Source organism: Mitsuaria sp. MSU3D (genome assembly GCF_056867975.1).
This window is the reverse complement of sequence record NZ_CP200314.1, coordinates 2952906-3183591: the sequence shown is the minus strand read 5'-3', so window position 1 is coordinate 3183591 and position 230686 is coordinate 2952906. Positions and strand designations below refer to the sequence as shown.

The window sequence follows — 230686 nt, the reverse complement described above, 5'->3', positions numbered from 1 at the left end:
TCGCGGGCGGTGCTGGAGACGCTGGCGATCATCGCCTACCGTCAACCGGTGACGCGCGGGGACATCGAGGACATCCGCGGCGTGGTGGTGGCGACGCCCATCATCAAGCAGCTCGAGGACCGCGACTGGATCGAGGTCATCGGGCATCGCGAGGCGCCGGGCCGGCCGGCGCTGTATGCGACGACGAAGCATTTCCTGGACGACCTGGGGCTGCATTCGCTGGAGCAATTGCCGGCCTTGATCCAGGGCGGCGACCCGACGCCGATCGCCGGGGCGCTGCAGGCCTCGCTGCTCGAGGAACCGCCCGGCGACGTGGTCGTCGAGCTCGATCCGCCGGCGCCGGAGATCCAGCCGGGCGAGCCGGTGGCGGAGGTCGAGGCCGCTGAAACGGTGGGAAGCGCCCAAACCGGCGAGCCCGCCGAAACCGTCGACGCGGCAGAAGTTGCCGAGACGGCGGAAGTCGCGGAGACGGCAGAGGCTGCCGAGACCGTCGAGACCGCTGAAACGAACCTGGCGGCGCCCGAATCTTCGGACGCCGCCACTGAAGACGAATCCAAGCCGGCCGCCTCGCGTGATCCGGGTGAAGAACCACAGGCCGGGGCCGTCAACCCCGAGCCCACTTGAGCGCCCCGGGAAGGGGCCGTGTCCACCGCTGACAAGGTGCAAGCCGACACATGAATTCCAACGATATCGACGATTCCAAGCCCGAGACGCTGACGGCCGGTCCGGCCGACACCCCGTCCGACGCGCCCGCGAAACCCAAGCGCACCCGCAAGGTCGCCGCGGCCCCGGTAGAGGCGACCGACGCGGGCGCCGCGCCCGTGGCCGAGGAGACTCCGAAGCCTCGAGCGCGCCGCAAGACGGCCGCCGCGGCGGAAGTGCCTGCCGAGGCCCCGGTCGAGGTCCAGGCTGAAACGCCCGCGGCCGAAGACGCGCAAGCGTCCAAGCCCAAGCGCCGCGCCACGAAGAAGACCGCGGAGGCCGACGCCGTGCCGGCGCAGGCCGACCGCGCCGTGATCCACGTGCCGGTGGCGACCGTCGAGGCTTCGCCCGCGCCGGTGTCGCCGGTGGCCGGGGCGGTTGTCGAGCTGGTGTCGCAGGAGTCTCCTGAGTCGCGAGAAGCGGGTCCGGTGGCGAGTGAAGGCGCCGACGGCGACGCAGGCAGCGACGGCGAAGGCCGTGGCCGCAATCGCCGCCGCCGCGGGCGCGACCGTGATCGCGAACCGCGCGAAGGTCAGCCGGTCCAGGCGCAGGGCGATGCTTCCGAGTCCGGCGAAGGCGCCGGGTCCGCGCCGACGCAGGTCGACAGCGCCCAGCTCCAGGCCGAGGCGCAGGCGCGCTTCGACGCGCTGGTGTCCGGTGCCTTCGATGCCGACGCCGAGGACGACGGCGCCGAGCCCGCCGAGATCGCCGATGTCGAGGCGTCGTCCGACGACGGCGAGTCCGATGCCACCGACCAGCCCGCCAAGCGGGTGCTCGCTCCCGATGCCGATGCGCCCAAGCTGCAGAAGGTGCTGGCGCAAGCCGGCGTCGGCTCGCGTCGCGACATCGAGGACATGATCGCCAAGGGCCAGATCACGGTGAACGGCGAAGTCGCCCACGTCGGTCAGCGCATCTCCTACGGCGACCGCGTCGCCGTGGCCGGCAAGCCGATCAAGGTCCGTATCGCGCCGGTCGCGCCGCGGATCCTGGCGTACCACAAGCCGGTCGGCGAGGTCGTGACCTTCAACGACCCCGAAGGCCGTCCCACCGTCTTCCGCAGCCTGCCGCGCCTGCCGCAGGGCAAGTGGCAGTCGGTCGGTCGCCTCGACCTGAATACCGAAGGCCTGCTGCTGTTCACCAACTCCGGTGAACTCGCCAACCAGCTGATGCATCCGCGCTTCGGCGTCGAGCGCGAGTACGCGGTCCGCGTGCTGGGTTCGCTGAGCAAGGAACAGAAGGAGAAGCTGCTGACCGGCGTCGACGTCGACGGCCAGCAGGCCAGCTTCAAGAGCATCGAGGACGGCGGCGGCGAAGGCGTGAACCGCTGGTACCGCGTCGTCATCACCGAAGGCCGCAACCGCGAAGTCCGCAAGCTGTTCGAGACCGTCGGCCTGGCCGTCAGCCGCCTGATCCGCATCCGCTACGGCACCGTCGTGCTGCCGCGTGGCCTGCGTCGTGGCGTCTACATCGAGCTCGGCGACGCCGACGTGCGCATCATCCGGCAACTGGCCGGGAACGAGCCGCGTCCGCCGCGCAACAACGATCGCAATGACCGGGGCGACAAGCGCCGCCGCGGCAACAGCGGCGGTCCGCGTCCGAGCCGTCCGGAGCAGGGCCGCAACGATCAGCGCGGTGAGTTCCGTGGCGATCGCAACGAGCAGCGGGCAGACCGCGGCGATCAGCGCGGCGACCGCAACGATCAGCGCGGCGACCGTCAGGATCGTCCGCAGCGCAACGACCGGAACGAGCAGCGTCCCCCGCAGAATCAGGCGCAACGCCCGCAGCAGCAACAGCAGCAGCAGGAGCGCGACCGCGATCGCCGCCCCCGCGACGAGGACGATGACGACTTCATCCCGAAGCACATCAACCCGCTGGAGCAGACCTTCGACCGGCGCTTCGCGACCGGCAGCAAGCGCATCCCGCAGGGCTTCGGCAAGGGCGGCAGCGATTCCGGCCACAACCCCCATCAGGGCAACAAGCGTGGCCCGGGTGGCGAGCACCAGCCGGATCCGATGAAGACGTCGATGGGCTACATCGGTGCCGACGCCTTCATCAATCGCGGCAACAACCGGGGCGGTGGTCGCCGCGGCGGCGGCGGCGGTGGTGGGGGTGGCGGTGGCGGAGGCCGCGGCCGCCGCTGATCAGGTTTGAACGCCCGGCGCCCGCCATCCGGCGGGGCAGGGCGGCACGGGCCGGGTTCCATCCCGGCTTTTTGCCTTCCGGCGACACCCGGCTGAAAACGGGATGTCACTTGGGGGCTTGACTTCACGCATTACAATGCCGGGCTTTGCCAAGCCCAAGATTTTCAAGGAAAAAGACATGGCCATCGAACGCACCCTCTCCATCATCAAGCCCGATGCCGTGGCCAAGAACGTCATCGGCCAGATCTACACCCGCTTCGAAGGCGCCGGCCTGAAGGTCATCGCCTCCAAGCAGAAGCAGCTGTCGCGCGCCGAAGCCGAAGCGTTCTACGCCGTGCACAAGGCCCGCCCGTTCTTCAACGACCTGGTGACCTTCATGATCTCTGGCCCGGTGCAGATCCAGGTGCTGGAAGGCGAAGGCGCCATCCTGAAGAATCGCGACCTGATGGGCGCGACCGACCCGAAGAAGGCTGAGAAGGGCACCATCCGCGCCGACTTCGCCGACAGCATCGACGCGAACGCCGTGCACGGCTCGGACGCCGCCGAGACCGCGGCCGTCGAGATCGCGTTCTTCTTCTCCGGTCTGGAAATCAACGGCCGCTGAGCCGTCACCGCCTCTGGACCCCGGGCCAGCAGGCCCTAGCGAAAGAGGAGTACACACGATGGACGCGGTCAACCTGCTCGGATTCGATCTGCAAGGCCTGGCCGCGTACTGCGAGCAGCTGGGGGAGAAGCGCTTTCGCGCGACCCAGCTGTTCCGCTGGATCCATCAGAAGGGCGCGTCGGACTTCGCCCAGATGTCCGACCTGGCCAAGTCGCTGCGCGACAAGCTGGCCGGGCGCGCCCACATCACCGCACTGCCGGTGATCTCCGAACATGTCTCGGCCGACGGCACCATCAAGTGGTTGTTCGACGTCGGCCAGGGCAACGCCGTCGAGGCGGTCTACATCCCCGAGGACGATCGGGCCACGCTGTGCATCTCCAGCCAGGCCGGTTGCGCCGTGGGTTGCCGCTTCTGCTCGACCGGCCATCAAGGCTTCAGCCGCAACCTCGAGACCTGGGAGATCGTCGCCCAGCTCTGGTATGCCGAGCATTCGCTTCGGCAGCGCCTGGGCAAGGACGAACGCATCATCTCCAACGTCGTGATGATGGGCATGGGCGAGCCGCTGCAGAACTACGGCGCGCTGATCCCCGCGCTGAAGATGATGCTGGACGACCATGGCTACGGTCTGTCGCGGCGCCGCGTGACGGTGTCGACCTCGGGCGTGGTCCCGATGATCGACCGCCTGCGCGACGATGCGCCGGTGGCGCTGGCCGTGTCGCTGCACGCGCCCAACGACCCGCTGCGCGACCAGCTGGTGCCGCTCAATCGCAAGTACCCGATCGCGGAACTGCTGGCGAGCTGCAACGCCTACCTGGACAAGGCACCCCGCGACTTCATCACCTTCGAGTACTGCATGCTGCAGGAGGTGAACGATGCGCCGGAGCAGGCCCGCGAGCTGATCGCGCTGCTCAAGGGCAAGGTGCCCTGCAAGATCAACCTGATCCCGTTCAATCCGTTCCCCGCGTCGGGCCTGAAGCGCAGCACCAACGAGCGCGTCAAGGCCTTCGCCGATCTGCTGATCCAGGCCGGCATCGTGACGACCGTGCGCAAGACGCGCGGCGACGACATCGACGCCGCCTGCGGCCAGCTGGCCGGCGAGGTGCAGGACCGGACCCGGGTTCATCTGCGCATGGTGCGCGCGCCCGTGGTGGTACAGCGCGGCGCGGCATCCGGCGGCACTTCGGGCGCAGCGCCCGCGGCCGCCACGCCTTCGACTCCCGTCACTCCCACAGGCCCACGTCCATGACCCTTTCGTCGCCCGGCTCCCTCCTTCCGCGTCGTTCCGCCCGGACCCTGTCCGTCGTGCTGCTGATCGCCGCGGCCCTGGCCGGGTGCGCGGGCGGTGCGCAGCAGCAACAGCAGCCGCGCACGGAGAGCGACAAGACCGACAACGACCGCCGGGCGCAGGTGCGGCTCGAGCTCGCCAGCGGCTACTTCGCCCGCGGCCAGTACGAGACGGCGCTGGACGAGGTCAAGCTCGCGATGGCCGCCAAGCCGGATCTGCCCGAGGCGATCAACCTGCGCAACCTGATCTACGCCGCGATGGGCGAGTACGGTCTGGCCGAGGACGGCTTCAAGCAGTTGATCGCCCGTGACCGCAACAACGGCGATTCGCTGCACAACTACGGCTGGTTCCTGTGCCAGCGCCAGCGCTATGCCGAGGCCTACCAGCAGTTCGAAGCCGCCGTGGCGCTGCCGGCCTACCGCACGCCGTCGCGCACGCTGCTGGCCTGGGGCGCCTGCGAGGCGCGCGAGGGCCGTCTGGTGCCGGCACAGGCCCACCTGACCAAGGCCTTCGAGGTCGAACCCGGGAATCCGACGATCGCGATGAACCTGGGCGAAGTGCTGTACCGCCAGGGCGAATACGAACGCGCGCGCTTCTACGCGCGCCGCGTCAACAGCAACGTGGAACAGGCGAACGCCGCCAGCCTCTGGCTGGAGCTGCGCATCGAGCGCCGCCTGGGCAACACGTCCAACATGGACGATCTCGGCCAGCAGATGCGGCGCAAGTACCCGCAGGCGGCCGAGACGCAGGCATTGAATAACGGTCGATTCGATGAATGAGGGACATCGCATGACTCCGACGGCCGCCGACGAGGCGACGAACGGGGAAGCGCCAGGCGCTTCCGCACCGGCATCCACGCACGCACCCGCTCCCGCCTTGGCCCCGGTCACCGCGGGTGAGGCCCTGCGTCGCGCGCGCGAAGCTCGCGGCTTGCACATCGCCGCGCTGGCCGCGACGCTGAAGGTGCCGCAATCGAAGCTGGAAGCGCTGGAGGCCGATCGCTACAAGGATCTGCCCGATGCGACCTTCGCGCGGGCGCTGGCGCGCTCGATGTGCCGCGTGCTGAAAGTCGAGGCCGAGCCAGTGCTGAAGATGCTGCCGAGCGGCGGCGCCGAGGCCTCGCTCGACCGCGTGACGCCGGGCCTGAACCAGCCGTTCCGCGAGCGCTCGGTGAGCCAGGAGCCCGCGCTGTCGACGGAGCTGCTCAAGCGCCCGGCCGTGCTCGGAATCGGCGTGCTGTTGATCGCCGCCGTGGCCGTCTATGCCATCCCGTCGAGCTGGATCGATCAGGTCACGCAGCGCCTGCGGCCGACCGAATCCGCCGCCACGGCGCCCGGGCCGGACAACGTCGCCGGCACGCCGCCGGCCGTGACGGAAACGCCGCCGACCAACGTGGAAGCGCCCGTGGTGAGCGCCTCCGAGACCGCGCCCGCCGGCCAGGTCGCCGCCGGAACGTCGACGCTGCCGTCGCAAGGCGCCACCGCGACGACGGCACCGGTCACCACCGTACCGGCGACCACGGCACCTGCGCCGAATGTCGCCGCCCAGGCCCCGACCGCATCCGCGTCCGCCGGCCAACCGGTCCAGGCTGGCGCCCCCGCGCCCGGCACCTCGCCGCTGAAGGTCCGCGCCAGCGCGGAGTCCTGGGTCGAGGTCGTCGACGCCAAGGGCCAGGTGCTGTTGTCCAGACTGTTGCGTCCGGGCGATCTCGTCGACGTCAATGGCGTCGCGCCGCTGAAGCTGCGCGTGGGCAATGTGTCCGGCACGGAGCTGGTGTTCCGCGGCCAGACGGTGGACCTCGCCGCCCGGTCGCGCGACAACGTCGCCCGCCTCGAACTGAACTGAACACCCCGAGCCAACGGGCGCCGTACCAGCCGTACCCTTTTCGCAAGAGCGCCGCAAGATGGACAAGCCAGCCACTCCCGATTTCGCCGAAGCCAAAGCTGAAGCCAACGCCGAAGCCAACGATCTGTCCGATCTGATCGCCGCCGCCGCGCCCTCCGCGCGCCGCTCGCGACAGGCGCAGGTGCGCTGGGGCAACCGCGTGGTGACCATCGGCGGCGACGCGCCGGTGCGCGTGCAGTCGATGACCAACACCGACACCGTCGACGTCATCGAGACGGCGATCCAGGTCAAGGAGCTGGCGCAGGCCGGCTCGGAGCTGGTCCGCATCACCGTCAACAACGCCGAGGCCGCCGACGCCGTCCCGCACATCCGCGAGCAGCTCGATCGCATGGGCATCGACGTGCCGCTGGTCGGGGACTTCCACTACAACGGCCACCGGCTGCTGACCGAGCATCCGGCCATGGCGCGGGCGCTGTCGAAGTACCGGATCAATCCGGGCAACGTCGGCAAGGGCGACAAGAAGGACCGCCAGTTCGCCCAGATGATCGAGGCCGCGATGCAGTACGACAAGGTCGTGCGCATCGGCGTCAACTGGGGCAGCCTGGACCAGGAACTGCTCGCCCAGATGATGGACGAGAACGCGAAGCGCGCCGCGCCCTGGGACGGCAAGCAGGTCATGTACCAGGCGCTGATCCAGTCGGCGCTGTCGTCGGCGTCGTATGCCCGTGAACTGGGCATGAACCCCGACAACATCATCATCAGCTGCAAGGTCAGCGGCGTGCAGGACCTGATCTCGGTCTACCGCGCGCTGAGCAGGCGCTGCGACTACGCGTTGCACCTGGGCCTGACCGAGGCCGGCATGGGCACCAAGGGCACGGTGGCCTCGGCCGCGGCGCTGTCGGTGCTGCTGCAGGAAGGCATCGGCGACACGATCCGCGTCTCGCTGACGCCGCAACCCGGCGAGTCCCGCACGCAGGAGGTGGTCGTCGCGCTGGAGATCCTGCAGTCGCTGGGCCTGCGCGCGTTCAACCCGAGCGTGACCGCCTGCCCCGGCTGCGGCCGCACGACCAGCACCACCTTCCAGGAACTGGCCAAGCAGATCGACGATTTCCTGCGCGCGCAGATGCCGGTCTGGCGCGAGAAGTACCCCGGCGTCGAGACCATGAAGGTCGCGGTGATGGGCTGCATCGTCAACGGCCCCGGCGAGAGCAAGCATGCCGACATCGGCATCAGTCTGCCGGGCAACGGCGAGGCGCCGGCCGCGCCCGTCTTCATCGACGGCGAGAAGGCGCTGACCCTGCGCGGCGACAACATCGCCGGCGAGTTCCACGCCCTGGTCGAGACCTACATTGAAAAGCGCTTCGGCGCGCCTACCACCACCGCATGAGCAAGAACATCCAGGCCGTCAAGGGGATGAACGACATCCTCCCGGCCAGCGTCGACCGCAAGGACAAGCTGCCGAGCAGCCAGCTGTGGAGCTGGTTCGAGACCACGCTGCGCGGCGTGCTGCAGCGCTACGGCTACCAGTACATGCTGACCCCCATCGTCGAGCCGACCGCGCTGTTCGTGCGCGGCCTGGGCGAGGTGACCGACATCGTCGAGAAGGAGATGTACTCCTTCACCGACAGCATGAACGGCGACCAGCTGACGCTGCGCCCGGAAGCCACCGCCGGCATCGTCCGCGCGATGGTCGAGCACAACGCGCTGTACAACGGCCCGCTGCGCCTGTGGACGCTGGGCCCGATGTTCCGCCACGAGAGGCCGCAGAAGGGCCGCTACCGCCAGTTCAACCAGCTGGACGTCGAGGCGCTGGGCTTCGCCGGCCCGGACGTGGACGCCGAGATCATCCTGATGGTCCGCCGCCTGTGGCAGGAGCTGGGTCTGGTCGTCGGCGAGCACGTGCGGCTGGAGCTCAACTCGCTGGGCCAGCCGGAGGAGCGCGCCGCGCACCGCGCCGCGCTGATCGCCCACTTCGAGGCGCACGCCGACAAGCTCGATGAAGACGGCAAGCGCCGCCTGCACACCAATCCGCTGCGCATCCTCGACACGAAGAATCCGGCCATGCAGCCGGTGGTCGAATCCGCGCCCAAGCTGATGGATTTCCTCGGCGAAGAGACGCTGGCGCACTTCAACGCCGTGCGCGCGATCCTCGACGCCGCCGGCCTGGAGTACCGCATCAACACGCGCCTGGTGCGCGGCATGGACTACTACAACCTGACCGTCTTCGAATGGGTGACCGACCAGCTCGGTTCCCAGGGCACGGTCTGCGGCGGCGGTCGCTACGACGGCCTGTTCGAGCAGCTTGGCGGCAAGCCGACACCGGCGGTGGGCTTCGGCCTGGGCATCGAGCGTCTGCTGCTGCTGATCGACGAGCTCGGCCTGCCGGTGCCGTCGTCGGCCCCGGACGTCTACGCGATCCTGCCGGACGTGGCCGTGCTGCCGCAGGCCATCCCCGTGCTGGAGGCGCTGCGCGCCGAAGGCGTCGCGGTGCAGATGCACGCTGGCGGCGGCTCGTTCAAGTCGCAGTTCAAGAAGGCCGACGCCTCGGGCGCGCGCTTCGCGCTGGTGTTCGGTCCCGACGAACTCGCCCGCGGCGAAGTCGCCGTCAAGCCGCTGCGCGGCGACGGCGAACAGGTGACACGCCCGCTTAACACGGTCGCTGCATGGGCGGCCGACCTGCGCACCGCATAATCGCGACCTCGAATTTCAACCCGGACCCTCACTCGCACATGGCGTCTCATCTCGATCTCGAAGAACAGGAACAGCTGGAGCAGCTCAAGGCGTTCTGGAAGCGCTGGGGCAATCCGATCACCTGGCTGTTGACGCTGGCGCTGGTGGCTTACGCCGGCTGGACCGGCTGGAACTACTGGCAGCGCACGGAAGCCGCCAAGGCCGCCGCGATGTTCGGTGAGCTGCAGCGTGCGACGCAGGCCGCCGACCTGGGCAAGAGCGTCGCCGTCTTCGGCAACCTGAAGCAGGACTATGCCGGCACCGGGTACGCCGCGCAGGCCGCACTGCTGACCGCCAAGCTGCAGCTGGACAAGGAAAAGGCCGACGACGCGCGCGTCACCCTGACCTGGGCCGCCGCCAACGCCAAGGGCGATGCCTACCGCGATCTGGCGCGCCTGCGCCTGGCCGCGCTGCAGATGGACGCCAAGCAGTTCGACGAAGCCGGCAAGACGCTGGACAGCGTCAAGAGCGCGGACTTCGCCGCCCTGGTGGCCGACCGCCGCGGCGATCTGGCGCTGCTGCAGAACAAGCCGGACGTCGCCAAGACCGAGTTCAAGAAGGCTTACGACGGGCTGGACAAGCAGCTCGACTATCGCCGCCTGCTCGAAGTGAAGCTGGCCAGCCTGGGCGTGGCCGTCGGCGGTGACGAGCCCGCTGCGGGAGCCACTCAATGAACGCCGACCTGACCCTCGGTCGGCTGACCCGGGCGCTGCTGCTGGGCGGGGTCGCGGCGACGCTGGGCGCCTGCTCGCTGTTCAGCAGCTCCACCGCGCCCAAGCCGGCGGCGCTGGAGAACATCACGCCGTCGCTCCAGGCCCGCGTGGCTTGGGAAGCGCGCGTGGACAGCGTCAAGTTCCCGCTGACGATCACGGCGGTCAACGACCGCTTCGTCGTCGGCGGATCGGATGGCGTCATCAGCGCGATCTCCGCGAATGACGGCACCACGCTGTGGCGCGCCGACATCGGCAAGGGCCTGACGGCGGGCGTCGGCAGCGATGGCCGCTTTGCCGCGGCCGTGACGCGCGACAACGAACTGGTCGTGACCGAAGGCGACAAGATTCTGTGGCGCAAGACGATGACGACCCCGGTCGTGACGTCGCCGTTCGTCGCCGGCGAGCGCGTGTTCGTGCTGACGCTGGACCGCGCGGTGCTGGCCTTCGACGCCGTCGACGGCCGCCGCCTGTGGGAGCTGCGCCGTCCGGGCGAGCCGCTCACGCTGCAGCAGGCCGGCGTGCTCGGTGCCTACCAGAACACGCTGCTGGTCGGGCAGGGCTCGCGCCTGGCGGGCATCGACCCCACCCGTGGCCTGCTGATGTGGGAAGCGACCGTCGCCAACCCGCGCGGCACCAACGAAGTCGAACGCCTGGCCGATCTGGTCGGTCCGCTGGCCCGGGACAACGACGTCTTCTGCGCCCGTGCGTTCCAGTCGGCGGTCGCCTGCGTCCACGGTGAACGCGGCAACACGATCTGGACCCGCAACAACGCCGGCCTGCGCGGCGTGGGCGCCGACTCGACGATCGTCGTCGGCGGCGACGCCTCCGACCGCCTGACGGCCTGGGGCACCCGCACCGGCGACGTCGTCTGGACCGCCGACCAGTTCCAGAACCGCAAGCTCAGCGCGCCGCTGGTGACCGACAAGTCGGTCATCGTCGGCGACAGCGAGGGCTACGTGCATTTCCTGTCCAAGGACAAGGGTCTGACCGTGCAGCGCCTGCAGACCGACAGCTCCGGCATCGCCGCGGCGCCGGTGCAGCTCGGCGGCACGGTGCTGATCGCCACCCGCAGCGGACGCCTGTTCGCGCTGCGCCAAGACTGATATGAAACCTGTGATCGCCCTGGTGGGCCGCCCCAACGTGGGCAAGTCCACGCTGTTCAACCGGATGACGAAGAGCCGCGACGCCATCGTCGCGGACTTCGCCGGCCTCACGCGCGACCGCCATTACGGCGACGGTCGTCTGGGCGATCGCGAGTTCATCGTCATCGACACCGGTGGCTTCGAGCCCGACAGCACCACCGGCATCGTCAAGGAGATGGCCAAGCAGACCCGCCAGGCCGTGGCCGAGGCGGATGCCGTCATCTTCGTGCTGGACGTCCGCACCGGCCTCGCCGGCCAGGACCTGGACATCGGCCGTTATCTGCGCCAGTGCAACAAGCGCGTCTTCATCGCCGTCAACAAGGCCGAAGGCATGAGCGACAGCCCGCTGCTGGCCGAGTTCCATGAGCTCGGCATGGGCGAGCCGCATCCGGTTTCCGCCGCGCACGGGCAGGGCATCCGCTCGCTGCTCGAGGCGGTGCTGGACAGCTTCGAGGCGCCGGTCGAGGACGAGGAACCCGCGGAGGGTGCCGGTCCCGACGACGAGCGGGCGATCCGCCTCGCGGTCGCCGGCCGTCCCAACGTCGGCAAGAGCACGCTGATCAACACCTGGCTGGGCGAGGAGCGCCTGGTCGCCTTCGACATGCCCGGCACGACGCGCGACGCCATCAGCGTCGACTTCGAGCACAACGGCCAGAAGTTCAAGCTGATCGACACCGCCGGCCTGCGCCGCAAGGGCAAGGTCTTCGAGGCGATCGAGAAGTTCTCGGTGGTCAAGACGCTGCAGGCGATCGCCGACGCCAACGTCGTGCTGTTGCTGATCGACGCGACCCAGGGCGTCACCGACCAGGACGCGCACATCGCCGGCTATGCGCTGGACAGCGGCCGGGCGGTCGTCATCGCGATCAACAAGTGGGACGCGATCGACAGCTACCAGCGCGAGACCATCGAGCGCCAGATCCAGACACGCCTGGGCTTCCTGCGTTTCGCGCCGATCCTGAAGATCTCCGCGCTGAAGCGGCAGGGCCTGGGCCCGCTGTGGAAGGCGCTGGCGGACGCCTATTCGTCCGCCTACCGCAAGATGACGACGCCGGTGCTGACGCGCCTGATCCAGGAAGCGGTGCAGCATCAGCAGCCGCAGCGCTCGGGCATCTCGCGTCCGAAGCTGCGCTACGCCCACCAGGGCGGGATGAATCCGCCGATCGTCGTCATCCACGGCAATGCGCTCGAAGGCGTCAGCGACGTCTACAAGCGTTATCTGGAAGGGCGCATCCGCGACCACTACAAGCTGGTGGGCACGCCGATGAAGATCGAGCTGCGTTCCTCGAAAAACCCGTTCGCCGAAACCTGAGGACGGGCCGGCCCGGGGAAACCCGGTGCTGTGATAAGGTGCGAGGTTCCAACACCTCTCCCTCTCTAACACGGAGCATATCGTGAGCAACAAAGGACAACTCTTGCAAGATCCCTTCCTGAACCTGCTGCGCAAGGAGCATGTTCCTGTGAGCATCTACCTCGTGAACGGCATCAAGCTGCAGGGCCACATCGAGTCCTTTGACCAGTACGTGGTGCTGCTGCGCAATACGGTCACGCAGATGGTCTACAAGCACGCCATCTCGACGGTGGTGCCGGGCCGTGCGGTGAACTTCCACACCGGCGAGAGCAACGACGCCAGCTGAAGCTGATTGACCACACAAGACCCCACCCATTCGACGCCGCCCCCCGAGGCGGCGCGTGCCATTCTGGTGGGGGTCGATCTGGGCCGCGGCGAGGCCTTCGACCCCACCCTCGACGAACTCGCGCTGCTGGCCGAGTCCGCCGGTGACACCCCGGTCGCGCGGGTCGTCGCGCGGCGCAAGGCGCCCGACGCGGCGCTGTTCATCGGTTCCGGCAAGGCCGACGAGATCAAGCTGATGGTGCAGGCGCTCGGCGCCCACACCGTGCTGTTCGACCAGGCGATCTCCCCCGCGCAGCAACGCAATCTGGAACGCCACCTCGGCGTGCCCGTGGCCGACCGCACCGCGCTGATCCTGGAGATCTTCGCGGCCCGCGCACAGAGCTTCGAGGGCAAGCTGCAGGTGGAGCTCGCGCGGCTGCAGTACCTCGCCACGCGCCTGGTGCGCCGTTGGAGCCATCTGGAACGCCAGAGCGGCGGCATCGGCATGCGCGGCGGCCCCGGCGAGCGCCAGATCGAGCTGGACCGCCGGATGATCGACGACCGCATCAAGTCGATCAAGGAGCGGCTCAAGAAGGTCCAGAAGCAGCGCGCCACGCAGCGTCGCGCCCGTGCGCGCAACGGCGTGTTCCGTGTCTCGCTGGTGGGCTACACCAACGCCGGCAAGAGCACGCTGTTCAATGCGCTGACCAAGGCGCGGGCCTACGCGGCCAACCAGCTCTTCGCGACGCTCGACACGACGACCCGCTCGCTGTACCTCGAGGAGGCCGGCACCAGCGTCTCGTTGTCCGACACCGTCGGCTTCATCCGCGATCTGCCGCACAAGCTGGTCGAGGCGTTCAAGGCCACGCTGCAGGAGGCGGCCGACGCCGACCTGCTGCTGCATGTCGTCGACGCCGCCAGTCCGGTGCTGACCGAGCAGATGGAGGAGGTGGAGCGGGTGCTCGCCGAGATCGGCGCGCAGCACATCCCGCAGATCCTCGTCTACAACAAGCTCGATCTGCTGGAGGACAACCAGCGTCCGCGCCAGCTGCAGGACTGGCTGACGCGCGTCGGCGGCGAGCACGGCGGACAGCGTCTGCCGCGGATCTTCGTCAGCGCGGCCAAGGGCGAAGGCCTGGACGAACTGCGCACGATGATCGCGTCGCTGATGCAGGCCGCGCCGGTGCCCGAATACAGCGGCATGACGGATGCCGACGACGAAGCCGGCGACGAAGCCGAAAGGGGCGAAGGGGTCGAAGAGGCGGATGGGAGCGATGCCGACGATGTCGACTTGAACCCTCAGGACCCGCCCCAAGATCGTTCGGACCCGCAGGATCATCCGCAGGGACGCACAGGCTGAGGCCCTTCGCCAATGCCCGATACTTGCAACAAGACTTCCTCATCAGGATGCGTATGAATCAAGACGATCGCATGTCCGTCGCCGGTGGTGGACGTGACCCGCGGGGTGGAGCCGGCAGCCTGCGCCGCCGGCTGGGGCTCTGGATGAGCAATGGCCGCAACGAAGGCCCGCCAGACCTGGACGAGCTGTGGCGCGACTTCAACCGCAAGCTCTCGCGGCTGTTCGGCGGCCGCGGCGGCAATGACGGCAACGGTCCCTCCGGCGGTGGTGGCAATCCCCAGCCCGACATGCGCGGCGCCGGTATCGGCGCCGGCCTGGTGGTCGGCGTGGTGCTGCTCGGCTGGCTGGCCAGCGGCCTGTTCATCGTGCAGGAAGGTCAGCAGGGCGTGGTCACCTCGTTCGGCAAGTACAGCCGCACGGTGGACGCCGGCATCCAGTACCGCTTCCCGTATCCGTTCCAGGCGCACGAGGTCGTCTCGGTGACGCAGCTGCGCTCGGTCGAGATCGGTCGCAACACGGTCGGCCAGGCCACCGGCCTGCGCGATTCGTCGATGCTGACGCAGGACGAGAACATCATCGACGTGCGCTTCACCGTGCAGTACCGGCTGAAGGATTCGCGCGACTACCTGTTCGAGAACGTCAACACCGACGAGGCCGTCACGCTGGCGTCGGAGTCGGCCGTGCGCGAGATCGTCGGTCGCAACGAGGCGAATGCCGTGCTCTACGAGAAGCGCGACCAGATCGCCACCGAGCTGCAGACGTCGATCCAGCAGCAGCTGGACCGGCTGAAGACGGGGATCCAGATCTCCGCCGTCAACCTGAACAGCGTGCAACCGCCGGAGCAGGTGCAGGCCTCTTTCGAGGATGCCTTCCGCGCCAACGCCGATCGCGAACGCCTGAAGAACGAGGGCGAGGCCTACGCCAACGACGTGATCCCTCGCGCCCAGGGTCAGGCGGCCCGCCTGCGCGAAGACGCCGAGGCCTACCGCGCCCGGGTCGTCTCGTACGCCGAGGGTGATGCGCAGCGCTTCAAGTCCGTGCTGGCCGAGTACCAGAAGGCGCCGGCCGTCACGCGCGACCGCCTCTACATCGACGCGATGCAGCAGGTCTATTCGCGGGTCACCAAGGTGATGGTGGACAAGAGCGGTTCCAACCTGCTGTACCTGCCGCTGGACAAGCTGATCCAGCAGCAGACGGGGACCGTCACGACCAGCGTGCCGACCCCGGTCGCGCCCGCCGATGCATCGACGGCCAGTCCCTCGCTGAGCACCGATCCGCGCTCGCGCGACAGCATGCGCAGCCGCGACCGCGACGGCCGTTGATCGACAGGAGCCCACAACAATGAATCGCATCGTCTCCGTCGTCGTCGGTCTGCTGATCCTGTTCATGATCGCCAGCTCGACCTTGTTCGTCGTCGACCAGCGTCAGTACGCGGTCGTCTACTCGCTGGGCGAGATCAAGGACGTGATCGCCGAACCCGGCCTGAAATTCAAGCTGCCGCCGCCGCTGCAGAACGTGGTCTTCCTGGACCGCCGCGTCCAGACGCTGGACTCGTCCGAGCCCCGCGCCATCTTCACCGCCGAGAAGAAGAGCCTGGTCGTCGACTGGCTGGTCAAGTGGCGCATCGTCGATCCCAAGCAGTTCATCCGCAACAACGGCAGCCAGCTGCGCAATCTCGAATCGAGACTGAGCCCGGTGGTCAATTCCGCGATGAACGAGGAGGTGACCAAGCGCACCGTGGCCGCCGTGCTGGCCACCGAGCGCGAGAAGGTCATGCTGGATGTCCGCAAGCGCCTGGAGGGCACCGCCAAGGAGCTGGGCATCGAGATCGTGGACGTGCGCGTCAAGCGCGTGGACTTCGCGGCCAACATCACCGAGGCCGTCTACAACCGGATGAAGACGGAACGCGCCCGCGCCGCCAACGAGCAGCGTTCCACCGGCGCGGCCGAAGGCGAAAAGATCAAGGCCGATGCCGACAAGCAGCGCGACGTGATCACCGCCGAGGCCTACAGCGACGCGCAGAAGATCAAGGGCGAGGGCGACGCCAAGGCGGCGGCGCTGTACTCGGAGGCCTTCAGCCGCGATCCTCAATTCGCGCAGTTCTATCGCTCGCTCGATGCCTACCAGGCGTCGTTCAAGGGCAAGAGCGATGTGATGGTGCTCGACCCGTCGAGCCCCTTCTTCAACGCGATGCGCAACGGTGGCCCCGGCGCCCCGGCAGCGCCTGCGCCGAAGAAGTGAGTTCTGGAAGGGCTGGCCCTGACGACCTCCGGGTCGACCGGCCCTCGTCAGCAGGCTGACCGGCAGCAGCCGGGGAGGGCGGCCCCATCATGAACGGCGACAAGTGGCTGGCGGGGCTGGCGCTGCTGCTGATCATGGAGGGGCTGTTGCCTTTCCTGAATCCCGACGCGTGGCGCCAGTTGTTCTCGAAGCTGTTGGCCATGAGCGACGGACAGCTGAGATTCCTCGGCCTGGCCAGTCTGTTGTGCGGCGGCCTGCTGCTGATCTTGCTCTGAGCATTGCGGGTCAGCAGCACGGTGCACAAGACGGTGAGCGGGCTGCGCGGCCCGTCACGAAGCCTTGCTGGATCGTTGACGAACCCGCGCCGGACCCTCGCCTGAGGGTTCCGGCGGTCGAGGCGCGTCGCGACCCCGGTACAATGCCGTTTTTAACCCCCTCCCTGAACGTCCATGGCCTCTGCTTGGCTGCTGCCCGAGCACATTGCTGACGTCCTGCCCTCCCAGGCTCGCCGCATCGAAGAACTGCGGCGCGAATTGCTGGACATGGCGCGGACCTACGGTTGCGAGCTGGTGATGCCTCCCATGCTGGAGCATCTCGACTCGCTGCTTTCCGGCACCGGCCAGGCGCTGGATCTCAAGACCTTCAAGCTCGTCGACCAGCTCTCCGGTCGCAGCCTGGGCCTGCGCGCGGACACGACCCCACAGGTCGCCCGCATCGATGCCCACCTGCTGAACCGCGCCGGCGTGACGCGTCTGTGCTACTGCGGCCCGGTGCTGCACACGCGCGCCGAGGGCCTGACCGCGACGCGGGAGCCGCTCCAGTTCGGCGTCGAGATCTACGGCCATGCCGGTCTCGAAGCCGATCTCGAAGCGCAGGAACTGGCCATCGATGCGATGCAACGCGCCGGCGTCACGCGCCTGGTGCTGGACCTGGGCGACGCACGCCTGGTGCGCGGCGTGCTCGGCGAGCATGCGCTGGGCGAGGACCGTCTGAGCGCACTGGTGGCGGCGATGGCCGCCAAGGACGCTGCCGGCGTGGCGGCGTTCTCCAATGAATTGCCGGACGACGTCGTCGCCGCGCTGCAGACACTGCTGCGCCTGTATGGCGGCGTCGAGGTGCTGGCGGACGCGCGTCGCGCACTGCCGGTCAATGCGCTGGTCACGGCCGCGCTGGACGACCTGGAGTGGCTGGTCCATCACCTGCGCGCGGCGTATCCCGACGTTCGCATCGGTGTCGATCTGGCGGACCTGCCGGGCTTCGGCTACTACAGCGGCGTCCGCTTCGCGCTGTATGCGGAAGGCGGCAGCGATGCGGTGCTGCGCGGCGGCCGCTACGACGAGGTCGGCGCGGTCTTCGGCCGGCGTCGTCCCGCTGTCGGTTTCAGCCTGGACCTGAAGACGCTGGTGGGACTGATCCCCGCCACGTCGCTGCGGGCCGCGGTGCGCGCCCCGTGGGGCGAGGATCCCGACCTGCGCGCGGCGGTCCGCCGTCTGCGCGAGCAGGGCGAGACGGTGGTCTGCGTCCTGCCGGGCCACGAGCAAGAGAACGACGAATTCGAATGCGACCGCGAGCTGGTGCAGTCCGGCGGTCAATGGGTGCTGCGATCGCTGTGAGCGACGCGATTCGCCCCTCCACCCTCAACCTCCAAATCATCGGATGAACGACATGCAAAGCAGTGAGATCGCGCGCGGGCGCAATGTGGTGGTCGTCGGCACCCAATGGGGTGACGAAGGCAAGGGCAAGGTCGTCGACTGGCTGACCGACCACGCGCAAGGCGTGGTGCGCTTCCAGGGCGGCCACAACGCCGGCCACACGCTGGTCATCAAGGGCGTGAAGACGGCGCTGCAGCTGATCCCGTCGGGCATCATGCGCGACGGCGTCGCCTGCTACATCGGCAACGGCGTGGTGCTGGACCCGACCCATCTGCTGTCGGAGATCGAGCGCCTGGAGAAGGCCGGCGTCGAGGTGCGTTCGCGCCTGTACATCAGCGAGTCCTGCCCGCTGATCATGCCCTTCCACGTCGAGGTCGACCGCGCCCGCGAGGCGCTGCGCGAGAGCAGCGGCAGCGGCAAGATCGGCACGACCGGCAAGGGCATCGGCCCGGCCTATGAGGACAAGGTCGCCCGCCGCGCGCTGCGCGTGCAGGACCTGAAGCATCCGGATCGTTTCGCGAAGAAGCTCAAGGAACTGATCGACCTGCACAACGTCGCGCTGACCGGTTACCTGAACGGCAAGGCGCTGGAGTTCCAGCCGATCTTCGACCATGCGATGTCGCTGGCCGACCAGATCAGGCCGATGATGGCCGACGTCGGCTACATGCTGCACAAGGCGCATCAGGCCGGTCAGAACATCCTGTTCGAAGGCGCGCAAGGCACGCTGCTGGACATCGACCACGGCACCTATCCGTACGTGACCTCGAGCAACTGCGTGGCCGGCAACGCCGCCGCGGGCGCCGGCGTGGGTCCGCAGATGCTGCATTACATGCTGGGCATCACGAAGGCCTACGCGACGCGCGTGGGCTCCGGTCCGTTCCCGACCGAGCTGGACTGGGAGACGCCGGGCACCGTGGGTCACCACCTGTCGACGGTCGGCCAGGAGCGCGGCACCGTCACCGGTCGCGCCCGCCGCTGCGGCTGGCTGGATGCGGCCGCGCTGAAGCGCTCGATCATCATCAACGGCATCACCGGCCTGTGCCTGACCAAGCTGGACGTGCTGGACGGCCTGGCCGAGATCAACATGTGCGTGGGCTATGAGCTCGACGGCAAGCAGATCGACATCCTGCCGCTGGACGCCGACGAGATCGTCGCGTGCAAGCCGGTCTATGAAGTCTTCCCCGGCTGGACCGAGTCGACCTTCGGCATCACGAAGTGGGATCAACTGCCGGCCAACGCGATCGCCTACCTGAAGCGCGTGGAAGAGGTGATCGGCGCGCCGATCGCCATGGTGTCCACCGGCCCCGATCGCGAACACACCATCCTGCTGCAGCATCCGTTCAAGGACTGAGCGACCGCTCGGCCCCTGTCGTTTTCCGTCTTATCCAGACCTGACCCCATCCATCGCTGAGGAGCCTCCCCCATGTTGACCGACGACGGCAAACATCTGTACGTGTCGTGGGATGAATACCACCTGTTGATCGAACGCCTGGCGCTGAAGGTGCATGCCTCCGGCTGGGAGTTCGACCAGATCCTGTGTCTGGCGCGCGGCGGGATGCGTCCCGGCGACGTGCTGTCGCGCGTGTTCGACAAGCCGCTGGGCATCATGTCCACCAGCTCGTATCGCGCGGAAGCGGGCACGATCCAGGGGCGTCTGGACATCGCCAAGTACATCACCATGCCCAAGGGCGAACTGGCTGGCCGCGTGCTGCTGGTGGACGACCTGGCGGACTCTGGCGTGACGCTGAAGGCCGTGGTGGAACGGCTGCGCGGCATGCCGTCGATCAGCGAGCTGCGTTCGGCAGTGATCTGGACGAAGAGCGTTTCGGAGTACACCCCGGACTATTACGTCGAGATGCTGGAAACCAGCCCGTGGATTCATCAGCCGTTCGAAGATTACGACGCGCTGCGCCCCGATGCGCTGGCGAAGAAATTCGCGATCTGATGAACGAAGGGCTGACAACTGTCAGCCCTTTTCGCTTGCGCCGCTCGCTGTGATCGCAGGAGAGGACTCGGTCACGCAAGCGCGACCCCGGTTTGGACCTCACGGTCCAAACCATTCGAGTCCTCCCGTGATGTCCGCCGGACATCACTTCCTGGGCGTCAGAATGAGAAAAGCCGGCTGGAAGCCGGCTTTTCGAATATGGTGCCCAGGAGAGGACTCGAACCTCCACGGAGTTACCCGCTAGTACCTGAAACTAGTGCGTCTACCAATTCCGCCACCTGGGCAAGGTCAGAAGCCAGCTTCTCGGGAAACCAGCTCAAGCCACTTCATGAAGAACTTCTTGAAGTATTCTTGAGCCCTCGGTTTCTCGAAACGCAAAAGAGCTTCTGCGTTTCAGGAAAGACAAGGATTCTACTATCAAAAACTTCAAGAATGCAAGCCCCCAGGGCGCCCAAGGCGCTCAGCTGATGGGGGAGATCGAAGGCACGGTGCAGGGTCACCGCGACGGGCACGGTTTCCTGATGCCCGACGATGGTCAACCGGACGTTTATCTGTCCTCGCAGGAGATGCACGCCGTCATGCACGGCGATCGCCTGCGGGTGCGCATCGTGCGCCACGACAAGCGCAATCGTCCCGAAGGCCGTGTGCTGGAGATCCTCGAACGCCGCAAGAAGCCGATCATCGGCCGGCTGCTGCTCGAGTCCGGCATCTGGCTCGTCGCCCCTGAAGACAAGCGCTACGGCCAGGACATCCTGGTCCCGAAGAACGCGATCGCGAACGCGACCGCGGGGCAGATCGTCGCCGTCGAACTGACCGAGCCGCCGTCGCTGTATTCGCAGCCGGTGGGTCGCGTGACCGAAGTGCTGGGTGAGATCGACGACCCCGGCATGGAGATCGAGATCGCCGTGCGCAAGTACGAGGTCCCGCACGCCTTCAGCGCCGACACGCTCGCGCAGGCGGCCAAGCTGCCCGACAAGGTCCGCGCGGTCGACATGAAGCATCGCATCGACCTGCGCGACGTGGCGCTGGTGACGATCGACGGCGAGGACGCCCGCGACTTCGACGACGCGGTCTACTGCGAGCCTCACAAGCAGGGCCGGGGCAAGACGGCGTTCCAGGGCTGGCGACTGCTGGTCGCGATCGCCGACGTCAGCCACTACGTGAAGCCCGGCGAACCGCTGGATCGCGATGCCTACGAGCGCGCGACCTCGGTCTACTTCCCCAGACGCGTCATCCCGATGCTGCCGGAGAAGCTGTCGAACGGTCTGTGCTCGCTGAATCCGGAGCAGGACCGCCTGTCCATGGTCTGCGACATGCTGGTCAGCGAGGCCGGCGAGCTGCACGCCTATCAGTTCTATCCGGCGGTCATCAACTCGCATGCGCGCTTCACCTATACCGAGGTGGCGGCGATCCTGGGCAACACGCACGGCCCCGAGGCCCACAAGCGCAAGGCGCTGGTGCCGCACCTGCTGCACCTGCACGAGGTCTACCGCGCGCTGCTGTCGCAACGCGCCAAGCGCGGCGCGATCGACTTCGAGACCACCGAGACCCAGATCGTCTGCGACGACAACGGCCGCATCGAGAAGATCGTGCCTCGCACGCGCAACGAGGCCCACCGCCTGATCGAGGAGGCGATGCTCGCCGCCAACGTCTGCGCGGCGGATTTCATCGCCGGCGGCAAGCATGCGTCGCTGTACCGCGTCCACGAGGGCCCGACGCCCGAGAAGCGCGGCACGCTGCAGGCCTACCTGCGGGCGCTGGGCATCGGCATGGGGATCAGCGACGACCCGTCGCCGGGTGAGTTCCAGGCGATCGCGCAGGCGACCAAGGACCGGCCCGACGCCCAGCAGATCCACACGATGCTGCTGCGCTCGATGCAGCAGGCGATCTACACGCCGGCCAACGCGGGCCACTTCGGCCTCGCGTACCAGGCCTACACGCACTTCACCAGCCCGATCCGTCGCTATCCGGACCTGCTGGTGCACCGCGTGATCAAGGCGCTGCTCGGATCGAAGAAGTACGCGCTCGACGCGCACAAGATGGAAGCCGCGAACCCGATGCCCAAGCGGCCGGGCAAGCCTGCCTCGAAGGCGCCGAGCCCAGCCTCCGCGTCGACCGAGTCGGAGCGCTGGGAAGTCGTCGGCGCGCACTGCAGCGCGAACGAGCGTCGCGCCGACGAGGCCTCGCGCGATGTCGAAGCCTGGCTGAAGTGCCGCTTCATGCGCGACCACCTCGGCGAGGAATTCGCCGGCACGGTGAGCGCGGTGACGAGCTTCGGCCTGTTCGTGCAGCTCGACGCGCTGTATGTCGAAGGTTTGATCCACATCACCGAACTCGGCGGCGAGTACTTCCGTTTCGACGAGGTCCGCCAGGAGCTCCGCGGCGAACGCACCGGCATCCGCTACGCCACCGGCGCGCGCGTGCAGGTTCAGGTCAGCCGTGTCGACCTGGACGGTCGCAAGATCGATTTCCGGCTGGTGCGCGACGGCGACGAGCAGCGGCTGCTGCGCGGCGCCCATCGCGACAAGTTCGGCGACCGTCGTGGCGGCGATGGCAAGGGTCCCGCGAGGAAGCAGGACAAGCGCGCCGAGCACCGTGCGCGCCGCGAGGCGGCTGCGGCTCCGGCCGCGACGGTGGAGCCGATGCCGCTGCCGCCGCCTGATCCGCCGACAGCGGTCGACGCGCTCGAGCGCATCGAGCAGGCCGACCGCGTGCTGAAGGCCGAGCGCCGCAAGTCGGAGCGCGCGACGAAGGGCTCGTCGACGCATCCGGTCCAGGCGGCCAAACGCACGGCGCGCAGTGCGGCGAAGTCGGTCGCCGCGAAGGGCAGTGGCGCGCCAGCGGCGAAGACGACGCGGCGCAAGCGCGGCGCATGAGCGCAGCCTGACGGGTTTCGGTCCCTCGCGATCGAGCCTCCGATGAAGAAGGGCCTGGTCATGCCAGGCCCTTGGTGTTTCTGACGAACGCGCTCGCCGTCGTTCAGGCGGAAGGGCTGTGCAGCGCGGCCATCGCGTCGATCAGGTCGGCGGCGAGCAGGGGACCCGCATGACCTTCCGCCGCCGCGCCGTGCCAGGTCACGGCGGCACAGGCGAGGTCGTGCGGCGCGATGCCCGGCGACTGCGCCCAGAGTCCGCCGATCCAGCCGGCCAGCACGTCGCCCGTGCCTGCGGTGGCCAGCGCTGATGAGCCGGTGCCATTGATCGACAGGCGCCGCTTGGGTGTGACCACGATGCTGCCCGATCCCTTGAGCACGACGGTCGCCGCGAAGCGCATCGCCAGTTGCGTCGCGGCGTCCAGGCGATCGGCCTGCACATCGGCCGCCGACGGCAGTCCCAGGAGTCGCGCCGCTTCCAGCGGATGCGGCGTCAGGATCGTGGGCCAGCCGTGCGCGGCGCGACGGCGTAGCGCATGCTGCAGTGTCTCGTCGGCGGCCACCAGGTTCAGAGCGTCGGCATCGAGCACGACGCGCGTCGCGCCGTGCAATGCCTTCGACAACGCCGACGCGATCGCAATCCCGCCGCCACAGCCGCACACGGCGACGATGTCCCGCCAGGTGTCCGGCGAAGCGCTCCAGCGCGCGGCATCCCAATGCATGAGTTCCGGTCGCGCGGGCCACGGCTGGCCGTCGTCGTCAGGCAGTGCCGCGTACACGCGCCCCGCGCCGGCGGCCAGCGCCGAGGTCGCGGCAAGCCACGCGGCGCCGCGCATCGTCGGCGCGCCGCCCAGGACGACGACGTCGCCATGCCGTCCCTTGTGGCTGGCCGCGGAACGCGCGAACGCGCTTTGCCAGCGCGCGATGCGGCTGGCGCCGAAGAGCACGCCGACGCCCTTGTCGTCGACGGGCACGTCGAAATCGTCGAACCAGACACGCCCCGCGAGCGCACGGCCTTCTCCGGTGAACAGGCCGGACTTGAGAGTCAGGAAGGTCAGCGTGTGATGCGCGCGCACGACATCGGCGCCCAATGGCTGGCCGGTGCGGACATCGATGCCGCTGGGAACGTCGACGGCCAGCACCGTGGCACCGGCATCGCGCATTGTGTCGATGGCCTGGATGGCCGAGGCGATGGGCCCTTCGGGTGCGCGGTTCGCGCCGAGGCCGAGGAGGGCGTCGATGGTGACATCGGCCCACCCGGGCATGTGTGGGAGATCGGCGTGCAGGCGCAGGCCGGCTTTCCGGGCGGTGTCCAGCGCATGCGCGGCGTCACTGCCTGGCGAGGGTTCCGGTCCGACCAGGAGCACGTCCACCGTCCAGCCACGTGCGGCCAGGTGACGGGCAGCGATGAGGCCGTCGCCGCCGTTGTTGCCCGGACCGGCGAACACCGCGGCGTGCTGGCCGAAAGGTCGGAGTGCCACGGCCAGACGCGCCACGGCAAGCCCGGCGCGCTCGATCAGTGTGTGAGGCGGATGCAGCGACAGCGCCGCCGCCTCGATGCGCCGGCTCGACGGCGCGTCGTGAAGGGATCGGTCGTGGGACGTGGGCAGCACCGGCAGCATGGCGCCGACTCTATCCCCGTCTCAGCTCACTGGAGCCGTGCCGGTTCCAGCAACGCGGCGTCGATGCCCGGATCCTTCTTCGCGAGCCGGGCCGCCAACAGTTGCGCGGCGGCTCCGGCCATGGTCCAGCCGTGCTCGCCATGACCGATGTTCAACCACACGCCGGGCAGGCCGGACTCGCCGATCAGCGGCAGCTCGTCGGGCAGCAGCAGGCGCGAGGTCTTCCAGCGCTGCTGACCGCCGGCGAGCAGGGCGCCCGGGAACCAGTCGTGCGCAGCCTGGTGCAGCGCGCCCATCGATTGGCCATCCGGCTGCGACGACGAGCCGCCCAGCTCGTTCGCCCCACCGACGCGCACGCGTTGACCGAGTCGCGTGAGGCTGACGCCCAGCGCCATGTCGATGACGGTCGCGCGCGGCCCCAGGTCCGGGTGCGCCTCCAGCATGCGCAAGGGCGCCGTCAGCGTGTGCGTGTGCACCGTTCCCCACGGCAGCTTCAGCCCTTGGGCGGCGAGCAGCGGCGCCGCGCCCTTGCCGGCGCACACCAGCACCGCGTCCGCCCGCAGCGGCTCGCCCGCGGCCACGTGCACGGCCGGCTGGCTGCCGGGCTCGATGCGCAGCACATCGGTGTTGAAGTTCCACTGCACGCCGAGCCGCTGCGCCTCCAGCTTCAGCGCCTGGCTGAACTGGCGGGCGTTGGCCGCCTCGTCCTGCGTCAGCAGGATGCCGCCGTGCAGCGCGGTCTCGGCGTTGAGGCCGGGTTCCTGAGCGCGGCAACCGTCGGCGTCGAGCTCGCGATGCGGCACCTGCCGCTCCTGCAGCCGGGCCAGCAGCGGTGCTGCGCTCTTGTAGTCCTTGGCGGTGCGCCACAGCAGCAGCACGCCGGCTTCACGCTCGACGTCCATCTTCAATTCGCGCCGCCACACCGCCATCACGGCCTGGCCGCGCAGCGCCAGCGCATGCAGCGCTTCCGGCATCGCCTGCACGCCGCGCGCGCGGCCGGCGCGCCAATGCGCGAACTTCCAGCCGAGCTGGCCCGGCTTGCCGCGCCACGCCAGCGGCGTGTCGGGCCGCGCGGCCATCAGGCCCGGCGCGATCAGCCCCGGCGGCGCGAAGCTCGCGCCGGTGGCGACGCTGGTGTCGCGTTCGAAGACATGGACCTCATGGCCCTGCAGCGCGAGTTCGTACGCGCTGGTGACGCCGGCCAGACCGGCTCCGATGATGGCGATCCGCATTTCAGCGGATCCCCGCGGCGAGGGCCGCCTCGACGCTCGACGCGGCGCCCAGCACCGCGTCATCGCGCAGCGCGGGCGCCCACAGCATCAGGCCGACCGGCAGTTCGCCGGGGTGCTCGCACGGGATCGAGATCGCGCAGCCGTCGAGCAGGTTCACGACGGCGGTGTTGCGCAGCAGGCGTGCATTGGTGGCAAGGAACAGGTCGTCGCTGTGCAGCAAGGGGGCGATCTCCGGGGCTTGGAGGGGAACGGTGGGGCTGAGGAAGGCGTCGATGCCGCCCATGGCGGCCGTCATGTCGCGGATCCAGCGGCGGCGGGCGTCGAGCAGCGCCTGGTAGGCGGCGGGAAGGATGGCCTCGCCGCGGCGGATGCGCATCGCGACGCGCGGGTCATAGCGGTCGCCGCGTTCGGCGAGGCGCGCATGGTGCCATGCCCAGGCCTCGGCCGCGGTGATGCCGCCTTGCGTTTGCAGTTCCGCCACACGGGGCAGGGCGGGCAGCGCGCGTTCCTCGATGCGGGCACCGGCAGCGCGCAGCGTCGCGAGCGCGCGTTCGAATGCGGCGGCCACCGCGGGCTCGAGCTCGTCCTGCATGAAGTCCGGCGTGATCGCGAAACGCCATGCCGACAAGGGGCGTTCATCGAGGTCGGCCGGTGCGCCGCTCAGCACCGCGTGCAGCAGCGCGGCGTCCCTCACCGAGCGCGTGATCGCGCCAGCCGTGTCCAGCGAAGGCGACAGCGGGACACACCCGTCAAGCGGCACCAGCCGCGCCGTGCTCTTGAAGCCGACCAGTCCCTGCAGCGCGGCCGGGATGCGCAGCGACCCGCCGGTGTCCGAACCGAGTGCCGCCCACGCGGCGCCGGTGGCGACGCTGACCGCACCGCCGGAGGTCGATCCGCCGGGAATGCGCGCCAGGCCGTCGATCGCGTGTGTCACCGGATTCCGGGGCGTGCCGTGATGCGGATTGATCCCGACGCCGGAGAAGGCGAACTCACTCAGGTTGGTGTGGCCGGTCAGCGCGGCGCCTGCGGCGCGCAGCCGGGCGACGACCGGGGCATCGCGTTCGGCGGGGGCAGCATCGTCCATCGCGGCGGAGGCGGCGGTCGTCGGCTGCCCGGCGACGTCGAACAGGTCCTTGACGGACACCGCCAGACCGCCAAGCGTCGGGCGGGGATCGCCGCGAGCCACTGCGGCATCCGAGGCGTCGGCCGCCGCGCGGGCCTCCTCATCGAAGCGGCGCAGGAAGACGTGCTCGCACGCGGCGGCGTCGGCAAGCGCCAGGCTCTCGTCCAGCAGGCTGCGCGCGGCGTGGCGGCCCAAACGCAGGGAGGCGAGCGCCTCGGTCAGGTCGATCGGCATGCAAAAACGGGTTATACTCGTCGGGTTTTTCCCGGATAAGCCAGCCGTTGGGGCTGGAGTCCGGTGGAGAACGCGGCAGGTGGTTGGGGCCCAGACTTGTTCAAGGCCTGTCCATCGATCGCAAATTCGCGAGTCCGGCGAATCAAGGTGTTGCAACGTACAAGCAGACGTCGCAATTCGTGCCGGATTCTAGAACCAACCTTCGGAGTTACTTATGTCCGTCACGATGCGTGAGATGCTGGAAGCCGGCGTCCATTTCGGCCACCAGACCCGCTTCTGGAATCCCAAGATGGCCCCGTATATCTACGGCCATCGCAACAAGATCCACATCATCAACCTCGAGAAGACGCTGCCCGCGTTCGAGGAAGCCCTGAAGTTCGTGCGCCAGCTGGCCTCCAAGCGCGGCACGATCCTGATGGTCGGCACCAAGCGCCAGGCCCGCGACATCGTCGCCGCCGAAGCTGAGCGCGCCGGCGTCCCGAGCGTCAACCAGCGTTGGCTGGGCGGCACGCTGACCAACTTCAAGACGGTCAAGACCTCGCTGAAGCGCCTCAAGGACATGCAGGCCCAGATCGACGCCGGCACCCAGCCCGCGATCAAGAAGGAAGCCCTGATGTTCACGCGCGACATCAACAAGCTCGAGAAGAACATCGGCGGCATCCAGGACATGGTCGCGCTGCCGGACGCCCTGTTCGTCATCGACGTCGGCTATCACAAGATCGCCGTCCTGGAAGCCAAGAAGCTGGGCATCCCGGTCATCGGCGTCGTGGACACCAACCACTCGCCCGAAGGCATCGACTACGTCATCCCGGGCAACGACGACTCGGCCAAGGCTGTCGCCCTGTACGCCAAGGCTGTTGCCGACGCCGTGCTGGAAGGCCGCGCCAACTCGTCGAACGAAGTCGTCACGGCCGTCGCCGCTGAAGGCGACGAGTTCGTCGAAGTGAACGAAGGCGCCTGATCCAGGCCCTGACCCTCGACGGGTTCTGACAAGGGGGCTGATTCAGCCCCCTTCGTCCAAGCAGATTCAGATTTCAGCGGTGCCGGGTCGTTCCGGGCCGCGACATACGGAGATTGAAATGGCAGCAATTACCGCAAGCATGGTCGCCGAGCTGCGCGCCCGCACCGACTCCCCGATGATGGAGTGCAAGAAGGCGCTGACCGAAGCCGACGGCGACATGACCCGCGCTGAAGAGATCCTGCGCGTCAAGCTGGGCAGCAAGGCCGGCAAGGCCGCCTCGCGCGTGACCGCCGAAGGCGTCGTCGCCGCGGCCGTGAAGGGCAACGCCGGCGCGCTGATCGAAGTCAACTGCGAAACCGACTTCGTGTCGAAGAACGACGCCTTCCTGGCGTTCGTGAACGCGCTGGCCGGTCTGATCGTCGACAGCAACCCCGCCGACATCGCCGCCCTGTCCGCCCTGCCGCTGTCGCAGGAAGGCTTCGGCCCGACGGTCGAGGATGTGCGCGCCGGCCTGATCGGCAAGATCGGCGAGAACATGACGATCCGCCGCTTCAAGCGCTACGAAGGCGCCAAGCTGGCCTCCTACCTGCACGGCACCCGCATCGGCGTGATGGTCGAGTTCGACGGTGACGAAGTCGCCGCCAAGGACGTCGCGATGCACGTCGCCGCGATGAAGCCGGCCGCGCTGTCGTCCGCCGAAGTCCCGGCCGAGCTGGTCGAGAAGGAACGCAAGATCGCCGCCGAGAAGGCCGCCGAGTCCGGCAAGCCGGCCGAGATCGTCGCCAAGATGGTCGAAGGCTCGGTGCAGAAGTTCCTGAAGGAAGTCTCGCTGCAGGACCAGGTCTTCGTGAAGGCCGCCGACGGCAAGCAGACCGTCGCGCAGATGCTCAAGGACAAGGCCACGACGGTGAAGTCGTTCACCCTGTACGTCGTGGGCGAAGGCATCGAGAAGAAGGTCGACGACTTCGCTGCCGAAGTGGCTGCCCAGGTGGCGGCTGCAAGCAAGCAGCAATAAGCGTCGCGACTCAAAAAGGGCGCCTCTGGCGCCCTTTACACTTGTGCGCTTGCGCCAGCAGGCCTACGCACGACACTCCCTCCATCGGCCGTACTGACGAGGTAACAATGCCCGCCCACAAACGCATCCTGCTCAAGCTTTCCGGAGAAGCCCTGATGGGCGACGACGCCTACGGCATCAACCGCGCGACCATCGTGCGCATGGTCCAGGAAATCCAGGAAGTGACGAAGCTCGGCGTCGAGGTGGCGGTCGTCATCGGCGGCGGGAACATCTTCCGCGGCGTGGCGGGCGGCGCGGTCGGCATGGACCGCGCGACGGCCGACTACATGGGCATGCTGGCGACGGTGATGAACTCGCTGGCCCTGGCCGACACGATGCGCCAGGAAGGCATGACCGCGCGCGTCATGTCGGCGATCGCGATCGAGCAGGTCGTCGAACCCTATGTGCGTCCCAAGGCGCTGCAGTACCTGGAAGAAGGCAAGGTCGTCGTCTTCGCGGCCGGCACCGGCAACCCCTTCTTCACGACCGACACGGCCGCCGCGCTGCGCGGCGCCGAGATCGGCGCCGAGATCGTGCTGAAGGCGACCAAGGTCGACGGCGTCTACACCGCCGACCCGAAGAAGGACCCGACGGCCACGCGCTACTCGCGCATCAGCTTCGACGAGGCCATCGGCAAGAACCTGCAAGTGCTGGACGCGACCGCCTTCGCGCTGTGCCGCGACCAGAAGCTGCCCATCCGGGTGTTCTCGATCTTCAAGCCGGGCGCGCTGAAGCGCGTCGTGATGGGTGAGGACGAGGGCACGCTGGTGCACGTCTGACCGGGCTGGCGCGTTAGAGACCACGCCGCCCCCCTGATCGAGGAAAAGAACATGAGCATCGCCGACATCAAGAAGAACGTCGAAGCCAAGATGGCCAAGTCCGTCGAGGCGTTCAAGAACGAACTGCAGAAGATCCGCACCGGCCGCGCCCACCCGGGCCTGCTGGACCAGGTGCATGTGGACTACTACGGCTCGATGGTCCCCATCTCGCAGGTGGCCAACGTCACGCTGCTGGACGCCCGCACGGTCAGCGTGCAGCCCTGGGAAAAGGGCATGAGCCAGAAGATCGAGAAGGCCATCCGCGAATCGGACCTGGGCCTGAACCCGTCGTCGATGGGCGACCTGATCCGCGTGCCGATGCCGCCGCTGTCGGAAGAACGCCGCCGCGACCTGGTGAAGGTTTCCAAGGGCGCCGCCGAGGATGCGAAGGTGGCCGTGCGCAACCTGCGTCGCGACGCCAACGAGCAGGCGAAGAAGATGGCCAAGGACAAGGTCATCACCGAGGACGACGAGCGCCGCAGCCAGGACGAAGTCCAGAAGCTGACGGACCGCGTCGTCTCGGACATCGACAAGCTGCTCTCGGCCAAGGAAGCCGAGATCATGGCCGTCTGATCGTCGCATCCTCGTGAGCGCCGACAGCAAGGCGGGAGTGCCCCGCCATGTGGCCATCGTCATGGATGGCAACGGTCGTTGGGCGAAGAAGCGCTTCCTCCCGCGTTTCTTCGGCCACAAGCAGGGCGTGGACGCCCTGGTGCGGGTGGTCCAGGCCTGCATCGATCGAGAGATCGAGTACCTCACCGTCTTCGCCTTCTCCAGCGAGAACTGGAAGCGTCCCAGCGACGAGGTGTCCGGCCTGATGGGCCTGGTGCTGGCGGCGGTGTCGCGCTACCTGGCCCGCATGGGCGCGATGGGCGTGCGCATCCGCATCGTCGGCGACCGCGAGGCGGTGTCCGACAAGCTGCGTGCCGCCTGGGCCGAGGCCGAGGGCTCCACCGCCCACAATTCCAAGCTGACGCTGAACGTCGCGTTCAACTACGGCGGTCGCTGGGACATCGTCCAGGCCTGTCGCAAGGCGATCGCGGCGGGCATCCCGGCGCACGAGCTGACCGAAGCCCGCCTGTCCGAGTTCATGGCGATGAGCTATGCGCCGGACCCGGACCTCTTCATCCGTACCGGCGGCGAACTGCGCATCAGCAACTTCATGCTGTGGCAGACCGCGTACACCGAGTTCGTGTTCTCCGACTGCCTGTGGCCCGAGTTCGGCGAGGCGCAGCTGGACGAGGCGATCGCCGCGTTCCGGGCGCGCGACCGCCGCTTCGGCGGGGTGAACGTTCCGGGCGTCGCCCAGGAGGCTTGAGATGCTGCTTCAGCGCGTGATCACGGCCCTGGTGCTGTTGGCGATCCTGCTGCCGGCGCTGTTCGCGTCGAATCCGATGTGGTTCGCGCTGCTGACGCTGGTGATGATCGCGGCGGCGGGGTGGGAGTGGTCGCGGCTGAACGGCAAGCCCGGCGCGACGGCGCTCGCATTCGGCGCCGTGCTCGCGGCGGCCTGTGCGGCGACCTTCTACGCCGTCGGCTTCAACGTGCCGGCCTGGTGCTGGTGGCTGGCCGGCGGGATATGGGTACTCGGCGGCGTGCGCGCGCTGGCGGCCGGCGTCGCCGGATGGCCGAAGCTGTCGCCCGTGCTCAGACTCGTGCTCGGCGCGGTGCTGCTGTGGGCCGCCTGGCTGGCGCTGATCGTCGCGCGGCAGCGCGGCATCAACTTCCTGCTGTCGGCGATGTGCCTGGTCTGGATGGCCGACATCGCCGCGTACTTCGCCGGCAAGGCCTTCGGCAAGCGCAAGCTCGCGCCGGCGATCAGCCCGGGCAAGAGCTGGGAAGGCGCGATCGGCGGCCTCGTCGGCGTGATCGTGCTGGGCTTCGTCTGGGTCCATGTGATCGACGTGCGCGTCCCGGTGGATTCGGCCTCGCTGTACACGGTGCTGGTCAAGCGCATCGGCATCGTGTCGCTGCTGGCGCTGGTCTTCCTGTCGGCGATGAGCGTCGTCGGCGATCTGTTCGAATCCCTGGTCAAGCGGGCCGCCGGCGCCAAGGACAGCAGCCAGCTGCTGCCCGGCCACGGCGGTGTCCTGGACCGTGTCGACGCGCTGCTGCCGGTGCTGCCCCTGGCGTTGGCGCTGACCTCCCTCTGATCCTCCGGATCCCTCCGCGAGACCTTCTGCGATGACCGACCACTTCCACCGCCCGCAGCAGGTCTGCGTGCTGGGTTCCACCGGATCCATCGGCACCAGCACGCTGGACGTGATCGCGCGTCATCCGGACCGTTATCGCGTCTTCGCCCTGTCGGCGATGAGCCGCGTCGACGAGCTCGCCGCGCAGTGCGTGCAATTCCAGCCGCGCTTCGCCGTCCTGCCCGATGCGGCGCTCGCCGCGCGACTGCGCACGATGCTGCGCGAATCCGGCGCCCGCACCGAAGTGCTCGACAGCATGGCCGCGTTGAGCGAGGTCGCCGCGCATCCCGACGTCGACGCGGTGATGGCCGCGATCGTAGGCGCCGCCGGCCTGCCGCCGGCGATGGCCGCGGCGCGTGCGGGCAAGCGCCTGCTGCTCGCCAACAAGGAAGCGATCGTGCTCGGCGGTGCGCTGTTCATGCGTGCGGTCGCCGAGGGCGGCGCGACGCTGCTGCCGGTGGATTCGGAGCATTCTGCGATCTTCCAGTGCCTGCCCGAGGACCGCTCGACCTGGCCGCAGCGCATCGACCACATCGTGCTGACCGCGTCCGGCGGGCCGTTCCGCCAGCGCGATCCGGCCTCGCTGGCCGATGTCACGCCCGAGCAGGCCTGCGCCCACCCGAACTGGGTGATGGGCCGCAAGATCTCGGTCGACTCGGCGACGATGATGAACAAGGCGCTCGAGGTCATCGAGGCGCGCTGGCTCTTCGACCTGAAGCCCGAGCAGATCAAGGTGCTGATCCACCCGCAGAGCATCGTGCATTCGATGGTGGTCTGCCGTGACCACTCGGTGCTGGCCCAGCTGGGCACGCCCGACATGCGCGTGCCCATCGCCTACGCGCTGGCCTTCCCCGAACGCATCGTTTCCGGCGCGGGTGTGCTGGACCTGCTCAAGACACCGAGCCTCGCCTTCGAAGAGGCTGACGAGCGCCGCTTCCCCGGCCTGCACCTGTCCTGGCAGGCACTGCGCGCGGCCGAAGGCAGCACCGCGGTGCTCAACGCCGCGAACGAGGAGGCGGTCGCCGCCTTCCTCGATCACCAGCTTCGCTTCGATCACATCTGCCGCGTCAACCGCGAGGTGCTTGAAACCGTGAATCCCCAGGCGGGCGAGGTCGACAGCGTCGAGGGGCTGCTGGCCCTCGACGGACGCGCCCGCCGACAGGCGAGACAGCAGATCGCGGCGCTCGCCGCAGCGGTCTGATCCTCCGGTCGACGACCGCCGCCCAGCCCCAGACCTCGATCCAGGACGCCCGCGATGCTTTCCCAAGTCCTCTATTTCCTCGTCACGCTGGGCATCCTCATCGTGATCCACGAGTGGGGCCACTACCGCGTGGCGCGTGCCTGCGGCGTCAAGGTGCTGCGTTTCTCGGTGGGCTTCGGCCGCGTGCTGCTGCGTCGGCGCAAGTCGCCGGACAGCACCGAGTTCACGCTGAGCGCGATCCCGCTCGGCGGCTACGTCCGCATGCTCGACGAGAGCGACGGCCCGGTGGCGCCCGACCAGCAATCGCAGGCCTTCAACCGCAAGACGCTGTGGCAGCGCGCGGCGATCGTCGCGGCGGGCCCGGCGGCCAACCTGATCCTGGCGGTGCTGCTGTTCGCGGTCGTCGGCTGGATCGGACGGGAAGAGCCGAAGGCGCTGCTCGGGTCCCCGACGGCGGGCGGACTGGCCGAACGCGCCGGCCTGCGTGCCGGTGACTGGGTGCAGGCCTGGTCCAACGACGGGCAGGATTGGGAAGACGTCCGATCGATGCCGGACTTCGGCTGGCAACTGGCGCAGTCCGTCGCGGACCGGCAGCCGCTGCTGCTCAGCGTCAGCGATGCGGCGGGCCACGGTCGCCGCACCGTGCGCCTCGAGACCGACACCCTGGAGAGCCGCGACTTCGACGAGAAGACGATCGGCCGCATCGGCTTGGGTGGCGTGTTCATCGAACCGGTACTGGGTCGCATGGTCGACGGCGAACCCGCGCAGGCCGCGGGCCTGCTGTCCGGCGATCGCGTGCTGCGCGTCAACGACGAGGTCGTGCCCGACGTCGCCTGGTTCATCCAGCGCGTGCGCCGCGCCATCGTCGATGGCCAGCCAGAGCCGCTGCGCGTGCTCGTGCGCCGTGACGGCCAGCAGCTGGAACGCGTGGTCACGCCGCGCGTCGAGATCGTCGGCGACCAGCGCGTGGCCCGCATCGGCGCGGGCTTCGACGCCCGGCCGGCGAGCGTCAAGGTGCACTACGGTCCCATCGAATCGGTACGGCAAGGCCTGACCCGCACCTGGGAGCTCAGCGCGCTGACGGTGAAGACCTTGGGTCGGATGTTGGTCGGTGAAGCTTCGGTAAAGAACCTCAGCGGACCCATCACGATCGCCAAGGCGGCGGACCAGTCGGCGAGCCTCGGATTGACTGCTTTCCTGAGCTTCCTTGCCGCCGTCAGCGTGAGCCTCGGCGTGCTGAACCTGCTGCCGCTGCCGATGCTCGATGGCGGACACCTGATGTATTATCTTTTCGAGGGTTTGAGCGGCCGCCCTGTCTCTGAGTGGTGGCACAAGCAGCTGCAACGCGCAGGCATTGCCGTCGTGCTGCTGATGATGAGCCTGGCCCTTTTCAACGATCTGACCCGCACGCTGGGTCTGCACTGAAGCTTCCGCATGCCCCGATTCCTGCCCGACGCCTTGCGCCCCCACGTGATCCAACTGGCGGTGCTGGCCACCGCGCTGCAAGCCGGTTCCGCCTGGGCCGCCGAACCGTTCGTCCTCAAGGACATCCGTGTCGAAGGTCTGCAGCGGACTGACCCGGGCACGGTGTTCGCGGCGCTGCCGTTCCGCATCGGTGACACCTACAACGACGAGAAGGGCGCCGCCGCGCTGCGCGCGCTGTTCGCGACCGGTCTGTTCAAGGACGTCCGCATCAACCTCGACACCGATGCCGTCGTCATCGTGATCGAGGAACGTCCGATCATCGCCAACGTCGGTTTCGTCGGCCTCAAGGAGTTCGACACCGAGGCGCTGACCAAGTCGCTGAAGGACGTCGGCATCGGCGAAGGCAAGCCTTTCGACAAGGCGCTGGCCGACCGCGCCGAGCAGGAACTGAAGCGTCAATACCTGACCCGCTCGCTGTACGGCGCCGAGGTCACGACGACGATCACCCCGATCGAGCGCAACCGCGTCAACGTCAGCTTCTCGGTGACGGAAGGCGAGCCGGCCAAGATCGCCGAGATCCGCATCCTGGGCAACAAGGTCTTCAGCGAAGGCACGCTGACGGGGCTGCTCGAGCAGACCACGTCGGGTTGGCTGACCTGGTACACGAAGACCGACCGCTACTCGCGCGCGAAGCTGAACGCGGACCTGGAAACGATCCGCTCGTACTACCTGAACCGCGGCTACCTCGAGTTCAACGTCGAGTCGACGCAGGTCACGATCTCGCCCGACAAGCAGAGCATCAGCATCGCGATCACGATCAACGAAGGTCAGCCGTACACGGTCAACGGGATCAAGCTCGAAGGCGACTTCATGGGTCGCGACGAGGAGTTCAAGCGCCTGATCGCGCTCAAGCCCGGCCAGCCTTACAACGGCGAGGCGGTGGCGCAGACGACGCGCAACTTCCAGGACCTCTACGGCACTTTCGGCTACGCCTTCGCGCGCGTCGAGAGCCGCCCGGAGATCGACCGCGCGACCGGCCAGGTGACGGTGACGCTGGTCGGCGAGCCGCAGCGCCGCGTCTACGTGCGTCGCGTGCTGATCTCGGGCAACACCCGCACGCGGGACGAAGTGATCCGCCGCGAGTTCCGCCAGTTCGAATCGTCCTGGTACGACGGCGCCCGCATCAAGGCCTCGCGCGACCGCGTCGAACGCCTGGGCTACTTCAAGGACGTCACGATCGACACGACCGAGGTCCCGGGTTCGCCCGACCAGGTCGACGTCACGCTGACCGTGACCGAGCGCCCGACCGGCAACATCCAGATCGGCGCCGGCTACTCCAGCGCGAGCAAGCTGTCGCTGTCGGGCTCGATCTCGCAGGAGAACGTGTTCGGCTCCGGCAACTACCTGGGCATCCAGGTGAACACCGCCAGCACCGGCCGCTCGCTGGGCGTGACGACGGTGGACCCGTACTTCACCGTCGACGGCGTGTCCCGCGCGATCGACGTGTTCTACCGGACCGTCAAGCCGATCAACAACCTCGGCGAGGAATACGAGTTCGCCTCGTACGGCGGCTCGGTCAAGTTCGGCGTGCCGTTCTCCGAGGACGACACCGTGTTCTTCGGCATCGGCTACGAAACGACGCGCATCACGACCCGCACCGGCCTGCCCAACAGCTACTGGCTGTTCCGCGAGCAGTTCGGTTCGTCGGCGATGTCGATCCCGCTGACGATCGGCTGGAAGAAGGACAACCGCGACTCCGTGATCACGCCGACCGCCGGCGCGATGAAGCGGGTGAACCTGGAGCTGAGCCCGGTCGGCGATTCGCGCTACACGATCGCCAACCTGCAGTACCAGGAGTTCTTCCCGCTGGGACGCAAGTTCTCGCTGATGGTCAACGGCGAATTCGCCTACGGCAAGGGCCTGAGCGGCCGGCCGTATCCGATCTTCAAGAACTTCTACGGCGGTGGCCTGGGTTCGGTGCGGGTGTTCGAGCCCGGCACGCTGGGCCCGGTCGACGTGACCGGCTCCTACACCGGCGGTAACCGCAAGTTCAACCTGAACACCGAGTTCTACGTGCCGGTGCCGGGTTCGGGCAACGACAAGAGCTTCCGTCTGTTCGCGTTCCTGGACGCGGGCAACGTGTGGGGCCAGGACGAGAAGCTCAAGTTCGGTGATGTGCGTGCCTCGGCTGGCGCGGGGATCAGCTGGCTGTCGCCGATGGGCCCGCTGCGGCTCAGCTACGGCTCGCCGATCCGCAAGAAGCCCACGGATAGAATCGAGCGATTCCAATTCCAGATCGGGACTGCATTCTGATGAAGAGCAAGCTGTCGCAGATCGTCGCCACCGTCCTCCTGACGGGCGCGGCGACCCTGGGCGCGCAAGCCCAGGAAGTCAAGATCGGCTACGTCAACAGCGAGCGGATCCTGCGCGAAACCAATTTGGCCAAGGCGGCGGAAACGAAGCTGCAAGCCGAGTTCAGCCGTCGCGAAAAGGCGCTGGTCGACCTGGAGACCAAGTTGCGCGCCGCGGCCGAGAAGCTCGACAAGGACAGCCCCGCGCTGGGCGAGGCCGAGCGCGGCCGCCGCCAGCGCGAGCTGATCGAACAGGACCGCGACCTGCAGCGCAAGCGCCGGGAGTTCAACGAGGACGTCTCCCAGCGCAAGAACGAAGAACTCTCCGCCGTGGTCGAGAAGGCCAACAAGGTCATCAAGCAGATCTTCGAGCAGGAAAAGTACGATCTGATCGTTCAGGACGCGATTCATGCCAGCCCCCGCGTGGACATCACGAAGAAGGTGATCGACGCGCTCAACAGTCAGAAATGACACCCGCCGTGACGCCGGAAGTGACCAAGAAGCAGGTTCTGGTCTCCGATCTGATCGCCGCCTTGGGCGGCGATCTTGTTGGTGCCTCCACCACGGCGATCCGCGCGATCGCGCCGCTGGAGGATGCGGGCGCGGACGCGATCTCCTTCCTCTCGAATCCGAAGTACGAGGCGCAGCTCGCGACCACGCAGGCCGCCTGCGTGATCGTGTCGCCGAAGCTGGCGGAAGCCGCCGCAGCCCGTCAGGGCGCCGGCACGACCGCGTGCTGCATCGTGGCGCCGGATCCCTACCTCTACTTCGCGCGCCTGACCCAGTGGTGGGCCGCGAACATGCGCAAGCCGCGCGCCATGCCGGCCATCCATCCGACCGCGACCGTCGCGGCGGACGCGGTGATCGGCCAGGACGTGGAAGTCGGCCCGCATGCGGTGATCGAGTCCGGCGCGGTGCTGGGCGACGGCGTGCGCATCGGCGCGCATACGATCGTCGAGCAGGACGCCCGCGTCGGCGCGCACACGCGGTTCGCGCCGCACGTGGTGTTCGGCCATGACTGCGTGATCGGCGAACGCTCGATGCTGCACAGCGGCGTGGTCATCGGGGCGGACGGCTTCGGCTTCGCGCCGACCAAGCGCTCGGACGGCGAGCCCGGCGTCGAGTGGGTCAAGATCGAACAGCTCGGCGCGGTGCGCATCGGCGACGGCGTCGAGATCGGCGCCAACACCTGCGTCGACCGCGGCGCGCTGGGTGACACGGTGATCGCCGACGGCGTCATCATCGACAACCTGGTCCAGATCGCGCACAACGTGAAGATCGGCAAGGGCACGGCGATCGCCGGCGCGACGGCGATCGCCGGCAGCGCGGAGATCGGCGCCAACTGCATCGTGGCCGGCGCGGCGCGCATCAACGGCCACATCCGCATCACCGACGGCGTGCAGATCGGCCCGACGGCCAACATCAGCAACAGCATCGACAAGCCCGGCGCCTACGCCGGCATGTGGCCCTTCGAGGACGCCGCATCGTGGCAGAAGAACGCCGCCGCCCTGCGCGGGCTCTATGAGCTGCGCCAGCGCGTGCGTGCCCTGGAAAAGAAGACGACATGACTGAGACCCGCATCGACATCCACGGCATCCTCGAGAAGCTGCCGCACCGTTATCCCATCCTGCTCGTGGACCGCGTCCTGGAAGTGGAGAAGGGCGTGCGCATCCGGGCGATCAAGAACGTCAGCATCAACGAGCCGTTCTTCAACGGCCACTTCCCGCACCGTCCGGTGATGCCGGGCGTGCTGATCCTGGAAGCGCTGGCGCAGGCCGCGACGCTGCTGGCGGTCGAGAGCTACAACTTCACGCTGGACGAGAACCACGTCGTCTACTTCGCCGGCATCGACAACGCCCGCTTCAAGCGGCCCGTCGAGCCGGGCGACCAGCTGATCCTCGAGGTCACGCTGGACCGCGCGAAGGCCGGCATCTACAAGTTCGGCGCCAAGGCGCTGGTCGGCACCGACATCGTGGCCGAGGCCGGCCTGATGTGCACGATGCGCAAGCTCGACTGCTGAGTCGTCGTTGAACACCCGCAGAAGTCCCCGCTGAACAGCCGCTGAATCCGGACGCCCATGGCCCGCATCCATCCCACCGCGATCATCGACCCGCAGGCGCAGCTCGACGAGACCGTCCAGGTCGGCCCGTACGCGGTCATCGGCCCCGAGGTGCGCATCGGCGCGGGGACCCGCGTCGGCCCGCACACCGTGATCGAGGGCAAGACCACGATCGGTCGCGACAACGTCATCTACCAGTTCGCGTCGATCGGCGCGATGCCGCAGGACATGAGCCATGGCGGCGAGGTGACCGAGCTCGTCATCGGCGACCGCAACACGATCCGCGAGTTCTGCACCTTCAACACCGGCACGTTCAAGGAGCAGGGCGTCACGCGCGTCGGCTCCGACAACTGGATCATGGCCTACGTGCATCTGGCGCATGACGTGGTGGTCGGCGACCACTGCGTGCTGGCCAACAACGCCACGCTGGCCGGCCACGTGCATGTGGGCGACTGGGCCACGATCGGCGGCCTGACCGGCGTCCACCAGTTCGTGCACGTCGGCGCGCACGCGATGATCGGTTTCCAGGGCCATGTGGCGCAGGACGTCGCCCCGTACATGACGGTCGACGGCAATCCGCTGGGCGTGCGCGCGGTCAACCTGACCGGCCTGCGCCGCCGCGGCTTCAGCAACGACCGCATCGGCGTGATCCGCCAGATCCACAAGCTGCTGTTCCGCGACGGTACGACGCTGGAGCAATCCGTCGCCAACATCGAGGCGCTCAAGCAGGGCCAGGACGCCGAGTCGATCCGCGACATCCAGGCGATGCTGGACTTCCTGGCGGGCGCCAAGCGCGGCCTCGTCCGCTGAACGGCCCGGACGATTGACATGAGCGCCACGGATCCTCGACTGGGCCTGGTGGCCGGCGAGGCCTCCGGCGATTTGCTCGCCAGCCTGCTGCTGCAAGGCCTGAAGGCGCGCTGGCCGGACTTGAGCTCGGCCGGCATCGGCGGCCCCAGGATGCAGACACAAGGCTTCGACGCCTGGTGGCCCAGCCACAAGCTGTCGATCTTCGGCTACTGGGACGCGATCAAGAACATCCGCGAGCTGCTCGCGATCCGCCGCCAGCTCGGCGATCGACTGATTGCCGAGCGGCCGTCGGTCTTCGTCGGCGTCGACGCGCCCGACTTCAACTTCGGCCTGGAGCAGCGCCTGCGCGAGGCCGGCATCAAGACCGTCCACTTCGTCTGCCCGTCCATCTGGGCCTGGCGCGCGGAGCGCGTGCAGACGATCAAGCGCAGTGCGGATCACGTGCTGTGCCTGTTCCCGTTCGAACCTGCGATCCTGCAGAAGGCGGGCATCCCGTCGACCTACGTCGGGCACCCGTTGGCCGACCAGATCCCGTTCGAACCGCCACGCGAGGACGCGCGCCGCGACCTGGGCCTTGCGGAGAGCGACACCATCGTCGCCATCCTGCCCGGCAGCCGTCGCAGCGAACTGGACTACATCGGCCCGCCGCTGCTGGACGCCGCGCGGCGCATGCACCAGGCGCGCCCCGCGCTGCGCTTCGTCATCCCGATCGCGCCGGGCCTGCGTCCGATGGTCGAGGCGCTGATGGCGCAGCACGGCCAGGGCCTGCCGATGACGCTGGTCGACGGTCGCGCCCAGGAGGCGCTGGCCGCCTGCGACCTGACGCTGGTCGCGAGCGGCACCGCGACGCTGGAAGCGGCGCTGCTGAAGCGGCCGATGGTGATTGCCTACAAGCTGCACTGGTTCAACGCGTGGCGGATGAAGGGCAAGGCGCTGCTGCCGTGGGTGGGGCTGCCGAACGTGCTCGCGCGCGAGACGCTGGTGCCCGAGTGCCTGCAGGACGAATGCACCGGCGAGCGCATCGCCCGCGAGGGCCTGGCCTGGCTGGACGACGCGCCGCGTCGGGAGCGGCTGCGCGAGCGTTTCCTCGAGATCCACCAACAGCTGCGCTGCAACACCGCGCAAAAGGCCGGCGATGCGATCGCGAAAATCCTCGGCGCTTGAGCCTCCGACGCAACTGGGCCTGGAATGGGTCCGCGAGGGTCTGCTGTGCGGCGTGGACGAAGCGGGCCGCGGGCCGCTGGCGGGCCCGGTGGTCGCCGCGGCGGTGATCCTGGACGATCAGAACCCGATCAAGGGGCTGAACGATTCGAAGGTGCTCAGCGAGAAGAAGCGCGAGCAGCTGTTCGACGAGATCCGCGCCAAGGCGCTGTGCTTCTGCATCGCGGAGGCGACGGTCGAGGAGATCGACCGCATCAACATCCTGCAGGCGACGATGCTGGCGATGCGCCGCGCGGTCGAGGGCCTGCGGCTCAAGCCCGCGCACGTGCAGGTCGACGGCAACCGGCTGCCGGTGCTGCGCATCCCCGCCGAGGCCATCGTCAAGGGCGATGCGCTGGTGCCGGCGATCTCGGCCGCGTCGATCCTGGCCAAGGTGCACCGCGACCGTTTCTGCCTGCAGATGCACGCGCAGCATCCGGAGTACGGCTTCGACAACCACAAGGGCTACGGCACGCGCGAGCACCTGGACGCGCTGCGCGTGCACGGCGCGAGCGTGTGGCATCGGCAGAGCTTCGCGCCGGTGCGTTCGCTGGACCTGGGTGATCCGGGCCTGGCGAACATCGCGCCCCCACGGAACGTCGATCCCGCGCTGAACGAGGAAATGAGACCCGGATGAGCTGGCAGTCGATCACCGCGCGCGACAACCCGAACCTGCAGCGACTGCGCAAGCTGGCGCAGGATGGCGGCGCCTACCGCAAGCTGGGCGGTGTCTGGCTGGAAGGCGACCACCTCGTGCGCGCGGCGGTGCAACGCGGCGTCAAACCGTCGCTCGCGCTGATCACGGACGTGGCCGCGGCGGACGAGGCGCTGCATGCGCTCGCCGACGTGGCACCGAAAGTGCTGGTCGTGTCGCCGGAGCTCTTCAAGACGGTGTCGGGCCTGGAGTCGCCGGCGCAGATCGGCTTCGAGCTGGCCCTGCCGACGCAGCCGCGCATCGAGGCGAAGGCCGATTCCGTCGTGCTGGACCGCCTGCAGGATGCGGGCAATGTCGGCACGATCCTGCGCAGCGCGGGTGCGCTGGGCTTCCGGCAGGTGCTGGCGCTCAAGGGCACCGCGGCGCTGTGGTCACCGAAGGTGCTGCGCGCCGGCATGGGCGCGCACTTCGGCCTGCATCTCGTGGAAGGTCTGAGCATCGAGGACCTCGATGCGCTGAAGGTCCCGCTGCTGGCGACCAGTTCGCATGCGGATGCCATGCTCCATCAAGCCGATCTCCCCAACCCTTGCGCCTGGGTCATGGGCCACGAAGGGCAGGGCGTCGCCGAGGCGCTGATGCAGCGCTGCGCGTTGCGCGTCGGCATTCCGCAGCCGGGCGGCGAAGAGTCCCTGAACGTGGCGAGCGCCGCGTCGATCTGCCTCTACGAATCGGCTCGTCGCAGGCTGATCTGAGCGACCGTCCCACACGCTTTGCGCGGCGATCCATTCATCGCGCCATCGCGAGCGCGGCGACTCCCAACGCAATGAACACCGCGCCCGCGATGCGCCACCCGCGCTCGCCCTCGCCGAGCAACTGTCCGCCGATCAGCGCGGCGAACAGCATCGACAGCTCCCGCGCCGGCGCGACGCGCGACAGCGGCGCAAGCTTCATCGCATAGAGCACCAGGATGTAGGCCGATGGCGCGCCGACGGCCACGACCAGCGCATGCTTCCACTGCTTGCGCAGTGCGGGCATGAAGCCGGCACGGTCGCGCAGCACGGCGGGCAGGCTCACCGGCACGCGCAGCAGGTTGCAGATGTAGTCGTAGAGGATCGGCGACAGCGCCAGCACCTTCACCGCGTAGCCGTCGATGACGCTGTAGGCGGCGATCGTGGCGCCGGTGAGCGCGCCCCAAGCGATGCCGAGCTTGCGTTTGCGGTGCAGTTCCGGATCGTGGTTCGCGCCTCTCGAGAAGAACGTCGGGCCCGCCGCCATCAGCAGGATGCCGCCGACGACACCCGCAAGTCCAAGCCCGCCTCCCACGCCGAGATGCTCGCCCAGCAGCACCACCGCGATCAGCGACGACAGCAGCGGCCCGCTGCCGCGCGCGACGGGGTAGACGACCGTCATGTCGGCGGCGCGGTAGCCGGCGAGCAGCGCGTTGAAGTAGGCCAGATGGACGACCGCGCTGGCGAGCGTGGCCGTCCACGCCTGCCAGCCCCAGGCGGGCAGGTCGTCGAGTCCGACGACCACGACCACGGGCAGCCAGAGCACCGTGACGCCGACGGCGGTCATGCAGGCGAAATGATGGTTGCCCTGCGCCTTCTTGGCGGCGAAGTTCCACAGCGCGTGGATCAGCGCGGCCGCGACGACCAGGGCGAGCGCGCTCGCTGGCATCGGTCGCGGGCGCCCTCAATACATCAGGCGATCGGGACGGATGTCGCGCAGGATCGTCGTGGCGATTTCCTCGATCGACTTGTGCGTCGACGACAGCCAGTTGATGCCGGCCTTCTTCATCATCGTCTCGGCCTCGCGGACCTCGTAGTGGCAGTTCATGAGGTCGGCGTACTTGCTGCCCGGGCGGCGCTCGTTGCGGACCTGCGCCAGCCGCTCCGGGTCGATCGTCAGGCCGAAGCACTTCTTCTTGTGCGGGATCAGCAGCGAGGGCAGGTGGCCGCGATCGAAGTCCTCGGGGATCAGCGGGTAGTTGGCCGCCTTGATGCCGTGCTGCATCGCCAGGTACAGCGAGGTCGGCGTCTTGCCGCAACGACTGACCCCCACCAGGATCACGTCCGCCGAGTCGAGGTTGCGCGCCGACTGTCCGTCGTCGTGCGCCAGCGAGAAATTGATCGCCTCGATCCGGTCGTGGTACTCCTGGCTCTTCGCGACGTCGGAGAAGCGGCCGACGCGATGGCTGGACTTGATCCGGAACTCGTCTTCCAAGGGCGCGATGAAGGTGCCGAACATGTCCATCACGAGGCCTTGACACTCCTGGCGCACCACGTTCAGCACCTCGCGATTGACCAGCGTCGCGAAGACGATGGGTCGCACGCCTTCGCGCTCGCCGGTCTCGTTGATCTCCTGGACCAGCTGGCGGGCCTTCTCGCCGCTGTCGATGAACGGGCGGCGCACGTGACGGGCCTTCACCGGGAACTGCGCCAGGATGGAGTTACCGAAGGTTTCGGCGGTGATGCCGGTGCCATCCGAGACGAAGTAGACGGTGTGCTGGGTCATGAGGGGCCTTTGAATCATGCCGGGACCGAACCGCGAGCGGCCCGGGAGCCTTCGCCGGATCGGGCATGCCGCATGCCGAAGCGGGAAGAACGGCCGTTGTCCTGCCTCGGCCCGGCCCCGAACGGGGGCTTACATCATAGATCGGCGACCCACTAGAATCGTCCGCAACTTGCCCCTGCCCATCGCATGAACGCCGCATGAACGCCGCCTCGCGCCGCCCACAAGAATCGACAACACCTGTCGTGCGCCGCGTCATGCCTGTCTCCCTCGAAGCCGCCGATGCGATCGGCCTGCTCGGGAGTGCGCGGGGAGCCCCGGTTTCTCAACATCACGGAGTTTTCCCATGTCTGATGCACGCTTCGAGGCGACCGCCCTGGTCGTACCCTTCGAGAAACTGAGGATGACCGACGTCGAGTCGGTGGGCGGCAAGAACGCCTCGCTCGGCGAAATGATCTCGCAGCTGGCCGAAACCGGCGTGCGCGTGCCTGGCGGCTTCGCCACCACGGCCCACGCCTTCCGCCAGTTCCTCAAGCATGAAGGCCTGGATGTCCGCATCCAGAATCGCCTGGCCGACCTCAACACCGATGACGTCCGCGCGCTGGCCGTGGCCGGCGCCGAGATCCGCGGCTGGCTGGAAGCGCAGCCGTTCCCGGCCGACCTCGAAGCGGCGATCCGCGCCTCCTTCGCCGGCCTGACCGCGGACAACCCGGACGCCTCCTTCGCCGTGCGTTCGTCCGCGACCGCGGAAGACCTGCCCGACGCCTCCTTCGCCGGCCAGCAGGAGACCTTCCTGAACGTCGTCGGCATCGAGGACGTGCTGCACAAGATGAAGGAAGTCTTCGCGTCGCTCTACAACGACCGCGCGATCAGCTACCGCGTGCACAAGGGCTTCGCGCACAGCGAGGTGGCCCTGTCGGCGGGCGTGCAACGCATGGTGCGCTCCGACCTGGGCGCCGCCGGCGTGATGTTCACCATCGACACCGAGTCCGGCTTCAAGGATGTCGTCTTCATCACCTCCAGCTACGGCCTGGGCGAGACGGTGGTGCAGGGCGCCGTCAACCCCGACGAGTTCTACGTCCACAAGCCGGCGCTGCAGCGCGGCAAGTTCGCGCTGATCCGCCGCAACCTGGGGTCCAAGCTGATCCAGATGACCTTCTCCACGCCCGAGGAGAAGGCCGCCAGCGGCAGGCTGGTCAAGACCGTCGACGTCGAGGTCGAGCAGCGCAACCGCTACTCGCTGACCGACGAGGACGTCGTGCAACTGGCCAAGTACGCGGTGATCATCGAGCAGCATTACGGCCGCCCGATGGACATCGAGTGGGGCAAGGACGGCAACGACGGCCAGCTCTACATCCTGCAGGCGCGCCCGGAGACGGTGAAGAGCCAGGCCGAGGGCCAGGTCGAGCAGCGCTTCAAGCTCAAGGGTTCGGGCACGGTGGTCGCCGAAGGTCGCGCGATCGGCCAGAAGATCGGCACGGGCCCGGTGCGCCTGGTCGACAGCGTGGCCGAGATGGAACGCGTGCAGCCCGGCGACGTGCTGGTCACCGACATGACCGATCCGAACTGGGAGCCGGTCATGAAGCGCGCCAGCGCGATCGTGACCAACCGCGGCGGCCGTACCTGCCACGCGGCGATCATCGCGCGTGAGCTGGGCATCCCGGCGGTCGTCGGATGCGGCGACGCGACGGACAAGCTCAAGGACGGTCAACTGGTGACGGTGGTCTGCTCCGAGGGCGACACCGGCTTCATCTACGACGGCCTGCTCGAGACCGAGGTCAGCGAAGTCCACCGCGGCGAGATGCCCTACAGCCCGGTGAAGATCATGATGAACGTCGGCAATCCGCAGCTGGCGTTCAACTTCGCGCAGATGCCCAACAGCGGCGTCGGTCTGGCGCGGCTCGAGTTCATCATCAACAACAACATCGGCGTCCACCCGAAGGCGATCCTGGACTATCCGAACATCGACAACGACCTGAAGAAGGCCGTCGAGTCGGTGGCGCGGGGCCATGCCTCGCCGCGCGCGTTCTACGTCGACAAGCTGGCCGAAGGCATCGCCACGATTGCCGCGGCCTTCTGGCCGCAGCCGGTCATCGTGCGTCTGTCCGACTTCAAGAGCAACGAGTACCGCAAGCTGATCGGCGGCTCGCGCTACGAGCCGGACGAAGAGAACCCGATGCTGGGCTTCCGTGGCGCGTCGCGCTACATCTCGGGCGAGTTCCAGGACGCGTTCGCGATGGAATGCGAGGCGCTCAAGCGCGTGCGCAACGACATGGGCCTGACCAACGTCGAGATCATGGTGCCCTTCGTGCGCACGGTGAAGCAGGCGCAGAAGGTCGTCGAGATGCTGGGTGAGCGCGGCCTCAAGCGCGCGGCCAACGGCGGCCAGGACGGCCTGCGCGTCATCATGATGTGCGAGGTCCCGAGCAACGCCATCCTGGCCGAGCAGTTCCTGGAGCATTTCGACGGCATGTCGATCGGCTCGAACGACCTGACGCAGCTGACGCTGGGCCTGGACCGCGACTCCGGCCTGGAGCTGCTGTCGGGCGACTTCGACGAACGCGATCCGGCGGTCAAGGCCCTGATCTCGCGCGCGATCGCTGCCTGCCGCGCCACGGGCAAGTACATCGGCATCTGCGGCCAGGGCCCCAGCGACCATGCGGACTTCGCCGAATGGCTCGCTGCGGAAGGCATTGCCTCGCTGTCGCTGAACCCGGACACGGTGGTCGAGACCTGGCAGCGCCTCGCGAAGCGCTGAGCCCTCGCACCGCACCACGCAACGGCCCTTCGGGGCCGTTTCCCATTGCAGTCCTCGGTCGCAAAACCGAGGAAGGACGACAGTGGTTGGGGACGGCATGGCGTGGGGTTTCGGAGCTTGCCTCCGGGGCCCCACGCCATGGCGGCCAACGCCCAAGCCTCAGCAGGCAGGCGGTCCCCGCATGTCCCCGGGGGAAGTTGTGGATGCGCCCGCACGGCAAGAGGGTGATGATCCGCCCCCATGTCGACTCCCCCGCCAGACGCCGCGTTCCGCCGCCGGCTCCATCGCATCTACGGTGCCTACACGATCGGCTTCGTCTTGCTGGTGGGGCTGCTGGGCGTGCTGGAGCGGATGGGGATGCCCAAGCAGTGGCTCGGGTTCTCGTTCCTGCTGCTGACGGTGCTGATCTACGCCGGCATCGGCGTGTTCAGCCGCACCACCGACCCTGTCGAGTACTACGTTGCCGGCCGGCGCGTCCCGGCGTTCTACAACGGCATGGCCGCGGGCGCCGACTGGATGAGCGCGGCGAGTTTCCTCGGCATGGCGGGGAGCTTGTACCTCGCGGGCTACGGCGGGCTGGCCTTCGTGCTCGGCTGGACCGGCGGCTTCTGTCTCGTGGCCTTGCTGCTCGCCCCGTACCTGCGCCGCTTCGGCGGCTTCACGGTGCCGGACTTCCTCGGCGCGCGATTCGAGAGCCGCGGCCTGCGCGTGATGGGCGCCGCGGCGGCGGTGCTGGTGTCCTTCATCTACCTCGTCGCGCAGATCTACGCGATCGGCCTGATCACGACGCGGCTGACGGGGCTGACCTTCGAGATCGGCCTGTTCGTCGGACTCGGCGGCGTGCTGGTGTGCTCCTTCCTCGGCGGCATGCGGGCCGTGACCTGGACCCAGGTGGCGCAGTACATCATCATGATCGTGGCCTACGTGGTGCCGGTGATGTGGCTGTCGACGCTGCAGACCGGTTCGCCGCTGCCGCAGTTCACCGCGGGCACCGAGATCCGCGAGATCACCGCCCGCGAGCAGCAGCTGCTGCACGATCCGAAGGAACTGCAGGTCCGTGCCCTCTATGAGCAGCGCGCCAAGGATTTCGAGCACCTGCTCGCCGGCCTGCCGCACTCGCTCGACGCGGAGCGCCAGCGCGTCTCGCAGGTGATCGCGCAGCTGAAGTTCGAGGATGCGCCGCTCGCGCAGATCCAGGCGGCGGAGAAGGTCCGCGCCGCACTCCCGCGCACCGAGGCGGAGGCCCGCGAACTCTGGTTGCGCGCCGTCGCCGCCAATCGACAGCGCGCCGAGCCGCTCGCCGGCATGCCGCTGCACGCGCAGCCCTTCGCCGGCGATCCCGAGGGCACCCCGGCCGAGCAGGAGGCCTACACGCTGGCACGCCGCAACTTCCTGGCGCTGGTGCTCGTGCTGATGGTGGGCACCGCCGGGCTGCCGCACATCCTGACCCGCTATTACACGGTGCCGACGGTGGCGGAGGCGCGCACCTCGGTCGCGTGGACGCTGTTCTTCATCGCGCTGCTCTACCTGTTCGCGCCGGCGCTGGCGGTGATGCTCAAGCATGAGGTGCTGCATCACCTGGTCGGCTCGCCGATCGCGGAGCTGCCCGGGTGGATGAAGCAATGGATGCGCGTCGATCCCAGTCTGCTGAACATCCAGGACATCAACCAGGACGGCATCCTGCAGCTCGGCGAACTGCGCCTGGGCGGCGACATCGTCATGCTGATGACGCCCGAGCTCGCCGGTCTGCCGTACGTGCTCTCCGCGATGGTGGCCGCCGGTGCGCTGGCGGCGGCGCTGTCGACGGCGGACGGGCTGCTGCTGACGATCTCCAGCGCGCTCTCGCACGACGTCTACTACCGCGTCATGAACCCGCGCGCCTCGATGACGCAGCGGGTGACGATCTCCAAGGCGCTGCTGCTGGCGACCGCGCTCACCGCCGCCGCCGTGGCCGCTCAGAAACCGGCGGACATCCTGCTGCTGGTGTCGGCGGCGTTCTCGCTGTCGGGATCCACGCTGGTGCCGGCGCTGGTCGCGGGCATCTTCTGGAAACGCGCCAACAAGCAGGGCGCGGCCGCCGGCATGCTCGCGGGGCTGGGCATGACGCTGTACTACATGGTGGGAGCCCACGCCGGCCTGCGCCAGGCGCTCGGGATCGGCGGCGCCCCGCAGCTGTGGTGGGGCATCCAGCCGATGGCGGCGGCGCTGTTCGGACTGCCGGCGGGCATCGCCGCGCTGGTCGTGGTGAGCCTGCTGACGCCGCCGCCGTCGCCGACGGCCCGCGCGCTGCAGGCCCGGGTCACGGGCGCCGCACCCTGAGCGCCTTGAACGCCTTGAACGCCTTGAGCCCCCGGGAATGGGGCGGCTCTTCGCGCCTCTCGGCCGGCCAGTGGACGGCAAGGGCCAAAGTCGTCTAGAATCCGCGATTCCCCTTGCCGGGCCCAGGAGTAGACGCTGGGGTCCGGCTTTCAGGCCAAGGGCAGAACATCACCCGATGTTGATGTTGGTGTTGGTGCCGGCGGTCGTTGAAACCCACAAGGAGTACACATGCGTCACTATGAGATCGTTCTGCTGATCCATCCGGATCAAAGCGAACAAGTTCCGGCGATGCTGGAGCGCTACAAGGGCCTGGTCACCAACGGTGGTGGCAAGGTGCATCGCGTGGAAGACTGGGGCCGCCGTCAGCTGGCCTACATGATCCAGAAGCTGGCCAAGGCGCATTACCTGTGCCTGAACATCGAGTGCAGCAAGGAAATCCTGGCTGAAATCGAGACCGGTTTCCGCTTCAACGACGCCGTGCTGCGTCACCTGACCGTCGTCAAGGACAAGGCCGAGACGAACCCGTCGGTGATGATGAAGGCCGTCGAGCGCGAAGAAGCCCGCAAGGCCCCGCAAGAAGCGTCCGCCTGAGCTGACAAGCGCGATCCCTGACGTTCCCGAATTCCTGACCCGCAGAACATCCGCGCCCGCATGAACCGACTGGTACTGCAGGCACAGATCCTCGAAACCGCGGCGATCCGATACACCCCCGCCGGGCTCCCGGCCCTGGACCTGATGCTCAAGCATGAGTCCGTGGTCGACGAAGCCGGTGCTCCGCGCAAGGTCGCGCTGGAGATCAAGGCGGTGGCCATCGGTGATGTCGTGAAGCGGGTCCAGGCGCTGGACCTGACGGAGAAGACGGTGTTCACCGGATTTCTCTCGGCACAGCGACAGGGGCGAGGCACGGTGTTTCACATCACCGGCTTCGCGGACTGAACGGGACGGACAGGTCGCGCAGATCGTTTAAATCTGGATAGATAGCAGGAGTTCACTATGCCCCCGCCACGTGGTAAAGGTCGGTTCTCGAAGGACCGCAAGCCCAAGCGCAATCAACAATCGCTGCTGTTCCGTCGCAAGCGTTTCTGCCGCTTCACCGTCGCCGGTGTCGAGCAGATCGACTACAAGGACGTTGACGTCCTGCGCGACTTCGTCGGCGAAAACGGCAAGATCGTGCCCGCCCGCCTGACCGGCACGCGCGCCTTCTTCCAGCGTCAGCTGTCGGTGTGCATCAAGCGCGCCCGCTTCCTGGCCCTGCTGCCGTACAGCGACCAGCACAAGGTCTAAGGAGTCCACCCCATGCAAGTCATCCTGCTGGAAAAAGTGGCCAACCTGGGTAACCTCGGCGACGTCGTCAAGGTCAAGGACGGCTACGCCCGCAACTTCCTGATCCCGACCCGCCAGGCGCGCCGCGCCACGGAATCGGCGATCAAGGAATTCGAAGCCAAGCGCGCCGAACTGGAAAAGATCGCCGCCGAGAAGCTGTCCGCTGCGCAAGCCCTGGGCGAGAAGATCAACGGCAACACCGTGACGATCTCGCAGAAGGCTGGCGTCGACGGCCGTCTGTTCGGTTCCGTGACCAACGCCGACATCGCTGAAGCGCTGACCAAGGCCGGCACGGCCATCGTCAAGTCGCAAGTGCGTCTGCCCAACGGTCCGCTGAAGACCGTCGGCGAATTCCCGATCAACGTCGCTCCGCACACCGACGTGGTGGTGGAAGTGACCGTGAAGGTCGTCGCCGAAGTCGAGTAATTGCTCGACACACCCGTTGGGCGCTTCGCGCGCCCTTCGGGCATGCCCCGACTTGCGAAGGCCGACTGGTCCAGCAAAGATCGGGGCAGAACAAAAGAAAGCCGACAGCTGCGAAGCCGTCGGCTTTCTGCTTTTCCGGGGGTTGAGTTATCCCGCTCGCTCCACAAGCTATCAAAAGCTCATCCACAGGCTTGTCCACAATGTCCGCGATCTTCACCACGCCCGGGTCAGGTGCCAGCGACAGCGAAATCGCGCGACTGCGCGTGCCGCCCAATTCGGTGGAAGCCGAGCAGAGCGTGCTCGGCGGCCTGCTGATCGACAACACCGCCTGGGACAAGGCGGCGGACACGCTCAGCGACTCCGACTTCTACCGCTACGAGCACAAGCAGGTCTACGCCGCGATCGGCAAGCTGATCAACGGCGGCAAGCCGGCGGACGTGGTGACGGTGTTCGAGGAACTGACCTCGGTCGGCAAGGCGGAGGAGTGCGGCGGTCTGGCCTACCTGAACGCGCTGGCGCAGGGCGTGCCCAGCGCCGCCAACCTGCGCCGCTATGCCGAGATCGTTCGCGAGCGCGCGATCCTGCGCAAGCTGGTGGCGACCTCCGACGAGATCGCGACCGCCGCGCTGAATCCCGCCGGCCGCGCGGTCAACGAGATCCTGGACGAGGCCGAAGGCAAGATCTTCCGCATCAACGAGGAAGGCTCGCGCGGCGGCACCGGATTCCAGAGCATGGACCGGCTGATGGTCGAGCTGATGGACCGCGTCAACGAGCTGGCGGAGCAGGGCGCCGAGGACGTCACTGGCGTGCGCACCGGCTTCTACGACCTGGACCGCATGACCGCGGGCCTGCAGCGCGGCGACCTGATCATCCTGGCGGCGCGGCCGTCGATGGGCAAGACCGCGTTCGCGATCAACATCGGCGAAGCCGTGGCGATCAACGAGGGCCTGCCGGTCATCATCTACTCGATGGAAATGGGCGCGGCGCAGCTGGCGCTGCGGATGGTCGGCTCCATCGGCCGCATCGACCAGAGCAACCTGCGCACCGGACGCCTGAAGGACGACGAGTGGGGGCGGCTGGCCGAGGCCGTCGACAAGCTCGGCAACGCGCCGATCTACATCGACGAGAGTCCGGGCCTCTCGCCCAGCGAAGTGCGCTCCAGAGCCCGGCGCCAGGCGCGCATCTCGGGCCAGATCGGCCTGATCATCATCGACTACCTGCAGCTGATGAGCGGCAACGGCGGTGGCAGCGAGGAGAACCGCGCGACCGTGGTCGGCGAGATCTCGCGGGGCCTGAAGGCGCTGGCCAAGGAGCTGCGCTGCCCGGTGATCGCGCTGTCGCAGCTGAACCGTTCGGTGGAGACACGGCCGGACAAGCGGCCGATGATGTCCGACCTGCGCGAGTCGGGCGCTATCGAGCAGGACGCGGACATCATCATGTTCATCTACCGCGACGAGTACTACACCAAGGACGAGTGCAAGGAACCCGGCGTGGCGGAGATCATCATCGCCAAGCAGCGTAACGGCCCGGTGGGCACGGTGAAGCTGGCCTTCGCGCGGCAGAACACGAAGTTCGAGAATCTGGCGCCGGGTTACGTCAGCCCGGGCGGCGACGAGTATTGACCGACGGGGCCGGGCAGGCTCCGGGAGAAGCACCATGCCTGACCACCGTCCACTCCTTCACCAGACCGCGGAGCTGGCTGCCCGCTACCTCGAGGGCATCGAGCGACGGCACGTCGGCGGCCTGGCCACGCGCGAAGGACTGCTGACCGCCTTGGGCGGGGCGCTGCCCCGGCAAGGACTGACCCCCGACCAGGTGATCGAGGACCTGGCCCGCTTCGCGGACCCGGGCGTCGTCGCGAGCGCCGGCCCGCGCTACTTCGGGTTCGTGACCGGCGGCGCATTGCCTGCCGCGCTCGCGGCGGACTGGCTGGCGAGCGCCTGGGACCAGAACGCGTTCTCGTGGGTGATGTCGCCGGCCGCCGCCGTCGTGGAAGAAGTGGCCGCCGGCTGGATCCTCGATCTGCTCGGACTGCCGGCGTCGTCCTCGGTCGGATTCACGTCCGGCGCCACGATGGCCACCTTCACCGGCATCCTGGCGGGGCGCCACCGCGTGCTGTCGCGCGCGGGCTGGGACGTCCAGCGCGACGGCCTGATCGGCGCGCCGCCGCTGACGGTCGTGTTGGGCTCCGAGGCGCACGCCACGGTGCTGTCCGCCCTGCAGATGGCAGGCCTGGGCAGCGGCCGGGCCCGGCGCGTGGACAGCGATGAACAAGGACGCATGAAGCCCGGCGCGCTGCGCAGCCTGCTTGCGGAACTCGGAGACCGTCCGGTGCTGGTGTCGGCCCAGGCGGGCAACGTCAATTCCGGCGCATTCGACCCGCTGCCGGAGATCGTCGACGCCGTCCGCGCGCACCCGAATGCCTGGCTGCATGTGGACGGCGCGTTCGGGCTGTGGGCGGCGGCTTCCGACGCGCTTCGATCGCATGTCGACGGGGTGGCCGGCGCCGACTCCTGGACGACCGATGCGCACAAGTGGCTCAACGTGCCCTACGACTGCGGCGTGGTCATCGTGCGCGATGTCGACGCACATCGGGCCGCGGTCAACTTCGGTGCCGCCTATTACGTGGTGGGCGACGGTGGCGTCCGGGAGCCGGGATCCTGGGTGCCGGACTCGTCGCGGCGGGCGCGCGGCTTCGCGGTCTATGCGGCCTTGCGCCAACTGGGCCGGGCAGGTGTCGCCGATCTGGTGGACCGTTGCTGCGCGCTGGCCCGGCGGCTGGCCGACGGGCTGCGCGATGCGCCCGGTGTGGCGATCCTCAATGACGTGGTGCTGAACCAGGTGCTCGTGCGTTTCGCTCCGACGGCGCGGCCGGGCGACGGCCCCGACGTCGACGCTGACGCGATCGATGCCTTCACGCGCCGGGTGATCGCCGCGGTCCAGCAGGACGGCACCTGCTGGGCCGGTGGCACGACCTGGCACGGCATGGCCGCGATGCGGGTCTCGGTCTCGAACTGGGCCACCCGCGAAGCCGACGTGGACGCCTCCGTCGAGGCCATCCGCCGGTGCGCCGCCTCCGCCTGAAGGTGCGGACACTGCAACGATGAATCAACGCGCCACGCTCACCGATTCCGGCACGAGCCGATAGCCGCTGGTCGCCAGGGCTGAACTGAGGGGGCGGACCTCGAGCGTGCCGGTGCGTCGAACGACCGCCCGCTCACCCACGTGAAAACCGACGGCCATTCAGGCCTGCCTAAGTTTCGACATTGAAGTCTACCAACTAGTAGGTAAACTATGAATCACATCAAACGGCAGGCCTCTGCGCAGCAACTGGAATTCACTTCATCATGTCCCATCACGTCGAATCCTCCGTCCTCAAGCAGGACCATTGGCTCAAGCGCTACTACCTCACCCGCGCGCTGTTCTCCATCGTCTGGGTCGCCGCCGCGATCGTCATCGGCAGCCGGTCGCCGGTGATCGCCGCGGTGCTGCTGGTCCTCTATCCGGTCTGGGACGCCGCCGCGAACTGGGTGGACGCCAACGCCAGCGGCGGCCTGCAGGCCAACCGCACGCAGCGCATCAACGTGTGGGCGAGCGGCATCACGACGCTCGCCGTCTGCCTGGCGCTGACCGCGGGCATGAACGCCGTGCTCGGCGTCTTCGGGGCCTGGGCGATCGCGTCGGGTCTCATGCAGCTCGGCACGGCGCTGCGCCGCTGGAAGTCGCAGGGCGGGCAATGGGTCATGGTGCTGAGCGGCGCCCAGTCCGCGCTGGCCGGCGGCTTCTTCATCGCGCAGGCGCAGAAGGCCGACGTTCCCTCGATCGTGAACGTCGCGGGCTACGCCGGCGTCGGCGCGCTGTACTTCCTCATCTCCGGCATCTGGCTGACCGTCAGCCTCTCGCGTCGGGCGAAGAAGGCATCCGCCTGAGCGCTGCGCGATGAAGGAAGCCCTGGAGCCGCATGGGCTCATGCGGTTCGAGGGCGATGCGGCGGGGTCAGGTGTTGAGCGTCACGCCCGTCAGCCGCTCGCTGAGCGTCCACAGCCGCTCGGCCTGCGTCGGGTCGATCGCCCAGGGCCGCACGCCGCCGTCGAACACCTCGCCGTCGAACACCTCGCCGTCGGCCACGACGCGCGCGACGTCGCAGTTCTCGCAATAGAGGCCACCGAGGCCGTCCAGTTGGCGGCTGGTCGCGCACCACAGCGTGGTGGCCGCCCCCTGCGAGAGGTTCTTGTATCGCCCGCCTTCCTCGACCGACATGCCCGCTGGGGCAACGCCATGGGCGTTGTCCGGAGAGAGGCCGAAGGCGGCGTAGTCCTCGGCGGTGAGATCGCGTGTCAGGTCCGTGAGGATGGCGCCCGGATGCACGGCGAAGCCGCGCACGCCGTGGGCCGCGCCTCGGCGATCGAGGCCGACGGCGAAGAGCGCGTTGGCGGATTTGGACTGGCCGTAGGCCTGCCATTTGTCGTAGGGGCGTTGCGCGAAATCCGGATCGTCGAAGTCGACCGGCGCGAAGCGGTGACCGAGCGAGGTCAGCACGACGACACGCGCGGCGCCCGCGCGCAACAGCGCGGGCCACAGCCGCAGCGTCAGCTCGAAATGACCGAGGTGGTTGGCGGCGAACTGGCTTTCGTGACCCCGCGCGTCGCGACGTAAGGGCGTCGCCATGATGCCGGCGTTGAGGATCAGCAGATCGAGCGCGTCACCGCGGCCCACGAGCTCGTCCGCGAAACGCGCGATCGAGGCCGGGTCCAGCAGGTCCATCTCGGCCTGCTCGACGTTCGGGAGTCCTTGGAGGGCGACCCGCGCCTTGTCAGGACTGCGCGCCGGCACGACGACCCGCGCGCCCGCCGCGGCGAGCCCACGCACGGTTTCCAGGCCGAGGCCCGCATAACCGCCGGTCACGACGACGCGCTTACCGGTGAGGTCGACGTCGCGCAGGACGTCCGTCGCCGTGGTCGTGGGGCCGAGGCCGGAGGGCAGGGGATGCTGGTGGGTGTTCATGCTGGACATGATCTGCCACCGGGCCGCGGACGGCCATGCCGTCCGATCCGGATCAATTGCCTGATCGTCCGGCCTGCAGGGCTTCCGGCGGCAGGCCCGCCACGGCACGGGTCCACATGCGCTCGTAGAGCGCCTCCAGGTCGCGCGCGAAGGCCGTTGAATCGATCCATGCGGGGATCGCCGGGGTCGCCCGGGCGGCTTGATCCGCCTGATCTGCCTGATCTGCCTGATCTGCCTGATCTGCCTGAACCGCTCGGCTGGCGAGTGCGCAGACCTTGTCGACATACGCCTCGGGCGTGTCGCAGACCAGCCCGAACAATCCGGCCTGAACGAGGAGGCTCTCCGCCACGCGTGACGCGAAGCCATCACCGCGCAGCGTCACCACCGGCACGCCGGCCGCGAGCGCATCGCTGGTCGTCGTGTGCCCGTTGCAGGGCCAGGTGTCGAGGGCCACATCCGCCGCGGCGAGCCGGTTCCAGTGTTCGGCCATGCCCACCGGCGGCATGAACACGATCCGCTCCGGCGCGATGCCGCGTGACGCGGCCTCGGCGCGCAGCTGCGCGTCGGCCTGCTCGCCGCCGCTGAGCTGCCACAGCAGCGCCTGCGGCAGGCGATGCAGGATCGTCATCCATGCATCGAAGACGGTGGGCGTGATCTTCAGCACCACGTTCGCCGAGAGCAGCACGATCGCATCGTCCGGCAGATCGAGTTCAGCGCGCGGCGTCGGCACGATGCGCCGCGTCGCGTCGCCGGGCTGGTAGCAGCGCGGCAACTGCGCGATCCGTTCAGCGTAGAACGGCGCATCGCCGAGCGGCGTCACGATCGCGTCGCCGATGACGTAGTCGATGAAGTCCGCGCCGCAGGTGCCCGGGAAGCCGAGCCACGCGACCTGCACCGGCGCCGGTCGCGCGGCCAGCGCGATGAAGCGGCTGCCGGCGGTGTGGCCCTTCAGGTCGACGGCGATGTCGACGCCCTCGGCGCGTATGCGCGCGGCGATGCCGGCGGGATCGAGATCGCCGACATCGATGAAGCGCTCGCAGGCGGCGCGGAGGCGCTGCTGCAGCGGCGATCCGTCGTCGGGCCCGTGCGAGAACAGCAGCACCTCGAAGCGCTCGCGATCGCGGCACTCCAGGACCTCGACCATCAACGCGGCGGTCGCGTGGGCATGGAAGTCGGAAGACAGATAACCGATGCGCAGCTTCGGTTTCGCGATGGCTGTCACTGGCGGCAAGGCCGCGATGCCGCGGCTCAGGAATCGCGTGCTCAGCCGCGCCACCTTCAGCAGATCCGCCGCCGCGTGCGGCAGCGTGGCCAGCGCGAAGGGCACGCCGAATTCATCGTCGGCGTCGTCGGGCTTCGCACGGATGACCGCGTGCAGCGCGCGCAGGTTCTCGTCGAAGTCCAACCAGCGCGCGCATTGCTGGTCGCCATGGGCCTGGTAGGCCTGCGCCATGACGCTGTCGGGTCGCAGCGCGGCGACGGTGCGGAAGCACTCGGCCGCCTCCGCCTTCATCTGCAGCGACTGCAGCGCGAAGGCCAGCTGCAGGTAGGCGTCGACGTCGTCGATCTTCAGCGCGAGCGCCTGCATCAGCGGGCCGATCGCGTCCTGCACGCGCCCGCTGCGCCGCAGCGATTCGCCGAGGTAGCGCTGGAGCTCGCTGGACGCGACCTGCGCGTGCGGCTCGAGCAGCGCGACGGCCTCGGCGTAGCGGCCGCGGCCCATCTCGTGGAGGGCGTTGCGCAGCAGGTCTTTGAGGGCATCCATGGGGGACGATTATGGAAGCTCAGGCCGCCGTGCCCGACGGCGCGCAGAGCTCGATGCAGAAGGCCATGAACGCCTCCACCGAGGCCGGCGGCAGCCGCCGCGACGGCCGCACGATGTGGAGCGGGAAGGTCTCGCCCGGCCAGTCCGGGAACAGCTCCACCAGCGTGCCGTCCGCGATCAGGTGCTCGACGCTGAGCGCCAGCACCTGTGCCACGCCGGCGCCCGCCACGCAGGCCTGCACCATCGCGTCGGCGTCGGTCATCGTCAGCGAGCCCGAGGTGGCCACCGTCAGCTGTTCCTTCGCGCGGCCCTTGCCGCGGACGAAGATCCATTCGAACGGCCGGCCGCGCTGCGGATCGATGTACTGGAGGCAGTCGTGCTTCGCCAGCTCGGCGGGCTTGCGCGGGCGTCCGCGCCGGTCGAGGTAGGACGGCGCCGCCACCGTCAGCACGCGGTTCTCCAGCAGCTTGCGCGAGGTCATCGTCGACGCCGGCTGCGGCCCGAAGCGCACGGCCACGTCGACGCCCTCCGCGACCAGGTCGCCGCTGCCCGGGAACTGCACCATCGTCAGCGTCAGGTCCGGGTAGAGCGCCTGCAACCGGGGCAGGGCGGGCGCCAGCACGTAGCGCGCGAACAGCGGATTCAAGCTCACCCGCAGCGCGCCGCGCACGCTGACCGCCGCGCCGGAGACCACGTTGGCCGCCTCCTCGATGCCTTCCAGGTGCGGCACCGCGTGCTCGTACAGCCGCGCGCCTTCGCCGGTGAGGTGCAGCGAGCGCGTCGTGCGGTCGAGCAGCCGCACGCCCAGCCGCTCCTCCAGCCGCGACACCGCCCGGCTCACGCCCGAGGCCGACATTCCCAGCACTTCGCCGGCCTTGCTGAAGCTGCCCGATTCCACCACCGCGGCCAGCACGCTCATGCCGGCCAGCAGACGTCCGTCGATGCTCATCTTTGAATTTCCGCAAAGATCATTTGAGCGACTCTACCTTTATCAAAGATCGCCCGCTTCGCATCATTCGGTCCGTTGCCTCAATCCCGAGTCGACTCCCTCCCGAGTCCTCAACGAATCCCCAGCGATTCCCCCAACGGAGTTCCCCATGACCGATCGCGACATCCTCTTCAAGGCCGGCACCGTCATCACGATGGATCCCGCGCTGCCCAACCTGGCCGTCGGCGACGTGCTGGTGCGCGACGGCCGCATCGCCGCCGTCGGCGCGGCCCTGCCGGCCGGCGACGCCGAGGTCATCGACGCCGCCGGTTGCATCGTGATGCCCGGCCTGGTCGACGCCCACCACCACGCCTGGCTGGGCGTGATGCGCCGGCTGATGCCCGACGTCGACGACCTCTTCGCCTACATCGACGTGGTCGCCGAGCGCCTCGGCGCGCACTTCCGCCCGCAGGACATGTTCACCAGCACGATGCTGACGGCGGCCGCCTCGCTGGACGCCGGCATCACGACGATCGTCGACGCCTGCCACAGCGCGCGCAGTCCCGAGCACACCGATGCCGCGCTCGACGCGCTGGATGCCTCGGGGATCCGCGCGCTGCACATGGTCGGCCCCGCGATGGACAAGGGGGCGTCGTCGGCGCATCTGCCGGGCGATCTGGCGCGCCTCGCCACGCGCTGGAACGCGAGCGGCAGCCGCGTGAAGGTCGGCCTCTTCGGCCAGTTGAAGCTGGACTGGTGGGAGGTCGCGCGCGGCCTGGACATGCGCATCCTGACCGAGTTCATCGGCGACCTCGCGCAGCTCGGCCCCGAGTTCGCGAAGCCCGGCGTGCTGGGTCCGCACAACCTCTTCAACCATTGCACGCGCGTCCCGGCGGCGACGTGGCGGCTGTTCGCCGACGCCGGCGTCAACATCACCGTGAATCCGCGCTCGGACGCGCTATTCGGCTTCGACGACGAGACCTTCGCCTACCAGGTGGCCGTCGACCACGGCCTGGCGCCGGCGCTGGGCATCGACCTGGACACCGCCTTCGGCAGCGACCTGTTCGGCGAGATGCATGCGCTGTTCCACCAGCAGCGCGCGGCGATGCGCTATCGCCGTTTCCGCGGCGAGGCGGACGTGCCCGCGCCGATCGGCGTCGAGGAAGTGCTGCGCGCCGCCACCGTCAACGGCGCGCGGGCGGCGGGCCTCGAGGATCGTGTCGGCATGCTGACGCCGGGCAAGGCGGCCGACCTCATCATGGTCCGCACGCAGGGCGCGGCCGTGTTCCCGGTGACGAACGCGATCGCCACGATCGTGCAGGCGGTGGAACGCGCCGACGTCGATACCGTCGCGGTCGGCGGGCGCCTGCGCAAGCGCGGCGGGCGGCTGGTCGATGTCGATCTGGCGAAGCTCGCCGCCGACGCGGCCGCGTCGCGCGACTTCCTGCTCAGCGCCAGCGGGCATCGCGTCGACCTGTTCAAGAGCGCGGCATGAGCGCGCCGACCTTCACCGCCGCCCAGGCCGCCACGCCGACCTTGAACCGTCCCGCGCCCGGCGTCATCGCGGCGCTGTTCTGCGGCTACCTGGCCGTCGGCCTGCCGCTGCCGGTGCTGCCGCTGTTCATTCATGAGCAGTTGGGCTTCGGCACGCTGACCGTCGGGCTGGTCATCGGTCTGCAGTTTCTCGCCACGGTCGTCACGCGGGGCTATGCGGGTCGCCTCGTCGACGGGCAGGGCGGGCGGCGCTCCGCGCTGCAGGGTGCGCTCGGCTGCGCGGTGGCGGGCCTCCTCTACCTGGTCGCTGCGCTGCCCGGCTGGTCGTCCGCGACGGCGCTGACGATCGTCGTCGCCGGGCGGCTGGTGGCCGGCTTCGGCGAAAGCCAGTTCGTCACCGGCTGCGTGTCCTGGTCCATCGCGTCGGTGGGGCCGCAGCGCGCGGGAATGTCGATGTCGTGGACCGGCATCGCGATGTTCGGCGCGCTCTCCATCGGCGCGCCGATGGGGATGTGGCTGTATCGCGGCCACGGCGGCGGCCATGACGGCGCCCACGGCCTGGTCCCCGTGATGGCCGCCTGCATTGCGGCGCCGCTGGTCGCCTGGGTCATCGCGCTGGCGACGCCGGCCTGGCGCATGGCCGGTGGCCTGCGGCTGCCGTTCCGGCGCGTCGTGGGTCAGATCTGGCGGCAGGGACTCGGCCTGACGCTGCAGGGCGTCGGTCTCGCCGGCCTGACCGCCTTCGCGTCGCTCTACTTCGCGGCGCGCGGATGGTCGCAGGCCGGCATCGTGATGACCTGCTTCGGCGTCGGCTTCATCGCCGTGCGGCTGCTGCTCGGGCATCTGCCCGACAGGATCGGCGGCCGGCGCGTGGCGTTGTGGTCGCTGGTTGTCGAGGCGGTCGGGCAGGGCCTCGTCTGGGGCGCGCCGCAACAGGCCGTCGCGCTGGCCGGCGCCTTCGTGTCCGGCTTGGGCTGCGCGCTGATCTACCCGGCGTTGGGCGTCGAGGCGCTCAAGCGCGTGCCGCCCGCCAGCCGCGGCAGCGCGATCGGCGCGTTCGCGGCTTTCCTCGACATCGCCTATGGCCTGGCCGGCCCGGCGGCGGGGCTGGTGGCCGGCCGTTTCGGATACGCGGCGGTGTATGCGCTGGGGGCGGTGGCCGCGCTGCTCGGTGCGGTGCTGGTCGTCACCGACGGTCAGAAGGCATGAGCCCGACGGATGCCGATGGGTGCCGACGGATGCCGATGGGCACTGGCATTTGTCGGCGATACTGTATAAATTGACAGTATGCCGCAAGACACCAGGATCGCTCCCCCGCCGCTGTACATCCAGGCCGACGCGCTGAAGGGCCGGGGCAGCGCCTGGGCGATGCCGCACCGCTTCGAATCGCGCGAGCGCGAGCAGTATGACGACGGCTGGGGCACGCTGGACCAGGAGGCGCTCGAGGAACACATCGCGCCCAGGACGCAGATCATCGAGGAGCACGCGAAGAAGATCGTCAGCGGCAACCAGTCGCCGGACATCGGCTTCGACCTGTCGATCAATCCGTACCGGGGCTGCGAGCACGGCTGCATCTACTGCTTCGCGCGGCCGACGCACAGCTACCTGAACCTGTCGCCGGGCCTGGACTTCGAGACCAAGATCATCGCGAAGGTCAACGCCGCGGAGCGGCTGCGAGAGACGCTGGCTTCGTCCGCGTACAGGCCCGCGCCGCTGGTGCTGGGCACGGCGACCGATGCCTACCAGCCGATCGAACGCAAGCTGGGCATCACGCGCGCCGTCGTGGAGGTGCTGACGGAGGCGCGGCATCCGTTCTCGGTGGTGACGAAGTCCAGCGGCATCGAGCGCGACCTGGACCTGATCGTGCCGATGGCGCTGCGGCGGCAGGTGTCGGTCTATCTGTCGGTGACCTCGCTGGACCCGGCGCTGTCGCGGATCCTGGAGCCGCGCGCGGCCTCGCCGCAGCGGCGGCTGCAGACGATCAGGACGCTGGCGGAGGCGGGCGTGCCGGTCGGTGTCAGCGTGTCCCCGGTGATCCCGTTCCTCAACGAGCCGGAGCTGGAGCGCATCCTCGAAGCCGCCGCGGAAGCGGGGGCGACAAAGGCCTTCAGCATCCCGCTGCGGCTGCCGTGGGAGGTGGCGCCGCTGTTCCACGACTGGCTGCGGCTGCATCAGCCCGACAAGGCGGCGCGCATCATGGCGCGGCTGCACGACATGCGCGGCGGCAAGGACAACGATCCGCGTTTCGGCACGCGCTTCACCGGCGAGGGGATCTGGGCCGAGCTGCTGCAGCAGCGCTTGCGCAAGGCCTCCAAGCGCTTGGGCCTGGGCCGCGAGCGGCACCAGTTCGACTTCAGCGAGTTCCGTCCGCCCGCCAAGGTGGTGGGACAGCAGTCGTTGTTCTGAAGACATCGCGTGGTCACGTCGCGGGGCAGGCAAGACCTGTCCCCGATTTCGACGTTAGCTAGGTGCAAACCCTGATTTGCATCGCGCCTCGCAACCTTCGACCCGCTTCCCGAGCACCCATGAATCAGCCGGCGGTCCCTGTCAGGGAGCGCGCCGGTGGCAACGCCGTCGCTCCCAGCGAAGGTTTCGTGGGTTCTCTTTCGCGGGAGCGCGATGCTGTCCATCCTGATCGGCCATTCCTACTTCCTCCGCTTCGATCCCAAGCAATTCGAGCGCGCCAAGCCCTATCCGCCACTGGCGACGCTGCAGGTCGCCGCGCAGGTGCGCAATGCCGGCCATGACGTGGCGCTGTTCGACGCGATGCTGGCCGACGGCACCGCCGACTTCGAGGCCCGGCTGCGGACCCACGCGCCGCAGGTGGTCGTGCTCTACGAGGACAACTACAACTACCTGAGCAAGATGTGCCTGGGCCGGATGCGGGCCGCGGCCTGCGAGATGACGGCCGCCGCGCGCCGCCAGGGCGCCCGGGTCCTCATCGCCGGCTCCGATCCGAGCGACGATCCCGATCCCTACCTCGACGCCGGCGCCGACGTCGTGTTGCTCGGCGAGGGCCTCGAGGCCTTGCGCCTGCTGCTCGCGCGGCTGGACCGCGATCCGCGCGAGTCCGTCGCCGCGCTGTGCGCGGGCTTGTCCGGCATCGCCGCCCGCATCGACGGACGGACGGTCCGGCGCCAGGACGAGTCCTACTCTCCGTCCCCCTCTGCGCCGCCCTCCCAGCACAACTCCCAGCACAACTCCGAGCACAACTCCGAGCACAACGCCGAGCCTGCCTCCGAGCCCGCGCCGGCGGCTTCCGCCTCGTCCTTCTCCGCGCCGCCCCCGCCCGTCATGACACCCGCAGCGACGCCCACCATCGACCGCCCCGTCGTCTGGCTGGGCGGCGACGTCGCCGATGCGCGGACACCGCCGCGCACGCCGGTCGGCGACATCGCCTGGGACCTGGTCGACATCGACCACTATCGCGCCGTGTGGCGCCGCGCGCACGGCCGTTTCAGCCTGAACATGGCCGGCTCCAAGGGCTGCTCGTTCCGCTGCGCCTGGTGCGCCAAGCCGATCTGGGGCAACCGCTACCAGCCACGCGCGCCGGAGGCGGTCGCCGCCGAGATGCTCTGGCTGCGGCAACACCTGGCCCCCGATCACGTCTGGTTCGCCGACGACATCTTCGGTTTCCGCGCCGACTGGGTGCGCCGTTTCGCCGCGACGCTGGCGGAGGGCGGCGGCGGTCTGCCGTTCACGATCCAGACGCGCGCCGACCTGATCACCGAGGCGATGGCCGATGCGCTGCGGGACGCCGGCTGCCAGGAGGCCTGGATCGGCGCGGAAAGCGGCAGCCAGCGCGTGCTGGACGCGATGCACAAGGGCACGACGGTCGAGGAGCTGCACGTCGCGCGGCGCCGCCTTGGCGCGCGCGGCATTCGCGTCGGCTTCTTCATCCAGCTCGGCTACCTCGGCGAGGAGATCGAGGACCTGCGCGCCACGCGCGCGCTGATCGAAGAGGCGCGGCCCGACGACATCGGCGTGAGCGTGTCGTATCCGCTGCCGGGCACGCCCTTCCACGAGCAGGTCAAGGCGCAGCTCGGCGCCAAGACCCATTGGGACGACAGCGCCGACCTGGCCATGATGTTCAAGGGCCGCTACACGAGCGAGTTCTATCGCGCGATGCGCCACCTGCTGCATCGGCAGGTGAACCTCGATCAGGCGCACTGGACGGCGGACTGGACGGCGGACCGGGGGCGCGCCGCCCGCGACCGGCTGCGGCGCGAGTGGCAGGTGTTGCTGGGCCGCGAGGACCGCTACCGCACGGCCGTGCCGTCAGCCGCCGCCGGCACCGCCCAGGAGCCGTCGCAGGTCCGCGGCGGTCTCGCGCGGGTGGCGGCCGCGAGCTAGCTCGAAGGCCGGCAGATGCGCACAGCGCTCGACGGTCTCTTGCCAGCCGGGACGCCAGGCCGCATAGGGCTGCGTCGTGGCCAGCCGCGCCGCGACCTCGGCCGGCGCCAGCGGCCGCCAGGGATCGGCACCCGGGGCGGGCATCGGCGACAGAAACACCAGCAGGCCGAGCACCGGCGGCGTGGCGGCCAGCGGCAGCCAGCCGCCGCGCAGGTCGAGCTCGAACTTCTCGGCGCCGCTGCGGCGTCGGATCACGGGCGACGCCGCCAGTCGCGCCCGCGTCGCCGCGTCGTCGACGCGGTCGAGGCTGTCGGTGCGCAGATGCAGGAAGTTCGGCACGCCGGTGACGCGCAGCGAGGCCGGGTCCAGGAAGGCGCCGTCCTCGGTCACGCCCGCCAGGCCCTGCAGCATCGCGTGCAGCGTCAGCGTGGACTTGCCCGCGCCGCTGTGGCCGATGAGCAGGGCGGCGCGGCCGTCCAGCGCGACGGCGCCGGCATGCAGCGCGTGCAGGCCCTGCGCCCGGGCGGCGAGCTGGTAGACGGCGCACTCGACCAGTTCCATGCGGGCGTCGAGGGGCCGGTCCAGCAGCTCGGGCGACAGCGTCACCAGCGCGCGGCCGAGCTCGGGCATCACCAGCGTCATGTTGACGGCGTCGAGCGCGACGCCGAAGACGCCGGCGCCGCTCAGGTGGCGCGCGGCGGGCGGACGGTCCAGGCGGGGCGGCCAGCCGGCCGTCTCGCCGCGACGCAGCCGGACCTGCAGCGCCGGGCCGTCGCCCAGGCGCTGCGGCGGCACGCCGGCGTAGGCCGCGTCGACCGGCGCGAGCAGCGGCTCGTCGTCGGCGAGGAATTCAAAGGTGGCGCCCAGCAGGTCCGCGCGGCGGCGCAGGAGCGGGCGTTGTTGTTCGTCGAACGGGTCGACGGGATCGCCGAGAGGTGTCATTCGCATGGCAGTCATCGAAGGCAAGAGCTCAAAGGAGTGGGAAGACATGAAGGACATTGACGGCGACGGACGCGAGCGCCACGGCGGAGGCGCTCCGGCGCTGCCCCCGGCGCCCGAACTGGCCCTGCTGCTGCGCGAGGCCACCGAGCGGCTGGCGCGCGAACTGGCGCAGCCATCGGCGCAGGCGCCGGACTGGAGTCCGATCGGCTGGCGCGTGGCCATGGCGGCGGCGGTGATCCACGGCATCGCGGGCCTGCTCGACGAGCGGCTGCGCTGGCGCGGGCCGCCGGTGTGGCAGGCCTTCCTGACCGGTCAGCGCCAGCACCTGCGGCTGCGCGAGGAGCGCATCCGCGACATGCTGCGGCGCATCGATGCCGAGGCCCTGCGCGACGGCCTGCCGGTGATCGGGCTCAAGGGCTCGGCGTTGCTCGGTCTGCGGGCATACGCGCCGGGACTGCGGCCGATGGCCGACATCGACCTGCTCGTGCGTCCCGAGGATCGGCTGCCCGCGCTGCGGATGCTGGCGCGCCTGGGCTACCGCCCGGAGGTCGACTCCGGCCGCCACCTGACGCTGCTGCCCGCGTCGTACGTTCCGGGCTCGGCCGTCCATTTCGGCGAGCACGCCGATCAGGTGATCAAGATCGAATTGCACAGCCGCGTCGCCGAGCCGCTGCCGGTGCGCGCCGTCGACATCACGGCGCGGATCCTGACGCCGTCGGCGGCGCCCGGCCTGCGCCCCTACCCGGACCTCGTGGCGCTGATGCGGCATCTGGTCCTGCACACGGCCGGCAACATGCGGACCCACACGCTGCGGCTGGTGCAGCTGCACGACCTGGCGCTGATGGCCGAACGGCTCTCGGAGCGGGACTGGCAGGCGCTGGCCGGTGGCGAAGGCGAGGGCGAAGGCGAAGGCGACGGCGACGGCGAACAGGGAGATCCGGCCTGGTGGGCGCTGCCGCCGCTGCGTCTGGCGCAGCGCCAGTTCCCGGTGGGCGCGCTCAGCGAGCACCGCCTGCATGCCTTCGAACGCGGCTGTCCGCCGTGGTTGCGGCGGCACGCGCAACGGACTGCGGTGACCGATCTGTCGCTTGCGCGCCTGTTCATTCCGGCGCTGCCGGGCCTGGTCTGGTCGCGTCATCCGGTGGACGCGTTGCGACTGATGCGCGACCGCGCGTGGCCGGGGCGCGTGGCCCTCGATCGGATGCGCAGCGTGCGTGACTCTCAGTCCTGGTTGCGCGACGACGCTTGGAGTCAGCGGTCCCGTGTCGGGCGCATGGCGAGCTGGCTGATCGATACCCCGCCCAGCCCGGCGGCACGGTTCTCGGTGCGGCAGGCGCTGGCCTACCGCGAACCATGATGCGCGGCCCCGGTTCATGGGCGCCCCCGCCGCGCCAGCAACTCCGCATGCAAGGCCTCGAAGGCGGCGGCGGTGTGATCGGCGTCTTCCGCGCAAGCCAATGCCTGCGCGCGGCGCGCGAGGGCCAACCGCAGCGGCTCGTCGCCGCCGAGCCGCAGGATCGCCCCGGCCAGCGCCGCGGGGTCGCCGACGGGCACCGCGAGGGCGGCGTCCTGTGCGCCCCATTCGGCGATGTGCCCGACGGCGGTGCCGGCGCACGGCACGCCGGCGACGGCCGCTTCCAGCGCCACCAGCGGCCCCGCCTCGTGGCGGGACGCCATCAGCAGCACGTCGGCCTGTTCCACCCAGGGCCGGCAGTCCCGCTGCGGCTGGAAACCGTGGAAGCGCACCAGGCGCTCGTCCAGGCCCAGCGCGCGGGCCCGCGCCTGGACCGCGCCGTCGAGCGTGTCGATGCCGACCATGTCCAGGCGCAGCGGCAGGCCGGCGGCGGCCGCGCGTGCCACGGCGTTCAGCAGCGTGGTCTGGTCCTTGACCCGGTTCAGGCTCGCCAGATGCAGCAGCCGCAGCGGCTCTCCGGCAGCGCGCGGACGCGGGGCGCGGGGCGGCCAGGTGGCGAGGTCGACGCCCAGCGGCAGCCGGCGCGCTGGCACGCCCTGATCGCCGATCAGCGCCAGCATCGGCGTGCTGGCCGCGGTGACCGCGTTCGCCCGGCGCAGCAGCCAGCGCTCGCGCAGGCGGCCGCGGCGGGTCAGCAGGCCGCCGTAGCCGATGTCGCGCAGGGCGACCACTTCCCCGCCGGCGACGTGCACGGCGCTGGGCAGCGACAGCAGCCGCCCCGCCATCACCGCGCTCAGGCCACAGGGCCCCGCCCACAGCGATTGCACGAGTGCGAACGGCGCGCGCCGATGCTCGGCCAGGATCGCCGCCAGCGCGCGCCAGTGGGCCGTTCTGGCCGAACCCCCGACTGCGTGCACCTGCGCGCCGCGCAACGGCCATCGCGCGGCGTCGCGTTGCTGGTACAGCGCGAAGACATGCAGCTCGTGCCGCGCCGCGAGCCGCTCCACCAGCGCCAGCACCGCCGGGATCACGTCGTGCGTCCCGGAGGGATGCACGCCGCCCGGCACGACCATCGCCAGCTTCGTCATGCCGCGCTCCCCGGGGCAGTCATGCCTGTCCGACGCCGCAGGTCCGTCTTCACCGCTGTCCTCATCGCCGTCTTCGCAACCGGCTTCGCAACCGTCTTCGCAGCCGTCTTCCCCGATGCCTTCACCGATGTCCTCCGGGCCATCCTCAGGGCCGACCTCATCGACGCCCTGATCGCCGTCCTGATCGCCGTCCTCATGGCCGTCGCCTCTCCCGCCTTCACCTTCACACCTTGCTCCTTGACATGACTCCCTTGCCCGACCTCCAGACCCGGCTGCGCGAGACGCAGGCCGCCTTCGACAGCGTCGCCGCCGACTACGACGGACCGCGTGGCAACAACGCCGCGATCCAGGACATGCGCGCCGAGATGTGGCGCTGGCTCGACCTGAGCTTCGCGCCGGGCAGCCGCCTGATCGACCTGGGCTGCGGCACGGGCCTGGACGCCGTGCATCTGGCCGAGGCCGGTCACCACGTGCTGGCGACCGACTGGTCGCCGCGCATGGTGGCGCGCACGCGCGAGCGGGCCGAACTCGCCGGCGTCGCGGGCCGTGTGCAGGCGCTGGCCGTCGGCGCCCATGAACTGCATCGGCTGTCGGGCCGCGAACTCGACGCGCCGGACGACGGGATCGCCGCCGGCCCCGCTGGCGCGCCCGCGGGCGGTTTCGACGGGGTGTACTCCAACCTCGGTCCGCTGAACTGCGTCCCGGACCTGCGCGACGTGTCGCGCGAGTGCGCGCGTCTGCTGCGGCCCGGCGGCACGCTGGTCTTCACCGTCATCGGTCGTCACTGCCCCTGGGAGGTGCTGCACTACGCGCGTCAGCGCCGGTGGGCGCGTGCCATGGTCCGTTATGCGAGCGGCACCGTGCCGGTGGGCATGAATCGCCAGACGATCTGGACGCGCTACTTCACACCGGGCGAGTTCCGTCGCGACTTCATGCCCGAGTTCGAACTCGTGCATGTGCGCGGGGTCTGCGTCTTCGCGCCGCCGCCCTACCTGGCCGACTTCAAGCAGCGCCATCCGGCCTGGCACGAACGCCTGTGGCGGCTGGACCGGCGGGTGGCGGGCTGGCCCGGCGTGCGTCGGTTCGGCGATCATTTCCTGATCGTCCTGCGCAAGCGCGCCTGAGCGCGCGGGCGCGGCGCGGTCGAGGTGCCGCGCGCGGCGATCGCGCGGCACCGGACGGCCAGCCACCAGGCCGGCAGCGCGGCGGCGAGGCCGGCCGCCACCCCGGCGGGTGCCGGGACGCCGGCCGGCGCGGCGACGGCGCCGAGCCAGGCTGCGGCGCCCGCGGTGAGCGCGACGGCGGCGTTCGGGGCCAGCGCGCGCAGCAGCAGCGCCGGGCTCACGCCGAGCCAGCGCCCGTACAGCCACAGCTGGCAGGGCAGCGCCGCGGCGCCGCCGATCAGCAGCCACTGCGCGAAGCGATGCGCGCCGGCCGCGCCGCCGGGCAGCGCGAAGCCGGCCGCGAGTCCCAGCCACGCGGCGAGCGTCACGGCCTGCGGCAGCGTCGCCCAGGCCTGTCGCCCGATGGCCGTCAACGCCGGGCCGGCGCCGTTGAACACGGCCGCCAGCGCGGCCAGCAGCGCCAGCGGGGCCACGGCGGGCGCGGCGTCGCGCCAGGCCGGGCCGAACAGCGTCACCACCAGCGGTTCGGCCAGCGCCGCCGCCACGGCCAGCAGCGGCCAGGTGAGGCCGGTGAGGCGGCGCGTGGACGCGGCCACGGCCGGTCCGAGCGCGCGGCCGCGATGATGGCGCCGCGCCCAGCGTCCCAGCATGCCGAACTGCAGCGCCATGCCGGCCATGCCCGGCAGCAAGGCCGCCAGCGACTGGGCGCGGCCGAGCAGGCCCACCTGCGCGGCGCCGCCCCACTGGCCGAGCAGCAGCGACGGCGCGGCGCCCTGGATCGCCGCCAGCGCGGTGCCGAACACGGTGCTCCGACCGACGCGCAGGATGGGTGCCCAGCCGCGCAGCCGCGGCCAACCCCACAGGGCGCGCGGCCGCAGCGGCCAGACCGCGAGGCTGCATGCCCCCATGTTGACGACCTGACCCCAGGCCGGCGCGGCGGCACCGGCGCCGGCCACGGCCAGCGCGATGGACACCGCCGCCTGGCTGCTGTTGCCCCAGGCCGTGGTCCGCGCCAACTGGGCCGCGTCGCCGCTGCGCAGCGCCAGCGCCGTCATGACGGCGCCGATCGGGACGAGGACCAGTCCCAGCGACAGCGTGCGCAGCAGCGCGGCGAGTTCCGGCTCGCCGAAGGCCGCGGCGACCACCGGCGCGAGCAGCGTCAGGGCGACGGCCAGCATCGCGCCCGCGGCGCACGACAGCCCGAGCGCCGCGCGCAGCCGGGCCGCGTCGAGCGAGGGCTCGCGCTGCAGATAGGCCGACACGCCGAGGTCGCGTGCGCCGTGCGCGGCGCCGACCAGCGCGGAAGCGATCGCGAAGAGGCCCAGCTCGTGCGGCGTCAGCAGCCGGACCAGCACCAGCGACACGCCGAACTGCATCGCCTGCGTCGACGCGAGCGAGCCGGCGTGAATGAGCACGGCGCGGCGGCGCATCAGCCGCTCCGCCGCGCCGCGGCGTAGGCGTCCGCCAGCGCGCGGCCCAGCGCCGCGTGGGACAGGTGGTGCTCGAAATGGGCGCGCACCGCGTCGCGCTGCCGCGCCTGCACGGGGCCGTCGTCATGCCACAGTGCCGGCAGGGCCAGGGCGAGCGCCGCGGCATCGCCGGCCGGCCACAGGCGGCCGACGGCGCCGCGTCCGGTCAGCATCCGGTGCGACGGGATGTCGGTGACGATCGGGACGAGGCCGCAGGCCAGCGCTTCGATCAACGCATAACCGGAGCCTTCCCGATGGCTGCCGCTGACGAAGAGGTCGGCCGCGGACATCCATTCCGCGATCCCCGCGTGCGGCACCGGGCCGACCAGATGGACGCGCCCGGTCAGGCGCGGATCGCGCCGCACGCGGTCGCGCACGGCATCGAGCAGCGGCGCGTCGCGGAAGCAGCACCAGAGCCGCAGGCCGGGCAGCGCCGCGGTCGCACGCGCGACGCCCTCGAGCACGGTCAGCGGGTCCTTGTTGGCGTCCAGGTGGGCGACCCAGAGCAGCGCCGGCGTGCCGTACAGCCCGAGCCGCGCGCGGGCGGCGCGGTGGTCCACCGGCGTGAGATCGGTGCTCGATTCGGCGACCTCGATCACCGGGACGCCGCGCGGCAGGAGACCGCGGCGTCGCCACGGCGCGGCCTGCTCCGCGGCGCAGAACAGCGTGCCCGCCGCGCCCGCCAGCGCCCGTCGCTGCCGCCACCAGCGGATCGATCGCCAGACGTTCGGCGGACGGTCCGCGTGGTCCTGCAGCAGCAAGGGCACGTCCGGCAGGAGGCGGCGCAGGCGGATCGCTTCCTCGGGCGCGCCCAGGCTGTGCAGATGCAGCACCTCCGGGCGCAGGCGCCTCAAGGCCTCCGCCAGCGCGATGTCGGCCGCCGGACCGCCGCCGCGGTCCCACGGACCGAAGTGATAGGGGATGCCGTCGCGGACCCGGGTGTCGTGATGGGCGCAGGTCTGGAGGACGTCGACCTGCGAGCCGGCCCGGGCCGCCGCCTCGGCGATCAAGGTCAAGGTCCGCCAGGCGTGCAGCAGCTCGTCCGGCGGCCGGCCGGCGGGGTCGCGCAGCAGGCAGAGCTGCACCACGCGGGCGGCGGTCATGCGGCACTCATGCGGTGATCATGCGGTGATCATGCGGCGGCCTCGCCGGACAGCCCGGAGCCCGTCAGTTCGAGCCCGGGTTCCTCGACGCCGAGCGCGCGCAGTCGCCGCACCAGCCGCCGCGCGAGGCGCTTCGGCCGACCGTCGACGCGGACCGGGAGCAGGTCGGCCGCCGTCGCGCCGAAGGCTTCGGCGACGTCCGGGTCCGCGAGCAGCAGCTCGCCGCCCACCATCACCAGCCGCAGGTCCGCGCGTGCGGCCCGTGACAGCGGCAGGCCGGCGGGCAGCGCCAGCAGGTCGGCGCGCGCGCCGGCGGCGAGGTGGCCGCGGTCGGGCAGGGCGAGCAGCTCCGCGGCGCGCGTCGTCACGAGCGCCTGCGCCTCGCTCTCGCTCAGGCCCTGGAGTTCACGGGCCAGCGCGAGCTCCTCCAGCAGATCGCGCCGTCCGCTCGCGCGCGAATCGCTGCCCAGCGCGACGCGCCCGTGCGCGAGCAGCACGCCGACCTCGGCGGTACGACCGAACAGGTGCAGGTTGGAGCCGGGACACCAGATCAGCGCCGCGCCGCGCGCGATCAGCCGGTCGCGCTGTGGCGCGCTCAGGCCGACGCCGTGGACCAGGCGCGCGTTCGGCGTGATGCAACTCAGCCGCTCGAGCGTGTTGAACTCGGCCCCGGCGGCGGCATCGATCCCCTCGGCTGCGTGGACCATCCACGGCACGCCGGACGGCGTGTCCCGGTGCGAGCGCCGCAGCGCCTCCTCCCCATCCAGGCCCAGGGCGTTGCGCCAGGCCGGGTGGACCAGGACGCGGACGGGGAAGTCCGCGGCGCACAGCGCAGGATCGAGGGGATCGTGGTGGGCGACGGTGGTGACGCCGCTGAGCAGGTTCTTGATCGCGCCGTGCCACAGGCGCTGCTCGCGCGGGCGGGCGGCGTCGGCGAGCAGGACCGGATCGGTCGCGCGCCGCGGGGTGAGGTCGGCGATCCAGTCCGCGATGTTGCGGTGGCGCGCGCGGTACTGCAGCCGCGGCAGCGAGTTGCGGTGCAGATGCTCGTGCGCGTTGATGAGCCCGGGCAGCAGGCGGTCGCCGCGCAGCGCGATGTCCGGACCGGCCGGACCCGGCGAGCCGGGCGCGACGACGAGCCCGCCAGCCAGTCGCAAGGGCGGCCGCGGGCCGCCGTCATGCAGCACCAGCGGCGGAGGAGGGGCGGAGGGCGTCGCGGCGGCGGCGCAGGGGCTCATGGACGGGGGCGTGCGGGCGGGTCGATGTCATGGGTACCGATCCGGGCCGCAAAGGTTGCGGCCACCCCCTGGGGTCAGGACGTCACGGCCGCCGGCAGGCGCCCACCCAGTCCCAATCCTTGCGGTAGACCGAGGTCTCCACGCCGCTGAGGCTCAGCACCGTGTGATACAGCCCGTCGTGCGACATCGGCGTGTCGCGACGCTGCGTCAGGCAGGCGCTGTCCAGCTTCTGCGACTGCCGCGTCTGTTCCGGCAGCCACAGGATCAGCGGCACGTGCTTCTGCTGCTTGGGCGCCAGCGCGTAAGGCATGCCGTGCAGGAACAGGTTGTTCTCGCCCAGCGACTCGCCGTGGTCCGACACGTAGAGCAGGCTCGGGTCGAAACGCTGCTCCTGCGTGCCCAGCCAGTCGATCGCCTTCGCCAGCACGTGGTCGGTGTAGGCGATCGTGTTGTCGTAGGCGCGACGGACCTGGTCCAGCTCGCACTGCTGCAGCGCGTTGCTGCGGCACTCGGGCTGGAAAGGCTTGCGGTCGTCGGGCGTGCGCAGGTAGTAGGCCGGGCCGTGGCTGCCCATCTGATGCAGCACCAGCACGACGCCGCGCGCGACGCGCTGCGGATCCAGCGCGGCGATGCGCGCGTCCAGGTCGTGCAGCATCACCTCGTCGAGACACTCGCCGTCCGCGCGGCACAGGCCCGCGGGAATCGGGTGATCGGGCCGGGCGGGATTGATGGCCTGCGCATTCGGCACGCGGTCGCAGATGCCTTTGCAGCCCGCCTGGTTGTCCAGCCACAGCACCGCCAGCCCGGCGCGCTGCAGCACGTCCAGCAGCGTCTGCTGGTTGCCGGGATGGTCGACATACACCTCGCGGCCCAACTGCGAGAACATGCACGGCAGCGACGCCGCCGTCGACGTGCCGCAGGAGGCGACCTCGCGGTAGCTCAGCACCGGCTTCGTCGACAGCTCCGGATTGGTCGGCCGGTCGTAGCCGTTGAGCTGGAAGTTGTCGGAGCGCGCCGTCTCGCCCACCACCAGCAGGACCAGCGGCGGCCGCGCGCCCGCGGCACGCGGCGTGAGCCTGGCATCGGCGGCGACGACCTCGAGCGGTCCCCGGGGCTTCTTCTGCTTCTGCGCGGCCAACGCGGCGCTGGCCCAGATCGCGTTGATCGGGCTGACCATCTTGGTCAGCGTCTTGTTGTTGCGCAGCGTGGAGGCCAGGTCGGCCGTCCGCGTCGCCGCCAGGCCGACACCGAGCGCCAGCGCCAGGGCCACGCTCGCCAGGTTCCATCCCAGCCGCTTGAACCAGCGCGTGTCGCTCAGGCGCTGCCGCCAGATCCAGACCAAGGGGATCAGCGCGATCACCGCGACATGCGCCGCCAGTCCCCAGCCGATCAGGTCGCGCGTCTCGCGCACGTCGGTCTGCAGCGCGTTGGTGATCATCGTGCTGTCGATGATCACGCCGTAGCTGCCGATGAAGTAGGCCAGCGGCGCCGTCATCAGCAGCATCAGCGTCAGCAGCGGCTTCACCGCCACGCGCCAGGCCAGCAGGCTGAAGGCGGCGGCCAGCACCATGATCACGATGCCGGCGAAGACGATGACGAACAGCTTGCCCGAGGCGCCGGCGTAGTCCGGCATGCCCCACATCCGCTGCCACAGCGGCCAGTTGCCGAGCACGCCGACCCACAGTGCGGTCAGCCACGTCAAGACCAGCGGCGAACGAGCGCGCGCGGTGCCGGCCTCGCGAGCCTGCGAGGTCGAAGAATCGGAAAACGGCATCGTGTTGTGTCAGGCCGGCAAAAAGAAACCGGCCCTTGTAGTTGTCGTACCTGAAGCTCCCCTGAAGCCCCCTTGGCGCATGCTCGAGCTTCGCCGCAGCTTAGCCCCGGGAGCCCCCTTCATCCTCTCAAGGCCATGCCGCCGCCTCGGGCTGCCTTCAGCCCATGGCCGCCGGTCTGCACATACCGGCGCTGCAGGTCCTCGATCCGCGGCTCCAGCGCCCCCGGATCGCTCATCCGGTCCCGGTAGCGCTTGAGCACCAGCGCGGCCATGTCGATCAGCTTGGCGTTCAGCGTCAGCGTCCCTTGCTCGACCAGCAGCTGCACGCCGGTCTGCGCGTCGCCACGCATCGCATGGCGCATGGCCGTCTCGGAGATCGCGAACACCCGCGCATTCGCGTCGCGCAGCAGCTGCGTGCTGGGTTCGTGGCCTTCGGCCATGCTGATCATCACCTCGGTCGCCGACTTCGAACTGCAGAAGCGCAGGCCGAGCTGGCTCATGAGCGTCTCCATCTCGCTGAGCTCGATGTCCTGCCGCGCCATGCGCACCCACAGCGCGACCAGCAGGCTGGCGGCCTCGAGGTCGAAGTCCTCGTCGGCGGCGCGTCGCGCGAACCGGCGCGCGAGGAGCAGGGCGTCGGCCAGCTTGCGTTCCATCAGCAGCCGCAGGCCCTGCATCAGCACGTCGAAGCCCTGCAGGCGCTGGTCGCGCGGTGCGCGGTCCATGCCTTGCGTCAGCGCGTCCATCGCGTACTTCAGTCCCTTGCCGTCCTTCGCATCGAAACGCATCAGCGCGATCAGGGCCAGGCTGTGCGCATCGAACAGCTTGGAGCGCAGCCCCTGCGCCACGCTGCGCTCGAGCATCTTGAGCGCCTCGTCGCGCTGCCCCGCATAGAAGGCCAGCGTGCCGCAGTGCTGCTGCCGCAGCAGGCAGCCCGGCGTCAGCGTCGCGGCGGTGCGGTAGGTCGCGAGCGCGGCGTCGATCTCGCCCTGTTCCATCTGCACCCGGCCCATCAGGTCGTAGCTGTCGGCCTGGTCGGGCATGTCGCCGATCAGCGTCTCCAGCGTGCGGCGCGCGGCGCTGAGGTTGCCGCTGGCGACCTCGGTGCGCGCCACCCCCAGCCGCGCCCAGGGCACGGTGCGCGCGGCGATGATGGCCTCGTAGAGTTCACGCGCCTCGGTGTGGCGCTCCAGGCGCAGCAGCAGTTCGGCGCCGATGCGGGCGGCGTACAGCCAGTAGGTCGCCTTGCGCTGGAAGCGCTCCAGGCAGAGGTCCGCAGCGCGGTTGAAGTCCCGCGCGTCGATGGCGTCGAAGATGCCCTTCAGCTCCAGCTTGCGATGCCGCGCGTTGGCCAGCCGGTCGGCCAGCGCGGCGCTCGTGTAGGGCTTGACGAGGTAGGCGTCCAGCGCCGCCTCGGCGGCCTCGGCGACCTTCGCGTACGAAGCCTCGCCCGTGACCATCACGAAGACGGTGGAGTAGGGCAGCAGCTGCTCGCGCCGCAGTTCGTCGAGCAGGTCCTGGCCGGACAGCTCGGAGCCGTCGAAGTAGTAGTCGCACAGGACGATGTCGTAGGGCTGCGTCTCCAGGATCACGCGGGCGTCGCGCACGCGGGTGGCCTGGCGCACGTGGCCGACGCCGAGCTCGCGCAACTGCGCCGTCATCAGGCTGCGCGAGTTCGCGTTGCCGTCGATGACCAGCGCCTGCGTCTTGCCCAGCGGGCTGGCGAGCGTCATGGCCGCCGCCCCGCGGCGCCGCGCCACCCGTGCCGGGCGGGCGCCCATGTGAAAAAGCCCGCCTCCGAAGAGAGCGGGCCGGCAGCACCCCAACGATTTGTGCGAATGTCGTCAACCACGGACCGATTGTCTGCCCGGCGACTGGCGCCGGTCCCCCGGGTTTGCGTGGGTGGACCGGCCTGATTCGTGAATCGTGGCGAGGGTTTGCGTGTCGCTGTTGGCGACTTACTTGAAGAGATCCTTGACCCGGTCGGTCCAGCTCTTCGCGTTGGGCGAGTGACGCTCGCCACCGTCGCGCAGGCTCTTGTCGAGTTCCTTCAGCAGCTTGCGCTGGTGCTCGGTCAGCTTCACCGGCGTCTCGATGCTGATGTGGCAGTACAGGTCGCCCGGATAACTCGAGCGCACGCCCTTGATGCCCTTGCCGCGCAGCCGGAAGGTCTTGCCGTGCTGGGTGCCCTCGGGCAGCTCGATCTCGGCCTTGCCGCCCAGCGTCGGCACCTCGATCGTGCCGCCCAGCGCCGAGGTCGTGATCGACACCGGCATCGTGCAGTGCAGGTCGTCGCCGTCGCGCTCGAAGATGTCGTGCTGCTTGATGCGGATCTCGATGTAGAGATCGCCCGACGGGCCGCCGTTGACGCCCGGCTCGCCGTTGCCGGCCGAGCGGATGCGCATGCCTTCGTTGATGCCGGCCGGGATCTTGACTTCCAGCGTCTTGGTCTTCTTGATCTTGCCGGCGCCGTTGCAGGTCGTGCAGGGCTCCGGAATGATCTTGCCGGTGCCGTGGCAGTGCGGACAGGTCTGCTGGATGCTGAAGAAGCCCTGGCGCATGTGCACCGTGCCGCTGCCGCCGCAGGAGCCGCAGGTCTTGGCGCTGGTGCCGGGTTTTGCGCCGCTGCCGTGGCAGGTCTCGCAGCCTTCCCACGACGGGATGCGGATCTGCGTCTCCTTGCCGCGCGCGGCTTCCTCCAGCGTGATCTCCATCGCGTAGCTCAGGTCGCTGCCGCGGTAGACCTGCTGGCCGCCGCCCTGGCGCCGGCCACCGCCGCCGCCCTGCTGGCCGAAGAGGTCGCCGAAGATGTCGCCGAAGGCCTCCGCGAAGCCGCCGAAGCCTTCCCCGCCCTGGCCGCCGCGGAAGCCCTGGTTCGGATCCACGCCCGCGTGGCCGTACTGGTCGTAGGCGGCCCGCTTCTGGCCGTCCGAGAGCATCTCGTAGGCTTCCTTGGTCTCCTTGAACTTGTCCTCGGCTTCCTTGGCACCGTCGCCCTGATTGCGGTCAGGGTGGTACTTCATCGCGAGCTTGCGATACGCCTTCTTGATGTCCTCTTCGCTGGCGTTCTTCGCGACGCCCAGGACTTCGTAATAGTCACGCTTTGCCATGGATCTTCCTGCGGGCCTCAAACCAAAACGCCGCGCGAGGCTGGCGGCCTCGCGCGGCGGCTGTCAATCGACAGCGATTGCCGTGCGCGATGCCGACGTGAGGGTCGGCATGCACGACGCTTACTTCGAGTCCTTGACTTCCTTGAACTCGGCGTCGACGACGTTGTCGTCGGCCGGCTTGGCCGAGGCCTGCGCACCCGCCGCTTCCGCGTGCTCGGCTCCGGTCGCGCCGGCGGCGCCACCCGCCGCGCCGGCCGCCGCCTGGGCGGCCTGCGCTTCGGCGTACACCTTCTCGCCCAGCTTCTGGCTGGCGGTCATGAGCGCTTCGGTCTTGGCGTCGATGTCGGCCTTGTCCTCGCCCTTGATGGCTTCTTCCAGGTCCTTGATCGATGCCTCGATCTTTTCCTTCTCGCCGGCTTCCAGCTTGTCGCCGTGCTCGGTCAGCGACTTCTGCACCGAGTGGATCAGGCCGTCGGCCTGGTTCTTGGCCTGGACCAGCTCGACCTTCTTCTTGTCCTCGGTCGCGTTGGCCTCGGCGTCCTTGACCATCTTCTCGATCTCGGCCTCGGACAGGCCGGAGTTCGCCTTGATGGTGATCTTGTTTTCCTTGCCGGTGCCCTTGTCCTTGGCGCCGACGTGCAGGATGCCGTTGGCGTCGATGTCGAAGCTGACCTCGATCTGCGGCAGGCCGCGCGGCGCCGGCGGGATGCCTTCGAGGTTGAACTCGCCCAGGCTCTTGTTGGCCTGGGCCAGTTCGCGCTCGCCCTGGTAGACCTTGATGGTCACGGCGGGCTGGCTGTCCTCGGCGGTCGAGAAGGTCTGGCTGAACTTGGTCGGGATGGTCGTGTTCTTCTTGATCATCTTCGTCATCACGCCGCCCAGGGTCTCGATGCCCAGGCTCAGCGGGGTGACGTCCAGCAGCAGCACGTCGGTGCGTTCGCCGCCCAGGACCTGGCCCTGGATCGCGGCGCCGACGGCCACGGCCTCATCGGGGTTCACGTCCTTGCGCGGGTCCTTGCCGAAGAACTCCTTGACCTTCTCCTGCACCTTGGGCATGCGCGACATGCCGCCGACCAGGATCACGTCGTCGATCTCGCCCACCGACACGCCGGCGTCCTTGATCGCGGTGCGGCAGGGGGCGATCGTGCGCTCGATCAGCTCGTCCACCAGCGATTCCAGCTTGGCGCGGGTCAGCTTGATGTTCAGGTGCTTCGGACCGGTGGCGTCGGCCGTGATGTACGGCAGGTTGACGTCGGTCTGCGACGAGTTGGACAGCTCGATCTTGGCCTTCTCGGCCGCTTCCTTCAGGCGCTGCAGGGCCAGCACGTCCTTGGTCAGGTCGACGCCCTGTTCCTTTTTGAACTCGCCGATGATGTAGTCGATGATGCGCTGGTCGAAGTCCTCGCCGCCCAGGAAGGTGTCGCCGTTGGTCGACAGCACTTCGAACTGCTTCTCGCCGTCCACGTCCGCGATCTCGATGATCGAGATGTCGAAGGTGCCGCCGCCCAGGTCGAAGACCGCGATCTTGCGGTCACCCGCGCCGTGCTTGTCCAGGCCGAAGGCCAGGGCCGCGGCGGTGGGCTCGTTGATGATGCGCTTGACGTCCAGGCCGGCGATGCGGCCGGCGTCCTTGGTCGCCTGGCGCTGCGCGTCGTTGAAGTAGGCCGGCACCGTGATGACGGCCTCGGTCACTTCCTCGCCGAGGTAGTCCTCGGCCGTCTTCTTCATCTTGCGCAGGACTTCAGCGGAGACCTGCGGCGGGGCCAGCTTCTTGCCGCGCACTTCCACCCACGCGTCGCCGTTGTCGGCGGCGGCGATGGTGTAGGGCATCAGGTCGATGTCCTTCTGGACTTCCTTTTCCTGGAACTTGCGGCCGATCAGGCGCTTCACCGCGTACAGCGTGTTGCGCGGGTTGGTCACGGCCTGGCGCTTGGCCGAGGCGCCGACCAGCACTTCGCCGTCTTCCTGGTACGCAATGATCGACGGGGTGGTGCGGGCGCCTTCCGCGTTCTCGATGACGCGGGTGGTGTTGCCTTCCATGACCGCGACGCACGAGTTGGTCGTGCCCAGGTCGATGCCGATGATCTTCTTCTTAGCCATGTGGTGCTCCTGAATTTGAAAACGGGGGGAACGGTCAGCGGGGAGGCCTTTCAGGCGGTCCCTGTGCGGCTCATAGGATGAGCGGCTGAAACAACGTTCCGGGATGCTTCTGATCTGTGGATAACTTGCCGGGGTTCAAGGGCCCGGTCACCTTTTTGTGCGAGATCGGTGCGTTTATTTGGGCGCGGTCACGGTGACCAGCGCCGGACGCAGCACGCGGTCGGCGATCAGGAAACCCTTCTGCAGCACGGTCACGACGGTGTTCGGGTCCTGCTCGGCGGGCACCACGGAAATGGCCTGGTGCTGGTGCGGGTCGAATTTCGTGCCGGCGGCCGGGTTGATCTCGACCACCTTGTTGCGCTCCAGCGCGGACTGCAGCTGGCGCAACGTGGCATGGACGCCCTGGAGGACCTGCTCGACGCTGGCGTCGGGCAGGGCGATGGCGGCCGAGAGGCTGTCCAGCACCGGCAGCATCGCCTCGGCGAAGCCCTCGACGGCGAACTTGCGGGCCTTGGTCGTGTCGTCCTCGCCGCGGCGGCGGGTGTTCTCGACCTCGGCCTTGGCGCGCAGGTAGGCGTCGGACATCTCGGCCAGGCGGCGCTCGGTGTCGGCCAGCCTGGCCTCCAGCGTTTCAGGCACCGCGGCGGCGGCGGCGGCAGCAGCTTGCTGGGTCAGTTCGTCCAGCGTCGGATCGGGATGTTGGTTGTCAGTCGTCATGGTTGGAATGCCCCAATGCGGGATGCCCGGGCCTCTCTGCGAAGGCGCGGCCGGCCTCTGGACGGCCAGCCTGCGTCGGGCGACCCGCCGCATCTGAGGCCCATGGCCGGAACTTCAAGAGGGGGATTTTGGCATCCGTGCGCGGGCAAACCCCGGGCCTGCTACCCGGGGGGCCGCGGGGACCACGAGACTAGGGTTTCACGTACATCGAGGCGTACCTGGCGCCGAAGTAGAGGATGAACGCGTAACACGCCGCCGGCAGCAGGAAGGACCACTGGACGCCCCAGCCATCGGCCAGCACGCCCTGCGCGAAGGGGACGATGGCGCCGCCGACAATGGCCATGCACAGGATGCCCGAGCCCTGGCCCGTGTGTCTGCCCAGGCCGTGGAGGGCCATGCTGAAGATCGTCGGGAACATGATCGAGTTGCACAGCCCGACCGCCAGGATGGCCCACATCGCGACCGGTCCGTGTCCGAAGGTCGCCGTCAGCACCAGGGCGATCGCCAGCAGGGCGTTGAAGGCCAGCGTCTTGCCAGGGCTGACGGCGCGCATCACGACGAAGCCGATGAAGCGGCCCACCATGGCGCCGGCCCAGTACATGCTCACGTAGCGCGCGGCGTCGGCCGGCGACAGGCCCGCGATGCTCGGTTCGCCCAGGAAGTTGATGAGGAAGCTGCCGACACTGACTTCCGCGCCCACGTACAGGAAGATGCCGATGGCGCCGAGCACCAGATGGCGGTGCGCCCAGGCCGAGCCATGGCCTTCGCCGGGCAGGGCGACGTCCTCGCCATCGTCGATCCGCGGCAGCCTGGCGGCCAGGAAGAGCAGGGCCAGGACCGCGAGCACCGCGGCGAGCGAGAGATAGGGCCCCCGCACGGTCGAGGCCGCCGCGGCCGCGGAGCCCGCCACGGACAGGATCAGCAGGCCGCCGACGGCCGGGCCGATGGTGGTCCCCAAGGAGTTGAAGGCCTGCGTGAGCGTGAGGCGGCTGGAGGCGGTGCGCGCCGGTCCGAGCACGGTCACATACGGATTGGCGGCGACCTGCAGCACGGTGATGCCCGAAGCCAGCACGAAGAAAGCCAGCAGGAACAGGCCATAGCCGCCGAAGGACGCGGGATAGAACAGCGCACAGCCGACGGCGGCGATCAGCAGGCCCGCCACCGCCCCCTTCTGGTACCCGAGGCGCCGGATCAAGGCCCCCGCGGGCAGCGAGACGATGAAGTAGGCGCCGAAGAAGCAGAACTGCACCATCATCGCCTGGACGTAGCTGAGGGTGTAGATCGCCTTGAGGTGCGGGATGAGGATGTCGTTCAGCGAGGTGATCAGTCCCCACATGAAGAACAGGAGGGTGACGACGACCAGCGGGCCGGTATTGCTGCCGTCGTGTCGCGGAGTTCCCGCGCCCGCCCGTTGAGCGCCGAGGGGGAGGTGAGGGGAAGTCTGTGCCATGTCGTCTCCAGTTGTTTTGATCGTCACTGACGCGTGCCGTCCGTCGCGCGCGGCGTTCGTCCGGCGCAGGGGCGCGCCCGTTGTTCAGTCCATGGCGCCGCGGCCCTGGACGCTCGGCGTCCCGCTGCCTTGCAACTGATCGAACAGGCGATCGATCGCCTGTCTGCCCGGCGGTGTGGCGCCCGACTGCAGGCAGGCCGCGGAGCCGGCAGCCAGCGCCGCATGCAGATGCGCGAGCAGGTCGCGGTCGGCGTGGCGGGTGAGGCTATGCAGCAGACCGGCCACGCTGGCGTCTCCCGCGCCCACGGTGTCGACCACGTCGACCCGGGGCGCCAGGGCATCGCAGCGGACGTCATCACGGAGCAGGCTCGCCCCCGCGCCGCCGCGTGTCAGCAGGCACAGCGCCGAGGGGTTCATCGCGCGCAGCTCGCGCAGCGCCTCGTCGACGCCGGCGCCGGGGAACAGGCCCCGCAGGTCGTCGTCGGAGACCTTGATCAGATCGGCCAGCGCCGCCATGCGCCGCAGCGTGGGCGTGTAGCTGGCGTCCATCAGGTGGCGGTAGTTCGGGTCGTAGCTGATGGCCACCCCCTGCTGCTTGAGCTGCGCGGCCATCGCCACCAGCCGGTCGCCGAGCGGCTGGCGCGCCAGGCTGATGCCCCCGAAATGCGCCCAGCGCAGCGCACCGGACCAGCCGGCCGGCAGGGCCTGTTCGTCGAAGTGCAGGTCGGCGCTGTCGTTGCCGATGAAGAAGTAGGAGGGCGGCTCCCCCTGTTCGACGACGGCCAGCAACGGCGGGCGATCGACGCGCTGCATCAGCCTCAGATCGAGGCCAGCCCGCTCGCTGGCGGCCCACAGGGCGTCGCCGAAGCGATCCCGGCTGACGGACCCGGCGAAGGCGGTGGGCTCGCCCAGCGCCGCCAGCGCCCGCGCGACATTCCAGACGGACCCGCCCACGCGGCTGACCCAGTGGTCCTGGCCCTGATGGAGGAGGTCGGTCAGTGCCTCGCCCGCGCAGAGCATCAGCGGCGCGTCATGCATGAGGGGCCTTTCCGAGCGCGCCGACGATGTCGTAGCAGGCCCCCATGGTGTGGTAGTCCACCTTGCCGGCGGGGCTCTTCTCGTCGCTGAGCTTGCGGTTCCGCGGGTCCAGGATGCGGTACCAGGCGCCGTGCTCATGGTCGACGAAATGCGTCCAGCTGTAGGCCCACAGGCGCTCGTACCAGTCCCAGTAGAAGGCGGCGTCGGCCGCGCGGACCGCGAGCAGTGCCGCCGCGGCGGCGCTCTCCGCCTGCACCCAGAAGTACTTGTCCGCGTCGCACACGCTCAGGTCCGGCGCGAGCGAGTACTGCAGGCCGCCATGCGCGACGTCCCAGCCCTTGTCCACCGCGACCTTGAACAGCCGCTCGGCGGTGGGCAGCGCCCAGCTCAGATCGGCACCCAGGACACCGCCGCGCGTTTCCAGCTGCACCAGCAGCTTGGCCCATTCGGTGAAGTGGCCGGGTTGGTAGCCCCAGGGCCGGAACAGATGGGCCGGATCGTCGATGTTGTAGCGCCAGTCCGGCTGCCATTGCGCGTCGTAGTGCTCCCAGATGAGACCGCCACAGCGTTGGGCCTGCCGCTGGGTGACGTTGTAGGCCAGCAGGCGGGCCCGCTCGAGGTAGCGGTGCTCGCCGGTCGCGTCGTAGGCGGCCAGCATGGCCTCGCAGGCATGCATGTTGGCGTTCTGTCCGCGGTAGCTCGACAGCGACTGCCAGTCGGGGCTGGCCTCGTCCGCATAGAGACCGGACGCGTCATCCCAGAACCGGCGCTCCATCAGGTCGAAGGTCTCGGTCAGCCAGGGCCGGGCTTCGCCCAGTCCTGCCATCAGGGCATGGGCATAGGCCAGCAGCACGAAGGCGTGACCGTAGGCGTGCCGGGTGCCGTCGAGGACCTCGCGCTGTCCCTCGCGCCAGTTCAGCAACCAGTGGTAGCCGCCCTGCGAGGTGTCGAGATGCGCCTCGCGCAGGAAGCGCACCGCGTGCCTGAGCCCGTCGCGATGAGCCGGATCGCCGGAGTGGCGGTAAGCCATCGCGTAGGTGAAGACGAAGCGCGTGCTGCTGACCAGGTGGCGCTGGTGGGCGTCGTAGACGGTGCCGTCGTCCTTGAAGAAGTGGTACATGCCGCCGCTCGGATCGATGCAGCGGGGGTGGTAGAAGCTCATGCTGTGCCGGGCGTGGGCGAGCAGCACGGCGGGAGAGCGGAAGTCGGGGAAGTCGGACATGGTGGGAGGGAGTGAGGTGGGGTGAGGCGCGCTAGGCGTCGCCACTGCTGTCACGCACGATCAGGTCGACCGGCAGGACGATGGCTTCGTCGGGGCTGTCGGGCTCGCGTCGCAGGAGCAGTTCGACGCCGGCGGCGCCGAGCGCCTCCTTGTCCACGCGCAGCGTGCTGAGCGACGGCAACGCGGTGGCGGCACCGCTGATGTCGTCGAAGCCCACCACCGCGATGTCCCGTGGCACGTGCCATCCGTGGTCGCGGCAATGCGCCATGGCCACCAGGGCCGTGCTGTCGTTGTAGCAAAGCACGGCATCGGGCGGCTGGGGCAGGCTCAGCAGGCTGCGCATGGCTTCGACGACCCCGGTGTCGCCGTCGCCCATGTTGGGAACGATGATCTCGAGGGCGGGGTCGGCCAGCGTCCCGGACTCATACAGGGCGCGACGGAAGCCTTGATTGCGCTGCTGGATGCTGAAGTGGGCCAGCGAGCCCGACAGCATCGCGATCCGTCGCCGGCCGCTGCGCAGCAGGTGCCGCGTGGCCAGGTAGCCCCCCATCGCGTTGTCCGGATTGACCGAGGTGAAACCCCGCTGCTGCATGTCGACCAGCACCATCGGCTTGCCCGTCTGCTTGAGCGCCGCGAGGACTTCGGGCTCGAAGAAGCCGGCGCACAGGATCGCGTCGGGCTGGTGCAGCCGTATCTGCTCCATCACCGGTGCCGCGGGGCCGACCACGTTGAAGGACAGCGCAATGCCCGCCTGCCGGCAGGCTTCCTCGGCACCGTGCAGGACCGGGGAGAAAAAATGGCTGGAGGCCCGCGTCCTGTGCTGGCAGTGCAGCAGGAAGGCGATGCGCCGGATGCGCACCTTGCGCAGCCGCGACAGGTCGTAGCCCATCCGATGAGCGGCGTCGTTGACCTTGTCGCGCGTGGCCGCCGTCATGCCGGCCTGGTTCTTGAGCGCTCGCGACACGGTGCCTGACGACAGTCCCGTCGCATGGGCGATGTCTCGGATCGTCACCTGGGTCATGGGTCTTGCATCGATTCGGGGGTCGGGGATGGCCGTCTAACCGCGCGGTCAGAGCGCGGCGGGCGGACGCGATGCCGGCGCTGCGCCGAAGTCCGGATTGGGGGAGGCCGCCATCGTGAACACGAGCCGGCCGCCCTGCATCAGGCTGGCATGGTCGATCCAGCTGCGCGTGTAGGGCTGGCCGCGCCAGGTCACCGCGCTCACATGGCACTGCGCGGGCCCGTTGCCCACGGCGTCGATCTCCAGCGTGCGGCCACCCGGCAGCGCCAGCGTGGCCCGCTCGACCAGCGGACTGCCGAACACATAACGCGCGCTGACCGGATCCACCGGATACAGCCCCAGCGCGCTGAGCACCAGCCACGCGGACATCTGCCCGCAGTCCTCGTTGCCCGACAGGCCGTCGGGCTGGTCGCTGTACAGCGTGTCCATGATCTGGCGCACGCGGGCCTGGGTCTTCCAGGGCTGGCCCGCGTAGGCATACAGATAGGCGACGTGGTGGCTCGGCTCGTTGCCGTGGGCGTACTGGCCGATCAGGCCGGCGATGTCCGGCGGCGCGCCGGGCAACTGCTCGGAACTCGTGCTGAACAGCGCGTCGAGTTGGGCAACGAAGGCCTGCTCGCCGCCGAACAGCTGCATGTAGCCGGCCACGTCGTGCTGGTTCAAGAACGTGGCCTGCCAGGCGTTGGACTCGGTGAAGTCGTGCCAGCGCGTCGAATGACCGAGCGCACGCGGATCGAAGGGCTCGGCCCAGCGGCCGTCGGCCAGCCGTGGCCGCACGAAGCGCAGCCTGGCGTCGAAGACGTTGCGGTAGTTCAGCGAACGCTTCTGCAGCAGCGCCGCATCGGCGCTGGCGCCCACGCCGCGGGCCAAGCGGGCCAGCGCCCAATCGTCGTAGGCGTATTCCAGGGTCTTGCTGGTGGCCTCTTCCTCGCGGTCGGACGGGATGAAGCCCCGTTGGCGGTACTCGGGCAGACCGCGGTAGGCATCGTCCATCGCGCGCTGGCGCCACAGCGGCCAGGCACGCTGGAAGTCGATGCCGTCGAAGCCCTTGGCCTGGGCCTCGGCCAGGACCACGGCGGAGTGGTAGCCGATCATGCAGCCGGTCTCGCGCCCCTGCAGCGGCCAGACCGGCACGCCCTGGTCGCTCTGCTCCGCCATGCGGATGAGGCTGTTGACGAGGTCGGGGACGCGCGCGGGCGTGAGCAGCGTCAGCAGCGGATGCAGGCTGCGGTAGGTGTCCCACAGCGAGAACTGCGTGTAGTGGCGCTCGCCCTGCGCCAGTCGGTGCACGCGAAGGTCCATGCCGCGGTATTGGCCGTCCACGTCGCTGGAGAGCGTCGGCGCGAGCAGGCAGTGATACAGCGCCGTGTAGAGCATGCGGCCGTGCCGTTCGTCGAAGGTCCGCAGCCGCAGCGCCGCGAGTTCCCGCTCCCAGGCCGCGCTGGCGGAGGCGCGGACCTGGTCGAAGTCCCATCCGGGCAGTTCGTGGCGCAGGTTGCGCAGCGCCCCCTCGGCGCTGACGAAGGAGAGGCCGCACTTCACCAGCAAGCACTCCCCGTCCGCCGTGCGCCAGTGCAGGGCGGCGAGCAGCTGCGTCCCTCGCGACACACGGGTCGCGGCGCCGTCCGCGTCCGCCCCGTTGAACACCTCGAAGCGCTCGAAGGGCCGCGAGAACTGCATCGCGAAGTACACCTGCCGCCCCTGGGCCCACTGGTCGACCGCGCGCCCGCCCACGAGCGTGTCGTCGCCGACCACCTCGAGCTCGGCCCATGGCACCCGGGTGGGCACGCCCGGCCGGTCCTGCATGCCGTGGCGCAGATCCACCATGAGATGGCTGCGCGAGCCTTGGGCGAAGGTGTAGCGGTGCAGCCCCACGCGCTCGGTGGCGGTCAGCTCGACCGTGACGCCGCGATCCCGCAGGGCGACCCGGTAGTAGCCCGGTTCGGCGGACTGGTCCTCGTGCGTGAACGGGGCGCGCCAACCCAGCCCGGGGTTGTCGGGCGGGCCGGGCTGTCGCCGCACCTCGCCCACGCAGGGCATGACCAGCACGTCGAGCAGGTCGCCGATGCCGGTGCCGCTGAGGTGGGTGTGCGAGAACCCCATGATCGAGCGGTCGTTGTCGTGGTAGCCCGAGCAGGCGTCCCAGTCGGCGTTGTAGGTGTCGGGACCGAGCTGCACCATGCCGAAGGGGCGTGTCGCCGCCGGCGTGGTGTGACCGTGGCCGCCGGTGCCGATGAAGACGTCGACGTGGCGGACGGCCGCTTCGCCCGCGGGCGCCGGTCGCGCCGCGGTCCACCGTCCAGGGTCGGCGCAGCCCGACAGGGGCAGGCTGGTGGCGATCGCCATCTTGAGCAGGTCGCGGCGTGTGGTCATGGGTCAGTTCGCTTGCAGCAGCGCGGGCCGGTGCCGCGCCAGGTCGAGGATCAATTCGCCGAACAGGCCGTTGGCCCAGGCGAACCAGGGGCGGGTGAAATGCGCGGCGTCGTCCTGGTCGAAGGCCTCGTGCATGAAGCCCGTGCCCGCGTGACTGGCCTTGAGCCAGCGCAGGCAGTGGCGGACCTCGGCGGCGCCGGCGGCCGTGGCCGGCGCGGTCAGGGCCTTCATCGTGATGGACATCGGCCAGACCATGCGCAGGCCCTCGTGCGGGCCGCCCGTGCCCTCGGCCACGCGGCCGCGGAAGAAGTAGGGGTTGTCCACGCTCCAGGCCCGCGCACGCGTGCGGCGATACAGCGGCTCGTCCACCGCGCAGACGCCGAGATACGGCAGGCTCAGCAGGCTGGGCGCATTCGCATCGTCCATGAAGAGCTGGTTGCCGAACCCGTCCACCTCGTAGGCCCAGACCTCGCCGGCCGGGGTGCGCAGCCTCGCGTGGCGATTCAGCGCCGTGGCTGTCTCGTCGGCCAGCGCCTTGGCCTCCGTGGCCAGCGCGGCGTCGTGCAGCACCGCGTCGGCCATCACCGCGAGCTGGCGCAAGGACACCACGGCGAACAGGTTGGCCGGCACCAGGAACGGGTAGACGCAGGCATCGTCCGACGGGCGGAACATCGAGTGGATCAGGCCGACCGGCCGTGTCGGCGCGCCGTAGCCATCGAGGACCAGGGTCTCGGTGGCCGCCTCCGCCCGGCGCTGGAACCGGTAGGGGCCCGGCCCGGCCTTGCGCTGCTGCTCGCGCATCGTGCGCAGGACCACGCGCATCGCCTCGGCCCACTGCGCGTCGAAGGGCGCGACATCGCCGGTGGCGCGCCAGTAGCCGTGTGCCAGGCGCAGGGGCCAGCACAGCGAGTCGAGTTCCCACTTCCGTTCGGACACGCCGGGCCGCATGTCCGTCAGGTCGCCGATGGCCCACTTGAGTTGCGTGCGGGCCGAGGGGTCCTTCAGGAAGGCGTTGGCGTAGGGGTCGATCAGGAGGCAGCGCGCATGGCGGTGGATCACGCCCCGGATGAGACGACGCAGGTCGGCGTCCTCGCGGGCGAACGGCAGGTAGGGCCAGACCTGGGCGGACGAATCGCGCAGCCACATCGCGTCGATGTCGCCGGTGATGACGAAGGCATCGGGCTTGCCGTCGACCGTGCCCAGCGTGACCGTGGTGTCCAGCGTGTTGGGCAGGCAGTTGGCGAACAGCCAGGCCAGCTCCGGATCGCCGATGCGACGCTGAACCTCCGCGATGGCCGCGTCGACCGCGCGACTGACGAAGTGGCGCTGGTCCGGCGGGGGACGGCGGCTGGTGAACTGTTCGGCCGAAGGGGCTGCTGAGGCCGCTGAGGCCGTTGAGGCCGAGGCGAAGGCCTGCCCCGCGCCCGACCAGCCGACGCTGCCGGCCAGGCCCAGCTTGAGCATCGTGCGTCGAGCAGGGGAGTGAGACATGTCCGGCCTCCTCATCGCGGCAGCACCTGCCGACCTTCGATGTCGAAGCTCGCGCGCACGACCTCGGCGTGGCCGGGTTGACCGCCGCCGATCGCCAGGTGGTAGCGGCCCGGCTGCACCGATCGGACGCCCGCGGCGTCGACCTGGCTGAGCGCCCGGGCATCGAGCTGGAAGCGCAGGCTGCGGCGCTCGCCGGTCTTCAGCGGGACGCGCTGGAAGGCCACCAGCGCATGAGCGGGCGCCGTGGCTTCCGCGGCCTCGCGTTCCAGGTAGACCTGCACCACCTCGTCGCCGTCTCGCGCGCCGGTATTGGCCACGTCGACGTCGAGCGTGAGCGTCTGTCCCGCACTCAGCAGCGCGGTCGACAGCCGGGGCGCCTGGTAGGCGAATCGGGTGTAGCTCAGGCCATGGCCGAAGGGCCACAACGGCGAGCCCTTGAAGTAGCGATAGGTGCGCCCCTGCATGCCGTAGTCGGCGAAGGGCGGCAGGTCCTGCGCCGAGCGGTAGAAGGTGACCGGCAGCCTGCCCGCCGGGTTGTTGCGACCCAGCAAGGTGTCCGCGATCGCCTGTCCGCCGACCTCGCCGGGATACCAGGCGGCCAGCGCGGCGTCCGCGTGTTCGGCGGCCCAGCGCAGGGCCACCGCGCTGCCGGACTGCAGCACCACCACCAGCGGCTTGCCCGAGGCCTTGACCGCCTTCAGCAGTTGCTCCTGGGCCGATGGCAGGTCCAGCGAGCTGCGGTCGCCGCCGTCGAAGCCGGGCACCTCCACCTGCAACTGCTCGCCTTCGAGATCGGGCGAGAGACCGACGAAGGCGACGACGACATCGGCCCTGCGCGCGGCGTTCACGGCCTCGGCCAACTGCACGTCGGCCGGCGCCTGCCATTGCAGCGCGAGGCCCTGGTCTTCGCCGGTGTGCAGCCACTCCACGCGCAGCGTCCGCGGGCGGCGATCCTCGAATCTCACGGTGGCGGCGGGCTGGTCGGTGTCGCCGTCCTGCAGCAGTTGGTCATCGAGGTAGAGACGAACCCGATCATGTCCGTCGCAATCGAAGCAGCGCTCGACGCGCACGCCGAGTCGGTACTCGCCGGTCGCCGGTGGCACGAACTGACCCCGCCAACGCACCGAGTAGCCGCGCGGCGGCAAACCGACCGCGGGCGGGGCCCGGTTGAAGTCGAGATTCAACGCGGCATCGGTGCTGACAGCGACCGGCTTGCCCGCCAATGCCGCATTGGCAAAGACTTCGCGGCGCAGTCCCGGCTTTCCGTCGGGCGTGCGCAGCGCGGCCTGCGGCACGGCCACCGGCACGTCCGCCGCGAGGGCGGACCCCTGGGCGGCGAGCACGCGTGAAGGCCCCAAGGCGCTGCGCAGCCCGGCCAGCGGCGTGATCGGGCGGTTCGCCACCCCGTGGTAGTTGGCGTGCAGGTCCTCCAGCAACTCCGCCGTGGGACCGACGACGGCCACGCGGCTGTGCGCCGCCAGGGGCAACACGCCGTTGTTCTTCAACAGGACCATCGACTCGCGCGCGGCGCGCAGCGCCAGCGCGCGGTTGGCCGCCCAGGGGATGGGCCGTGCCGCCCGCGTCGGCGAGAACAGGCCCAGCCGCAAGCGCGCCTCGAACAGCCGCTGCAGCGAGCGGTCCAGCGCCGCCTCGCTGACGCGGCCGCTGGCCACGGCAGCGGCCAGCGCGGCAAAGCTGCGGCCGCAGTTCAGGTCCGTGCCGGCCTGCAGCGCCCGGGCCGACGCCTCGGCGTCATCGGGCGTGGTCTTGTGGAAGAGCGTCATGTCCTCGACCGCATCGCAATCGGTGACGACGAAGCCCTCGAAGCCCCAGTCCCCGCGCAGGCGGTCCTGCAGCAGACCGGCGTTCGCGCAGGCGGGCGTGCCATCCAGGGCGTTGTAGGCGCACATGATCGAGCCCGCATGCGCTTCCGTGACCGCCGCGCGGAAGGCCGGCAGGTAGCTCTCCTCCAGGTCGCGGGCCGAGGGGTTGACGTTGAACTGGTGGCGATCGCGCTCCGGTCCGCTGTGCACGGCGAAGTGCTTCGGCGTGGCGATCACCACCGGGCGCTGCGCGTCGGGACCCTGCAGCCCCCGCACGAAGGCGACGCCAAGGCGGGCCGTGAGGACCGGGTCTTCGCCGTAGGTCTCCTGCCCCCGCCCCCAGCGCGGATCGCGGAACAGGTTGATGTTGGGCGACCAGATCGTCAGCCCGCCGTAGCGGGCCGAATCGCGCGACGCGCCTGGCGGCGGCACCGCTGTCTTGGCGCGCGCCTCGGCGGCGATCACGCCCCCCACGCGCTGCAGCAGCGGGGCGTCCCAGCTGGCGGCCAGGCCGATGGCCTGGGGGAACACCGTGGCACGGCCGTTGCGCGCCAGGCCGTGCAGGCCTTCGCTCCACCATCCGTAGGCCGGAACCCCCAGGCGTTCGATGGCGGGCGCGCCATCCTGCAACTGGGCGATCTTCTCTTGCAGGCTGAGCCGGCGCACGAGATCGGCGGCGCGCTCGGCGTCGCCCAGACGCGTGTCGAGATAGGCGGGCGAGGCGGGCGCGGCGGGCGAGGCGTGGGTCGACTGCCCGTGCAGCAGCGCGGCAAGACACAGCCACAGCGTCAGGTGTTGCGCCGGCTTCGCCCGACGGAGCGCGGGCGAGCGCTTGGCAGCCTCAGCCGAGGCGACGCGGATCCAATTGCACATGCCGAATCTGGCTCCGTTTGTGGGTGTAGGTGACATGCACGCTGCCGTCCTGCGCCTGGATCGCCGCGGGGTAGGAGAACTCCTGCCCCGGCTCGTCCTCCAGCGTCGCCACGGTGCGCCAGTGCTGCCCGCCGTCGGTCGACAGCGCGACGTCCAGCCGGTCCCGGCCGATCCACCAGTCCCGGCCGCGCTCGCGCGGGTTGAAGACCATCAGCAGCTGGCCGCCTCGCAGACCGAGGGCCTCGATGCCGGCATTGGGATTGGGTAGCGACGTCAGGGTTGGCAACGACCAGGAGCGCCCGCCATCGCGTGAGCGCGTGACGGCGATGCGGTTGGCCCTGCTGCGCGCAAAGGCCAGCACGCTGCCGTCGGGCCGCAACACCAGACTGGGCTGGATCAGCATGAACCCGCGAGGGTCGGCCACCGGCGCGTTCTCCAGCCAACTGCGGCCCAGGTCCCGGGTGCGCTCGAAGTGGATGCGCCAGTGGTGCTCGTCTTCCTCAGTGCTGGAGGGGCACAGCAGCGTGCCGTCCGCCAGCAGGAGGGGCTTGCTGCGGATCGGACCCAGGACGCCCTCGGGCAGTCGTCGCGGCGACGACCAACTGCCGCCTCCGTCGTCGGAGGTGATCAGCTCGCCCCACCAGCGCTGGGGGCTGGGGCCGACCTTGTAGAACAGCAGCAGCTGGCCGCCTTGCGCGGCGCCTGCCTGAAAGAGCACGGGGTTCCAGGTGGGCCAGCAGGTGCCGTCGGGCTGGCGCCCATCGGCGACAGGCCGCGGCGGACTCCAGGTGCCTGCTTCAAGCCGCGAGCACCAGATGCGCACGTCGGGCGCGCGCTCGGCGGTGCCCCCGAACCAGGCGGCCAGCAGGCCACCACCGGGCAAGGCCACCAGCGTGGAGGCATGCACCTGCGGTGTGGTCTGCTGCGTGTCGATGAACTCCCCGCGCACCACGGGGCTGGCGCCCCAGGCGCGTGTCCCCGCCATGCCGGCCAGCGCGGCGCCCAGCAGGCGCCGACGGGACGTGCAGACCGCCGCCGCTGTCATCGGGCCGCCCGCATCGCGGCCAGACGTCCGGCATCGATGCGCGCCTCGAAGCTGCCGCCGGCGCGGGCGCCGCTGCCCACGTGATACTGCCGCGCGCCGATGAGGCGATGCAACGCTGCCAGGTTGCCGGCATTCACGCCCGAGCCCACCAGCGGTTCGACGCCTTCGCCCAATTGCCAGCGCTTCACGAGCTGCCCGAGCAGCGCCGCGCCTTGCTCAGCGGTCGGCGCCGCGCCCGACGTCAGCAATTGCGTCACCGCCCCCCGGTACGCGCTCAGCGCGCCGAAGGCACGGACCGGGTCGCGCACCGCGTCGAAGGCGCGATGGAAGGTCAGCGGCAGGCCATCGGCCCATCGCAGCACCTGGTCCAGGCACGCCCGGTCGATGTCGCCCTCGGGCGTCAGCGCGCCAAACACCACGCCGTGCGCGCCCGCGTCGCGAATCATGGCCACGGCCTCGCGCATCTGGCGCCTGTCGGCCTCGTCGTAGGAGAAGGAGCGGGCGTGAGGCCGCACCATGACCATCACCGGGAGACGACACTGCTTCACCACGTCGCGCACCACGTCCGCCGCTGGCGTGAGCCCGCCCTGGGCCATGTCGGACACGAGCTCGAGCCGGTCCGCGCCCGCGGCCTCGGCGTCGCGCGCGTCCTGCGCCGACAGGGCGATGACTTCGATCAAGACCGGCGCTTGGCTCATGGGGCGGCGAAGAGCTTGAATTCGCGGATGCTCGCGGTGCCGGCGCTGTTGACGATGCGCAGCCGCACGCGACGGGTGCTCACCGGCGCGAACTTGTCGATCTTCATGTGGCCCACCGCCTGGGCCTTGGCCAGGGTCGTCCAGCGGTGCCCGTCCCAGGCCTGGATCACGTAGCCGCGCACATGCTGGCCGTCCTCCAGGCGCTCCATGGTCAGCGCGCGGTCGATGGTGACCGCCTTGCCGAAGTCGACCTCCAGCACGCCCTGATTGGCCTCCGTGGCCGTCCAGAAGGTGTCGGGATCGTTGTCCAGCGCCGCTTGCGAGCGCGCGTCGGTCTTGCCGTGCCGCGCCGCCACGTTGGCGGCATCCCCATAACGCGCTTGCAGGGCCTGCCCGAACTCGGCCAGGCGTTTCACGTCCGCGTCCGGCAACAGGCCCCGGCGATCGGGCGCCAGGCCCAGCACCAGCTGGCCGCCTCGGCCCACGCTGTCTTCATAGTTCTGCAGGAGCTCGTCGACCGTCTTCAACGAGGCGGCGAACTCGGGCCGCGAGTTCCAGAACCAGAAATCCTTGTGCAGCGGCGTATCCACTTCCACGGGCCGCCAGCGCAGCTTGCCGTGGCGGTCGATGACGTTCCAGTTCTCGCCTTCGATCACGCCGACCTCGTTGCCTACCCAGCGGATGTCGCCGTACTCGAACAGCGCGGTGTCGGCAAACACCATGGCGTTGGGCTGGTAGGTGCGCAGCGTCGCCACGTAGCGTTCGAAGTCGTAGACGTGGCCCCCGCTGCCCGCACCGTCGAGCCACCATTCGACCAGGGGGCCGTAGCCCGACGCCAGCTCCGTCAACTGGCCGGCGTAGAACTTGTCGTAGGCCTTGGCATCGGCGTAGCGGGGCTCGTGGCGGTCCCAGGGCGAGAGGTAGACGCCCATGCCCATGCCTTCCTTCTTCACGGCCTCGGCGGTCATGCGGACCAGGTCGCCCTGGCCGTTCAGCCACGGGCTGGACTTGACCGAGTAGTCGCTCTCATGGGTCGGCCACAGCGCGAAGCCGTCGTGGTGCTTGGCGACCAGCACCAGGTAGTTGGCGCCCGCGGACTTCGCCGCGCGTGCCCACTGGCCCGGGTCCACGCGGTCGGGGTTGAACACGGCAGGGGCCGCTTGCCCGTCGCCCCACTCACGGTCCAGGAAGGTGTTGGTGCCGAAGTGGACCAGCACGCCAAATCCGCGATCCTGCCAGGCCAGCTGCTGCGGCGAGGGCGTGGTGTCGGTGAACGATTCGCTGGCCGATGCAGCGGTGAGCTGCAGGGCAGCCAGGGCCATGCACAGCGCAGGCAGCTTCCTCATCAACGGTCGGTACATCCTCAGATCCATCCAATGTCGCAAGACAAGGCTGATCGGCTCTCGCGAGCCGATCAGCGTGGCACGCTCAGAGCTTGAAGTTCATGCCCAGCACGATCGTGCGTCCGTTCTTGTAGAAGCCGGTGGGCGCATCCTTCGTACCGCTGAACTGGTAATAGGTCTGGTCCAGCAGATTCGTCGCGCTCAAACTGATCCCGATCTTTTTCGTGATCTCGTAGGAGGCGGACAGGTCCAACTGCTTGTACTGGTCGGTGAAATCCTGGGAATTCAGGCGACCGATCTGCGTGAAGTACTGCGAACGCCAGCTGTAGACCAGACGAGCCGCGAAACCGGCGTACTCGAAATACGGAATGATGTTGACCGTGTTCTTCGACAGGTAGGGCAGGTTGAGACCTTCGCCCGTATCCGCCTTGGCATAGGTGTAGTTGGTCTGCAGACCGAAGCCATAACCCAGGTTCTGCTGATACATCAGCGACAGCCCCTTGACCTTGGCCGAGCTGGCATTGACCGGCGAGCTGATCGAGAAGGTGCGGTCGTTGATGACCCGGTCGTTCGTCACATTCACCACGTAATTGCTCACGTCGCGATAGAAGAACTCGGCGCCGACCATGCTTTGCGGCGCGAAATACCACTCGCCCGCCACGTCGAAGTTGGTCGACTCGTAGGGTTTCAGGTTGGGATTGCCGCCGCTGCCGGTGCCTCTCACCAGATCCAGGTTGGTGGCGCCGGCGAGATCGGAATACCGCGGACGCGCCAGTACTTTCGCCACCGAGAAACGGACGACCTTGGTGGAATCCAGCTCATAGGCGGCGTTGAAGCTGGGGAGGAACTTGTTGTAGCTCGTGTCGGTGGTCGTCGGCGCATAGGTGCTGCCGCCGTCGTTCGACAGGTAATAGTTCGAATCGTCCTTGGTGTGCACATAACGGACACCAAAGTTGCCTCGCCACCCGCCCACGTCGTAATTGAACTGCGTGTAGAGATTGGTCGTGTCCTCACGCACGCTGAAGGAGGAGCCATAGTCCGTGGTGAACGGTCCCTGCGGTTGACCCAGCAGGTAGTTCTTGACCTGCCCCAGGTCGGCGGTCGGCCAGTTCCGGATATCGCCACTCACATCCAGGCCGTCGTACAGCCCCGACGGCGCGTGCGAACTGCCGAACTGGTCCAGGCTGATGTCGCTCGTGGTATTGATGCGATTGCCGCGCGCGGACACGCCGTTGTCGTGCTTGATGAATTTGGTGCCGATCAGCACTTCATTGATCGGGCCCCAATTCAGCTGCCGGGACAGGTCGATCTGGCCGTAGCGCTCGCGGTCGCTGCTTTCCGCGTAGTAAATGCCGCCCGCCTGGTATTTGCCGTCGATCTGCGCGCCGGGCGCGGAGCCGGCCGGCGCGCCGGGGAGGCCCCAGTTGGACGCGCTGCCGTTGTCGTAGACGATGCCCGCCTGCTTGGGGCCGTAGTTGAAGGAATAACCGCCCGACTTCAGCAGATACTTCATCAGGTATTCCGGCGATTTGCCGCCGGAGGCTGACGTGTAACCCACCTGACTGGCGAGTTTCCAGTCATCGCCCTTGAAATCGTGCCGCAGGTTCAGGCTCTTGGTGACGACCGTGGACTCGCGGTAATTCGCATCCAGTTCAGCATAGGGCTGGTTGCCGTTGCCGGCGCCTGCCGTGACGGTGGCCGCGGTGATCAGTCCGTTGTTGACGGTCGCCTGGGTGATCTTGTCGACGTCGCCGCAACCCGGGCAGGCATATCGCGCTTCGCTGTAGTTGTTGTATTGGCCGTGCACATAGATGCCGGTCAGGTTCAACTCGTTCTTGTCGTTGGGCTTCCACTGCAAGGCGCCCTGGAAGCTGTCGCGCTGACGCGTCTGCTGGAAGAAGTCGCTGTCGATGGCCACGGGCATGCGCGCCGTCTGGGGATTCCCGCTTCCCGAGATCGTCGCCGACGGGCTGATGCCATTGCCGGTGGTATAGCCGAAGAACTCGATGCCGGCTTGCGCAAGGGTTTGCTTGTCATGCGACACCGCAGCCAGGAAACCAAAGTCGTTGGCTTCGTTTTTCCAGCTGTACAGCGCGGACGCCCGCGGATTGCCATCCCGGGAACGGTCGTTGTAGCTGTAGCCCAGCGAGCCGCGCAAGGTATTGGCCGGCAGATCCAGCGGCTTGCGGGTATGAATGATCACCGTGCCACCGATGCTGCCCTCGTCGATGCGGGCTTCGGGCGACTTGTAGACCTCCATCACGCCGATGATTTCCGGCGACAGCAGGGTGTAGTTGAAGGTGCGGCCGCTGGTGTCGCTGGGGTTTCCGCCCCAATCCCCCGAGGCAATGGTCTGGCCATTGACCAGCACCCGGTTCAACGCCGGATCGGTCCCGTTGATGCTGACCTTTTCGCCTTCGCCGTACAGACGGTCCACCGCCACGCCGGGCAGGTGGGCCAGGGATTCGGCCGCGTTGGTATCGGGGAACTTGCCGATATCCTCGGCACTGATCACATCCTTGATCGAGTCGGCGTTGCGCTTGAGATTCATCGCGCGCAGCAGGCTGGCGCGATAACCGGTCACGTTGACCGTTTCCAGCGCCTCGGCCTTGGTATCGCGGGTGGCTGCCGGTGCGGCTGCCGGTGCGGCCACGGGCGCGGACGCTGCGGCACTCGGCGGCGTCGGTGGCGGCGCCGCCTGTGCAAATGCGGCGGGCCCGTAAATGGCCGCGAGCGAGGACACGAGGGTGGTTTTCAGGAGAAGTCGATTCGGTTTCATCATCGCAATCTTCTTAGAGGGGGGCGTGGAGGGGGACAGTGCGAAGACTGTCGATGGGGCCACGGTGGTTGGGATGTTCGACGGATGTGCCAGAACACTGCGCCGGCGCAGTCTGTTGGGCCATCTGTCGCTGGCACGCGGCCTCATGAGCCCTGCCAGCCTCTTGTCGATTCCATTCCGTCAATTCGGATTCCCTATATCCTTGTGGCATGAAATAACAAATACAAAAGGTGTGTCGATCGATCTTCCCGAGCAAGATCAATGCAGTGTCGAATTCACCAGGGAGCGCAGATTCAGCTGCGCCTGCAATGCTGGCAACGACGCTTTGGACCGCAACGGAATGACCACTTCGTCGCCGGCACGGATATCCAGCGAGTTATCCTCGAGCTCGACATCCAGCAAGCCGAAATCGACCCACACCGCGCGGGCGAAAGACGTGGATGTGATCGACAGCCGCCAGGAATCCGGCGCACCGGAAGGATCCGGACTGATGCGGGTCTGGAACTGGGGATCAACGAGTTTCAAATCCTTGGCGGGCACGAAGTAAACCGGCTGCCTGGCCACCACCTTGCCCCCGGCGATCAACTCGACTTCGGCGACCGTCCGGGTGGGATCCGCACCTTGCAGGAGGGCGGCGTCGGCGCGTTGCCAGACGGGCGTGACGGCGAGGGGCTTGACGACCACGGCCGTACGTTCCGATCGCAGGACGCGGCCATCCAGGTCGGAGACGCGCAGGCGCACCTCGGCGTCGAAGGGCTCGACCTTGTCGGAGACCACGGAGAAATCGGTCTTGCCGGCCAGGCGCAGGGCCGTCACGGTCGTGTCCGCGTAGAAGCGCCGCGCGTGGAACTGCAGCGCCTTCCATCGGCCGAAGAAGTCCACGCTCGACCAGGAGGCCCCGGGCCAGACGTCGTTCAGCTGCCAGTAGAGCGAGCCCATGGACCGCGGGCGCTGACTGCGCAGGTGGGTGGCCGCCAGTTCGATGCCCTCGGCCTGCATGACCTGGCTGAGGTAGACGAACGAGGCGAAGTCCTTGGGCTCGCCGTAGTTCTTGCGGATGTAGAACAGCACGCGATCGTTGCCCACGTCGGGACCCGCGGCCACGCCGAACTTCTGGTGCGCGCGGATCACCGGCGAGTCCACGCGCTGGTCCTCGGGACCGGCATAACTCGCGACGGTGCGCATCTCGGGGTAGGACTGCAGGCCGTACTCCGACATGAAGCGCGGCGTGGTGGTCAGGAAGGTCTCGACCGGCGCCGAGCCGCCCCAGACCCGCCAGAAGTGCACGTCGCCATCGTCCATCTGGCCGGACGGCCCCTCGAGGTCGACGCCGGGCGACGTCGCCCAGTAGGGCACCTCGGGCGCATGCCGCTGCACGACGCCGCGCAGCACATCGCCGAACAGCTTGAGGTTGGCGCTCCACAGCCGCTCGCGCTCGTCCGGGGAGATCCGGTTCTTGAAGGCCAGCGTGGCGTCCCACGTTTCCCAGTCGGCCTGCACCTCGTTGCCGCCGCACCAGAGCACGATGCTCGGGTGATCGCGCAGCCGGCGCACCTGCTCGACGGCTTCCTGGCGGACATTCTCCTGGAAGCCCGTGTCCGCCGGCAGGATGGCGCCGCCGAACATGAAGTCCTGCCAGATCAGGAGGCCCAGGGCATCGGCCTCTTCGTAGAACGCGTCGCTTTCGTAGTAGCCGCCGCCCCAGAGCCGCAGCATGTTCATGTTGGCGCGGCGGGCGCTTTGCAGCAGGGTGCGCTGCCGTGCGCGCGTGACGCGGTTGGGGAAGCTGTCGAGCGGGATCAGGTTCGCGCCCTTGGCGAACACCGGGATGCCGTTGATCACGAACGCGAAGCTTCGGCCCCAGGCATCCTTCTCGCGTCGCAGCTCGACGGTGCGCAGACCGGTGCGGCGCGCCACGCGGGCCAGTTGGACACCCTCTTGCGTCAGCGTGGCTCGCAGCGCATACATCGGCTGCGCGCCATAGCCCGCCGGGAACCAGCGCTGCGGACGTTCGATGCGCACCGGCACGCTCAGCGCATTGCGGCCTGGATCCAGCATCACGTCCTGCGTCAGCGTGAAGGCGGCACCGCTGGGCGGCACCACCTCGACCTGCAGCCGGGCCGGGCCCGCGCGGGTGACGTCCACCTCGAGCTCGGCCGCGAGTTGCGCCACGCCTTCATCCACGCGTTGCTGGCGGACGTGGAAATCCTCGACGCGGACGTGACTCCAGCTCTCCAGCCGCACCGGCTGCCAGATGCCCAGGGTCACGAAACGCGGCCCCCAGTCCCAGCCGTACTGGTACTGCGCCTTGCGGACATAGGTCGCGGTGGCCACGCCCTTGGGTTCGTCGCCGAACTGTGAGTCGTAAGCGCCCGGCAGGGCGTAGGGCTGCTTGAGCAGCCAGGGCAGCGTGCGCTTGATGGGCGATTGCAGGCGCACGAGCAGCGTGTTGCGACCGGGCTTGAGCAGGGCCTTGGCCGGCAGCCGCCAGCGACGGAACATGTTGTCGGTCGTCGCCAGCGGCTGACCGTTGAGGCTGATGCCGGCGAAGGTGTCCAGGCCGTCGAACACCAGGTCGACCTGCTCGCGGGCCAGGGTCGCGGCGTCGACCTGGAACTCCAGCCGGTACTCCCAATCCGACAGCCCGATCCATTGCAGGCGGGCTTCGTGGTCCGCCGCGAAGGGGTCGGCAATCAACCGCGCCGCCAGCAGGTCGGTCTGCACCGTGCCTGGCACGGTCGCGCCGTGCCAGGTCGCGGCCTCGGGATGGGCCGAGGCCGCCTCCGGATCGGCCAGGCGGAACTGCCAGCCCGCGTCCAGCGGCTGCGTGTGCATCTGCGCCAGCGCCCACGGCGTCACGCCGGCGAGCGTGGCCGCCAGGCCAAGGGCGCGCACGGCCTGGACCCAACGGGCAATGAGGAGGGACTTGTGCATCTGGAGGCGCTGCGACTAGTGCGAATCCGCGTGGAGGAGCAGGCGCGCCGCGTCGATCGCGAACAGCGGGCCGTCGATGGGTGCGGTGAACCGCAGGCAAAGGTCGTGGACGCCCGCCGAGGGGGGCAACGCCGCGGTCAGGGTGAAGGTGTCCGGCGCGCTGCCCGCCGGCAACGGCAGGGCTGCCAGCAGCGGCCCGCCACAGTCGTCCCGCCGCACTTCGAGCTCTCCCGTCGGCGTGCTGGCCGCGTGCTGGATCACCTTGACCGCGTCATGCGCCAGTCCGTAGTTGCGCGCGAGCCGTCCCGCCTGGACCGAGACGCCGTGCACGCCGTCCAGGCGCGCCTGCGGGTAGATCCAGCAGGCATCGAGGAGGTTGACGTTGAAGACGGGCGCCCAGGTGGTGGCCTCGGTGCGCAAGGGCACCCGCAAACCCAGCTCGCCGGGAGGGCAGGCCTGGAGCTCGTTGCTCGTGCGGGTCAGCAGCGTCGCGGCGTCGAAGCGCTGCTCGCGCACGGCGGCGAGCGGCCGACCCGCGGCGTCGAAGGCGACGGCGCGCAGACGTGCGGGCAGTTTGACGATGAGCGGCTCATCGTCAGCGCCCCCGGCGCCGCCCGCGGCCGGTGATGTGGGCAGAGGCTCCGAGCCGTCCAGCGTGTAGCGGATCTGCCCCTGCCTGACCTGGTTGGACAGGCGCACCGGCGCTGCTCCCGCGGCCAGCATCGCCGCGGCACCGCCCTCGATGTCGAACTGCACGGCGAACGCGCTGTCGGCGGCATTCACGCCCTGGCGCAGATAGCGGGCCCGCTGCAGCGCCAGACGCGGCAGGAACCCGGGCCAGTCGCGCGCGGAGGCCGGCGACCAGGCCACTTCGGCCAGCGCGGCGATGCGCGGGAAGATCGCGTGCTCCCGGTGCTTGCGCGAGGGCATGTATTCCGTCCACAACGCGGCTTCCACCCCGAGGACGTGCCTGGCGCGGTCGGCGCCCAGGTCGCTGGGCATCGGCTCGAAGGCATAGACCTTCTCGATCGGCAGTTGGGCCAGCCGCCCTTCGGGCTCGTCGCCACGCGGGCTCTGCAGGTTGTCGAAGTACAGCGAGCCCGCCGGCGCCAGCACGACATCGTGGCCGAGCCTGGCGGCCGCGACGGCGCCTTCGGTGCCGCGCCAGGACATGACGGAGGCGCCGCTGGGCAGGCCGCCTTCCAGGATTTCATCCCAGCCGATCAGACGCCGGCCGTGGCGCTCCAGATGCCGTCCGATGCGGTCGATGAACCAGCTCTGCAAGGCTTCTTCGTTGGCCAGGCCCAGTGCCCGGATGCGCGCCTGCACCGTGGGCGAGGCCTGCCACTGGTCCTTCATCGCTTCATCGCCGCCGACATGGATGAAGGTGGACGGGAACACCGCCATCACCTCGTCCATCACCTGCTCGACAAAGCGGAGGGTCGATTCGTCGGCGTTGTAGAGGTAGGGGTTCACGCCATGGTTCACCGACACGGCGGGCCGCGGGTTGCGGCCCGGGCCGTCGCCGATGTCCACGCCCACGCCCGGGTAGGCCGCCACCACGGCCTGGGCATGCCCGGGCATGTCCAGCTCCGGCACGATGGTGATGTGGCGATCGGCCGCGTAGGCCACCAGCTCGCGCATCTGGGCCTGCGTATAGAAGCCGCCGTAGCGGGACGGCTCGCCGCCGGGGGGCGTGCGCCACGCGCCGATGCGGGTCAGGTCGGGGTAGCGCTTGATCTCCAGTCGCCAGCCCTGGTCGTCGCTCAGGTGCAGGTGCAGCACATTGAGCTTGTGCAGCGCCATCTGGTCGACCAGCGCCTTGACCTCGTCCAGGGGCGCGAAATGACGGACGACGTCCAGCATCAGGCCCCGCCAGCCGAAGCGCGGCTGATCGGCGATGCGCAGCGCCGGCACGCTGGCCTCGCCCTGCGCGCCATCGGCGCTGAGCAATTGCCACAGGCTCACGCCGGCATAGAACAGCCCGGCGTCGCTGCGCGCCTGCAGCGTGGCGCCGCCGGGCGTCACGGCCAGTTCGTAGGCGCCATCGGGTGCGGCAGGCGCGGCCGGCGCGCGCGCGTCGCGACGCAGCACGATGTCGCCGCGCGTGCCTTCGCGCAGCCGCAGGCGCAGGTGGCGGTCGCGCCAGGCCATGGCCGCGAGGAACGCCGCCGCGCGGCGGGCACCGCGGTCGCCCGGAGGAACCGCAATGACGGCGCCCGGCGACAGACGCAGGACGCCCGCATCGCGCGCGACCTGGGCCGGCATCGGCACGAGCGGCAGCACCTCGGCGCCGGCATGCGCGGCACCCGCCGCGGTCAGCGCCAGGGCGAGCTGCATCGCACGCACCACGCGGCGCGCGGGCAGGATGGCGGGGCGACAGGCTCGCATCGCAAGCGCCCTCAACGACGCGACAGCGGCAGTTCGTCCCAGACGGCGGGGTCTTCGGCCCCGATCACCCAGGCGCTGAAACCGTCGATGCCGGACGCCTTCACCAGCTCGTAGCGCTCGCGGAAACCACGCGCATCGGGCATGAACACCCATTCGCGCATCTGGTCGCGTTCGAACCAGTAGTAGGAGGTCCGGTCGTCCTCGTCCCAGCGGATCTTGGCGCCGTACGTGGCGGCCAGCGGGATCGACTCGTCGGCATCGATGTAGTCGCCGACGATGTTCGGCGCCTCCTTGCCGTCGTCCCGGACCGGATTGCCGGTGGACCAGCGGTAGCCGTACAACGCGATGCCCAGGGAGAGCTTGTGCCGGGGCACGACCTTGAGCGCGTAGTCCAGGTGCTCCTTCATCCAGCGATAGCCGTCGACCGGACCGGGGGCGGTCCAGCGGGTGTGCTGGTCATAGGACATCAGCGAGACCAGATCCGTGACCTTGCCCAGGGCTTCCAGGTCGTAGGCGCCGCGCCAGTACTCCCACATCCACTTGGAGAAGGGGCCGCGGCCGGCCGCGCCGGGGGCGTTGGGCACCACGGCGACGCTCAGCGTCAGGCCCACCTTGTGCAGGGCGTCCGCCGTGCCCTTGGCCATCTTGGTGAAGGCGTCGCGGTCGGTCCAGGCGATGTTCTCGAAGTCGTACTGGAAGCCGACGTAGCCATGCTCCTTGGCGGCACGCAGCAGGGAGGCATTCATGCGGGCCTGGGCCTGCTCGTCGTGCAGGAGCTTGTGGAAGCCCTCCCGGTTGGTCGTCATCGACAGGATGGGCATCACCGGCACCCGCTTGCTCTTGGCCAGCGACAGCACGAGCGGGTTGGGCGCGCCGTTGACCAGGCCGGCGGCATCGACGCCGTACCAGGTGGGCACGAGCAGGTCGACCTTGTCGACATGCGCGACGAAGGCGTTGACCGACTTCTGCGTCTCCATCATGTAGAAGAGCGCGCGCGGCGCGGCCAGAGCCTGCTGCATGAAGCCGGTCAGCAGCAGCAGGAGGGACGCGGCGCACAGCCGCAGGAGCCGGTGGAGGGGGGAGGGAGGCATGGCGGGGGAGGGTGGCGTTGATGAATGCGGAGGGACGGGTCGGGCGATGGCGCTCACCGCGACTCGATCTTGAAGACGTAGGCGTGGCGGCCCACGGGCTCCTTGGGCACCCGCAGGTGCAGGCCTGCGGCGTCCTGCGTGAAGGGGATGGCGCTGCGGTCCGCGAGCAGCGTGACGCGCTGGACCGCTGCCATCAGCGCGCCGGGCGCCAGCGAGCGGATCAGCAGTTCACTGCGGCCGTCGGCCCGCGGTTGAGGCCAGCCCAGCCCGATCGCGTACAGGACGTTGCCCTGCGTCGTGAAACGGAAGTCCTCGGGCGTGTAGGGCTTGGCGTTGCGGTCCTGGAAGGTGCCGCCCACCACCTCGGTCGGGCCTTCGCCGAAGCGCGTCCAGGGCCGGCTGCCGTAGATGGCCTCGCCGTTGAGCTTCAGCCACGCGCCCATCTCCAGCAGGATGTCGCGCGCCGGGTCGGGAATGCTCCCGTCGCCGCGCGGGCCGATGTTCAGCAGCAGGTTGCCGTTCTTGGACACCACGTCGATCAACTGATGCAGCAGCTGACCGGCGGGCTTGTAGGTGTCGCCGTCGATGTAGCCCCAGGAGGCGTTGCTGATCGACGTGTCGGTCTGCCAGGTCTGGGGCTGGATGCCGATCATCTGTCCGCGCTCGACGTCGTAGGTGCCGGCGCCTTGCGGGAAGGCATCCAGCTTGAAGTCGATGACGGTGGCTTCGCCGCGCCGGGCCCCCTGGTTGTAGTAGTACGCGGCGAAGGTGGGCATGGTGGTCGCACGCATGCTGGCGTGGCCGATCCACCAGTCGAAGTACATCAGGTCGGGCTGGTAGGCGTCGACCAGCTCGGCGGTGCGGGCGAGCCAGTCGTCCAGCCAGGCCTGGGAGACGAAGGTCCAGTCGTGCGGAAGGTCGCCGTCGTCCTTGCCGTGCAGCTCGCGCAACTGCGCCGGCCCGTACAACGCGGCGTAGCGCGGGTCGTTCACGTCGGAGGCGATGTGGCGTCCGCCGTCGAAGAACCAGTTGTGTTCGGCGCGGTGCGAGGAGGTGCCGAAACGCATGCCCTCCGCGCGGATCGCCCGGGCCAGTTCGCCCAGCACGTCGCGTTTCGGGCCCATCGTGGCGGCCGTCCAGTCGCTCAGCCGGGAGCGATACATCGCGAAGCCGTCGTGGTGCTCCGCCACCGGCACCACATACCTCGCCCCCGCCTGGGCAAACAGGCGCGCCCAGTCCTGCGGATCGAAGCGATCGGCCTTGAAGCGGTCGATCAGGTCCTTGTAGCCGACGCTGGCCGGCGTGCCGTACGTGGCGAGGTGGTGCTCATGGGGCTTGCTGCCCTGCTGGTACATGTCCCGCGAGTACCACTCGTTGCCGAAGGCCGGCAGGGAGAACACGCCCCAGTGCACGAAGATGCCGAACTTCGCGTCCGCGTACCACTGCGGCGGCTTGTAGCCCTGCAGCGAGGTCCAGTCGGCCCGGAAGGGGCCGGCCTTCACGCCGGCCTGCACCTGGCGCAGCACGCGGCTCCGCTCGCCGTCGAACTTGCTGACCGACTTGCGCCAGATGGCGTCGATCTCGGCCGGCGAGAGCGTCGCGGCGGTCGGTGCGGTCGGGTCGGCGGCCGGGACGGCCTGCGCCCAGGCGGGCGCCAGGCTGCTCGCCGCCAGCGCGGCGCCGAGGGTCCCCAAGGCGCCCAGGCGGCGCAGTGTCGATGCAGGCATGCGGAGGTGCTTCATGGCGGAGTTCATGGCGCCACCTGCGGGGCGGTGCCGGTGGCAGCGGCGGGAGGGGTCTCGCCGATGGCGGGGAAGGGCGCGGCGCCCAGGCGCAACGCGGCCTGGTCCAGCCGGGTGTCCAGCGCCAGCGCGCCATCGGGCGCGAAGACGCGCAGGCGCAGGGTGGCGGCCACCAGGCGCTGCTCGGCGGGCCATCGGCCCTGCAGCGTGAACGGCGTCGACAAGGTGGGCATCTCCTGCGCACCCTGCGCGATCAGCCGGCCGTCGCGGTCCATCATTCGCCACTCGGCGCGATAGCCCAGCAGCGGGAACGACGGCAGTTGCGTGGCGCCGTTGGCCTGCAGCACGGCTTGGAAGCCGGTCAGCCCGTCGCCTGTCCACGCCCAGCCGAGTCGGGCGTTCAAGGGCGCATTGCGCTGTTGGTAGGCCGTGTACGACGGCTTGCGCTGCCGGTTCTCGTCCACCACGCCGTGGTCCACGTAGCCGGCCGTCTCGCCGACGGCGAGGTTGCGGTGGGACTTGTAGTCCTGGTAGATCCAGAAGATCGCGCCGGCCACGAAGTCGCGCCGCGCGAAAGCGTCGAGTTGCTGGCGCAGGTTGGCGATGCGCTGGCGGTCCGCCTCGGCGGCATCGGGCGCGAAGGGGCCGACGTAGCCGTACTCGGAGATGACCAGCGCCTGCTCCGGGTAGGTCTTCTGGATGAAGTCCAGCCAGGGGTCGACCTGCTCGGCGGCACCGCTCCAGCTGCCGAAGTAGGCGTTGGCCATGATGAAGTCGGCCTCGTGCAGCGCCGGGTTGTCCTGCCACGGCGCGATGCTCACGTCGGAATCGGCGAAGGTGAAGAAGCGCGTCGGGTCCAGTTCCCGCACCAGCGCCTTCATGCGCCGCACGTAGGCCAGGCCGCCGGGCAGGCGCGTATCGCTTTCGTTGCAGACGCTCCAGGCGAAGATGCTGGCGTGGTTGCCGTCCGCGGCGATCATCTCGCTCAGCATCGTCCGGGCGAGGGCCAGCACGGCCGGGTCCTTCATCTGGGCCTCGCTGAACTGCCACATCGGGATCTCCGGCACCAGCAGGATGCCGTGCCGGTCGGCGTAGTCCAGCACGACGGGGTGCTGCGGATAGTGCACCGGCCGGGTCAGCGTGGTGTGCAGCGCGCGCAGGTCGTCCCAGTCGTGCACGATGGTGCCGCGGGTCTCCGCCAGGCCTTCCCACGGGGAGTCTTCGTGACGCGTCAGGCCGGTCAGGCGGACCGGGCTGTCATTGACCCAGAGCTTGCGGTCCCGCAGTTCGATGCGCCGCAGGCCGAGCGTGTCGGTCCGCACGTCGAGCACGCGGCCGTCGGCCTCCTGCAGTTCGGTGACGACGCGGTAGAGCCGCCCGTCGCCGATGTTCCACAGCTGCGGCCGGGCGATGGACAGCGTCAGGTCCACGCTGCGCTTGCCCCCCGCCGGCAGTTGCAGGGCTTCGCGTGTGCTCGAGACCTTGCCGCCGTCCGGCGCGAAGACGGTGGTGAGCAGGTGGAGCTGGCGCGGGCGGGCGCTGGCGTTGCTCAGGTCGACGCGGGCGCTGACCCGTGCCGGGTCCTCGCCGACGGTCCGGCCGGCCAGCCGCCCGCTCAGGGTGGCGCGCAGCGTCTGGCCGCGAATGAGGGCGCCGTCACCGACGCTCAGCCACACGTCGCGCACCAGGCCGCCGTAGTGCCACCAGTCGTACCAGACGCTGCCGCTGCCGGCCAGGCGCATCGCGTAGCCGGGGAGGCTGCGGGCGGTGGGCCGGTTGTCGATCGCCACCACCAGCAGGTTGGGCTTGCCACGCTGCAGCAGGCGGCTGATGTCGAAGGCATGCGCCGTGTGCCCGCCTTCGTGCCGACCCACCTCCACGCCATTGAGCCAGACGCGGCTGCGGTAGAAGGCGGCACCGAAGTTCAGCTCGACATGCGCCTCGTCGTCCAATGGCATGGACAGGTCCAGGCGGCGGAAGTACCAGCCCGTGCCTTCGAAGTCGGCGTCGGCGCCGACGTTCCACGAATGGGGCACGGTCACGCCGCGCGTCTGGCCCGGCACGCCGCGCGTCCAACCCGCGGCGACGCCCTCGTCCTTGGGGTCGGTGCGGAACTGCCAGTCGTCGTTGATGTCGATGCGCGTCGCCGCTCCGGACAGGGCGGGCAGGCCCGAGAGCGTCAGCACCAGACTGGCCAGCAGCACCACGCGGGCCGTCAACGCGGAAAGGAGAGGCGGGAGATGCATCGACGACCTCAGCGGCGGCGCGGCGGCGCGGCGGAGCCGCGGACCACCAACTCGGGCGTGAACTCTTCGGCGCCGAGCGTCGGCACCTTGCCGGATTGGGCATGGCGCACGCGCTCGATCAGGCGCAGGGCCGCGCGGCGTCCGACCTCCACCGTGTCCTGCCTGGCGGTGGTCAGCGGGGGCCAGGTGAGCTGGGAGAAGGGGCTGTCTTCGAATCCGGCGATGGCCAGGTCGCTGGGCACGTCGAACCCGACCGAGCGGGCCGCGGCCAGCACCCCGGCCGCAATCTCGTCGTTGCTGCCGAACACCGCCGTGGGCGGCGACGCCAGCGCGAGCAGCTTGCGGGCGCGCCTGAAGCCGGAGTTGAAGTTGAACTCCCCCTCCAGCACCAGGCCGGGATCGACCTCGACGCCGTAGTCGCGCATCGCATCCATGTAGCCCGCATGGCGCTGGATGCTGGACTCGTAGTGCCCGTCGCCCCAGAGGAAGCTGATGCGGCTGTGGCCCAGCTGGATCAGGTGCTCCGTGACGGCATGGGCCGCGCGACGGTCGTTGATGCGCACGCAGTCCTGCATGTCCCGCGGGTCGTCGCCGGCCGACACGATGCGGATCACGACCACTCCGTGCGCCGCCAGTGCCTGCACCAGGTCCCGCTGTTCCGACATCGGCGGCGCCAGCACCAGGCCGGCCAGACGCGAACGCCGCACCAGGTCCAGCAATTCCTGGATCGAGCCGTGCGCCGGCGTGCCGCAGGGGTGGATCTGCAGGCCGTAGCCTTGCTCCCTGCACGCGGAGAGCACGCCGTTCTGCAGACTGACGAGGTAATGCGCGTTCGGGTTGCTGTAGACCAGTCCGATCGCGAAGGAGTGCGTGCTGCGCAGGCTTCGCGCCAAGGGGTCGGACTGGTAGTTCAGTGCCGCGATGGCCTGGCGCACGCGTTCGCGCATCTCGGGGCGGACGGCGTCGTCCTCGTTGATCACGCGGGACACGGTCTTGAGCGACACGCCGGCCGCTTCGGCCACATCCCGGATCGACGCGCGAGGCGCCGCCGCGGTCCTCGCAGTCTTCGCCGGCGCGGACTCGTCCGTGTCGTGAGGTGGGGTGCCGACGGTCTCGGTGTCGACAGGTTTGACCTTGGCCCTGGTCTTGGGTTTTGCGGTGGGTTTCATTCGGCATCCCCTTTGCGCAGACCCACGCGATAGCCCGCCAGCCCGTAGAAGAGGATGTAGAGATAGCAGGGCCCCATCAGGCACAGGAACACCAGCTGGAAGTCGTGGTGCTGCTTGAGGATGGCGAAGGCCTGGGGAATGATGGCGCCGCCCGCGATGCCCATGATCAGCAGCGCGGCACCGCGCTCGGTCGCCTCGCCCAGCGAGCGGATGGCCAGCGGGAAGATGGCCGGCCACATCATGGCGTTGGCGAAGCCCAGGGCGGCCACGAAGCCGACCGAGACATAGCCTTGCGTGGCCCATGCGCACAGGGAGAAGACGACGCCCAGCGACGCGGACACCGCCAGATAGCCCTGCTGGGAAATGAATTTCGGGATCAGCACCAGGCCCGCCACGTAGCCCAGCAGCATGGCCACCAGGGTGAAGGACGTGAAGAACTTGGTCTGGTCGGCCGGCAGGTTGAAGCCCGCGCCGTAGGTGCCGATGGCATCGCCTGCCATCACCTCCGCCCCCACGTAGACGAACAGGCAGACCACGCCCAGCCAGAGGTGGGGGAAGGACGCCCAGCCACGTCGGGCGCCGCCTGCGTCCGGCTCGCCGCGGTTGGCGTCCGCCGCGCTGATGTCCGGCAGCGGCGACCGCAGGATGCCCACCGCCAGGAGGGCCAGCACGCCGGCCATGATCATGTAGGGCAAGCGGACCTTGTGGGCGAAGGCGTTCAGCAGCGTCTCGCGCGTCGCCGCATCGGCCGACTGCAGGCTCTGCGCCAGGCCGCCGACGTCGGACAGCACCACCGCGCCCAGCAGCAGCGGGGCCAGGATGCCGGCCACCTTGTTGCAGATGCCCATCCAGGCGATGCGCTGCGCGGCGCTGTCGATCGGGCCGACGATGCTGATGTAGGGGTTGGCCGCGGTCTGCAGCAGCGACAGGCCGGCGCCGATCACGAACAAGCCGGTCAGCGCGCCCGGATAGAGGCGCAAGGACACGAACTGGCCGAAGACGACCGCGCCGCCCGCAATGACCAGCAAGCCGATGGCCATGCCGCGCTTCATCCCCGTGCGCTTGAACACCGCCGCGGACGGGAGGGCCAGGAAGAAGTAGGACAGGTAGAACGCCATCGGCACCAGGAAGGCGTTCACGTCGTCCAGATCGAAGGCCAGCTTCACGAAGGCAATCAACGGTCCGTTGATCCAGGTGAAGAACCCCATGATGAAGAACAGCAGGCCAATGATGACCACCGGTCCCAGCGGCGCGCGTGGTGCGGAAGGGGGAGAGGTTCCGGCAGTGGGCATTCAAGGACTCCGATATAGGCGGTTGGTGCGGGCTCGAACTCATTTAACTGACTTAATGACACTGTTGTCAATCGAGTCAGATCACCGTCGCAGTTGCGCACGTCGAACTAAAGATGCGGTTGTCACTGGGAAAACTCGTTGCAAGCGGTGAACAACGCTTGGAACAGCGAGGGAAAACACTGAGAAATCGGAGCACGTTTTGACCGGTTTGGACAGCAATTGACAACTGTGTCATTTGCGGTCGAAACTCGTGGCCATGCTCATTGCTCCCCATTCGTGTGAGCCCGGTCCGTCAGGCTCGGGCGTCCTGTTCCTTGCGGCAGACGTGGGCGGCACGCACGCCCGGGTCGCGTTGGCACGCACGCTGCAAGTCGAGACCGGGGCCTGCCCGGTGGAGTTGCTGCACGGCGAGGTCTACGCCTGCGCGGCGTGGCCCGGCCTGGCCGATCTGCTGGCGGACTTCGCCGCCAGGCTGGCGCAGACGCCCTGGCGCGACGCGGGCCCCATCCAGGCGTGCGTGCTGGCGTGCGCCGGCTACGTGCAGGAGGACGTCGTCGTCAATCGCAACCTGCCGTGGCCGGTCTCCATTTCCGCCTTGCGAGACAGACTGGGCATTGCCCACCTCGCGGTCATCAACGATTTCGAAGCGCTGGCGCATGCCGTGCCCCACGTCGGGCCGGCAGAGATGCGTCCGCTGATGACGGGCGATGGCGCCGTCGGCGGGCTGGCCGCCGGCCCGATCGTCGTCATGGGGCCCGGCACCGGCCTCGGCTGCGCGGTGATCCTGCCCAACGGGAAGGGCTCGCAGGTGCTGGCCACCGAAGCGGCGCATGTCTCGCTGGCGCCTGGAACGGCGCGCGAGCTCGACATCCTGCGCCTGCTGGCCGGCGACCAGCGCCATGTGCCGGTCGAGTACGCGCTATCGGGACCGGGCCTGCTCAAGCTGTACCGCGTGATCTCGGCGCTTCGAGGCGAGGAGCCCACGCTGCACACGCCCGCCGAGGTCACGGCCAGCGCGCTCGATGGCAGCTCGGCCGCCGCCACCGAGGCGTTGAACACCTTCTGCGCGTTGCTCGGCAGTTTCGCGGCCGACCTGGCGGCGCTCTACAGCGCCTACGGCGGCATCCTGCTGGCCGGCGGCATCCTGCCCAAGATCGAGTCCTTCCTGCAGCAAAGCGATTTCAAGAAGCGCTTCATGCACAAGGGGGTGCTGACCGCATTCCTCGAGCGCGTGCCCGTCCACGTGATCGATCACGGCGACCTGGGCGTGCTGGGCGCCGCGTGCTGGCTCGAAAAGGACCTCGCGCGCAAGACGGACTGAGATCACGGCGCCCATGCTTCCCCAGGGACGCCCTGCGCAACGCCCCGCAGCCGCCGCGGCGAGTGGTGCAGCGCGTCCCTAGAGCTGGCGAAGGGCGAGCGTCTCGACGGGGGACTCGGCATCGGCACGGGGCTCGAGGGGCGCGAGCCGTGCCCATTCGAGCTGCGCCTGCTGCCGCTCCAGCCGGGCGCGATCGCGTGCGAGGACGGCCGGCAGCCCGCCGAAGTAGGGATCGACGGCGGCCCCCACGCCGACGCCCAGTTCGATCGCCTTGCCGACGCGATGGACCCAGTTCAGCGGTTCGCGGCGGGTGGCCGCTCCCGCGAAGCTGACGAGCACGCCCAGCAGGGCCAGCAGCCAGGTCGAGACGGCGAGCAGCCGGATGCGGTCCCCGATGCCCCGGGCGAGGTTGCCCAGGCCGTTGCACGCGCCGGTCCCGGTGAAGCGGGGCATGACCGGCGCCGTCTTCTTCACCTCGAACAGGGGTACCTGCACGAACGGCGCCTGACCGTCGCCGGTGTGCCTGGCGTCCGGCACGAGATGGCGCTTCCTGGCCATGAGCGTGCCGGCGATCAGGCCCGTGGTCATCCCGGCCATGAAGGACACGGCGGTGGAGATGCCGATGTCCGGCATCACGCCGACCGGCGACTGGCCCAGCGCGGTGCCGCGTACGGCGTTCAGGACGCCGAAGGCCACGACGCCGCTGCGCACGTGCGTGGTCCCGTCGATCTGTCCGGTGGCCTGCTGGATCTGCTGGATCTCCCGGCGGAGCCGGTCCACGCCCTTGTCGCCGTACGGTGCGCCGGTCTCATCCAGCAGGTCGGCCACGTGGTCCGGGATGAGTCGCTCCGGCGCGATGGCCGCCAGTTGACGGCCGGTCAACGCCGCGGCCCGTGGCGCCAGGACGCCGCCCAATGCCGCGAAGGTGCCGCCGACCAGCGTGGCGCCCAGCCACCGGAGGGTCACGACGGCGCAGAGCTGCTGCAGGGCGAGGTCGGTGTCCTGGTCGATGTAGTTGCGGTCCTCGCCGATGCCCAGCGGCATGCGGGTGTCGAAGTGGTAGCGGATGCCGAGTTCGGCGATCGCCGCGCCGGTGCCCCGGCCCATGCCGAATCCGCAGCCGGAGGAGCCGCCGATGTTCAGGGCCAGGGCGCCGATGGCCCGCAGCACTTCGGGATGGCCGGGCGACATCGTCGCGGCGCTCTGTCGGATCTCGTCGAAGCGCGCGACGGCCTGGGACCGGCTTGTCGCCTGGGCCAGGGACTGGACCCGCCATCCGGCGTCCGCGCGGAAGAGGACCCTGGCCATCGATCGGGCATCGGGGCGTGCCACCGGAGACGCATCGATCGCGGCGGGCGTCGGCTGTGCCTCGGAGGGGGGGCACCGGCGACGACCTCGTCCTCCTTCGCGAGCGGAAACTCGTGAAGCGCCTGGTGCCTGGGAATGCCGATCATGTCGCCCTCGCTGCTCGCGTTGCGGCGGACCATGCGGCGCGCCGATGCCCACCGGGCGGCGCGGGGCCGCGTGGGATCGGCGGAACGGGGGCGTCAGTCCAGGCTGGCGGACCAGCGGTTCCAGTCCGCGAGGCGGCGGCGGTCCTGCTTGGTGGGGCGGCCCTGCTCGATGGCGTCGGCCGGTTCCGGCGCGAGGCGGCGCGCCTCGGCGGCGCGCTCGCGGGTCGCGATGCTGTCGGGCGTTTCCTCGTACAGCGCCTGCGCCACCGGCGCCGGACCGCGCATGGCGCTGAGTCCGGCCACCTTCACCTCGCGATCGATCTGACCCTGGCGCAGCTTCACGAGGTCGCCGACGCGCACGTCGCGCGAGGCCTTCGCCGCCTGCCCGTTGATGGTCACGCGACCCTTGCCGATCTCGTCGACCGCGAGCGAGCGGGTCTTGAAGAAGCGCGCGGCCCAGAGCCATTTGTCCAGGCGCATGCCGGCCGGGCCGGAAGCGGCCGCGGCGGCGGCGGGAGCGGCTGCGGAACCGGCGGAGCGGGAGCGGGCGTGGGAAGACATCAGCGTCGATTGTCCTATGGCGAGATCGGATCGGAGGATGGTGCCGCCGGCAACCGGACCACGGCGTCCAGGCCGGCGATGACCCCATCCTGCTCGCGGTTGTCCAGCGCCAGCGTGCCGCCGAGCGAGCCGACGATCTCCCGGCAGATGGCGAGCCCGAGCCCCGACCCCCCGCCGGCACCGGCAGCGAAGGGCTGTCCGAGCCTGGGCCTCAGCGCCGCCGCGATGCCGGGGCCGCTGTCGGCGATGCGCAGCTCGACGCCGCCGTCGGCTCCCGCGCCCCGCGTCACCCGCACTTCCAGACGTCCACCGCGGGGGCAGTGCCGCAGCGCGTTGTGCAGCAAATTGCGCACGAGCTCCCGCAGGGCCCATGCATGGCCGCGCACCGGCGCGGCGTCGGTGAAGAGCTCGAAGTCCAGTTCCGCGTCCGCGATCAGCGGCGCGAGGTCGAGCGCCACCTCGCGCACCGTCTCCGCCAGGTCGAGCCGCGGCGGATCGCCTTGCTGCCGCAGCTGCTCGACCTTGGCCAGCGCGAGCATCTGGTTGGCGAGCGCGGTGGCGCCGTCGACCGTGGCGCCGATCTCGTCGATCGCCTGCGTCAGCGGCAGGTCGCCGCGCCGCGCCGATTGCACCTGCGCCTTGAGCACCGCCAGCGGCGTGCGCAGCTGGTGCGAGGTGTCGCGCACGAAGCGCTGCTGGTGGGCGAACAGGCCGGCCTGCCGGTGCCAGGCCTCGTTGATCGCGACCACCAGCGGCGCGAGTTCCGCGGGCACGCCCGGCATGGGGATGGGGCTGAGGTCGTCGTCCGCGCGCGCGCCGATCGAGCGGCTCAACTCGCGCACCGGCCAGGTCGCGAAGAGCACCACGCCCCAGACCACGATCGCGATCACCGCAAGCAGCGCCGCCTGCCGCCACAGCGTGGAGACCAGCACCTGTCGCGCCAGCGTGCGGCGGATCTCCAGCGTCTCCGCGACCTGGATCGTCGCCACGCCCAGGCCCGCCTCGCCCGAGACGGGCTGCTTCAGCACCGCGACGCGCACGGCCTCGCCCTGGTAGACGTCGTCGTAGAAATCGACCAGCGCCGCGTAGGCGCCGCGATCGGGCAGCTTGCCATGCCACGCGGGCAGGTCGTCGAAGCCCGACACCCATTCGCCCTGGAAGCCGGTGACGCGATAGAACATGCGGCTGCGGTTGTCCGCCTCGAAGGCCTCCAGCGCCGCGTAGGGGACTTCGGAGACGAGGTGCGGCGCCTCGCGCGTGCCGTGCACGTCGAGCTGCTCGCCGATGGTCTTCGCCGAGGCGAGCAGCGTGCGGTCGTAGGCCGTGTCGATGGCCTTGAGCGCGTCCTCGTAGAGCCGGTGCGCGTTGGCGGCGATCAGCAGCCCGACCGGCACCAGGATGCCGACCAGCAGCCGGCTGCGCATCGAGGAGAGTCTGATCACCCGGCCCACTCAGTCCGGCGCCTTGAGTAGGTAGCCCAGGCCGCGCAGCGTCACCAGCCGCGCGCCGTCGGCGGGCAGCCGCTTGCGCAGCCGGTACGCGACGACCTCGACCGCGTCGGGCTGCACGTCGAGGTCGTCGGCGAAGACGATTTCCGTCAGCCGCTCCTTCGCGACCGCCTGGCCCGGTCGCGCCAGCAGCGCGCGCAGCAGCGCGGCCTCGCGCGGCGGCAGGTCCAGCGGCAGCCCGAGGTGGTAGATCGCGCCGCTGTCGGCGTCGACGCGCAGGCCGTGGAAGGCGTCGTCCTCGTGCGTGCCCATGCCGCCCGTCTGGCCGGTCTGGCCCGCCGATCCCGCCGCGCCGCGGCTGCGCCGCGCGAGCGCACGCACGCGGGCCTCGAGTTCGTCGAGATCGAAGGGCTTGGGCAGGTAGTCGTCGGCGCCGATGTTCAGGCCCAGGATGCGATCGCCCACCGTGCCGCGCGCCGTCAGGATGATCACCGGCGTGGTGAGCTGCTCGGCGCGCGCGGCCGACAGCAGTTCCAGCCCGTCGATGTCGGGCAGCGACAGGTCCAGCAGCACGACGTCCGGCGGTTGTGCGCGCCAGCGCTCGAGCGCCGCGCGGCCCTCGGCGAACACCTGCACCTGGATCCCGCGGCGTTCGAACGAGCGCGCCACCGTGGTCTGCAGCGCGGCGTTGTCCTCGACGAAAAGCAGCCTCATGCCCGGCAGTGTCCGCCACGCGCCGAGGCGCCGCCGCTCAGGGTCAACCCTGAGCTTTCCGACAGCCGATTGAAAGCCACCTTGTGCAGGATTCACGCCTACAACGACCGTCGGGCGCGTGCTCTGCCCCCGATGACCAGATCTACAACAGGAGACATGAGCATGCGTCGAGACCAATTCCTGAAGTCCGCGGCCGCGTTCGCCGCGCTGGGCGCCACCGGCGCGCTGCCGCTGAGCGCGCAAGCCGCGGCGGCATTGAAGATCCTGGTGCCCGCCAACCCCGGCGGCGGCTGGGACATCACCGGCCGCGCGCTGGGCAAGGCGCTGCAGGACGCGGGCGCCGCAGGCGCGGTGACCTTCGAGAACAAGGGCGGCGCCGCCGGCGCCATCGGCCTGGCGCAGTTCGTCAACGCCGCCAAGGGCGACCCGAACGCGATGATGGTGATGGGCGCCGTCATGCTGGGCGGCCTGATCACCAGCAAGCAGCCCGTCACGCTGACGCAGGCCACGCCGATCGCGCGCCTGACCAGCGAGTACAACGTCTTCGTGCTGCCGGCCAACTCGCCGTTCAAGACGATGAAGGACGTGGTCGAGGCGCTGAAGAAGGACCCCGGCTCGGTGAAGTGGGGCGGCGGCTCGCGCGGCGCCACGGAGCACATCGCCGCGGCGATGCTGGCGCGGGAGGTCGGCGTCGACGCGACCAAGATCAACTACGTCGCCTTCCGCGGCGGCGGCGAGGCCGTGGCCGCGATCCTGGGCGGCAACGTCAGCATCGGCGGCAGCGGCTACAGCGAGTTCCAGGCCTACATCGAGAGCGGCAAGATGCGCCCGATCGCCATCACCGCGCCGCAGCGCATCAAGGGCCTGGACATCCCGACGATGAAGGAGCTCGGCTACAACGTCGAGATCGGCAACTGGCGCGGTGTGTACGGCGCGCCGGGCATCACGCCGGCGCAGCGGCAGGTGTTGATCGACCTGGTCGTGAAGGCGACCAAGTCCAAGGCCTGGGCCGAGGCGCTCGAGAAGAACGGCTGGACGCCCGCCGTGCTCACGGGCAAGGACTTCGAGGCGTTCGTGGACAACGAGTTCGCCTCGCTGCGCGCCATCATGCACAAGTCCGGGATGGTCTGACCCACCCCCTACCGCCTTCGGCGGCCCCCTCAAGGGGGCGAGCCCAGTGGCCTGGCGGAGCCAGTTCCACGGGCTCCGCTTGGTAGAAACGGCGCCGCTGGCACGCTTTGATTCCGGACCGGGAGGTCTCCATGACTGATTCCACTCTGCAGGCCACGCCCGGCCCGCTCTATCAAACCCTGGTCGGCGCCGCGGCGATGGTCGTCGGCGGCGTGATGGCCTTCGGGGCCGCCGCGATCCCGTCCGACGCGGGCTACTCCGGCATCGGCCCGAACGCGCTGCCCTGGTTCGTCGCCGCGGTGCTGCTGATCTGCGGCGCTTGGCTGATCTGGGAATCGCGCAGCGGCGGCTTCCGTTCGATGGAGCCGCCGTCGGGCGCACCCAAGGCCGATTGGCTGTCGGCGGCCTGGGTCGCCGCGGCCGTCATCGCCAATGCGTCGCTGATCACGACGATCGGTTTCGTCCTCGCCTGCACGCTGTGTTTCGTGCTGGCGGTGCGCGGCCTGCGTCGCGCCGAGGGCAAGGCCCACGGCGGCGTGCGCCAGGTCGTCATCGACGCCATCACCGGCCTGCTGATCGCGGCCCCGGTGTTCTGGCTGTTCAACAAGCTGCTCGCGCTGAACCTGCCCGCCGTCACGGCCGGCGGCTGGCTCTAACCCCAACCGGAGTCCCGACATGCAAGACCTCTGGACCCACCTGATGGGCGGTTTCGCCACGGCCGCCTCCGGCGCCAACCTGATGTGGGCCTTCATCGGCTGCGCGCTCGGGACGGCGATCGGCGTGCTGCCCGGCCTCGGCCCGGCCGTGACCGTCGCGATGCTGCTGCCGATCACCGCGCAGGTCGACCCGACCGCGTCGATGATCTTCTTCGCCGGCATCTACTACGGCGCGATGTACGGCGGCTCGACGACGTCCATCCTGCTCAACACCCCGGGCGAGACCGGCACCATGGTGACCGCGCTCGAGGGCTTCAAGATGGCCCGCCACGGCCGCGCAGGCGCGGCGCTGGCCACGGCGGCGATCGGCTCGTTCTTCGCCGGCACCATCGCGACCGTGCTGGTCACGCTGTTCGCGCCGGTGCTGGCGGACTTCGCCGTCACGCTCGGCCCGCCGGAGTACTTCTGCCTGATGCTGATCGCCTTCACCACCGTCTCCGCGGTGCTGGGCCAGAGCACGCTGCGCGGCATGACGGCGCTGTTCATCGGCCTGGCCATGGGGCTGGTCGGCATGGACCAGATCACCGGCCAGATCCGCTACACCGGCGGCGTGCCCGAATTCATGGACGGCATCGAGACCGTGCTGGTCGCGGTGGGGCTGTTCGCGGTCGGCGAGACGCTCTACGTGGCGCTCTATGAAGGCCGCAGCAACCTGACGATGAACACCATGGGCCGCGTGCACATGACGCGCCAGGAGTGGAAACGCTCGATCCCCGCGTGGATGCGCGGCACGGCGCTGGGCTTCCCGTTCGGCGTGATCCCGGCCGGCGGCACCGAGATCCCTACCTTCCTGAGCTACGCGACCGAGCGCAAGCTGTCCAAGCACAAGGAGGAGTTCGGCACCGTCGGCGCCATCGAGGGCGTGGCCGGACCGGAGGCGGCCAACAACGCGGCCGTGACCGGCACGCTGGTGCCGCTGCTGACGCTGGGCATCCCGACCTCGGTGACCGCGGCGATCCTGCTGTCGGCGCTGCAGAACTACGGCATCCAGGCGGGGCCGCAGCTGTTCGAGACCTCGTCGACGCTGGTGTGGGCGCTGATCGCGTCGCTGTACATCGGCAACGTGATGCTGCTGGTGCTGAACCTGCCGATGGTCGGCCTGTGGGTGAAGCTGCTGCGCATCCCGCGCGCGCCGCTGTACGCCGGGATCCTGATCTTCGCGACCGTCGGCGTCTACGGCATGCGCCAGAGCGCCTTCGACCTCTACGTGATGCTGGCCATCGGCCTGCTGGGCGTGGTGATGCGGCGCTTCGACTTCCCGACCGCGCCGGTCGTCGTCGGCATGATCCTGGGCCCGCTCGCCGAGGCGCACCTGCGCAACGGCGTCGCGATCGGCGGCGGGAGCTGGCGCGTGTTCTTCGAACGCCCGCTGTCGGCCGGCCTGCTGGCGATCGTGGTGATCGTGCTGCTGCTGCCGCGGGTGATGAAGTGGATGAGCGCGCGCAAGGCGCGCCAGCAGGCGGCTATCCGCTGATCAGCGCGTCGCGCCGGCGGTCAGCGCCGCGTCGCGCTGGCGGGCGAGGGCGGCCGCCTGTGCCTCGTCGGGCACGGCGGTCGTGGGCCAGCCCTGCAGGTGCTGCTCGGCGATCGCCGCCAGTGCCCTGATGTGGCCCGGGCGGTCGTTCAGGCAGGGGATGTAGCTGAAGCGCTGCCCGCCGCTGTGCAGGAAGGCCTCGCGCGCTTCCATGTCGATCTCTTCCAGGGTCTCGATGCAGTCGGACGAGAAGCCCGGGCAGATCAGGTCGACGGACTTCAGCCCGCGTCCGGCCAGCTCGCGCAGCGTGGGTTCGGTGTAGGGCTCCAGCCAGCGCGCCTTGCCGAAGCGGCTCTGGAAGGTCACCTTGTACTGCGCGTCGGACAGCCCCAGCGCCTCGGCCAGCAGCCGGCCGGTCTTCAGGCATTCGCAGTGGTACGGGTCGCCCAGCGCCAGCGTGCGCGCGGGCATGCCGTGGAAGCTCATCACCAGCAGCTCGCCGCGGCCCTCGGTCTTCCAGTGGGCGCGCACGCTCTCGGCGAGCGCGGCGATGTAGCGCTTGTCGTCGTGGTACCGGTTGACGAAGCGGAACTCCGGCACGTGCCGATGCGCCAGCGACCAGCGCGCCACGTCGTCGATGACGCTGGCGGTCGTCGCGCCCGAGTACTGCGGATACGCCGGCAGCACCAGCACGCGGGTGGCGCCGTCGGCGCGCAGCGCGTCGAGCTGCGACGCGATCGAGGGGTTGCCGTAGCGCATCGCGTGCAGCACCTTGACGCGATGGCCCAACTCGCCGAGCTGGCCCTGCAGCAGCTTGGCCTGCTTCGTGGTCCAGACCATCAGCGGCGAGCCGTCCTTCATCCAGATGCTGGCGTACTTCTTCGCCGATTTCGCCGGGCGTGTCCGCAGGATCACGCCGTGCAGGATCGGCCACCACGCGGCCTTGGGGATCTCGATGACGCGCGGGTCGGACAGGAACTGCGCCAGGTAGCGGCGCGTGGCCTCGGGCGTCGGCGCGTCGGGCGTGCCGAGGTTGACCAGCAGCACGCCGATCGTCGGCGCGCGCCCGTGGGTGTGATCGGGTTCGGGACGGAAGCTCATCCGGCGTGGGGCGGAAGACCGCGAAGAAGAGGGAACGAGGGGGGAGACGTGCCTGCGACGCGGACGGTTCAGAGTCCGCGGCGCAGCAGCGCCGGCGAGGCGGCTTCGGCCAGATGCAGCACTTCGAAACGCACGGTCGGGGCCTGCGACTCGGAGGCCGCGCCGCCGAGGCCGATCGCGCCCGCGCCGTGCAAGGTGCAGGACCCGCGACGCAGGCTCAGCGTCTGGCCGCCGGCGCCGAAGCGCACGAAGGTGCCGTTGTAGCTGAGGTCGGTCAGGCTGAAGCTGCTGCCCTGCCAGTCGATGCGCGCATGCGATCTGCTGACGCGGACGTCGGTGATGCAGTAGGTCGCCTGCGTGCTGCGGCCCAGCACGATGGGCATCTGCTCGATGTCGAAGACGCGGTCCAGGTCTTGCCAGACCAGCCGGATGCCTTCCGGCGCGGCGCTGCGGACGATCTCGCCGAACTGCGTGGCGCCGGGATCGCCGGTGCCCTGGTCCAGCACGTAGATGTGAACCGGTTCGGCGCGGCCGCGCACGCTGATGTGGTCCAGGCTGCGGAAGCGGGACTTCTGCGCGCTGGTCAGGCCGTTGACGACCTCGGCCGTCACGACGGTCTCGCCGTCGCCTGCGTGGTCGAGCAGCCGCGCCGCGACGTTGACCGCGTCGCCGAAGCAGTCGCCGTGGATCTCGACGACCTCGCCGCGCGCCAGCGCGATCTGCAGGTGGGTGTGGCGCAGGCGCTCGCTGCGCGCCGACGACTTCAGCAGCAGCTCCTGCATCCGCATGGCGGCCTTGATGCCGTCGCGCGGATTGTCGAAGGCGGCCATCAGGCCATCGCCGAGCGTCTTGATGATGTTGCCGCGGTTCTCTTCGACCGCCTGGCCGGTCAGGGCGACCGTCTGCGTCACCAGCCCCGAGGCTTCCGCATTCCCCAGCGTCTCGAACAGCGCCGTGCTGCCGCGCAAGTCGGCAAACAGGACGGTGCGCTCGCGGATCTGGGTCATCGGCCTGGGAAGGGGCTAGGGTGTGATGGAAGTCTCAGTGTAGCCGCGCCACCTTGGGCGTCACGTGGAGATAAGCCCTCGCCTTGGGGGCCTGTCGGCCCCTGTGCGACACCTCCCCCCGACAGGCGGGCGAATGCCGTACGCGACCCCCGAGCGATGGATCCCGAAGGGGATGCGAGGGCGGCCCGGGCAGCGGCAACCACAAAGAAAAAACCGGCCATCGTCCGAGGACGTGGCCGGCTTCTTCGGCAAATCCGGTGCCCATCGCTGGGCCCCGGATCTGAGGCTGGATCAGAGGTTGTCCAGGTACGTGCGCAGCTTGTCCGAGCGGCTCGGATGCTTCAGCTTGCGGATCGCCTTGGCTTCGATCTGGCGGATGCGCTCGCGGGTGACGTCGAACTGCTTGCCGACTTCCTCCAACGTGTGGTCCGTGCTCATCTCGATGCCGAAGCGCATGCGCAGCACCTTGGCTTCGCGCGGGGTCAGGCTGTCGAGGATGTCCTTCACCACCTCGCGCAGGCCGGCCTGCATGGCGGCCTCGATCGGCGCGGTGTTGTTGGTGTCCTCGATGAAGTCGCCCAGGTGGCTGTCGTCGTCGTCCCCGATCGGCGTTTCCATGGAGATCGGCTCCTTGGCGATCTTCATGATCTTGCGGATCTTGTCCTCCGGCATCTCCATCTTCTCGGCCAGCGTCGGCGCGTCCGGCTCGAAGCCGAACTCCTGCAGATGCTGACGCGAGATCCGGTTCATCTTGTTGATCGTCTCGATCATGTGAACCGGGATGCGGATGGTGCGGGCCTGGTCCGCGATCGAGCGGGTGATGGCCTGACGGATCCACCACGTCGCGTAGGTCGAGAACTTGTAGCCGCGGCGGTACTCGAACTTGTCGACCGCCTTCATCAGACCGATGTTGCCTTCCTGGATCAGGTCCAGGAACTGCAGGCCGCGGTTGGTGTACTTCTTGGCGATCGAGATGACCAGACGCAGGTTGGCCTCGATCATTTCCTTCTTCGCGTCGCGCGAGGCCTTCTCGCCCTCGTTCATCCGCTTGTTGATGCCCTTGAGGTCGTCCAGCGGCACCACGGCCTTGCCCTGGATGTCGATCAGCTTCTGCTGCAGCTCCTGGATCGCGGGCAGGTTGCGCGACATGATGTTCGCGTACGGCTTGCCCGAGGCCACTTCCTTTTCCGCCCACTGCAGGTTCAGCACGTTGGGCGGGAAGGTCTTGATGAAGTGCTCCTGCGGCATGCCGCACTTGTCCACGACGATCTTGCGGATCTCGCGTTCGAAGCGGCGCACGTCGTCCACCTGCGAGCGCAGGATGTCGCACAGCTTCTCGATGGTCTTGACCGTGAAGCGGATCGTCATCAGCTCCTGGCTGATCGCGGACTGGGCCTTGTTGTAGTTGGCCGACTTGTAGCCGTCCTTCTCGAAGGCCTTGCGCATCTTGTCGAAGTTGGTCGCGAGCGAATCCAGCTTCACCAGCGCGGCGTTCTTCAGCTCTTCCAGCTTCTTGGTCAGGGCCTTGGAGCCGCCGGCGCCGTCGTCGTCGTCCTCTTCGTCGAACTCGTCGAAGTCTTCTTCCGCGACGTAGTCGTCCGCCTCGTCATCGGAGACGAAACCGTCCACCGACTCGGAGATCTGCATCTCGCCGGCGCGGATCTTGGCGGCGATGGCCAGGATCTCGGCGATGGTCGTCGGGGAGGCCGAGATGGCCAGCATCATGGCCTGCAGGCCGCCTTCGATGCGCTTGGCGATCTCGATCTCGCCCTCGCGGGTCAGCAGCTCGACGGTGCCCATCTCGCGCATGTACATGCGCACCGGGTCGGTCGTGCGGCCGAACTCGGAGTCGACGGTCGACAGCGCGGCCTCGGCCGCTTCTTCCGCTTCCTCTTCGGTGGCGGTGGGCGAGGTCGAGCCCTGGATCAGCAGCGTGGCGGCGTCCGGCGCCTGCTCGTACACGGCGATGCCCATGTCGTTGAGCATCGACACGATCGCCTCGAGGATTTCCTCGTTGATCAGCTTCTCGGGCAGGTGATCGTTGATTTCCTGATGCGTCAGGAAACCGCGCGTCTTGCCCATCTTGATGAGGGTCTTCAGCTCCTGGCGGCGCTTGGCGACTTCCTCTTCGGTCAGCGCGGTCTCGTCCAGGCCGAACTCGCGCATCAGCGCGCGCTCCTTGGCGCGGCTGACCTTCATGCGCAGCGGCTTGGCCTTGGGCTTGTCCTCGCCGACTTCCTCGACCTCGACGGCCTCGACAGTCTCGACTTCCGCGTCGGCGTCGCCTTCGGTCTCGCCGTCGGCGTCGACATCGGCGAAGTCCTCTTCCTCCACTTCGACCTTGGCCTTGGCGGCCGGCTTCTTCGACTCGGTCTCGGCCTTGGGCTTGCGGCCGCGCTTGGGCTTCGCGTCGTCGTCGGACGCGGCAGCGGTGGCGGCTTTGGTGGTCTTCGCGGCGGCCTTGGCGGCCGGCTTCTTGACTTCTTCGGTTTCTGCGGCGGCGGCCTTGGACGCGGTCTTTTTGGCGGTCATGCAGTTCCTCGGTGGCTCAGGGGCCAGTAGGTGAATGCGGGGAAATCGCAGTGGGTGCAGGCAATGCAAACAGCCACCTGCCCCGCTGGCGCCCGCAAACTCCCGACTCCTGCGGGCTATGCGGCGCGAGCGAGCCAGGCGGCTCGAACTCAGGCCTCGGATGGCAGATCGGGGCAAACCGACTGCCATTCAAGGCTTTGCGCGTGAAGGTTAGCGTGAACCTTTGTTGTTGCAGCCCAGGCGGTGTAAGTTGGCCACTTTGTGTATGAACCCAGGGTCAGTGGGGGGCCGGGGACCGGTTGGCGCTGCGGTCACTCTTGACGCGCGAAAACCATAGATTATCTGCGAATTTTCCCATTCGGTCAAAAAGCGCGTTCTATCTGATGTTCTGCTACCCGATCTGGCGGGCGTTCTGATGGGCGTTCTTGCAGCGAATTTCAGGCAGCCTCCAGCTCGCGGATCTGCCGCAGCAAGGCCTGGAACCGGGTCATGTCCGGTTGCGGGCTGCGCGCGATGCGATCGGCCTCCGCACGGAGCTTGCCGACCCACAGCTTGCGCATCACGACGCGGAACTCGACCTCCACATGCTCATCGGGCGGCGGTGCGCTCAGCGGGCCGCCGCTGACGCGCTGGGCGAGGTCCATCAGGTCGGCCTCCTGCAGGGCGATCTGCAGCACCGCCCACGGCGCCGGGCCGTTGTCGACCAGCGAACGTTCGAGCCAGGCGATCAACTGGCCGTGTTCGCCGGGAAGCTCGTGCAGCAGCTGCAGGTCCTGCTCGCCGATCTGCTGCCAGAGCTCGCCGTGCAGCAGCAGCATCCGGACCGCCAGGTTCATCGGCGCCGGGGGCAGTTCCAGCGGCATGCCGATGGTCGGATCCTGGTCGCGCTTGCGCCAGTCTCCCTTGCCGCCTTTGCCTTTGTATTCGCCCTTGGGCACCCATTTCTTGCGCTCGCCCTGGACTTGCGCCTGGGGCGCCGGAGCGGCGCCAGCGCCCGCTCCGTAAGCATCCGGAGGAATGTGGATGTCGTCCGCGCCGACGTGGGCCTCGTCGCCGTAGGCGGAGGCGGGGATGTCGAAATACGGCTCGTCGTGGGGGCCGTCGGAAGAGGGGGAAGGGGCACGCGGCGCCGCCTTCGGAGGGGCGGCGGGCCGTTCCGCGCGCGGACGCGAGCCGGGGGGCGCCGGCGCTTGCGCGTTCGCCCACAGCGCCTGCAACTCGGCGTCCGGCAACTGCGCGCGGCGGGCGAGTTCGCCCAGCAGCTGCCGCTTCAGCAGCCCGTCCGGCAGCGCGGCCCACAGCGGCTTGGCGACGCTCAGCATCTTTGCGCGACCTTCCGGCGTGCCCAGATCGCAGCCGTCGGCGGCGGTCTCCATCAACTGGCGCGACAGCGGCACGGCGCCTTCGACGCAGCGTTCGAACGCGTCGGCACCGAGCTCGCGCACATACGAATCGGGGTCGTGCTCGGTCGGCAGGAACAGGAACTTGATCGTGCGCGTCTCGTTGGCATGGGGCAGGGCGGCCTCGAGCGCGCGCCCGGCCGCGCGGCGCCCGGCGGCGTCGCCGTCGAAGCTGAACACCACCGACTCGGTGAAGCGGAACAGCTTCTGCACGTGCTCCGCCGTGCAGGCCGTGCCCAACGTCGCGACCGCGTTGCCGAAGCCGTGCTGCGCCAGCGCCACGACGTCCATGTAGCCCTCGACCACCAGCGCATAGCCGCGCCGGCGCATCGCCGGGCGGGCCTCGTAGAGGCCGTAGAGCTCGCGCCCCTTGTGGAAGACCGGCGTCTCCGGCGAGTTCAGGTACTTGGGCTCGCCCTTGTCCAGCACGCGGCCGCCGAAGCCGATGACCTCGCCGAGCACATTGCGGATGGGGAACATCACGCGGTCGCGGAAGCGGTCGTAGCGGCGCTGTTCGGCCTCGCTCTTGCCGGGGTCGTCCTGCAGGATGACCATGCCGGTCTCGACCAGCAGCGGATCGTCATAGGACGGGAAGGCGTTGGCCAGCGAGCGCCAGCCGTCGGGCGCATAACCCAGCCCGAACTGCAGCGCGATCTGGCCGGTCAGGCCGCGGCCCTTGAGGTACTCGATCGCGCGCGGGTTGGCCTTGAGCTGCTGGCGGTAGTGCTGGCCGGCCTTGGCGAGCACCTCGGTGAGCGTCGCCTGGCGCTGCTTCTGCGCCTTCTCGCGCTCGCGCTCCTGCGGGCTGCGGTCGTCCTCGGGCACCTGCATGCCGGCCTGCTGCGCGAGGTCGCGCACCGCGTCGATGAAGCCGATGCCCAGGTGCTCCATCAGGAAGCCGACGGCGTTGCCGTGCTGGCCGCAGCCGAAGCAGTGGTAGGTCTGGCGGGACGGGCTGACCGTGAAGCTCGGCGACTTCTCGCCGTGGAACGGACAGAGGCCCTTGTGGTTGATGCCGGCCTTCTTGAGGTCGACATGGCGGCCCACGATGTCGACGATGTCGACGCGGGCCAGGAGGTCCTGAATAAAGCCGGGCGGGATCACCGCGGGATTTTAAGTGATCGCCTGGACGGGCACTTCCCGGGGCGGCAGGGGCGTGCGGCGTCGCGCCCAGGCGAGCAGCGCCTGCGGCGGCAGCGGCTCGCACAGGCCGCTGCCCTGGCCGACGCCGCAGCCCAGCGCGATCAGCGCCTGCGCGTGCGCCGCCGACTCGACGCCCTCGGCCACCAGTTCGCAGCCGAATTGCCCGGCCAGCGCGATCACGCCCTGCACCAGCGCGCGGTCCTGCGGATCGACGAGCATGGTCTGCACGAAGGAGCGATCGATCTTGAGCTGGTCCAGCGGCAGCTGCTTGAGCACCGACAGCGTCGCATAGCCGGTGCCGAAGTCGTCCATCGCCAGGCGCAGGCCGAGGCGTTTGCAGTCGGTCAGCAGGCGGCGCGCGTGGGCGACGTCGTCGAGCGCGCTGGACTCGAGCAGCTCCAGCACCAGCCGGTGCGGCGGCACGTCGGGATGGCGCGCCAGCAGCGCCTCGAGCCGCGGCACGAAGGCCGGGGCCGCCAGGTGGCGCGGGCTGATGTTGACGCTGAGCTCCAGGTCCAGTCCCTCGGCGCGCCAGAGCCGGTTCTGCTCCAGCGCCTGCTCCAGCACCCAATGGCCGAGCTGCGCGGCCATGCCGCTGTGCTCGACGGTCGGCAGGAAGGCGGCGGGCGCCAGCAGCCCGCGCTGCGGATGGCGCCAGCGCAGCAGCGCCTCGGCGCCGAGCAGCGCGCCGCTGACCAGGTCCAGCTTCGGCTGGTAGTACAGGCAGAGTTCACCGGCCTCCAGCGCCTGCTGCACACGCAGCGCGGCCTGGGCTTGCGCCTCGCGGCTGCGGCGTTTCTCGACGTCGAAGAACTGCACGCCGTCCCGGCCGCTGCGCTTGACGCGGTACAGCGCGTGCGCGGCGTGACGCATCAGCGTCTCGGCCTCGCCGCCGTCCTGCGGGTACAGCGTCGCGCCGACGCTGGCGCTCAGGCGCAGTGCGCCGCCGGGAGCGTCCTCGGTGTCCTCGGCGCCGGCATCGTGGCCGTCGATGTCCCCGTTGTCCCCACTGTCCGGGCCTGGACTCGAGCCCGCGCCCGCGCTGCCGGCAAGGCCCTCGCCGCTCTCGTGGTCCGGATCGATGGGGCGGCGCAGCACCTGCACGAGCCGGTCCAGCGCCTGCTGGGCTTCCTCGAGGCTCTGCACGCGCAGCAGCAGGCCGAATTCATCGCCGCCGAGCCGGGCGACCTCGTCCGACCACTGCGGCGCCTGGCGCAGCGCGAGCGTCAGGCGCCGGGCGAGTTCCCGCATCGCCTGGTCCGCGCGGACGATGCCGTGACGCCGGTTGAAGGCGGCGAAGCCGTCCAGGTCCACGCGCGCGACGCACAGCATGAACCCCGGTCCGACCTGGCGGCTGGTGCGGAGCGCGGCCTGCAGCCGGCGCTGGAATTCCTGCTCGTTGGGCAGGCCGGTCAGCAGGTCGAAGCGGCCCAGCCGCTCCAGCGCCTGCTGCCGCTGCAGTTCCTGCGTCAGGTCGCTCAGCGCCAGCACGCGGTAGCGGGGCGGGCCGTCGGGCTCTGGGATCGAGGACACGGTCAGCCGCAGCGTCCGGGGCTGGCCGCCAGCCGCGCGGACCTTGACCAGGCCGTGCCAATGGCCGGCGGGATCGGCCAGCGCCTCGGCGATCGCGTCGGGATCGTGGCCGGCGCGGCGCAGTTGCGCCTCGTCCATCGGCAGCGCCGGGTGACCGAGCATCCGGCGGCGCAGCGCTTCGGCGGTGTCCGGCGTCTGGCCGTCGTTCTCGAGGACCAGGCCCGCGGGCGGCTCCAGCAGCGCGGCCATCAGCGTCCAGTACGCCGGGTTGGCGTCGAGCAGCCGGTGCTCGAGGTCGGTGATCGCGAGGCCTTCGTGCAGGTGCTGGAACAGCCCGCTGCTCATCCGCTGGCGCTCCTCGGCGGTACGGCGCCACTGGACGTCCTGCAGGCTGGCCAACACCTGGCGGGCGCGGCCGCGGGGATCGCGGCGCGCGACGCGCAGCCGCAGTTCGTGCCAGACCCAGCCGCCGTCCTCGTCGGGCAGGCGCAGCGCGTGGTGTAGCGTGTCGGGCTCGTGCGCCGTCGGGTCCTGGTCGTCGGTGTTCCGCGGCCCGGCCGTCTGCCCGCCCTGCAGCAATGCGGGCAGGCGTTCCTCGAGCTTCATCCGGTCGACGGCGTGCACCTGCGTCAGCCAGGCCAGCGGATCGGCGGGATCGAGCGGTCCCAGCCGCGTCTGCCAGCCGGGCGACATCGCGACCGATTCGCCGGGGATCCATTGCGCCAAGGACAGGCCGGCCTCGTCGATCTTGGTGCGCCATTCGCGGCGCTCATCGAGCGCGCGCTGCCGCAGCGCGCGCGCGTGCAGGACCGCGCCCAGGCCGAGCAAGGGCAGCAGCCACCAGGCCACCGCGCGCCAGGTCGGCCACAGCGCGCCGGCGACCAGCAGCAGGGCCGTGGCGGCCACCAACAGCACGGCCGGCGCCACCGCGGGCAGGCGTCGAGGCAGGGCGGGCGGGGCCCAGCCGGCGGGGGCGGACAACTCGGACTTCAAGATGGCGGCGGGGTAGGAGGGAAAGAGCGGGCCCGCGCGGGACGCGGGGTGGGACCGGCAGGCATGCTAGCCCTGCGCCGACGGTGGCCGGTCAGCGCTATCCCTGCCGGGGGTGGCGCTCCCCCCGGAATGAGGGTGCCTCGCCGGACGCGGCGACGACAAGTGGCAGCCGAAAAGCAGCAGCTGAAAAGCAGCAGCCGAAAAGCAGAAAGCCACCCGAAGGTGGCTTTCATGGTGCCGGAAGGCGGGTCGCCCTCGGATCCTGGCGCTCAGATCACGAAATCTTCCAGCTTGGCGCCGCCGGAAATGGCGGCCTTCAGCCATTTCGGCTGCAGGCCACGGCCGCTCCAGGTTTCGCCGGTGGCTTGATTGCGATACTTCGCGGCCACCTTGGAGGACTTCGGCGTGCCGGTCTTGGCGGCGCGGGCGGTCAGGTCGGCGACCGTCAGGCCGTATTCCTGCATCAGCGACTTGACTTTGCCGATCGCGTCGGACCGTTCGCGGTCCTGGGTTTCCGCGATTTGCTGTTCGAGGGCGGCCCGCTGGGCCAGGAGGTCTTTGAGCGATGCCATTTATGCAATTCCTCGCGTAGTTCAACGGCTCCCTCGAAAGGGAATGCCGCATTATAGGCAGGGAATCGAGTATCACCGCAAGGGGGTAAATTCCCGGGCCGGCGTTGAAACGGCACGCTGAAACGGCATTTCCTTGAGTTTCCAGCGGATCAACTGTCAGGAAACGTGTCTCGCCTGACACGAGTTGACGATGGCGTCACCTGGATCGGTGGTGCGGAAATGCCCCGGAATCGGACCCCGCCGCGCACCGCGATGGGGAAATCACTCCGTCGGCGGGACATATCCGGCGGGCTGTTCCGCGCCGCCGCCGAAGAAGAACTGTTCCATCTGCCGCGCGAGGTATTGACGCGCGCGCTGGTCGGCCAGATTCAGGCGGTTTTCGTTGACCAGCATGGTCTGGTGCTTCATCCACGCGGCCCAGGCTTCCTTGGACACGTTCTCATAGATGCGCTTGCCGAGTTCGCCGGGATAGATGGGAAAGTCCATGCCCTCGGCTTCCTTCTTCAGATAAACGCATTGGACGGTGCGGGCCATATCAAACCTCGATGCTCAAAAAGTGTTGGGGGAGTGCGGCAGCTGGCCGACGCTGGGCCGCTGCCGCGGGATCGATCCCGGATGACGGGATGCTGGGGGAGGGTGAGGGGATCGCGGATCAGGCGAGTTTCTTGACGAGGACCTGCGAACGCCGGTCCCAGTTGTATTTGCGCTTGCGTTCCTCGGGCAGCCAGTTCGGGTCGACCGGCTGGAATCCGCGCTTGATGAACCAGTGCATGGTGCGCGTGGTCAGCACGAAGACGCTGGTCAGGCCCATGGCCTTGGCGCGCTGCTCGATGCGCTTGAGGATGCGTTCGCCGTCGCCCTGGCCTTGCACGGCGCTGGACACGGTCAGTGCCGCCATTTCGGCGGTGCGCGCCTCCTGATAGGGATGCAGCGCGGCGCAGCCGAATATCACGCCGTCGTGCTCGATGACGGTATAGGTCTCGATGTCGCGTTCGATTTCGCTGCGTTCGCGTTTGACCAGCGTGCCGTCGCGCTCGAACGGTTCGATCAGCGCGATCAGGCTGCCGATATCGTCGTGCGTCGCCTCGCGCAGGCTTTCGAGTTTTTCATCGACAACCATCGTGCCGATGCCGTCGTGGGTATAGACCTCCTGCAGGATCGCGCCGTCGACGACGAAAGGCAGGATGTGCGAGCGTTCGACGCCCGATTCGCAGGCCTTCACGCAGTACTTGAGATAGAAACCGACGTCGGTCGGCTGCGTCGGCGGCGGGAGTTTGGCGATCAGCCGTTTCGCGTCGGCCAGCGCCAGTTCCGTGTCGATCGCGCTTTCCGGGTCCTCGGGGTTTTCGCGCACGCCCTCGACCTCGGTCATGAACAGCAGCTTGTCGGCCTGCAGCGCGATCGCGGTTTCGGTCGCGACGTCTTCCATCATCAGATTGAAGGCGTCGCCGGTGGGCGAGAAACCGAACGGCGACATCAGCACGATGGCGCCGATATCGATGGCGCGCTGGATCGCGGCGGCATCCACGCGGCGCACGATGCCGGAGTGCTTGAAATCGACGCCGTCGACGATGCCGACCGGCCGCGCGGTCAGGAAATTGCCCGACACCACGCGCACCGTGGAATTGGCCATCGGCGTGTTCGGCAGGCCCTGGGAAAAGGCCGCTTCGATTTCGAATCGCAATTGACCGGCGGCTTCCTGGGCGCTGTCCAGCGCAATGCCGTCCGTGATGCGCATCCCGTGGCTGTATTGCGGCGGGTGGCCCTTGAGGGCGAGCTGTTCGTTCACCTGCGGGCGGAAACCGTGGACCAGCACGATCTTGATGCCCATCGCATGCATGATGGCCAGGTCCTGGACGAAGCTGTTGAGCTTGCCGGCGGCGATCATTTCCCCGGTCATGCCGACGACGAAGGTTTCTCCGCGATACGCATGGATATAAGGGGCCACCGCGCGAAACCACGGCACGAAGGTATGGGGGAAGACCAGGCTCATGGGCGCGGATTGTGCAACAGGCTGTCCCTGCAACGCGGCGGCAAGGTCACTTGCGGGACGCTGTGCGGGAGCGGAGCATGGCGCCTCCGCAACACCCCCCGGAGCGAGACATGGAAGTCTTCAAGACGCATGGTGCCTTCAGCTGGTCGGAGTTGATGACGACCGACACGAAGAAGGCGTCCGAGTTCTACGGCAAGCTGTTCGGCTGGACGATCGAGGCCATGCCGATGCCGGGCGGTCCGACGGACGCGCCGCCCTACCACGTGATCAAGGCGCGCGGGGCGGACGACGCCATCGGCGGCCTGATGGCCTGCCCGCAGCAGGGCATGCCGCCCGCCTGGGGGATCTACGTCACGGTGGACAACGTCGACGAGACGGTGGCCCAGGCCAAGGCGATGGGCGGCAAGGTGCTCATGGAGATCATGGAAGTGCCCACCGTCGGCCGCATGGCGACGCTGCAGGACCCGCAGGGCGCGGTGATCAACGTGATCACCTATGTCGAGATGCCCGACGAAAAGAAATGAGGGTGACCTGACGTCCGGCCCGTTGTCGCGGGGCGCGAGATAATCCGCGCCCCGTGAGTCAAGACACCAACGCCCCCGCCGCGCCGCCTTCGCGTCCTCCCCGCCCGCCGCGTCCGCCGCGCCAGGCCGGACCTCGCCGCCCCGCGGCGCCCGCCACCCCGATCCCGCCGATCGAGTTCCCCGAATCGCTGCCGGTCTCCGGCCGTCGCGAGGAGATCATGCGGGCGCTCGCCGAGCACCAGGTGGTGATCGTCTGCGGCGAGACCGGCTCCGGCAAGACGACGCAGTTGCCCAAGATCGCGCTGGCCATGGGCCGGGGCCGCGGCAACGGCGGCGGCCTGATCGGCCACACGCAGCCGCGCCGGATCGCGGCCTCCAGCGTCGCCAAGCGCATCGCCGAAGAGCTCAAGTCGCCCCTGGGCGACGTCGTCGGCTACAAGGTCCGCTTCCAGGACCGGCTCCAGCCGGGCGCCTCGGTCAAGCTGATGACGGACGGCATCCTGCTGGCCGAGACCCAGACCGATCCGCTGCTCAGCGCCTACGACACGCTGATCATCGACGAGGCGCACGAACGCAGCCTCAACATCGACTTCCTGCTCGGCTACCTGCGCGAGATCCTGCCGCGCCGGCCCGACCTGAAGGTGGTCGTGACCTCCGCGACCATCGACGCGGACCGCTTCGCCCAGCACTTCGCGTCGGCGAAGGGACCGGCGCCGGTGCTGATGGTGTCGGGACGGCTGTTCCCCGTCGAGCAGCGCTATCGCCCCTTCGAGGAATCGCGCGAGTACGACGTCAACGACGCCATCTGTGACGCGGTCGACGAGCTCTGGCGCGACGGCCGCGGCGACGTGCTGGTCTTCCTGCCCGGCGAGCGCGAGATCCGCGAGGCCGCCGAAGCGCTGCGCAAGCACCACCCGCCCGGCGTCGAGGTGCTGCCGCTGTTCGCGCGCCTGTCCGAGCAGGAGCAGAACCGCGTCTTCCAGCCGCACGGCCAGCCGCGCATCGTGCTGGCGACCAACGTCGCCGAGACCTCGCTGACGGTGCCCGGCATCCGCTACGTGATCGACCCCGGCCTGGCGCGCGTCAAGCGCTACAGCTACCGCAACAAGGTCGAGCAGCTTCAGATCGAGAACATCAGCCAGGCGGCGGCCAACCAGCGCGCGGGCCGCTGCGGCCGCGTCAGCAACGGCACCTGCATCCGCCTGTACGACGAGAAGGACTACCTGTCCCGCCCGCGCTTCACCGATCCCGAGATCCTGCGCAGCTCGCTCGCGGGCGTGATCCTGCGGATGAAGTCGCTGCATCTGGGCCAGGTCGAGGACTTCCCCTTCATCGAACCGCCGCCGCGCAAGGCGGTGGCCGACGGCTACCAGCTGCTCAACGAGCTGGGCGCCGTCGACGAGCGCAACGAGCTCACGCCGATGGGCCACGAGCTGTCGAAGCTGCCGCTGGATCCGCGCGTCGGCCGGATGATCCTGGAGGCCCGCCAGCGCGACGCGCTCAGCGAGGTGCTGATCATCGCCAGCGCGCTGTCCGGTCAGGATGTGCGCGACCGTCCGATGGAGCAGCAACAGCAGGCCGACGAGAAGCACAAGAAGTTCGACGACGAGAAGTCGGAGTTCATGGGCTACCTGAAGCTGTGGAAGTGGCTTGGACAGTCCCGCGGTGGGGAAGGGGAGCACAAGCTCTCCAACCGCAAGCAGGAGCAACTGCTGCGCGACAACTTCGTCAACCCGCGCCGCGTGCGCGAGTGGCGCGACATCTACTCGCAGCTGCACACGGTGATCGCCGAGCACGGCTGGCGCCTGAACGGCGCCCCCGCGACCTACGAGCAGGTCCACCTGTCGATGCTGGCCGGCCTGCTGGGCAACATCGGCGTCAAGGCCGATGACGACGACTGGTACCTGGGCGCGCGCGGCATCAAGTTCTGGCGCCATCCGGGCGCTCACCTGAGCAAGAAGCCGGGGCGCTGGATCGTCGCGGCGGAGCTGGTGGACACGACGCGGCTGTTCGGCCGCGGCATCGCGGCGATCGAGCCGCAGTGGCTGCCCGGCATCGCCGGCCACCTGATCAAGACCCAGCTGCTGGAACCGCACTGGGAGAAGAAGGCCGCCGAGGTCGTCGCGCTGGAACGCGCGACGCTCTACGGCATCGTGCTCTACAACAACAAGCGGGTGAACTTCGGTCGCGTCGACGCCGTCGCCGCGCGCGAGATCTTCATCCGCGAGGCGCTGGTCAACGGCGACTGGGAGACGCGGCTGCCCTTCCTGGCCCACAACCAGAAGCAGATCGCCAAGGTCGAGGAGCTCGAACACAAGTCGCGCCGCCAGGACGTGCTGGTCGACGACGAGCTGATCTACGCCTTCTACGACCAGCAGCTGCCGGCGGACGTGTACTCCGGCGTGACGCTGGAGAAGTGGTTCCGCGAGGCCAGCAAGGCCAACCCGCGCCTGCTGCAGCTCAGCCGCGACGAGCTGATGCGGCACGAGGCCGCCGGCGTGACGAGCAACGCCTTCCCGAAGACGATCCGCCTGGGCGGCGTCGACTGCAGCGCGACCTACCTGCACCAGCCCGGCGACGCGCGCGACGGCCTGACCGTCACCGTGCCGATCTACGCGCTCAACCAGGTCAGCGACGAGCGCGTCGACTGGCTGGTGCCCGGCATGCTCGAGGCCAAGGTGACGGCGCTGCTCAAGAGCCTGCACCAGAAGCCGCGCAACCGGCTGACGCCGCTGCCCGAGTTCGTCGCCGAGTTCGTCGAGCTGAATCCGTTCGCACAGGGCGGCCTGGTCGACGTGCTGCTCAAGGCGGTGAAAGAGCGCTCGCAGGTCGCCGTGCAGCGCAACGACTTCAAGCTGGAGCAGTTGCCCGCGCATCTGTTCATGAACATCCGCGTCGTCGACGAGCACGGGCGGCAACTCGGCCAGGGCCGCAACCTGGCGACGCTGAAGGCAGAGCTCGGCACCCAAGCGCGCTCCGCCTTCCAGGCCCTCGCCGCGCTGAAGCTGCAAGGCCAGGATGACTCCCTGAAGCAGCAAGGCTCGGACGACTCTCGCGCGCGGCAAGGCGCTGACGACTCCCTCTCCCGCTCGCGGGAGAGGGCAGGGGCGAGGGCTGCGGTCGACGGAGGACGGCCGACGTCAAGCGACGGCCAGCCCTCCCGCGGCATCAAGGCGGCGGTGATCCCACCAACCAAACCCGCGACCGACGCCGCCAAGACCTACACGTCCTGGACCTTCGGCGAACTCCCCGAGCTCATGGAGATCAAGCGCGGCCCGCAGACGCTGATCGGTTTCCCGGCGCTGATCGACAAGGGTCAGCACGTCGAGATCGAAGTCTTCGACGAGCCCGAGATCGCCGCCGCGAAGCACCGTGCCGGCCTGCGCCGCCTGGTCGCGCTGCAGCTCAAGGAACCGCTGAAGTACCTGGAGAAGAACATCCCCGACCTGACCCAGATGTCGGTCGCCTACATGAGCCTGGGCACCGCCGAGGAGCTGCGCGACCAGATCATCGCGGTCGCGCTGGAGCGCGCCTTCCTGTCCAACCCGTTGCCGGTCGACGAGTTCACTTTCAAGGCCCGCCTCGAGGAAGGCCGCGCCCGCCTCAACCTGATCGCGCAGGAGGTGGCCCGCCTCGCCTTCAACGTGTTGATCGAGTACCAGGCCGCGCTGCGCAAGCTCAAGGACGCACGCACGGCGCCCAAGGACGTGGTCGAGGACCTGCAGGCGCAGCTGCAGCGGCTGATGCCCAAGCGCTTCGTGCTGCAGACGCCGTGGAGCCAGCTGCAGCACTTCCCGCGCTACCTGAAGGCGATCACGCTGCGGCTGGACAAGCTGCGTGCCGACGCGCCGCGCGACGCGAAGCTGCTCTCGGAGCTCCGCCCGCTGGAGCAGCGCTGGTCGCGCCGCCTGGCGGAACTCAAGGGCACGACCGACGCGCGGGTGGAGGATTTCCGCTGGCAGCTCGAGGAATTGCGGGTCAGCCTGTTCGCGCAGGAACTGAGGACACCGCAGCCCGTCAGCGTCAAGCGCCTGGAAAAGGTGTGGGCGCAGTTACAGAACTGAGCGGAGAATCCCCCCCAGTTCTTCAGGCGGGGATCTCGGGTTTTCGGTCCAATTCAAGCTACAAAAGGTCCGTGGCCCTGCACCGTCGGGTGCCGCACATCGCTCGTGTCTGACAACACCACAACATCCTCCGCCGCCCCGATGCGGCGCTTCGGCCGCTTCGAGCTCCGCGGGCTGCTGCACAAGAGCCTGCGCTCGATGCTGTGGGTGGTCTTCGACCCGCAGAGCGGTCAGGAGCTGTTCCTGATGATGCCGCGCGAGAAGCCCAACAGCGAGGCGGCGATGCTGCACTGGCTGAAGACGGTCGACGGCGCGTCGCGCATCCATCATCCGAACCTGGCGCATGTCGTCGAGACCGGCCGCGTCGATCCGTGGCCCTACGTCGCCTACGACCGCGCGCTGGGCGAGACGCTGGAGGAGCGCATCGCCCGCGGCGCGCCGCCGCTGCCGCTGGACGCCGCCGGCTGGGCCGCGCAGGCGCTCGAGGGCCTGGCCTTCGCGCACGAGGCCGGCCATGCGCACCGCGACATCCAGCTGGCCCACATCGTCGTCGACGGCGCGAACCACGTCCGCGTGCTGGGGCTCGAGGTCGCGCAGGAGGTCGTGCCGCCGAATGCCGACTTCAACACCACCACGCGCCGCGCCGCGCGCGAGGCCGCCGAGGAGGACGTCGTCTGCGTCGGCCTGGTGCTGCATCGTCTGCTCAGCGGCAAGCCGGTGCTGGAGGAGTCCGACCTGCAGGTCGTGCTCCAGCGCATGCAGCCGCAGGGGCATGACCTCGTGCGCCTGGGCTGGGAAACCCCTTATGCGATCCCCGAGCCGCTGCGCGCCATCGTCAACCGCGCCAGCGACCGGCAGACGCGCCAGCGTTACCACCTGGCGCGCAGCTTCTGGCGCGCGCTGGACGGCTGGCGGCTGTCGGCCGAGCAGGACGACGGCGGCCCGATCGCGCTGCTGAAGGACAAGATGCAGCGCTTCGGCCATCTGCCGAGCACCTCGGCCCGGCTGGTGACGACGGTGTCCTCGTCGGCGATGGCGGGCCAGCACGGCAGCCAGCTGGCGTCGATGGCGCTGAAGGACATGGCGCTGGCGCTGGAGCTGATCCGGCGCGTCAACAACGCGCTGCGCCAGCAGGGCCCGACCAGCGGCGGCACGGTGCTCAACCTGCAGCGCGCGATCGCCATGCTGGGCCTGAACGGGCTGGAGGACGCGGCGCGGGCGCTCAAGCCCTGGCCCGGTCCGATGAACGAGGGCCAGGCGCAGTTCATGCAGAGCGTGATGCGCCGCGTGCAGCGCGCCGGCCAGGTGGCGCAGGCGCTGCGCCCGGCCGGCTACGACGGCGAGGTGATCTACCTGATCTCGCTGATGCAGAACCTGGGGCGGCTGCTGGTGCAGTACCACTTCCCCGACGATGCGCAGCAGATCCGCCAACTGCAGGTCGCGCCGGAAGCGACCGAGGACAACCCCAACCCGCGCGGCATGAGCGAGCAGTCCGCCGCCTACGCGGTGCTGGGCTGCGATCTGGAGAGCCTCGGACTGGCCGTCGCCCGGTACTGGGGCCTCGGCGACGAGCTGCAGCACATGATGCGCCGCCAGCCGCAGGAGGCGCCGGTGCGCCATGCCGATGGCGACACGGAGCTGCTGCGGCTGACCTGCAGCCTGGCCAACGAACTGGTGGACGCGCTCGCGCTGCCGGAGCGCAAGCGCCAGGCGGCTATCGAGCTCGCGACGCGGCGTTATGCGCGCGCGCTCGGGCTGGGCCTGCGCGAGATCTACGACGCGCTCGGCACCAGCGGCGCGATCACCGACGCCGGCGAGAGCGGCCTCGGCGCGATGAGCGATCCGGCCGTCGGCGCGGCCGCGACCGCGGCGCCGCGCTCCCGGCTGCGCGAGCGTGCCGAGTCCGGCGCTCCCGCTCCCGCGGGCATGAAGACTGCCAACAACAACGCGAACAGCACCGCCCAGCCAGGATCGCCGACCGGCGCTTCCGAGCCCGGCAAGGACCGACCATGACCGCCATGCCGCCCGCCGTCGGGCGATTCAAGCCGTTGCGCAGCCTGGGGCAGGGCGCCCAGGCGGTGGTCTGGCTCGCCCACGATCCGCGGCTGGATCGCGAGGTCGCGCTGAAGGTGCTGACGCAGGCCGTCGACCGCGCGAGCGTGGACGCCTGGCTGCATGAGGCGCGCGCGGTCAGCCGGCTGACGCATCCCAACATCGTGCCGGTCTTCGAGGCGGACATCGAAGGCGGCCAGGCCTACATGGTCTTCGAGTACGTGCCCGGCGGCACGCTGACCGAGCGGCTGCGCCAGCGCGGCCGGCTGCCGGCGCGCGAAGCCGTCGCGATGATGCTGGGCATCCTCGACGGGCTGCACGCGGCGCACCAGGCGGGCGTCGTGCACCGCGACCTGAAGCCGTCCAACATCCTGATCGACTCGACCGGCCGGCCCAAGGTGATGGACTTCGGCATCGCCGGGCGCATCCAGCCCGGTGCGGTCAATGCGACCGGTGCGGGCGCTACGGCCGGCACGGCCCCGCGCCCCAACCGCATCGTCGGCACGCCGGGCTACATCTCGCCGGAAGCGGCCCGGGGCGACGCCGCCTCGCCGGTGATGGACGTGTTCGCGGCGGCCGTGATGCTCAGCGAGATGCTGTCCGGCCAGCGGCTCAACTACGACCCCGATCCGTGGCGCGCGGTGCGCCGCGCGATGGAGCAGACGCTGGATCCGCCGGCCGATCTCGGACCCGACAGCGACGACGCGTTGCGCGCCGTGCTGCTGCGCGGCCTGTCGCGCGAGTCGTCGCAGCGCTGGGCCGATGCCAAGGCCTTCCACGACGCGCTGGCCGCGTGGCTGCATCCGGCCAGCGAGGCGCCCGAGGCGGGCGAGGGCGGCAGCGCCACGCTGGAGTTCCTGCTTCGCCGCATGCGGCATCGCAGCGACTTCCCCGCGATGGCCGACTCGGTGACGCGCATCCAGCGGATGACGCAGTCGGAGAACGAGAGCCTCACCTCGCTCTCCAACGAGATCCTCAAGGACGTCGCGCTGACCAACAAGCTGCTGCGCCTGGTCAACACGGTGCAGTTCAGCCACGCGGGCGGCGGGCACATCAGCACGGTGTCGCGCGCGGTGGCGCTGGTGGGCTTCGGCGGCATCCGCAATCTGGCGCTGTCGCTGGTGCTGCTGGAGCGGATGGAGAACAAGGGCCACGCGCAGCGCCTGAAGGAGGAGTTCCTCCGCTCGCTGATGGCGGGCTCGCTGGCGCGCGAGCTGTGCCTGGTGCCGCGCGAGAACGAGGAGTCCTTCCTCGCCACGATGTTCCAGGGCCTGGGCCGGCTGCTGGCCGAGTTCTACCTGCCTGAGGAGGCGCAGCAGGTGCGCCGCGTCGTGCGGCCCGAGCGCGGCATGGGCGAGCAGGCCGCGCCGCCGCTGAGCGAGGCCGCGGCCTCCGCGCAGGTGCTGGGGCTGAGCTACGAGAGCCTCGGCCTGGGCGTGGCCCGGCAGTGGGGTTTCCCGGACACCCTGCAGCGCAGCATGCAGCGGCCCGACGGTGACGCGCCGACGCGGCTGGTGGAGCACTCGACGGACCGGATGCGCTGGCTGGGCCGCGCGAGCAACGATGTCGCGGACGTCATCCTGAACAGCGATCCCGCCGAGGCGCATGCCAAGGTGCGCGCGATGGCGCAGCGCTACGCACGCGCGCTGGGTGTCGAGGCCAAGGCCTTCGAGGCTGCGGCGGACCAGGCGCGGCAGCGGCTGACGCAGCTGGCGCAGGCGATGGACATCAAGCTGGCGAAGAACTCGCCGGCGCAGCGCCTGCTGGCGCCGCTGACGCCGTCGGCGGAGGACACCCTCTCGCCGCACCAGCTGCAGGCCACGATGGTGGACGGGCAGGCGCCGGCCGGCGTGATCCCGCCCGAGCAGGCGGCGGCGACGCTGGCCGCGGGCATCCAGGACATCACCAACGCGATGGTCGAGAGCTTCAAGCTCAACGAGATCCTGCGGATGATCCTGGAGACGATGTACCGCGGGCTGGGTTTCCGCCGGGTGATCTTCTGCCTGCGCGATCCGAAGACCGAGACGCTCACCGGCCGCTTCGGCCTGGGCGACGGGGTGGAGGCGGTGGTGCCGCTGTTCCGCGTCCCGTTGCGGGTGATGCCGGGCCTGCCGGCGGACCTGTTCACGGCGATCTGCACGAAGGGCGTGGACACGCTGATCGCCGACGCCTCCCAGCCCAAGATCGCCGAGCGGCTGCCGCCGTGGTTCCTCAGCGGGGCCAAGGCGCACAGCTTCCTGATCCTGCCGATGGCGCTGCGCGGCGCGCCGTTCGCGATGATCTACGCGGACAAGACGGAGCCGGGCAGCGTGGTGCTCGACGAGAAACAGCTGTCGCTGCTGCGCACGCTGCGCAATCAGGCCGTGATGGCCTTCAAGCAGGCGAGCTGAGCCTCAACGACGCGGGCCGTAATGGCCCGGGATCCAGCGGCGACCGCCGCCGCGGTTGTCCCAGTAGCCGTCGATCCAGATGGTGCCGGTGACGACCGGGCCGCCGTCCGAATAACCGGCGCCGTAGCCACCACCGTCGCCGTAGCCGCGGTCGTAGCCGTGATAACGATGGGCGGGAACCACGACGCAGCCGGTCAATGTCGCGACCAGCGGAGCCGCGACCAGCGCAAGGAGCAGGGGACGAAGCGTTCGCATGTGGGACCTCCATGAAGGGGACTGCATGCGTCAGACAACGCGGTCCCCGAGGTCGCCGATGACCGGTCACGCCGGACATTACGCGGCGGACAAGGAGTAACGGTCGGTGAGCCCGCCCCCGAACGGGCCCGCAGGCCTGGCAGGCCCGGCAGGCCCGACCTCCCGGTCGAGCCGAAGCCCGATCAATACGGGCCGTTCTTCAGCCAGTGTTCGAGTTGCGGCAGGCGGTCGTTGCCCCAGAAGCGTTCGCCCTCGACGATGAAGAACGGCGAGCCGAACACGCCGCGGGCTTCCGCGAGGTCGATCTCGGCCTTCAGACGGGCGCGGGCGGCGGTGTCGTTGGCGATGGCCTGGAGCTGGTCGGGCGAGACGTGCTGGGTGGCGCAGAGGTCCTGGAGCACCTCGCCCTGGGCGATGTTGCGGTCGTCGACGAAGTAGGCCTTGTAGACGGCCTGGGCGAACTTGCGGCCCTGCTCGGGGTCGCGGTCGTTGAACCAGTGGAACAGGCGCGCGGCCATCTCGGTGTGCAGGCCCAGCGAGGACGGCGTGTTGTAGGCCACCTTCATGAAGGCGGCGAGCCGCACGACGTCGCGACGGACGTAGTCGCTGCGCATGACGCTGTTGGGGACGCGGATGCGTTCGAGCGACTGGAAGTTGGCGTCCAGCACGATGGCGTGCCAGTTGACGGTGCGGCCGTACCCGGCCGCGAGCTCGTCGATGCTCTGCGCGGCGATGTAGCCGTAAGGCGAGGCGAAGTCGAAATAGAAGTCGATCGGTGCGGACATGCGGGCTCCTGACAAGGCGCGCGGATTGTAGGAGGGTGTCTCGACGCGGCTCGTGACGCATCCGCCGGATGGGTGATGCGGGGAATGACCATGGTCACCTGACGTCAGGGTCAGGCGTTCCGACTGAAGGACGCTGGCTATCATCAAACTAGATTTCCTGGGAGAGGCGATGAGCGCGAGAACGCCTGGTCCGCTGTGCCAGATCAGCAATCCTCAAATCGTGGACAGGGGCACCAACTGCCCGTCCCAGTCGCCGTCGCCCGCGTCGATCGGTCGGCAGACGCAAGATCTGCGCGGCCTCGACGAAGCCCTGGACGCGCTACAAGCGACCGCCCTGAACTTCGCGAGGCGATACATCCAGGATGCGAAGGCGCGCGCCACCTATGTCCAACGGATCGCCGAAGCGGCGCGCACGATCCGCGCCGATGTCCTCGCGGGAAAGATGAGCGCCGCGGACGGCGCCGCGTTCGCAGCGCAGTCCCGGAACATGATCATGGAAGAGATCCGCGCGATCACATCTGCGATTGGCAGGGCAGGAGCGGAAGCGATGAAGGGGCAGGGCCTCACGCTGGAGATGGCGCTCGACAAGGCAGTCAAGAAGTTGTTTCCGGGGCAGACCTTCGCCGAGCTGTCCGCGGCGCAGAAGCGATTGGTCTTCCTGGAGATCGTGGACGCGTCGGGCCGATCGAGTCCGAAGGTGACCGGCCAGATCCCGCGTTGGCGGATGCTCGGACGGGGTCTTGCCGTCGTGACCGTGGCCATCTCGATCTACAACATCTGGGAGGCGAAGAACAAGCTGCGGCAGGGCGTCAAGGAAGGCGCGACGCTGACGGGTGGCGTCCTTGGCGGTGCTGCTGGAACGGCCTCTGCAGGCTTCTTCTGCGGGCCTGGTGCCCCCGTGTGCGTGACGGCGTTGTTCATTGTCGGCGGCATCGTCGGCGCAATTGCGGCAAGTGCGGCGGCCGATCAGGTCCTTGACCAACGAGACGTCATGAACTGGCTGGGCGAATGAGCGAGATGCGCTTCATTGACGACGACGCCCATCGCGCCGCGCGGTTGGCGATCTCGCATTTGTTCCTGGATACGGAACTCGATGAGCTCGACCTGAAGGCCATCGCGCGTGAACTGGTGGCGACGGGACTGCCCGTCGATGAACTGCAGCGTGTCTACGAAACCGAAGTCGCACCGGCTTGCTGGCGGAACCTGCATGCGATACCCGGCGGTGTGTGGACCGGGTTCGACGAACAGTCGCTGGGCCAAGCCATCCAGCAGCATCGGCTTCAGAGATCGACATCCTCTCTCTGGCAACGTTGGTCGATTCAACGTTGGACGGCAAGCACACGAAGCGACTGGACACGCGTTCTGAAAATGCTGGCCGACAGTTGAATTGAGGCCGCGCGCGACGTCGCAGCTTTGCGCTCGCGAGTCGTCGGCTGCCGCTACCGCATCCCCCTCCCGCCCGTCAACCACCCCCGGGAGGCGATGTATCGGCCCTGTTGCCTCCGATACAGTTGTTTACCTCAGTTCCCCCTGAGGGCGTGCATTCCGTGAGGGATGTCACACCCAGGGGGCTGACCAGGGCAAAACCGGCGCGAGCCGGCGACGCAAAGCCTCCGGTCTCGGCGCCGACATCCCAAAGATGTCACGACTCGAGATAGCGGGGTTGCCGTATCGGCATCGACCGGTTCGTGACGCATCGCCGCTTGTCCGGCCCGTCCTGGGTCGAAAAAACAACGCCAGACCAACGGCAGGCAGGGATGCAAGAGAAGTATGAAACGCGGACGCCCGCGCGGCGGCGTCCGGCCGTCGGCGTGCCGACGGTGGCCACGATCGCGATCGCTGCCGCCTTGTGCGCCGGCATGGAAACCGCCTGGGGTCAGTCCTTGCCCCCGGGCGCCGTCGACCCCGATGCGCAGCGCCAGCTCCAGCAGCAGCGCGAGGCGCAGCAGCGCCAGTCGCTCGAACGCGAACCGGACGTCCGCCTGCGAGCCAGCGCGCCGCAGGCGCGCCCCCGTCTGCGCGACGACGAGTCCCCCTGCTTCCAGATCACGCAGATCGAGCTGCGCGGCGTCGACGGCCAACCCCGCATGGCGCGCCAGATCGGCGCGCTCGACGGTCCCCAGGGCGACGACGCGCCGATCGGCCGCTGCCTCGGCGCCGGCAGCATCGCCACGCTGGTGACGCGCCTGCAGGACGCGCTGATCGAGGAAGGCTTCATCACCACGCGCGTGCTCGCGGCGCCGCAGGATCTGTCCACCGGCCGCCTCGTGCTGACCGTCGTGCCCGGCCGCGTCCACGCGATCCGCCTGCGCGAAGGCACCTCGCCGCAGGTGCGGCTCGCCAACGCGCTGCCGGTGAAGCCGGGCGACGTGCTCAACCTGCGCGACATGGAGCAGGCGCTCGAGAACCTGCAGCGCGTCCCCGGCGCGCAGGCCGACATCCAGGTCGAGCCCGCGCTGGGCACCAGCGAGCCCGGCTACAGCGACCTCGCCGTCAGCTACCAGGGCGGCCGTCAGTGGCGCTGGCAGGTCTCGCTCGACGACAGCGGCAGCGAGGCCACCGGTCGCTACCCGCTTGCGCTGACCGCGTCGCTGGACCACGCGCTGACGCTCAACGACCTCTTCTACGCGACGCTGAACCGCGATGCCGACTGGCTCGCGCGCCGCGTCGACCACCGCGAGGGCCCGCACAAGGGCACCGGCGGCCACGTGCTGCACTACTCGCTGCCGTGGGGCCATTCGCTGATCAGCGTCACGGTCAGCCGCAGCGGCTATCGCCAGGTCGTCATCGGCGCCAACCAGACCTACGTCTACCGCGGCGCCAGCAGCAACGGCGAGCTGAAGCTGACCCGCATGCTCTGGCGCGACGGCCAGTACAAGTTCAGCGGCTATGTGAAGCTGTTCGGCCGCGGCTCGCGCAACTACATCGACGACGCCGAGGTCGAGGTCCAGCGCCGCCGCACCGGCGGCTGGGAGGCCGGCATCAACCTCAAGCGCAATGCCGGCGGCATCGGCAGCGAGGCCGAGCTCAGCCTGAAGCGCGGCACCGGCGCCTTCCACGCGCTGTCCGCACCCGAGGAAGCCTTCGGCGAGGGCGATTCGCGCGTGCGCCTGCTGCAGGGCGGCTACAGCCTCAACGGCGCGCTGACGCTCGGCGCCCGACAGCTGCAGCTGAGCACCTCGCTGCGCGGCCAGTACGCGCTGAACCGGCTGACGCCGCAGGACCGCTTTTCGATCGGCGGCCGCTACACGGTGCGCGGCTTCGGCAGCGACGCGTCGCTGTCCGCCGACAACGGCCTGCTCTGGCGCAACGAGGCCGAACTGCCGCTGTCCGCGGCGCAGCAGTCGCCGGCCGTGTCGATGTACCTCGGCGTCGACGCGGGCCTGGTCGGCGGCCATGGCGCCGAGCGCCTCGCGGGACGCCACCTGACCGGTGCCGTCATCGGCTCGCGTGTGCGCACGCAGGGCTTCTCGCTCGAGGTCTTTGCCGGCGCGCCGCTGTGGCAACCGTCCCGCTTCCCCGCAGCCCGCGTCGTCGCGGGCTTCAACCTGACCTTTTCGCGCTGAGCTCCTGTCGAGCCAGGCCCTGAACTCTTTCCGTTGAGATCGCGATGAACCGTCTTCAGTACCGAATCGTCTTCAACAAGCAACGCGGCCAACTGATGGCCGTGGCGGAAACCGCCTTGAGCCACAGCAAGGGCGGCACGAGCGGAGAGAGCGATGCGCCGGCGCGTCGCGCGCTGGGGACGGCGGAGACGGTGCCCGCGGCGTCGCGCGGACCGCCCTCGCTGCTCGCGCTGGCGGCCGCCTTCGCGGTGGGCGCGGTGATCACGTTGGCGCCGGACGCGCTGGCGCAGGTCAAGGCCGACCCCAACGCGCCGAAGCACCAGCAGCCGACGGTGGTCAACAGCGCCAACGGCACGGTGCAGGTCAACATTCAGACGCCGAGCGCCGCCGGCGTCTCGCGCAACACCTACAGCCAGTTCGACGTCGACAAGCGCGGCGTCATCCTGAACAACGCACGCACCGACGCCAGCACGCAGCTCGGCGGCTACGTGCAGGCCAACCCGTGGCTGGCCACCGGCAGCGCGCGCGTGATCCTCAACGAGGTCAACAGCAGCGCGCCCAGCCAGCTCAAGGGCTACGTCGAGGTGGCCGGCCAGCGCGCCGAAGTCGTCATCGCCAACCCGTCCGGCATCCAGGTCGACGGCGCCGGCTTCATCAATGCCAGCGCGGCCGTGCTGACCACCGGCACGCCGCGCTTCAACGCCGACGGCAGCATCGCCGGCTACGGCGTGCAGGGCGGCCTGATCCGCGTGGACGGACAGGGCCTGGACGGCTCGTCGACCGACTACACCGCGCTGCTCGCGCGCGCGGTCGAGATCAACGCGGGGATCTGGGCCAAGGACGCCCGCATCCAGACCGGCACGCAGGTCATGACGGTGGACGAGACCGGCGTCGCCGGCGGCGAGTCGCTCGCGCCGGCGGGCGAGCGCCCGCGCTATGCGCTGGACAGCACCGCGCTCGGCGGCATCTACGCGCAGCGCATCACGCTGGTGGGCACCGAGGCGGGCCTCGGCGTGCGCCAGGCCGGGCAGGTGGTCGGCGGACAGCTGACGCTGCGCGCGGACGGCTGGCTGGACAACACCGGCACGGTCTACGCGCAGGAGGTCGATGCCAACGGCACGCCCGCGCTGACGGTGCAATCGAACGCCGGCGTGCGCAACGCGGGTTGGCTGGCGTCGCGCGGCTCTGCCGACATTCGCGCTCCGCAGCTGAACGGCGAAGCCGGCAGCGTGACCGCGGCGGGCATGACCGCCGACGGCGCGATCGTGGCCGGCGGCGGCCAGCTGTCGCTGACCGCCTCGCAGTCGGCGAAGCAGGCCGGCCAGCTGCTGGCCGCGGACCGCCTGGCGGTGCAGGCGCCGGCGCTCGATCTCGGCGGTGCGCAGGTGCAGGCCGGATCGATCGCCCTCGTCGGCGACACCGTCGCGGCGCGCCAGTCGCTGCTGATCGCCGGAAGCGGCATCGACGTCGCAGGCAGCGCCTCCGTCGATCTGACGCGCGCGCAGGTGCAGGCGACCACGGTCGCCGCCACCGCGCCGACGCTGACCGCCGACGGCGCGCAGCTGTCGGCCACCGGCACGCTGAGCCTGAAGGCGGGCGGCACGCTGAGCACGCAGGCGGCGAGCCTCGCTGGCGGGAAGCTGGCGATCGCGGCGCACGACGCCGATCTGCGTCAGGCGGAATGGCTGCAGGTCGGCACCGACGCGCTCTCGCTGCGCGTCGACGGCACCCTGACCGCCGACGGCGCGCGCATCGCCAGCAACGGCGCTTCGCTGTCGATTGCGGCGAACGCCTTCAGCGCGATCGGCGCGAGCCTGGAGCAGTACGGCAGAGGCGCGCTGAGCATCGACGGCCAATCGGTCCACCTGAATGGCGCCACGCTGTGGTCCAACGGCGCGCTGTCCGCGACGGCGGCGCAGCTGACGCTCGATGGCGCGGACGCGCAAGCGCGTGCCATCGCGCTGAAAGCCGACGGCACGCTGAGCCAGCAACGCGCAACGCTGCGCACGACCGGCATCGCGACGCTGAGCGCGGACCGCGTCGACAACCGCGACGGCCGCGTCGCCGCCGATGGCGGCCTGACGATCCAGGTCGGTACCGAGCTTCGCAACGACCGCGGCGAACTGCAGGCGGCGTCGGGTGGCATCGCGATCGTCGGGCAGGCCGACATCGCCAACGCCGCCGGCCTGATCGCCGCGCGCGACGGCGTGTCGGTGCAGGGACGTTCGCTGGTGCAGGAGCAGGGGGCCGCGATCGGCGGCCAGGACGTGACGCTGACGCTGCAGGGCGAAGTCCGCCAGGACGCGTCGTCGACCATGTCCTCGACGAAGGGCCTCGGCATCGAGGCGCGCGCCATCAACGCCGATGGGCAAGTGCGCGCGGGCGGTGCGCTGACCTTGTCGGCGCAGGAGAACGTGGCACTGGGCGGCTCCGTCTACGGCGGACAGGTGACGGCGTCCTCGGGCGGCGACCTGAGCGTCGCCGGCCTGCTGGCGGCGCAAGGTGGCTTGAGCGCCACCGCGGCGCAACGACTGCAGACTGGCCCTGGCGCGACCATTGCGGCGGGCCTCGGCGCCGACGGCCGCATCGGCGGCCAAGGCGCGCTGGCGATGTCGGCGGGTTCCGCGATGACGCTGCGCGGCCAGGTGCTGGCGGTCGATGCGCGGCTCGAGGCCGCCGGTCTCGACCTCACCGGGTCGCAGATCCAGGCGATCAACGCGCTGGGCTTGAAGAGCGGCAGCGAACTGGTCACCGAGGGCGCGCAATTGAGCGCGTCGTCCCTGTCGCTCCAGGCGCAGGACTGGCGCCACGCCGGCGGCCAACTGGCACTGAGCGGCAGCGGCGACCTGACCGTTGCGCTGACCGGTCGGCTGGACAACCGCCAGGGCGTGATCCAGACGAATGCGAAGAGCGTCTCACTGACGGCGCAGACCATCGACAACACCGCCGGAAAGATCGTCACCGGCGGCGACGCGCTGGTGCTGCGCACGCAGTCGCTTGCGAACCAGGGCGGCACGCTGACGACATCGGGTGACCTGACTGTCGAGGCGCGCCAACTCGACAACCGCGACGGCGAGTTGAGCGGTCGTCGTGTCGAGCTCGCGAGCCAGCAGCTCGACAACACCGGCCGCGGCCTGATCCGCGCGACCGGCGCGGTCTCCGTCGATGCCGACACGCTGACGCACACCGGCACCCTCGCGGCCGGCGACGCGCTGAGCGTGCGCGCGGGCGCGATCGACAGCAGCGGCACCTTCGCCGCGGGCCTGCGGGCCGACAACACGATCGGCGCATCGGGGGACCTGACGCTGAATGCCTCTCGCACGCTGCAGCATTCGGGCACGAGCCTGGCCGGCGGCATCGCACGCCTCGACGGCGGCGAGCTCCAGCTGCAGGGCAGCCAGACCCAGGCGGGGGGTGTCGTCGCCCAGGCGCATGGCGGCGAGCTGCGCCTGGATCGCGCCGTGGTGGTGGCGAACGATGGATTGAGCCTTCGCACGGGCGCGGCGCTGGTCACGGACAACGCGCAGGTGAGCGGCGGCACGGTGACCGTGTCGGCCGCCGACTGGCGCAACGCCGGCGGCGCGATCGCCCAGACGGCCGCGATCGGCGGCCTGACGGCCGCGGTGAACGGCACGCTGGACAACACCGGCGGCCGCATCGCCGGGAACGGCACGACGCTGTCGCTGAGCGCGCAGCGCATCGACAACGTCTCGGGTCAGGTGATCCACGCCGGCGGCGCGAGCGGCGAACTGCGCCTCGACGCGACGACGCTCAACGGCGCCGGCGGCACCATCGCCGGCGCCGGCGGGCTCACGCTCAACGTCGGTGGCCATGCCGACCTGGGCGGCGCCCAGGCGCTCACGCAGGCGGACCGCGTGGCCATCACCGCCGGCAGTCTCAGCACGCGTGAGGCGAAGCTGATCGCGCAGAACGCCGCGCAGCTGAGCGTGACCGGCACACTCGACAACACCGCCGGCCTGGTCCAGAGCGGCGGCCCGTTGACCGTGCAGGCGGCGACACTGACCAACCGGGACGGCCAGATCGGCGGCGCGGGCATCACGTTGAACGGCGGCACCGTCGACAACGCGGGGCAGGGGCTGATCTCGTCGACGTCGTCGCTGACGATGGCGGCGGACCGGCTGGCCAACGCGGGTCAGCTGCAGGCCGCGGGCGATCTCTCCGCCGCGGTGCGCGACGTGCTCGACAACACCGGCCTGATCGTGTCGCAGGGCGATGCCCGCGTGAACGCCGAGACCTTCCATCACACCGGTACCTTGGCCGCGCGCGGCAACGTCGTCGTGGCGGGTGGAACGCTCGACAGCACCGGCACCTTCGCCGCCGGCCTCAAGAATGACAACACCGTCGATGATCGCGGCGACCTGACGCTGACGGCGCGCGATGCGACGCACAGCGGGCTGTCGCTCGCGGGCGGCACGTTCTCGCTTGCCGCGGATCGCGCGGCGCTGCAGGGCAGCAGGACGCAGGCGGGGACGGTTTCGCTCCAGGCCCTGGCCGGTGATCTGGGCCTGGCGCAGGGCACCGTGGCCGCGACGCGGCAACTGAGCCTGTCCGCCTCGGGCGCGCTGGACACCTCCGCCGCCGCGCTGAGTGGCGGCAGCGTCTCCATCGCGGCCGCCGACTGGCGTCATGCGGCGGGATCGCTGGCGCAGACCGACGCGGCCGGCGCCTTCCGCGCGGACGTCATCGGGACGATCGACAACCAGGGCGGCCGCATCGGCGCCAACGCCCAGTCGGTCAGCTTGAACGCCGTTGTCCTGGACAACCGGGGCGGCGACATCACCCATGCGGGCACGGGAACGCTGTCGGTGACGGCGACGACCTTGTCCGGCACCGCCGGCCGCATCGCCAGCGCGGGCGACGTGACGCTCGACGTGAGCGGCGCGGCGACGCTCGACCGGGCCCGGACGCAAGGCCGCGACATCGCCGTCGCGGCGGGCAGCCTCAGCCACCGCGAGGGGCAACTCGTCAGCGATGGTCAGACCGCGTTGACGGTCGGTGGCGCGCTGGACAACACCGGCGGCCTGCTGCAGTCGACCCAGGCGCTGACGTTGCGCGCTGGTTCGCTGAAGAACGACGACGGCCGCATCGACGGGCGCGCGGTGCAACTGCGCGCGGATGGTCTGCTGAACAACGGCGCGGAGGGTGTCGTCACGGCGGCCCAGCTGCTGCGCATCTATGCGGCCCAACTGACCAACGCGGGAACCCTGCAATCGCGCGGCGACGCGACGCTGGTCGTCGGCGAAGCCTTCACCAATACCGGCAGCGTCTACGGACAGGGCGCGGTGTCGATCACGACCGGCGGCGCGTTGACGCACGGCGGCATGATCGCGGCGCAAGGCGATCTCACGGTCCACGCGGACCGCATCGCCAGCGTCGGTGCCTTCGCGGCGGGTCTGCGACCCGACAACACGATGGGCACGTCGGGCGACCTGACGATCTCGGCGGCCGGCACGCTGCAGCACTCCGGCACGGCGCAGGCCGCCGGACGCGCGTTGCTGGACGGCGCCGCGCTGCTGCTGCAGGACAGCCAGACCTCGGCCGCCTCGGTGGCGCTGACGGCGCGCGGCGGAGAACTCCGTCTCGACCGCGCGCTGCTGTCGGTGAGCGGACTGCTCGACCTGCACAGCACCTCGACGCTGAACACGGAGGGCAGCCGGATGAGCGGCGCCAGCGTTGCCGTCACGGCGGTGGACTGGCGCAATGCCGGCGGGCAGATCGGCCAGACCGACGCGGCGGGAAGCTTCACCGCGGCGGTGACGGGCCTGCTCGACAACCACGGTGGCCGTATCGCCGGCAATGGCTCGTCGCTCGCGCTGTCCGCGGCGACGCTGGACAACGCGGCGGGACAGATCGTGCACGCGGGCGGCGTGTCCGGCGAACTGCGCATCGATGCGGCCTCGCTGTCCGGAGCGAGCGGCACGATCGCCGCCAACGGCGGCCTGACGCTCAACGTCACCGGCGCCGCGGATCTGAGCGGCGCCAAGACGCAGGCGGACCGCGTGGCGGTGACCGCCGGCAGCCTGAACAACCGGGGCGGCGAGCTGCTCGCGCAGCACGCGGCGCGGCTCACGGTCGCCGGGGAACTCGACAACACCAGCGGCCTGCTCCAGGCCGGCGGCAGCCTCGCGATCGACGCCGGCACGCTGACGAACCGCGACGGCCAGATCGGCGCCGGCGATGTGGCGCTGACCGGCGCGTCGATCGTCAACGCCGGTCAAGGTCTGATCGCGGCGCAGGGACGACTGTCCGCCGATGTCGCCAGCCTGAGCAACGCGGGCGCGATGCAAGCCGGCGGCGACCTCGATGTTCGCGCGAGCGGCAGCCTGCTGAACAGCGGAGCGATCCGCGCGCAAGGCGACGCGCTGGTCCGGGCCGACGTGCTGACCCACAGCGGCACGGTGACGGCGCAGGGCGCGGTGACGGTGAACGCACGCGAGATCGCCAGCACCGGCGCTTTCGCCGCGGGCCTGAACGCCGACAACACCGTCGGCACGCGCGGCGATCTGACGCTGACCGCGTCGGGCGCGCTGCAGCAGAGCGGCACCGCGCTCGCGGGCGGCACGATGACGCTGAGCGGTGCCGCACTGGCGCTGCAGGACAGCCGCGTCCAGGCGCAGCGCGTGACGATGTCCGCGCTGACCGGCGATGTCCGGTTGGATCGCGCCGTGGCGACGGGCGGCGAGCGACTGACGCTCACCGCCGCCGGCACGCTCGACACGTCCGGCGCGACGCTGGGTGCCGGCTCGGTGGGCATCACGGCCACGGACTGGCGCAACGTCGCCGGCGACGTCGCCCAGACCGCCGCCGCGGGGGAACTGCGCGTCGATGTCTCCGGCGCGCTGAACAACCAGGGCGGCTCGATCGCAGCGAACGCGACCGACGTCACGCTGAACACGCAAACGCTCGACAACCGCGACGGCACGCTGCTGCACGCCGGCACGGGCATCTTGACGCTGAATGCGCAGCAGATCGACGGCAGCGACGGCGAGATCCTGGGCAAGGGCGCGCTGCGCGTGCTGGCGCAGGGCGCGGTGACCCTGAATGGCGCGCTGACGCAGGCGCGCGGCATCGAGCTGCAGGCGGGCAGCCTGAACCACCGCGACGGACAGCTGTTGAGCCAGGCCGGCGCGACGCTGTCGGTCGGCGGCGACGTGGACAACGCCGGCGGCCTGATCCAGAGCGCCGAGGACCTGCGCGTGAGCGCCGGATCGATCGACAACACCGGCGGACAGATCGACGGTCGAGGCGTCCATCTGAGCACGTCCGGTCGTCTGAACAACGGTGCGCAGGGCCTGATCGCGTCCGTGCAGGCTCTGACCATCGAGGCGGGCCGGCTGGACAACGCAGGCCTTCTGCAATCGCAGGCGGCGATGGACCTGACGGTCCACAGCGCGTTCGCCAACGCCGGCACCGCGTACGCACGCGGCCCGATGACGATCACGACCAGCGGCCTGCTGGGCAACACCGGCATGCTGGCCGCGCAGAGCGCGCTGACCGTGCAGGCGGCCAGCATCGCGAGCAGCGGTGCTTTCGTCGCCGGGCTGAATCCGGACAACACGCTGGGCGCGCAAGGCGATCTGACGCTGCGCAGCACGGGCGCGCTGCAGCAGAGCGGCCAGACGCTCGCGGCCGGCGCGATGTCGCTGAGTGGCACGGCGCTGCAACTGCAGGATGCCAGGCTCCAGGCGCAGACCGTCGGGCTGACGGCCACGGCGGGCGACGTCCAGCTGAATCGCGCGACGCTGGCGTCCTCCGGCGCGCTGACGCTGACCAGCGCCGGTGCGCTCGACACCGGCGCGGCGACGGTCTCCGGCGCCGGCATCGCCGCGACGGCGCAGCGCTGGTCCAACGTCGACGGCACCGTGACGCAGACGGCGCAGACCGGTCAGGGCGCGACCTTCAGCGCGACGCTGCAAGGAGCGCTCGACAACACGCGCGGCGAGATCGCCGCGGCGGGGCGCACGCTGACGATCTCGGCGGGCGCGGTGGACAACACGCAAGGGCGCGTCGTGCACGCGGGTGCCGACGGGATGCGGATCGATGCGACCTCGCTGAACGGCGTCGGCGGCGAGATCCTCGGCGCGCACGCGGTGACCTTGGCGGTGACCGGCGCAGTCGATCTGAGCCAGGCGAAGACGCAAGGCGCATTGCTCACGATCGAGGCGGGCAGTCTGCGCCATCGAGGCGGCGAGATGCTGAGCGCCGGCGATGCGCAACTGCGCGTCACGGGCGCGCTCGACAACACCGCCGGCGCGATCGTCGCGGGCGGCGACCTGCGCGCGCAGGCCAATGCGCTCGACAACACGGGCGGCCAGATCGGTGCCCGTGCCGTCGACCTGACGGTGGGCACGCTGACCAACGGTGCGCAAGGGCTGATCAATGCGCAGGGCGCGCTGACGGTTGGTGCGAGCCAGTTGACCAACGCGGGCGCGCTGCAGTCCGGCACGGACACGCGCCTCACCGTGACCGGTGACCTGAACAACAGCGGTGCCGTCTACGCACAAGGCAATGCCGTCTTGAACGTGGGCAATGCGCTCGCGAACACGGGGTCCATCGGCGCGCAGGGCGCCTTGACGATCGATGCCGCGTCGCTGTCGGGCACCGGCTCGCTGGCGGCGGGACTACGTCCGGACAACGCCTTGGCCGCGCAGGGCGACCTCACCGTGCGCACCACCGGCACGCTGCAGTCCAGCGGCGCGATGCTGTCGGCGGGTCGTCTGACCATCAGCGGGCGTGAGCTTCAACTCCAGGACAGCCGCCTGCAAGCGGCCGCGGCATCGCTGACCTCGAGCAATGGCCCGCTGCGGCTCGACCGCGCGGCGCTGGCCAGTGCCGGCGACCTGATGCTCGCGAGCGCGGGCCTGCTGTCGACCGACGGCGCGACGCTGAGCGGCGCGAACGTCGGCCTCACGGCGGGCGACTGGCGCAACGTCGGCGGCTCGCTGACGCAGGTCGGTTCGACCGGCCAACTGACGGCGACCGTCGGCGGCCAGATCACCAACACCGACGGCCGCATCCAGTCGGGCGGCTCGCTGCTGCGCCTGCAGGCGCAGGCGATCGACAACGTGCGCGGCGCGCTCGTCCAGGCGGGCGGCGGTCCGCTGGCGCTGTCGACCGGCACGCTGAACGGCGCCAACGGCCAGATCCTGAGCAACGGCGCGCTGACGATCGGCGCGACCGGCGCGGTGACGCTGACCAATGCCCAGACGCAAGGTGCTGGCGTGACGGTCACGGGCAGCAGCCTCGACCATCGCGGCGGCAACCTGGTGAGCACCGGCGCGGCGCAACTGAGCATCGACGGCGCCATCGACAACACGGGCGGCACGCTGGCGAGCGCGGGTGCGCTCGACGTGCGCGCGGCCAGCCTCGCCAACCGCGGCAACGGCCTGCTGCAGAGCGATTCGACGCTGCAGGCGACGATCGGCGGCACGCTGGACAACCAGGGCGGTCGACTGCGCAGCGGCTCGACGATGAGCTTGAACGCCGGCGCCGTGGACAACCGCGGCGGCTCGGTCGGCAGCGACGGCGCGTTGACGCTCACCACCGGTAGCGCGCTGCTCAATGCGGGCGGCAGCCTGCTGGCACAGCAGGGCGTGACGCTGACCGCCGCCTCCGTCGGCAACCAGCAAGGCCGCATCGCGAGCCTGCAAGGCGGCGTGACGGTGCGCGCGCAGGGCGCGCTCGACAACACCCAGGGCGCGATCCAGGCGGCGCAGACGGCGGACCTGCTGTCGACCTCGCTGATCAACCGCCAGGGCGAGGTCTCGGGCGCGACGGTCGCGATCGACACGCGCGGCCAGACGCTGGACAACACCGGCGGGCGCCTGCTCGCCTCGCAATCGCTGACGACGGACAGCGGCACGCTGGAGAACCGCGGCGGCCTGCTGCAGTCGCTCGGATCGATGTCGGTGCAGACGCACGGCGCGGCGCTGAACAACACGCGCGACGCGGGCGTCTCGACGCCGACCGGCCTGCACGCGCAAGGCGCGATGACGATCAACGCCGGCGCGCTGACCAACGAGAACGGCATCAGCGCGGGCACCACCGCGCAGGTGTCGGTGAGCCAGTTGACGAACCGCGCGGAGCTGTCGGCGTCGTCGCTGGGCCTGACGGTCGGCGGCACGCTGGACAACCAGGGCGGCCGCGTCGTCGGCGCGCAGTCGCTCAACGCCTCCGCGCAGCAGGTGCTGAACCAGGGCGGCCTGATCTACGGCGGCAACACGCTGACGCTGAACGCGGCGGGCCGTGTCGACAACACCAACACCGCCGGCAGCGGCCAGGGCATCCAGGGCGGCAACGTCACGGTGCAGGCGCAGCAGCTGGACAACATCGGCGGCCAGGTGCTGGCCAGCGGCAACCTCGGGCTGACGATCACGCAGGCGCTGAACAACGCCGGCGGCGCGTTGGGCTCGTCGGGCACGCAGTCGATCGGTGACGGGGCGCAGGCCTCGGCGCTGTCGCTGAACAACGCGGGCGGCCGCATCTGGTCGGGCGACGCGATGGGCCTGAACCTGCGCGAACTCGCCGGCGGTGCCGGCGGTCAGATCAGCAGCGGCGCGGGCATGACGGTGAAGCTCGCCGGCGATTTCAGCTACGGCGCGGGCAGCCAGTTCCAGGCGGCGGGCAACCTGTCGCTGGACCTCTCGGGCAACTTCAGCAACCAGGGCACGCTGCGCAGCGGCGGCGCCTTGTCCATCCAGGCGGCCAGCATCGACAACGCCGCCAGCGGTGAACTCAGCGGTGCGCAGACCTTCCTGACGGCGGCGGGGCAGCTCACCAACCGCGGCCTGATCGACGGCGACGGCGTGTGGCTGACGGCGGACCGGGTCGTCAACCTCGGCACCGGCCGGATCTACGGCGGCGACGTCCTCATCGACGGCGGTCAGCTGGTCAACGGCGCGGAGGGCGGCGTGTCGGCGGTGATCGCGGGCCGGCGCACGATCGACGCGGCGTTGACGCGGGACATCTCCAACACCGGCGGTGCGCTGATCTTCGCGGACGGCACGTTGACGATGTCCGGCGCGAGCCTGCTTAACGAGAACTCGATCATCGAGGCGAGCAGCGCGCTGGGCCTCAACATGACGGGGGCCATCGTCAACCGGACCGTGCTGGCGGGTGTGACCACGGGGCAGGTGGCGGGCACGGGATCGGGCGGCACTGGCGGCGGCGGCAGCGGCGGCGGCGGCAAGCCCGGCAACGGCGAGTTGACGGAGACGGCGCCCGAGGACACCTCCGGCGGCAGCGAGGTCGCGCCGAGCTCGGGGAGCGGCAGCGTGGCCTTCCTCGAGACGAAGGCCTTCATCCGCAGCGGCGGCAACATGAGCCTGACCGGCGCGACGCTGCTCAACAGCGGCGCCAACATCGAGGCGCGGGGCAATCTGCTGCTGCAGGCCGGCACGATCGACAACCTCAATCCCTACCTGGCGTGGCAGACCAATCCGAACGCAGGCGCTCCGTCGTCCTTGAGGATCGACTACTCGCCGAGCACCGGCATCTACGAGGAATACACGACCACCATCCAGCTCAACGGCAAGACGGCGGATCAGGCGCTGCGGGACTGGCAGAACACGCATCGGAACATGCGCGTGACCCACTCGGTCGAGATTGGCGGCGGTGAGCCGGCGACGGTGACGCAGTCGCTGGCGGCCAACATCATCGTGGGCGGGCAACTGACGGTGCTGGGCGCCACGTCGATCCGCAACGACATGAGCCGCGTCGTGGGGTACACCGGCGTCGCCATCACCGGCGGACAGGTGAGCAACGTCGAGCACAAGGTCGATGTCGTGGATGCGCAAGGCGTGACGCGACAGGCGACGCTGGTACTGCCGTCGCAGGCGCAGTCGTTCATTCCCGATGCGCAGGGCGCCGGCGGCCGCCAGCAGGCGGGCGGCGTGAGCACGGGCGGCGGCGCGTCACAGCAGGCGTCGGGAAGCTACGGCCAGGCGACGGCGGGCGGCGGCAGCGGCCTGGGCGGGCTGATCAACCGCGTCATGCAACAGGTCAACCAGGGCAACGCGGCGCAAATCGGCGCGCAGGGGCGCGCGCAATGGCGCAGCGGCGGTCAACTGGTGGCGGAGGCTGTTGATGCGGGCAACGCGGCAGGCGGTGTCGGCGCGGTGAACGCCGGCCTGCACTCCGGCGCCAACGGAGCCGCCAAGGCGGTGAATGCCGCACAGTCCGGCGATGCCGGCGCCTCGGTGCGAGCCGGCACGCAGCAGACGCGCGACGGCGACTTCGTGCAAGCGGGCGGCGCACAGAACGTGGCCGGTGCCCAACTGACGACGCAGTGGCGCGACGGCGATGCCGCATCGGCCCAGAACGTGCAGAAGTCCGAAACCATCGGCTTCGAGCCCGGTGTTCAAGGCAGCGCGCGCCAAGGCCTCTCGGCGATCAGCCAGACGCTGCGTGCGGCTGCCACCGCGCAGCTGGACGGCTCCGCGCCCGACAGCAAGGCGACGACGCAGATCGGCAAGGTGCAGACCGCCGCCGGGACCTCGTCGCAGCGGCCGGGTGCGATGCAAGGCGTGAGCGTGCGCGGCTCGGGCGCGACCTTCAACGGCAAGCCGCTGGCGCTGAGCGTGCAGATCAACCTGACACCGCCGTCCAACAGCCTGTTCAAGACGCACAAGGAGCCGACGTCGAAGTACCTGGTCGAGACCGACCCGCGCTTCGCCAACTACCGGGACTGGCTGTCCAGCGACTTCCTGCTGGAGGCGATGGCGCTGGACCCGGCGGTGACGCAGAAGCGCCTGGGCGACGGCTTCTACGAGCAGCGCCTGGTGCGCGAGCAGATCGGCCAGCTGACCGGCACGGGTTACCTGTCGGGCTACGCGGACGACGAGTCCCAGTACCGCGCGCTGCTGACCAACGGCGCGACCTTCGCGAAGGAGCACCAGCTGGTGCCAGGTGTTGCGCTGACGGCGGAGCAGATGTCGCAACTCACCAGCGACCTGGTGTGGCTGGTGGAGCAGACGGTGACGCTGGCGGACGGCACGACGCAGCGCGTGCTGGTGCCGCAGGTGTACCTGGTGCCGCGCGAGGGTGACCTGCTGCCCAGCGGCTCGCTCATCGCGGGCGGTCGCGTGGAGATGGCGCTGAGCGGCGACTTCACCAACGGCGGTGACGTGCGCGGCGGCGCGGTGAACATCACCGCGCAGAACATCGCCAACACCGGCGACATGCGCGGCACGACGCTGGCGCTGAGCGCGCGTGATGACCTGCGCAACATCGGCGGTGCGTTGAACGCCACGGGCGACATGAGCCTGGTGGTCGGCCGCGACATCACGATGGAGACGACCATCGCGAGCGGCGGCACGCAGCGCGGCAACGTGACGACGAAGGCGACGGTGCTGGATCAGGTCGCTTCGCTGAGCGCGGGCGGCGTGATGGTGGTGCAGGCCGGACGCGACGTGACGCTGCAGGCGGTGCAGATCACGCAGGGCGGTGCGGACGGCGCGGGCGCGGACGGCGGCGTGCTGATCCAGGCGGGACGCGATCTGTCGCTGACGACGGTGACGACGGCCAGCGCGCGCGACGAGATCAAGAACGCCAACAACTACAAGAAGGAGAGCCAGCACCAGGACGTGGGCACGGCGCTGCAGGCCGAGGGCGCGATCGTGCTCAAGGCGGGGCAGGACCTGACGGCCACGGCGGCGCAGATCGCCAGCGCGCAGGGCGAGGTGACGCTCGGCGCGGGGCGCGACGTGCAGCTGCTCGCGGGCGAGGCGAACTCGGTCGTCGAGGAGATGACGCAGAAGACGAAGAAGAGCCTGTTCAAGAAGAAGACGGTCACGACCTACAACAAGACCGACGAGACGACGGCGATCGGCACGACGGTGTCGGGCGACACGGTGAACATCGTGGCCGGCCGCGACATCACGCTGGCAGCGGCGCAGGCGGTGTCGGACAACGGCACCAAGCTGATCGCGGATCGCGACATCACCATCGACGGGGTGACGAACTCGGTCGACACCGAGCAGTTCAAGAAGACGGTGAAGTCGGGGCTGTTCAGCGGCGGCGGGATTGGCGTGACGATCGGCAAGCAGGAGCTGTCGCAGGCGACGAAGTCCACGCAGGAGACGAACCAGGGCTCGATGGTGGGCAGCGTCAACGGCGACGTGGACATCCTCGCGGGCGGCAAGTACAAGCAGACCGGTTCGGAGGTGCAGGCGCCTGGCGGCAACGTGACGATCCAGGCCAAGTCGATCGAGATCGAGGAGGCGCGCAACAAGTCGGCGCAGGACAGCGAGACGAAGTTCAAGCAGAGCGGCGTGACGCTGGCGCTGAGCGTGCCGGGCATTAGCACCGCGATGGATGCGAGCAAGGCGGCCGAGCACGTCACGCAGACGCAGGACGACCGCATGAAGGCGTTGGCTGCGGCGACCGCGATCTCGAAGGCGATGCAGGCGGTCGACGAGATCAAGAAGCTCGGTGAGGCAATGACCGAGGCCAACCAGAACGCCGGCATCCGCCTCAGCCTGACGGTGGGCAGCTCGCAGAGCAAGAGCACGCAGCACAACGAGTCCGACCAGGCAGCGAGCAGCGCGATCTCGGCGGGCAAGAACCTCAGCCTGATCGCGAGCGGCGGCGGCGCGGATTCCAACGTGACGGTACGCGGCAGCGCGTTGACGGGCCAGGATGTCCTGATCAAGGCGGACAACGCGATCAACCTGCTGGCCGCAGGCAACAGCAGCGAGCAGCACAGCAAGGACAGCAGCACCAGCGCGTCGGTGGGAATCGGCGTCACGCTCGGCAAGCAGAACAGCCTGGGCTTCACCGCCTCGGCCAGCGTGTCCAAGGGCAACTCCGACGGCACGGACAACTACTTCACGACGACGCAGGTCACGGGCGGCAGCTCGGTGAAGCTGGAGTCCGGCGGCGACGCGACGCTGCAAGGCGCGGTGGTCAGCGGACCGAAGGTGGGCGTCGATGTCGGTGGCAATCTGAAGATCGAAAGCCTGCAGGACACGGCCAAGTTCGACAGCAAGAGCATGAGCGCCGGCGGCAGCGTGACCATCGGGTACGGCTCGAGCGCCAGCGGCAACTTCAGCCAGTCGAAGGTCACTGCGGACTTCGCGGCGGTTGGCGAGCAGGCGGGCATCCGCGCGGGCGATGGCGGCTTCCAGGTGAACGTGAAGGGCAACACCGATCTGAAGGGCGGGGCGATCACGAGCAGTCAGGCGGCGATCGATGCGGGCAACAACAGCCTGAGCACCGGCACGCTGACGACGAGCGATATCGAGAACCGCAGCCAGTTCAAGGCGAGCGCCGTGATGGTGAGTGCGGGGACGGGCGGCGGCATGGCTGGCGCGTTCAAGGACAGTGACGACGACCGCAGCACGACGCGCAGCACGATCAGCGCGGGGAGCACGACGATCACCAGCGGGGATGCGGCGAGCCAGGCCGCGCTCGACAAGCTGGATCGCGGGGCGACCAACGATGCGACGGCGGGCAAGCTCGCGCAAGGCTGGAACGGGCAAGACCTGGCACAGCAGGCGAAGTTGAATGCGCAGATCGTGGCGGAGTTCGGGGCGCAGGCGGCGAAGGAGGTCGGAGCGTTTGCCGGTGATAAGGCAGCAGACCTGCGCAAACAGGCGCTCGCGGCCGAGCAGTCCGGCGACAAGAAGGCTGCGGAGTCCCTCAACGCTGAAGCTGAGAAGTGGGACGAGGGCGGCGCCTACCGAGTGGCAATGCATTCGGTGGTGGGCGCGCTCACTGGAGATCTGGGCGGGGCTCTTGGCGCTGCAGGTAGTGCGGCTGCAGCTGGCGAGCTGAACAAGTTGCAGCTTTCGCTTGAAACCAAGCTAAAGGAGGCAGGGTTCGGGCCAGACGACAAGGGCAACAATGATTGGGCATCAGCGCTGTCAAGGCTTGCAACCGGCGCGGTGGCCACTGGAATTGGGGCAACTGCGGGGGGAGGGATCAATGGCGCAGCAGCAGGCTTGAATGAGGATTACAACAATCGCGCGCTCCATTGGGATAAGTTCTTGCAGAAGAGCGCGGATTGCCGCAAGACACCTAACTTGTCTGGCTGTGCTTCCATCTTGGCGATGGGGGGAGCAAAGAGTCAGCTCCTCAATTTCATGATCACTGATGCTGCGAAGGTCGTCGTCAATACTGATGAATCAGGGAAGGTGGTCAGCTACACGATTCTCAATAAAGAGACCAATCAGCCCCAGCTCATCATGGATCCAGCAGAGTTCCAGGCGTATCGCACTGCTCCGGCTGGTATTCAATCCCTTTTGCCAATGGGCCGGCAGTACAGTTTGGATATGCTGACTGGAATGTTGGCCGCAGAAAAAGGTGATCTGCGCGGGGCAGTTGGTTCGCTGAGGGATATTAACTCAGCGGAGTATTGGGTTGATGTTGGGACGAGTGCGCTCGGGGTCTGGGCCACGGAGGCTACCGCAGTAAGAACAGTTGGATCGTTCCGACTCGACCCGGCTGGAACAGGTTTTGGGACGGCGGAAAGACAAGCCTTCTTCGATCTGCCGGCGGGCTTCTACACGCCTAAATCACAAAACCTAGGTGGTGCGATCCGTGGCGATGCAGGTGAAGTCACGATATCGTTCCCGGCCGTGAAGCAGCTTCCAGATGCACCGTCCCCGGGGATTGGCTACAGCGAAACAGCGCGGGTCATTGAAATAACGCCGAATGCCACAAATGCTGAGCGACAGGCGGCCCTTAAAACGGATCCTCTGAACAACGACGTTCTGAAATCCGAGGGTGCTACGGCATCACAGCTTGAACCTGTTCTCGGGAAAATGGAGCGATATACTGGCGAACCAACGATCGGAACACTGAAGCCGGACTTTAAGATTGTGGAGGGGCCCAATTCCGGTAAAACCGTGGAGATGATGTTCACGAGCACGGAGGGCGATGCTGCTGAGATTAATATGATCAATCGATTCTTTGAGAAGAATCTAACGGTGTCTAATCCCAAGACCGGCGCGCCGCCTCCATTGGAGCAACAAATTCAGCGACACCTTGCCAAGTCTGAAATACTTGTCATGGATACTCGGTTGCTTACGGATCAGAACAAGTTGGTGCTCGATAATTACATCAGGACCCTGCCCCCAGCGCAAAAGGCGCAAATCATTCTTCTTAAGTGATAATCTGATGGCTGCTTCGATAATTCTTGGTGCGCGAAAAACATCTGATGGTTATGTTTATAACGATGAGTATGTGAGCTCGTGGCTGTTTAATGAATTTGGCAAAATGCTGGACGACGCTCTAGGGCAGCAGTATCCAAATATTTTGCGAAAAGTGAAAGAAGCTGCCGCCTTGAAAATAATCAGCTTTGACGAGTTGTCTGATTGTGATTTTAATATTGCGGTGAGGGAGATTCGACGGCATGTCGCTTCAATGGCTCTGAATGATGCAGCCAAGGTGGAATTGAAGAAGTACTGGGACGATGTGGCGGACAAATTCATGTGTTCCGAACATCGATACGATCCGGAATTTCATGGGTGGAGCTGATCTTGAAGTAATTTCGTGCGTTTCTGAACGAGATTTGATTCGCGTGTGAGATTGGCTTGGTGGACGGATTGCGAGCAAGAAATGGTGGGCCACACAACGTCAACCGGCTATAGGGTGATAAGAGGCGCCAACGTCGACAGGATTCGGTTGCGAATGTTGGCAGCCAATCTGGCTTGGGGCATTCATTGTTGGCAGTCGTAGATTGCCCACCGTCATTGGTCATTGGGTTGAGGCGGGAGATCGAGTGCTCACTGGAACGAAGCGCGTGAGTGACACGCCCGCCCAGCGGGCCCGCATAGACTCCCCCGATGCTCACCGTCCACCACCTCAACAATTCCCGCTCGCAGCGGGTCCTGTGGCTGCTTGAAGAACTCGGTCTTCCCTACGAGATCAAGCACTACCAGCGCGACCCGAAGACGATGCTTGCGCCGCCCGAGCTGCGCGCCGTCCACCCGCTCGGCAAGTCGCCGGTGATCAGCGACGACGGTCTGGTGATCGCCGAATCCGGCGCGATCCTGGAGTACCTCGTCGACCGCTACGGCGAAGGCCGCTTCAAGCCCGCCGTCGGCACGCCCGACGCGCTGCGCTACCGCTACTGGATGCACTACGCCGAGGGCTCGGCCATGCCGCCGCTGCTGCTCAAGCTGGTCTTCGACCGCATCGAGCGCGCGCCCGTGCCGTTCTTCGTGAAGCCGATCGCCAAGGGCATTGCCGCGAAAGCCAAGGCGACCTTCGTGCAGCCGCAGATCGACAACCACATGAACTACCTGGAAGGCGAGCTCGGCAAGAGCCCGTGGTTCGCGGGGCAGGAGTTCAGCGCGGCGGACGTGCAGATGAGCTTCCCGCTTGAAGCCGCCGTGCAGCGCGGCGGCGCCGCGGCGCGCCAGCCGCGCATCACCGAGTTCCTGAAGCGCATCCACGCGCGGCCCGCTTACCAGCGGGCGTTGGAACGCGGTGGTCCCTACGCGCTGGCAGCCGGCAAGCAGCCTGGCTAACGCGAACCGATGAAGTCGGCGATAGAGAGGCCGATGTCCGCGCAGATCTTGTGCAACAGGAAAGAGCGGATGTCGCGGCCGGCGTGAAAGGGCACCGTGGTGGTCCTGCCGTCCGCATGGCGGAAGAAGCGATGTGCTCCCTTGCCGGGGCGTCGCACGAATCCCAGCGCGAGCAGGATCCGCTCAACCTCCCTGGCACTGAGCACCGGCAGGCCGGCGCCCATGACCTCACTCCATGCGGAACGTGGTGTTGAACGCGATGCCGCCCTCGATGCTCACCAAGCCTTCTTCGGCAAGCATCTGCAGCACCTCCGTCAGGTTCTCAAGGACCTCGGCGACTGTCGCGCCTTGCGTGTAGGCACTGCGAACCTCGGGCACGCTGCCAACCAGGATGTCGCTGTCAGGCTCGCGCTCGATCAGGGCATTGAAGATCATGCGCGGGAGCATAGCGCCGCGCACGACGGGCAGGTGACGCTGACGCAAGGAAGGAACTTGAAGCATGACGCCTCCGGACTGCTGAATTGATGCAAGCAGTCTAGGAACGGACGGCTCTTCCGATTTCGACGCGCCGCCTGTTTCTGAAGCGGACCACGTTTGCGTCAAATGCGCGCCAACGAACGGCGAGTTCTGATGCGAGGATCGGACAAAGTCGTCCACTTTCGCTTTTGGTGCTCGCCGGATCTGCTATCTCTGCTTCGCCAAGAACGCCGCCACCAACGCATTCGCATGCCCGTGGCCCATCTCGTGTTCCGTCTTCAACAGCGCGACCAGTTCCATGTGCTTCATCGGCCCCGCCGTCTTCAGCACGCCCATCCAGTGATCGATAGGCTGTCCGTACTTCTTCTCGATGGACGGGAAGTAGGACGCGGGGCCTTTGACTTTCTCTTCGGTGCTCATGAATCGCTCCTGGTTGGCTGGTGATCGTCGGGTCAGTGCCTGACCTCATCCTCACGACGATCGATCCGCGCCGTTTTCGACATGGTCTTCCGCTTCAGCTGACCAGCGACCACAGCAACGCCGCATTCGCCCCGGTCACCAGCGCGAAGAGCCCCCAGCTCAGCACCCGCACCACCGGCCCGTTGGCGAATTCGCCCATCACCGCGCGGTCGCCCGTCAGCCGGATCAGCGGCCACATCGCGAAGGGCAGTTGCAGGCTCAGCACCACCTGGCTCGCAACCAGCAGCTGTCCGACCGCCGCCTCGCCGAACCACCACAGGCCGATGAACGCCGGCACCAGTGCCAGGAACCGCGTCGCCAGCCGGCGCTGCCAGCACGGGATCTTCAGCCGGAGGAAGCCCTCCATCAAGACCTGACCCGCGATCGTGCCGGTGAAGGTCGAGCTCTGGCCCGCCGCCAGCAGCGCCACGCCGAACAGCACCGACGCGATGGAGCCGCCCACCAGCGGATCCAGCAGGTGGTACGCGTCCTGGATCTCCGTCACCTCGGTGTGCCCGTGTGCGTGGAAGGCCGTCGCGGCCAGGATCAGGATCGCGGCGTTCACCATGAGGGCCAGCGTCAGCGACACCAGCGTGTCGATCGTCGACAGCTTGATCGCATCGCGCTTGGCCGACGCCGTGCTCCCCACGCGCCGCGTCTGCACGATGGACGAGTGCAGGTAGAGGTTGTGCGGCATCACCGTCGCGCCCAGGATGCCGATGGCCAGCAGCAGCGCCTTCGGGTCCTGCACCGCGACGCCGTTGGGCACGAAGCCGCGCGCCACCGCCGCCCAGTCCGGCCCGATCAGGAACAGCTGCACCGCGTAGCAGACGCCGATCGTCATCACCAGGCCGAGGATGATCGCTTCCACCTGCCGGAAGCCCCGGCCCTTCAGCCCGAGCACGATCACCGTGTCCAGCGCGGCGATGCCGACCCCCGCCAGCAGCGACATCCCGAACAGCAGGTGCAGCGCCAGCGCCGTGCCCAGCACCTCGGCCACGTCGCAGGCGACGATGGCGAGCTCGGCCATCACCCACAGCGGCAGGCGCACCGCGGGCCGGTAGCGCTCGCGGCAGGCCTGCGCGAGGTCAAGACCCGACACCAGCCCCAGCCGCAGCGACAAGGTCTGCAGCAGCATCGCCGCCAGGCTCGACGCCAGCACCACCCACAGCAGCGCATGGCCGAAGCGCGAGCCGGCCTCGATGTCCGTGGCCCAGTTGCCCGGGTCCATGTAGCCGACCGAGACCAGCAGCCCCGGCCCCGCGACGCGCAGCAACCGCTTCCACAACGGCGCGCCCTCGCGCAGATCGATCGAACCGTGGACCTCGGAGGGACAGAACGGGGCGGTGGCGGTGGTGGGCAGGCCGAGCATGGGGCGGATTCTCGGGGCAGAACGCCGCCCGTCTCCTCATCATCACTTTGAAGGATGCCGGTGCGGGGGGGCGCTGTCAGCATGGGTCAACGCAAGGCGCGAGGAGGGGCCATGGCCCAGAGAGACATCAACCAGGCCGGGCTGGATCTGATCAAGGGCTTCGAGGGCATCGTCGACGGCGATCCGGCCACCGTCAATCTCGATCCCTATGCGGATCCCGTCGGCATCTGGACCATCGGCTGGGGCCACGCCATCCGGCAGGGCGGACGCTTCCTGACCGGCGACGGCGACAAGGCCGCGGCCTACGCGCTGTACCCCGGCGGCATCACCGACATCGAGGCGGAAGACCTGCTGCGCGCCGACCTGATGGACGCCTCCCGCGACGTGGAGCACCTCGTCAAGGTGGGCCTCACCGACAACGAATTCGCCGCCCTGGTCAGCTTCACCTTCAACGTCGGCAGCGGCAACCTCGGCGCCTCGACGCTGCTGCGCCTGCTCAACACCGGCGACAAGGGCGCGGCCGCGGAGCAGTTCGGGCGCTGGGTCCTCGCCAAGGGCGTCGTCCTCAACGGGCTCAAGCGGCGCCGCGCGGCGGAGCGCGAGCTCTTCCTCACGCCATGAGCGCAGCCAGCCCCATGAACCCGGACCGCCTCATGCCCGCACCCCGCCACCTCCTTGCGAGACGCCCATGACCGTCAAGTTGTCCTCCCATGCGAAGGTGCTGCTCGTCACCGTCGTCGTCCTCGGCGCGATCGTTGCCACCTTCGTCGGACTGAGCCCCGGCGCGCGCGCCTCTCGGCTCGCCGACACGCGCATCAACGAGCAATTCTCCTTTCCACGCCTCACCGAGCCGACCTGCGACCAGATCCCGTCGCCCACCGCCATGGCCTTGTGGATCGAGGGCATGGACACCGGCATCAAGGCCGTCGGCTGCGAGGACAACCCGCCGGTCGCGCGCTTCGACTTCCGCCACGTGCGCCCGCCCGGCCAGTCCGTCGAGGTGGACCGCGCCGTCTGGGGACTGATCCTCGGACATCCGCTGCGCACCGTCGCCGAGCCCCGTACCCTGGCCTACAAGATCGTCCTGACCCCCGAGGGCGGCGCCCCCCGGCGCATCACGCAGCCGGGCAGCCAGTTCAGCTTCGTCATCTTCGAGTGGTGGGCGCCGCTGGCGCTGGTCGTCGTGCTGCTCGTCTGGGGGCTCATCGTCTACCTCGCCGGACACTCGGCCCTGCTGCGCGACGTCGGTCAGGCCGACCTGCCGCTGGAGCGCCGGACCTTCAGTCTGGCGAAGACGCAGTTCGCCTGGTGGTTCGCCATCGTCTTCGCGTCCTTCGTGTTCCTGTGGCTGGTCACCGGGCAACTGCCGAGCGTGAGCCCGCAGGCCCTCGCGCTGATGGGGATCTCGGGCGCGACCACCGTCGTGGCCGTCGGCATCTCGAACGGCCGCGAGGTCGCGCCCGGCCGCGAGGGCGTGTTCTTCCACGACATCCTGGCCGATGCCGGCGGCGTCGCCATCCAACGCCTGCAGATGGTCGTCATGACCGCGGCGCTGGGGATCATGTTCCTGATCGAGGTGGCGACCGAACTCGCGATGCCCGAGTTCGACGGCTCGCTGCTGACGCTCATGGGGCTGAGCGCCGGCGCCTACGTCGGCATGAAGGTGCCCGAAGACCTGTCCGGCAAGGCCGGCGCCGCCGAGGACGGCCCGGCCGCCGATCCGAAATCCGGCTACACGCCGACCCCCTGATCGTCCGGAGAAGGAGCTCCCCATGCGTCGCGACATCCTGCCCATCGGCATCGCCGCCGTCCTGACCGCCGGCTGCGCCGGCAATCCGATCGTCGACATCGACGCGCCCGGCTTCAGGGTCGCGACCACCAAGGAAAGCGGCAAGGAGATCGACACGCTGCCCAAGGCGCAGCAGTTCGCCAACCTGGTCCGGGCCACCTACCAGGAGGCCATCCGCGACCAGTCCGCGCAGGCCCAGGCGTCGTTCTCGGGCCTGCTCTGGCTGGGCGCCGGCATCCTCGGCATCGCCGCCGGCCATCCGCACCGCGACGCGATCCTGGTGCCGTCCCTCGTCGGCGGCACGTTGCTCGGGCAGTCCCGCATCCAGCTCGATGCCCGCCGCGTCCAGGTCTGGAACGAAGGCATCCGGGCGATCGATTGCGCGAAGGATGCGTCCCTGCCGCTGGAGATCAGCGCGAAACGGTACGCGGAGATCGACGCGAGGCAGGAGGTCCTCGGCCAGCAGATGGACCGCACCGAGCGGGCCGCGCAGGCGCTGCGCGACCTGGTGGCCAAGGCCATCGCCGACAAGGCCTCGGTGCCCATCACCAGCGGCGCGGAAACCCTGCTCGCCCAGTCGGCCGTGGCCATCAAGGACGCGTCGACGATGCGCGGCAGCGCGCTGACCTTGCTCGACGCCCTCAGCGGCAAGGAACTGAGGCAGGCCGTCTACCGCATCGCGCAGGCGGTGAACAAGGCGATGGAATCGCTGCTGGTGAATCCCGAAGCCGCGATGGACGCGGGACTGAAGGGCTACAAGGACTTCGCCGCGTCGATCGCCCAGGGCGGCGAAGCCATCGCGGGCAAGGCGGCCACGGCCGAGTACACGCCGGACGCCAAGCGGTCGGTGGCCCAAGGCGACAACGCCAGCGACATCGACGCGGCGGCTCGGAACCTGGCCAATGAAATGGTCGCGCTGGAAGCCGCCCGCGTGGCGGTCTCGGGCGTGCTGTCCACCGTCGATGTCTCGGGCGTGTCCAAGGCGCTGAAGAAGTGCGGCGTGACCGACGTCGTCGCGGCGATGGCGCTGGCGCCGCGCGAGCTCGAGTTCGTGCTCAAGGGCGCCGTCACCGGTCAGCGCATCCACGTCACCGGCGGCTCGCCGCCCTATCGCTTCGAAGCCCAGGAGGAGGGCAGCGCCGACCTGCTGCTGCTGGTCGATACCGGCAACACGGACAGCCGCTCGGTCCGGTTGACCCCGGCCACCACGGCGGGGACCTATCACTTCCGGGTGTCGGACACGAGCGCGATCAGGCAGACGCAGTGGCTCGTGGTGCGGGTCAGGGAGGCCGCCGCGTCCGCGCCGGCCGAGGATCCGAAGAAGAAGGGGACCGTCACCGCGCCGCCTCCGCCCGCACCCCCACCGAAGAAGCCCGACCCGGCCGCGTCGGCGTCGGCGCCCGCTCCCGCTCCCGCTCCCGCTCCCGTGGGCGCGGCCTCGGTCGTGGTGGTCGCACCGCCGGCGCCGCCGGCCTCCGACGCCGAAGCGAAGAAGGCCCAGGGCGCTCGTGTCGATGCCGCCTGGCGCGCGCTCGACGCGTCGCTGAAGGCCGGTGGCGGCCTCAAGGGCACAGTGGCCGGCACCCAGTTCAGGGTGGCCTCGACCGAATTCGCCACCGCCAGGTTCTTCGTGACCCTCAAGTGCGATCCGATGCCCGCGCAGGGACTGCCCGTCAAGGACGTGCGCAGCCTCCTGACGGCGGCGAACAAGGACGCCGTCAAGTCGCTGGTCGCCGACAAGGCCCTGTCGCCCGACTTCACGCAGATCGACCTCACGCGCAGCGCGCCCTGCGTCAAATCGTGACCCCGTCCGATCGCAGCCGGCGGTCGCCCGTGCCGCCGGCCCGTCAGACCTGGGCCGCCCGCATGCGCGCGCAGGCCCTGCGGATGGACGAGGCCCTGCTGGCCGAAGCCAGGACCAACACCGAGGCGGCCGCGAAGGACGTCGCCTTCCTGTTCGGCCTGGCGCGCGAGATCTGCCTGACGCGCGCGCCGGAACTGCTGGGCGCGCATCGGGACGTGGTGTCCCTGGCCCCCGGCTTCCGGCAGCGCGGCGACGGCGCGACCTGGTCCGTCACCAGCGACGTCTGCATCGTGCTGGTGGTGCGGGAGAAGCGCGCCTTGCCCGCAGACTCGCCGGCGCGCCTGCCGCGGTGGCTGGTGACCTTCGCCGATCGCGGCGCAGGCCGGGTGCCTTTCGCGATGCCGATCGACGTGCAGGACAGCGGGGCCTACCACCGCAGCGTGCCGCACGGCGATCGGCGCGTCAGCGTGCACCACGCGGGTCACGCGATGCCCGAGCGGGGCAGCTTCGCATGCCTGGTCCGGCTGTCGGAACCCGGCGGCGTGCGCGACTGCCTGCTGAGCGCGCAACACGTGTTCTCGCCGTCGCCGGACGGTGACACCGGCGCGGTGTTCGGCGGCCTCGAGGTGAAGGAATTCGTCACTGGATCCACCCTCGCGCGCACGCTGGAGGTCGGAGGGCTGATCGATGGCGACGAGGCGTCGACCCGGCCCAGCTTCGACGTGCAGCTGGCGGAGATCCTCGACCCGGCGGCGGTGGCGCGGCTCGCGGCCTTGGGACGCTTCGACCCCGTCCACCCCTGGGTGCGCTCCGTGGAAGAGCTGCTGATCCTGGACCGCGACCACTGGTTCGAACTGCTGTCGCCGCGCGAGGGCGTGGGGTCGATACGCGTGACCGTGAGCGTCACGCCGCATCTTCCGGTGCCCTTGCCCTATGAACTGGCCGGCACCCCGCGCAACGTGGTCCGCACGCTGTACCAGACGGAGCTGATCGGCTTCGAGGCGATCGATACCCAGGGCTCGCGCCCGGGCGACAGCGGCAGCCCCATCGTGCTGGTCGGCGCGGACGGCCGCATGACGCTGGTGGCCATGCACATCGCCGGCGACGACGGCCTGGCCTGGGCCATTCCCGCGTGGCGGCTCTTCGACCTGTCGAACTGGCTGCCGCTGCCCGCCGGGGCGACCCTCGCGCCGATGGATGCGCGCTGACCGCCGGATCGCCTCACCACCTGAGCGCCTGACCGCCTGTGGGGGACCGCCGGATCGCCGGACCGTTATAGTCCCGCCTCCTTCGCAGTTCCCGCCTTTGCGTCGCGACCCATGCCCCTGGCCGACCTCCGCGCGGCGATAGCCGCCGAGCTGGCCGCGACGCCCGAGTTCTACGATTTCCGCGTGCTGCGCAGCACGGCCGATGGCGCGCTCTGGCGCGTGACGCTCGAGCCCGACTACGTCTACGCCGAAGGCCAGCGGCCGGGGCAGGCGTCCGCGCACACGCTGCTCGACGAGCGACTCGAAGGCGCGTCCGCGTGGTGGGGCGCGCCGACCAAGGGCAGCGCGACCGTGCGCGCCGTCGTCGTCGAGGACGACCAGCTCGTGCTGCAGAACGCCAGCGCCCCGCCGCCGGGCGAAGGCCATCTGCTGCGCATCTATCCGCCGAGATTCCTCAATGCCGTCGCCGACGCATGGCGCGACGACACCTGGGCGCGCCGCGCCGCCGATTGCTGGCCGGGACTTTCGACGCCGCACGTGCGCGCCGACGCGCCTTCGCTCGACGGCTCACCGTTCCGATGGCTGCGGCCGGCGCAGCGCGAGGCGCTGAAGCTTGTCGGCTTCCACGACGCCTTCCTGTGGGGACCGCCCGGCACCGGCAAGACGACGACGCTCGGCGTACTGCTCGCCGAATACCTCGACCGCCGACCCGCGGCACGCGTGCTGCTGCTCTCGACGACCAACCACGCCGTGGACCTCGCGACGCTCGCCGTCGACAAGGCGCTGCAGAAGGGCCGGCGCGAGCCTCTGCGTCCGACAGTCCAGCGCCTCGGCTCGCGCTTCGATGCCGATGCCTACGAGGGACGTGGCCATCTGATCCCGTCGTCGGGCACACCGTCGCCGCAGGTGCTGGAGCGATGCCGACTCGCCACGATGACGACGACACGCGCCGCCTTCACGCTGAAGACGCTGCGCGAGCTCGCACCAGATGGCGAGCCGCCCTTCGACCTCGTCGTCTTCGACGAAGCCAGCCAGGTGAGCCTCGCCCACGCGCTGGCGCTGATGCCGCTGGGCCGCGCGCGGCTCTTCGCGGGCGATCCGCAGCAGCTCTCGCCGGTCCTGCGCAGCGAGGACCGCTTGGCGCGACAGTGGCTGGGACGCTCGCCGTTCGCGGCGATGCCGCGCGGCGGACGGAGCGGACAGAGCGGACAGAGCGGACAGAGCGGGGAAAGTGGGCAAGTCGGGCAAGCCGAGCAGAGCGGCCAGGGCAGGGGACCGGTGGCGATGCTCAACGAGCAGTCCCGCATGGCCGCGCCGATCGGGGCGCTCGTCAGCGACCTGTTCTACGACGGCGCGCTGCGCGTCGCTGCGGAGGCGTTGGCGTCGGAGGAATGGCAGCGGGCGCGCGCCCGCGCGCTCGGCGACATTCCGGCGGACGTGCACGTGAAGGTGCATCGCATCACGCGCGAGGGCTTCTGGTCCGCGAAGGACCGGGGCCCGATCCGGCGCGAGTCCGCCGATGCCATCGCGGGCCTGATCGCGCAGGCGCTCGCCAGTGGCGACTGGGCGCCGCACGAGCTCATCGTGCTGACGCCGTTCCGCGCGCAGCGGGCGCTGATCCGGCAGCGGCTGGATGCGCTCGGCGTCGATGAGCGCGTGAGAGTCAGCACCGTCCACCGCGCGCAGGGCAGCGAGGCCCCGGTGGTGTTCTTCGACCCGGCCGACGGCACGCAGCCCTTCCTGAAGACGGAAGAGGCGCGCAGGCTGCTCAACGTCGCGCTGAGCCGCGCGCAGGCGAAGGTGGTGATCTGCCTCTCCTCGGCGGACCTGACCAACGAGGTGCTCGCGCCGATCGTGCACCGCATACGCCTGGCGGGCGATTTGCGCGAGGCGGTGCCCCTGTTGACACTGGCGAAGGCGCCGGACTTCCCGTTCAACACGCGCGGGTTGCGCGTGGCCGCAGGGCGGCTCGTCGGCGAGGTCGATCGCATCGCGCCCGACGGGGCGCGGTTCTGGATCATCAACGAGCGCAGCGGCAACGAGGTCGTGATCGATGCCGAGTTCTGGCGCCAGAAATGACAACGCCCCGCGGAGCGGGGCGTTTCCTGAGCGCTGCTGGAGCGTCTCGGAGGACCTGGCGGTCCTTGTTCAGCCTTCGATCAGACCGGCACGCGGCGCAGCATTTCCACGCCGACGTCGCCGTTGGCGACTTCGCGCAGCGCGGTCACGCCGGGCTTGTTCTTCGACTCCAGCTTCGGCGCGTGGCCTTGGCTCAGCATGCGGGCGCGGTAGGTCGCGGCAAGCACCAGCTGGAAGCGGTTCGGGATCTTGGTCAGGCAGTCTTCGACAGTGATGCGGGCCATGCTGGTTCCTGAAAGTCGGGGTTATTCGGTAACGTCGTCGATGAGGTCGAGCGCGCGGAAGACGGTCGACCGGTTACGGCGTTGGGTCGCGTATTTTAGCCGCTGCGCCTGGACAATCGATTTCAGGTCGAAAATCGCCGTCTCGAAGACGGCATTGATGACCACGAAATCGAAGTGTTTCGCCTGCGCGACCTCTTCGCGCGCGGTCTTCATCCGCTTGGCGATCACCTCGTCCGCGGTGTCGCCGCGGCGGATCAGGCGCTGCTTCAGTTCCTCCCAGCTCGGCGGCAGGATGAAGATCAGCACCGCGTGCGGGAACAGCTGCTTGATCTGCAGCGCGCCCTGGTAATCGATCTCCAGCACGACGTCGTCGCCATGCGCGAGCCGCGCCTCGATCGCCGCGCGCGAGGTGCCGTACAGGTTGTCATGGACATGCGCCCATTCGAAGAACTCGCCGCGGTCGATCATCCCGCGGAACTCGTCCTCCGTGACGAACAGGTATTCGCGGCCATGCTGCTCCTGCCCACGCGGATCGCGCGAGGTGTGGGAGACGGAGACGCTCAGCTTGGCGTCCAGCTCCAGCAGCGCCTTCACGAGGCTGGATTTGCCCGCGCCGCTCGGCGCGGCGACGACGAAGAGATTGCCCGGATATTCCATCCCTAGATTTTAGGGGGCTTCAGCGACCTCCAGCGACCAGCCAGGCCTGCCAGCGGCGGGCCACGTCCACGTCGCCGGCTCCGGCGCCCTGTGGGTCCGGATCCCCCAGCCGGGCCGTCAAGACCTGCCACGCGGGCTTGCCGCGCGCCTGCAGCAGCACGTCGCGCACGACCAGCGCCGCCCTTGTCCGCGTCAGCGCGTCGGGCGAGCCCAGCAGCGGCGTCACCGCCGGCAAGGCGGCTTCGCCTCTCTGGACCAGCATGAACACCGCGACCGTGTAGGGACCGTGCAGCTCGTCCGGCAGGTCGTTGATCGTGCGCGCCAGCGCCTCCGTGGCGCGCGGATCGTTCAGGCGGGCCAGGCCTTGCGCGCCCCGTCCCCGCACGAGCGGGTCCGCATCGGCGAGCAGTCCCGCCAGCGCCTCGGCCGATCTGGGATCGGCGATCTCGGCCAGCGCCTGGGCGATCTGCGCACGCGTCGTTGCGCAGGCCTGGGGCAACGCGGCCACGAGCGCCGCCGTGGCCGCCGCCCCTTGACCCACCAGCCCAGCGAGCGCCAGTGCCCGCGCGTTCGGATCAGCCGCGTCCAGCTGGGTCACCAGGTCGTGCGGCGGGGTGCGGTTCGAGGGCTGGGTCATGTCAGGGTCCCGCTGGGGCCGGCACGGGCACCGGGGCGGCGCCCGGCGGTGCGGTGTCGGTGAAGGTGAGCAGCACCCGCCGGTTCATCTGCCGGTTGGCGTCGCGCGACTGGTCGGCGCCGACGGCCGGATTGCCGCCCTGGTCGCCGGTGCCGGCATCGGCGGTGGCCGCGGTGGAGGCGCCGTGGGTGATGACGATGCCGTCGATGCGCGCCGCATCGATGCCGCGCGCGAGCAGGCCGGCCTCGACCGACGCCGCGCGTCGCCCGGACAGGTCCACGTTGTACTGGCTGGCCCCGCCGACCTGATCCGCGAAACCCTCCAGCGACACGTGCACCGTGGGGTTGCGGGTCATGTACGCGAGGAACGCGTCGATCTTGCCGGCCTCGGCGGGCGTGAGCACGTCGCTGTCGAAGTCGAAGTAGAAGGTCACCGGCTCGTGCACGTAGAAATCGCGGTGGCGCTCGAGCGCTTCGTCGAAGGTCGCGGACGTCCCCCCGACGGCGACCGCCCGTTCGTTCTGGACGACGCCGGCGCGGACCTGGAAGCCCCAGTTCAGCGAGCCGTAGACGACGCCGGTGTCCTCGCTGCGGGCCACGGTCTCGAAGGAGAAGTCCCGGTTGTTGGGACCGGTCGTGCCCGGCGCATCGAACATCTGGGCCGAGCGGATGTCGGCCGGATCGCTCGAACGCTTGAAGCCGGTCTGCTGCGCGCCGCCGCCCGGTCCGAACGGATAGTTCGGCGACAGCGCGCTGCCCGGGGCCGCGGCCGCGCCGCCGCCGAAGGGCTGGTGGAGCGCGTCGATGAAGAAGCCGCCTTCGACGCCGCGTGTCGTGTCCTCCTGCGTGCGCAGCCCGGGATCGCCGAGCGCGCCGCGCGGCGCCTGCAGCGCGCCCATCGTGGCGATGGCGACGTCGGCGCCGGCATCGGTGTCGCGGACGACCTGGACCAGGGAGATGACGTTGGCGTTCGGCGCGTCGACGTCCGGGATGAAGCGGATGGTGCCGCTCATGCCGCTGGGCGTGGGCGGGGTGTTGGTGACGCCTTGCTGGGTCGCCATGCCGATCTCGAAGCCGCCCAGCGGCACGGGCATGCTCTGCATCAGGTCGCGCTGGATCAGCGGCGGACCGCCGCGCGCGCTGATGCCTCCGGTGACGCCCGCGCCGGTCGCGCCGCCGCCCTGCTGCACGGTGTGCGTCAGCTCGTGCGCCATCAGGTCGCGGTCCTGCGGGCCGTGGCCGGCACCGAAGTAGATGTCGCCGCCCAGCGTGAAGGCGCGCGAGCCGAGGTCGCGGTTCAGCGAGGCGGCCTGGCTGCCGCTGTGCAAGCGCACGTGGCCCAGGTCCATGCCGAAGTGGGGCTCCATCGCGGCGCGCGTGGCCGTGTCCAGCGGCCGGCCGTCCGAGGGCAGGGCGGACAGGGCGGGCGCGGAGGTGCCGCGAGGGGCCTCGGCGGGAGCTGCAGCGGAAGAAGCCGCAGAAGAAGCCGCAGAAGAAGCAGCAGAAGCAGCAGCAGAAGCAGCGGCAGAAGAAGCCGCAGGAGAAGCGGACTCGCGCACGCGATCGGCCATGCGATCGGCCTCGCGCTCGAAGCTGTCGCGCGGCCGGCCCAGGGCGACGGTGCCGCCCGGCACGGGGCGGACGGCGGCCTGCTGCAGGAAGCGCGGCGTGCCGGCCTTCGGGGATCGGCGGCCGCCGGCCGGTTCGCCGCCGCGGCGCGCGGCGGCGCCGGCGGCATGGGTCTTGTAGGTCATGGCTCCTCCTGTTGCGAGCTCGCGCGCCGGCGCCGCCACCACGACACGAGCGCCACCGCGACCAGCGCGAGGTAGGCCCAGCCGAGCCACGGCACCAGCCCTTGCGAGATCCACGCCGGCACCGGCCGGTCGCGCCCGGTCCACCAGCCGGCGAGCGCGATCGCCACGATCACGGCGATCGCGAGCACCCAGCGCGCCACCGGCGTCAGCAGGCGGAACAGGTCGACGCGACGGCGGGGCGGGTGTTCAGGCATGAAGGTCCTCGGTCCGTGGGCAGGGGCAGGTCAGAAGGCCTGCGAAAGGCGGAAGAACTCCGACGTCGGCTCGACGGCGCCGAGGTTGACGTCGGGCACACCGGGGCGGGGCCGGATGTTGAAGCGCGGTTGCAGGCGATAGGTGCTCGTGGGTGGCAGTGTCGTGCCGTGCGGGATGGCGGCGCCGCGGGCTTCCACGATCCCGCCGTTGCGTGCCAGCAGCGGATACCCCGCGAGCTGGTTCTCGGTGAATGGTGCGCTTGCGCTGAGCTTGGAGTCAAACGCGATCAGGCGACCGTCGAGCCGGCTGCTGCCGAGGTTGTCGGCGATGAAGAAGAAGTCCGCCGGTTGCCCGTTGTCCAGCAGGGGGCGGATGCGCACCTGGCGCGAGACCCCGTCGAAGTTGTCGGCGAGGAACTCGTTGCCCATGTACTCCGCCGTCCGGCCATAGGAGCCGCTGCCTTCGACCGCGCTCGCGCGGGCGCTCCAGCCTGGATCGTCCCGGCGCAGCCGCGAGGCCCCCATTTCCTCGCGTCCGGCGATCTCGGGCGAGGCGGTCGCTTCGCGGTGCATGGAGAGCACGTCGTCCGCCGCGCCGCCGCCGGGCAGTTCCGGACCGGCGCGCAGGCGGGCGACCACGTCGCGCTCATTGGCCGCGCCCTTGAACAGCGCCTGACGCTGTTCCGGCGTGTGGAATCCGAATTCGTCGAGCACCTCGTCCATCGTCTTGCCTTCCGCGGACACGCGGGCGGCGAAGGCATCCCGCACGCCCTGCTCCGCCGGGGTGAAGCAGTCCGGGCACGGGATCGGCAAGGCGCCATTCGAGCGCCGCACGCAGCCGCCGCCCGGCAGCTCGACGATCTCGTGCTCGCCCAGCGTGGCACGCTGGTTCGGCGGCTGGCCTTCGACGAGATTGGGATGCTCGTCCACGAAGGCCACTTCGTTGGCCGCCTCGCGCGGCGTGATCTGGTCGCTCTCCATCCGCGAGCTGCGCGACACCGATGCGTCCCGCTCCGCGCCGGTCGCGGGCGGCGTGTCCTCGACGCGCGCGCGGCTCTCGGACGCGGAGGGCATGGCCTCGTCGGAGGCGGCGGGAACAGCGTCGTCCGCGGCCGAGGGAACCGCGTCGTCCGCGGCGGCCGGCACCGGCTCGTCGACGGCGCCCGGCGCATGGACGTCGTCCGCGGCACCGGCCACGCGCGCCTCGCCCGCCAGCGCGCCGCCGGGTGCGCGCGCCTCGGCCCACACCGCGGCGCGGGCCTCGGCCGACGCGTTGCGCGCCATGCCGAGGTTGGCGATGTCGTCGCCGACGATGAAGCTGCGCGAGAAGCGGCTGCCGAAGTACTCGCGCGTGCCGGACCACGCGCCGCGCACACCGCGCCCGACGCTGCCCGGCAGACCGCGCACGCCGCGCGCCACGGCGCCCGGCAGGGCCCGCGCACCGCGCGCCACCGCGCCGGGCAGGGCCCGTGCGCCTCGCGCCACGGTGCCGGGCAGCGCGCGTGCGCCGCGTGCGAGGGCTCCCGGCAGGGCGCGCACGCCGCGGCCGGCCGCGCCGAGGCCACGCCCGACCGCGCGTCCCGCCGCCACGGTGCCGCGCGCGATGCCGCGCCCTGCGGCCACGGTGCCGCGGCCGATCGCCCGGCCGGTCGCGACGGCGCCGCGACCGATGGCACGCCCCGTCGCCAGCGCCCCACGCCCGATCGCGCCCGGTGCCGCCCGCGCGCCGCGCGCCAAGGCACCCGGCAAGGCGCGCACGCCGCGGGCCGCCGCGGCCGGCAGCGCGCGCAGGCCGCGTCCCGCCGCGCCGAGCGCCGCCCGTCCGCCGACGCCGGCCCGCGCGCCCATCTGCGCGGCGTAGCGCACGCCGCCGCCCGCCGCGCGGATCTCCGACGCCGCCGCCCGGCCGCCGAGCTGTCCCGCCTTGGCCATGCCCATCTGCATCAGCACGTTGCCGGCGTCACTGACGTTCTCCGTCATCTGGTCGGCCTCGGACTGCAGCTCCGCCGCGGTCTGCGCGCAGGCCGCGTCGATGAGGTTCTTGATGAACACCAGCGCCTGCAGCACCAGCGCCACCTTGCCCACGGCGATGGTCCAGCCGCCGACCGTCGTGAGCACCGTGGTGCAGAACGCGATCACCGGGCCGGTCACCGGCGCCGCCGTCCCGAAGGACAGGATGGTGATCGCCGTCATGATCGCGATGATCACGCCCGCCAGCGCGGTGATCGAGCCCAGCACGATCGTCAGGCCGGTGGCGATGTCGGCCGCCGACTTCAGCAGGTTGCCCAGCGGATCGCGCCGCCACTGCTCCGCGCTGAGCAGGTTGGCGCCGCCGGAGAGCATCATCCCCAGCCCGCTGACCACGCCCATCATCGGCCCGCGCGGGTCGATCAGGCCCAGCGCGAGGTGGCCGAAACCGGGCCACTGGATGTTGCCCACCGAGCCGAACAGGTTGCGGCCGGTCTGCCGCAACGCCCAGCCCATGCGGTCGGTCGCGCTCATGGCGGCGAAGCCGCCCTCGGTCTGGCTCTCGATGTCCGCGATCTGCGCGGCGCGGCGCTCGGCGGCGGCCTGCTGCGCCTGCTGGCGTGCCTCCTCGTTGGGCGGCTCCACGCCGGTCAGCCAACTGGGCAGGGCGCCCGACACCGCGCCGGCCGCATCGACGCGCTCGCGTTCCGGCGCCGCGGGCGCGGCCGGTGCCGCCGCGGCGATGGGACCCCCGTCCGCGGCGCCGCCGGACGCATCGGCGCCACCGTCGCTGCTCCCCTCGGCCGCCATCGCGCCGGCATCGCCGGCGTCGCCCGCATCAGCTCCCGCGCCGGCATCGCCTTGCGGCGACAACGCATCCGCGCCGGCGCTCGCATCGGCCTCCGGCGCTGCTCCTGCATCACCGGCAGCGCCGCCTGCGGCACTGTCCGCTGCACCACCGTCGCCGGCTGGCGCCTGTGGAGGCGGTGAAGGCGGAGGTGGCGGCGTCTCGACATCTCCGCTGTCCGCGGGTGTGCGCTGCACCAGCTGATCGCCGCCATCGAGCGGCGCGGCGTCGATCGATTCGGTCTCCATCGGCGGCTCGACCTCTGCCGCTTCGGGCTCGTCGCCCGAGGCCTCTTCTTCCGAGACCTCTTCGCCGAGGGCTTCCTTGCCATAGAGTTCGACGACCTTCTCGCGGGTCCACGGTTCCGGCGCCGGGACCGCCGCCATGTTGGCGGCGTAGTCGCCCTGCACCGTCTGCAGGCGCGATTCGAGCTCGTTCGAGGTCTCCGCCAGCGCCGCGCCGCGGTCGTCGATCGCGGCGGCCTGGCCGGTGTGCTCGTCGGGCGCGCTCGCCAGCGACTCCATCTCGCCGCGCGCCGCGCCCGTCTGCTCGCCCATCGTGCCGAGCTTGTCGCTGGTGGCCGCCAGCGTCTGGTCCATGCCCTCCAGCCGGCTCTGCGTGACCGCGTTCTGCTGCTGCGCCTGCGCGGCGTCCTGACCCAGCGTGCCGGCCTTGGCGCGCGTCTGCGTGACGGCGTCGTCAGTCGTGCCGATGTCGCTGCCGGCCTGGTTCATCGCGCCGCCCTGTTCGCGCGCGTTGGCCGCGGCCTCGGCGTCGTCGGGCGTGTTGGCGGCGTTCTCGGCCGCAAGGCCGGAGGCCTCGCTGGCCATCGGTCCGGATTCGGCCTTGCCTTCGTCCGCCTTGGACTCGAAGTTCGGCGCCTCGGCCGCGACCGTCGCGGCCTTCTCCTGCGACACGCCCAGTCCCTGCCGCGCCTGACCGAGCAGCTCCTGCCGGAAGGCCAGGTGCTCGCGCGACTTCGAGACGCCCATCTCGGCCTGCATGACGCCGCCGCGCACCAGCGCCAGATTGCCGCGCAGGGTGGTGGCGTTGCGCCGTTCCTCGGTGGCGAAGGAACGGATGCGGCCGCTCTGCTCGCGCAGGCTCTGCGCCTGTGCCGCGAGGCCGGCGACCTGCTCGTCGGCGGCGGGATCGGCGGGCAACGGCCCACCGCCCGCATCGGTGGGCGCGCTGACCGCGGCGGGCACGGTCACCGGCATCTCGGGCGCCGGCATCGCGGTCCCCGCCGCGGTCCCGAAGGCGGCCTGCGCCTGTCCCGCACCGCCGTCCGCGAGACCGCCCGCCGCGCCCTTGCCGCCGCCTTTCCCGCCGGCCGCGGGCGGTCCGTCCGCCTCCACCAGCGGATCGGCGGGGGCGTCCGCGGCCTGCTCCGTCTGGGCGGCGGCCTCCTCGACCTTCGGCGCCTCCTGCGCCGGCCGGTCCACCGACGGCTTGGCCTGTGGCTCCAGCTTGCCGCGTTCCTGCGCCAGTTCGCCGCGGTCCACGCCGCCGGCCGCGCTGCGTGCCGTGTGCGCCCGCGCCGCCGCGTCCCCGGTCGGCTGCTCGTCCTCGTGGCCCTCGCTGGCCGCGCTGATCTTCCCCTGCATCCGCGACAGCACGCCGCCGCCGTCCTCCGGGTGGCGGTAGTCGGCGGGCGCGCGCTGCACCGCCTCCGGACGGGCGCGGCCGCTGCCCTGCTGCACCACGTGCGCGACCTCGTGCGCCATCAGCGGCAGGTCGTCCGCGCGCTGCTGCGGACCGAGCCAGATGTGCTCGCCGTGGGTGAAGGCCTTTGCGTTCAGCGCCTTCGCCATGCCGTCGGCGGCGGGGCCGGCGTGCACGCGCACGTCGCCGAGATCCGCGCCGAGCGAGGACTCCAGCCGCGTGCGCACGCCCGCCTGCAGCGGGCTGCCGGCGTCGGGCGCCTGCGGCAGTGCCGCGGCGCCGGGCGCTTCGCCCGCCGTGTCGGCCCCGCTGCCGGAGCTGCTGCCCGTGCCGCTGCGTTGCACGAGCGCGTCGTCGAGCGGCGTCTCTGCTTCGGCGGCGCATTCCGCGCAGAGCCTCTGGACGACGGGCGTCTCGCCTGAGACGGTGAATGCGCCGGCCGCGCCCGATGCACCCGATGCACCTGATGCGCCAGCAGCCCCGGACGCAGCGGGCAGTCCGGGCACGTTCACCGCTTCGTTGCGCATCACCGCGTCGGCGACGGCATCGGCCTCGCGCTCGAAGGGATCGTCCTGCCGTCCGATCGTGAGCTTGGGCTGGACGCCGCAGCCCGGACCGGACGCGCCGTGGCGGGCGAGGAAGCGCGGCAGTCCGGCGGCCGCCGACTCGCCCGCCGCGCAATCGCAGTGCGAGGCGCCGCGATGTCCGGCCGACGTCGGCGCGACAGCCTGGGTCCTGGCCTGAGGCACCGCCGTGTTCATGGCCCCTCCGGCGCGGCTCCGTCGGACGCGAGCACCCGCAGCGCGGCGGGCAGCGGCTTGCCGAGCTTGCCGTACTCCGCGACCAGCGCCGGCAGCAGATCCGCCGCGCCGACCGGCCCGCCGTGCGTGCGCGCCGCGGCGGCCAGCACCACGTTGCGGACATGGCCGCCGGCCAGCTCGCACCCGGCCGCCAGCTGGTTCACCGTGCCGCCGTCCAGCCGGTGCCCGTCGCCGAGATGCGCCAGCCACAGCGCGCGGCGCTCCTTGGGCCCGGGCGGCGGGAACTCGACGATCACGTCCAGCCGCCGCGTGAAGGCCGAATCGAAACGCGCGCGGCTGTTGCTGGTGAGCACGGCGATGCCCGCATAGGACTCGATCCGCGAGAGCAGGTAGTTGGTCTGCGCGTTGGCGAAGCGGTCGTTGGAATCCTTCACGTCGGTGCGTTTGCCGAAGAGCGAATCGGCCTCGTCGAACATCAGCACCACCTCGGCGTGTTCGGCGCGGGCGAACAGCTGGGCGAGGTTCTTCTCGGTCTCGCCGATGTACTTGCTGGTCACCGAGGCCAGGTCGACGCGGTACAGCGGCAGGCCCAACCGCGTCGCGAGCCAGCCGACGGCCAGCGACTTGCCGGTGCCCGACGGCCCGACGAAGAGTCCCCGCACCCCGGTGCGGAAACGCGCGCGCATCGCCGGACCGAGGCCCCGGGCGGCGGTGTCGCGCGCCAGGCATCGGTCGGCGAAGGCGTCGAGCTCGACGCGCAGCGGCGCGGGCAGGACCAGCGCGTCGTCCGGCACGGGGTCGGCGAGCAGTTCGGCCAGGGCGCCGAGATCGCCGGCGCTGCCGCCTCGCGCGGCCTGCACGACGTGGGCGGGGGTGACGGTCTCGGCGCCGGCGGCTTGCGCCTCGAAGCGCGCCGCGCGGCCGAGTTCCGCGATGCGGCCCGCCGCGTGGCAGTGCCGGTGCCCCAGCGTCTGGGCGAAGCCGGCATCGCCCAGCGCGTCGAGCCAGAGCGCGCTGCGTTCTTCCGCCGGCGGAATCGGGACGGACCAGCCGGGGGCGGTGTCGCCGTTGAACTCGATGCTGCCGTCCGGGCCGGCGGCGACGAGCAGCGGCCCGTGCCAGCCGGGGATCGCGGCCACGCGGCGGCGTTCGCCGGGGGCGAGTTCGAGGCTCACGACCGGGACCGCCGCGGCGAGCCAGAGCCACGGGCCGAGGCCTTCGGGGACGTCGCCCTCGATGAACACGGCGCGGGCGCGCAACTGGCGGGCGACCTCGGCGGCGGCAGCCTGCGCCTCCTTCGGATGGCCGCTGCGCACGACGAGCACCGCGCTCGCGCCGCGGCCCAGCGCCTGCGCCCGCGAGCGGGCGGCGTCCTGCAGGCTGGGCGGCAGCGGCGTGTCGTCCACGCGGCCGATGCGCAGGCCCGGCCATTGCAAGGCCGGCGGATCGGACAGCGCGAATACGATCGGCTGCGGCACGGTAAGCGTGGCCTCGGGCAGGGCGCGGTGGTCGTCGTCGATGTGCAACAGGCCGCTGCGCCGCGCCGTGCCGGTGGCCAGTGCGGGGAAAGGCGAGGCCTCGCCGAGCGCTGCGGCCACCTGCGCGGCCAAGCCCACCGTCGGCCGGGCGCCGCCGACCGGCGCCTGCAGCCAGGCGAGGACGCGCGCGGCCATCGCGTCGGTCTCGGCCGCGCGGGCGATGGCGACGGCCACCTCCTCGGCGAGTGTCAGCTGCAGCGTGGCGGACAGCGCGACCAGCCGGCGGTCGGCTGGCGGGGGCGCGGCGCGCCAGCGCGACAGCCAGGCGGCGACGTCCAGCGCGCCGAGGTCGACACGCGCGGCGCACTCGGTCAGCCACGCGGCCTCGGCGCTTGCGCCGCTCGCCGCCGTCGGGCTGTGCTCCTGCGCTGGCGCCAGCAGCGCGAAGGCGAGGTCGGCGAGCGTCGCGGCAGCGGCGGCGTTCGCGGCATCGGCGGTCGCAGCGGACAGCGACGCGGCGTCGGCCGTCGGCGGACGCAGATCGGGACGCAGCGGCGCGTTCATGCCGGGCGCTCCGCGCCGAAGTGGAATGCCACCACGCGCCCGAACCACGGCAGCCAGCCGGGATCGATGTCGAGCCCGAGCCGGCGCAATCGAAGCTCGCAGTCGCCGAGCGGGAAATGCAGGTCCACATGCGTGGCCGTGGCGCACACGTGTCCGCGGCGCCGGACGAGTCGTACCAGTCCGATCCGCCCGGCGCCTTGCAGCCAGCGGCGCGCGTCGGCCAAGGCCGCTGCAGCGTCGGCCTCCATCGTCGGGTCATTGCAGGGCGCCGCCGCGAGCTGCCACATCGGATCGTCGCGTGGCGCATGCGAGCGTCGCAGTGCCAGGCGGAGCACCTCCGCAACGAGGCGGCAAGCCGACTCGTCGTCCGGCGCGCGTCGCGGCACGCCGAGGTGCGCCAGCACGGGGAGCAGGAACAGCAGCCCGCCGCAACTCGTCGGCTGCATCCAGGGCCAGGCGCCCGATCGCAGCGGGTCGATGTTGACGCGCGTACTGCCCGGGCCGTCGGCGTCGTCCTCGGCAAGCGCGTGCGAACGGGACCGTGTCTGGCGATGCGCATCGCTCGACGTCGATGGCGACGCGCGGGAAGTCTCCGACTGCAGCGCCGGATCGGCACGATCGACGGCACCGTTCGGAGATATGGCGTCGTCATTGCGGTGGCCGAGTGCCGGGAGGCGCTGATTCCAGAGCGAGCCCCCGCTTGTCGCGCTGGGCGGGAGATCGGAACTGGACGTCCGGGACGCTCCGTCGCGACCGCCGGTGGTCGCGGCAGTGGCGCCGGCGGCCTCCAGAAGCCGGTGCAGCCAGTGCGGCACGAGCGCCTCGTCGTCTGCACCCGTCGTGGGGGAACGAGTCGCGGACGCCGTCGACGAGGACGAGGGATTCGCGCGCGATCCCATCGCACCTGCGGCCTCGTTCAACGCATCGTTCGGGGTTTCGTTCGACGCCCTCCGCGCGGAGCGGAACGACGCGCCGGCGGACGCAAGACCTGACACCCGCGCCAGGCCGGCCAGGTGCAGCAGGCGGTGGCCCGCTGCCTCGTCGAAGCACGCGGCGACGCGCGCGGCACCGACACCCCGCACGAGCGCCGCCGCCCACTGGGGCAGGGCCACGCGGCCCTCGGGCGTGCGAGCGATCGCGAGCGCGATCCGCGCGAGGTTGTGCCGCACCGGCAGCTGCCCATCGAACTCCGGCACCGCCAGCGGCCAGTACCACGCGTCGGCACGCCGACCCCGCAGCAACCGCGACGCCAGCTGCGTCCGCGCTTCGAGCACACCGGCGAAGACGACGCAGCCCGCGCGGTCCGCGGCGCTGTCGTCGATGTCCGTCGTCGCGTGCCCCGTGGCATCGCCCGGCGCCACCCACTGTCGAGCGACGGCGGCCGTCTTCTCCTCGATCAATCGCGACAGCGCCTGCGACGTCGCGCGGGCCGTCACGGGCCCCAGCGCCAGCTTCCTCACGACGATCAGCCGGCCGCCATCGTCGCCAAGACTGGCGCAGCGCAACGCATCCTCCAGCGTCGGCATCATCCGGCGCACCGCCGCCTCGCCGGGCGCACGCAGCCGCAGGTGACGGACGATGCGTTCAGGCGCGGCCATGCGATCACCTCGCCTTGAACAGCGTCCGTTTCGCCGCGCCCGCCGACAGGCTGACCATCGCCGTCGTGTCGAAGTGCACCCGCACGTCGTCGCCCAGGTCGACCTTGGCGGACACCGTGTGGATCACGCGCGCCGCGACCTCCTGCTGCCCGAGGTCCTCGACCGTCGCGCGCGCCACCAGCGTGTCGCCGCGATACATCAGCGCCTGCATGCCCACGCGCAGCTTGGTCGTGTCCAGCACCGTCAGCGGGATGCGCGTGCCCGGGATCACGCCCGGCGTGGGCCGCGCCATCCGGCCTTGCACGATGCGGTCCACCGGCGCGTGGCTGGCCAGCAGCAGCGCCATGCGCACCACGTCGTTGACCAGCGCCACCGCCTGCGGCTGGCCGGGCTCGATCTGCGCGAACAGCCAGTCCACATAGGACTGCATCCGCCGCCGGTCGAGGTAGGCGATCTCGCCCCAGCGCGGCAGGCTGGCGAGGTTGCGCAGGTTGGGCGCGGCGTCGAACTCCGACAGCATCTCCGCCCATTGCAGCCGGATCACCGGCAGCACGCCGCTGAACTCCGCATGCAGGCAGGCGGTAACGGCGCGGATGCGGTCCAGCTCCGCCGCGGCCTCGCGCGCCACGTCGGCGCGGCCATGGCCGCCTTCGGCGAGGTCACCGAAGCTCACGACCTGCTCGGCCTGCTGCCGCACGCCTTGCCAGGTCGCGACCTTCAGCAGGCCGAGGTCGAGCGTGCGCAGCGTCGCGATGCGCGGCCCCAGCGCCTCGGCCTGGCGCGTGGCGACCTGCACGATGCCGGCCGCGACCTTGGTGCTGGCCGCGATCGTCTGCACCGCCAGCATCGGCGCCGCGAGCCCGGCCACCGCGCGGGCCTGCGCGCTGCCGACCAGCCGCACCAGATGATCGACCTTGTCCAGCCGATGCAGCAGCGGCGGCGCGCGCACGAACCAGCTGGCCGGCGCCTCGCGCACCACGCGCAGCATGTCCAGCAGCTCGTCGGGCGCGTCGGGATGCTCGCGCAGGCAGGCCGGGACGGCCGGATCGACCAGCCCCGGATCGACCGCGCGTGTCGGCGCGGACAGCAGGTTGTCGGCCTCGCGCGGCCGGATGAAGGCGATGAACGTCACCTCCTCCGTCAGCACCTTGGCGCGGCGGGTGTTGATCCCCGCGACACGCTCCGTCTCCTCGGCCAGCAGCGCGCGAGCGACGCTGACATCGTGCCGCGCTTCGGCCAGCGCGTCGCCGACCTGGGACAAGCGCGCCGTCATCGTGTCGATCTCGCCGCGCAGCGATTCGAGCGCGCTGTCGCAGCGGTTGAGTGCGTCGCGGTACACCGTCAACCGCGCCTCCAGCTGGCGCAGGACCGCGATGGTGATGTCGGACAGGCTCACCGCCTGCGTGAACAGCGTGGCCTCGTCCAGCGCGGCGTCCGATCCCGTCGGCGGCTTGGCCAGCGCGGCCTGCAGCGTCGGGTTGTTGCGGAAGTCCGTCAGCGGCCGCTGCTGCGCGTTCGTGTTGGCCAGGAAGGGATCGTTCGCCAGCCCCGGGATCTGGAAGTCCTGGAACAGCGCGGGCAGCTCGCCGCTGTCCTCGGCCGCGAAGGACTCCAGCAGCCCGAGCAGCGACATCACCGTGCGCTGCCGGTTGGCCAGCGCGTAGTTGCGCGCCTCGGGCGAGGGCGGGTTCTTCAGCCGCTCGGCGATCGCCGTGGTGCGGATCTCCGACAGCCCCACCACCGGATTGGCATAGATGATCGGTGGCGGCGCCTTGGGCGGCTTGATCAGCACGGCCTCGACCTGCGCGCGCGCATCGATGCGGGCGTTGAGCTGGGCGTTGACCTGCGACTTCAGTTGCGCGTTGGCTTGGGCATTGATCTGAGCGTTGGCCTGGGCATTGACCTGCGCATTGAAGTTGGCGTTGGCATTGAGGTCGGCTCGGAGGCCGGCATTGAGCCCGGCGCTCGACTGCGCCATCGTGGCCACGCGATCGTTGGCCGCCGCGTTGATCGCGGCCGCCGTCGCCGCGGCGGTGGCGCTGAAGCCCGCCGCCGCCGCGATGCCCGCCGTGCCCTTGGGCACGCCGGCGGGCGCCGGCGCGGTCGCCGTGGCCTTGACCTTGCCGATGTACTCCTGGATCTGCTGCTGCACGACCAGCGCGCTTTCGCTGGTGGCCAGCGCCGCCAGCGTCGGCGAGACGGCCAGCCGGCCCGCGTCGCTGGCGCTCATCGTCAGCTGGCGGATGCGGTGCATGTCGACCTGCATGTGCGCGAAGCCGAAGTCGGTGATGTCGTCCGCGCGGTCGATGCGCCGGCGCAGGTAGTCCGCGAAGCCCTCCAGCCCGCGCAGCAGCAGCTGCGACTGCTCGTGGCCGGACAGCCGCTGGATCAGCGGATCGGCGACCAGCTCGGTGTAGACGCGCACGGTGCCGATGCGCGAGGACGGCGTCGGCGTCAGCACGCCGAGGTTGTGCTGCGGCTGCAGCGGCGCGTTGAGCAGGGGGTTGTAGAGCGGCACGGTGGTCGGCCGCGGATCGTCGCTGACCTGCTTGGGCCACATCAGCTCGGGTGCCGCGCCGGCCGCGGCCGGCCTGCGCCGCAGGTCGCTGAAGGCCAGCGTGCCGTCGAAGGCCATGACGACGATGCCGAACACCGACATCCGCGCGCCGCCTTCGCCGACGACGTTGCTGTCGGGGATCGCCAGCGGCAGTTCCACCCAGCTGCCCGAGCGCGGCAGGGCGCCGCCGCGCACCGTCATCGCCTGCAGCGTCTCGAGGCCGGGCAGCGCCTTGCGCAGCTCGGCGAAGCGGTTCTCGCCCCAGTAGGCGAACTTGATCTGGATGCTGGAGGTCGGCGTGTTGTCCGCCCGCAGACCGCGACCGTAGACGCCGATCCACAGCGAGCGCGGCGGGTTCAGCTCGTCCAGGTAGAGCCAAGTCGTGACCGTGTCGGCGGCGCCCTTCTCGATGACCGTGATCGGCGAGCCGTCCTTGTTCATCAGCGTGTGGCCGCGCCAGCCCGACGCCGGCGGATAGGCGAGGTTGAAACCGCTGGTCGGCACCGCGAGCGCCGACGCCGATCCCGCGCCGGGATTGAAGATGTCGCCGCCATCCTGCGACTGCAGCTGCGGCAGGCTGGGCACGACGCCGTCGTGCGGCTCGAACGGCGTCCACAGGTCGTTGGCGGTGAGCAGGTCCCAGGGCTCCTCGCCCTGGACGCGGGCGCCCGGCGGCAGGAAGTTGCAGAACCACTTGCGCCACACCTGCGGCGTGCGCGCGCCGGTCAGGCCGTAGGCCGCGCGGCCGTCGAAGAGCGCGAAGGCCATGCCGTCCAGGTTCTTCGCCGCCAGGCCCAGCGCGGACGCAGGCACGGTGAGCATCACCCACTGGCCGGGCGTCGGCAGGTCGCCGGCGCGGAAGTGCGCGGCCGATCCGACCGGTGAGCCCCAGCCGATCAGGTCCTCGCCCCAGTAGGCGCGGTGTTCCCAGTTGCCGTCGGTGTGCCACTGCAGCATCAGCGTGCGCGGCGGATGGTCGGGATCCAGGCAGACCCAGCAGAACAGCGATTCGCCGGTCTGGACCGCGAAGGGCGGATTGGCGCCGTCGAAGAAATGCTGGTGCAGGCCGGCGCGCAGATCGCTGCGATGGCCGCCACCGGGCGGAGGCTCGCCCCAGGGGCTCAGCGATTCGTTCTCCACCGCGTCGGGATCGCTCTTGAACGGCGGCACGACCGGCGACTTGCCGTCGAGCGCATGCGACAGCATCGCCGCCTTGTTGCGCAGCCCCTGGCGCAGGCCCAGCGTGCGGGCGCGGCGCAGCAGGTTCTCGTCGAGCGTCTGCTGGAACAACGGATCGACGATCTCCTTGTGCAGCAGGCGCGGCTCCCATGAGCCCAGCGGCACCGGCACGAGCAGCCGCACCGCCTCGGGCGCCGCGATCGAGAGCGGCGCCAGCGACGCGCTCGCGCGCACGGCCAGGTCGAGCTGCTCCACCGGCACCGGCACGGCGTCGAGGTCGAAGCCGACGGGGAAGAAGCCGCTCTTGAGCGTCGCCGGATCGAAGGCGTTGCGCGGCAGCAGGCCCACCGGCGGCAGGAAGCGGCCGAAGGCGTCGTTGAGCGTCTCGGGCAGCGGCGCGGGCTCGCCGGCGGCGGCGACCTGCTCGGCCAACTGCTCGATGCGCGCCTGCCAGAGCGCCGGCTTGCGGGCGCCGGCGATCAGCGCGCCGTCCGTGTACGCGAGGCGCGAATCCCGGCCATTGCCGCCGCGCCGCACGACGCTCGCGCGATCCAGCCACAGCGGCTCGCGCGTCACGCTGTCGAGCGCGACGAGCGCGATCGGGAGTCCGAACTCCTCCCAGGGCAAGACCTGGCCCTCGGGCAAGGCGTCCTCGGCCTGGAAGACTGTCCACGCGAGCGCGTTGCGCAGCTGCACGGCCGGCACGGCGGGCAGTCCGCGCCATTCGCCGGGCCACACGTACCAGAGCAGCCGCGCGCCGTCGCCCAGCCGCCAGTCCTCGAAGGCGGCGGCATCGCCGTAGGTGCCTTCGTCGCAGGCACTGCGCTCGCAGGGATCCATCGGGTCGGCGCTGGAGCGGTCCGCCGTCACCGGCTGCAGCACCAGCACGCCGATGGGCGGCAAGGTCGCCAGCGAGGCGGCTTCCAGCGCGCCCAGCGCGGCGCCGATCTTGCGCGCGCGCAGCGTCGAGGGCGCGCCTTCCGTGCCCGGCTCGACGCCGCTACCGTCGACGAAGAAGCCTGGCGGCGCGACCACCGGCACATCGGCCAGCACGCAGCGCAGCGGCTGGTTCAGCACCAGATCCTCGCCGCTGCACGCCAGGCCGAGGCCGCGGGTGATCTGCAGTTCCACCGCGTTGAAGCCGGTCGGCGCCGGCGGCACTGGCGCGGGCGCCGGTGGTGGTGGCGGGGGGATCACCGGACCGGCCTGGACCTCGAGCCCGCTGACGATGCCGGCGGTCCAGTCCTGACCGCGCGTGGCCAGGTGGCCGGCCTGCCAGGCCTGCCATTGCGTCAGCGCGCCCGCGGTGAGGGCGCGACCGGGGAAGACGTGGGGACGTCGGCGCCAGTCGCCGGCGGCCTCGATCGCACTGCCGGGCGACAGCCCGACGACGCGCTCACCGGCCAGCGGATCGCGGATGGGAGTGGTGCTCACGATGGGTCTCCTCGGAGCCTGGGATCAAGATTGCGGCGGGCGCCTGGTCGCGGCGGTCTTCTTCGCCGCGACCTTCTTGGCGGGTGTCTTCTTCGCTGCTGCTGCCGCCGAGGCCGTCGCCGTCTTTGCAGCGGTCGCCTTTGCGGCGGTGGCCTTCGCAGCGGTGGTCTTCGCCGCCGACGGCTTTGTGGCGGTCGAAGCAGCGGATGCTGTCGACGCGGTGGCAGACGGCTTCGCTGCTGGCCTTCCCGTCGACGTCGCCGGTGCCCTCGCTGCAGGGCCGGCCTTCGAGGCGGGATCGACCACGACCGGCTCCGGTCCAGGCGTGGGCGCCGGCGCTGGCGTTCCCGGCGCGCCTGGAACGCGCGTGAGACGGGCGCTCAACTGATCGAGCTTCGTGCCCTCGGCGCTGCTGGCGGCGGTGTCGAGCTTGCGCCAGTTGTCGTTGCTCGCCAGGCTGACCAGCGCCGTGCGGGTGACGGCGTCGCCGGCATGGCGTTCGAGCTTCTCGAGGCCGTTCCCGACGGCACCGTCGGAGAGCTCCGCACCGACCTGCAGCACGCGCGCATGGTCCAGCCCGGCGTCGCGGCCCGCCTCGCGTTCCCCGGCGGGCTTCGCGTTCAACGCGCCGAGCGCCGCCGCGGTGAGCGCAGGCGAGGCGGCGATGCGCGGCGAGGCCAGCAGCGACATCACGCTCGACGCGGCCCGTGCGCTCGACGCGGCCAGCACCTTGTCGAGCGCGGGCGTCAGGCCGAGTTCCGCGATGCGCGCGGTGATCGCGCGTTCGACGACGACGTCCGAGCCGCCCGCGACCGCGATCGGCTTGCCGACCAGGTCGTCGCGGTAGGCGAGGTTGCGCCGCCGCACGAACCACAGCGAGTCGAGCTTCGCAAGCCGCGCCCATTCGGCATCGGACGGGTTGGAGACATCGACCGGACGCAGCGGCAGCGGAATGCGCAGGCGGGTCAGGATCTCCAGCGGCTTGCGTTGCGCGACGAGGTTGGGCGCGGCCGCCTTGAGGGGCCGCGACACGGTCGTGAGCTTCGCGCGGACGGCGGCGAAGTCGGCGCGCGGCACTGGCGCGAGCACCAGCACCGCCGTCAGGTCCAGCGCCGCCTGCGGCGCGAGGAAGTCGATCGGCGGCAGCGCGAGCGCCTCCTCGACCAGCGCGGGCAGTTCGTCCTCGGGAATGATGGAGAAGTCGACGTCGACTTCCGACGGGAAGTAGCGCTGCGTGAAGTCGGCCGTGTCGATGATGCCCGCCGGCAGCGGGCCGGCCGGCGGCAGCGCGGGGAACTGCGTGGCCGCCGGGAAGCTGCGGCCGTGGAACTGCGCGACGACGTCGGCGAGATGGTTCTGGTGCTGCATCAGGTGCGCGAGCCGCAGTCCGCGTGGCGCGAAACCCATGCCGGGCAGGTCGCCGCGGTCGGCGCCGAGCTCGCGCCGCACCATGGCCTCGTCGATCCAGACCAACGAGTTGGACTGCAGCGCGAGCATCGCGACCGGCAGCACGTTGGCCGACCAGCCGGGCGCGCCCGGCTGCGTGAAGATGGTCCGCGCAGCCGTGCCGCGGCGCGCGTCGAGCGCATCGGCCGCGCCGTCGTCCTGCCAGGGCACGAGCACGACGGCCGTGGCCTCGATCACGTCGCCGTCCTCGACGGTGCGCGCACCGGTGAGCGTCGTCGGATAGGCGCCGATCGGATTGGCGGTGAACTCGACCGGCCGCAGGCCCAGCACGAACAGCCCGGTGCGGCTGCGCAGCGGCGCCACCGGCAGGCGCGACAGGCCGAAGCGCGCCGACAGCTGTTCCGTCTGAGGGATGTCGGCCAGGTCGATCGTCAATTCGCGCGGCAGCAGCACCAGCTCGCCGGCGCCGGTCAGGCCCTCGCCGGCGGCGATGCGGACGGTCTGCGGCGTCGCGCCTTCGGACACCGACAGCCCGTGCGCGACGCCGCTGCCGGCGGCGCGACCGAGGTCGGACTCGCGCGTCAGGAAATACTGCTGGTCGCGGATCAGGTCGCGTGCCGCCAGGAAGCGCCCGTCGAAGTAGCGCGGGCGCTGGCGCCGCGGATCCTCGACCAGCACGCCGCGGTTGCGCAGCGTCGGTGCCTCGACGGGATCGATGCGCTCGCGGGCGGCGCCGAGGGTGAGGTTGATCGCCATGTCGGTCTCCTGAAAGGCTCGGTGCGGCTCGTGCTGCGGTCGGTGGCTCGTTTGCGGCGGAGTCGGATGCGGGGCTGAGGCGGCTGGTGGCTGCGGGGGTCAGGCGTTGCTACAACCCTGCCCATTGCGCGAAGAGCGCGGAGGGCGGCAGGAAGCGCCGTCCCCAGTTGTCCACCAGCGGCGCCGCCGCGAGGCGCGCGGGCGGCGTCGCGTTGTCGACGGGGATGAAGACGCGGGCGAGGAACACCGCGCTCGGGTCCAGGTGGCGCGGCTGCTCGGGGGAAGGCTCCAGCCCGCCGTCGCCGCCCGCATGACCACTGCCGGCCCAGCCGTGCAGCACGGCGTCCTGCAGCGCGTCGCGACGCGCCTCGGGGGCCGCGTCCGGATCGCCCGCGACCGGATCGGCCGGCGGCAGCGGCAGACCGCTGTAGGCGTCGTCGAGCCCGATGCGCGGGATCATCAACAGCTCGTAGGCATCGCGCAGCCGCGAGATCGACACCGCGTTGAGCGCATCGAACGGACCCTGCGCGAAGCTCGGCGTCAGCCCGCGCGCGCAGGCCGCGAAGCGCAGGAACACGTCGGCGACGACCGCCAGCGCCGGCAGCGCGACGCCCGACGCGATCATGCGCGGCGAGGCAAAGCGCGCGAGGTCCGTGTACGCCGCCTGCGTCAGCGCGCCTCCGGGCACGTTGCCGGTGGGCGTGCCGTCGCCGATGACGGCCAGGCGCTGCGCGTCGTACCAGCGCGGCAGGCGCAGGCAGGCGTCGAGCGGCAGCTCGACCAGGCGGCCGAGCCGGTCCACCGCCACGCCGGGCAACACGCTGATCTCCTCGACCTGCGTGGGCGACGCCGGCAGGTGCCGCACCTCCAGGCCCGCCAGCGTGCCCGGCCCGGCCACGAAAGCCAGCGCGCGCGCGAGGCGGCCGCGGTGATAGGTCTGCTCGTCGCTGAAGTCCTGCGCGTCCAGCAGCATGCCGGTGGCGTAGGCGAGGCGGTCCGCGCGCGGCTGTGCCACCAGCGGATCGGCGTTGGTCGCCTGGATGCTCATGAAGGTCTCCTCGACGTGCGTGGGGACGGAGGTCGCTTGGGCTTCACCGGCTCAGCCGGATTCAGCGGCGGGGCGGGCTTCACCGGTTGCGCGGGCTGGGCGGGCAGGGTGGGCCGCATCGGTTCAAGCGGCGGCACGGGCCCTGCCGGACGAACCGGCGGCGAGATCGGCGGCCCGATCGGCGGCCCGATTGGCGGCGCGATTGGCGGCAACACCACGCGCGACTGCGTCACCTGCACCACGACCTCGTCGGCCGCGCGGCTGGGCAGCCCGGCCGCGTTGACGACGGACAGGCGGAAGCGGTGCGCGCCGACGGCCAGGCCCGCGTCGACCTCGACCGTCGCGGTCTCCGTCGTCACGGGCTTGCCGAGCGGGAACTTCGCCATCGCGCCGCTCCGCTCAGGTCACCGGACCCAGGTAGGTCCAGACGTACTTGACGACCTTGCCGCCGCCCACGTCGAAGGACGCGGAGCCGTCCAGCTCGAAGCTCTTGCCGAAGGACGCGATGCGCGGCCCCCGGATCACCGCGGTCGGCGCGTCCTGGTCGGCGACGATGATGGTCACCTCGTCGGGCTTGGACGCATTGCCGGCGTCGTCGACGACGACGAGCCGGAAGGTCTGCCGGCCGATCGCCAGCGGCTTGTCGGGATTGACGGTGACCTCGATGGTCGGGACGTCGGTGCTGATGTCGGTGCCGGGAATGAATTCGGCCATGGCCACTCTCCTGCGGGGTCAAACATCCGTCGGCGGCAACAGGCGCCAGCGGTACTCGGTGATCTGTCGGCCCGAGGCCGCGCGCGAACCGCGGGCGTCGAGCATGAAACTGGCGCCGGGCGCGGCCACGGCGTCGAGGCCCGCGTCGGCCTCCGGCGGCGGCGCGCTGACCGGCGGCGCGCCGGACAGCCGCGGATCGAGCACGGCGGCGCCGATCAGGTAGTCGCCCAGCCCCAGGCCGCTGCGCTCGACCTGCACCGGCCGCGGCAGGCGCGGCGGACCGAGGTAGGTGTCCACGCCGACCAGCGCGGCGATGCCCACCATCAGCGGCCAGGTCGCGGACACGACGCGCATCTCCACGTGCGCCGGTGCCTCGAGCTGCGCGATGCGCCGGATCAGTGCCAGGTCTTGCGGATCCACCGACTGGTGCACCAGCACCGTCGCGCGGAAGGCGAGGCGGGCGTCGAAGTCGATTGCGGCCTGGTTCTCCACGGCGGCGGTGGCGCTGGTGACGTCGGCGTCGGCGTTGAAGAGTGCGATGAGTTCGACGCGCTCGCGGTCGCCGATGACCAGCGTGTCGCCGACGACCGAGTTGCCGCTGACCTGCAGTCCGGGCAGCAGCGGATCGTGTTCGTCGCTCAGGTCCACGCCGAGCAGCGTGGCGAGGATGCGCCGCAGCCGGAAGTCCTCGATGACGAGCACCTCGCCGCCGCGCACCGCGCCGTCGGTGGCGATGTCGAGCGCCAGCCGCAGGCCCAGGCGCGTGCCGTGCCAGCGCGCGAGGTCGGGCGCCGCGCGCAGCCAGTCGCGCCGGCGCGCGGCCGGCAGCGCGGGGTCGAAGGCGACGCCGATCCAGCTGCCCAGCCAGTCGAGCTGCGCATCGGCGACGACGTTCGGATCGGTGAGCAGGTGGGCGGCGGCGACCTGGTCCTCGAGGCGCGTGAGCACGCCTTCGAAGCTGGCCAGCATCCGCGCGTTGAAGTCGGCCGGCGTGGCGCGCGGGCGGTAGACCGCGATGGCATCGGGCTCGAGCCGGAGCCGCCAGGCGCGGCTGGCGTCGCTCAGCAGCCAGGCGTCGCCCGCGTGTTCGACCTCGACCGCCGCGCGGTCGCCGAGCGTCACCTGCTCCAGCCGCAGCCGGGCGCGCAATGCGTCGTCGGGCGCGCCGCCGGCATCGAGGGCCGCGGCGAAGCTCGCGTCGATCTGGCCGACGCGCTCGCCCGGCGCCTGCGCGGCGGCGCCGAACAGCGATTCGCGGTAGAGCCGCGGCAGGTAGCGGTCGGCGTAGGAGAAGCGGCTGCCCCACACGCGCAGCGCGGCGATCTCCGGCGTGGCGCGCGTGTCGCCGTGCAGCACCAGCCGCAGCCACAGGTAGCGGCCGGACAGCGTGCGCACGCGTTGCCGCGCGTTCTGCACCAGCACCGAGAACAGACCGCGCACGCCGGCCTCGCGCTCGCCGCCGAGCAGGCCGGGGTGGTGCGGCAGCTCGCTGGGCGTGGGTTCCCACACCGCGATCGGCACCTGCGGCGCGCGCATCGCGTCGTCGAGCTGGGGGATGTCCGCGCCGAAGCCGTGCGGATGCCAGGCGAGCCGGTCGTCGTCGGCCGGCGGCACGGGATCCTCGGTGGCGGCGAGCCAGGCGACGAAGCCGGTGTGGGCGGGCAGGGCGGCTTCGGCGAAAAGGCGGTGCCAGACCGTGCCGCCGTCGCCGCTGTCGATCATGCGGGCGACGAGGCCCGAAGGGCCGTCGGCGTAGTGACGCGCCTCGCCGCGCCGCGCGAGCTGCCGCAGCGACAGCGCATGCAGCGGCTCCGCGCTGGCCGCGCCGGCTGGATAGTGCGGCGGCTGCGCCGCGCCGTTGGCGAAGGGGCCCTCGACGGCGTCGGTGGCCAGCGGGTAGACGTCGCCCAGCGGCATCAGCTCAGTCTTCGCGGCGCCCAGATCGAAGGCCGGCGCGTCGCGACGACCGGGCACGCGCACGGCAACGCGGTCCGGCGCGAGCCACGCGACCGCATACGCATAGGTCGCGCCCAGCAGCGTCTGCGGCGGAGCGAATCGGCGCTCGTCGGTCCACCAGCGGCGGACGCGCGCGGTGCCGATGCCGCCGGTCCAGCTCAGCAATGCGAGCGCGCCATCCGGACCTCCGGCGATGGCGACGGGCGTCTCGGCGACGTCGAGTGGTGTCGAGCCGATCAACGCGAGCCGCGGCGCGCAGGCGTTCTCGGGGTCAGGCCTGAACACGCGCGGGTCGTAGTCGTCGGGCTGCGGCGTCTCCGTGCGCATTGGCCGGCCGGTGAGTCGGGCGATGCGACCGGTCGAGCGCTCCAGCGCCCACACGCCGCCGTCCGCCGCGGGCGCGAGCCGCCAGGGCACGAAGCCCGCGAGCGACACGTTCACGTCGTTCCAGCGACCGCGCAGGTCATGCATGCGAACCGCCGGCGTCGCGGCGTTCGGCAAGGCGAGGTAGAGCACGCCGTCCGGCGCGGCGCAGAGGTCGGTAGGCGTGTCGTCCAGCACCAGCAGCGTGGCCTCATCGGGCAGCACGCTCTTGACGAGCACGCTGGTCGTCGCCGCGTCCCAGCGGGCGACGCACTCCAGCGCGTCGATCGCGCGCGGCACGCGCTCCAGCGCCGATTGCGCGGCGGCGAAGGCATCGGCGGGCGACATCGCCGGCACCAGCGTGCGTTCGGACGCGAGCCGCAACCGCCGGCAGCCGCCATCCCACACCACGTGTTCCACGGCGGGGAAATGCGCGGCCTCGCCGAGCAGCCAGAAGCGCAGGCCGTTGGCGTCCATCAGCACAGCTCCGGCACGACCGGCACCGCGACGGCGTCGGCCTCGGCGAAGGGGTTGGGCAACGCGCGCAGGTCGGTCGGCGCAGCGCTGCCTTCGATGGCGACCACCGACAGCAGTTCGGGCAGCTGCCAGGGCTGCAGCGCGAGGATCTGCGCGCCGTCGGCGGCGATGGCGGGCAGCGGTTGCCACTCGGTGCCCGCCTGCCGGAACAGGCGCAGGCCGCGCAACTCGTCGACGCCCGGCACGCGCGAGACCTCGACTTCCAGCTCGCGGCTGCGCACCGCGCGGCCGAGCGGCCAGCCCTGGCCGTCGAGTCCGCCCGGCGCCAGCGGCCACAGCAGGCGGCGCAGCGACTCGCGCACTTCCAGCAGGACCTGATCCCGCGCATACCCGTCGCGGATCGCGACCGCGACGGACACGCCGACGGCCACGTAGTCGCAGCCGATCACGTAGAGCTCGGTGGCCAGCGGCGTGCGCACCGAGAGATAGGCATGCAGGCGTTCGATGAAGGGACGATCGGGCCGCGGGTTCGGCGCGGGCGCGAGCGGCGCGGCCGGCAGCGCGAGCACGCTGACGACGCCCGGCACGTGGAAGCGCCGGTCGCGCGGCTTGAAGCGCGGCAGCACCTCGACACGGCCGACGTCGACCGCGGGCGCTTCCAGCGCGAGGCGGCGGTAGTCCTCCTCGGTGACCGCGCGGTCGCGGTGCCGCAGGCGCGCGGGGATGCGACGCTCGGCGACGGCCAGCGTCTCCGCGTCCTCGCCGCCGCTCAGCGCGAGCGGCTGCAGCACCTTGATCGGCGGCGCGGGCTGGCCGTCGATGCGGCGCGCGTTCAGCTCGGCCAGCGACTCGGGCGGCAGGTTGCCCGCGCGTCCGCCGCCGAAGCGACCCAGCGCCAGCCGCACGCGCATGCCGGACTCCGGCACCTTGCCGCGCATCCCGTCGCCCAGGCGCAGGGTGCCGGCCTCGGCGTCGAGCTCGTAGGCCGTCGCGTCGCGCGCGACGTCGGGATCGGCGCTGAGCGCGCCCAGATCATCGACGCGCGTCCACGGCTGGTAGCCGCGGCCGGGCGCTTCCACTTCGATCTGCAAGCTCGTCGGATCGACGGCGCTCATCGGCAGCGGGAACTGCTGATCGGCCGCGCCGGTCGACACGCCGAGCACGCGGCCGGTCACCGTGGCGCGCTGGTCGATCTCGATGGCATTCACGCCGATCCAGGCGAGCGGCAGATGCTGTGCCGTGGCCGACGCCAGCGCGGTGGCGCCCGTCGCCGGCGCTCCGGACGCCGAGAAGGCCGCGGAACTCGATGCCGCCACGGCATTCGAAGCGGGGCCCGGCTGCGGACGCAGTCGCAGCCAGGCGACCAGCCGATCGGCGCGCTCCGGATCGTCGAGTCGCGGCGGCGCGTCGCCGACACCGGCCTGCGGATTCAAGCCGACGTCATTCTTCGGCGCCCAGATCTGGCGCTCGTCGGGCATCTGCAGGCGCAGCGTGCCGGCGCGCGACAAGCCGTTGCTGGTGTCGGTGCCGGGCTGCACCGGCAGCGTCAGGTAATCGGTGTCGAAGTCCGTGCGGCCGCGCGTCGTGATCTCCCACAGCACCGGGACCGGCGTGGGTGCGGTGACATCCTCGAACAGCGCCGGGGGCTTGAGCGCAGGAACGACGCCCATCGACAGCAAGGGCGGCAGCGCCGCATCGCCGCCGCCGAGCGCGGACTTCACCGCCTCGTTCACGGCTTCCTGCTGGTCGGCCTGCGGCGCCTTGGGCGCGAGCAGCGCGATCCACAGCGCGCGGTCGGCGCTCTGCGCGAAGACGTCGATGCCGTCCGGCACCGCGCGGCCCTGCGCGAACACGGGCGTCGTCTCATAGGCCTTCAACGTTCCGCTGAGCCGGTGGATGCGGGCCAGGCCCTGCAGCACGTCGCTGCGCCGCGCGGTCTCCGTGCTGCTGAGGCGGCGCTTGATGTAGGCCTCGCCGGTGATGGGCAGGACGGTCGTCTCCGACAGCGTCTCGAAGGGCATCGGCGCCTTCAGCGTGCCGCCCGGCGCCAGCGTGTGGGCGCCGCGTTCGGTGTCCTTCGCGAAGGCCAGGCTCACGATGCCGCGCGCCGGCAACGCGGGCTTCAAGCCCAGGCCCAGCAGCTTGAGGAAGACCAGCCGCTGGCGCTCGGGGATCAGGTTGGCGCGGTACAGCAGCGCGTCGCCCAGCCACGCGAACAGCTCGATCAGCGTGCGGCCGGGGTCGCCCAGGCGCGGGTTGGTCCACTCCGGCGTGTGCGCGGGGATGCGCGCGAGCAGCTCCTCCACCAGATCGTCGAAGCGGCGGTCGTCGAGCGAGGGGGGCAGGATAGCCATGGCGTCAGCCCTCCAGGTCCACGGTGACGTTCATCGCGCCAGGCTCGCCGGTGCGCGCGAGGCGGTAGGCGATCTCGACGCGCACCTGGCCGGGCGCGCCCGGCACCTCCCACACCTCGACCGCGTCGAGCAGGATGCGGCGCTCCCAGCGCGCGAGCGAGTCCCGCACCAGGTCGCGCATCTCGCGCCGCGTCGCGATCGTGTTGGGCTGGTGCAGCAGGCGGTCCAGGCCGCCGCCGAACTCGGGCCGCATCAGCTGTTCGCCGGGGCGGGTGCTGAGGATCAGGCGCAGCCCGTCGCGCACGCTGCGCGCCAGGTCGGGCCAGGCCAGGCCGCCGTCGTCGCCCGGGAGCGGCAGCAGCGGCCAGCCGATGAGTGCGGAGGTCATCGCGTCACTCCTGCGGCGGGATCTTGGGGAACGGCAGGCAGATCTTCATCGCGAAGAGCCAGCCGAAGAACAGGTTGAACAGCGAGAGGAAGATGTTCAACACCAGGAAGGCGCAGATCGTGATGATCGGGATGTTGAAGCCGCAGATCCACGTCAGCGCCGGGTTCATGGGCGGCGGCTTCTTGCCGTCGATGAGGTCCTTGGCCGAGCCCATCAGCAGGCTCTGCAGCGACGGCGGCACCACGAAGGCCACGTTGGGCTTGAGCGCGGCGAGCAGCTGCTTGTCGGCCGGATCGGGCAGGGCGATCTGCACCGGCGGCGCGCCCGCGCCCTCGTACCAGGCGGCGATGACGAAGGGCTCGCTCGGCGCGCTCCAGACGACGCGGGCCGGACAGGGACCGTCGGCCTTCAGCCGCACGAAGGCGCGCAGCTGATAACGCGCGTCGGGTTCGTCGAAGCGGCCGGTCTTGGCCTTCATCGCCGTGAAGCGCGCGCGCATCGCGGCGTGCATGGCGCCCAGCAGTTGCTGCGTCTGGCTGGCGTTCATCGCGGGCCAGGCCTCGGGCATCTCCACCGTGCCGGAGACGTTGCCCTGCGCCAGGATCAGCGTGTGGGCCTTCGTCAGGAACTCATCGGCGCGCACGGTGCGCTGCGGCCATTCGCCGTTGCGGCGCACCAGCGGCAATTGCAGCGGATGCAGCGCCTGCAGGATCGCCGCGCCCGCGGGACCGAACGCGTCGAACTCGCCCGCGAGTTGCCTCAGCATCAACACGAAGCGGACGAGGTTGCTGTTGGCGCCGGGCTGTTCGCTCTCTTCCAGCCAGCCGCGGCTGACCGATTCGCCGACCTTGGGCAGCGTCATCGACTCGCCGCGCAGCGCCTGCACCAGGTGACCCCGGAAGGCCGATGACGACGGACCGAAGTCGAAGCCCTCGGCCGCGCCGAAGCTCGCGTCCGTCTCGCTGATTTCGCCGCTGACGGTCGGGACCAGGCCGTAGTACAGCGTCTGGCCGGCCTCGGCGCAGACGTCTGGCGGAGCGAGGTACAGCGGGATCGTCTGTTCCTCCAGCACGGTGTCGGGCAGCTCGCGCGAGAACGCCACGAGCTGGCGATCGATGTCGGCCACGCCGGTGAGATCGCGCTGCGCGCGTTGCGCCGGCGCGGGGTCGGCATCCGCGCCGCCGACGCGCGACATCGGCACCCAGCCGCGGATGCGGCCGTTGGACTTCATCCATCCCTCCGGCTGTCCACCGGCACCGAGGCGTCGCAGCACCAGGCCTGCGGATTCGATCTTGGCGGGATCGACGCGCGGCTCGCCGGGCATGTCGCACCAGGCCTCGATCAGCGCGAGGTGGAACTGCCGCTGGATCGGCTGGAAGAGCTTGAGCGTGCCGTTCTTGTTGGTGGCGCGCGCGCGCAGGTCGCGCAGCCGCGTGAGTCCGTTCGCGCCGTTCGTTCCGCTCGTTCCGTTGGGTGCGCCCGCGCCGCGCAGGTCGTCCAGCGTGGCCGGGATGAAGTCGTCGTCGCTGCGTTGCAGCAGCCACGGCTGCAGACTGCGGGCCAGGCCGCGCGGCGCGCTGACGACGACAGGATGGTGCGGGTGGTTCATGGTCCGTTCCCTCACCAGACGTTGCCGGCGCCCGGCGTGTAGCTGGCACTGATGACCGCGTTGGTCTGCAGCACGGCGCACTTCACGATGCCGGAGAAGTCCGACATCGCCGCGTCCACCTTCACCATGCCGGCCGTGACGTTGACCTGGCTCGCCTGCACCGTGACCTTGGCGGCGGCCTGGACCGTGATGCCGGAGGTCTCCAGCTTGATGCTGTTGCCGTTGCTGTCCTCGAGCGTCACCGTGCCCGGCCCGTCCTTGAGCGTGAGGCTGCAGCCGCCGGGCGTCTCCAGCGTCAGCGTCTCCTGGCCGCTCTGGTCGTCGAGCGTGACGACGATGCCGTTCTTCGACTTGATGCGCTTGTAGCGGTTGAGGCCGCCGCTCTCGATGTCGGCCGGCGCGGCGGCGCTGCCGTTCCACAGGCCGCCGAGCACCAGCGGGTGGCGCGGGTCGCCTTGCGCGAAGACCACCAGCACCTCGTCGTCCACGTCGGGCACGAAGAAGGTGCCGCGGTCGTCGCCCGCGAAGGGCGCGACCACGCGCGCCCACATCGCGGCGTCCTGGCCGGTGGTGTCGTCGAAGGCGAGCAGCCGCACCTGCACGCGGTTGAGCCGCTCGGGATCGTCGATCGAGCTGACCTTGGCCAGTTGGGCGCCCGCGGCCCAGGGCAGCGGGACGCCGAAGGGCAGGGGGGAGGGCAGGTCGCGTTGCATGACGGGGTCTCGTGTGGCCGTGGGTGGTGTCTGGCGTCTGGCTTCTGGTGTGTGGCGTGTGGCGCGCGGCTTCAGGTCCCGAGGTAGGCGCACTCGGCGCTGAACTCGGTGCGGTAGCCCTGCTTCATGTCGAAGAGGTGGCAGGCGCGCACCACGTAGTAGGTGTTGTCGAACTGCGGCGAGATGCCGGCCAGCCGCACGCAGGCGCCGACGCGCAGTTGCGCGTTGCCCTCGGCCACGCCCTCGGCGCGGACGAAGCGGCGCGCGCGCTGGTCGAGCGCCGCCTCGGCGACCGCGCGCGCTTCATCGGTGCTGTAGACGGCGGGGGCGGCGAGGTGCTCGTTGCGGTCGCCGAAGACTTCGCTGGCCCAGGCGACGCCGGTGCGGCCCTGTCCGGGGCCCGCGTTGGCCACCGCGCTCGCTTCGCCCTTCACCGCGGAGCCGTCCTTCGCGTTCCAGCCGGCCACGCTCACGGCGGTGGGCTGGTCGGCAAGGTCAGCGGTGATGCGCACGCGGGCGAGCTGGCTGTAGAGCGTCAGGTCGATCGTGCCGCGCTGCACGTCCTTGCGCGGCGAGACCTGCAGCGCCGTGCCGACGACCTGCAGGTCCGCGTCGAAGCGCGCGAGCAGCCGGCGCAGGAAGCCGAGGTCGGTCTCGTCCAGCTGCGCCCAGGTGCCCTGCGGCGCGGTGAGGCCGGTCACGGACGGCGTCAGGCCGAGATCACCGGCGATCGCGTTCACCACGTCCGCCGGCGTCATGTCGGTGAACACCTTGCTGCGACGCGCGCGGCGCGCGGCGGTCAGGCCGTCCTCGGCGAGCACGACCAGCTCCGGCGGCGCGCCGTAGTTGCAGACCATCTCCAGCGCGCTGACCTTGCCCTTGAAGATCTCGCGCGGCGTGGCTTCGTCGCCGGCATAGACGCCGAGCTCGGCGCCGAGCTTCAGCGACGAGCCGCTGTTGAACGCGAGCTCGGCACGACCGTCCCCCGTCGCGACCCAGTTGGTGACGTGCAGCTCCAGCGCGCTCATGCCGCCTTCGCGTTCCTCCATCTTCATCGCCGTCATCAGCGTCGACAGGCGTTCGTCCGCCTGCCCGGCGATGCGCAGCGTGGGGCGGGCGCTGAAGATGGCGGAACGGCTGACGCTGGTTTCGGTCATGACGATCGATGGCGTTCAGAGGTCGCAGAGGCGCGCGGCGCGCTCGGCCCGCAGGCGCAGCGCCTGCTCGATCTGTTCGCCGATGTCGGGCGCGGCGTCCGCGGCGGGCGCTTGCGGTCCGGCACCGCGCTCCTGCGGTTCGCGCTCGATGTCGGCGGTGACTTCCTCGAAGGTGATGGGCATGACGGATCAACTCCCGAAACGGATGCGGCCGTGCAGGTCCGCGTGCGCGCCGACATCGGCGCTGAGGCTGCCGCCGGCCTGCGCCACGGCGCGACCGCCGGGGCTGAAGCTGGCGGATCCGGCCACCCGCGGCGCGGGCAGCAGGGCGGCGCGGGCGTCGAGGACGTCGACGTTGATGCTCGGGGGCGAGACGCGCAGGTCGGCGAAGGCGGCACCCGCGGTGGCCGTCAGCGACAAACCAGCGCTCACACCGACGCCGGCACTGGCGCTGACGCCGATGCCTCCGCCGATGCCTGCGCTGATGCCTCCGCCGATGCTTCCGCTGATCCCGGCGCCGCCACCGATGCCGATGCCCGCCCCGGCGCTCGCGCCGACCGAGAAGTCCGCCGCCGCCGACAGCGAGATGCTTCCGCCGACCGACAGGCCGGCCTCGGCGCCGAAGCGCAGGCTGGCCGCGCCGTTGGCGCCGGCGATGGCGCGGGCCGCGCGCGGATCGCCGAGCGCATTGGCGACGTCGGCCGCACCGGCCCCCGGTGCCGCGCTGACGGGCTCCGGCTGTGCGTTGCGGTCGACCGCCGGCGCGGGGTTCTTGCTGCTCTGGAACTCGACCTCCTGGCTCCCCAGCGTCAGGTTGATGCTGGAGCGCAGCGGCACGCCCTCGGGCGAGAAGAAGTCCAGCGTCTCCTTGAACTGCTCGACCACGCCCTTGAAGGCGTAGGTGCCCCATCCGAATTCGACCTTGGGCGCGAACTTCTTCGTGCCGTCCTTGGCGGGCTCGAGCAGCCCGGCGATGTTGGCCGTGACGTCGCGCACCGACGCGCCGGTTTCGGTCGTGTCGAAGATCAGCGTCATCGTCAGCTTGGCGCTGCTCTTCTTGACGAACTGGCGCGCGCCGTTGTTGCCGTTGCGGTCGTCGAACTCATTGCTGATCGTGTATTCGAGCGACGCGGGGTTGAACTGCACGTCGAACGCGGGCCCGCCGGCGCCGGTCCCTTCCAGCACCTTGAAGGTGGCCGAGGCCACCGTCGGAGCGTCGGGCAGCCAGGGCATCACGCGCCTCCCGCATCGAGCAGGCGCAGGCCTTCGTGCGCCAGGTGCAGTTCCTCGATGCCGATGTCGGAGCCCTTGGCGTTGAGGTCGGCGGCCTTGAACTTCACCGGCAGGCAGCGGTCCAGTCCCCAGGTCAGCACGGTCTGGCCCTGCGTGTCCTGCACGGCGATCTCGGCGGCCAGGCGGTAGGCGTAGCCGCCGCCGCCCACGGTCTGGAACCAGCGGAACAGGTCGCGGCTGCGCGTGAAGCCGCGCTTGAGCACGACCGTCGCGAAGCTCACGGTGCCCGCGCGCTGCGTGGCGCCGTAGTTGGCGCCGCCGGCCTTGATGAGCTTGGGCTCCATCGTCGCTTCCAGGCCGGTGCAGTCCGAGAACGCGCCGCCGCAGACCTCGACGGGACCGCTGCCGGTGCCGACCCGCTTGAAGGTGACCTCGAAGCGGAAGACGTGCAGGCCGATGAAGAGGTCGTCGGCGCTCATGCGGCCTCCCGTTGGGTGACGGTGGCGGCGACCGAGCCGGCCGCCTGGCCGAGCTGGAGCACGACGGTGATGCGCTCGATCGACATCGCCGGACGCACGCGCACGTAGGCGACGAGCCGGCCGGCGTCGAGGTCGCTCTGCGTCATCGTCGTGCGGTCGCAGAGGACCTCGAAGGCCTCGGACATCGCGCCGCCGTTGAACGCGCCTTCGCGCCAGAAGCCGGCGAGCAGGTCCTCCAGCGTGCCGCGCAGATGCGCCCAGAGCTTCGGGCCGTTGGGCTCGAACACGGCGCCGTCGCCGGCGCGCCGCGCGGCGCGCAGGAGGGTGCCGATCAGCCGGCTTGCGCCGCCGAAGCGCCACGGGTCCATCGCGGACGTTGTCACGTCGGATTGCAGCGCCCAGCCGTCCGCGCCCGGCGCGAAGACGCACACGCGCTGCGCGAGCCGGCCGGCCGGGCTGTCGTCGCCCAGGCCCCAGGCGGGCATCGGCTCCGCGCCGCCGAGGTCGCGCAGCAGCGGCAGCGAGGCGTCGCCGGCCACGGAGCGGAAGGTGCCGCGCGCGATCGCGCCCTGCGCGATCAGGCCGGCGAGCACGCCGTCCGGCGGCTCCAGACCTTGCGGCAGATCGGTGCGCGCGGCGCGCGTGCGCAGCCACGGCCAGGCGAGCTGCGAGAGCGCTTCGGCAGGGCGGCCTTGCGGCGTGTCTTCGTCGAAGGCGCTGCGCAGGATCTGCGTCTGTTCCAGCCAGGTGCGCGGATCGGCCTGCGCATGCAGGCCCTTGGCGGCGAGGCTGCCCGCGAGCGGCAAGGGCAGCGCGGCCAGCAGCATCGCCGCGCGCTGGCGGCGGTCGAGGAAATCGCGTGTGTCGCGGATCGCCTGGCGCCAGCGGGTGTAGCCGGCATCGTCGAGCCGCGGCGCGGGGATGTGCAGCAGCGAGGTGTCCCGCGGCTCCGGTGCTTCCACGTCGCACGGCGCGAAGCCTTCCGGCTGCGGTGCTGGCGGCCGGTCCGGATCGGGCGGCGGCGGCACGGTGGCGACGGCGTCGGGCAGGTCGGGCAACAGCAGCAGGCTGTCGTCCGGCAGGCCGTAGAGGTGCTGCACGCCCTGCCACGTGGCGGGGTCGTGCGGCGCGAAGGGCGCGGATGTCGAGACCATGCCGGGCAGCAGCAGCGCCAGGCGGGCGGCGCGCTGCGTGGCGCGCTGCGCGGCGTCCTCGAGGTAAGGCCAGGGATCGCCGACGCGGATCACGATCGCGCGCTTGCCGCCGCGTGCGAAGAAGCTGCGCACGGCAGCGCCCAGATAGGTGGCGCAGCGGCGCGGCGTTGCCTCGGCCAGCGTGATCGGGTCGAGTGGATCGAGGGGGTCAGGTGTTGCCGGCACGTCGACGGGCCGTTCGTCCCACGCGTAGAAGCGGTCGAACAGATGCCAGCTGTCGAGCACGAGCGGGAGGTTGAGCAGGGCCTCGACCTGCGCCGCCGGACGTGCCCACGGACCCGTCACCCAGCCGCCCGCATCCAGCTGCGTGCGCAGCGCGTCGGGCAGCGGGCGCCCCGCGCGGCGGCCGACGAAACCCACGAAGCAGGCAACGTCGGCGCGCTGCGCATCGGGCGGCGCGGCCGGGGCGGCGGGTTCGAAGACGAGGCTCATGGGCGCTCTCTTGCTCCCTCTCCCGCTTGCGGGAGAGGGCAGGGGTGAGGGCCAGCGGCGGTGGCAGGACGGCAGATCACACCGTCAACTCCAGCGCCTCGGCCGACAGCACGACTTCCTCGATCGCCACGTCCCCGCCGCCCTTGCCGGCCAGCGTCGGTCCCGTGTACTTCATCGGGATCACGCCGCGCAGCACCCAGGACTGGACGGGCTTCTGGGCCTCGTCGAGCAGCGTGACGGTGACGCTCTTCTGCGCGGCGGGGCCCTTGACACGGGCCTCGCCGATCCAGTCGAACAAGGTCTTGGAGTTGAGGATGCCGCGCTTGAGCGTGACGTCGGAGACCTTGTGCACGCCGGCGACCTTGCGGACGTGGTTCTCCTTGTCGTTGCCGAAGCGGTACTCGGCCACGGTGAGCTCGGTGCCCAGCCCGGAGACGTCCGAGAAGCCGCCGAAGACCTCGCCGCCGTCGAAGTTGACGAGGAAGTTGAAGGCGCCGTAGGGCGTGGTGCGGTTGGCCATGGTGGGGTGCTCCTAAGCGACAGGGCCCGGGGGTTACGCCGCGTCGGCCGTCTTCTGGCCGATGCGGAAGATGACGAACTCGGCCGGCTTGATGAGGGCCACGCCGATCAGGCAGACCAGGCGGCCGTTGTCGAGGTCGTTCTGGGTCATCGTGCTGCGGTCGCAGCGCACGAAGAAGGCCTGCTCCACCGTGCTGCCCAGCAGCGCGCCGTTGCGCCATTCGTTGTAGAGGAAGTCCGAGATGGTCTGGCGCACGTTGGCCCAGAGCCGCTCGCCGTTGGGCTCGAAGACGGCCCACTGCGTGCCGCGGTCGATGCTGGCCTCGAGGTAGTTGAAGTAGCGCCGGTCGGAGACGTACTTCCACTCCGGATCGCTGGAGACCAGCCGCGCGCCCCAGACGCGGTAGCCGCGCCCGCTGAGGTAGCGCAGGCAGTTCACGCCCAGCGGGTTGAGCAGCTCCTGCTGCGCGAAGTTGACGTCGGACTCGAAGCGCAGCGCGCCGGTGACGACCTCGTTGGCCGGCGCCTTGTAGACGCCGCGCTGGATGTCGTTGCGCGCGTAGATGCCGGTGACGAAACCCGACGGCGGCAGCGCGATCTCCTTGGGGATGTCGTCGCGGCCCGGACGGGAGAGCGGGTTGGCGACGACGACCCAGGGGTAGTAGAGCGCGGCGTACTTGGAGTCGACGCGACCGCGCGCGACCCGCATGTCGCCCGGCGTCTGCGCGGGCGCGCTGTCCAGCACCGCGATGCGGTAGGCGCGGCGGCGCTCGGCATGCGCGATCAGCGCGTTCTGCACGGCCTGCGCCTCGGCGTAGGCGCTGCTGCCGGGCGCGGCGACGATGGAGACGTCCTCGATGCCGGACAGGATCGCGAGCGCCGCGGCGTAGCTGCCGGGCGTGGTCTCGGCGCCGAGCGTCGGCGCGACGCCGTCGCTGCCCGCTTCGCTGCCGACACCGGCGCCCAGGGCGAGCACGCGGCGGCCATCGGCGTCGCCGGGCACGAGCGGCAGGGCGCGGATCGCGGCGATCAGCTCGAAGCCGTCGACCGCGTCGCCGATGTCGGCCCAGACCGTGTTGATGAGCGCGTCCGCGCGGCTGGCCGGCGTCCTCGCCAGCACCGCGCCGAGCCAGCGCGGATGCGTGCGCGCCACGCCGATGTCTTCCCAGGTCTGCGCGCCGCCGTCGGCGTCGATCACGTCCAGCGCCAGCGTCACGAGGGTGGCCGTGGCGCCCGCGCCGCCGGGCACGTCATCCGGCCCGAGACCCGCCAGCGACAGCGCGGCGGAGGCCGCATCGATCCAGGTGGCGCCGCTGCCGGTGTAGAGCGTCTCGGTGCCGCCGTTCGGGGTCACCGCGAGAATGCTGCCCGCCGGCGCCGTGCCCATCGTGCGCAGCGTCGCGGGGCGGCGCGACTCGCGGAACAGCACCCGGCCGTTGTAGGCCGCGCCGGGGAAGCGCGCGCGGATGAAGGCGCCTTCGGCCGGCGTGCCGCCGGGGTCGCGCAGCCGTCCCGCGGCGGTGCCGGCGGCGTTGAAGGTGCGCACGACGTAGAGCCGCGAGCCGCCGTTGTCGAAGTAGGCCCGCACCGCGTGCGCCACGAAGTTCAGGCGCCGCCGCGCGTCGGTGACGTCGCTCAGCCCGAGGTTCTCGAGGCTGCCGTAGACGTGCTCGAAATCGGTGAGGCTGGTCACCATCTCCGGCACGCCGTCGACGGGGCCGCGTCGCGTCGGACCGACGAAGGCGGTGGTGCTGGTGCCCACGCCCTCGATGGACTTGGCGCGGAAGCTGGTCTCTTCGACGTAGACGCCGGGTGCCAGGTATTCGGGCATGGCCTATCTCCTTTGCCTGAAGGCGCATCCGCGGACCGTGCCGCGGTGGGAATCGCCGTGACGAACAACTCGCGGGGCCTTCAGGAAGTCCTTCATGGCAGTGCGAGGGGAAGGGAAAACGACTGCGAACGCCCCGCCGCCAGCGCCACGTCCAGCGTGGCGTTGGGCAGCGTGGCGGCGCGGGATTCGAGGTCGTCGGGATCGACGAGGGGCAGGACCGTCGGCGCGCGGCCGGCGCGCACCTGGGCCGCCGGCGTGCGGGTGCCGGCCGCGCCGGGGGCGGGGTCGAAACACCATTCGATGCGCGCGGCGAGCTCGGTGACCACGACCTCATCGGGATCGTCGGACCAGGTCGTCACCGGCACGCCGGGCACCGGCAGCAGCGCTTCGCCGCGCCAGTCGGTGAGCGCGCGCGCGAGCACGTTGCCGCCGGCGCGGGCCAGCAGCAGGGCGCCGCCGAGGGCGTCGAGGCTGCCGGTCTCGTGCACGCTCAGGCGCAGCACCGACCAGTTCATGCCCGTGGGCGCGATGGCGGACGGGTACAGCGGCAACTCGACCGGGCGGAACAGGGACTCGCGCGACGCGGCATTCGCGGGCTGCGGATCGCGCGGCAGCGCCAGCGCCGCGCGGCGCGGCAGATAGCGGCCGGCGGGGTCGCTGACGGTCACGGACAGCGTGACGTCGCCGACGGTCGGCGTGCCGGGGGCGTTGTCGAAGGCGGCCTCGTGCGCCGCGAGCGTGAGGGGGGCCTCGGCGCGCACGATCACGTACAGCCCGCTGCGATTGCGCCGCACCGTCGCGCCGGCGATGCGCACGTCCAGGGGCGTGGCGACCTGCACGCGCGTGGCCGCGTCGATGCAGCGCAGCGCGCCCAGCACGCGCGTGTCGATGCGTTCCAGCTCACGGATCAGCAGCGTCATGGCGCGGCTCCCGGCGCGCCCGGCGACGCATTCCCCGCGGGCACGGCGGTGCCGTAGCCGAAGCGCGTGGCGACGACCGGTCCGGCGTCGAGGATCCTGTCCGGATCGAGGCGCACGCGGCGCGCGATGTAGGAGACCGACAGCCGGTACGCCGGCTCCAGCGCGTCCCAGATGCGCATCATGTCCTCGGTGGACAGTTCGGACGGGATGATCTGGATCACCTCGTCGGGCCCCCAGCCGGCTTCCGGCGACAGCGCGGAGGCGTCGAGGATCGGGTGCTCGTAGAGCTGCCGCATCGCCCAGGCGAAGGGCAGCAGCTCGTCCTGCGGGTTGCTGGCCCAGGCGCTGAGCAGGAAGTGCAGGTCCAGCCCCAGCGGTGCCTGCTGCTCGCCGGACATGCGGTCCGGGCGGTGCTGGCGCAGGTGCTCGTTGACCGTCACGCGGTACAGGTACAGGGAGATCCGCGTCGTGTCCTCCTGCGGCCCCGCGAGTTCCCCGGACGACAGCAGGACGACGTCGCACTCCGGCATCGCCGTCCCGCCGGCGTCGGCCGGGTAGGTGTTGCGCAGGTAGGTCACGATCGAGTGGCCGACCGAGTGGATCGCCTGGATGTTGGCCATGCGCCTGAAGTCCTCTGAGTGCCTCTGGATGGACCGGGGATGCTTGCCGGCGGACGTCGCCAGGTCAGGGGCCGGCCGACCGCGGCGCGCGGAAGATCGCGCGCCCGTCGGGCAGCGTGGCGCGTTCGATGCGGCCGTCGCGCAGCAGCGTCTCCAGCGCCTGCCGCACGTCGGCCAGCGGAACGTCCACGCCCATCGAGCCCAACCACCATTGCGCGATGCCCTGCTCGGTGTCGGCGGCGAGCGGATGGCGGGCGAGGTGGGCCAGGATGGCCGACTCCGCTCGCCGTCTTCTCGTGCCTGCGTCTTCGCACAACGGCGTCTCCAGCAACGTTGTGATCACGCAATGCGAGGAACGTGCCAGGTGTTGCGGCGAGGTGTCGACGAGCGTTTTCAGAGGAGCGGCGGGCGCAAGAAGCCGCCGGGTGGGTGATCGCGGACCCGCCTCCTGCCACCCGCCGGGTCGGCGCGGACCCGGTGGCGCGCTCAGTTCGGCGCGTCGAAGGTGTTGCGCTCGAGGCCGTGCTTCTTCAGCAGCTTGCCCAGCGCGCGACGTTCCTTGCCGGCCAGCCGCGCGGCGTGCGTCACGTTGCCGTGCGCGGAGTGCATCAGTTGCTCGAGGTAGCTGCGCTCGAAGTGCAGCATCGCCTCGTCGCGCGCGTCGTTGAAGGCGCGCAGGTCGCTGGCGGAGGCAGGGCCGTCGGACGTGGATCTGACCGCGTGGGACATGCCCGTGCCACACGGGCGCAGATCGAGCTCCTCGCCATCCGAGAGCAGCAGCGCGCGCTGCACGCGGTTGTCGAGCTCGCGCACGTTGCCGGGCCACGCGTAACGCGCGATCCAGTCGACGCAGCCGGTTGCGAGCGCACGCGGCGGCAACGCGTGCTGCCGCGCATGTCTCGCGATGAAGTGCTCCGCCAGCACGCGCGCATCGCCGGGCCGGTCGCGCAGCGGCGGCATCTCCAGCAGCAGCACGTTGAGGCGGAAGGCCAGGTCGTCGCGGAAGGCGCCGGTCTGCAGCAGCTCGTGCAGGCGCGGGCTGGCCGCGGCGACGACGCGCACGTCGCCGCTGCATTCGCGCGTGCCGCCGACCGGCCGGTAGCGGTAGTCCTGCAGGAATCGCAGCAGCGACACCTGCGCGCGCAGCGGCAGCGAGTCGAGTTCGTCCAGGAACAGCGTGCCGCCCTCGGCCGCCGCGATGAGGCCGCTGCGGGCCTGGCGGGCGTCGGTGAAGGCGCCGCGCTCGCAGCCGAAGAGCTCGCTCTCGATCAGCGTTTCCGGCACGGCGCCGCAGTTCAGCGGCACGAAGGGCGCGTCGCGCCGCTCCGACTGGTAATGGATCGCGCGCGCGGCCAGTTCCTTGCCGGTGCCGGTCTCGCCGACGATCAGCACGGGCGCGTCGTAACGCGCCATGCGCTCGATCAGCGTCAGCGCCTGCAGGAAGGCCGGCGCGCGACCGACGAGCTGGGGCGAGCGCTCGCTCAGCATGGCGGCGCTCCCGTCAGCCATCGGCGCACGGCCGTGGGGGGCAGGGGCGCCAGGGGCCGAAGCACGGCCGGCCCGTTCCACGGACCCTCGACCCGTCGCAGGGGGACTTGCATCGAAACGCCTTTCGAACGTGGAAAGGCGCCTTGGTTGGCGGATCGAACGGATGGTTCGAGATGCATTCGACCTGCCTGCGATCGTCGCTTGGCCATTGCTCCTCCCCGGTGTCCTGTCGCTGGGCGTTGGTGCCGCAGTTCTAGTCGCCAAGCTAGGCCACCGCCCCGGAGAGGTCAATTGCGGAACTGGGGGGATCGCCTCGTCACAAGGGGGCTCTCCAGGAGGAAGATCGAGGCAGGTCCCCTTCACCCGTGACCTCGCCGGCGTGTCCCGGTCCGGTGGAGCGCCGGCTCGGGACCTCAGGTGATGACGCTGATCTGCCAGGGCACGAACTCGTTCTGACCGTAACCATGCAGCTCGCTGCGCGACGGCCGGCCCGAGGCGGTGTCGAGCAGCAACTGGAACAGCTCCGCGCCGAGACCCCGGATGGTCTGCGTGCCATCGAGCACGTCGCCGCAGTTGAGGTCCATGTCGTCCGCCTGCCGCCGCATCAGCGCCGTGTGGGTCGCCAGCTTGACCGACGGCGACGGCGCACAGCCGTAGGCCGAACCGCGACCGGTGGTGAAACAGATCAGGTTGGCGCCCCCCGCCACCTGGCCCGTGGCGGAGATCGGGTCATAACCCGGCGTGTCCATGAACACCAGACCGCGCGCCTTCACCGGCTGCGCGTATTCGTAGACCTCGATGAGGGTGGTGGAGCCGCCCTTGGCGATGCCGCCGAGCGACTTCTCCAGCACCGTCGTCAGGCCGCCGGCCTTGTTGCCGGCGGACGGGTTGTTGTCCATCTGAGCGCCGTTGCGGCGGCAGTAGTCCTCCCACCAGCGGATCCGCGCCACCAGCTTGTGGCCGATCTCGACGGTCTGCGCCCGCCGCGTCAACAGGTGTTCGGCGCCATAGATCTCAGGCGTTTCCGACAGGATCGCGGTACCGCCGTGCGCCACCAGCAGGTCGACCGCCGCGCCCAGCACCGGGTTGGCCGAAATGCCGGAGTAGCCGTCCGAGCCGCCGCACTGCAGCCCGATCACGAGGTGGCTGGCGGCAACGCGCTGCCGCCGGATGGCGTTGGCCGGTGGCAGCAGTGCCTGCACCAGCTGGATGCCGCGGGCGATGGCGGTCGTCGTGCCGCCCGCATCCTGGATCGTGAACGTGTGCAGCGTGCCGGACTCCTGCAGGCCCTGCGTCGCCAGCAGCGTCGGGATCTGGTTGGTCTCGCAGCCCAGCCCGATGACGAGCACGCTCGCGAAGTTCGGATGGCAGGCGTAGCCGCCGAGCGTGCGCTGCAGGATCGCGAGCCCCTCGCCCTCCGAGTCGATGCCGCAGCCCGTGCCGTGCGTCAGCGCCACGACGCCATCGATGTTCGGGAACGCGGCCAGCGCCTCGGGATGGATGTCGCGCCGGAAGTGGTCCGCGATGGCGCGGGCGACCGTCGCCGAGCAGTTCACCGACGTCAGGATGCCGATGTAGTTGCGTGTCGCCACGCGCCCATCGGCGCGCACGATGCCGTCGAAACGCGCCGGCTGCGTTGCCGGAGGCGTGTCGCGCGCATCGACCCCGTGGGCGTAGTCGCGCTTGAAATCGCCCATCGCCAGGTTGTGGGAGTGCACGTGCTGGCCGGGGCGGATGGCCCGGCTCGCGAAGCCGATGATCTGGCCGTAGCGCCTGACCGCTTCCCCGGTCGCGATCGCGCGCGTCGCGATCTTGTGGCCCGGCGGGATCAGCCCGGAAACGGTCGTGGCTTCGGCCGCGATGTGGGTGCCCGAGACCAATTGGTCGAGCGAGACGACGATGTTGTCATCGGGATGCAGGCGGATCACCCGCGCGCCGACGGTCGCCCGGGCCGGGTCGATGGCCGCCTTGGCATCGATGGTCATGCGGGTGTCTCCCGTCGGGGCCGGATCAACCCGCGTCGGCCAGCGCGGCACGCAAGCGCGGCTGTGCGATGCCGCATTGCAGCCGGTCGGCGAGCGCGACGATGGGCAGGAAGCGCCGCTGCTTCTTTTGCGCGTGGTTCCGCGCGATGTCGGCGATCGGGTGGTCGAGGAAGGGGTTCAGAAAACGCTCGCGCACGTCGACGAGGTAGGCGTCGGCTTCGGCGCGCTGGCCCAGCGCCGTGAACACCGGCAGCACCTCGTCGCTCCAGAGGGATTCGAGTCCGGATCGCAAGGCCGCATCGTTCATCGCCTGCCGGACGGTCTCGCCGGGGGCTCGGCCGTCCACCTTCCAGCGTTCGGCGAGCCAGGTGTGCCCGGCGTTCAGCAGGAGCAGTTTCAGCCGCACGTACCGCTCGAGGTCGTCGGTCAGCAGGATGGCTTCGTGTGCACACGGCAGCACCAGCCCCGGCTGCCGTTCGATGGCCCACAGCGCATAGGGTTCGGCCACGGCGCCGACCGGGTGCAGCGCCTCCGCGACGATGCGGTCGACCAGCGAGTTGGCCCAGATGCAATGGTCGTCCAGCCAGTCGACGAAGGCCGCATCCAGGCGCCATCGGGTGGCGAGCGATCGCACCAGATCGCGCAGCACGTCGCCGTTGCGCTCGATCAGTTCACAAGGAAAGATCGACAGGGCGGCCGCCGGCCTGGCGCGCCAGCGGTGGTGCAGCAGCACCAGCAGCTTGGCCGGGAAGCTATGTGGCGCAGGCGACGTGTCGTCGATGCAGGCCGGACCGTCGCGTTCGTCGAGCTGGTAGCCGCGGTCGGCGGTGTTCGAGACGATCACGCGCACATCGGTCGCGATGGCCTCGCGCAGCGCCGGCCAGTCGGCATCGGCCTGCAGCGCCTGCCGCACCGCGCGGCATGTGAGGGTCTCGTCGATGCGCTCGCCGCGCCGCAGACCGCGGACGCGCACCGGGTAGCCGTCGCCGGCGGCCAGTGCGGCGACGCGTTCGGCACTCGCGGGGTTGTCGGTCGTCTGCACCACGAGGATGCCGCCGACCGCCCGGCCCGTCTCGCCGCGGTCGAGCGCCTGCGAGACGAACAGGTCGACGTGCGCCTGCAGGAAGCGGCTGGTGCCGAACTGGAGGATGGCCTGGGTCATGGCGCTCAGCACTCCACGATGGCCTTGACGACGCCTCGGGCGGGGTCCAGCAGGTGCTTGAAGTCGGTCGGCACCTCGACCAGCGTGAGCCGGTGCGTGTTGAGCGCCGCGTCCGGGATCTGGCCCGCGCGCATCGCGTCGAGCACGGTCTCGAAGTCTTCGGTCGTCGCGTTGCGGCTGGCGAGCAGCGTGGTCTCGCGCTTGTGGAACTCCGGGTCCGAGAAGCCGATCGTCGCAGTGACCACCGAGATCAGCACATAGGTGCCGGCGTGAGCGACGAACTTGAAGCCGCGCTCCATCGCCTTCGGATTGCCGGTGGCGTCGAACACGACATCGAAGAACTCGTGGTCGGTCAGCCGCGCCAACTGCTGTTCGTCGTCATCGGCGATCTGCACCGACGCCGCCATGTGCAGTTGCGCGATGCAGAAGTCGAGCCGGTCGCGCCGCGTGTCGAGCGCCGTGACCTGGGCGCCGCGCAACTTCGAGAAGATCATCGCCGCCATCCCGATCGGGCCGGCGCCGACCACCAGCACGCGCTGCCCGGCCTTCACGTCGGCCCGCCGCACCGCGTGGGCGCCGATGGCGAGGAACTCCACCATCGCCGCCTGGTCCAGCGACACACCTTCGGCCTTGTGCACGAAGCCCTGCGGCACCGTGAGGTACTCGGTGAACGCGCCGTCGCGGTGAACGCCCAGCACCTGGAGGTTGGCGCAGCAGTTGGTGCGGCCCTGGCGGCAGGCAATGCACGTGCCGCAGCACAGGTACGGCATCACGTACACCACATCGCCTGGCGCCAGAGGGCTGTCGGCCGGCGCCTGGTCGACGATGCCCGACAGTTCATGCCCCATTACGCGCGGATAGCTCAGGTAGGGCTGGTCGCCGGTGAAGATGTGCAGGTCGGTGCCGCAGACGCCCACGCGTTTGACGCGCAGCAGTACCTCGTCATCGCCGCGCAGCGGCATCGGGCGGATTTCGGCGCGAAGCGTGCCGGGTGTCTCGCAGATCACGGTCAGCATGAGGCGGTCCTTGTGTCGCGATGCCACCGTCCCAGGAACCGGAGCACCCTACTGGTCAGGCCACTTTACGAGATTGATGAAATTGGCCTGACCGTACTTACCCTGGCGCCCTGGAAATGAGGGCCGTACCCGGCGAGGGAAGCGGTGCAAGTCGAGCGCATACACTGTGGCGCATCACTTTGGTAAGGCCAATCGGCCTCGGCCTTCGGCAGGGGATCCGCCTTTGATCAGTCAGCTCAAACCCGTCGACAACCGGCGTCTGTACCAGCAGATCGCCGACCAGATCCGCGGTCTCATCAAGCAGGGCGACTACGCGGTCGGCGCGCGGCTGCCGCCGGAACGCGACCTGGCGCAACGACTGGGCGTCTCGCGGCCGTCGGTGCGCGAGGCGCTGATCGCGCTGGAAGTGGAAGGCAGCGTGGAGGTGCGCATGGGCGCCGGCGTCTATGTCTGCGCCGGGGCGGAACGGGCGGCGCCCGTGAGCGATTCGCTGGGGGAAAGCCCGATCGAACTGATGCAGGCCCGTTCGGCGCTGGAAGGTTCGATCGTTGCGCTCGCTTGTGGACGCGCCACGCCCGACGGGCTTGCCCAGGTGTCGAAGGCGATCGGCGACATGCGCGCGGCGATCGCCAAGGGCCGGTCCCCGATGGACGAAGACCGCGAATTCCACCTGGCCATTGCCGCGATGACCGGCAACTCGGTCATGGAACGGCTCGTTCGCGAGTTGTTCGACGAACGTCACAGTCCGATCTCCGTGCAGCTCAGTGTCCGGTCGGAGAGCGTGCGGACCTGGATGGACGCGGTGCGCGAGCACGAGGTCATCCTGCGCGCCTTGGAGAGCCGCGACGTGCTTGCAGCGCAGACCGCCATGCGCTCGCATCTGCAGTCATCGCTGGACCGCTGGCTGGCGGCCCGGAAGGAATGGTCCTGACACCTTCGTGCGATGACCGCCATGTCGGCGGAGGACCCCCGCAGAGCTACTCGATGTTCTGCACCTGTTCCTTCATCTGCTCGATCGCGACCTTCATCTCCACCGAGATGTTGGTCAGCTCGATGGCCGCGGCCTTCGAGCCCAGCGTGTTGGCTTCGCGGTGCAGTTCCTGCATCAGGAAGTCCAGCCGCTTGCCGACCTCGCCGCCCTTCTTGAGCAGGCGCTCGATCTCGTCCAGGTGCGAGCGCAGCCGTGTGAGCTCCTCGGCCACGTCGATGCGCAGCGCGTAGGCGGCCGCCTCGTTGACGGCGCGCTCCTGCAGCGTCTGCTCGGAGATCGTCTGCGTGGCGCTGGTGGCGCTCAGCGCCTCCTGCCAGCGTTCCAGGAAACGCTCGCGCTGGCGTTGCACCGCGGCCGGGATCAGCGGCTCGGCTTGTGTGGCGAGGTCCCGCAAAGTGGCGACGCGCTGCTTGAGCATCGTGACCAGTTTGCCGCCTTCGCGCTCGCGCGCCTCGAGGAATCCCTGGATGCATTGACGCGCGGCGTCGAGCACCGTCTCGTCGTTCGCCGAGGCGCCCGTCGCGCCGGTCTTGCACCAGTTCAAGGCTTCCTGGACGCTCAGTCCCTGCGCTTTCGGCAGCCAGGATTGCACCTGCGATTCCAGCCGCGAAAGCCGGTTGAGCTGCTCTGGCTGCGGGTTCGGCCAGGAATTGTCGGTGTCTCGATGGGTGTTGATCCTCAGTTCGATCTTGCCTCGCTTGACGCTGCCCGAGACAAGCTCGCGCAGGGCCGGCTCGAGCGAGCGCAGCTCGTCGGGCATGCGAAAGCTCAGGTCGAGGAAGCGTCCGTTCACCGAGCGCGCCTCCACCGTGACCGCAGGTTGGGTGGCCGGGCTAGGGGTTTCGCCGGAGTTCGCGGGTTGTGCCGTGGCGCTGGCATAACCGGTCATGCTGTAAACTGGCATCAGCTATCGGTAGAACAATCGAACCGCGATTATGTCAAAGCCGAAACCGGCGCCCTTGCCCGCAGGCACGGTGGTGGGGGGCTATCAGATCATCAAGAAATTGGCTGCGGGTGGATTCGGCGTGGTTTATCTCGCCGAAGACCCCGACCATCACTTGGTCGCTCTGAAGGAATACCTCCCCTCGTCCCTTGCAGAACGATCTCCCGGAGAACTCACGCCTCGCGTGAAACCGGAGAAGCAGCCCCTATACCGCCTGGGGTTGCGCAGCTTTTTCGAGGAAGGCCGTTCCCTCGCGCAGATTTCGCATCCGAGCGTCGTCTCGGTGCTGAATTTCCTGCGCGAGAACGAGACCGTCTATATGGTCATGAATTACCTGCAAGGCGATACCTTGCAGGATTTCATCGTGACCGCGCGCGATTTGAAGCGTGACAAGGTGTTCCGGGAATCGACCATCCGGTCGCTTTTCGACGAAATCCTCAAGGGCCTGCGCATCGTGCACCAGCACAAGATGCTGCACCTGGACATCAAGCCGGCCAATATCTTCATCACCAACGACAACAAGGCGGTGCTGCTCGATTTCGGCGCGGCGCGCGAGGTGCTGTCCAAGGAAGGCAACTTCATCCGGCCGATGTACACGCCCGGCTTCGCTGCGCCCGAGATGTACAGACGCGACGGCTCGCTGGGCCCGTGGACCGACATCTACGCGATCGGCGCCTGCATCTACGCCTGCATGCAGGGCTATCCGCCCAACGACGCGCCGCAGCGCCTGGAGAAGGACCGCCTCGGGCTGTCGCTCTCGCGCCTGCGCAACGTGTATTCCGACAACCTGCTCGAAGTGACCGAGTGGTGCATGTCGCTCGATCCGCTGACCCGTCCGCAGAGCGTCTTCGCGCTGCAGAAGGAGCTCTCGCGTGAGACCGAGCGCCGCTACACCAAGCTCAGCTTCAGCGAGCGCCTCAAGCTGCAGCTGGAGAACCTGAAGACCGGGGCGAAGGCGTGAAGTTCTCCGTCTACCAGGTGAGCCGCCGTGGCGGCCGGGAGAAGAACGAAGACCGCATGGGGTATTGCTATACCCGCGAGGCCGGTCTCTTCGCGCTGGCCGACGGCATGGGCGGCCATCCGGACGGCGAGGTCGCCGCCCATCTGGCGCTCCAGAACGTCGCGGCGCTGTTCCAGCGCGACGCGCAGCCGGTGATCAAGGAGCCGTCGCAGTTCCTGGAGACGGCCGTGCTGCTCGCGCACCAGCAGCTGCTGACCTACGCGCAGCAACGCGGCATGAACGACACGCCGCGCACGACCATCGTCGTCGGGCTGATGCAACAGGGCCAGATCTGGTGGGCGCACTGCGGTGACTCCCGCATGTACCTGCTGCGCGAGACCGAGCTGATCGCCCGCACGCGCGACCACTCCTACAGCGAGCTGCAGGAGGCGCTGGGCCGCCACGCGACCGGCGCCGAGCGCTTCAACCGCCATGTGCTGTTCACGTGTCTCGGCAGCCCCGGCAAACCGATGATCGACGTCAACGGCCCGGTGCTGCTGCAGAACGGCGACCGCATGCTGCTGTGCTCGGACGGGCTGTGGAGCTCGGTCAGCGACGTGGACATCCTGCGCCACATGTCCGACAGCCGCTCGGTCGGCGACGCGGTGCCGGAGCTCGTCGAGCAGGCGCTGCGCCAGGCCGGCGCGCGCAGCGACAATGTGACGGCCCTGGCCGTGGAGTGGGAAGGCGAGGGCGATGCCCCCGACTCGATCTCCACGCAGGACCTGGACCAGGAAGGCTTCGCCTCCACGATCCATGGGGCGACCCAGGACGTGCAGCTCGACGAAGCCGAGATCGATTCCGCCGTGCGCGAGATCCAGGACGCGATCCGCAAGGCCGGCAAGAAGCCCCACTGAAGGCACCAAAGGATTTCCTCATGAGCAGCAACGCCAGCCGCCCGCAAGGGCGAGCGGCGGACGCCTTGCGTCCGGTCCGCATCACCCGCCACTACACCCGCCACGCCGAAGGCGCGGTGCTGATCGAGTTCGGCGACACCAAGGTGCTGTGCACCGCCTCCGTCGAAGAGAAGGTGCCGCCGCACAAGCGCGGCAGCGGCGAGGGCTGGGTCACCGCCGAGTACGGCATGCTGCCCCGCGCCACGCACACCCGCAGCGACCGCGAGGCCGCGCGCGGCAAGCAGACCGGCCGCACGCAGGAGATCCAGCGCCTGATCGGCCGCGCGCTGCGCGCGGTGTTCGACCTGTCCAAGCTCGGCGAGCGCACGATCCAGATCGACTGCGACGTGCTGCAGGCCGACGGCGGCACCCGCACCGCGGCGATCACCGGCGCCTACGTGGCCGCGCATGACGCGGTGAGCTGGCTGATCGCGCAGGGCAAGATCACCGCGTCGCCGCTGAAGGACGCGGTCGCCGCGATCTCGGTCGGCATCCTGGACGGCCAGGCGCTGCTGGACCTCGAGTACGTCGAGGACTCCGCCTGCGACACCGACATGAACGTGGTCATGACCGGTGCGGGACACTTCGTCGAGCTGCAGGGCACGGCCGAAGGCGTCGCGTTCACGCGCGCCGAGGTCGACGTGCTGCTGAACCTCGCCGAGAAGGGCATCCGCGAGCTGCTCGTCGCGCAGCGCGAGGCGCTCGGTCTGAAGTGACTCCCCAGTAATCTCCGTCGATTGGAGCAAGCGATGAAGTTGGTCCTGGCCTCCAACAATGCGAAGAAGCTGAAGGAACTGCAGGCGCTGTTCGAGCCGCTGGGCATCGAGCTCGTGACGCAGGGCAGTCTCGGCATTCCGGAGGCGGAAGAGCCTTTCCACACCTTCGTCGAGAACGGGCTGACCAAGGCCCGCCACGCGGCGAAGGCCAGCGGCCTGCCGGCGCTGGCGGACGACTCGGGCTTGGCCGTCGATGCGCTCGGCGGCATGCCGGGCGTGCTGTCGGCGCGCTACGCGACGCTGTTCGGCCGCGAGAAGAGCGACGCCGAAAACAATCGTGTGCTGCTCGAGAAGCTCGATGGCATCGAGGATCGGCGCGCCCGCTTCGTCTGCGCGCTGGTCGCCGTGCGCTCGGCCGACGACCCGGAACCGCTGATCGCCATGGGCCGCTGGCACGGCGAGATCCTGCATGCGCTGGAAGGCGAGGGCGGCTTCGGCTACGACCCGCTGCTGTTCATTCCCGAACTCGGGAAGAGCGTCGCGGCGCTGGGCGCCGAGGCGAAGAACCGTCTGAGCCACCGCGCGCTCGCGTCGCAAGACCTGCTGCGCCAGATGCGCGAGAGCTGGCACCTTGGCTGACATCATCCGCATGATGCGGCCCGGCACGCTGACGCTGTCGGCGCTGCCGCCGCTGTCGCTGTACGTGCACCTGCCGTGGTGCATCCGCAAGTGCCCGTACTGCGACTTCAACTCGCATGAATACCGCGACGGGCGCGAGCTCGACGTGGAGACCGCGCGCCAGTACCTCGCCGCCCTGCGCTCGGACCTGGAAGCGGCGCTGCCGCTGATCTGGGGCCGGTCGGTCGTGTCGATCTTCATCGGCGGCGGCACGCCCAGCCTGTTCGCGCCGGAGCAGATCGCCGAGCTGATCTCCGACCTGCGCGCGCGCCTGCCGCTGGAGCCGGGCTGCGAGATCACGATGGAAGCCAATCCCGGCACCTTCGAGAAGGACCGCTTCGCCGGCTTCGCGCAGGCGGGCGTGACGCGGCTGTCGATCGGCGTGCAGAGCTTCGACGACGCCAAGCTGCACGCGCTCGGGCGCATCCACAGCGGCACGCAGGCGCGCGCGGCGATCGAGGAGGCGGCCCGTTCCTTCGGCACCTTCAACATCGATTTGATGTACGCGCTGCCGGGGCAGACGCTGGCGGAACTCGACCAGGACCTGGACATCGCGCTGGCGTTCGATCCGCCGCACCTGTCGGTCTATCACCTGACGATCGAGCCCAACACGCGCTTCGCGAATTCGCCGCCGGAACACCTGCCCGATCCTGATCTCGCCAGCGACATGCTGGACCTGATCACCGCACGCACCGGCGCGAAGGGCATGTCGCGCTACGAGGTCTCGGCCTATGCGCGCGATGGCCATCGCTGCACGCACAACACCAACTACTGGCAGTTCGGCGACTACCTCGGCATCGGCGCCGGCGCGCACACGAAGCTCAGCTTCGCGCACCGGCTGCTGCGGCAGGTCCGCTGGCGTGATCCCGCCACCTTCATGCAGAAGGCGGCCGAGGGGCAGGCCGTGTCCAACGAGAACGAGGTCGCCCGCAACGAGCTGCCCTTCGAGTTCATGCTGAACGCGTTGCGTCTGCGCGAGGGCGTGACGCTGCAGAGCTTCCTCGAGCGCACCGGCCTGCCGCCGTCATCGATCGCCAAGGCGATGGCGCAAGGGCGCGAGAAGGGCCTGCTCGACCTCGATCCCGCCGTGATCCGCGCGACACCGCGCGGCTTCGACTTCCTCAGCGATCTGCAGGAACTGTTTCTGGCATCGTGACCTTGCCGGTGGCCGGGCCCGTGACACGGCCTGTCGCCAGGCAGGTCATCGACCCGTCCAGCGCCGCGCGCGACTGCGCGGTCTCCTCGTGCAGCCAATCGATGAAGGCGCGCACGGCAGGTTCCTCGCGCGACTGCGGCGCGTAGACGATGTGATACCGCTGCGGCTCCTTGAGCATCGCCTGCCGCGGCGCGACGCGGACGAGACGGCCGTCGAGCAGCGCATCCGCCGCCAGCAATTCGCGCGTCAGGCCGACGCCCATGCCTTGCTCGGCCGCCTGCAGCAGGATGCCGAAGTCGTTGAAGATGGCGACGGGCACGACCTGGCGCCGCAATCCAGCCTGCGCGAACCAGTCCTCCCACTGCGCCGGATCGCCGAGCAACGGCGCCTGGGCCAGCGCCTCCAGCGGCTGCCCGATCAACTGGTGCGCCAACGCGGGCGACGCGACCGGCAGCATCGAGAGGTCGAAGAGCGGTTCACTCGTCAGGCCGGGCCAGGGGCCGAGGCCCTGCCGCAACGCGATGTCGAATTTTTCCCGCTCCAGGTCGACGAGCCGGGCCGTCGCTTCGATCTCGATCGTCACTTCGGGATGCCGCGCGTGCCAGCGGCCCAGCCGCGGCAGCAGCCAGCGCTGCGCGAAGGAGGGCAGCACCGTCACGCGCAGGCTGCGCTGCCCGACGCCGTGCGCGGAGGTCGCGGCGCGCAGGCCCTGGTCGAGTTCCTGGTAGGCGCGCTCTACGCCGCGCAGCAGGGCTGCGCCGGCGGCGTTCAACACCACGCGTCGCCCCTGTCGATCGAAGACCGGGAAGCCGAGCTGCAGTTCCAGCGCACGGATCTGCTGGCTCACCGCGGAGTGCGTCAGGTTGAGTTCCTCGGACGCGGCGCGCAGGTTCTGATGCAGCGCGGCGGCCCGGAAGGCGGCCAGGTACTGGAGCGGCAGGCGGGGAAGTCGCATCGGGTGTCCTCCGGGAGAACGGGAAGGGAAAACGAGGGCGACTGTAGCGACTCGTTGGAAAGTTTGGCTACTCAAGGAGGCAAGGATATAGCGTTTGGAGACAGCTTGTTGGGCATCTAGCATTACCAGCACTGATCCAAAACTCCCACCGATGAACGAAGGAACGACCATGAACGAGCCCGACATCACCTCCTGCCTCCGTGCCCGGGTGACCCCGCAGGTGCCGTGCTACGCCTACTCGCCGTGGGCGCGTTTCCCGGTGATCGGCCCGGCGCTGACCGTGCTGATCGCGATCGTCTCGGCGCTGGCGCTGGTCTCGAACGCCAACGCGTTCAACGACGTCAACGCCGAACTGCAGATCGCCGCCCGCGAGCAGCGTGTCGCCCGGGTGGAGGCGCAGCGCGTGGCGCGCGAGCAGGCCGCCCGGCAGGCGACGCTGGTCGCCGCGGCCAACGATCGCCAGGGCGCCATGGCGCCTCGCGTGCAGCCGGCTGTAAACCGGACCAGCGACCGGACCAGCGAAGACAAGAAGGGCCGCGCGCAATGAGCACGACGACGAACGTTTCGACTTCGCCTGCCGACGTGGTTCAAGCGCAACTCGACGCCTACAACGCGCATGACGTCGAGGCGCTGGTCGCCACCTATGCGGCCGACGCGCGCCAGTACGAGTACCCCGACCGGCTGATCGCGCAGGGCGCTCCGGCCTTGCGCGAGCGTATGACCGCGCGCTTCGAGGCCTCGCGTCCTCACGCGCAGCTGCTGCATCGCGTCGCGGTCGGCAACACCGTCATCGATCACGAGCGCATCGTCAACCAGACGCCGGACGGCCCCGTCGTGCGCGAGCTGATCGCGATCTACGAGGTCGACCCGACGCCGGCTGATGTCAAAGGCGGAAACGCAAACGGGCGCATCGTCAGCGCCCGTTTCGTGTTCGGCGAGGAACTACGTTTGGAATGATTTTATGAAGAGACGGGCTCGTTCAATGCCCAGAAGGGGTCATTGGCAAGGCCCTTCGAAGAAATATATCCGGCCCGCTTCTTTTCGAAGGCCTCTTCACTTGTCGTTGTCGTTGTTACGTCCCCAGATAGTATGGAAGAGTAGGCCTTAAGAATATTCTTGTAATCCTCTGAATCGGGATTGTCCAGGGCCTCGAGAACGCGATCAACTTTTCCTGACTTCAGGCTCTCACCGAAGTGCTCGCCTTCAAAATGGGGGAACTGAGTATAAATGCGGCCCAGCGAACGAGCGTTTGCTGCATCGCGAATGCTGGTGTTGACTGTCCACATCCCGTTTTTCTTCATTCCGGTCTTCCCCGCACACATTGGGGTGTCGGCATCATGCACGACAGTGTAAGGTACTTGAAACTGGTTAAGATTCTGGCAAACATGGGAATATTTGCCTTGCCGAGACAGTCGATGACGTGCACTTGCTTGTCGAGCTGCTTTGCAACGTGATTGATGGTGACTTGCTCTGTCGGCCCTTCAACCAGAATGATATTGTCATAAAAGAAGAATTCATTCACTACCGGATTGCAGGCTCGAATCATCTTCAATCGTTCGCGTTCCTTCTCGTCGAACGATATTTTGTCAGTTGAAATAAAGTGATCACTCTTCCCTGGATTGTTTTCAACCCGGATGATGGTTGTGTGATCTTTTGAAAGATCGATGAAAATTGGCGAATGTGTCGTGGCGATAACTTGCCACTCTGGATTTCCTAGAGCGAACGAATAAAGGGCTTCTCGCGCACCTCTGATCGTGGGCGGATGAAGGAAGGCCTCCGGTTCGTCGATCAGCAGGATTTTGGAGCTGGCTGCGCTAGACGTTGTCTTCTTCTTGCTTGGCGTCGACATGACAGACAACGTGGACCAGAGCAGGGCGCGCTGCAGACCTGTTCCCTGAAGTTCCAGCGGCGAGGTTGTCCCGTGGGTGACCTGAAGATATGAATCCGCAGCAATCAATTTTTCATCGAGCGGATCTTTGGATCGCGGTATCAACTCGATGGTCGTTCCCGGAAATACTTGATTCACCTGTTTGGTGATTTGTGCTGAAAGATCGTCAAAGCTCTTTTTGACGCCGGAGAATATTTGCTGTGTTAGTTGTTCAATTTGATCGAGAGCTGTCTTCGTTTGGGATGAGTCTGATTTAAGACTTTCCTTTACGAAGTCCTTCAGCATGGCGAGCAACTTCGCCTGCGTAGTATCCATTTGATCCGTTGGTCGAATTCTAACCGGCTGAGGAATTCGACTCATGATCATGGAGTCAAAGCCACCAAGGCCGCCGTCAATAAAGTCGTTGGCCTTGGGGCTAAAGGACTGCTTCTTGGCTTTTTCTTTTGGAGCTTTCCAGACGTAGCGGAATGAAATGCATTCTCCGAATTCGGAGTGCTTGTATTTCCAGTCTTTCCCGATCGTTTCTTCGTCAGCTTGACTGATTTGGTCGAAAAATCCAGTAATTACGATTGGAACGCTGACATCTTCTTTGTGGAAATGACTTACTTCAAGTTCTTTTCCACTTGACGCCAACGCTTCGTATGCATCGAGAATGGTCGATTTGCCTACATTGTTGCGTCCGATGAGAACAACGATCTCGTCGATGTGTATCAAACAGCCGGATGGTCCGATTCCTTTGAAGTTCTCGACTTTGAATCCTGCTAACCTCATTTGATCTTCTCCCTGAGTTGAATCTAAATGTTACACCGGGTCCGCGCTGAATGTTCGTTGCCGAACATTGGCGTAGTGAGCGTGGCTTCAGAGGGAAGCGTCAAAGAGAAGGCTGCTGCCGGAAACGCCGACGGGCGCCGAAGCGCCCGTCTTTTGCTTGGGAGAGGGGATGCCTCTCCGGATAGCTGGTCCGGATTCAGACGCGGTTCATCGACATGCCCGCCGTGCTGCGCAGGCGCTCGATCAGCCGCGTGGCGATCTGGTGCAGCGGCAGCACCTCGTCGGCGGCGCCGGCGTTGATCGCCTCCCGCGGCATGCCGAAGACGACGCAGGTCGCCTCGTCCTGCACGAGGTTGTAGGCGCCGGCGTCCTTCATCGTCTTCATCGCCTTGGCGCCGTCGGCGCCCATGCCGGTGAGCATGATGCCCAGCGCGTTCTGACCCACCACGCGCGCGGCGGAGTTGAAGAGCACCTCCACCGACGGCTTGTGGCGGTTCACCGCCTCGCCGTCCTGCACGCGGGCGATGTAGTTGGCGCCGGAGCGCTCCACGCTGAAGTGCATGCCGCCCGGCGCGATGTAGCCGTGGCCGGGGAGGATGCGCTCGCCGTCCTGCGCTTCCTTCACGCGGATCTTGCACAGGCCGTCCAGGCGCGCCGCGTAGCTGCGGGTGAAGCCCGCCGGCATGTGCTGCGTGATGCAGACCGCCGGGCAGTCGGCCGGCAGGTTGATCAGCACGTCCTTGGTCGCTTCGGTGCCGCCGGTCGACGCGCCGATGAAGATGATCTTCTCGGTCGACAACCGGCCCAGGCTCGCGATCGGCGAGGCGGGCTTGAGCGGCGGAGTCGCCCCTCCCGCCGGCGCGGGGGCGCCCGGCGCGGCGGCCGGGCCCGGCGCGTGCAGGCGCCGGATCTGCGCCTTCGCCGCGATGCGGATCTTGTCCGTGATGTCCTGCGCCAGCGCACGGATGCCGTCGGCCACGCCGATCTTGGGCTTGGCGACGAAGTCCACCGCGCCCAGCTCCAGCGCCTTCAGCGTGACCTCGGCACCCCGCTCGGTCAGCGTCGACACCATCACGACCGGCATCGGTCGCAGGCGCATCAGGCGCTGCAGGAAGTCGAGGCCGTCCATCTTCGGCATCTCGACGTCGAGCGTGATCACGTCAGGGTTGAGGTTGCGGATCATCTCCCGCGCGACCAGCGGGTCGCTGGCGGCCCCGATGCATTGCATGTCGGGCTGGCGGTTGATGATCTCGGTCAGGATGCTCCGCACCAGCGCGGAATCGTCGACGACGACGACGGTGGTCTTGGCCATTGGTTCTTACTCCTCGGTACTTCCGGGCACGCTGCTGCTCCGTGCTGCCTCAGTGGTGTCAGTGTCTTCTCAGAACAGATCGATCGAACCGCCGGTGCTCGCCACCGGTTGCGCCTGCTGCGCCGCGGCCTTGTCCTGCTGGACCAGGGCATCGGTGTTGGTCGGCGCCAGGCGCTTGACCATCGCCTTGCCGCTCTTGGGCAGGAAACACACCTTGCGCGGGTAGACGTCCATCACGTCCTTGGACACGATGGGAATGCGTTCGAGCTTCAGGAAATCGATGACGAAGTTGGTGTTGCGCTCGCCGACGTTGATCGTGTTCATGCCCGCGATCACCGCGCCGCCGCCGAAGATCTTCGCTTCCATGCGGCTCTTGGAAGCGCCGCGCTTCATCATCTCGTTGATCAGCAGTTCCATCGCGAACGAGCCGTAACGGCCCGAGTCGCCGTGCCCGTCGGGCAGCATGAAGTGGTTCATCCCGCCGATCTGCGCGTGGCGGTCCCACAGGCAGGCGGCGATGCACGAGCCCAGCGTGGTCATGACCAGCAGGTCGTCGTTGTCGACGAAGTATTCGCCGGGCAGTACCTTGACCGCGGCGTTCTTGAAATGCGCTTCGTAGAAGAAGAACGACGCCTCGCCGTTCTTGCGCGTCACCGACTTGAGCTGGGCCACGCGGGCCGCGCCGGCGCTGGCCAGCGCCGCGCTTTGCTGCATCGCGGAGGAGGCGGAGGGCAGGGTCATGGGGGTGTCGCTGAATGGGGGTTCTTCGGATCGTCGTGCGGCGGATCGTTCGCGGCGATCAGCCGACGCGCTCGTAGATCGTCTTGCCGCGCAGGCGGAAGAGATCGCGGGAATCGGTGAAGTTCTCGGAATGTCCGACGAACAGCAGCCCGCCCGGACGCATCACCTTGTGGATGCGCTCCAGCACCTTGCGCTGCGTCGGGGCGTCGAAATAGATCATGACGTTGCGGCAGAACACGACGTGGAAGGGATCTCCCAGCGACCACGAGGCGTGCATCAGGTTCAGCGGGCGGAAGTCGATCATCTTCGCCAGTTCGGGGCGGACGCGGATGCGGCCCTCGTTGGCGCCGGTGCCGCGCAGGAAGAACTGCTTGAGCCGCTGCGGCGACAGGCCGCGGGACTCGGCCGCGTAGACGCCCTTGCGCGCCGTGTTCAGGACGTTGGTGTCGATGTCGCTGGAGACGATCTGCACGCCGCTGTTCGCGCCCAGCGATTCCTGGCAGGTCATGGCGATGGAGTAGGGCTCCTCGCCCGTCGATGCCGCGCAGCACCAGATGCGGATCGGCTTGCCGGTGAGCGTCTTGAGGTCGTCGGTGAGCGACGTGAAGTGGTGGTCCTCGCGGAAGAACGAGGTCAGGTTGGTGGTCAGGCAGTTCACGAACTCCTGCCACTCCTGGTCGCCTTGCGGGCCGGTGATGCCCTCCAGCCATTGGAGGTAGTCGGCGAAGCTCTTGTAGCCGGTGTCGCGCAGGCGGCGCGACAGCCGGCTGTAGACCATCGCATGCTTGCCGTCGTGCAGCGAGATGCCGGCGTGCTGGTAGATCAGCTGGCGGACGCGTTCGAAGTCGGCCTTGCTGAAGCTGAACTCATGATCGATCGCCTCCACCGGCGACGGGGCCGCGAGCGAGACCGGTTGACCTTGGCGCATGGGGCTGTTTGGTTTTCTTCGAAGAGGAGATGCCGTAGCACCGGGTGATCACCATTGTCGACAATGCTAGTTTGATTGTGTTTGGTCCATTTGATGTGTGAAAGAGGTGGGGGGAACCCCTCTTTTCTGCGCGCTCATTTGAGGGGGAAGCCGCTAGACTGCCCTCGAAATTGCCTGATCTGACCTTGGACGCTCCGCAAAGTCTCATTGCAGCCCACAAGCTGCGCCTGGACCTGGCCCTGCAGCTGCTGCAGCAGGCCGGTGCGATGCTGCCCGACGCGGAGCCGTATTCGGAGCCGTGGCTGCAGGGCATCCTCGACGCCTTGTGCGATCTCTCCAGCAAGGACGCGTTGACCGGGCTGGTCAACCGCCGCAGCTTCGAGATGGCGCTGGGCCGCGAGGTCGATCGCGTGGCGCGGTCCGGGGAACCGGCGCTGCTGCTGATGCTGGACATCGACCACTTCAAGGCGGTCAACGACCAGCACGGCCACGCGGCCGGCGACATGGTGATCCGCGCGGTCGCCCAGTCGATCGCTCAGACGGTGCGGCCGATGGACACGGTGGCGCGGATCGGCGGCGAGGAATTCGCCATCATCCTGCCCAACTGCCCGACGTCGTTCGGGGTGACGGTCGCGGAACGCATCCGGCAGCGGGTGCAGGCGCTGGCGATCAGCGCGGGCGCCGGCCATGCGCCGCTGACCTGCACGATCAGCATCGGCGGGGCGTTCGCGCCGCAGTGGGTGCGGTCGTCGACGCTGATCTGGACGGAGCGGGCGGACCGCCAGCTCTACCGCGCCAAGGCCGAAGGCCGCAACCGCGCCTGCCTCGAGAGCCATGTGGACTCGCTGGTGAGCGCCGAGGAAAAGGGCATGTTGTTCGCCGTAACGCAACAGGATAGTGAATGAGCAATACAACAGCTCCTGCTGCACCCCATGCCCGCGGAGGCGCTCGCACCTTGGCCGTCACGAGCGGCAAGGGCGGCGTGGGCAAGACCTTCGTCACCGCCAATCTGGCGGCGGCCCTGGCCGCGCGCGGCGAGCGCGTGCTGGTGCTGGATGCCG

174 protein-coding genes, 1 tRNA gene and 1 riboswitch (2 of these 176 only partly in view) are annotated in these 230686 nt (G+C 69.8%); of the genes, 81 read left to right on the top strand and 94 right to left on the bottom strand.

Annotation, left to right across the window (positions count from 1 at the left end; all coding sequences use genetic code 11):
* The 19 genes from scpB to AC1VNM_RS13765 all read left to right on the top strand — a co-directional run.
* A protein-coding gene (gene scpB / locus AC1VNM_RS13855; protein WP_483107300.1) for an SMC-Scp complex subunit ScpB crosses the window boundary here: on the top strand, nucleotides 1-624 show its 3' portion. Its footprint begins 261 nt before the window's first position; 624 of the gene's 885 nt are visible here — the last part of the coding sequence; the start codon falls outside the window, past its left edge; the stop codon is at nucleotides 622-624.
* 50 nt (nucleotides 625-674) lie between these two features.
* Nucleotides 675-2843, top strand: a complete 2169-nt coding sequence (locus tag AC1VNM_RS13850) for a pseudouridine synthase (RefSeq protein ID WP_483107299.1) — start codon at nucleotides 675-677, stop codon at nucleotides 2841-2843.
* A gap of 178 nt (nucleotides 2844-3021) precedes the next feature.
* On the top strand, nucleotides 3022-3447 hold the full coding sequence (ndk, locus tag AC1VNM_RS13845) for a nucleoside-diphosphate kinase (protein ID WP_377152641.1): 426 nt from the start codon (nucleotides 3022-3024) through the stop codon (nucleotides 3445-3447).
* 58 nt (nucleotides 3448-3505) lie between these two features.
* Nucleotides 3506-4693, top strand: a complete 1188-nt coding sequence (rlmN, locus tag AC1VNM_RS13840) for a dual-specificity RNA methyltransferase RlmN (RefSeq protein ID WP_377152643.1) — start codon at nucleotides 3506-3508, stop codon at nucleotides 4691-4693.
* Nucleotides 4690-5511: a type IV pilus biogenesis/stability protein PilW gene (gene pilW / locus AC1VNM_RS13835; protein WP_483107298.1), complete on the top strand. Its 822-nt coding sequence runs from the start codon at nucleotides 4690-4692 to the stop codon at nucleotides 5509-5511. Before rlmN ends, pilW begins: the two co-directional genes overlap by 4 nt.
* A 10-nt stretch (nucleotides 5512-5521) precedes the next feature.
* A complete protein-coding gene (locus AC1VNM_RS13830; protein WP_483107297.1) occupies nucleotides 5522-6577 on the top strand; it encodes a helix-turn-helix domain-containing protein in 1056 nt (351 codons plus the stop codon).
* Nucleotides 6578-6635: 58 nt separating this feature from the next.
* A complete protein-coding gene (gene ispG, locus AC1VNM_RS13825; protein ID WP_483107296.1) occupies nucleotides 6636-7964 on the top strand; it encodes a flavodoxin-dependent (E)-4-hydroxy-3-methylbut-2-enyl-diphosphate synthase in 1329 nt (442 codons plus the stop codon).
* A complete protein-coding gene (gene hisS / locus AC1VNM_RS13820) occupies nucleotides 7961-9268 on the top strand; it encodes a histidine--tRNA ligase (protein WP_483107295.1) in 1308 nt (435 codons plus the stop codon). Before ispG ends, hisS begins: the two co-directional genes overlap by 4 nt.
* 38 nt (nucleotides 9269-9306) lie before the next feature.
* Nucleotides 9307-9981 (top strand): YfgM family protein, encoded by a 675-nt coding sequence (locus AC1VNM_RS13815; RefSeq protein WP_483107294.1) that lies wholly within the window; start codon nucleotides 9307-9309, stop codon nucleotides 9979-9981.
* Nucleotides 9978-11123 carry an outer membrane protein assembly factor BamB gene (gene bamB, locus AC1VNM_RS13810; protein ID WP_483107293.1) on the top strand — a complete coding sequence of 382 codons (1146 nt, stop codon included), beginning with the start codon at nucleotides 9978-9980 and terminating at the stop codon, nucleotides 11121-11123. The genes AC1VNM_RS13815 and bamB overlap by 4 nt, the downstream gene beginning before the upstream one ends.
* A gap of 1 nt (nucleotide 11124) precedes the next feature.
* Entirely contained in the window at nucleotides 11125-12471 is a 1347-nt protein-coding gene (gene der / locus AC1VNM_RS13805) for a ribosome biogenesis GTPase Der (protein WP_377152656.1), read from the top strand.
* Nucleotides 12472-12553: 82 nt separating this feature from the next.
* Nucleotides 12554-12796 (top strand): RNA chaperone Hfq, encoded by a 243-nt coding sequence (hfq, locus tag AC1VNM_RS13800; protein ID WP_067275532.1) that lies wholly within the window; start codon nucleotides 12554-12556, stop codon nucleotides 12794-12796.
* A 6-nt stretch (nucleotides 12797-12802) separates the two neighbouring features.
* A complete protein-coding gene (hflX, locus tag AC1VNM_RS13795; RefSeq protein WP_377152658.1) occupies nucleotides 12803-14134 on the top strand; it encodes a GTPase HflX in 1332 nt (443 codons plus the stop codon).
* Nucleotides 14135-14187: 53 nt separating this feature from the next.
* Nucleotides 14188-15456 carry an FtsH protease activity modulator HflK gene (hflK, locus tag AC1VNM_RS13790; protein WP_483107292.1) on the top strand — a complete coding sequence of 423 codons (1269 nt, stop codon included), beginning with the start codon at nucleotides 14188-14190 and terminating at the stop codon, nucleotides 15454-15456.
* 19 nt (nucleotides 15457-15475) lie between these two features.
* On the top strand, nucleotides 15476-16375 hold the full coding sequence (gene hflC / locus AC1VNM_RS13785) for a protease modulator HflC (protein ID WP_377152662.1): 900 nt from the start codon (nucleotides 15476-15478) through the stop codon (nucleotides 16373-16375).
* A gap of 89 nt (nucleotides 16376-16464) precedes the next feature.
* Nucleotides 16465-16650, top strand: coding sequence for a DUF2065 domain-containing protein (locus AC1VNM_RS13780; protein WP_483107291.1), 186 nt, complete (start codon nucleotides 16465-16467; stop codon nucleotides 16648-16650).
* 174 nt (nucleotides 16651-16824) lie between these two features.
* Nucleotides 16825-17988, top strand: a complete 1164-nt coding sequence (locus tag AC1VNM_RS13775) for an ATP phosphoribosyltransferase regulatory subunit (protein ID WP_483107290.1) — start codon at nucleotides 16825-16827, stop codon at nucleotides 17986-17988.
* Between the two features lie 52 nt (nucleotides 17989-18040).
* The gene (locus tag AC1VNM_RS13770) at nucleotides 18041-19378 is read left to right on the top strand and encodes an adenylosuccinate synthase (RefSeq protein ID WP_377152668.1); all 1338 of its coding nucleotides are present in this window, start codon (nucleotides 18041-18043) and stop codon (nucleotides 19376-19378) included.
* A gap of 72 nt (nucleotides 19379-19450) precedes the next feature.
* Nucleotides 19451-19972, top strand: coding sequence for a phosphoribosyltransferase (locus AC1VNM_RS13765; RefSeq protein ID WP_067275520.1), 522 nt, complete (start codon nucleotides 19451-19453; stop codon nucleotides 19970-19972).
* A gap of 199 nt (nucleotides 19973-20171) precedes the next feature.
* Here AC1VNM_RS13765 and AC1VNM_RS13760 read toward each other — a convergent pair.
* Nucleotides 20172-20256 (bottom strand) — tRNA-Leu (locus tag AC1VNM_RS13760).
* 183 nt (nucleotides 20257-20439) lie between these two features.
* Here AC1VNM_RS13760 and rnr point away from each other — a divergent pair.
* Entirely contained in the window at nucleotides 20440-22848 is a 2409-nt protein-coding gene (gene rnr / locus AC1VNM_RS13755; RefSeq protein WP_483107289.1) for a ribonuclease R, read from the top strand.
* 103 nt (nucleotides 22849-22951) lie between these two features.
* Here rnr and AC1VNM_RS13750 read toward each other — a convergent pair whose 3' ends face one another.
* The 3 genes from AC1VNM_RS13750 to AC1VNM_RS13740 are packed head-to-tail and all read right to left on the bottom strand — an operon-like array spanning nucleotide 22952 to nucleotide 27055.
* The gene (locus AC1VNM_RS13750; protein ID WP_483107288.1) at nucleotides 22952-24466 is read right to left on the bottom strand and encodes an NAD(P)H-hydrate dehydratase; all 1515 of its coding nucleotides are present in this window, start codon (nucleotides 24464-24466) and stop codon (nucleotides 22952-22954) included.
* A gap of 26 nt (nucleotides 24467-24492) precedes the next feature.
* The gene (locus tag AC1VNM_RS13745) at nucleotides 24493-25698 is read right to left on the bottom strand and encodes an FAD-dependent oxidoreductase (protein ID WP_483107287.1); all 1206 of its coding nucleotides are present in this window, start codon (nucleotides 25696-25698) and stop codon (nucleotides 24493-24495) included.
* A 1-nt stretch (nucleotide 25699) separates the two neighbouring features.
* A complete protein-coding gene (locus AC1VNM_RS13740) occupies nucleotides 25700-27055 on the bottom strand; it encodes an amidase (RefSeq protein ID WP_483107286.1) in 1356 nt (451 codons plus the stop codon).
* A gap of 214 nt (nucleotides 27056-27269) precedes the next feature.
* Here AC1VNM_RS13740 and rpsB point away from each other — a divergent pair, with 214 nt between their 5' ends.
* The 16 genes from rpsB (at nucleotide 27270) to AC1VNM_RS13660 (ending at nucleotide 42533) form a co-directional block, all read left to right on the top strand.
* Entirely contained in the window at nucleotides 27270-28016 is a 747-nt protein-coding gene (rpsB, locus tag AC1VNM_RS13735; RefSeq protein WP_377152676.1) for a 30S ribosomal protein S2, read from the top strand.
* A 118-nt stretch (nucleotides 28017-28134) separates the two neighbouring features.
* Complete coding sequence (gene tsf / locus AC1VNM_RS13730; RefSeq protein WP_331614127.1) at nucleotides 28135-29031, top strand: translation elongation factor Ts; 897 nt, start codon at nucleotides 28135-28137, stop codon at nucleotides 29029-29031.
* Nucleotides 29032-29138: 107 nt separating this feature from the next.
* Entirely contained in the window at nucleotides 29139-29849 is a 711-nt protein-coding gene (gene pyrH / locus AC1VNM_RS13725; protein ID WP_377152678.1) for a UMP kinase, read from the top strand.
* 51 nt (nucleotides 29850-29900) lie between these two features.
* On the top strand, nucleotides 29901-30461 hold the full coding sequence (gene frr / locus AC1VNM_RS13720; RefSeq protein ID WP_421037958.1) for a ribosome recycling factor: 561 nt from the start codon (nucleotides 29901-29903) through the stop codon (nucleotides 30459-30461).
* Nucleotides 30462-30474: 13 nt separating this feature from the next.
* Nucleotides 30475-31206, top strand: coding sequence for a polyprenyl diphosphate synthase (gene uppS, locus AC1VNM_RS13715; protein ID WP_377152680.1), 732 nt, complete (start codon nucleotides 30475-30477; stop codon nucleotides 31204-31206).
* Between the two features lies 1 nt (nucleotide 31207).
* The gene (locus AC1VNM_RS13710; RefSeq protein WP_483107285.1) at nucleotides 31208-32041 is read left to right on the top strand and encodes a phosphatidate cytidylyltransferase; all 834 of its coding nucleotides are present in this window, start codon (nucleotides 31208-31210) and stop codon (nucleotides 32039-32041) included.
* Between the two features lie 31 nt (nucleotides 32042-32072).
* Nucleotides 32073-33281, top strand: a complete 1209-nt coding sequence (gene ispC, locus AC1VNM_RS13705) for a 1-deoxy-D-xylulose-5-phosphate reductoisomerase (protein ID WP_483107284.1) — start codon at nucleotides 32073-32075, stop codon at nucleotides 33279-33281.
* Nucleotides 33282-33335: 54 nt separating this feature from the next.
* A complete protein-coding gene (gene rseP / locus AC1VNM_RS13700) occupies nucleotides 33336-34706 on the top strand; it encodes an RIP metalloprotease RseP (protein ID WP_377152686.1) in 1371 nt (456 codons plus the stop codon).
* 9 nt (nucleotides 34707-34715) lie between these two features.
* Nucleotides 34716-37019: an outer membrane protein assembly factor BamA gene (bamA, locus tag AC1VNM_RS13695; RefSeq protein ID WP_483107283.1), complete on the top strand. Its 2304-nt coding sequence runs from the start codon at nucleotides 34716-34718 to the stop codon at nucleotides 37017-37019.
* The gene (locus tag AC1VNM_RS13690) at nucleotides 37019-37528 is read left to right on the top strand and encodes an OmpH/Skp family outer membrane protein (RefSeq protein WP_377152688.1); all 510 of its coding nucleotides are present in this window, start codon (nucleotides 37019-37021) and stop codon (nucleotides 37526-37528) included. The genes bamA and AC1VNM_RS13690 overlap by 1 nt, the downstream gene beginning before the upstream one ends.
* Complete coding sequence (gene lpxD, locus AC1VNM_RS13685) at nucleotides 37525-38625, top strand: UDP-3-O-(3-hydroxymyristoyl)glucosamine N-acyltransferase (protein WP_483107282.1); 1101 nt, start codon at nucleotides 37525-37527, stop codon at nucleotides 38623-38625. Before AC1VNM_RS13690 ends, lpxD begins: the two co-directional genes overlap by 4 nt.
* Nucleotides 38622-39077, top strand: a complete 456-nt coding sequence (gene fabZ, locus AC1VNM_RS13680; RefSeq protein ID WP_377152692.1) for a 3-hydroxyacyl-ACP dehydratase FabZ — start codon at nucleotides 38622-38624, stop codon at nucleotides 39075-39077. Before lpxD ends, fabZ begins: the two co-directional genes overlap by 4 nt.
* 57 nt (nucleotides 39078-39134) lie before the next feature.
* The gene (gene lpxA / locus AC1VNM_RS13675; protein WP_377152695.1) at nucleotides 39135-39926 is read left to right on the top strand and encodes an acyl-ACP--UDP-N-acetylglucosamine O-acyltransferase; all 792 of its coding nucleotides are present in this window, start codon (nucleotides 39135-39137) and stop codon (nucleotides 39924-39926) included.
* 18 nt (nucleotides 39927-39944) lie between these two features.
* A complete protein-coding gene (lpxB, locus tag AC1VNM_RS13670; RefSeq protein ID WP_483107281.1) occupies nucleotides 39945-41090 on the top strand; it encodes a lipid-A-disaccharide synthase in 1146 nt (381 codons plus the stop codon).
* Nucleotides 41062-41763: a ribonuclease HII gene (rnhB, locus tag AC1VNM_RS13665; RefSeq protein WP_377152700.1), complete on the top strand. Its 702-nt coding sequence runs from the start codon at nucleotides 41062-41064 to the stop codon at nucleotides 41761-41763. The genes lpxB and rnhB overlap by 29 nt, the downstream gene beginning before the upstream one ends.
* Nucleotides 41760-42533, top strand: a complete 774-nt coding sequence (locus AC1VNM_RS13660; RefSeq protein ID WP_483107280.1) for a TrmH family RNA methyltransferase — start codon at nucleotides 41760-41762, stop codon at nucleotides 42531-42533. The genes rnhB and AC1VNM_RS13660 overlap by 4 nt, the downstream gene beginning before the upstream one ends.
* A gap of 34 nt (nucleotides 42534-42567) precedes the next feature.
* Here the strand turns inward: AC1VNM_RS13660 and AC1VNM_RS13655 are convergent, their stop codons facing one another.
* Both AC1VNM_RS13655 and ppsR read right to left on the bottom strand, forming a co-directional pair.
* Complete coding sequence (locus AC1VNM_RS13655; protein ID WP_483107279.1) at nucleotides 42568-43458, bottom strand: EamA family transporter; 891 nt, start codon at nucleotides 43456-43458, stop codon at nucleotides 42568-42570.
* Nucleotides 43459-43473: 15 nt separating this feature from the next.
* Nucleotides 43474-44295, bottom strand: coding sequence for a posphoenolpyruvate synthetase regulatory kinase/phosphorylase PpsR (ppsR, locus tag AC1VNM_RS13650; RefSeq protein WP_377152706.1), 822 nt, complete (start codon nucleotides 44293-44295; stop codon nucleotides 43474-43476).
* Nucleotides 44296-44638: 343 nt separating this feature from the next.
* On the opposite strand from ppsR, the gene ppsA reads away from it, so the two are divergent.
* From ppsA to AC1VNM_RS13605, 9 genes are all read left to right on the top strand, one after another.
* Nucleotides 44639-47050, top strand: a complete 2412-nt coding sequence (gene ppsA, locus AC1VNM_RS13645) for a phosphoenolpyruvate synthase (RefSeq protein WP_483107278.1) — start codon at nucleotides 44639-44641, stop codon at nucleotides 47048-47050.
* Nucleotides 47051-47290: 240 nt separating this feature from the next.
* A complete protein-coding gene (locus tag AC1VNM_RS13640; RefSeq protein WP_483107277.1) occupies nucleotides 47291-49369 on the top strand; it encodes a sodium:solute symporter family protein in 2079 nt (692 codons plus the stop codon).
* Between the two features lie 228 nt (nucleotides 49370-49597).
* Nucleotides 49598-49960 carry a 30S ribosomal protein S6 gene (rpsF, locus tag AC1VNM_RS13635; protein ID WP_067062529.1) on the top strand — a complete coding sequence of 121 codons (363 nt, stop codon included), beginning with the start codon at nucleotides 49598-49600 and terminating at the stop codon, nucleotides 49958-49960.
* Nucleotides 49961-50020: 60 nt separating this feature from the next.
* Nucleotides 50021-50305, top strand: a complete 285-nt coding sequence (gene priB / locus AC1VNM_RS13630; RefSeq protein ID WP_377152712.1) for a primosomal replication protein N — start codon at nucleotides 50021-50023, stop codon at nucleotides 50303-50305.
* Between the two features lie 57 nt (nucleotides 50306-50362).
* Complete coding sequence (gene rpsR / locus AC1VNM_RS13625) at nucleotides 50363-50653, top strand: 30S ribosomal protein S18 (RefSeq protein ID WP_067275431.1); 291 nt, start codon at nucleotides 50363-50365, stop codon at nucleotides 50651-50653.
* Nucleotides 50654-50665: 12 nt separating this feature from the next.
* The gene (gene rplI / locus AC1VNM_RS13620) at nucleotides 50666-51118 is read left to right on the top strand and encodes a 50S ribosomal protein L9 (protein ID WP_377152714.1); all 453 of its coding nucleotides are present in this window, start codon (nucleotides 50666-50668) and stop codon (nucleotides 51116-51118) included.
* Between the two features lie 200 nt (nucleotides 51119-51318).
* Nucleotides 51319-52740: a replicative DNA helicase gene (dnaB, locus tag AC1VNM_RS13615; protein WP_377152716.1), complete on the top strand. Its 1422-nt coding sequence runs from the start codon at nucleotides 51319-51321 to the stop codon at nucleotides 52738-52740.
* A gap of 34 nt (nucleotides 52741-52774) precedes the next feature.
* Nucleotides 52775-54202, top strand: a complete 1428-nt coding sequence (locus tag AC1VNM_RS13610) for a pyridoxal phosphate-dependent decarboxylase family protein (protein ID WP_483107276.1) — start codon at nucleotides 52775-52777, stop codon at nucleotides 54200-54202.
* Between the two features lie 263 nt (nucleotides 54203-54465).
* Nucleotides 54466-55047, top strand: a complete 582-nt coding sequence (locus AC1VNM_RS13605) for a DUF308 domain-containing protein (RefSeq protein WP_377152720.1) — start codon at nucleotides 54466-54468, stop codon at nucleotides 55045-55047.
* Nucleotides 55048-55114: 67 nt separating this feature from the next.
* Here the strand turns inward: AC1VNM_RS13605 and AC1VNM_RS13600 are convergent, their stop codons facing one another.
* The 3 genes from AC1VNM_RS13600 to AC1VNM_RS13590 are packed head-to-tail and all read right to left on the bottom strand — an operon-like array spanning nucleotide 55115 to nucleotide 58836.
* Nucleotides 55115-56131: an oxidoreductase gene (locus AC1VNM_RS13600; protein WP_483107275.1), complete on the bottom strand. Its 1017-nt coding sequence runs from the start codon at nucleotides 56129-56131 to the stop codon at nucleotides 55115-55117.
* A gap of 43 nt (nucleotides 56132-56174) precedes the next feature.
* Entirely contained in the window at nucleotides 56175-57887 is a 1713-nt protein-coding gene (locus AC1VNM_RS13595) for an O-linked N-acetylglucosamine transferase, SPINDLY family protein (protein WP_483107274.1), read from the bottom strand.
* A 19-nt stretch (nucleotides 57888-57906) separates the two neighbouring features.
* A complete protein-coding gene (locus AC1VNM_RS13590; protein ID WP_483107273.1) occupies nucleotides 57907-58836 on the bottom strand; it encodes a LysR family transcriptional regulator in 930 nt (309 codons plus the stop codon).
* A 148-nt stretch (nucleotides 58837-58984) separates the two neighbouring features.
* On the opposite strand from AC1VNM_RS13590, the gene AC1VNM_RS13585 reads away from it, so the two are divergent.
* The 4 genes from AC1VNM_RS13585 to AC1VNM_RS13570 all read left to right on the top strand — a co-directional run bounded on the left by AC1VNM_RS13585 (nucleotide 58985) and on the right by AC1VNM_RS13570 (nucleotide 64662).
* Complete coding sequence (locus AC1VNM_RS13585; RefSeq protein WP_483107272.1) at nucleotides 58985-60310, top strand: amidohydrolase family protein; 1326 nt, start codon at nucleotides 58985-58987, stop codon at nucleotides 60308-60310.
* Nucleotides 60307-61518 carry an arabinose transporter gene (locus AC1VNM_RS13580; RefSeq protein WP_483107271.1) on the top strand — a complete coding sequence of 404 codons (1212 nt, stop codon included), beginning with the start codon at nucleotides 60307-60309 and terminating at the stop codon, nucleotides 61516-61518. The genes AC1VNM_RS13585 and AC1VNM_RS13580 overlap by 4 nt, the downstream gene beginning before the upstream one ends.
* 78 nt (nucleotides 61519-61596) lie before the next feature.
* Complete coding sequence (locus AC1VNM_RS13575; RefSeq protein ID WP_377152732.1) at nucleotides 61597-62715, top strand: PA0069 family radical SAM protein; 1119 nt, start codon at nucleotides 61597-61599, stop codon at nucleotides 62713-62715.
* Between the two features lie 213 nt (nucleotides 62716-62928).
* Entirely contained in the window at nucleotides 62929-64662 is a 1734-nt protein-coding gene (locus AC1VNM_RS13570; RefSeq protein ID WP_483107270.1) for a B12-binding domain-containing radical SAM protein, read from the top strand.
* On the opposite strand, the gene AC1VNM_RS13565 is transcribed toward AC1VNM_RS13570, so the two are convergent.
* Complete coding sequence (locus AC1VNM_RS13565; protein ID WP_483107269.1) at nucleotides 64588-65610, bottom strand: hypothetical protein; 1023 nt, start codon at nucleotides 65608-65610, stop codon at nucleotides 64588-64590. The two genes, AC1VNM_RS13570 and AC1VNM_RS13565, sit on opposite strands and share 75 nt — an antisense overlap.
* A 40-nt stretch (nucleotides 65611-65650) precedes the next feature.
* Between AC1VNM_RS13565 and AC1VNM_RS13560 the strand changes: the two genes are divergently transcribed.
* Entirely contained in the window at nucleotides 65651-66961 is a 1311-nt protein-coding gene (locus AC1VNM_RS13560) for a nucleotidyltransferase family protein (protein WP_483107268.1), read from the top strand.
* A 14-nt stretch (nucleotides 66962-66975) separates the two neighbouring features.
* Here AC1VNM_RS13560 and AC1VNM_RS13555 read toward each other — a convergent pair whose 3' ends face one another.
* Nucleotides 66976-68106, bottom strand: coding sequence for a glycosyltransferase family 4 protein (locus AC1VNM_RS13555; RefSeq protein ID WP_483107267.1), 1131 nt, complete (start codon nucleotides 68104-68106; stop codon nucleotides 66976-66978).
* 21 nt (nucleotides 68107-68127) lie between these two features.
* Here AC1VNM_RS13555 and AC1VNM_RS13550 point away from each other — a divergent pair, with 21 nt between their 5' ends.
* Nucleotides 68128-68352 carry a hypothetical protein gene (locus AC1VNM_RS13550; RefSeq protein ID WP_483107266.1) on the top strand — a complete coding sequence of 75 codons (225 nt, stop codon included), beginning with the start codon at nucleotides 68128-68130 and terminating at the stop codon, nucleotides 68350-68352.
* Nucleotides 68349-69230 (top strand): class I SAM-dependent methyltransferase, encoded by an 882-nt coding sequence (locus tag AC1VNM_RS13545; protein ID WP_483107265.1) that lies wholly within the window; start codon nucleotides 68349-68351, stop codon nucleotides 69228-69230. Before AC1VNM_RS13550 ends, AC1VNM_RS13545 begins: the two co-directional genes overlap by 4 nt.
* Here the strand turns inward: AC1VNM_RS13545 and AC1VNM_RS13540 are convergent.
* The 26 genes from AC1VNM_RS13540 to AC1VNM_RS13415 form a co-directional block, all read right to left on the bottom strand.
* Entirely contained in the window at nucleotides 69197-70660 is a 1464-nt protein-coding gene (locus tag AC1VNM_RS13540) for an oligosaccharide flippase family protein (protein WP_483107264.1), read from the bottom strand. The two genes, AC1VNM_RS13545 and AC1VNM_RS13540, sit on opposite strands and share 34 nt — an antisense overlap.
* Complete coding sequence (locus AC1VNM_RS13535) at nucleotides 70660-71802, bottom strand: glycosyltransferase family 4 protein (RefSeq protein WP_483107263.1); 1143 nt, start codon at nucleotides 71800-71802, stop codon at nucleotides 70660-70662. Before AC1VNM_RS13535 ends, AC1VNM_RS13540 begins: the two co-directional genes overlap by 1 nt.
* A 29-nt stretch (nucleotides 71803-71831) precedes the next feature.
* Nucleotides 71832-73040 carry an amidohydrolase family protein gene (locus tag AC1VNM_RS13530; protein ID WP_483107262.1) on the bottom strand — a complete coding sequence of 403 codons (1209 nt, stop codon included), beginning with the start codon at nucleotides 73038-73040 and terminating at the stop codon, nucleotides 71832-71834.
* A gap of 82 nt (nucleotides 73041-73122) precedes the next feature.
* A complete protein-coding gene (locus AC1VNM_RS13525; RefSeq protein WP_483107261.1) occupies nucleotides 73123-74814 on the bottom strand; it encodes a phosphoethanolamine transferase in 1692 nt (563 codons plus the stop codon).
* A 119-nt stretch (nucleotides 74815-74933) separates the two neighbouring features.
* Nucleotides 74934-76547 (bottom strand): response regulator, encoded by a 1614-nt coding sequence (locus AC1VNM_RS13520; protein ID WP_377152756.1) that lies wholly within the window; start codon nucleotides 76545-76547, stop codon nucleotides 74934-74936.
* Nucleotides 76548-76772: 225 nt separating this feature from the next.
* Nucleotides 76773-77924 (bottom strand): molecular chaperone DnaJ, encoded by a 1152-nt coding sequence (dnaJ, locus tag AC1VNM_RS13515; RefSeq protein WP_377152758.1) that lies wholly within the window; start codon nucleotides 77922-77924, stop codon nucleotides 76773-76775.
* Nucleotides 77925-78044: 120 nt separating this feature from the next.
* Complete coding sequence (gene dnaK / locus AC1VNM_RS13510; protein WP_377152760.1) at nucleotides 78045-80024, bottom strand: molecular chaperone DnaK; 1980 nt, start codon at nucleotides 80022-80024, stop codon at nucleotides 78045-78047.
* Between the two features lie 174 nt (nucleotides 80025-80198).
* Complete coding sequence (gene grpE, locus AC1VNM_RS13505; protein WP_431104664.1) at nucleotides 80199-80741, bottom strand: nucleotide exchange factor GrpE; 543 nt, start codon at nucleotides 80739-80741, stop codon at nucleotides 80199-80201.
* Between the two features lie 190 nt (nucleotides 80742-80931).
* On the bottom strand, nucleotides 80932-82191 hold the full coding sequence (locus AC1VNM_RS13500) for a sugar MFS transporter (protein ID WP_483107260.1): 1260 nt from the start codon (nucleotides 82189-82191) through the stop codon (nucleotides 80932-80934).
* Between the two features lie 84 nt (nucleotides 82192-82275).
* Nucleotides 82276-83229 carry a carbohydrate kinase family protein gene (locus AC1VNM_RS13495; protein WP_483107259.1) on the bottom strand — a complete coding sequence of 318 codons (954 nt, stop codon included), beginning with the start codon at nucleotides 83227-83229 and terminating at the stop codon, nucleotides 82276-82278.
* Nucleotides 83222-84451 carry an AGE family epimerase/isomerase gene (locus AC1VNM_RS13490; RefSeq protein WP_483107258.1) on the bottom strand — a complete coding sequence of 410 codons (1230 nt, stop codon included), beginning with the start codon at nucleotides 84449-84451 and terminating at the stop codon, nucleotides 83222-83224. Before AC1VNM_RS13490 ends, AC1VNM_RS13495 begins: the two co-directional genes overlap by 8 nt.
* 31 nt (nucleotides 84452-84482) lie before the next feature.
* Nucleotides 84483-85472: a LacI family DNA-binding transcriptional regulator gene (locus tag AC1VNM_RS13485; RefSeq protein WP_377152768.1), complete on the bottom strand. Its 990-nt coding sequence runs from the start codon at nucleotides 85470-85472 to the stop codon at nucleotides 84483-84485.
* 48 nt (nucleotides 85473-85520) lie between these two features.
* Nucleotides 85521-87845, bottom strand: coding sequence for a GH92 family glycosyl hydrolase (locus tag AC1VNM_RS13480; RefSeq protein WP_483107257.1), 2325 nt, complete (start codon nucleotides 87843-87845; stop codon nucleotides 85521-85523).
* 3 nt (nucleotides 87846-87848) lie between these two features.
* On the bottom strand, nucleotides 87849-89336 hold the full coding sequence (locus AC1VNM_RS13475; RefSeq protein WP_483107256.1) for a glycoside hydrolase family 125 protein: 1488 nt from the start codon (nucleotides 89334-89336) through the stop codon (nucleotides 87849-87851).
* A gap of 11 nt (nucleotides 89337-89347) precedes the next feature.
* Nucleotides 89348-92032, bottom strand: a complete 2685-nt coding sequence (locus AC1VNM_RS13470) for a glycoside hydrolase family 3 C-terminal domain-containing protein (protein ID WP_483107255.1) — start codon at nucleotides 92030-92032, stop codon at nucleotides 89348-89350.
* Nucleotides 92001-93077, bottom strand: a complete 1077-nt coding sequence (locus AC1VNM_RS13465) for a sialidase family protein (RefSeq protein ID WP_483107254.1) — start codon at nucleotides 93075-93077, stop codon at nucleotides 92001-92003. Before AC1VNM_RS13465 ends, AC1VNM_RS13470 begins: the two co-directional genes overlap by 32 nt.
* Complete coding sequence (locus tag AC1VNM_RS13460) at nucleotides 93074-93775, bottom strand: copper homeostasis protein CutC (RefSeq protein WP_483107253.1); 702 nt, start codon at nucleotides 93773-93775, stop codon at nucleotides 93074-93076. Before AC1VNM_RS13460 ends, AC1VNM_RS13465 begins: the two co-directional genes overlap by 4 nt.
* Nucleotides 93772-95121 carry an alpha-L-fucosidase gene (locus AC1VNM_RS13455; protein WP_483107252.1) on the bottom strand — a complete coding sequence of 450 codons (1350 nt, stop codon included), beginning with the start codon at nucleotides 95119-95121 and terminating at the stop codon, nucleotides 93772-93774. Before AC1VNM_RS13455 ends, AC1VNM_RS13460 begins: the two co-directional genes overlap by 4 nt.
* 82 nt (nucleotides 95122-95203) lie before the next feature.
* Nucleotides 95204-97900 (bottom strand): TonB-dependent receptor, encoded by a 2697-nt coding sequence (locus tag AC1VNM_RS13450; protein WP_483107251.1) that lies wholly within the window; start codon nucleotides 97898-97900, stop codon nucleotides 95204-95206.
* A 255-nt stretch (nucleotides 97901-98155) separates the two neighbouring features.
* Entirely contained in the window at nucleotides 98156-100831 is a 2676-nt protein-coding gene (locus AC1VNM_RS13445) for a beta-mannosidase (RefSeq protein ID WP_483107250.1), read from the bottom strand.
* Between the two features lie 15 nt (nucleotides 100832-100846).
* Nucleotides 100847-103222, bottom strand: coding sequence for a beta-N-acetylhexosaminidase (locus AC1VNM_RS13440; RefSeq protein WP_483107249.1), 2376 nt, complete (start codon nucleotides 103220-103222; stop codon nucleotides 100847-100849).
* 11 nt (nucleotides 103223-103233) lie between these two features.
* The gene (locus AC1VNM_RS13435) at nucleotides 103234-104313 is read right to left on the bottom strand and encodes a glycosyl hydrolase family 18 protein (protein WP_377152793.1); all 1080 of its coding nucleotides are present in this window, start codon (nucleotides 104311-104313) and stop codon (nucleotides 103234-103236) included.
* Between the two features lie 53 nt (nucleotides 104314-104366).
* Nucleotides 104367-106055, bottom strand: coding sequence for an alpha-L-fucosidase (locus AC1VNM_RS13430; RefSeq protein WP_483107248.1), 1689 nt, complete (start codon nucleotides 106053-106055; stop codon nucleotides 104367-104369).
* Between the two features lie 8 nt (nucleotides 106056-106063).
* Nucleotides 106064-108301: a glycoside hydrolase family 2 protein gene (locus AC1VNM_RS13425; RefSeq protein WP_483107247.1), complete on the bottom strand. Its 2238-nt coding sequence runs from the start codon at nucleotides 108299-108301 to the stop codon at nucleotides 106064-106066.
* An 8-nt stretch (nucleotides 108302-108309) separates the two neighbouring features.
* Nucleotides 108310-109470: a LacI family DNA-binding transcriptional regulator gene (locus AC1VNM_RS13420; protein WP_483107246.1), complete on the bottom strand. Its 1161-nt coding sequence runs from the start codon at nucleotides 109468-109470 to the stop codon at nucleotides 108310-108312.
* Nucleotides 109467-110762: a sugar MFS transporter gene (locus tag AC1VNM_RS13415; protein ID WP_377152801.1), complete on the bottom strand. Its 1296-nt coding sequence runs from the start codon at nucleotides 110760-110762 to the stop codon at nucleotides 109467-109469. The genes AC1VNM_RS13420 and AC1VNM_RS13415 overlap by 4 nt, the downstream gene beginning before the upstream one ends.
* Nucleotides 110763-111018: 256 nt before the next feature.
* On the opposite strand from AC1VNM_RS13415, the gene AC1VNM_RS13410 reads away from it, so the two are divergent.
* Nucleotides 111019-112083 carry a glucokinase gene (locus AC1VNM_RS13410; protein ID WP_377152803.1) on the top strand — a complete coding sequence of 355 codons (1065 nt, stop codon included), beginning with the start codon at nucleotides 111019-111021 and terminating at the stop codon, nucleotides 112081-112083.
* 78 nt (nucleotides 112084-112161) lie between these two features.
* Here AC1VNM_RS13410 and AC1VNM_RS13405 read toward each other — a convergent pair whose 3' ends face one another.
* The 4 genes from AC1VNM_RS13405 to AC1VNM_RS13390 all read right to left on the bottom strand — a co-directional run bounded on the left by AC1VNM_RS13405 (nucleotide 112162) and on the right by AC1VNM_RS13390 (nucleotide 116260).
* Nucleotides 112162-113391: a hypothetical protein gene (locus tag AC1VNM_RS13405; protein ID WP_483107245.1), complete on the bottom strand. Its 1230-nt coding sequence runs from the start codon at nucleotides 113389-113391 to the stop codon at nucleotides 112162-112164.
* Nucleotides 113392-113630: 239 nt separating this feature from the next.
* Entirely contained in the window at nucleotides 113631-114017 is a 387-nt protein-coding gene (locus AC1VNM_RS13400; RefSeq protein WP_377161813.1) for an RNA-binding S4 domain-containing protein, read from the bottom strand.
* A 95-nt stretch (nucleotides 114018-114112) separates the two neighbouring features.
* Nucleotides 114113-115540 (bottom strand): sensor histidine kinase, encoded by a 1428-nt coding sequence (locus tag AC1VNM_RS13395; protein WP_377152807.1) that lies wholly within the window; start codon nucleotides 115538-115540, stop codon nucleotides 114113-114115.
* A gap of 9 nt (nucleotides 115541-115549) precedes the next feature.
* Nucleotides 115550-116260 (bottom strand): response regulator transcription factor, encoded by a 711-nt coding sequence (locus tag AC1VNM_RS13390; RefSeq protein WP_377152809.1) that lies wholly within the window; start codon nucleotides 116258-116260, stop codon nucleotides 115550-115552.
* A 162-nt stretch (nucleotides 116261-116422) separates the two neighbouring features.
* Between AC1VNM_RS13390 and AC1VNM_RS13385 the strand changes: the two genes are divergently transcribed.
* The 3 genes from AC1VNM_RS13385 (at nucleotide 116423) to AC1VNM_RS13375 (ending at nucleotide 119581) form a co-directional block, all read left to right on the top strand.
* Nucleotides 116423-117391: a Bug family tripartite tricarboxylate transporter substrate binding protein gene (locus AC1VNM_RS13385; RefSeq protein WP_377152812.1), complete on the top strand. Its 969-nt coding sequence runs from the start codon at nucleotides 116423-116425 to the stop codon at nucleotides 117389-117391.
* A gap of 131 nt (nucleotides 117392-117522) precedes the next feature.
* Complete coding sequence (locus tag AC1VNM_RS13380) at nucleotides 117523-118047, top strand: tripartite tricarboxylate transporter TctB family protein (RefSeq protein ID WP_483107244.1); 525 nt, start codon at nucleotides 117523-117525, stop codon at nucleotides 118045-118047.
* 19 nt (nucleotides 118048-118066) lie between these two features.
* Nucleotides 118067-119581 (top strand): tripartite tricarboxylate transporter permease, encoded by a 1515-nt coding sequence (locus tag AC1VNM_RS13375; protein ID WP_483107243.1) that lies wholly within the window; start codon nucleotides 118067-118069, stop codon nucleotides 119579-119581.
* Here the strand turns inward: AC1VNM_RS13375 and hemH are convergent, their stop codons facing one another.
* From hemH to argA, 8 genes are all read right to left on the bottom strand, one after another.
* Complete coding sequence (gene hemH / locus AC1VNM_RS13370) at nucleotides 119582-120682, bottom strand: ferrochelatase (RefSeq protein WP_483107242.1); 1101 nt, start codon at nucleotides 120680-120682, stop codon at nucleotides 119582-119584.
* Between the two features lie 68 nt (nucleotides 120683-120750).
* Entirely contained in the window at nucleotides 120751-121689 is a 939-nt protein-coding gene (locus tag AC1VNM_RS13365) for an adenylate/guanylate cyclase domain-containing protein (protein WP_377152823.1), read from the bottom strand.
* A 291-nt stretch (nucleotides 121690-121980) separates the two neighbouring features.
* On the bottom strand, nucleotides 121981-124221 hold the full coding sequence (rpoD, locus tag AC1VNM_RS13360) for an RNA polymerase sigma factor RpoD (RefSeq protein ID WP_377152826.1): 2241 nt from the start codon (nucleotides 124219-124221) through the stop codon (nucleotides 121981-121983).
* A 437-nt stretch (nucleotides 124222-124658) separates the two neighbouring features.
* Nucleotides 124659-126725: a DNA primase gene (gene dnaG / locus AC1VNM_RS13355; protein ID WP_483107241.1), complete on the bottom strand. Its 2067-nt coding sequence runs from the start codon at nucleotides 126723-126725 to the stop codon at nucleotides 124659-124661.
* A gap of 9 nt (nucleotides 126726-126734) precedes the next feature.
* Nucleotides 126735-129278, bottom strand: coding sequence for a putative bifunctional diguanylate cyclase/phosphodiesterase (locus AC1VNM_RS13350; RefSeq protein ID WP_483107240.1), 2544 nt, complete (start codon nucleotides 129276-129278; stop codon nucleotides 126735-126737).
* Nucleotides 129279-129559: 281 nt separating this feature from the next.
* The gene (locus AC1VNM_RS13345; protein ID WP_377152839.1) at nucleotides 129560-129862 is read right to left on the bottom strand and encodes an H-NS histone family protein; all 303 of its coding nucleotides are present in this window, start codon (nucleotides 129860-129862) and stop codon (nucleotides 129560-129562) included.
* Between the two features lie 261 nt (nucleotides 129863-130123).
* Nucleotides 130124-130396, bottom strand: coding sequence for an oxidative damage protection protein (locus tag AC1VNM_RS13340; RefSeq protein WP_088403658.1), 273 nt, complete (start codon nucleotides 130394-130396; stop codon nucleotides 130124-130126).
* Nucleotides 130397-130514: 118 nt separating this feature from the next.
* Nucleotides 130515-131855: an amino-acid N-acetyltransferase gene (gene argA, locus AC1VNM_RS13335; RefSeq protein ID WP_483107239.1), complete on the bottom strand. Its 1341-nt coding sequence runs from the start codon at nucleotides 131853-131855 to the stop codon at nucleotides 130515-130517.
* Between the two features lie 110 nt (nucleotides 131856-131965).
* Between argA and AC1VNM_RS13330 the strand changes: the two genes are divergently transcribed.
* The 4 genes from AC1VNM_RS13330 to AC1VNM_RS13315 all read left to right on the top strand — a co-directional run bounded on the left by AC1VNM_RS13330 (nucleotide 131966) and on the right by AC1VNM_RS13315 (nucleotide 140885).
* Nucleotides 131966-132379 (top strand): VOC family protein, encoded by a 414-nt coding sequence (locus AC1VNM_RS13330; RefSeq protein WP_483107238.1) that lies wholly within the window; start codon nucleotides 131966-131968, stop codon nucleotides 132377-132379.
* A 53-nt stretch (nucleotides 132380-132432) separates the two neighbouring features.
* Nucleotides 132433-136443 carry an ATP-dependent RNA helicase HrpA gene (hrpA, locus tag AC1VNM_RS13325; protein ID WP_483107237.1) on the top strand — a complete coding sequence of 1337 codons (4011 nt, stop codon included), beginning with the start codon at nucleotides 132433-132435 and terminating at the stop codon, nucleotides 136441-136443.
* A 105-nt stretch (nucleotides 136444-136548) separates the two neighbouring features.
* Nucleotides 136549-138456 carry a serine/threonine protein kinase gene (locus AC1VNM_RS13320; protein ID WP_483107236.1) on the top strand — a complete coding sequence of 636 codons (1908 nt, stop codon included), beginning with the start codon at nucleotides 136549-136551 and terminating at the stop codon, nucleotides 138454-138456.
* Nucleotides 138453-140885: a protein kinase domain-containing protein gene (locus AC1VNM_RS13315; protein WP_483107235.1), complete on the top strand. Its 2433-nt coding sequence runs from the start codon at nucleotides 138453-138455 to the stop codon at nucleotides 140883-140885. Before AC1VNM_RS13320 ends, AC1VNM_RS13315 begins: the two co-directional genes overlap by 4 nt.
* Before the next feature lie 3 nt (nucleotides 140886-140888).
* Here the strand turns inward: AC1VNM_RS13315 and AC1VNM_RS13310 are convergent, their stop codons facing one another.
* Nucleotides 140889-141140 carry a hypothetical protein gene (locus AC1VNM_RS13310; RefSeq protein ID WP_297532022.1) on the bottom strand — a complete coding sequence of 84 codons (252 nt, stop codon included), beginning with the start codon at nucleotides 141138-141140 and terminating at the stop codon, nucleotides 140889-140891.
* Between the two features lie 182 nt (nucleotides 141141-141322).
* Nucleotides 141323-141925: a DsbA family protein gene (locus tag AC1VNM_RS13305; protein ID WP_483107234.1), complete on the bottom strand. Its 603-nt coding sequence runs from the start codon at nucleotides 141923-141925 to the stop codon at nucleotides 141323-141325.
* Between the two features lie 169 nt (nucleotides 141926-142094).
* Between AC1VNM_RS13305 and AC1VNM_RS13300 the strand changes: the two genes are divergently transcribed.
* The 6 genes from AC1VNM_RS13300 (at nucleotide 142095) to AC1VNM_RS13275 (ending at nucleotide 163985) form a co-directional block, all read left to right on the top strand.
* The gene (locus AC1VNM_RS13300) at nucleotides 142095-142937 is read left to right on the top strand and encodes a hypothetical protein (RefSeq protein ID WP_483107233.1); all 843 of its coding nucleotides are present in this window, start codon (nucleotides 142095-142097) and stop codon (nucleotides 142935-142937) included.
* Nucleotides 142934-143311, top strand: a complete 378-nt coding sequence (locus tag AC1VNM_RS13295; protein ID WP_483107232.1) for a DUF7079 family protein — start codon at nucleotides 142934-142936, stop codon at nucleotides 143309-143311. Before AC1VNM_RS13300 ends, AC1VNM_RS13295 begins: the two co-directional genes overlap by 4 nt.
* Before the next feature lie 183 nt (nucleotides 143312-143494).
* Nucleotides 143495-143596: riboswitch (cyclic di-GMP riboswitch) on the top strand.
* Nucleotides 143597-143682: 86 nt separating this feature from the next.
* On the top strand, nucleotides 143683-145491 hold the full coding sequence (locus AC1VNM_RS13290) for a ShlB/FhaC/HecB family hemolysin secretion/activation protein (RefSeq protein WP_483107231.1): 1809 nt from the start codon (nucleotides 143683-143685) through the stop codon (nucleotides 145489-145491).
* 44 nt (nucleotides 145492-145535) lie between these two features.
* Entirely contained in the window at nucleotides 145536-162623 is a 17088-nt protein-coding gene (locus AC1VNM_RS13285; protein ID WP_483107230.1) for a two-partner secretion domain-containing protein, read from the top strand.
* Nucleotides 162624-162630: 7 nt separating this feature from the next.
* A complete protein-coding gene (locus AC1VNM_RS13280; protein ID WP_483107229.1) occupies nucleotides 162631-162990 on the top strand; it encodes a hypothetical protein in 360 nt (119 codons plus the stop codon).
* 308 nt (nucleotides 162991-163298) lie between these two features.
* Nucleotides 163299-163985: a glutathione S-transferase family protein gene (locus AC1VNM_RS13275; protein WP_483107228.1), complete on the top strand. Its 687-nt coding sequence runs from the start codon at nucleotides 163299-163301 to the stop codon at nucleotides 163983-163985.
* On the opposite strand, the gene AC1VNM_RS13270 is transcribed toward AC1VNM_RS13275, so the two are convergent.
* The 4 genes from AC1VNM_RS13270 to AC1VNM_RS13255 form a co-directional block, all read right to left on the bottom strand.
* Nucleotides 163982-164209 (bottom strand): type II toxin-antitoxin system HicA family toxin, encoded by a 228-nt coding sequence (locus AC1VNM_RS13270; protein ID WP_431051590.1) that lies wholly within the window; start codon nucleotides 164207-164209, stop codon nucleotides 163982-163984. The genes AC1VNM_RS13275 and AC1VNM_RS13270 overlap by 4 nt on opposite strands.
* A gap of 4 nt (nucleotides 164210-164213) precedes the next feature.
* Nucleotides 164214-164642, bottom strand: coding sequence for a type II toxin-antitoxin system HicB family antitoxin (locus AC1VNM_RS13265; RefSeq protein ID WP_483107227.1), 429 nt, complete (start codon nucleotides 164640-164642; stop codon nucleotides 164214-164216).
* A 27-nt stretch (nucleotides 164643-164669) separates the two neighbouring features.
* Nucleotides 164670-164882: a DUF4287 domain-containing protein gene (locus AC1VNM_RS13260; protein ID WP_483107226.1), complete on the bottom strand. Its 213-nt coding sequence runs from the start codon at nucleotides 164880-164882 to the stop codon at nucleotides 164670-164672.
* A 94-nt stretch (nucleotides 164883-164976) separates the two neighbouring features.
* Nucleotides 164977-166293, bottom strand: coding sequence for an Nramp family divalent metal transporter (locus tag AC1VNM_RS13255; protein WP_483107225.1), 1317 nt, complete (start codon nucleotides 166291-166293; stop codon nucleotides 164977-164979).
* A gap of 111 nt (nucleotides 166294-166404) precedes the next feature.
* On the opposite strand from AC1VNM_RS13255, the gene AC1VNM_RS13250 reads away from it, so the two are divergent.
* The 5 genes from AC1VNM_RS13250 (at nucleotide 166405) to AC1VNM_RS13230 (ending at nucleotide 173173) form a co-directional block, all read left to right on the top strand.
* Entirely contained in the window at nucleotides 166405-166914 is a 510-nt protein-coding gene (locus AC1VNM_RS13250) for a lysozyme (RefSeq protein ID WP_377152887.1), read from the top strand.
* A 67-nt stretch (nucleotides 166915-166981) separates the two neighbouring features.
* Nucleotides 166982-168043, top strand: a complete 1062-nt coding sequence (locus AC1VNM_RS13245) for a hypothetical protein (protein ID WP_377152889.1) — start codon at nucleotides 166982-166984, stop codon at nucleotides 168041-168043.
* 22 nt (nucleotides 168044-168065) lie between these two features.
* Nucleotides 168066-169886: a hypothetical protein gene (locus AC1VNM_RS13240; RefSeq protein WP_483107224.1), complete on the top strand. Its 1821-nt coding sequence runs from the start codon at nucleotides 168066-168068 to the stop codon at nucleotides 169884-169886.
* A gap of 29 nt (nucleotides 169887-169915) precedes the next feature.
* Entirely contained in the window at nucleotides 169916-171094 is a 1179-nt protein-coding gene (locus tag AC1VNM_RS13235) for a hypothetical protein (RefSeq protein ID WP_483107223.1), read from the top strand.
* A 111-nt stretch (nucleotides 171095-171205) separates the two neighbouring features.
* Nucleotides 171206-173173, top strand: a complete 1968-nt coding sequence (locus AC1VNM_RS13230; protein ID WP_483107222.1) for a DEAD/DEAH box helicase — start codon at nucleotides 171206-171208, stop codon at nucleotides 173171-173173.
* 80 nt (nucleotides 173174-173253) lie between these two features.
* Here the strand turns inward: AC1VNM_RS13230 and rpoZ are convergent, their stop codons facing one another.
* The 32 genes from rpoZ to AC1VNM_RS13070 form a co-directional block, all read right to left on the bottom strand.
* The gene (rpoZ, locus tag AC1VNM_RS13225) at nucleotides 173254-173457 is read right to left on the bottom strand and encodes a DNA-directed RNA polymerase subunit omega (protein WP_058936171.1); all 204 of its coding nucleotides are present in this window, start codon (nucleotides 173455-173457) and stop codon (nucleotides 173254-173256) included.
* 21 nt (nucleotides 173458-173478) lie between these two features.
* Nucleotides 173479-174114 carry a guanylate kinase gene (gene gmk / locus AC1VNM_RS13220; protein ID WP_483107221.1) on the bottom strand — a complete coding sequence of 212 codons (636 nt, stop codon included), beginning with the start codon at nucleotides 174112-174114 and terminating at the stop codon, nucleotides 173479-173481.
* Between the two features lie 19 nt (nucleotides 174115-174133).
* Entirely contained in the window at nucleotides 174134-174751 is a 618-nt protein-coding gene (locus tag AC1VNM_RS13215; RefSeq protein WP_483107220.1) for a HEAT repeat domain-containing protein, read from the bottom strand.
* A gap of 1 nt (nucleotide 174752) precedes the next feature.
* Nucleotides 174753-176504 carry an eCIS core domain-containing protein gene (locus tag AC1VNM_RS13210; RefSeq protein ID WP_483107219.1) on the bottom strand — a complete coding sequence of 584 codons (1752 nt, stop codon included), beginning with the start codon at nucleotides 176502-176504 and terminating at the stop codon, nucleotides 174753-174755.
* Nucleotides 176501-176758, bottom strand: a complete 258-nt coding sequence (locus tag AC1VNM_RS13205) for a hypothetical protein (protein WP_377152901.1) — start codon at nucleotides 176756-176758, stop codon at nucleotides 176501-176503. The genes AC1VNM_RS13210 and AC1VNM_RS13205 overlap by 4 nt, the downstream gene beginning before the upstream one ends.
* A gap of 30 nt (nucleotides 176759-176788) precedes the next feature.
* Complete coding sequence (locus tag AC1VNM_RS13200) at nucleotides 176789-181999, bottom strand: eCIS core domain-containing protein (protein ID WP_483107218.1); 5211 nt, start codon at nucleotides 181997-181999, stop codon at nucleotides 176789-176791.
* On the bottom strand, nucleotides 181996-184041 hold the full coding sequence (locus AC1VNM_RS13195; protein ID WP_483107217.1) for an ATP-binding protein: 2046 nt from the start codon (nucleotides 184039-184041) through the stop codon (nucleotides 181996-181998). The genes AC1VNM_RS13200 and AC1VNM_RS13195 overlap by 4 nt, the downstream gene beginning before the upstream one ends.
* Nucleotides 184038-185639 (bottom strand): hypothetical protein, encoded by a 1602-nt coding sequence (locus AC1VNM_RS13190; RefSeq protein ID WP_483107216.1) that lies wholly within the window; start codon nucleotides 185637-185639, stop codon nucleotides 184038-184040. Before AC1VNM_RS13190 ends, AC1VNM_RS13195 begins: the two co-directional genes overlap by 4 nt.
* Before the next feature lie 4 nt (nucleotides 185640-185643).
* Nucleotides 185644-190809, bottom strand: coding sequence for a hypothetical protein (locus AC1VNM_RS13185; protein WP_483107215.1), 5166 nt, complete (start codon nucleotides 190807-190809; stop codon nucleotides 185644-185646).
* 24 nt (nucleotides 190810-190833) lie between these two features.
* Nucleotides 190834-192972, bottom strand: a complete 2139-nt coding sequence (locus tag AC1VNM_RS13180) for a hypothetical protein (protein WP_483107214.1) — start codon at nucleotides 192970-192972, stop codon at nucleotides 190834-190836.
* Between the two features lie 109 nt (nucleotides 192973-193081).
* A complete protein-coding gene (locus tag AC1VNM_RS13175) occupies nucleotides 193082-194020 on the bottom strand; it encodes a hypothetical protein (protein WP_483107213.1) in 939 nt (312 codons plus the stop codon).
* Entirely contained in the window at nucleotides 194017-194406 is a 390-nt protein-coding gene (locus AC1VNM_RS13170; RefSeq protein WP_377152919.1) for a hypothetical protein, read from the bottom strand. The genes AC1VNM_RS13175 and AC1VNM_RS13170 overlap by 4 nt, the downstream gene beginning before the upstream one ends.
* 13 nt (nucleotides 194407-194419) lie before the next feature.
* Nucleotides 194420-194734 (bottom strand): hypothetical protein, encoded by a 315-nt coding sequence (locus AC1VNM_RS13165; protein WP_431104626.1) that lies wholly within the window; start codon nucleotides 194732-194734, stop codon nucleotides 194420-194422.
* A gap of 18 nt (nucleotides 194735-194752) precedes the next feature.
* On the bottom strand, nucleotides 194753-197530 hold the full coding sequence (locus AC1VNM_RS13160) for a phage tail protein (RefSeq protein ID WP_483107212.1): 2778 nt from the start codon (nucleotides 197528-197530) through the stop codon (nucleotides 194753-194755).
* The gene (locus AC1VNM_RS13155) at nucleotides 197530-199884 is read right to left on the bottom strand and encodes a baseplate J/gp47 family protein (RefSeq protein ID WP_483107211.1); all 2355 of its coding nucleotides are present in this window, start codon (nucleotides 199882-199884) and stop codon (nucleotides 197530-197532) included. The genes AC1VNM_RS13160 and AC1VNM_RS13155 overlap by 1 nt, the downstream gene beginning before the upstream one ends.
* Nucleotides 199885-199888: 4 nt before the next feature.
* Entirely contained in the window at nucleotides 199889-200272 is a 384-nt protein-coding gene (locus AC1VNM_RS13150; RefSeq protein ID WP_331616352.1) for a GPW/gp25 family protein, read from the bottom strand.
* A 4-nt stretch (nucleotides 200273-200276) separates the two neighbouring features.
* A complete protein-coding gene (locus tag AC1VNM_RS13145) occupies nucleotides 200277-201881 on the bottom strand; it encodes a hypothetical protein (RefSeq protein WP_483107210.1) in 1605 nt (534 codons plus the stop codon).
* Between the two features lie 11 nt (nucleotides 201882-201892).
* Nucleotides 201893-202594: a phage baseplate assembly protein V gene (locus AC1VNM_RS13140; RefSeq protein WP_431104622.1), complete on the bottom strand. Its 702-nt coding sequence runs from the start codon at nucleotides 202592-202594 to the stop codon at nucleotides 201893-201895.
* 71 nt (nucleotides 202595-202665) lie between these two features.
* Complete coding sequence (locus AC1VNM_RS13135; protein ID WP_483107209.1) at nucleotides 202666-203751, bottom strand: phage late control D family protein; 1086 nt, start codon at nucleotides 203749-203751, stop codon at nucleotides 202666-202668.
* A 15-nt stretch (nucleotides 203752-203766) separates the two neighbouring features.
* On the bottom strand, nucleotides 203767-203934 hold the full coding sequence (locus AC1VNM_RS13130; RefSeq protein ID WP_331616348.1) for a hypothetical protein: 168 nt from the start codon (nucleotides 203932-203934) through the stop codon (nucleotides 203767-203769).
* A 6-nt stretch (nucleotides 203935-203940) separates the two neighbouring features.
* The gene (locus tag AC1VNM_RS13125) at nucleotides 203941-204984 is read right to left on the bottom strand and encodes a CIS tube protein (protein ID WP_483107208.1); all 1044 of its coding nucleotides are present in this window, start codon (nucleotides 204982-204984) and stop codon (nucleotides 203941-203943) included.
* Nucleotides 204984-205463, bottom strand: coding sequence for a phage tail protein (locus tag AC1VNM_RS13120; protein WP_431104618.1), 480 nt, complete (start codon nucleotides 205461-205463; stop codon nucleotides 204984-204986). Before AC1VNM_RS13120 ends, AC1VNM_RS13125 begins: the two co-directional genes overlap by 1 nt.
* Nucleotides 205460-207109: a phage tail protein gene (locus AC1VNM_RS13115; RefSeq protein ID WP_483107207.1), complete on the bottom strand. Its 1650-nt coding sequence runs from the start codon at nucleotides 207107-207109 to the stop codon at nucleotides 205460-205462. Before AC1VNM_RS13115 ends, AC1VNM_RS13120 begins: the two co-directional genes overlap by 4 nt.
* Before the next feature lie 76 nt (nucleotides 207110-207185).
* On the bottom strand, nucleotides 207186-207629 hold the full coding sequence (locus AC1VNM_RS13110; RefSeq protein WP_377152942.1) for a phage tail protein: 444 nt from the start codon (nucleotides 207627-207629) through the stop codon (nucleotides 207186-207188).
* Nucleotides 207630-207662: 33 nt separating this feature from the next.
* Nucleotides 207663-209459: a phage tail sheath family protein gene (locus AC1VNM_RS13105; protein WP_483107206.1), complete on the bottom strand. Its 1797-nt coding sequence runs from the start codon at nucleotides 209457-209459 to the stop codon at nucleotides 207663-207665.
* Between the two features lie 92 nt (nucleotides 209460-209551).
* Nucleotides 209552-210379: a hypothetical protein gene (locus AC1VNM_RS13100; RefSeq protein WP_483107205.1), complete on the bottom strand. Its 828-nt coding sequence runs from the start codon at nucleotides 210377-210379 to the stop codon at nucleotides 209552-209554.
* Entirely contained in the window at nucleotides 210376-210999 is a 624-nt protein-coding gene (locus AC1VNM_RS13095; RefSeq protein ID WP_377152952.1) for a Pvc16 family protein, read from the bottom strand. Before AC1VNM_RS13095 ends, AC1VNM_RS13100 begins: the two co-directional genes overlap by 4 nt.
* Before the next feature lie 64 nt (nucleotides 211000-211063).
* Entirely contained in the window at nucleotides 211064-211315 is a 252-nt protein-coding gene (locus AC1VNM_RS13090; protein WP_483107204.1) for a hypothetical protein, read from the bottom strand.
* A gap of 170 nt (nucleotides 211316-211485) precedes the next feature.
* Complete coding sequence (locus tag AC1VNM_RS13085; RefSeq protein ID WP_483107203.1) at nucleotides 211486-212487, bottom strand: sigma 54-interacting transcriptional regulator; 1002 nt, start codon at nucleotides 212485-212487, stop codon at nucleotides 211486-211488.
* A gap of 413 nt (nucleotides 212488-212900) precedes the next feature.
* Nucleotides 212901-214472, bottom strand: coding sequence for a UxaA family hydrolase (locus AC1VNM_RS13080; protein ID WP_483107202.1), 1572 nt, complete (start codon nucleotides 214470-214472; stop codon nucleotides 212901-212903).
* Between the two features lie 25 nt (nucleotides 214473-214497).
* Nucleotides 214498-215634: a mannitol dehydrogenase family protein gene (locus AC1VNM_RS13075; protein ID WP_483107201.1), complete on the bottom strand. Its 1137-nt coding sequence runs from the start codon at nucleotides 215632-215634 to the stop codon at nucleotides 214498-214500.
* Between the two features lie 5 nt (nucleotides 215635-215639).
* Entirely contained in the window at nucleotides 215640-216650 is a 1011-nt protein-coding gene (locus tag AC1VNM_RS13070; protein WP_483107200.1) for a zinc-binding alcohol dehydrogenase family protein, read from the bottom strand.
* A gap of 166 nt (nucleotides 216651-216816) precedes the next feature.
* Between AC1VNM_RS13070 and AC1VNM_RS13065 the strand changes: the two genes are divergently transcribed.
* Nucleotides 216817-217581, top strand: a complete 765-nt coding sequence (locus AC1VNM_RS13065; RefSeq protein WP_483107199.1) for a FadR/GntR family transcriptional regulator — start codon at nucleotides 216817-216819, stop codon at nucleotides 217579-217581.
* 46 nt (nucleotides 217582-217627) lie between these two features.
* Here AC1VNM_RS13065 and AC1VNM_RS13060 read toward each other — a convergent pair whose 3' ends face one another.
* Nucleotides 217628-218545, bottom strand: coding sequence for a YicC/YloC family endoribonuclease (locus AC1VNM_RS13060; RefSeq protein WP_483107198.1), 918 nt, complete (start codon nucleotides 218543-218545; stop codon nucleotides 217628-217630).
* A 31-nt stretch (nucleotides 218546-218576) separates the two neighbouring features.
* Between AC1VNM_RS13060 and AC1VNM_RS13055 the strand changes: the two genes are divergently transcribed.
* The 5 genes from AC1VNM_RS13055 to hemW are packed head-to-tail and all read left to right on the top strand — an operon-like array spanning nucleotide 218577 to nucleotide 223030.
* Complete coding sequence (locus AC1VNM_RS13055; RefSeq protein WP_058936168.1) at nucleotides 218577-219545, top strand: serine/threonine protein kinase; 969 nt, start codon at nucleotides 218577-218579, stop codon at nucleotides 219543-219545.
* Nucleotides 219542-220441 (top strand): PP2C family protein-serine/threonine phosphatase, encoded by a 900-nt coding sequence (locus AC1VNM_RS13050; RefSeq protein ID WP_067275106.1) that lies wholly within the window; start codon nucleotides 219542-219544, stop codon nucleotides 220439-220441. Before AC1VNM_RS13055 ends, AC1VNM_RS13050 begins: the two co-directional genes overlap by 4 nt.
* Nucleotides 220442-220461: 20 nt before the next feature.
* Nucleotides 220462-221196 (top strand): ribonuclease PH, encoded by a 735-nt coding sequence (gene rph / locus AC1VNM_RS13045; protein WP_431104606.1) that lies wholly within the window; start codon nucleotides 220462-220464, stop codon nucleotides 221194-221196.
* Between the two features lie 33 nt (nucleotides 221197-221229).
* A complete protein-coding gene (gene rdgB, locus AC1VNM_RS13040; protein ID WP_377152969.1) occupies nucleotides 221230-221835 on the top strand; it encodes an RdgB/HAM1 family non-canonical purine NTP pyrophosphatase in 606 nt (201 codons plus the stop codon).
* Nucleotides 221836-221845: 10 nt separating this feature from the next.
* Nucleotides 221846-223030 (top strand): radical SAM family heme chaperone HemW, encoded by a 1185-nt coding sequence (gene hemW, locus AC1VNM_RS13035; protein WP_483109276.1) that lies wholly within the window; start codon nucleotides 221846-221848, stop codon nucleotides 223028-223030.
* Here the strand turns inward: hemW and AC1VNM_RS13030 are convergent.
* The gene (locus tag AC1VNM_RS13030; protein WP_483107197.1) at nucleotides 222996-223985 is read right to left on the bottom strand and encodes a LysR substrate-binding domain-containing protein; all 990 of its coding nucleotides are present in this window, start codon (nucleotides 223983-223985) and stop codon (nucleotides 222996-222998) included. The two genes, hemW and AC1VNM_RS13030, sit on opposite strands and share 35 nt — an antisense overlap.
* 169 nt (nucleotides 223986-224154) lie before the next feature.
* On the opposite strand from AC1VNM_RS13030, the gene AC1VNM_RS13025 reads away from it, so the two are divergent.
* Together AC1VNM_RS13025 and AC1VNM_RS13020 are read left to right on the top strand one after the other, a co-directional pair.
* Nucleotides 224155-224532, top strand: a complete 378-nt coding sequence (locus AC1VNM_RS13025; RefSeq protein ID WP_483107196.1) for a hypothetical protein — start codon at nucleotides 224155-224157, stop codon at nucleotides 224530-224532.
* Nucleotides 224529-224942 (top strand): nuclear transport factor 2 family protein, encoded by a 414-nt coding sequence (locus tag AC1VNM_RS13020; protein WP_483107195.1) that lies wholly within the window; start codon nucleotides 224529-224531, stop codon nucleotides 224940-224942. Before AC1VNM_RS13025 ends, AC1VNM_RS13020 begins: the two co-directional genes overlap by 4 nt.
* A 2-nt stretch (nucleotides 224943-224944) precedes the next feature.
* Here AC1VNM_RS13020 and AC1VNM_RS13015 read toward each other — a convergent pair whose 3' ends face one another.
* The 5 genes from AC1VNM_RS13015 to AC1VNM_RS12995 all read right to left on the bottom strand — a co-directional run bounded on the left by AC1VNM_RS13015 (nucleotide 224945) and on the right by AC1VNM_RS12995 (nucleotide 229625).
* The gene (locus AC1VNM_RS13015; RefSeq protein WP_483107194.1) at nucleotides 224945-225271 is read right to left on the bottom strand and encodes a hypothetical protein; all 327 of its coding nucleotides are present in this window, start codon (nucleotides 225269-225271) and stop codon (nucleotides 224945-224947) included.
* A gap of 11 nt (nucleotides 225272-225282) precedes the next feature.
* Nucleotides 225283-226644: an ATP-dependent nuclease gene (locus AC1VNM_RS13010; protein WP_483107193.1), complete on the bottom strand. Its 1362-nt coding sequence runs from the start codon at nucleotides 226642-226644 to the stop codon at nucleotides 225283-225285.
* Nucleotides 226645-226840: 196 nt separating this feature from the next.
* On the bottom strand, nucleotides 226841-227956 hold the full coding sequence (locus AC1VNM_RS13005; RefSeq protein WP_377152976.1) for a protein-glutamate methylesterase/protein-glutamine glutaminase: 1116 nt from the start codon (nucleotides 227954-227956) through the stop codon (nucleotides 226841-226843).
* Nucleotides 227957-228025: 69 nt separating this feature from the next.
* Entirely contained in the window at nucleotides 228026-228697 is a 672-nt protein-coding gene (gene cheD, locus AC1VNM_RS13000; RefSeq protein ID WP_483107192.1) for a chemoreceptor glutamine deamidase CheD, read from the bottom strand.
* A gap of 58 nt (nucleotides 228698-228755) precedes the next feature.
* Nucleotides 228756-229625: a CheR family methyltransferase gene (locus tag AC1VNM_RS12995; RefSeq protein WP_377152980.1), complete on the bottom strand. Its 870-nt coding sequence runs from the start codon at nucleotides 229623-229625 to the stop codon at nucleotides 228756-228758.
* 185 nt (nucleotides 229626-229810) lie between these two features.
* Here AC1VNM_RS12995 and AC1VNM_RS12990 point away from each other — a divergent pair, with 185 nt between their 5' ends.
* On the top strand, nucleotides 229811-230530 hold the full coding sequence (locus tag AC1VNM_RS12990) for a GGDEF domain-containing protein (protein WP_377152982.1): 720 nt from the start codon (nucleotides 229811-229813) through the stop codon (nucleotides 230528-230530).
* Nucleotides 230527-230686: the 5' portion of a MinD/ParA family protein gene (locus AC1VNM_RS12985; protein ID WP_377152984.1), read on the top strand. 653 nt of this gene lie beyond the right edge of the window; only the first 160 of its 813 coding nucleotides appear in the window; it begins with the start codon at nucleotides 230527-230529; the stop codon falls past the right edge of the window. Before AC1VNM_RS12990 ends, AC1VNM_RS12985 begins: the two co-directional genes overlap by 4 nt.

What these genes read in the sequence shown, in the direction of transcription:
- AC1VNM_RS13500 (WP_483107260.1), bottom strand. Translation starts at nt 82,191, where the DNA reads ATGGCACAGACTTCCCCTCACCTCCCCCTCGGCGCTCAACGGGCGGGC.
- AC1VNM_RS13590 (WP_483107273.1), bottom strand. Translation starts at nt 58,836, where the DNA reads ATGAGCATCGACGGACGTCTGCTGGCCGGCATGAGCGTGCTGGCCGCG.
- grpE (WP_431104664.1), bottom strand. Translation starts at nt 80,741, where the DNA reads ATGACGACTGACAACCAACATCCCGATCCGACGCTGGACGAACTGACC.
- AC1VNM_RS13190 (WP_483107216.1), bottom strand. Translation starts at nt 185,639, where the DNA reads ATGGCCGCGCCTGAACGCATCGTCCGTCACCTGCGGCTGCGTGCGCCC.
- AC1VNM_RS13640 (WP_483107277.1), top strand. Translation starts at nt 47,291, where the DNA reads ATGTCGACTCCCCCGCCAGACGCCGCGTTCCGCCGCCGGCTCCATCGC.
- rdgB (WP_377152969.1), top strand. Translation starts at nt 221,230, where the DNA reads ATGAAGTTGGTCCTGGCCTCCAACAATGCGAAGAAGCTGAAGGAACTG.
- AC1VNM_RS13315 (WP_483107235.1), top strand. Translation starts at nt 138,453, where the DNA reads ATGACCGCCATGCCGCCCGCCGTCGGGCGATTCAAGCCGTTGCGCAGC.
- ppsR (WP_377152706.1), bottom strand. Translation starts at nt 44,295, where the DNA reads ATGACCCAGCACACCGTCTACTTCGTCTCGGATGGCACCGGCATCACC.
- rpsF (WP_067062529.1), top strand. Translation starts at nt 49,598, where the DNA reads ATGCGTCACTATGAGATCGTTCTGCTGATCCATCCGGATCAAAGCGAA.
- AC1VNM_RS13055 (WP_058936168.1), top strand. Translation starts at nt 218,577, where the DNA reads ATGTCAAAGCCGAAACCGGCGCCCTTGCCCGCAGGCACGGTGGTGGGG.
- AC1VNM_RS13830 (WP_483107297.1), top strand. Translation starts at nt 5,522, where the DNA reads ATGACTCCGACGGCCGCCGACGAGGCGACGAACGGGGAAGCGCCAGGC.
- AC1VNM_RS13195 (WP_483107217.1), bottom strand. Translation starts at nt 184,041, where the DNA reads ATGAACGCGCCGCTGCGTCCCGATCTGCGTCCGCCGACGGCCGACGCC.
- AC1VNM_RS13275 (WP_483107228.1), top strand. Translation starts at nt 163,299, where the DNA reads ATGCTCACCGTCCACCACCTCAACAATTCCCGCTCGCAGCGGGTCCTG.
- priB (WP_377152712.1), top strand. Translation starts at nt 50,021, where the DNA reads ATGAACCGACTGGTACTGCAGGCACAGATCCTCGAAACCGCGGCGATC.
- AC1VNM_RS12995 (WP_377152980.1), bottom strand. Translation starts at nt 229,625, where the DNA reads ATGCGCCAAGGTCAACCGGTCTCGCTCGCGGCCCCGTCGCCGGTGGAG.
- AC1VNM_RS13030 (WP_483107197.1), bottom strand. Translation starts at nt 223,985, where the DNA reads ATGCGACTTCCCCGCCTGCCGCTCCAGTACCTGGCCGCCTTCCGGGCC.
- AC1VNM_RS13425 (WP_483107247.1), bottom strand. Translation starts at nt 108,301, where the DNA reads ATGCATCTCCCGCCTCTCCTTTCCGCGTTGACGGCCCGCGTGGTGCTG.
- frr (WP_421037958.1), top strand. Translation starts at nt 29,901, where the DNA reads ATGAGCATCGCCGACATCAAGAAGAACGTCGAAGCCAAGATGGCCAAG.
- AC1VNM_RS13015 (WP_483107194.1), bottom strand. Translation starts at nt 225,271, where the DNA reads ATGTGGACAGTCAACACCAGCATTCGCGATGCAGCAAACGCTCGTTCG.
- AC1VNM_RS13450 (WP_483107251.1), bottom strand. Translation starts at nt 97,900, where the DNA reads ATGATGAAACCGAATCGACTTCTCCTGAAAACCACCCTCGTGTCCTCG.
- AC1VNM_RS13385 (WP_377152812.1), top strand. Translation starts at nt 116,423, where the DNA reads ATGCGTCGAGACCAATTCCTGAAGTCCGCGGCCGCGTTCGCCGCGCTG.
- AC1VNM_RS13400 (WP_377161813.1), bottom strand. Translation starts at nt 114,017, where the DNA reads ATGCGCCTGGACAAATGGCTCTGGGCCGCGCGCTTCTTCAAGACCCGC.
- AC1VNM_RS13155 (WP_483107211.1), bottom strand. Translation starts at nt 199,884, where the DNA reads ATGGCTATCCTGCCCCCCTCGCTCGACGACCGCCGCTTCGACGATCTG.
- AC1VNM_RS13210 (WP_483107219.1), bottom strand. Translation starts at nt 176,504, where the DNA reads ATGACCTACAAGACCCATGCCGCCGGCGCCGCCGCGCGCCGCGGCGGC.
- AC1VNM_RS13485 (WP_377152768.1), bottom strand. Translation starts at nt 85,472, where the DNA reads ATGACCCAGGTGACGATCCGAGACATCGCCCATGCGACGGGACTGTCG.
- AC1VNM_RS13125 (WP_483107208.1), bottom strand. Translation starts at nt 204,984, where the DNA reads ATGCCCTGGCTGCCCGACGCTCCGACGGTGGCCTCGGCCACCTTCAAG.
- AC1VNM_RS13610 (WP_483107276.1), top strand. Translation starts at nt 52,775, where the DNA reads ATGCCTGACCACCGTCCACTCCTTCACCAGACCGCGGAGCTGGCTGCC.
- AC1VNM_RS13010 (WP_483107193.1), bottom strand. Translation starts at nt 226,644, where the DNA reads ATGAGGTTAGCAGGATTCAAAGTCGAGAACTTCAAAGGAATCGGACCA.
- rpsB (WP_377152676.1), top strand. Translation starts at nt 27,270, where the DNA reads ATGTCCGTCACGATGCGTGAGATGCTGGAAGCCGGCGTCCATTTCGGC.
- AC1VNM_RS13070 (WP_483107200.1), bottom strand. Translation starts at nt 216,650, where the DNA reads ATGCTGACCGTGATCTGCGAGACACCCGGCACGCTTCGCGCCGAAATC.
- AC1VNM_RS13535 (WP_483107263.1), bottom strand. Translation starts at nt 71,802, where the DNA reads ATGACCGCCGCCCGCGTGGTGCAGCTCTGCCTGCTGCGCGACCCCGCC.
- ispG (WP_483107296.1), top strand. Translation starts at nt 6,636, where the DNA reads ATGGACAAGCCAGCCACTCCCGATTTCGCCGAAGCCAAAGCTGAAGCC.
- AC1VNM_RS13240 (WP_483107224.1), top strand. Translation starts at nt 168,066, where the DNA reads ATGCGTCGCGACATCCTGCCCATCGGCATCGCCGCCGTCCTGACCGCC.
- AC1VNM_RS13815 (WP_483107294.1), top strand. Translation starts at nt 9,307, where the DNA reads ATGGCGTCTCATCTCGATCTCGAAGAACAGGAACAGCTGGAGCAGCTC.
- AC1VNM_RS13520 (WP_377152756.1), bottom strand. Translation starts at nt 76,547, where the DNA reads ATGACGCTCGCCAGCCCGCTGGGCAAGACGCAGGCGCTGGTCATCGAC.
- AC1VNM_RS13005 (WP_377152976.1), bottom strand. Translation starts at nt 227,956, where the DNA reads ATGGCCAAGACCACCGTCGTCGTCGTCGACGATTCCGCGCTGGTGCGG.
- AC1VNM_RS13525 (WP_483107261.1), bottom strand. Translation starts at nt 74,814, where the DNA reads ATGCCGTTTTCCGATTCTTCGACCTCGCAGGCTCGCGAGGCCGGCACC.
- AC1VNM_RS13305 (WP_483107234.1), bottom strand. Translation starts at nt 141,925, where the DNA reads ATGTCCGCACCGATCGACTTCTATTTCGACTTCGCCTCGCCTTACGGC.
- AC1VNM_RS13555 (WP_483107267.1), bottom strand. Translation starts at nt 68,106, where the DNA reads ATGACGAAGCTGGCGATGGTCGTGCCGGGCGGCGTGCATCCCTCCGGG.
- AC1VNM_RS13345 (WP_377152839.1), bottom strand. Translation starts at nt 129,862, where the DNA reads ATGGCATCGCTCAAAGACCTCCTGGCCCAGCGGGCCGCCCTCGAACAG.
- AC1VNM_RS13330 (WP_483107238.1), top strand. Translation starts at nt 131,966, where the DNA reads ATGGAAGTCTTCAAGACGCATGGTGCCTTCAGCTGGTCGGAGTTGATG.
- hisS (WP_483107295.1), top strand. Translation starts at nt 7,961, where the DNA reads ATGAGCAAGAACATCCAGGCCGTCAAGGGGATGAACGACATCCTCCCG.
- rpoZ (WP_058936171.1), bottom strand. Translation starts at nt 173,457, where the DNA reads ATGGCCCGCATCACTGTCGAAGACTGCCTGACCAAGATCCCGAACCGC.
- AC1VNM_RS13430 (WP_483107248.1), bottom strand. Translation starts at nt 106,055, where the DNA reads ATGAAGCACCTCCGCATGCCTGCATCGACACTGCGCCGCCTGGGCGCC.
- AC1VNM_RS13435 (WP_377152793.1), bottom strand. Translation starts at nt 104,313, where the DNA reads ATGCCTCCCTCCCCCCTCCACCGGCTCCTGCGGCTGTGCGCCGCGTCC.
- hflK (WP_483107292.1), top strand. Translation starts at nt 14,188, where the DNA reads ATGAATCAAGACGATCGCATGTCCGTCGCCGGTGGTGGACGTGACCCG.
- bamA (WP_483107283.1), top strand. Translation starts at nt 34,716, where the DNA reads ATGCCCCGATTCCTGCCCGACGCCTTGCGCCCCCACGTGATCCAACTG.
- AC1VNM_RS13280 (WP_483107229.1), top strand. Translation starts at nt 162,631, where the DNA reads ATGGCTGCTTCGATAATTCTTGGTGCGCGAAAAACATCTGATGGTTAT.
- cheD (WP_483107192.1), bottom strand. Translation starts at nt 228,697, where the DNA reads ATGACCCTGCCCTCCGCCTCCTCCGCGATGCAGCAAAGCGCGGCGCTG.
- AC1VNM_RS13445 (WP_483107250.1), bottom strand. Translation starts at nt 100,831, where the DNA reads ATGCACAAGTCCCTCCTCATTGCCCGTTGGGTCCAGGCCGTGCGCGCC.
- AC1VNM_RS13025 (WP_483107196.1), top strand. Translation starts at nt 224,155, where the DNA reads ATGAACGAGCCCGACATCACCTCCTGCCTCCGTGCCCGGGTGACCCCG.
- AC1VNM_RS13440 (WP_483107249.1), bottom strand. Translation starts at nt 103,222, where the DNA reads ATGCGAGCCTGTCGCCCCGCCATCCTGCCCGCGCGCCGCGTGGTGCGT.
- hemH (WP_483107242.1), bottom strand. Translation starts at nt 120,682, where the DNA reads ATGAGCTTCCGTCCCGAACCCGATCACACCCACGGGCGCGCGCCGACG.
- AC1VNM_RS13295 (WP_483107232.1), top strand. Translation starts at nt 142,934, where the DNA reads ATGAGCGAGATGCGCTTCATTGACGACGACGCCCATCGCGCCGCGCGG.
- AC1VNM_RS13605 (WP_377152720.1), top strand. Translation starts at nt 54,466, where the DNA reads ATGTCCCATCACGTCGAATCCTCCGTCCTCAAGCAGGACCATTGGCTC.
- AC1VNM_RS13270 (WP_431051590.1), bottom strand. Translation starts at nt 164,209, where the DNA reads ATGGGCGCCGGCCTGCCGGTGCTCAGTGCCAGGGAGGTTGAGCGGATC.
- rplI (WP_377152714.1), top strand. Translation starts at nt 50,666, where the DNA reads ATGCAAGTCATCCTGCTGGAAAAAGTGGCCAACCTGGGTAACCTCGGC.
- AC1VNM_RS13545 (WP_483107265.1), top strand. Translation starts at nt 68,349, where the DNA reads ATGACTCCCTTGCCCGACCTCCAGACCCGGCTGCGCGAGACGCAGGCC.
- AC1VNM_RS13060 (WP_483107198.1), bottom strand. Translation starts at nt 218,545, where the DNA reads ATGCCAGTTTACAGCATGACCGGTTATGCCAGCGCCACGGCACAACCC.
- AC1VNM_RS13475 (WP_483107256.1), bottom strand. Translation starts at nt 89,336, where the DNA reads ATGTCTCACTCCCCTGCTCGACGCACGATGCTCAAGCTGGGCCTGGCC.
- AC1VNM_RS13660 (WP_483107280.1), top strand. Translation starts at nt 41,760, where the DNA reads ATGAGCTGGCAGTCGATCACCGCGCGCGACAACCCGAACCTGCAGCGA.
- AC1VNM_RS13710 (WP_483107285.1), top strand. Translation starts at nt 31,208, where the DNA reads ATGCTGCTTCAGCGCGTGATCACGGCCCTGGTGCTGTTGGCGATCCTG.
- AC1VNM_RS13745 (WP_483107287.1), bottom strand. Translation starts at nt 25,698, where the DNA reads ATGCGGATCGCCATCATCGGAGCCGGTCTGGCCGGCGTCACCAGCGCG.
- AC1VNM_RS13780 (WP_483107291.1), top strand. Translation starts at nt 16,465, where the DNA reads ATGAACGGCGACAAGTGGCTGGCGGGGCTGGCGCTGCTGCTGATCATG.
- argA (WP_483107239.1), bottom strand. Translation starts at nt 131,855, where the DNA reads ATGAGCCTGGTCTTCCCCCATACCTTCGTGCCGTGGTTTCGCGCGGTG.
- ppsA (WP_483107278.1), top strand. Translation starts at nt 44,639, where the DNA reads ATGTCTGATGCACGCTTCGAGGCGACCGCCCTGGTCGTACCCTTCGAG.
- fabZ (WP_377152692.1), top strand. Translation starts at nt 38,622, where the DNA reads ATGACTGAGACCCGCATCGACATCCACGGCATCCTCGAGAAGCTGCCG.
- AC1VNM_RS13655 (WP_483107279.1), bottom strand. Translation starts at nt 43,458, where the DNA reads ATGCCAGCGAGCGCGCTCGCCCTGGTCGTCGCGGCCGCGCTGATCCAC.
- hflC (WP_377152662.1), top strand. Translation starts at nt 15,476, where the DNA reads ATGAATCGCATCGTCTCCGTCGTCGTCGGTCTGCTGATCCTGTTCATG.
- rseP (WP_377152686.1), top strand. Translation starts at nt 33,336, where the DNA reads ATGCTTTCCCAAGTCCTCTATTTCCTCGTCACGCTGGGCATCCTCATC.
- AC1VNM_RS13740 (WP_483107286.1), bottom strand. Translation starts at nt 27,055, where the DNA reads ATGCCGATCGACCTGACCGAGGCGCTCGCCTCCCTGCGTTTGGGCCGC.
- AC1VNM_RS13140 (WP_431104622.1), bottom strand. Translation starts at nt 202,594, where the DNA reads ATGCAACGCGACCTGCCCTCCCCCCTGCCCTTCGGCGTCCCGCTGCCC.
- dnaB (WP_377152716.1), top strand. Translation starts at nt 51,319, where the DNA reads ATGTCCGCGATCTTCACCACGCCCGGGTCAGGTGCCAGCGACAGCGAA.
- bamB (WP_483107293.1), top strand. Translation starts at nt 9,978, where the DNA reads ATGAACGCCGACCTGACCCTCGGTCGGCTGACCCGGGCGCTGCTGCTG.
- AC1VNM_RS13495 (WP_483107259.1), bottom strand. Translation starts at nt 83,229, where the DNA reads ATGCATGACGCGCCGCTGATGCTCTGCGCGGGCGAGGCACTGACCGAC.
- AC1VNM_RS13075 (WP_483107201.1), bottom strand. Translation starts at nt 215,634, where the DNA reads ATGACCCAGGCCATCCTCCAGTTCGGCACCAGCCGCTTCCTGCAGGCG.
- AC1VNM_RS13020 (WP_483107195.1), top strand. Translation starts at nt 224,529, where the DNA reads ATGAGCACGACGACGAACGTTTCGACTTCGCCTGCCGACGTGGTTCAA.
- AC1VNM_RS13850 (WP_483107299.1), top strand. Translation starts at nt 675, where the DNA reads ATGAATTCCAACGATATCGACGATTCCAAGCCCGAGACGCTGACGGCC.
- AC1VNM_RS13595 (WP_483107274.1), bottom strand. Translation starts at nt 57,887, where the DNA reads ATGGATGCCCTCAAAGACCTGCTGCGCAACGCCCTCCACGAGATGGGC.
- AC1VNM_RS13130 (WP_331616348.1), bottom strand. Translation starts at nt 203,934, where the DNA reads ATGCCCATCACCTTCGAGGAAGTCACCGCCGACATCGAGCGCGAACCG.
- rph (WP_431104606.1), top strand. Translation starts at nt 220,462, where the DNA reads ATGAGCAGCAACGCCAGCCGCCCGCAAGGGCGAGCGGCGGACGCCTTG.
- AC1VNM_RS13180 (WP_483107214.1), bottom strand. Translation starts at nt 192,972, where the DNA reads ATGGCGATCAACCTCACCCTCGGCGCCGCCCGCGAGCGCATCGATCCC.
- AC1VNM_RS13200 (WP_483107218.1), bottom strand. Translation starts at nt 181,999, where the DNA reads ATGAACACGGCGGTGCCTCAGGCCAGGACCCAGGCTGTCGCGCCGACG.
- AC1VNM_RS13750 (WP_483107288.1), bottom strand. Translation starts at nt 24,466, where the DNA reads ATGCTGCCGGTGCTGCCCACGTCCCACGACCGATCCCTTCACGACGCG.
- AC1VNM_RS13600 (WP_483107275.1), bottom strand. Translation starts at nt 56,131, where the DNA reads ATGTCCAGCATGAACACCCACCAGCATCCCCTGCCCTCCGGCCTCGGC.
- AC1VNM_RS13175 (WP_483107213.1), bottom strand. Translation starts at nt 194,020, where the DNA reads ATGAGCATCCAGGCGACCAACGCCGATCCGCTGGTGGCACAGCCGCGC.
- pyrH (WP_377152678.1), top strand. Translation starts at nt 29,139, where the DNA reads ATGCCCGCCCACAAACGCATCCTGCTCAAGCTTTCCGGAGAAGCCCTG.
- dnaK (WP_377152760.1), bottom strand. Translation starts at nt 80,024, where the DNA reads ATGGCTAAGAAGAAGATCATCGGCATCGACCTGGGCACGACCAACTCG.
- AC1VNM_RS13290 (WP_483107231.1), top strand. Translation starts at nt 143,683, where the DNA reads ATGCAAGAGAAGTATGAAACGCGGACGCCCGCGCGGCGGCGTCCGGCC.
- AC1VNM_RS13410 (WP_377152803.1), top strand. Translation starts at nt 111,019, where the DNA reads ATGCTCATTGCTCCCCATTCGTGTGAGCCCGGTCCGTCAGGCTCGGGC.
- AC1VNM_RS13530 (WP_483107262.1), bottom strand. Translation starts at nt 73,040, where the DNA reads ATGAGCCCCTGCGCCGCCGCCGCGACGCCCTCCGCCCCTCCTCCGCCG.
- AC1VNM_RS13205 (WP_377152901.1), bottom strand. Translation starts at nt 176,758, where the DNA reads ATGCCTGAACACCCGCCCCGCCGTCGCGTCGACCTGTTCCGCCTGCTG.
- AC1VNM_RS13470 (WP_483107255.1), bottom strand. Translation starts at nt 92,032, where the DNA reads ATGTGCAATTGGATCCGCGTCGCCTCGGCTGAGGCTGCCAAGCGCTCG.
- AC1VNM_RS13465 (WP_483107254.1), bottom strand. Translation starts at nt 93,077, where the DNA reads ATGACAGCGGCGGCGGTCTGCACGTCCCGTCGGCGCCTGCTGGGCGCC.
- lpxA (WP_377152695.1), top strand. Translation starts at nt 39,135, where the DNA reads ATGGCCCGCATCCATCCCACCGCGATCATCGACCCGCAGGCGCAGCTC.
- AC1VNM_RS13115 (WP_483107207.1), bottom strand. Translation starts at nt 207,109, where the DNA reads ATGAGCCTCGTCTTCGAACCCGCCGCCCCGGCCGCGCCGCCCGATGCG.
- AC1VNM_RS13250 (WP_377152887.1), top strand. Translation starts at nt 166,405, where the DNA reads ATGGCCCAGAGAGACATCAACCAGGCCGGGCTGGATCTGATCAAGGGC.
- AC1VNM_RS13105 (WP_483107206.1), bottom strand. Translation starts at nt 209,459, where the DNA reads ATGCCCGAATACCTGGCACCCGGCGTCTACGTCGAAGAGACCAGCTTC.
- AC1VNM_RS13550 (WP_483107266.1), top strand. Translation starts at nt 68,128, where the DNA reads ATGCCTGTCCGACGCCGCAGGTCCGTCTTCACCGCTGTCCTCATCGCC.
- AC1VNM_RS13095 (WP_377152952.1), bottom strand. Translation starts at nt 210,999, where the DNA reads ATGGCCAACATCCAGGCGATCCACTCGGTCGGCCACTCGATCGTGACC.
- hemW (WP_483109276.1), top strand. Translation starts at nt 221,846, where the DNA reads ATGATGCGGCCCGGCACGCTGACGCTGTCGGCGCTGCCGCCGCTGTCG.
- rlmN (WP_377152643.1), top strand. Translation starts at nt 3,506, where the DNA reads ATGGACGCGGTCAACCTGCTCGGATTCGATCTGCAAGGCCTGGCCGCG.
- AC1VNM_RS13490 (WP_483107258.1), bottom strand. Translation starts at nt 84,451, where the DNA reads ATGTCCGACTTCCCCGACTTCCGCTCTCCCGCCGTGCTGCTCGCCCAC.
- AC1VNM_RS13120 (WP_431104618.1), bottom strand. Translation starts at nt 205,463, where the DNA reads ATGAGCGCCGACGACCTCTTCATCGGCCTGCACGTCTTCCGCTTCGAG.
- lpxD (WP_483107282.1), top strand. Translation starts at nt 37,525, where the DNA reads ATGACACCCGCCGTGACGCCGGAAGTGACCAAGAAGCAGGTTCTGGTC.
- AC1VNM_RS13770 (WP_377152668.1), top strand. Translation starts at nt 18,041, where the DNA reads ATGCAAAGCAGTGAGATCGCGCGCGGGCGCAATGTGGTGGTCGTCGGC.
- AC1VNM_RS13085 (WP_483107203.1), bottom strand. Translation starts at nt 212,487, where the DNA reads ATGCTGAGCGAGCGCTCGCCCCAGCTCGTCGGTCGCGCGCCGGCCTTC.
- AC1VNM_RS13460 (WP_483107253.1), bottom strand. Translation starts at nt 93,775, where the DNA reads ATGAGCCAAGCGCCGGTCTTGATCGAAGTCATCGCCCTGTCGGCGCAG.
- AC1VNM_RS13230 (WP_483107222.1), top strand. Translation starts at nt 171,206, where the DNA reads ATGCCCCTGGCCGACCTCCGCGCGGCGATAGCCGCCGAGCTGGCCGCG.
- AC1VNM_RS13560 (WP_483107268.1), top strand. Translation starts at nt 65,651, where the DNA reads ATGAAGGACATTGACGGCGACGGACGCGAGCGCCACGGCGGAGGCGCT.
- AC1VNM_RS13300 (WP_483107233.1), top strand. Translation starts at nt 142,095, where the DNA reads ATGAGCGCGAGAACGCCTGGTCCGCTGTGCCAGATCAGCAATCCTCAA.
- der (WP_377152656.1), top strand. Translation starts at nt 11,125, where the DNA reads ATGAAACCTGTGATCGCCCTGGTGGGCCGCCCCAACGTGGGCAAGTCC.
- rpoD (WP_377152826.1), bottom strand. Translation starts at nt 124,221, where the DNA reads ATGACCGCCAAAAAGACCGCGTCCAAGGCCGCCGCCGCAGAAACCGAA.
- AC1VNM_RS13390 (WP_377152809.1), bottom strand. Translation starts at nt 116,260, where the DNA reads ATGAGGCTGCTTTTCGTCGAGGACAACGCCGCGCTGCAGACCACGGTG.
- ndk (WP_377152641.1), top strand. Translation starts at nt 3,022, where the DNA reads ATGGCCATCGAACGCACCCTCTCCATCATCAAGCCCGATGCCGTGGCC.
- AC1VNM_RS13245 (WP_377152889.1), top strand. Translation starts at nt 166,982, where the DNA reads ATGACCGTCAAGTTGTCCTCCCATGCGAAGGTGCTGCTCGTCACCGTC.
- AC1VNM_RS13080 (WP_483107202.1), bottom strand. Translation starts at nt 214,472, where the DNA reads ATGACCATCGATGCCAAGGCGGCCATCGACCCGGCCCGGGCGACCGTC.
- AC1VNM_RS13690 (WP_377152688.1), top strand. Translation starts at nt 37,019, where the DNA reads ATGAAGAGCAAGCTGTCGCAGATCGTCGCCACCGTCCTCCTGACGGGC.
- AC1VNM_RS13775 (WP_483107290.1), top strand. Translation starts at nt 16,825, where the DNA reads ATGGCCTCTGCTTGGCTGCTGCCCGAGCACATTGCTGACGTCCTGCCC.
- AC1VNM_RS13565 (WP_483107269.1), bottom strand. Translation starts at nt 65,610, where the DNA reads ATGCGAATGACACCTCTCGGCGATCCCGTCGACCCGTTCGACGAACAA.
- AC1VNM_RS13340 (WP_088403658.1), bottom strand. Translation starts at nt 130,396, where the DNA reads ATGGCCCGCACCGTCCAATGCGTTTATCTGAAGAAGGAAGCCGAGGGC.
- AC1VNM_RS13380 (WP_483107244.1), top strand. Translation starts at nt 117,523, where the DNA reads ATGACTGATTCCACTCTGCAGGCCACGCCCGGCCCGCTCTATCAAACC.
- AC1VNM_RS13575 (WP_377152732.1), top strand. Translation starts at nt 61,597, where the DNA reads ATGCCGCAAGACACCAGGATCGCTCCCCCGCCGCTGTACATCCAGGCC.
- AC1VNM_RS13765 (WP_067275520.1), top strand. Translation starts at nt 19,451, where the DNA reads ATGTTGACCGACGACGGCAAACATCTGTACGTGTCGTGGGATGAATAC.
- AC1VNM_RS13415 (WP_377152801.1), bottom strand. Translation starts at nt 110,762, where the DNA reads ATGCCCACTGCCGGAACCTCTCCCCCTTCCGCACCACGCGCGCCGCTG.
- rnhB (WP_377152700.1), top strand. Translation starts at nt 41,062, where the DNA reads ATGCGATCGCGAAAATCCTCGGCGCTTGAGCCTCCGACGCAACTGGGC.
- rnr (WP_483107289.1), top strand. Translation starts at nt 20,440, where the DNA reads ATGGGGGAGATCGAAGGCACGGTGCAGGGTCACCGCGACGGGCACGGT.
- AC1VNM_RS13255 (WP_483107225.1), bottom strand. Translation starts at nt 166,293, where the DNA reads ATGCTCGGCCTGCCCACCACCGCCACCGCCCCGTTCTGTCCCTCCGAG.
- AC1VNM_RS13150 (WP_331616352.1), bottom strand. Translation starts at nt 200,272, where the DNA reads ATGACCTCCGCACTCATCGGCTGGCCGCTGCTGCCGCTCCCGGGCGAC.
- AC1VNM_RS13170 (WP_377152919.1), bottom strand. Translation starts at nt 194,406, where the DNA reads ATGGCGAAGTTCCCGCTCGGCAAGCCCGTGACGACGGAGACCGCGACG.
- tsf (WP_331614127.1), top strand. Translation starts at nt 28,135, where the DNA reads ATGGCAGCAATTACCGCAAGCATGGTCGCCGAGCTGCGCGCCCGCACC.
- AC1VNM_RS13215 (WP_483107220.1), bottom strand. Translation starts at nt 174,751, where the DNA reads ATGACCCAGCCCTCGAACCGCACCCCGCCGCACGACCTGGTGACCCAG.
- AC1VNM_RS13580 (WP_483107271.1), top strand. Translation starts at nt 60,307, where the DNA reads ATGAGCGCGCCGACCTTCACCGCCGCCCAGGCCGCCACGCCGACCTTG.
- AC1VNM_RS13405 (WP_483107245.1), bottom strand. Translation starts at nt 113,391, where the DNA reads ATGGCCAGGGTCCTCTTCCGCGCGGACGCCGGATGGCGGGTCCAGTCC.
- AC1VNM_RS13310 (WP_297532022.1), bottom strand. Translation starts at nt 141,140, where the DNA reads ATGCGAACGCTTCGTCCCCTGCTCCTTGCGCTGGTCGCGGCTCCGCTG.
- AC1VNM_RS13570 (WP_483107270.1), top strand. Translation starts at nt 62,929, where the DNA reads ATGCTGTCCATCCTGATCGGCCATTCCTACTTCCTCCGCTTCGATCCC.
- AC1VNM_RS13455 (WP_483107252.1), bottom strand. Translation starts at nt 95,121, where the DNA reads ATGAGGAAGCTGCCTGCGCTGTGCATGGCCCTGGCTGCCCTGCAGCTC.
- dnaJ (WP_377152758.1), bottom strand. Translation starts at nt 77,924, where the DNA reads ATGGCAAAGCGTGACTATTACGAAGTCCTGGGCGTCGCGAAGAACGCC.
- AC1VNM_RS13160 (WP_483107212.1), bottom strand. Translation starts at nt 197,530, where the DNA reads ATGGACGCCAACGGCCTGCGCTTCTGGCTGCTCGGCGAGGCCGCGCAT.
- rpsR (WP_067275431.1), top strand. Translation starts at nt 50,363, where the DNA reads ATGCCCCCGCCACGTGGTAAAGGTCGGTTCTCGAAGGACCGCAAGCCC.
- ispC (WP_483107284.1), top strand. Translation starts at nt 32,073, where the DNA reads ATGACCGACCACTTCCACCGCCCGCAGCAGGTCTGCGTGCTGGGTTCC.
- lpxB (WP_483107281.1), top strand. Translation starts at nt 39,945, where the DNA reads ATGAGCGCCACGGATCCTCGACTGGGCCTGGTGGCCGGCGAGGCCTCC.
- AC1VNM_RS13135 (WP_483107209.1), bottom strand. Translation starts at nt 203,751, where the DNA reads ATGACCGAAACCAGCGTCAGCCGTTCCGCCATCTTCAGCGCCCGCCCC.
- AC1VNM_RS13540 (WP_483107264.1), bottom strand. Translation starts at nt 70,660, where the DNA reads ATGCGCCGCCGCGCCGTGCTCATTCACGCCGGCTCGCTCGCGTCGACG.
- AC1VNM_RS13165 (WP_431104626.1), bottom strand. Translation starts at nt 194,734, where the DNA reads ATGGCCGAATTCATTCCCGGCACCGACATCAGCACCGACGTCCCGACC.
- AC1VNM_RS13375 (WP_483107243.1), top strand. Translation starts at nt 118,067, where the DNA reads ATGCAAGACCTCTGGACCCACCTGATGGGCGGTTTCGCCACGGCCGCC.
- AC1VNM_RS13100 (WP_483107205.1), bottom strand. Translation starts at nt 210,379, where the DNA reads ATGACGCTGCTGATCCGTGAGCTGGAACGCATCGACACGCGCGTGCTG.
- AC1VNM_RS13285 (WP_483107230.1), top strand. Translation starts at nt 145,536, where the DNA reads ATGAACCGTCTTCAGTACCGAATCGTCTTCAACAAGCAACGCGGCCAA.
- AC1VNM_RS13480 (WP_483107257.1), bottom strand. Translation starts at nt 87,845, where the DNA reads ATGACCACACGCCGCGACCTGCTCAAGATGGCGATCGCCACCAGCCTG.
- AC1VNM_RS13365 (WP_377152823.1), bottom strand. Translation starts at nt 121,689, where the DNA reads ATGACCCAGATCCGCGAGCGCACCGTCCTGTTTGCCGACTTGCGCGGC.
- AC1VNM_RS13145 (WP_483107210.1), bottom strand. Translation starts at nt 201,881, where the DNA reads ATGAACCACCCGCACCATCCTGTCGTCGTCAGCGCGCCGCGCGGCCTG.
- AC1VNM_RS13260 (WP_483107226.1), bottom strand. Translation starts at nt 164,882, where the DNA reads ATGAGCACCGAAGAGAAAGTCAAAGGCCCCGCGTCCTACTTCCCGTCC.
- gmk (WP_483107221.1), bottom strand. Translation starts at nt 174,114, where the DNA reads ATGGAATATCCGGGCAATCTCTTCGTCGTCGCCGCGCCGAGCGGCGCG.
- AC1VNM_RS13110 (WP_377152942.1), bottom strand. Translation starts at nt 207,629, where the DNA reads ATGGCCAACCGCACCACGCCCTACGGCGCCTTCAACTTCCTCGTCAAC.
- AC1VNM_RS13585 (WP_483107272.1), top strand. Translation starts at nt 58,985, where the DNA reads ATGACCGATCGCGACATCCTCTTCAAGGCCGGCACCGTCATCACGATG.
- pilW (WP_483107298.1), top strand. Translation starts at nt 4,690, where the DNA reads ATGACCCTTTCGTCGCCCGGCTCCCTCCTTCCGCGTCGTTCCGCCCGG.
- AC1VNM_RS13420 (WP_483107246.1), bottom strand. Translation starts at nt 109,470, where the DNA reads ATGAAACCCACCGCAAAACCCAAGACCAGGGCCAAGGTCAAACCTGTC.